We start from the raw sequence: 224,486 nt of genomic DNA, 5'->3' as shown, positions 1-224,486 counted from the left end.
CTGGTCGAGGTAGTAATCGTCTTGCATGACGACCGACACCATATCGGCGCCAAACGCAGCCAGGACCTTCTGGGACACAGTGGATTTGCCACTGCCGCTACCGCCTGCGACGCCAATAATAAACGGTTGGAAAGAAATATTATGCATGCCGAATGATACAGGAAGCGCGAATTAAGCGACAGATAGCGACTGCGCTTGGCCGGCGAGCGTACAGAAGAGAAATCGGCACAGGTGAGCAGCACGCAGAATTCCTCGCCGCGCGCGGCACGCTTCACCTACCCCGCGAAATACGGCAGCGCCACGGTCATGATCAACAAATTGAGTGTCATGGCCGTGAGCAGCGAAGAAACGTTGATGTTCAGCACTGCTACGCTCGATTTAAGGACGTTTCAACTGGCCAATGACGCTGGCTACCTTGGTGGTGATCATATCGACCGCCGGACCATTCGCGCCATGCGGAATAATCAGGTCGGCGTTGCGCTTGGTCGGCTCGATGAATTGCTTGTGCATCGGACGCACGGTGTCCAGATATTGCCCGACCACACTTTCGACCGAGCGGCCGCGTTCGGTGATGTCGCGTTGCATGCGGCGGATGAAGCGGATGTCGGAGGCGGTATCGACAAAAATCTTCAGCGACATCATGTTGCGCAAGTCCTCGTCATACAGGGCGAACAGGCCTTCGATGACGATCACCGGCGCGGGCTTGACGGGAATGGTCCGGTCCGAGCGGTTGTCGCGCGTGAAATCGTACTCCGGCATGGCGATCGTTTCGCCATTGCGCAGGGCCTGGACGTGCTGGACCAGCAATGGCCAATCGAAGGCCTGCGGGTGATCGTAATTCTGCTGACGGCGGACTTCAGGAGTGAGGTGGGTCTGGTCGCAATAGTAGTCGTCCTGCATGACGACCGACACCATCTCTGCGCCAAACGAAGCGAGCACTTGCTGGGACACCGTTGATTTGCCACTGCCGCTGCCGCCCGCGACGCCAATGATAAACGGTTGGAAGGAAATATTTTGCATGCCAAATGATACCGGAAGCGCGGCTGGACCGACAGGGAGCGGGGCATTGCAGCCCCCTGCATCGCCCCCTGAAAAACTTCGCGATAGCGCAATCATTTCGCACAAATATTGTGCTATGGTTGCACCCATTACAAAATGTTAGCGCAATCATGCTTAATAAAAAAATACGGGGACTACGCTGGTGGATGATCAGCTTGATCATGCTGGGGGCGGTAATCAATTACCTGACCCGCAGCACGCTGGCGGTCGCAGCGCCGACGCTGCTGGCTGAGCTCAGCATCAGCACCAAGGAATATTCATACATCACCGCCGCCTTCCAGGGCGCGATCATGCTGCAGCCGCTGGCCGGCTATGTGCTGGATGTGATCGGGCTGAAGCTCGGCTTCGCCATGTTTGCCACCGCCTGGTCGATCATCTGCATATTGCACGGCATGGCGACCAACTGGCAGACGCTGGCCGTGCTGCGCGGCTTGCTGGGACTGGCGGAAGGTTCGGCCAATCCGGCTGGCATGAAGGCCGTGTCGGAATGGTTCCCCGCCAAGGAGCGGGGCATGGCGGGCGGCATCTTCAATATCGGCGCATCGTTCGGATCGATGCTGGCGCCGCCGCTGGTGGTGTGGGCGATTCTGTATTACAACTGGCAATCCGCTTTCGTGATTACCGGTGCGCTCGGCCTGATCTGGGTGGCGATGTGGCTGCTGCTGTACGACGCGCCGGCGCGCCATCGCCGCCTGTCGCAGGAAGAGAAGGAGCACATTGCCGCAGGCCAGGAACAGCATCTGGAAGGCGACGGCAAGCGGCCGTCGATCATCAGCATTCTGAAGATGCGCAATTTCTGGGGCATCGCGCTGCCGCGCTTTCTGGCCGATCCGGCCTGGGGCACGCTGTCGTTCTGGGTGCCGCTGTATCTGACCACGGTGCGCCATTTCGATCTGGCGCAGATTGCAATGTTTGCCTGGCTGCCGTTCCTGGCCGCCGACCTCGGCTGCCTGTTTGGCCCGATGGTGGTGCTGGCGCTGCAAAAGCGCGGCGTGCGCCTGATCAATGCGCGGCGCGGCGCGTTCACGCTGGGGGCGACCATGATGATGGGCGTGGCGTTTGTCGGTTATGTCGATAGCCCATATGCGGCGATTGCCTTGCTGAGCCTGGCCGGCTTTGCGCACCAGACCTTGTCGGTCACGGTGATCACGATGTCCTCCGATCTGTTCCGCCGCAATGAGGTGGCGACGGTGGCCGGCATGTGCGGCACGTTTGGCAATTTCGGCCTGCTGGTGTTTTCGCTGCTGATCGGCGGCCTGATGGCGACGGTCGGCTACACCCCGTTCTTCATCAGCCTGGCGGTGCTGGATCTGGTAGCGGCGGTGCTGTTGTGGACTTTGGTACAAGAGAAACAAGCATGATTCAGAATCCTGTCCTGCCGGGTTTTAATCCCGATCCGTCCATCGTCCGCGTGGGCGATGATTATTATATTGCGACCTCCACCTTCGAGTGGTTCCCCGGCGTGCAGATTCATCATTCGCGCGATCTGGTCAACTGGCGTTTGCTGACGCGTCCCCTGACGCGCGCCAGCCAGCTGAATATGCTGGGTGCGCCGGATTCCTGCGGCGTGTGGGCGCCATGCCTGACGTATGCCAATGGTTTGTTCTGGCTGGTTTATACCGATGTCAAACGCTACGGCCGCACCTCCACCGGCGGCGCGACCGGTAGTGCCTCGCTGCGTGATTTCCACAACTATCTGGTGACCAGCCCGACAATCGAAGGACCGTGGTCGGATCCGGTCTACCTCAACAGCAGCGGTTTCGATCCGTCGCTGTTCCATGATGACGATGGCCGCAAGTATTTGCTGAACCAGCTGTGGGATCACCGTCCGGGCAGCAATCGCTTTAACGGCATCGTGGCGCAGGAGTATTCGGTAGCGGAGGGCAAGCTGATCGGCCAGCGCGAGAATATCTTCAAGGGCACGGCGCATGGACTGACCGAGGCGCCGCATTTGTACCAGCGCAATGGCTACTACTATCTGCTGACCGCCGAGGGCGGCACCGGCTGGAACCATGGTGTGACGATGGCGCGCTCGCGCAATCTGCAAGGCCCGTACGAGCTGCATCCGGAGCAGACGATGCTGAGCTCGCGCAACCGTCCGGACGCTGGTTTGCAGCGCGCCGGCCACGCCGATATCGTCGAGACGCGGGATGGGCAGACCTATATGGTCTACCTGTGCGGCAGGCCGCTGCGTAATCGCGGCGTGTGCACGCTGGGCCGTGAGACGGCGATCCAGCCGGTGGTATGGGGCGAGGATGGCTGGCTGCGCACCCTCGACGGGCAAGGCACGCCGGAGTTGCAGGCGGCCGCGCCGGGCTTGCCTGAGCATCGTTTCGATCCCGCGCCGCAGCGGGAAGAGTTTGATGCGCCCGTGTTGCCGATTGCCTTCCAGTGGCTGCGCACGCCATGGCCGGAAGAATTGTTCAGCCTGACCGACCGTCCCGGTTATCTGCGCCTGTATGGCCGCGAGAGCCTGGGCAGCACGTTCCGCCAGTCGCTGGTGGCGCGGCGCCAGCAATCGCATTGCTACAGCGCCGCGACATTGGTGGAGTTCGAGCCGGCACATTATCAGCAACAGGCCGGCCTGGTGTGTTACTACAACGCCGCCAAGTTCCACTACCTGTACATCAGCAATGATGAGGTGGCAGGCAAGCACCTGCGCGTGATGACCAGTTTGCCCAACCATGTGCAGACCGATACCTTTACCGCGCCGATTCCGCTGCCGCCAGGGCCAGTGGAGCTGCGGGTGGAAGTGGATGAGGAGCGGCTGTACTTCGCTTATCGCGTTGACGGCGGGGCATGGCAGTGGCTGCCGCAGATATTCGATGCCAGCATCCTGTCGGACGAGGCGAATGCACCGGGACAGCCCAACTTTACCGGTGCGTTTGTGGGCGTGGCGTGCCAGGACATGGCCGGCACGCTGATGCATGCGGACTTCGATTATTTCGAGTACCGCGAGCGGCCGTATTGCGTCAATCCGAAGCTTGCTGTTTAGGCGCTGGTTTTTCGGCAGTGTTGGCGGGAGGCGTCACGATGGTTTAGACCGCCAGTCGCGCTGACAAGTTCAATATTGTTGTGCCGATTGGTGAATTTCGTAATTGCCCGGCGTGGCTGGTGACAGCACAATGGTGCGCATAAAAATATCCGAGACATTCTATGAATATCCGCCTTGCCGCTACCCTGGCCGTGCTGTCTTCATCCGCTTTCGCAGCCGCGCCGAATGAACTGAATGTGTACGCCAGCCGCCCGTTGGATTCCTGGCACATTCAGGTGTCCGACTTTGAAACCAACAAGACGCTGCAAGGCGATGCGGCCGAGATTTCGCGCCAGGTCAAGGTGCCGGACAGCGTGGTCACGGTCAGCAAGTCCACCAAGTCGAAGCAGCATGATGCGCTGACGCTCAGCTTCAACAAGGCCTGGTACGCCAGCCTGCGGGTAGACGGCGGCAAGCCGGTAGACCTGCGTCCGTATCTGGCCAAGGGCGTGCTGGCGCTGGATGTCAATGTACATGAGTTGTCTGACGGCGGCATGACGTTCAAGGTGCGCTGCGGCGAGAACTGCGAACGCAGCGTGCCTTATCTGATCCCCGGCCGAGAGATCGCCGGCAAGGGCTGGAAGCATCTGGTGTTTTCGATGCGCTGCTTCTATCGCGACGGCGATGATTTCAGCGCCGTGACCCAGCCGTTTGCGCTGGACGGCAGCGGCATTGGCAAAATCTCCATCGCCAACGTCAGGTATCAACTCAAGGGCACGCCCAACGCCAGCTGCCCGGACTATAAAACCGTGTCCGTGACGCCGGACAAGCTGAACGAATCCTGGTCGGTCAACTGGTGGACCAAGCGCCACGAGGACAAGCTGGCCGAGGCCAAGCAGTTGGGCAAGAGCGCGCAAGTGGTGTTCATCGGCGACTCCATCACCCACAACTGGGAGAAGGAAGGCCTGGCGGTGTGGAATCGCGTCTACAAGCCGCTGAATGCGCTGGACCTCGGCTTTGGCGGCGACCGCACCGAGAACGTGCTGTGGCGCTTGCAGCATGGCGCTGTCGATGGCCTCGATCCGAAAGTCGCAGTGCTGATGTTCGGCACCAACAACACCGGCCATCGCCAGGAAGATCCGAAGACCACGGCGGCCGGCATCCAGCGCAATATCGCGGAGCTGCGCCAGCGTTTGCCGAATACCAAAATCCTGCTGCTGGCGATCTTCCCGCGCGGCGAAAAGCCGGATGACAAACTGCGCGTGATTAACGAGCAGGTCAACGCCATCATCGCCGGCTTTGCCGACAACCAGAAGATCTTCTTCGCCAACATCAACCAGGCTTTCCTTGAGAAGGACGGCACGCTGTCCAGGGACATCATGCCGGACCTGCTGCACCCGAACGAAAAGGGCTATGAGATCTGGGCCAGGGCTATGGCGCCCGAGCTGAACAAGCTGCTGCCGTAAGCGCAGAAATATGGATGGGGCAATCTGCCGATCGGCGGCAGCGGTTTCGTCTCCGGCCTGGCCCGTTCATCGATGGCGGCGCCACATGGTTGCGAATTAACGACAATCAACATCAAGACGGCGGTTTGGACGATGCGCAATTCGTTGTTGGCGACATGAATAGCTTTGGCAACGTTTTCATGAGCACCGCAGGGCGCGGCATTGTTTTTGGTAAGCCAGCTGATCAATAAGTGTAAAAAACGTAATTTCTTAGGAGTATTTAGTGAATTTCGTTATGGAAAATGCGAAATTTGTTATATCAGAGCGATCCGGCAAGCGTGTAACAATATCAAGACGGCCACATTTGTCTGGGATCGGAGTAGTCGAAATGCAGATGAAGTCACATCGGATTGCGTTGCTCTTTAACGCAAACAAGATCTTTGACCGCGAAGTCATCGCGGGCATCGCCGCGTACCTGAGTTCCACGCGCGCGACCTGGGATTTATTCCTGGAGGAGGACTTCCGCCTGCGCCTGCCCGGCATCGAACACTGGCAGGGCGACGGCATCATCGCCGATTTCGACGATCCGGCGGTGGCCGCCGCGCTGACGCGCAGCCGCATTCCGGTGGTGGCGGTGGGCGGCTCGTATGACAATCAGGCGGCGTATCCCGAGGATGTGCCTTACGTCGCCACCGACAACTTCAAACTGATCAAGATGGCCCGCGATCACCTGATCGAAGCGGGTCTGCGCCACTTCGCCATGTTCTCGCTGCCGGAAGCGCAGGAGAACCGCTGGGCGCAGGAGCGCGAGCATGCGTTCCGCACGCTGATGGAGAGGGACAAGATGGAGCCGCACATCTATCGCGGCCTGGGCACCAGCGCGCCGTCGTGGGACGAGGCGGTCGACCAGCAGATCAAATGGCTGCATAGCCTGCCGAAACCGGCCGGCATCATCGCCGTCACCGATGCGCGCGCGCGCCAGCTGATGCAGGCTTGTATCATGGCCGGCATCGCCGTGCCGGAGCAGGTGGCGCTGATCGGCATCGACAACGATCCGCTGGCGCGCATGCTGACGCGGATTCCGCTAAGCTCCGTGATTCAGGGCGCGCAGGAGATGGGCCGTACCGCCGCGCACCTGCTGGACCAGATGCTGCATGGCGTGCGCATGAGCGGCACGCGGGTGCTGGTGCCGCCGGTCGGCATCAATGTGCTGGCGTCCACGCAGCACGAAGCGCCCAAGCATCCGCATGTGATGCGCGCGCGCCACTTCATCCGCCAGTACGCCTGCCAGGGCATCAAGACGCACCAGGTGGCCGAGTATGTCGGCATCTCGCGCTCGTCGCTGGAATCCTACTTCCGCCAGGAGCTGGATTGCAGCGTGCATGATGTGATCCTGCGCTTCAAGCTGGACGCCGCGACCTCGATGCTGGCGCGCGGTGAACGCAGTATTGCGGAGGTAGCGCTGTGCTGCGGCTTCACCTCGGTGCAGTATATGCACGCGGTATTCAAGCGCGAGCTGGGATGCACGCCGCGCACCTATCAGGACCGCGCCATGCTGGGCATGGTGGATGACGGTTCGTCGCTGCCCGCACCGGAGCTGGCGGCCTAGTCGCGCCGTGTGAGGTAACATAGCTGCGCAATAATAAACTGGAGACTTAAGACAATGAAAAAATTACTGAGCACGGCGGCCATCGCCGTCATGATGGCTTTCGCCGGCGGCAACGCCATGGCCGACGCCAAGAATCCGAAGATCGGCTTCTCGATCGATGACCTGCGCCTGGAACGCTGGGCGCGCGACCGCGACTACTTCGTGGCGGCCGCCGAATCGCAAGGCGCCAAGGTATTCGTGCAGTCGGCCGATGCCAGCGAGCAGCGCCAGATTGCGCAGATCGAAAACCTGATTTCGCGCGGCGTCGACGTGCTGGTGATCGTGCCTTACAACGCCACCGTGCTGACCAATGCGGTGCGCGAGGCGAAGAAGGCCAAGATCAAGGTGATCTCGTATGACCGCCTGATCCTCAACGCGGACATCGACGCCTACATCTCCTTCGATAACAATATGGTTGGCCAGTTGCAGGCGCAAGGCGTGCTGGCGGCCAAGCCGAAGGGTAACTTCTACCTGCTGGGCGGTGCGCCGACCGACAGCAACGCCAAGATGCTGCGCGACGGCCAGCTGAAAGTGCTGCAACCGCTGATCGACAAGGGCGATATCAAAGTCGTGGGCAAGCAGTGGGTCAAGGACTGGAGCCCGTCCGAGGCCATGTCCATCGTTGAAAATGCGCTGACCGCCAATGGCAACAAGATCGACGCGGTGGTGGCCTCGAACGACGCCACGGCTGGCGGCGCGATCCAGGCGCTGGCGTCGCAGAAGCTGGATGGCAAAGTGGCGGTGTCGGGCCAGGACTCCGATCTGGCGGCAGTCAAGCGCGTGATCGCCGGCACGCAAACGCTGACGGTGTACAAGCCGCTGAAGCTGATTGCGTCGGAAGCGGCCAAGCTGTCGGTGCAGCTGGTGCGCAACCAGAAGCCGGCCTTCAACGCCAAGTACAACAACGGCTTCAAGGAAGTCGATTCGGTATTCTTGAAACCAATCGCACTGACCAAGGCCAATGTGGACCTGGTAATCAAAGATGGCTTCTACACGCAGGCGCAACTGGCCGGCAAATAAGCAGCTTCGCGGAGCCCGCGTCCTGCGGGCTCCCACTTGCACATAATCATTCGTGTGATTGGTGAATTTCGCAATTGCGGCCCTCGTCGGCAAAACGCACAATGATTCAAATTCGCGCGCAGTAGCTCCCGCCATCTGACAGCAGCGAAAAAAAATACACGACGAGCGAGACGATATCAATGACGACCAGGATTCCGCGCTAAGCAGCGCCTGAGGGATAACTCATCCCGCGTTCCCGTACTACCCCCACAGATGACGAGAAATACCAAAAAAATGGCCGAAGAGCCGTGACAGATTCGTATAACTTTGGAGAGCGTAAATGAAGCATTTGAAAAAGACAGCCATCGCGCTGGGCCTGGCCCAGATGACGATGATGCTGAGTGGCGCAGCCGTGGCCCAGACGGAAGCCCCGAAAACCAGTGACGCCCCGGCCGGTGAACCGGTGGCCGTGATCGTGACCGGCCAGCGCGCGGCGCTGCAATCGGCGCAGAAGATCAAACAGAACTCCGACGAAATTGTTGACTCCATCGTCGCCGAAGACATGGGCAAGCTGCCCGACCGTTCGGTGACCGAGGTGCTGCAACGCGTGGTCGGCGTCACCATCGACCGCACCATGTCCAAGGGCGATCCGGAACACTTCTCGGTGGAAGGCTCAAGCGTATCGATCCGTGGCTTGAGCTATGTGCGCTCGGAGCTGAACGGCCGCGATTCGTTCTCTGCCAACGGCGGCCGCTCGCTGAACTTTGAAGACGTGCCACCGGAGCTGGTGGCTGGCGTCGACATCTACAAGAACCCATCGGCAGAACAGATCGAAGGCGCCGTCGGCGGCCTGGTCAACCTGCGCACCGCCATGCCTTTCGATTACAAGGGTTTCAAGGCCTCGGTATCGGCCGACCGCACCTGGTCGGAACTCAAGCGCGGCAAGACTTCGCCATCGGCCTCAGGCCTGGTGTCGAACCGCTGGAAAACCCCGGTCGGTGAAATCGGCGCCTTGCTGGACCTGGCTTACTCGGAAAGCGGCACCCGCACCGACGCCTTCCAGGTCGAGCCTTACTACCCGCTGACTGACGCCAGCGGCAAGCGCGTGTTCGTGCCGAAGGGCGCACAATGGCGTACGCTGGAATTCAACCGCAAGCGCGAAGGCGCATACGGCGCGCTGCAATGGAAGAAGGACGAGTGGTCCAGCAGCCTGACTTACTTCAAATCGAAGTACGAGATGCAGTGGGACGAGCAGGCGATCTTCGCCCAGTCCAACCCCTACAATATCCGCGTGTCGCCGGACGCCACCTTTGGCTCCAACGGCCAGCTGCTGACTGGTACGCTGACCGATGTCACCGGCGCCGGCATCAACTTCGGCGATGACACCCGCACCTCCAATCGCAAGTCCGACACCACCGACGTGTCCTGGAATCTGCGCTGGCGCCGTGACAACTGGACGGTTACCACCGACCTGCAATACATCAAGGCCAAGACCGGCAACCTGGACTCCACCGTCGCCACCGGCATCCAGATGCCGAAGGAGAAGCTGGACCTGACTGGCAACGTGCCGAAGATTATCTTCGACGATGCCGACCGCGCCTATCTGGCAAATCCAAACAACTACTACTGGGCCTTCACCCAGGAGCACCTGGACCGCAGCAAGGCCGACGAGAAGGCATGGAAGACCGACGTCAAATACGACTTCGATAATCCGGTGTTGCGCGACGTGCGTTTCGGCGTGCGCCTGACCGACCGCGAAGCCGTTACCACCAACTCCAACCCGAGCTACCACTGGGCCGCTATCACCCAGCCATGGCAGGGCGAGATTACCGGCCTGGCTTATCTGGGCGATCCGCGCTTCGCCGGCAATGTCAGCCTGCACAGCTTCGACAACTTCTTCAACGGCGGCGTGTCCGTGCCGTCGGTGGTGTTCCCGAACGTCTCGCTGGCGCAGGGCTTCCCGGACACTTACGCCCAGCTGCACAAGTATTACGAGATGCTGTGCAAGCCGGACGCCACTTGCGCGCCATGGTCGCCGGCCACCTTCGGCACCGATCCGCTGGGCACCAACCGTCAGCAGGAAAAGACCAAGGCGCTGTACGGCCAGTTGCGCTTCGGCTGGGATGCGCTGAAATATCCGGTGGACGGCAATGTCGGCCTGCGCTACGTGAAAACCGATGCGACCGCCTTCGGCTACACCGTGTTCAATACGACTGCGCCAACCGGCAACCTGCAAGGCGTGCCGATTCCGACCATCCTGCCGTTTTCCAAGTCGCAGGACTACGAGAACAGTTACCACAACTTCCTGCCTAGCCTGAACCTGCGCCTGAAGGCCAGCGATACGCTACAGTTCCGTTTTGCCGCCGCATCGGCGCTGTCGCGCCCGGACTTCTCGCAGTTGCAGGGCTACACCGCGCTGTCGCAATCGGCCAATACCACCACCATCAATGGCGTCACCACGGTCAACAGCGTGACGCATAGCGGCACGGCGGAAGGCAATCCGATGTTGCGTCCGACCACTTCCAAGCAGCTTGACCTGACGATGGAGTGGTACTTCGCGCCAACCGGCTCGTTCACCGCCGCCATCTTCAACAAGCGCCTGAAGGATGTGGTGGTCAAACAGGTGTACAACTATCAGTTGCCTGATACCGCAGGCCGCATGCAGAACTTCGTGGTCACCGGCCCGATCAACGGTGCGCGCGGCCATGCGCGCGGCATCGAGCTAGCCTACCAGCAGTACTTCGACCAGTTGCCTGGCGCCTTGTCCGGCCTGGGCGTGCAAGCCAACTTCACCTTCGTGGACAGCGAGCGCAAACTGTATAACTCGGTGTATTCGAAGTACTGCACCGGCGGCAGTGGCGCGGCCAACCTGAATCTGAACCTGAACGGCTGCGACACCGACGGCACCACCTTCGGCAACCTGCCGCTGGAAGGCCTGTCGCGCCAGTCGTACAATCTGGCGCTGCTGTACGATAAAGGTCCGGTGTCGGCACGCCTGGCGTACAACTGGCGCTCGAAGTCGCTGCAGGCGGTGAACGTCAACGGCACCAATGGCGGCGACGCGACCGATACCAATCCCGCCAGCCCGGCCTATGGCCAGACCAACGTCGCCTGGGCGCTGCCTACCTGGTCGGACGCGTACGGCCAGCTGGACGCGTCGGTGTTCTACAAATTCAGCGACAAGGTGCAGCTGGGCCTGGAGGCACAAAATCTGACCGATGCAACGTATAAGCAGTTGATGCAGCAAAATATCGGTATGATGGGCCGTGCATGGTTCAAGACCGGACGCCGCGTGGTGGCAAAACTGAGCTACGACTTCTAACTTAAAGAAAGGCTTTAAACAGATGAAGCAATCCGCCCGCCAGCTTGTTCTTTCCCTCAGTTTTTTGATGGCCGCAGCTGGCGCGGCGGCCGCCTCAGATATCCCGCAGATCGTGAAGAAGGATGGCCGTTTCGCCTTGATGGTGGACGGCGCGCCTTTCGTCGTGCTCGGCGGGCAGGCGCAGAATTCCAGTAACTATCCGCTGGCCCTGAACAAAGTGTTCGCGGCCATCAAGGATATGAACGCCAACACCCTCGAAATCCCGGTCGCCTGGGAACAGATCGAGCAGGTGGAAGGCAAGTTCGATTTCAGCTATGTCGATACGCTGGTGGCGGAAGCCCGCAAGAACAAAGTCAAACTGGTGCTGCTGTGGTTCGGCACCTGGAAAAACACCGGTCCTAGCTACACGCCGGAATGGGTCAAGTTCAACAACGCGCGCTTCCCGCGCATGCTGGACAGGAACGGGAAGATCACTTACTGCCTGTCGCCGCAAGGCGAAGAGACGCTGAAAGCCGACAAGAAGGCTTTCGTGGCGCTGATGACCCACATTAAAAAAATCGACGAAGCGCAGCGCACCGTGATCATGGTGCAGGTCGAGAACGAAGTGGGCACCTACGGCTTTGCACGCGATTTCGCGCCGAAGGCGGAAGCGCTGTTCAACCAGCCGGTGCCGCAGGCGGTGCTGGACTATAAAAAATCCCCGGTCCCGCTGGCCAAAACCGGCACCTGGAAACAGGTGTATGGCGACTACGCCGACGAATACTTCCACGCCTATTCCATCGCCAGCTATATCGAGGAAATCGCCAAGGCCGGCCGCGCCGTCTACAACCTGCCGATGTTCGTGAACAACTCGCAGCGCGATTCGACCGAAGACCCGGTCAAGCCGTGGAAGGAAAACTTCGCCAGCGGCGGCCCGACCTATGACGTGATCGATATCTACCGCGCCGCCGCGCCGCATATCGACTTCGCCGGCCCGGACATTTATGGCCCAGACTCGAAGAAGTTCACCGCCTCGCTGAACCACTTCCAGCGCAAGGACAATCCGCTGATGGTGCCGGAGATGAGCAACGCCGCCGAGTACGTGCGCTACACCTACCTGGTGCTGGGACGCGGCGCCATCGGCTTCTCGCCATTCGGCATCGACTACGCCGACTACAGCAATTACCCGCTGGGTCACAAGGCCATCGACAAGACCATGGTGGAGCCGTTTGGCAAAATCTACGCCGCCTTCCGCCCGATGGAGCGGCAGTGGGCCAAGTGGGCGTTTGAAGGCCGTACCTATGGCGTGGCCGAGGGCGACGACCGCCAGCCGCAAACCGTGGACCTGAAAGGCTGGAAGGCCACCATCTCGTTCCGCGAGTGGCAGTTCGGCGAGCGTGAATACTTCAAGCACGTCAAGGACGTACCGGCAGGGACCGAGATTCCCAACGGCGGCGTATCGATTGCGCAAATCAGCGATAATGAATTCATCATCATCGGCCAGCGCGCGCGCGTGAAGATCGACCATGCCGAAGGCAAGCCAACCATGTGGGCACGCGTGGAAGAGGGGCGCTACGACGCCTCCGGCAAGTGGATCATGGAACGCAACTGGAATGGCGATCAGACGGATTATGGCCTCAACCTGACCGGCAATCCGGTGGTGTTGAAGGTGAAGGTTGGCACTTACTAAAATACGGAGACAATATGCGCATCAAGACCCTCGCTCACGCGGCCTCGTGCCTGGCCGTGATCGCAGCCGGCCAGGCAGTGGCCGGCACGTTTGAAAAGACCGCCACCGGCGTGGTGGTCAAGCCTGACAGCGGCGCCGCCAGGGAAGTGCGGCTGGAGGTCATGGCCGATAACATCATCCATGTGGTCAAGCTGGACCAGGCGGGCAAATCGCTGACGCCGTCGCTGATGACCGTGGCCGCACCTGTTAGCGGTAACTTCAGCGTCACCGCAGCAGGCAAGGACAAAGTCACGCTGAAGGCGAAGAAGATTTCGGTGGCGGTGTCGCTGGCGACTGGCCAGGTGCAGTTCTTCAACGCCGCCGGCAAAGCCTTTCTGACGCAGCAGGCGGAGAGCATGGCGCCGGTCGATATCGACGGCAAGCCCTTCCTGGCGGTGAAGCAGGGCTTCAACTACGGCACCAAGGACGCCTTCTACGGCCTGGGCCAGCATCAGAATCACCAGATGAATCTGAACGGCGAAGACGTGCTGCTGATGCAGCACAATATGGCGATTGCCGTGCCGTTCGTGGTCTCCGATAAAAACTACGGCGTGCTGTGGGATAACAATGCGATCTCGCGCTTCGGCGACAGCAAGCCGTATGCGTGGCTGAGCCGCGACCTGAAGCTGACCGACGCCGAAGGCAAGGCCGGCGGCCTGACCGCGCGCTACTACGTGGGCGACAAGCTGGTGTTCACGCGCCAGGAAAAAGACATCGCCTACCAATACCTGAAAGACGTGGCCGAGAACTGGCCGAAGCAAGCCGGCGACCCGAAAGCCGCCAACCTGAAGGTGGTATGGGAAGGCACGATGGCCTCGGCCAAGCCGGGCGTGCACAAGATGCAGCTGTACTCGTCGGACTACGCCAAGCTGACTGTCGATGGCAAGGAAGTGATGGACGTGTGGCGCCAGGGCTGGAACCCGTGGTATCACAACTTTGAAGTGAAGTTCGAGGCCAACAAGCCGGTCAAGCTGCACCTGGAGTGGAAGCCGAGCGGTGGCATGGTGGCGATCACCCACAACGATCCGCTGCCGCAGGACGAGCGCCATTCGCTGACCTTCTCGTCGGAAGTCGCGCAAGGCATCAACTACTATGTGGTCAGCGGCGAGAGCATTGACAACGTCATCGCCGGCTACCGCCACCTGACCGGCCAGGCGCCGATGATGCCGAAGTGGGCCTATGGTTTCTGGCAGTCGCGCCAGCGCTACGAAACCCAGGAGCAGTTGCTGGGCGTGCTGCGCGAATACCGCAAGCAGGGCTGGCCGGTCGATAACATCGTGCAGGACTGGTTCTACTGGCCGGAGAACGGCTGGGGTTCGCACGACTTCGACAAGTCGCGCTTCCCGAATGCGAAAGCGATGGTGGACGAAGTCCACAAGGCCAATGCGCGCATCATGATTTCGATCTGGGGCAAGTTCTACTCCAATACCGACAACTACAAGGAGCTGGCGGCCAAGGGCCATATGTGGACCAAGAACGTCGAGAACGGCGACCTGGATTGGGTAGGCCCCGGCTACAAGAACAGCCACTATGACCCGTACACCAAGGAAGCGCGTGACATCTACTACCGCCAGATGAAGAGCAAGCTGGTGGACCTGGGCTTCGACGCCTGGTGGATGGATAACACCGAGCCTGATGTGCTGTCGAACACCCGTCCGGCGGATTTCAAAAAGCTGATCGGCCCGACCGTGTATGGCGGCGGCGAGATCACCTTCAATCCGTATAGCCTGGTGCATACCGAAGGCTTCTACAATCACCTGAAGGCGGACCAGCCTGACAAGCGCCAGTTCATTCTGTCGCGCTCCGGTTTCGCCGGCATCCAGCGCAACGGCACCGCGTTGTGGAGCGGCGATACGGCCAGCCGCTGGAACAATCTGTTCGACCAGATTTCGGCGGGTGTCAGCATGTCGATGTCCGGCATTCCGAACTGGACGCACGATATCGGCGGCTATGCGCAGGAGACGCGCTTCCAGGTTGGCGAAGTCGGTTCGGCGCAAGAGAATCGCAGCACCGGCGCCAAGCAGGGCAACCCGGAAGATATCAAGGAATGGCGCGAGCTGAATCTGCGCTGGTTCCAGTTTGGCGCATTCTCGCCGCTATTCCGTTCCCACGGCGAAGTGGTGAAGCGCGAGATCCACGAGATTTCGCCGGCTGGTTCGCCGATGCGCGAATCGATGGTCTGGTACGACCAGCTGCGCTACCGCCTGATGCCGTATATTTACTCGGCCGCCGCCGAGACGCATTACGATTCCGGCTCCATCATGCGCGGCCTGGTGATGGACTTCCCACAGGACGACGCAGTGAAGAACATCAACGACCAATACCTGTTCGGCCGCAGCATGCTGGTGGCGCCGGTGTATGTGTACGGCGCGCGCGAGCGCAGCGTGTACATGCCGAAGGGCGCCAACTGGTATGACTTCTACACCGGCGAGCTGCACAAGGGCGGCAGCACTGCCACCATCAAGGCGCCGGAAACGCGCATGCCGGTGCTGGTGAAAGCCGGCGCCATCCTGCCGCTTGGTCCGGTGACGCAATACGTGGACGAGAAGCCCGACGCGCCGCTCACGCTGTACGTCTACACCGGCGCTGACGGAAGCTTCACCCTGTACGAAGACGATGGCGTCAGCAATGCTTATCTGCGCGGTGAGGCCAGCCGCATTCCGTTGCGCTACAATGACAAGACCGGCGTGGTCACCATTGGCGACCGTGCTGGCCAGTACAAGGGCATGGTGGCCAAGCGCCAGTTCAAGGTCCGTTTCATCAAACCTGGCGTTTCCAGCACCGATAATTTCGATGTGTCCGACAAGCTTGTCAGCTACGAAGGCAAAGCTGTTACCGTGAACCGTTGATATGAAAACTCTGACCGCAGCTGTATGGTTTGTCTTGAGCGCATCCGCCGTCGCCGCGCCGGCGATGGAGCGCCGTATTGCTGTCGATGCCGGTTCCGCCGGCACGCCACGCGACCGCTTCGCCGACCTGTCTGTGGGCTCGGATTATCCGGGCACGCTGATCCGCGACGACAGCCTGGCGCAGCTCAAGATCGCCAGGGATGAACTGGGTTTCCGCTACATCCGCTTCCACGCCATCTTCCACGACGTGCTGGGCACGTACAAGGAAGTGGATGGCAAGCCGGTGTACGACTGGACCAAGATCGACTACCTGTACGACCGCCTGCTGAAGATGGGCGTCAAGCCGTTTATCGAACTGGGCTTTACGCCGCTGGCGATGCGCAGCTCGGATCTGAGCATCTTCTACTGGAAGGGTAATACCTCGCATCCCGATCCGAAGAAGTGGGCCGGCCTGGTGGATGCGTTTGTGCGCCACTTGCAGGAGCGCTACGGCAAGGAAGAAGTGCGCAGCTGGTTCTTTGAAGTGTGGAACGAGCCTAATCTGGAGGGCTTCTGGGAGAAGGCGGATCAGAAGGTGTACTTCGAGCTGTTCGATATCACTTCGCGCACTATCAAGGCGATTGATCCGGCGCTGCGCGTGGGCGGCCCGTCGACTGCGGGAGCGGCGTGGGTGCCGGAGTTCCTGGCGCATGCCAAGCAATCCGGCTCGGTGGTGGACTTCGTCACCACGCATACCTATGGCGTGGATGGCGGCTTCCTCGACGAGAATGGCAAGGAGGATACCAAGCTGTCGCCATCACCGGACGCCATCGTTGGCGATGTACGCAAGGTGCGCAAGGAGATGGTGGCCGCCGGCCATCCGGATATGCCGCTGTACTTCACCGAGTGGAGCACCAGCTATACGCCGCGCGATCCGGTGCACGATTCCTACATCAGCGCGCCGTACATCCTCAGCAAGCTGAAAGCGACCGAGGGACTGTTGCAGGGCATGAGCTATTGGACCTATAGCGACCTGTTTGAGGAGCCGGGCCCGCCGACCGCGCCGTTTGAAGGCGGCTTTGGTTTGATGAATCCACAGGGCGTGCGCAAGCCGGCCTGGTTCGCCTACAAATACCTGAACCAGTTGGGCGACACCGCCATCAAGACCGCCGACGCGCAGAGCTACGCGGCCAAGGATGGACGCGGCGTGCAGGTGCTGGCGTGGGACTTCCAGACGCCGAAGCAGGGCCGCAGCAACCGCGGTTTCTTCACCACCGTGCAGCCTACGCGCGATGGCGCGCCATTGAGCGTGGACCTGAAAGGGCTGAAGCCCGGCGCGTATTCGGTCAGCGTGTACCGCACCGGATTTGAGGCGAATGATGCCCACACCGGCTATCTGAAACTGGGTTCGCCGAAGACGTTGACGCCGCGCCAGCTGGAGCGTTTGCAGGCGCTGACGACGGATCGTCCGCAGACCAGCACGGTCAAGGTGCCGGCTTCCGGCGTCGCCAGCGTGAAGGTGAAGATGCGTGTCAATGACGTGGTGCTGATCAAAATTAACCCGCAATGAAACTGCTTGCCTTGGTCCTGGTGGCCGCCAGCGCGGCCGCCGCGCCAGATCTGACCTTGCGTTATGCGCAGCCTGCGCCGGATACGGCGGCAGGCTGGGAAAAGGAAGCGCTCCCTATCGGTAATGGCCGTATCGGCGCGATGATCTTCGGGCAGCTGGCGCGCGAGCGCTTGCAGTTCAACGACATCACGCTGTGGACTGGCGATGACAAGGCGATGGGGGCGTATCAGCCATTTGGCGATGTCTACATCAACCTGCCGGGCCACGACCAGGGCACGACCGCCTATGCGCGGCAGCTGGATATCGGCCGCAGCGTGCACAAGGTGAGCTACACGCACAACGGTGTACAGTTCAAGCGCGAAGCGCTGGCCAGCTATCCGGCGCAGGTGATTGCAGTCAGGCTGACGGCCAGCAAGCGCGGGCAGTACAGCGGCTCCATCGAGCTGACCGACATGCACAATGCGCAGCTCAGCACGCAGGGCAATCGCATCACTGCCAGCGGCATGTTGCCGAATGCGATGCAGTACGCCAGCCAGGTGCAGGTGCTGAACGAAGGCGGCAAGCTGGCGGTGGCGGGCGGCAAGATCACCTTCACCGGCAGCGATGCGATTACGCTGATCCTGGGAGCAGGCACCAGCTACGTCAACGATGCTGCCCGCCGCTTCCAGGGCGAGCCGCCGCTGCCGCGCGTCACTGCACAGGTGGCCGCCGCTGCAACGTCCACCGTCCCTTCCAGGCTATGGTCTGCGCTGCTGGCGGCGCATCAGCGCGACTACGCGGCGCAGTTCGGCCGCGTCAGCGTGGACTTTGGCGCCGCCTCTGCGGCACGCCGCGCGCTGGCGACCGACCAGCGTATCGCGGCCTACACCGCCGAGGGCAGCGATCCTGAACTGGAAGCGCAGTTTTTTCAGTTCGGCCGCTATCTGCTGATCTCCAGTTCGCGCGGATCGCTGCCCGCCAACCTGCAAGGCCTGTGGAACAACAGCCTTACGCCGCCATGGAATTCGGACTACCACACCAACATCAATATCCAGATGAATTACTGGCCTGCCGAACCGGCCAATCTGTCCGAACATCACTTGCCGTTCCTCGATTTTGTGCGCGGTGTGGCGCCGGTCTACCGCAAGCTGATTGCCGACACTGCCGCCGCAGCCATCGCCGATCCGGCGTCGGTGCGGATGTCGCAACCGGACCTGAGCGGCGAAGCCGTACAGCGCGAAGAAACCTTTGTCAGCAAGTCCGGCAAGCCGGTGCGCGGCTGGACCGTGCGCACCGAATCGAATCCATTCGGCGCCATGGGCTATGTCTGGAACAAGACCGGCAATGCCTGGTATATGCAGCACTTCTGGGAACATTATGCCTACACCCAGGACAAGGCCTTCCTGCGCAATACCGCTTATCCGCTGATGCAGGAAGCGGTAGCGTTCTGGGAAGACTATCTGAAAGAACTGCCTGACGGACGTCTGGTCGCACCGCTGGGATGGTCCCCCGAACACGGGCCGATTGAAGATGGCGTCAGCTATGACCAGGAAATCATCTGGGACCTGTTCAATAACACGGTGGAAGCCGCCGCCGCACTGGGTGATACGCAGTACCACGACCGCATTGCCGCCATGCGCGACAGGCTGGCCGCACCTGGCGTCGGCAGCTGGGGACAATTGCTAGAATGGATGGAAGAGAAGCGTGACAAGGTGCTGGATACGCCGGGCGATACCCATCGCCACGTATCGCATTTGTTTGGCCTGTTCCCCGGCCGCCAGATATCACCGACGCAAACACCGGCGTTGGCCGCCGCGGCGCGCAAGTCGCTGGAAGCGCGTGGCGATGCCGGCACTGGCTGGTCGATGGCATGGAAGACCGCCTACTGGGCGCGGCTGCTGGACGGCGACCACGCACACAAAATGTTGCGCGGCCAGTTGGCCAAACCGGGCGCGCGCGCGGCGCAGCAAAGCAGCCAGGGCACCGAGTCCAACAACGCTGGCGGCACTTATCCGAATATGTTTGACGCCCATCCACCGTTCCAGATCGATGGCAACTTTGGCGCCACCGCCGCCATCTGCGAAATGCTGCTGCAATCGCAGACCGGCGAAATCCACCTGCTGCCGGCCTTGCCGTCCGCCTGGCCGGACGGCTCGGTAACAGGCTTGCGCGCACGCGGCGGCTACCAAGTCGACCTGGCCTGGGCCAAAGGCAAGCTGACTTCCGCCATCATCCGCCGCACGGCGGGCGAGGGCGCAGGCAAGGTGCGCTACGGCGACAAAGTCGCGCCGCTGAATCTCCGGCCAGGGCAGAGCAAGCGGCTGGGCGCTTCCTTGTAGGCGGCTGTTAGCTAGGCCTGCAAACGCCATTGGCGGTAGCGTCGCGTGAGTAGCTTGAGGCGCAACTGATCTACGATCAGGGTAAACAAGGGATTGAGTCTACCGCCACCTTGGCCGCCGGAGCCCAAGGTGCGCAAACGTCGCCGCTCAAGAACCTCGACGCGCGCTTGCTGGATATCGAAAACATGATACAGACCTTGAGCGAACAGCGGTCAGCGCTGCTCGAAACGAAGAAGGAAATACAGGCTACCAAGGATAGGGGGGAATGCCCCGATAGCCTGTAAGTCAGAGCGTGCGCGCCAGCCAGTCGGCGGTGAGGTCCATCACGCGCTGGGCTGCGCCGCCGTCCGGTGCGAAGACGTTGAAGATATGGTCTGCGCCGCCGATCAGGGCGGCTTCCGCTGGCTTGCCTGGCGCGAGCTTCAGCATCTGTGCATCGCGCTGCGGCAGAAAGTCGCCGCTACCGCGTATGGTCAGGAAGGCGCCCGGATAGTTGCTCAGCGACTGGTCCAGGTCCACACCACGGAAGCTTTCGTAGAAAGCGCGCTTGGTGGTGATGCTTTTCCAGCCCGGCACCACATCCGTTGCCACGCCGTCGCGCAGCGCTTTCTGCGCCACCGGCGACGCCGTCATCTGCCGCCATTGATCGCCGCTCGGCGCGGACCACAGCACCATGCTGCGGAACCACTGTGGATGGCGCGCGCTGGTGACGATGGCGGTGGTGGCGCCCAGGCTCCAGCCCAGGACCGCGCCGCGCGCTGGCTGCACGCCTGGCTGCTTCTGCAGGAAGGCATATGCAGCCTCGGTATCCGCAATGCGGGTGTCCAGCGTGGATTCGATATTGCTGCGCTTGCGGTCACCTTCGCCACGGAAGTTGACGCGCAGCGAGGCGACGCCCATCTGCGCCAGGCGCGCCGACATGCGCTTGCTCAAATCGCCGGCGCCGTTCATATCGTCGGCAAAGCCGTGCAGGAACAGCACCGTGCGGCCATCCCATGCGCCGTCGGGCGTGACCCATGCGCCATGGACGTCCGGCGCGATGGTGACATTCTGTTCACCGGCCTGCGCCAGCAAGGTAGCGGCGCTGATCGCCATGGCGGCCAGTGCGCGCTTCATTGCTGTTCGGCGGCTACTTCCGCGCCGCTCAGGAAATGGGCGATTACAGGATTGACCACGTCGCCATGCGTGATTGGTCCCATGTGTGCGGTTGGCAGCTTGCGCGCAGTGGCGTTGGGCAGGGCGGCGCCCAACTGTTCCACCAGCAGACGCGTGGAGGCCGGGCTGCGTTCGCCCGCCATCACCAGCGACGGCATGGTCAGCATGGACAGGTCGTCCAGGCCTGCCTGTTCGCCCAGCAGCGCCTGGAAGTCCAGCTTCACCTTGGCGATCTGCGACACCATCTTGTCCTGCGCGCTGGCTGGCGCCGCATCAAAGGCGCCGGCGCGGTTCCAGTAATCGATAAAGATACGGGTGGCGTCGCGGTCGCTGGCGCAGGCGTTGATGCCGGCGACCACGCTGACGATTTCGGCCTTGGCAGGATGCTGTTCCGGCAGCAGGTGAAAGGCCACCGGCTCGAACAGCGTGAGTGACAGCACGCGGTGCGGCATGCGGCGCGCCATGTGCAGCGCGCACGCGCCGCCGAAGGAATGGCCGATCAGGTGAAATGCTTCGCCCGGCTCCAGCTCGGAGGCAACGGCCGCCACCACCGCATCCACCTCGTGTGCCAGGGTGTGGACGTAGTCCTCGCCGGCGTCGGCCGGAAATGGCGATGCGCCGTAGCCTTGCAGGTCAACGGGAATGCACCGGTAGGCGTTGTCCAATTGTGACTTCAGGGACGACCACTGGGACTTGGAACTCATGGAGCTATGCAGCAGGACGACGGCAGGTTTCATTGTCAGCGAATCATGAAAAAAGCGAAGCGCAGATTATACCGGTTTGCGCCGCCGGTCTTGAGAAACTGGCAATCATCCCCATGTGTGGTCTATACCACGCCGCCGTTATTTTTTGAGAGCGGAAAAGCGGGAAAAGAGTAGAGTAGAAGTCATGAATAATTCTAAAAAAGTCGCCGGCCTGGCAGGCCTGGTCAGTGTGCTGTGGATGGGGCTGACCGCCGCCGTGGCCGCCAACCAGAAACGCCTGCTGTTCAATCCCCTGGGAAGCAAGCGCGAGGTGCTGAAGCCTTACAGCACGGGCCACCGCACGCGTCCGATCGTGATCCGTTCCAAGGACGGCACGCGCCTGTCCGGCTGGCTGATGACGCCGCGCGTGGCGGGCACGCATCCGGGCGTGGTGTATTTTGGCGGCCGCTCGGAGGAAGTCTCCTGGGTGGCGCGCGACGCCGGCAAGCTGTTTCCTGGCATGGCGGTGCTGGCCGTGAACTATCGCGGCTATGGCGATTCGCACGGCGATCCGGCGGAAGAACACTTTGTCGAAGACGGCCGCATGCTGTACGACTGGCTCAGCGAACGCCATCATGTCGATCCAAAGCGCATCGCGGTGGTAGGACGCAGCCTGGGTTCCGGCGTGGCCGTGCAGGTGGCGATGGAGCGCGACGCCAATTCCATCGTGCTGATCACGCCTTACGATTCGATACTGGCGCTGGCCAAGCGCAAGTTCAAGGCGCTGCCGATTGACTACGTGCTGCGCCATAAATTTGAATCGGTGAAGTACGCCGAACAAATCAAGGCGCCGGCCTACGTGCTGCGTGCGGCGGTGGACAATATCGTGCCGCATTCGCACACCGATCTGCTGGTGCAGAAGCTGGGGACTTTGCATGCGGACGAAATCGTGCCTGATTCCGACCACATCAACATCCCCTACCTGGAATCGACGCAGGCGCGGATTGCCAGTTTCCTGTCCAGCCGCTTCAGTGCTTAGATCCTGACAATTGGTGATGCAGGCGGCGCAGTCCTAGCCACACGGCGCCGATCACCAGCGGCACGGCGATGCCGGTCATCAGGTCTGGATTAACCGGCACGCTGCCAGCCTTCATCGCCTTGCCGACATAGCCCACCAATCCCAGCGTGTAGTACGAAATCGCCGCCACCGACAGGCCTTCCACCGCTTGCTGCAGGCGCAGTTGCTGGGCCGCGCGCGCGTCCAGCGATTGCAGGATGCGGCGATTCTGCTGCTCCTGTTCGATCCCCACACGGGTACGCAGCAGATCGTTGCTGCGGGCGATACGCTGGGCCAGCGCCTCCTGCCGCTGCGCCACCGACACGCAGGTGTTCATCGCCGGCGCCAGGCGGCGGCCCATGAACTCCGCCAGCGTTGGCGTGCCCTCGATCCGTACTTCGCGCAACTCCTGGATGCGCGATTGCACCAGGTTGAAGTAGGCCTGCGACGCGGCGAAGCGGTAGCTGTTATTGACCGAGATCTTTTCCAGGCGCGCGGCCAGGCCGGTGATCTGGTTCAGCAGGTCCTGATCCTCATTGCCTTCTTCCTTGACCAGCGTGGCGGTCAGCGTCGCCAGTTCATTCTCGATGCTGTTCAGGTCCGGCTGCGTGGCCTCCGCTTGCGGCAGTCCGAGCAGGGCCATCATGCGGTAGGTTTCGATTTCCAGCAGGCGGCCCACCAGGCGGCCGGACTGGAATTCGCGCAGGCGCTGGTCGCGCACCACGAATCGGCTGAAGCCGTCCGGCTGGATCAGGAAGTCGGTCCATACCTCGGCGTTGCCGCCGGCGCTGCTGCCAACCAGCGACTTGCCCTGGAATAGTTCACGGATACCTTCGGCGAAGCTGTCGTCCTCCGCTTCCCCCTTGCACAGCAGGACGTGGGCGGCAACGATGATCTTGCCGTTCAAGCCTGCCAGCCACTCTTGCGGCACATGCTGCAAAGGCATGCGGTCGAACGAGGCACGGCAATCCAGGCCTGGCTCGCCGGGTTCGACGAAGGTGTAGGTGGCGAACTCGGTATGGCACTCCCATTTCAGACGGAAGCGGCCGAAGTCATGGAAGAAGTAGCGCGCCTGCGGATGCGGCGTCGCCACGCCGTAGTGCATGCACAGCTGCGCCAGGATCTGGTGCTGGCTGCTGCGGTGGTTCTGGCGCGAAGGCTGGTCCTGTTGCAGGTACAGGGCGAAATGGGTCAGGCTTTCCGGTGCCTGCAATTGCAGGAACGGGCGTGAGTGGATTTCCGCGGAGAGCGGAACGCGCATCGGGTGATTAAGCTTGGCGAAATCGGCGTTGGCGCGATAGGCGAGCGACATGAACTTCCTTAAATAACTAGGTATGTGGTAGCGCGTTGGCGCAAGGGGAGCCCTGCATATGGCAGGCGAGATTGGCGAACGTGACGGCGGCGATTTCGCGCATGGCTTCTATTGTGAAGAAGCCCTGGTGCCCGGTCACCAGTACGTTCGGGAAGGTCATCAGGCGCTGGAACACATCGTCAGCGATGATGTCGCTGGAGTGGTCCTGGAAAAAGAGGGTGCTTTCCTGTTCGTAGACATCGATGGCGAGCGCGCCCAGCTGGCCGCTCTTGAGCGCATCAATGACGGCGGCGGTGTCGATCAAGCCGCCGCGCGATGTGTTGACCAGCATGGCGCCGCGCTTCATGCGCGCCAGGCTGGTGCTGTTGATCATGTGGCGGGTGGCGTCCATCAGCGGGCAATGCAGCGACACCACGTCCGACTGCGCCAGCACTACGTCCAGGCTGGCGCGTTCGGCCACGCCATCCAGCTGCGGCGTCGGCGCCGGATCGCTGACCAGCACCTTGCAGCCCATGCCGTGGAAAATGCGTGCTGCGCAGGCGCCGATCTGGCCTGCACCGACGATGCCGACGGTCTTGCCATGCAGCGTTGTGCCGAGCAGGCCGTCCAGCGCGAAGTTGCCTTCACGGACGCGCACATAGGCGCGGTGGGTGCGCCGGTTCAGCGTCATCACCAGCGCCAGCGCGTGTTCGGCCACCGCTTCCGGCGCATAGGCGGGTACGCGTGCCATGAACAGACCAAGCCGCGCGCCGGCCTGCAAATCGACGTTGTTGAAACCGGCGCAGCGCAGCAGCACGGCACGTACGCCCAGCGCGTGCAGCGCTTCCAGCACCGGCGCGTCCAGGATGTCGTTGACGAAGACGCAGACAGCGGTGCAGCCCTGCGCCAGCGGCACGGTATCCAGCTCCAGCCGGTCGGAGAAATACGCAGCCTCCACGCCGGGCATGCTGGCGCGCGCTTCATCGAGAAAGCGGCGGTCGTAGGGTTGTGCGCTGTACACGGCAATTTTCATAAATCAGGCACCCATAAAATCAGGTCGGTCACGCCGATGTCCACGCCGGCCTGGGTCAGCAGCGTGCTGGCCTGGCCGCGATGGTGGGTCTGGTGATTGAAGAAGTGCAGCAGCACCAGGCCAAACTCCTTGCGGTAGACATCGCCGCGCGTGCTGCGGTATTCAAACACCTGTTTCAGGTCGGCGGGCGTAAGCTGCGCGGCAAAGGCGCTGATGATGGCGTCCAGTTGTTCGCGGTAAGCGCGCAGTGGCGGCAGTTCAGTGCCGAAGGAGTGCGTCAGGCCGCCAGGCTGAGGCAGTGCTTGTGCGGCCCGCAACGCAGGAATGGCGGCAGGGTGCGTACTGAATCGTTTCAACCAGATGGTGTCACCCGCCAGCAGGTGGTTCAGCGTGCCTTGCAGCGAACCAAAGAACGCCTTACGGTCAGCCGTCAGCTCTTCTGCCGAAAGCTGGGCTGCGGCATCGTACAGCTTTCGGTTCATGTCGGCGTTATACCTGGCCAGCAGGCCGAAATGCTCAACCGCGCTCATTGGGCAATGCGTCCGGATTCGGTTGGAGGAAGATCTGGTTATTCAGTTTTTCCAGCATCTGCGTGCGCTCATCATCGGACAGTTGTTCCATGCCGTAGCGCTCTGGCTCCAGCGTGGACATCAGGTCGCGCTGCATCGCCTTGCCGGATGGCGCGGTGTGGTCTTCTTTTAGCTTGCCCAGCGTGTAGTGCAGCACGCGCGATGACTGGCTGGCCTGCATCTCCATCGATGCCTTGACCAGTGCACCTTTGTCGTAGCCAATCTCGGTGCTGCTGCTGGCTGCATCATTGATCAGCACATAGCGGTAGTTCTGCGAGTTGGGCGACAGGTCCAGCGCCAATTTCGCCCCGGCTTTCTCTGGCGTGTGGTAGCTGGCCTTCAGGTTCGACTGCTGCTGTTGCGAGATGCTGCGATCAAGCTGCGAAGTACCGGTAATGCTGGTCTTCTGCGACAGCGCATAGGCGAAGGTATCCTTCTCGGTCACACGGAAGGGATTGGACGCCACCTCGGCCTGCGAAAACGAGGCTTTGAAGTCGGCCAGTCCGGTGGTCAGCGCGCGATCCTGATCGGCCAGGAAGATGCTGCTTGGAGATGCGGCGGGCGGCGTGCCGTAGTCGGTGTTCATGTCGGTAAAAGCATCCTTGAACATGCCGACCATGTCCGCATTGCCCTGGCCGCGCATGGCGGCCTGATCGACCTGCTGCAAATACTTGTCCAGCGCCTTGGCTTGCTGCTGTTTGCTGCCCCATGCCGCCGGCTGGCTCAGGTCCACATCAATCTTGGCGCTGCCCGCAGGACCGGTAAAGTTCACCGTACGCTGCGTGCTGTCAGCACGGAATTCCAGCAGCTGGGTTTCTTTTGGATTGATCTTGACCTGGCCTTTCAGGTCCACCGACGACAGCACATTGCTATCGAATTGCGTCAGGCCGGCGAGGTCGACGCGCGGCGGATCTTCGGTCAGGCCGTCGATCGACTTCTGGAAGGCGTCGGCCAGTTTGCCCAGCGCCTTGCGTTCCACTTCGGTGAGCTCACCATCGGCCTTGGCATCGACCGCGATGCTGCTCTCGCCGGCGTCCAGCTTGAGCTCGACCTTGACGCCGCTGCGGGTGGTGACGGTGAGCGCGATCTGGTTGTCGCCCATGCCGTGCTGCGACACCTGCGACGGCAGCACCAGCATGTCGTAGGTATCGGTTTGCACGCCACCCGGTGCCTGCTGCACCGTTTGCGAGAAATTCTCGCCATCGTAGGCGACCTGTTTCAGCAGCTCGCTGCCCAGGCCCTTGAGGCGGCCGGCCAACGGCTGGTTGGCGAAGTTCTGCGCCATCAGGCTGGCGGAGCTGCTGCGGGTACGGTTTTCCCACACCAGCGGCTTGGCTGGCGCGTCGTCATTGGCGCCGGCGCCCAGCGACACCACAGTGGATGAGCCGTTGCCCGTGCTGCTGGTGGCGCCGGAAGTGGACGCATAATTACCGCCAGCCACCGGGGTAACGGTGGACGGGGTGGTCCGGTTCAGGGAGGTGATGGTTGTCATAACCCCATTATAGGCCGCTCCCGGCGCGGGTCAACACGCCCACCGCCGCCTGCGGCCCGAGCGAAATCAGCGAGCCGTAGTCATGATAATGAAACAATGCAGGCGCCTCGCCGTCACTGGCGCCAGCCAGCGCGCCGGCCAGGAACATGGCCTGCTGGTGCGCGACCTGGGCGCGCGGCGGCGCCGCGCCTTTGACCGGGCAGACATAGTTGGCGCAATCCCCCAGCGCGTAAATGCGCGCATCGCTGAACGAGCGCAGGCCGGCGTCGACCAGGATTTTTTGCTGATGATTGACGCTCAGCCCCAGCCTGGCGCACAGCGGTGGCGCTTGAACGCCAGCGGCCCATAAGGTCAGCTGCGCAGGATGGCGCTGGCCATGGCTGTCGGTCACCGCGTCGGCATGGACGGCGGCAACGCTGGTCGCGGTCCGCACGGCGACGCCCAGCGAGCGCAGATGGCGTTCGGCGCGCTGCGCCTGGATCCCGTCCATGTGCGGTAGCAGGCCCGCGCCGCGCTCCATGACGGTGATGCGGATGTTTTGCAGCAGCGCCAGCGCGCGGGTGCTGTTGCTGAGTTCCGCCGCCAGTTCGACACCGGTGGCGCCACCGCCGACGATCGCCACATTCACCGGCGAGTTCCCGGCTTGGTGGCAGGCCGCAAAGAAGCGGTGGCGAAAGGCTTCGGCATCGGCCACGCTGTCCAGCGTCAGCGCGTGTTCCTGTGCGCCCGGCACCCCGTAGAAGCTGGTGACGGAGCCCAGCGCCAGTACCAGCTTGTCGTAGCCGAGCACGCGGCAGGCGCCATCCCCGCCATCCTGCGGCGACAGGGTGATGGTCTGTTGTGTGCGGTCCAGGCACAGCATCTCGCCCTGGATGAATTCGAAACCGTGTTCGCTGGCCTGGGTGCTGAACGACAGTTCATCCGCTTGCGGATCGCAGCTGCCCGATGCGACGGTGTGCAGCAGCGGTTTCCAGAAATGGCCAGGCCAGCGGTCCACCAGTACTACGCGGCTGTGCGCGCCGGCGATATTGCCCAGGCGCGTGGCGAGTTCGAGCCCGCCCGCACCGCCGCCAACAATGACGATGGTTTCCATGTGTGTCTCCAGTTTTTTTGTTTATGCGGCGCGGTGCTGCGGTACGGGGCGTTGCTGGTCTGGCGTGTAGGGACTGGCCTGCAGCTCGTGCAGGGCGTCGAAGGTGATGAACTGGCGTGGACGTACCACGTCCGTGCCGTAAGGCGCGACGGAGACAGTCCACAGGCCGGCGTCGGCAGCGGCACGCAGCGCCGGCACGGCGGTATCGATGGCGATGGCGTCGCGCGGCGCCACGCCCATGGCGTGCAGCGCGTGCGCATAGGGACCGGTGCCGGCCGGGCCGTTGAAACTGGCGCCGCCGGCCACCACGCTGAACACGCTGTTGACATCGGTGCCGAAGTAGCGGTCCAGCAGTGCGGAGGTGGCGGGTGCCGGCAGGTCGGTCAGGATGCAGATTTTGCAGCCGGCGGCGCTGGCGTCTTCGATCAGCGCCAGGGCCGCAGCTTGCGCGCGTGGCGGATGCGCCAGGATCGCCTGATGGAATTGGCGGTGCTTGTCCTCAAGCAGTTCCGCCACGCGGCGCTTGTCGCGCGACAGTGGCGGGTTGGCGACGGCGGAACCGATGGCGCGGGCGTAACCATGGGTGGCGGCTGCTGCACGCAGCGCCGGCAGCGTCCAGCGGATCGACAGTTCGGCGTTGGTGAACGCCGCGTTGCAGGCCGCCAGATGCAGCGCTTCGGTGTCGAACAGTACGCCGTCCAGGCCCAGGAAGATCACGTCTATGCTCATGTCATTCTCGCTCAACGATGTCAGATAGGTATGAATATAGGGGTAGAATGAATAAAAGAAAAATTAAAGATTATGGATAATTAATAAGGATTATTTATGTATCACACCAGTTTTCGCCAATTGCAATCGCTGGTCCTAGTCGCGCGTCACGAGAGCATTTCGCGCGCGGCGGACGCCATGCACCTGACGCAGCCAGCGGTGTCGCTGCAAATCCGCACGCTCGAAGAGATTACTGGCATCGCCTTGACGCGCAAGGCGGGCCGCAATATCCAGCTGACGGCGGCGGGAGAGGTGATGGCCGAATTCTCCGAACGCATCCTGCGGCTGTGGGAGCAGGCCACCGATGAACTGGCGGCGCTGCAGGGCGTCACCTCCGGTACGCTGCGCATCGGTGCGGTGACCACGGCGGAGCACTTGCTGCCGCCGCTGCTGGTGCCGTTCACGCTGAAGCGGCCGGACGTGCGGCTCAAGCTGCAAGTGGGCAATCGCACGGAGATCATCAATATGCTGGCGCGGCATGAGATCGAACTGGCCATCATGGGCACGCCGCCGCGCGAGTTGCGCACCAACGCGGCCCGCTTCGCGCGGCATCCGATGGCGTTCGTCGCCAGTCCCAAGCATCCACTGATGAAGAAGAAAAAAGTCACGCTCAACGATGTGATGGCGGCCAACCTGCTGGTGCGCGAACGCGGCTCGGGCACGCGCACCGCCATTGAAAAGCTGCTGCGCGAGGAGGGGCATGCGGCGGAATTCGGCTCGGAGGTATCCAGTAACGAGGCAATCAAGCGCATGGTATCGGCTGGCCTGGGCGTGGGCTTTCTGTCGGAGCACGCCTGCGCGCTGGAGTTCAAGGCCGGCCTGCTGGCCATCCTGCCGCTGAAACACGCGGTGGAAGCCGACTGGCAGATCATGCACCTGACCGACCAGGCCATCCCCAAGGTGGCCGCGTCGTTCCAGGACTTCGTCATTGAGAATGGCCAGGAGCTGGTGCGGCGCGAGCTGGAAAGTTCGTACCGGTAAAGCTACCTATACAGTAGTGGCAACTGTTTGCGTAAGTGTACTGGTTGCTGCCTGTACACTTTCCCGTACAATGCAATCACACTTATCAAACGGATACCCGCCATGTCGCCCGAAATGCTGCTGCCGCTGTGTGGCTTTGCCGCCGTCAGTTCCATCACACCCGGCCCCAACAACACCATGATGCTTGCCTCGGGGCTGAATTACGGCTTCAAGCGTTCGGTGCCGCATTTGCTGGGCATCTGCTGCGGCTTCGCCTTCATGATTTTTGCAACGGGACTGGGATTGCATGCGGTGTTCGAGCAGGTTCCGGTATTGCAGAGCATCCTCAAGTACGCAGGCGCCATCTACCTGCTGTGGCTGGCCTGGAAACTGGCGCACGCGGCGCCGATGAGCAGCGAACAGGCGGCGTTGTCCAGGCCGATGGGCTTCTGGGGTGCGGCGGCTTTTCAGTGGATCAATCCGAAGGCGTGGGTGATGGGCCTGAGCGCGCTGACCACCTATCTGCCGCAGGGCTTCAATGTGGCCGACGTGCTGCTGCTGTCGGGCGTGTTCTGGGTGATCGGCATCTTCTGCGTTGGCGCCTGGGCGGTGTTTGGCGTGGCCATGCGCAGCGTATTGCAGGACCCGCGCTCGGTGCGCATCTTCAACGTGGTGATGGCGCTCGCGCTGGTGGCCACCCTGTATCCGCTGCTGGCCTGATACCATAGCGCTTTACCGGATGTGAAGGAATACCCATGTTTCGTCGTCTCGCGCTGGCTTTCAGCGCTGCCTTGCTGGCCGCCGTCGCTGGCGCGGCCAATACCACCTTGCCGTCCAACCTGATGCTGCCGGAGCCGGATCGTGCCGCGCGCGGCTATGTGGAGAGCTGGGTGTTCAATATCGAGCTGACCGGCGATGAACTGAAGGGCATGGAGCCATGCCGGAAGATCCTGGCGGAGCGCGGCTTTGCGCCCACGCTGTCCAAGACCGCGACCTCGGCGTCGCCGGCGCTGCACTTCAAGATCGCGGGTCACAAGAACTATGCGCAGGCCAGCACCGAGGCGGACGATGCGCTGACGGCAATTCAGCAGGCCAAATGCGCCGGCGCCTTGAGCTGGACCGTCACCAACAAGATGGCGCGTCCTTAATTCCGGGCGCGTGGCAGCGCCAAGGCGTGCAGGCGGCTGCGGATCACATCCAGGTCGGCAGGCTGCGTCGCCTGTTGCGCAAGCAGATAGCCGCGCGTGAACTGGATCGCGCCGGCAGCCTGCGGATGCCGCTGCACCAGCTCTTGCAGCAGCCGGTCGGCCACCGCCAGATCGTTATGCTGGCCCAGTTCCTCCTGCACCGCAGACAGTGTTTTCAGATACGCGCGCGTGCCCTTGGTGCGATACAGCGCATGGAAGAATTCCAGTGCGTAGCGGCCGCGCTTGGCGGCGATGCGGGTGCGGTGTGCGCTGGCAGTATCGTCTTCACTCATGCGGTCGGCGCGCTTGAGCAGCGACTTGTGCAGCCGCTGCAAAATCTCGCGCGAGAACTGCGCCGCCGAGCCATTCAGCAGCGGCGCTGTTTGCAGCATCCATGAACCCAGGGCCAGCATCAATCTGGTGTAGCGCGGCGACAGGACGGCTTGCGCCGCCTGATTGCGCATGGCATGTGCCTGTTCCAGCGCCAGCGCTTGCAGCTCCATCATCCCATTGCCGCCCGGCGCGGCGTGCACGCGCGGCAGCGTGGCCGATAGCAGCACGTCCCAGTCGCGCGCGGCGCCCAGCTGTTCGCCCAGCCAGCTGACATCTTCCTGCAAGGCCGGCGGGCAAGGGGCGACCGGCTCAAACAGCTTCAAGGCCGAGCGCAGGCGGCGCACGCCGACGCGCATCTGGTGCAGGGTTTCCGTATCATGGCCTTCCACCACTGCGACCTCGTTGCGCTGGATATGTTCCAGGCAGTTGCCCAGCACGGCGGGCAGGGCTTCGCTCAGGCTGGCGTCGCTGTCCAGTTGCAGCGCCTGGGTGCGGAACGGCGCGTGGCCGGTTTCGCGCACCAGCATATAGCCGCGCTGCGCCTTGTTGATATTGCTGATGCGCAGCGGGATCTCGTCCAGCAATTGCAGCGCGAAGGCGTACAGGCCGGCCGGGTCGCCTTCCTTGAGTTCCAGCTCGACTTCATTGACCGCGACCTGATGGCCGTGGCGCTCAATGTGGCCGACATCCAGCGCGACTTCGATCAGGTTGCCGCCGCTTTCGATTTGCCACAAGTGGCGCTGCACATCCACCACAAACAGTGGCTCCAGCCGCTGCTTCAGCTTGGGCGTATTCAGGATCGCCAGCCAGTGTGCGTCGTCGCCAATCAGCTTGCGCAGCTTGCCCAGGCGCGGCCACGCGCGGTCGACCTGGCCTTCCCACTCGTTGCGGCTGTGCAGGCCGCTTTGTACGCTGCCGCCGGCTTTCATCGTCTGTATCCATACGCCATCGACCTTGCGCACGCGCAAGCCGGCGCCGTGGTGCAGCAGATGCAGGTCGGGCGTATCGAAATAGCGCGCGGTCAGCTGCTGGGTATGCGCAGGATCGCCGAGCAGCGGATGTTGCAGCAGCTGTTCGTTGTATTGCGGCGATAGCAAGAGTTTGAGTTCGACTTCCATCTCGTCAGTGTAGGCAAATGTGGGCGTGCGCGGCGCACGGCTTTACCGCTGTCGCGGCAGGGCTTGCAGGCGTTGCGCCCAGGCAGGCGTGGCCGCGCGCCAGAAAGCATCGATCGTTTCCGCTTGTATATCCAGTCCCAGGAAGCGGGCGGCCGGCAGCATCGCCTCGCGCAGCAGGATTTGCGGATCGGCACCGGTGTCGAAGGCTTGCGCGCCGGTTTGCTTGGACATCTTGTCGCCGGCCTCGTTGACCACCACCGGCACATGCAGATAGGTCGGCTGCGGCAGGCCCAGCACTTGTTGCAGGTACAGCTGGCGCGGCGTCGAATCGAGCAGGTCGGCGCCGCGCACGATGTCGGTGATGTGCTGCGCGCCGTCGTCCACTACCACCGCCAGTTGATAGGCCCAGTAGCCGTCGGCGCGGCGGATGATGAAATCGCCAACCTCATCGGTCAGGTCCTGGCTGTAGTGGCCGGCCCAGCGGTCCTCGAAGGACAGCACGCAGTGCGGCTGTTGCGGCACCTTGAGGCGCAGCGCGCGCTCCACCTTGCCCGGCGCCAGGCCATGGCGGCAGGTGCCCGGATAGACCAGGTTCAGCAGCTGGCGGCCGCTCAGCTTGACTTGCGAATCGGCGATCTCGCGGCGGGTGCAGCCGCAGGGATAGACCAGCTCGCCCAGCTGTTCCAGCGCCTGCTGGTAGAGCGGGTAGCGCCGGGTTTGCCAGGTCACGTCGCCATCCCAATGCATGCCGCAGCGCTGGATCGAGGCCAGGATATGTTCGGCTGCGCCATCGACGTTGCGGGCGCCATCAACATCTTCGATACGCAGCAGCCACTGTCCATGATGCGCCTTGGCGTCGAGATAACTGGCCATGGCGGCCACCAGCGAGCCGAAGTGCAAGGGGCCGGTAGGCGAGGGCGCGAAGCGGCCAATGTAGGGAGTACGTGCAGTCATGCCGTTATTTTAACGCGGCCTCACGGTGGATGGCTGGGCGGCAGGTCAAATCGCATACAATGTGCGCGCGGAAAAACCGCACCGACCACTGACGAATGGACATCAAAACAATGAAGACATCCTTTGTAGCCTCCGCGCTGGCCATGAGCCTGGCGCTGGCTTTCCCGGCCCACGCAGATGCTGGCAAGACCGCCGTCGTGCAGGAAGCGCCGCTGCGCGCCCATTTGCAATTCCTCTCCAGCGATCTGCTGGAAGGCCGCGGCACCGGCCAGCGGGGCGGCGACCTGACCGTTGCCTATCTTGAATCGCAAGCCATGGCGCTGGGCCTGAAGCCCGGCAATGGCGACAGCTTCCGCCAGCCGGTGCTGATCGCCGGTGTGAAGACGTTGCCGGCCGAAAGCACGCTGAAACTGGAAGCGGGCGGCAAGCCGCTGGACATCGCCTTCGGCAAAGACTGGGTATATGCGCCAGGCGACGCGGCCGCCGCGCACAGCCTGAATGCGCAGCTGGTGTTCGTCGGCTACGGCATTACCGCGCCGGATGAACAGTGGAACGATTTCAAGGGCGCCGGCCTGAAAGGCAAGATCCTGGTCATGATGGTCAACGACCCGCAGCCGACGGCAGAAGAACCAAACCGCTTCAACGGCAAGGGCCTGACCTACTACGGCCGCTGGAGCTACAAGTTTGAAGAAGCGCAGCGTCAGGGCGCAGCGGGCGTATTGTTGATCCACACCACGCCGACCGCATCGTACGGCTGGAGCGTGATCCAGAACAGCTGGTCGGGCGTCGAGCGCTTCCAGCTGGCCGCCGGCACGCTGGGCACGGCGCTGCAAGGCTGGGTGACGGAAGACACGGCGCGCGCGCTGTTCAGTGCTGCCGGCCAGGACCTGGATGCGCTGCGTGCGGCGGCCGAGAAGAAAGACTTCAAGCCGCTGGCCCTGTCGGCAACGATGACTGGTGAAATGAAGGCGGCAGTGCGCAAGGTGGAGCAATTCAACGTCGCCGCCGTGGTGCCGGGCACCGATCCGAAACTGAAAGACGAAGTGGTCATCTACAGCGCGCATTGGGACCACTTGGGCAAGCAGGGGGATAGCGGCGATACCATCTTCAACGGCGCGGTGGACAACGCCTCCGGCAGCGCGGCCTTGCTGGCAATGGCGGCCGAAGCGCGGCGTGTGCCGGCCAGGCGCAGCCAGATGTTCCTGTGGGTCGCTGCGGAAGAGCAGGGCTTGCTGGGCAGTAGCGCGTACGCTTCGTCGCCGCTGTGGCCGCTGGCCAAAACTGCCGCCAACCTGAACCTGGACAGCCTGAACTTCGTCGGCGTCACGCGCGACATTGGCACGCAAGGCAGCGAGCGCACCGAGCTGGGTAAGCTGGCCGAGACGGCGGCCAAAGCGATGGGCATGCAGATCGCGCCGGCCAAGCCGGATCTGGCCGGTGGCTACTTCCGCAGCGACCACTTCAGCTTCGCCAAGAAAGGCGTGCCGGCGTTTTCGATCTCCTCGGGCCGCGACTACATCAAAGACCCGGCGGGTGCAAAAGCCAAGGCTGAAGCCTACGGCAAGCGCTACCACCAGGCCAGCGACGAATATGATCCGGGCTGGGACCTGTCGGGCATGGTGCAGACGGCGCAATACACGCTCAACCTGGGCCGCCTGATCGCCAACGGCGCCAAGCTGCCGGAGTGGAAAGCCGGCGACGCCTTCGCCGTCCCCCGCAACTAAATTCCGGGGTCTGACCCCGGTTTTATTCGGTGGCGAAGACGGCGAGTGCGATCAGCGGGAAGCACAGGCCGGTCCACAGGACGCCGGTCCAGCCGTGGGCGGCGAACATCCAGCCGCCTAGCGATGAGCCGATCGCGCCGCCCATGAAGAATAGCGCCATGTAGAGGCCGTTCAGGCGGCTGCGGATTTCCGGCGGCAGGGAGAAGATGGCGCGCTGGCCGGTGACCAGGTTGGCCGAGACGCCCATGTCGAGGATGACCGAGGCCAGCACCAGCGCGCCCAACTCGACCAAGCGGTCGCCGTGGATCAGCAGGGGCAGTGCAAACGCCAGCGCGCCCAGCAGCAGCGCGATCAAGGTGGTGGAGCGGCTCTTGCCCTGGTCGGCGCGATGGCCGGCGATGGGCGAGGCAATCGCGCCCGCCACCCCTACCAGCGCGAAGATCGCCACGCCGGTCTGGCTGATCTGGAAATGCGGTCCCGTCAGCTCCAGCGATACACAAGTCCAGAACAGGCTGAAGGCGCCGAACATGCACGCCTGGTAGGCCGCCCGGCGGCGCAGCACCGGCGTGGTTTTCAACAGCCGCCACATCGATCCCAATAACGCGAAGTAGTGCATGCCGCCCGCCGGCTGGCGCTGCGGCAGCTTGGCGCGCAGCAGCAAGGCCAGTGCCGCGGTGGCCAGCGCGGACAGCACGAAGATGGCGTGCCAGCTCAGCGCATCCGCCACCAGGCTGGCCACCGGCCGCGCCAGCATGATGCCCATCAGCAGGCCGCTCATGACTTTGCCGACGGTCTTGCCGCGCGTTTCGGGATTCGACAGGTGGGCCGCGAATGGCACCACGATCTGCGCCGCCACCGATCCCAGGCCAATGCATAGCGAGGCGAACAGGAACAATTTAGCACTGCTGGTCACCGACGCCGCCAGCAAGGCCAGCGCCGTCACCATCAGCGCGCCGACAATCAGCCGGCGATTTTCCAGCAGGTCGCCCAGCGGCACGATGAACATCAGGCCCAGGCAGTAGCCGATCTGCGTCAGCGTGACGATCAGCCCGGCCGCGCCGGGATCAAGCCCGGTGGCGCGGCTGATCGGGCCGATCAGCGTTTGCGCGTAGTACAGGTTGGCGACGATCAGGCCGGTCGCGATCGCGAACAGCCAGACCATGCCGGGCGACAGGTCGTGCGGGGCAGTAGACTGGCGCACCTGTTACAGCCCCGCCTGCGCGCGCGCCAGCGACTGGCGCACTTCGGCGGTGATTTCGTAGGAGCGCAGGCGCTGCGCATGCTCGAAGATCTGCGAGGTGATCATCAGCTCGTCGGCGCCGGTGCGGGCGATGAAGTCCTGGATCTGGCTGCTGACGGTGGCCGCCGCGCCGATCGCGGTGCAGGACAGCACCGAGTCCAGCATCGCGCGCTCGGGCAGGCCGAGCGTGTCGAGGTAGCCGGCTTTCGGCGGCGGCAGCTGCGACGGCCGGCCGGTGCGCAGGTTGACGAAGGCCTGCTGCATCGAGGTGGCGCGGAAGTGCGCTTCTTCGTCGGTGTCGGCAGCGAACACATTGAAGCCGAGCATGACGTAGGGCTTGGCCAGTTGCGCCGATGGCTGGAAGTTGGCGCGGTACAGTGCCAGCGCCTGCTGCATCATCTGCGGCGCAAAGTGCGAGGCAAACGCGAACGGCAGCCCGAGGTGCGCGGCCAGCTGCGCGCCGAAGGTGCTGGAGCCAAGTATCCACATCGGCACCTTGGCGCCTTTGCCGGGCACCGCCAGCACGCGCTGGCGCGGATTGTCGGACAGATAGTCTTGCAGCTCCAGCACATCTTGCGGGAAGGCGTCGGCGTCGCTGTCCAGGTTGCGGCGCAGCGCGCGCGCGGTGGTCTGGTCGGAGCCGGGCGCACGGCCCAGACCGAGGTCGATACGGCCGGGGAACAGTGCTTCCAGCGTGCCGAATTGTTCGGCGATCACCAGCGGCGAGTGGTTCGGCAGCATGATGCCGCCGGCGCCGACGCGGATGGTGCTGGTGCCGCCGGCCACATGCGCCATCACCACCGCCGTGGCGGCGCTGGCGATACCGGGCATGCCGTGGTGTTCCGCCAGCCAGTAGCGGTTATAGCCCCAGCGCTCGCCGTGCTGCGCCAGGTCCAGCGTGTTGCGGAACGAGGCTGATGGATTGCTGCCTTCGGCTATCGGGGACAGGTCGAGTATCGAAAATGGAATCATGGGTGTAGTCTCTCTGGTCATCACAAGCCCATTGAAAGGGTATGGGTATAATTCTTTCTAAATGGATAGAGAAGCATACACAGATTGGGCCAAGCGTGCAGGCCAGGCCCTGATTGCGCTGCTGGCGGCGTTGACAACGGCTGTCGCCGCGCCGCTGCCGCTGGTGGTCGCGGTGGATACCGGCACGGAAATGCCGATGGCCGGCTTTCGCGCTGAACATCTGGCCGAAGGTTTTCATAAAGATCTGGGTGAAGCTTTGGCCGGCAAGCTGGGCCGCGAAGCGCGTTTCCTGCTGCTGCCGCGCAAGCGCATCACGATGGCGCTGGACAGCGGCCAGGCGGACCTGATCTGTCTGTACCTGCCGCCCTGGCTGCCAGGCGAGTTTCAATGGACGCGCGCCTTTTTCCCGGTGTCGGAAGTGCTGGTGACCGATACTTCGGTCGTTCAGCCCCACGCGCTGCGGGATTTAAGCGGCCAGCCGATAGCCACGATATTGGGTTATTACTATCCCGAATTGGACAAGGCCTTGGGCCAGGGTTTTATCCGCGATGATGGACATTCATCTTCCGCCAATTTGCGTAAAATCGCCGCCGGACGTTTGCATCATGCTATTACCCAGCAAAGCACGCTTGATTATTATATTAAAGTTGGCGAGAAACTATCGCTGTATCCGCCTTTGGTGATAAAACATTATCAGGCGCAGTGCGCAGTGTCTCCCAAGGGCCAGGTCAGCGTTTCCGAGGTCAATAAGGCAATCGGCCAGTTACTCAGGGACGGAAGTGTGAGCAAAATAATCAGTAATTATCAAACTCGCCTCAGATAATGTTTTATTTTGCCGACGGTTTTTAAAAATAGTTTTTCCGGCGCTTGCTCTTGATTTACCATTGGAAACAATAAGGTGTTCGCCTTATTCTCCTTTTATTCCAATGTAAATATTAATTCGATGGCACGCGCTATATTATTCGCCTTGATGCTGGCTTGCTGCCAGACTGTATTCGCCGCCGGTCAGCTGTACCGTGTCACGCACGAGGGCAAGACCAGTTATCTGTACGGCACCATTCATGTCGGCCGCGACGGCGTGTATCCGCTGGATGCGGTGGCGTCGCGCGCGCTGCTTGACTCCAGGGCGCTGGTGATTGAACTGGATATCCGCGAGGACAAGGCGTTTCAGCAGGCGCTGGTCCGCCACGCCCGCTATCCCGATGGCGACACGGTGCAGAATCATCTGTCGCCGGCCACCTTGCGGAAAACCGAGCAGGCGCTGGCGCGCGCTGGCATGTCGCTGGCCTCGGTGCAGCACTACAAGCCGTGGCTGATCGCCAATCTGCTGGTCGGCGCGGAACTGGACAAGAACGGCTACCAGCGCAGCCAGGCGGTCGAATACGCGCTGCTGGCCGCCGCGCAAAAGCAGGACAAGACGGTGCGCGAGCTGGAAAGCGCGGATTATCAGCTCAGCCTGTTCGACAGCCTGGACACGCTGCAGCAGGAACAATATCTGCTGGAACAGCTGGCGGATCTGGACGACGGCGACTCGCTGAAAAAATCGCAGGCGCTGATCGAAGCCTGGCGCGCCGCCGACAAGACCGGCATCCAGGCCGCCTGGCACAACGCCACCACCGGCGACAGCATCTCGGCCGGCTTCATGAACCGCGTGCTGCTGGGCAAGCGCAATCCGGAAATGGCCGCGAACATCGAACGCATCATGCAGCAGGACCAAGTGGCTTTTGTCGGCGTCGGCCTGCTGCATCTGGTGGGGGATGACGGGCTGCCGCAGCTGCTCAAGCGGCGCGGCTACCAGGTCGAACAACTGTACTGATCGCTCGTCTGACGATTGATGTATATCAATTGAAGCATGCTGACTGCACGCAATAATTGTTCGGTATCAATTTAAAGGACACCGAAATGTTGACACGCGTGACAGACGCTATTATCGAACAGATCATTGATGCCACTTGCAGCGATAGCCGCAGCCGGCATTTCTTCCGGCACGCGCTGCACGGCCTGGTACGCGTGGCCAAGGCCGAGCAGCTGCGGGAAATGCGTCAGGACGTTGAACTGGCCAGCGGCGCCATCAGTCAGCGGGCTGGCTGCGATAGCGGTTCCATAGAGCCCACATAAAGCTGGCCATGGCCATGGCCGCGTAACAGTCCACCATCCAGTCCGACACCGCGCCGCGCCGATACGGGAACATGCTTTGCACACATTCGTCGATAGCGCCCATGGCGGCGATGGTCAGCACTGCCTTGCCGGCGCGCTGCGACGGCGTGCCGCTGCCGCCGGTGAAAATCAGAAAGGTCAGGCCGGCATAGGCCAGCGAATGCAGCACCACGCCGGAAGCGACTTCGCCGATGTCCTGGCGTGCGCCGGGTATCGAGCCGACGATCAGGATCAGCAGGTACAGGGTGATGGCGGTCCAGTAGCGGAGGCGGGCGTGGGACGAGGTCAGGAAGATTTGCTTGAGCATGAGGCGCACCATACCATGCACTGCAAAAAAAGGGGAGTGGTGCACCGGAGGCCCGGTGCACCTGTTCTTCAGTCATGCCTATCGGTTGCATGTACTTAAGATGTGACCAGTATAGGCAGGGTTTGTTACGCCGTCATGACAAGGAATAAAAAAAAAGCCCGCTTACGTTAGCGGGCTTAAAACTATTTTCTTGGAGGAGAATAGTGGAGACAGGTGTAATTATGCTGCGTTGCCAGATATGTGTCTAATTGTTCTTTCAGATACCAGACATCAGGCTGAAGCATATCTCTGTCATTTGACCGGGACGGTGTAGTTCAGTGCCAGGCGGCCGCCGTCCACGTACAGGGTCTGGCCGGTCATATAGCTGGCGTCGTCGCTGGCCAGGAAGGCGGCGATCGAAGCCACTTCCTCCGGCTCGCCGCAGCGGCCCATCGGCGTGCGCGACAGAATGGTGTGGCGCGATTCCGGGCTGGACATCACCGCCTGCTTGGCCAGCTCGGTCAGGATGGTGCCCGGTCCGATGCCGTTGACGCGGATGCCGTGCTCGACCAGATTCAGCGACATCACCTTGGTCAGCTGGTTGATCGCGCCTTTCGACACCACGTAGGGCACCTGGTTGGGAATCGCCAGTTCCGCGTTGACGCTGGACATATTGATGATCGCGCCGCTTTGCTGCTTGACCATTACCCGCGCCACCGCCTGGCCGCACAGGAACATCGACTTCAGGTTGATGCGCATGACGCGGTCGAAGTCTTGCTCGCACACGTCCAGGAAATTGGCGGCGTGGGTGACGCCGGCGTTGTTGATCAGGATGTCGATGCGGCCGAAAGCGGCCAGGGTGGCGGCCACCATTGCATCGACATCTGCCTTTTGGGAGACGTCGGCGGCAAAGAAGCGGGCTTGTTCGCCCAGTGCGGCGGCCGCGTCGGCGCCTTCCGGCTTGATGTCCACCAGCATGACCTTGGCGCCTTCGGCAATCATGCGCTGGGCGCAGGCCAGGCCGATGCCCTGGGTGGCGCCGGTCACGATAGCGACTTTATTCGATAATTTCATGGGAATGAGCTTTCTGGGTGGAGATCCCAAATTTTAACAGCCCTCCATGGGCGGGTTACAATAGAGGGTTTGCAATTTTTGAGAGGGAGCCGTCGTGACTTTTATTAACAAATTATCCGCCGCGTGGACGGCCAACGACTCCCTGCTGTGCGTCGGCCTGGACCCGGACCTGGCCAAGCTGCCGGCCCAGTTCCACAACGACCCGCAAGGTATTTACCACTTCTGCCGCGAAATCATCGACGCGACCGCCGACCTGGCGTGCTCGTTCAAGCCGCAGATCGCCTATTTTGCCGCATTGAGCGCGGAAGACCAGCTGGAGCAGATTTGCGCCTATGTGCGCGAGAATTATCCGCACATTCCGCTGATCCTGGATGCCAAGCGCGGCGACATCGGCGCCACCGCGCGCCAGTATGCACGCGAAGCCTACGACCGCTATGGCGCCGACGCGGTCACCGTCAATCCCTACATGGGCTCGGATTCGGTGGCACCGTATATGGAGTGGAGCGACCGCGGCGTGATCATCCTGTGCCGCACCTCGAACGCGGGCGGCTCCGACCTGCAATTCCTGGACGTCGGCGGCAAGCCGCTGTACCAGCACGTGGCACGGCTGGTGGCGGAAAAGTGGAACAGCAACGGCCAATGCGCGCTGGTGGTGGGTGCGACCTTCCCTGAAGAACTGGCGCAGGTGCGCGCGATTGTCGGCGACATGCCGCTGCTGGTGCCGGGCATCGGCGCGCAGGGCGGTGATATTGCGGCCACGGTCAAATCGGGCCGCACCGCGAATGGCGCCGGCATGATGATCAACTCCTCGCGCGCCATCCTGTACGCAGCGCAGCAGCCCGGCGAAGACTTCGCCAGCGCTGCCCGCCGCGTCGCCGAAGAAACCCGCAACGCGATCAACCAATACCGCTAAAATCCGGGGTCAGTTGGCGGGGGCGACCAGTTCGGCGTATTCGTAGAGGTCGCCGAGGATTTGTTCGCTGCGCTCGTCGGCGGATTGCTGCAGCTCGTCGATTTTGGCGAAGTAGTCGTCGATGGTGCGTGCGCCGCCGGCGCCTTCGTAGAAGCGCGTGGCGCGGTGCTGTTCCCAGTGTTCCATTTCGGTTTCAGACAGCGTTTCCGGGAAGTTGCGGGCGCGGTAGCGTAACAGCAGCTCGGCCAGGCGGCCATCGCCAAACGCCGGCGACGCTACCGCCAGCCGCGCCGGCGATTCGCGGCGCAGCGTGTCCAGCAGGCGGCGGTCGTCTTTGCTGATGAAGCCGTTGTACAGGTCTTCGTCCACGTCCAGCGGCTGGCCGGCCGGGCGGTAAAAGACTGCTTCCCAGACCGCCGTGAGGTCGCGCCCGGCCGCCGCGATTGCCGCATGCGCCTTGCCTTGCTCCAGGTCGATGCCCCATTTGGCCTGCATGGCCGGCGACAGGGTCTTCAGATTGGATACCAGCATCGGCGATTTGTTGAGATGGATGCTTTTTACCGGCAGGCGCGTCATGCCTTCCGGCAGCGCGTCGCTGCGGGTGAAGATGCGGGTGCGGATGGTGTCCGCGTCCAGCGTGTACAGTTCGCTCGGGTCATAGCTGCAATCCCAGACGATGACTTCGTTTTTGTTGGTCGGATGCGTACCCAGCGGGTAAACCAGCGCGATGCAGCCGCGCTCGGCCGGGAACATGCCCGACACATGCAGGAAGGGCTGGCGCAGATTGAGCGCCAGGTGCATGCCGATTTCATCCGCCACGCGGTCTTTCTTGTGCAGCGCGAAGCAGAAGTCGAACAGTTTCGGCTGCTGCTGCTTGATCAGCCGCGCCAGCGCGATGGTGGCGCGCACGTCGGACAGCGCATCGTGCGCGGATTCGTGCAGCAGGCCGTTGGCCTTGGCCAGGTCTTCCAGCTTGAAGCTGGGCTTGCCGTCTTCTTTGGTCGGCCAGTTGATGCCTTCCGGCCGCAGCGCGTAGGTCATGCGCACCACGTCCAACAGGTCCCAGCGGCCGCAGCCGTTTTGCCATTCGCGCGCATACGGGTCGATCAGGTTGCGCCAGAACATGAAGCGGGTGATTTCATCGTCGAAGCGGATGGTGTTGTAGCCGACGCCGACGGTGCCCGGCTGGGCGAACGCCTGTTCGATGGTGGCGGCAAACTGGTGCTCCGGCACGCCCCATTCCAGGCATTGCTGCGGGGTGATGCCGGTGATCAGGCAGGATTGGGGATCGGGCAGGAAATCATTGGCTGGCTTGCAATACAGCATGATCGGATCGCCGATTTCGTTGAGGTCGGCGTCGGTGCGGATCGCGGCGAATTGCGCCGGGCGATCGCGGCGCGGAACCGCGCCAAAAGTTTCGTAGTCGTGCCAGAGAAAGGTCTGATTAGTCATAAGTGCTACAGAAATTTAAAAAGCTGCCGATAATTCTAGCGTGTTCAATGAGGAGCAACATCATGGCTACTCCGGTATCAGTTACTTCAGGTAATAATGCTAACGCTGCAACACCAGTGCAATCCAGGGATGAGCGGCCGGTATCGGTGACCGCCAAGGCCAAGGCTGAACTCAACGCTTCTATCGTACAAGCTTCGCTGACCGTGTCCATCAATTCCTCGAATGACCCGCTGTCGGTGGTGCTGAAAACCGCGCTGACCGGCATCAATGAAGCGCTCAAGGACGATTTCGGCGATAACGCCATCCAGAATGCCGTGTCGCAGGATAATACCCCGGAAGGCACCGCCGGCCGCATTGTATCCTTGTCGACCGCCTTTTTCGAAGCCTACAAGCAGCAGCATCCGGGCGAGGACGAGGGCGAGCTGCTGAACAAGTTCATGGACACCATCAAGGGCGGCGTCGAAAAAGGCTTCAAGGAAGCGCGCGATGTGCTGGACGGGCTGAAGGTGCTGAACGGCGACATCGCCAGCAATATCGACCAGACCTATACGCTGGTGCAGAAGGGCTTTGACGATTTCGTCGCCGCGCAGCAGGCGCGCATCAAGGATGCGGCCAGCCCGCAGGCCACTAGCCAGGCAAAGGCATCAGCGGCTTAAGCCGCCACCTGGTTGCGGCCGGCTTCCTTGGCACGGTACAGCGCTGCATCGGCGGCGGCGATCAGGTCGTGCTCGTTTTGCTGCGGACGCAGCACCGACACACCAAACGAGGCCGTGATATGCGGCAGCGGCTGGCGCATGTCGCCAAACACCTTGGCCTGGCGCATCCGCTCGCACAGCCGCTCGGCCACCGAGGCCGCCACCTTGTCGCTGGTGTCCGGCAGCAGCACCATCATTTCCTCACCACCGTAGCGTACCGCGAAATCGGTTGGCCGCAGCGCGCCGCTCAGCACTTGCGCCGCCGAACGCAGCGCCTCGTCGCCGGCCAGGTGGCCGTGGCTGTCGTTGAATTGCTTGAAGTGGTCCAGGTCGATCATGATCAGCGCCAGCGGCGCGGCCGAGCCGTGCGCGGTGGCCACCATGGTCGGCAGCAGGTCGTTCAGCCAGGCGCGGTTGTACAAACCAGTCAGGCCGTCGATCATCGACAGCTGGCGGTAGAATTCGCCCAGCTTCTGGCGTCGGCGCAACTGCGCATTGGCGGCGCGGATGCGGAACGACAGCAGCCGCAGCAGATTGCGCGCCAGCACATTCGATTCATCGATCAATTGCCACACCAGATCGGCCTCGATCACCAGCACTTCGCTGTCTTCCAGCGCGGTGATGCTGGATAGATTGGCTTCCTCGTCCAGCACTGACTGCTCGCCCACGCTTTCGCCGGGCAGGATTTTGCTGACCGTGCCGTCGGCCATGCCGGTACGCGTATCAGTGGCCACCGACAGCGCACCGCGCAGCAGGATGTACAGCCGCGCGCGGTTGGACTCGGTAACGGCGCCGCCGGCTTCCAGCAGCATGATGGGGCAATTGGCCAGCAGTCTGGCGATGGCGGCGTCGTCGTCGGCGTTGCGCAGCAGCTGTAAATCGCTGATCCGATAGCTCGATGAGCCGAATGTACTGATCTGTTTCAAGGATGTCTCACAGGTGCCAAAAGGCAATCAATCGTTCTTGAATTATCATAGCCGAAATCGTTAGAGGCGTGTTTCAATAACGGCATCTTCACTGAACTGGATACAACATGGCTTACACCGACGCGCTGGGCGTTGAGCATCAACCCGATCCGCAGGCGCGGATTGTCTCGCTGGTGCCGTCGATTACCGAATTGCTGTGCGATCTGGGCCTGGCGGCGCAAGTGGTGGGACGTACCGGCTTTTGCATCCATCCGTGGGAGGTGGTGCGGGATATTCCCAAAGTGGGCGGCACCAAGGATGTGAATCTGCAAAAGATCCGCCAGCTGGCGCCCAGCCATGTGGTGCTGAACATCGATGAAAACGAAAAGCCGGTGGCCGATGCGCTGGCGGAATTTGTGCCCAATCTGATCGTTACGCATCCGCTACGGCCTCACGATAATGTCGCGCTGGCGCGGCTGATGGGCGGCGTGTTCTGCCGCGAACAGCAGGCCGCCGACTGGTGCGCTGCCTTTGAGGCCGAATACGCGCTGCTGCGGGCCGCGCCCAAAGGGCCGCAGCAAACCATGTTGTACTGCGTGTGGCAAGATCCGTGGATGAGTATTTCGCGCGACACCTATATCGCCCGCATGCTGGAGGAAATTGGCTGGAGCGTGCCGGATCTGGGCGAGTCGCGCTATCCGGAATTCCGCTGGTCGCGCGAGCTGATCGACAATATCGACGGGGTGCTGCTGTCGAGCGAGCCGTACCGCTTCACCGAAGCGCATGCGGATGTGCTGGAACGCCAGATCGGCAAGCCGGTGCTGCTGGTGGATGGGGAAATGATGTCGTGGTATGGCAGCCGTGCACTGCAAGGCTTGCGCTACTTGCGGGAGCTGGCGCAACGCTAGGCCGCTCCCGCAGGCCGGGACTAGTCTTCCTGGCTGGCTACGACTGCGGCCGAGGTGGCCGCGACGCCTTCGGCGTGGCGCTTGCTATCATGCAGTTTGCCGACCGCGCTATCCACTGCGCGCTTGAGTTTGTCGGTGGCGCCGCTGATGGCCTGGTGCAGTGTGGCAGCATGGTCGCTGACGGCGATCGGTTGCAGGCCGGTAAGACGTGCTTCCATCAGGCAGCGATTGTCGCCATCGGCCGATTTTTGGCCCAGGTTATCGCTGAGATGCACTTCGACGCGGGTAATTTGTTCGCCGAAGCGGTGGAGCGCATTGCTCACGACAGATTGCACATGATCGTCCAGGCCAGCATGGTTGGCGATGGTTTTGTCGGTATTCACTTGGATTTGCATAGTGTGCTCCTTGTTGTTTGTCGCGTGACCATCTTACTCCTTGCAAGCTTAAGCGGGTGTTAATTGCTTCACTGACGTGTGGAAACTTGATGTTGAGGTGTTTTAAAGGAGGTAGTACATGTCGTTGATCACTGCCAATATGGCGCTGGCTTACACGGCCTATGCCATCGGCGTTGCCAGTCCCGGCCCCAGCAATCTGGCCGTCATGGCCACCGCCATGCGCGCCGGCCGGCGTGCCGCGCTGGTGTTTGCCTTGGGCGTCATCAGCGGCTCGGCCATATGGGGGATGCTGGCCACGCTGGGATTATCGACCCTGATGACGCGCTACTCGTATGTGCTGGTGGTGATGAAAGTGCTGGGCGGCCTGTACCTGCTATGGCTATCGTTCAAATCGCTGCGGTCGGCGTTGCGCAAGCACGATGCGGCGGACCTGGACGGCGGCGGTGGCGATAGTTCGCTGTGGCGCTTGTATGGCCGTGGCGCGGCCATGCATCTTACCAATCCGAAGGCAATTTTTGTCTGGCTGTCGATCATCACGCTGGCCTTGTCGAACGACGCGCAGCGCGCGGATGCGCTGCCGATACTCGCCGGCTGCCTGATGATAGGTGCGCTGATATTCTGCGCTTACGCGCTGCTGTTCTCGACGCAGTCGGCGCGGCGCATACACGCCCGCTCGCGCCGCTGGTTCGATGGCATCCTGGCGGCAGCCTTTGGCGCCGCCGGCGTGCGGATGCTGCTTAGCCGTTAAGCAGTGAGGCGGCGATGTTGATCGACAGGCCGAGGATGGCCAGGTTGTAGAAAAAGCATAGTACTGACTGGCTCAGCACCACTTTGCGCAGGCTGCGCGTGCGCACTGTCACATCGGAGGTTTGTACCGCGACGCAGATGGTGAACGAGAAATACAGGAAATCCCAGTAGTTGGGCTGCAAGGCGCTGTCCGGAAAGCCCAGCGGCTTGTCGCCGTCGTCTGCCATATAGTACAGATGAGCATAGTGCGAGCAGAACATGATCCCGACCATAAACCAGGAGCCGATCAGTGTCAGCACGCTGAGTGCGTAGCGCTGTAGCAGGTCGCCGGCGTCCTTGGTGGCGCTCAGTTGCGAGACGATGGCGGCCAGGCTGAGCAGCACCGCCAGCGACAGCAGCGCCAGGATTACCGGACCTTTTTCATCCTGCCGGCAGGCGGCGCGCTTGATGTCGTGGTGGTCGGCCTGGATCATCATCCACGCCATCGTCAGCAGATAGGTCCATACCAGAATGTCCCAGCAGGCCAGCAGGCGTGTCAGCCATGGCCAGCCGCCGGGCAGCCAGGGCAGCACCGCCAGCGCCAGCACGGTGGCCAGGCTCAGGTGAGGGCGGCTGTGGATGAGGGAGGGCAGGCGCATGCTTATTTCTTGTCGTCGTGAGGGAAGCGGTCCATGCGCGACAGCGCCGGGAACAGCACCGTCCACGCGCCGACCACGCCCAGCGTGGCGGCGCCGCCGAACAGGATGGCGCGCGTCAGCCCCAGCCAGCCGGCGGTGATGCCGGATTCAAATTCGCCCAGCTCGTTGGATGCGCCAATGAACACCGAGTTGACCGCGCTGACGCGGCCGCGGATTTCGTCGGGCGTTTCGTACTGCACCAGCAGGTGGCGCACATACACGCTGATCATGTCGCCGGCGCCCATCAGGAACAGCACCACCAGCGCCACCACAAAGCTGGTGGTCGAACCCAGCACGATGGTGCCGAGGCCGAACAGCGCCACGCCGCCCAGCATCCACGCGCCGACGCGGCGCGTGATCGGGAAGAAGGCCAGCGCGATCGAACACAAGGCCGCGCCGGCGCCGGGCATGGTGCGCAGCGCGCCCAGGCCGTTCGGGCCGATGTGCAGCACGTCGTGCGCCAGCGCCGGCAGCAGCGCGGTGGCGCCGCCGAACAGCACCGCGAACAGGTCGAGCGAAATCGCACCAAGCACGATTTTCTTGTTCCACACGAAACGCAAGCCTTCCAGCACCGTATGCCACGACGCCGGTCCGCTGGCGCTGGCCTGCTTGACCGACTTCACCAGGCACATCATGATCACCGCCAGCACCAGCAGTACCGAGGAAATCATATACACCGTTTTCGGTCCGGCCAGGTAGAACAGGCCGCCCAGCGACGGGCCGACGATCACCGCGACGTGGAACGAGGAGGAACTCAAGGCCACCGCCTTGCTGAAATCTTGCTGCGGCACCAGATTGACCAGGATGGCTTGCGTGGCCGGGCCCATGAAGGCGCGTGCGCTACCGTACAGCACCAGCACCGCAAAGATCGGCCACACGGCCGACAGGCCGGTATAAGCGAACAGCAGTAGCATCAGGCCGCACAGCATCTGCGCGAACAGCGCCAGGGCGACCAGGTTGCGGCGGTCGTAGCGGTCGGCGGCGTGGCCCGCGATCAGGATCAAGGCCAGGAAGGGCAGGAACTGCGCCAGGCCGATCAAGCCCAGGTCGAACAGATTGTGCGTCATCGAATAGACTTGCCAGCCGATGGCGACGTTTTGCATTTGCACGGCCAGCGTGGCCAGGGTGCGGGCGGACAGATAAAGCGCGAAGTTACGGTGGCGCAGGACGCTGAAACCGTTGTTTGAGTGACTGTCTGACATTGAGGCTTTCGGGAGCAGAGCCCTGGGACTCTGCATCCCGAAGGCCCTGGCGGTTGGATGCGGTTATTGGTTGAGATCGGCTTCGCTGGTGAAGGCGTCGGCGTAGAATTCTTCCTCTGGCAAGCTGCATTGGGCGACCAGGTCGGTCTTGGCCGACTCCACCATGATCGGCGCGCCGCAGGCGTACACCTGATAGCCGGACAGGTCCGGCAGGTCGGCCATCGCCGCATGGTGCACATAGCCGGTGCGGCCAACCCAATGATCCTCCGGCTGCCGGTTGGATAGTACCGGCACATACTTGAAGTTCGGCATCTGCTTTTCCCAGTCGCGGCACAGCGCGTCCATATAGATGTCCTGCGGGCGGCGGCCGCCCCAGTACAAGATCATCTGGCGCGAAGAACCTTGCGCGCGCAGGTGTTCGACAATCGCCTTGATCGGCGCGAAGCCGGTGCCGGTGGCCAGCAGCAGCATCGGCTTGTCGCTGTCTTCGCGCACGAAGAAAGTGCCCATCGGGCCTTCAAAGCGCAGGATGTCGCGTTCCTTCATGGTGCTGAACACCTGGTCGGTGAACAGGCCGCCCGGCAGGTGGCGGATGTGCAGCGCCAGCGGCTGCGCCGGGTCCGGCGGCGAGGCCAGCGAGTAGCTGCGGCGCTTGCCGTCCTTGAGCATGAATTCGATGTATTGGCCGGCGCGGAATTTCAGCGTTTCATTGGCAGGCAGTTGCAGCGTCATGACCACCACGTCCGAGGCGAGGCGTTCCATGGTGGCTACGCGCGACGGCATTTTGCGGATCGGGTAATCGTCGCTGCCGCCCACTTCGCGCGCTTCGATCACCAGGTCGCCCTGCGGGATGGCGCAGCAGAACAGCGAAACGCCACGCGCCGCTTCGTCGGCCGGCAGTGCGCGCTCCTGGTGCGGCTTGTGTTTCACTTCGCCTTGCAGCACCTTGCCTTTGCACGAGCTGCAGGCGCCATTTTTACAGCCATAGGGCAGGCCGATACCGGCACGCATCGCCGCCGCCAGGACGGTTTCGTCATCCTCGCAGCTGAATTGATGGCCGCTGGGCTGTACAGTTATTTGAAACGTCATACAATCTTTCAGATGAAAACACTACATATACACAAGTTCAGGCGGCCACGTCTGCTGATTGTCGGCTGCGGCGATGTCGGCATGCGGCTGCTGCCATTGCTGACGCCGTATTTCCGCGTGTTTGCCACCACCAGCCAGCCGGCGCGCTGCGCCGAGTTGCGCGCCGCCGGCGCCGTGCCGCTGCTGGCCGACCTGGACCAGCCGGCCAGCTTGCGCCGCCTGGCCGGGCTGGCGTCAGCGCTAGTGCATCTGGCGCCGCCGCCTGGAGAAGGCGTGCTGGACAGCCGCACCCGCAATTTGACCGCCATTTTACCTGAGCGCGGGCGTGTGGTTTATGTCAGCACCACCGGCGTGTATGGCGATTGCGGCGGGGCGCTGTTTGATGAAAGCCGGCCGGTGGCGCCGCGCAATGCCCGCGCGCTGCGCCGGGTCGATGCGGAACGCACGCTGCGGCGCTGGGCGCGTCGCGCCAACGCAACATTGGCCATCCTGCGCGTGCCTGGTATCTATGCAGGCGACCGGCTGCCGCTGAAGCGCTTGCAGCAGGGCACGCCTGCGCTGATCGAGGCGGACGATGTGTACACCAACCATATCCACGCGGACGACCTGGCGGCGCTGATCGTGCGCGCGCTGTATCGTGCGCTGCCGCACCGTGTCTACCACGCGGTGGATGACAGCGACATGAAGATGGCGCACTATTTCGATGCCGTCGCCGATGCTTTCCAGCTGCCGCGCCCGCCGCGTTTGCCGCGCGCGGAATTGCAGCAGGTGGTGACGCCGGCGCTGCTGTCCTTCATGTCGGAGTCGCGCCGGCTGAGCAATGGGCGCATCAAGCGCGAACTGGGCGCGCGTCTGCGCTACCCGACGGTGGCGGATACCTTGAAGGACGCTTGTAAAGATATGTAAAGCAAGTTGGCTTGTTTGATGCCTATCTGGCAAGTCATCCGATGTTATGGTATTGTTGACCATCTTCACGAAGGAGCTTGCATGCTAGCCACAGTGCAGCCGACCAAAGAGCAAGTCCGTGCCTACATGCGACAGCGCCAGCGCGAATTCTGCCACTGCCCGCCGCCTGTCCCCGAAGAGATCCGCCGCCAGCTAGGCTGGCACTGCACGCCAGAGCAGGCGCCGCAGTCTTCCTCCTCTACCTTATTCCTCCCAGGCACGATCGCGCAATTGAGCGCCTTGCTGGCTGTCGAGTGGTGTTTCCTGGTTGCTGGCCTGGGCCGTCCAGGCTGATCTTTACATACTTTGATACTTATTTTTACAACAAAGATCGTCTCTACCACACAATTTGCGGTTAGAATCTCACTAAATATCACAAAACGAGCCGGTGAGTTAGCCGTTTTGTAACGGAAGCGTGTATTATCTCGGTTAAGCACTAAAACGCGGCATAAATGATCGTGTTTTGTAGTGCTTCAATGGTAATTGAGCTAAAAATTTTTCTTACCCATGTGTCGCTTTTTTGCAAATGTTGCATGAGTGACAGCGAACCTACTGAAAACACTATGTCTGCTCTGAAAGAAATCACTGCATCGCCTAACTACAATCCGAACCGCGTGCTGGATGCCATCATCGAGAAACTGCAACTGAAAAACGATGCAGCGCTGTCGCGCGCGCTGGAAGTGGCCCCGCCGGTCATCTCCAAAATCCGCCACAACACGCTGCCGATCGGCGCCACCATCCTGATCCGCATGCACGAGATCAGCGATTTCAGCATACGCGAACTGCGCGAAATGATGGCGTCCTGAGATCGGATAGCTGCACAGCAAAACGGCGCGTACCTTGCGGTAACGCGCCGTTTGTTTTTTTGCCGGGCCGGTATCAGGCTGAGGTGCTGATGCGCTGGCCTATGCGCTGGCCGCTGGTATTCACGGTCGGCGCGACCGCCGCTTGCGGGGGCGGAGGCGGTGGTGCTGATTCGATGCGCTCGGCGGGGCGGTCCACCTGTCTTACCTGCTCAGGCTGGCGGGCGGGGCCTGTTTGCTGAATGGCGGTGCTGTTGCTTGCAGCGACAGAGTTAATGGCCATGACATACTCCCATGATCTTTGGATACGCCGAGTATGCCACTTTTTTGAGCAGGTTGGCGGATTTTCTTGCGGCGTCAGACCGCCAGCGCCGCTGCCAGGCGTGGCCGCGCCTGGTAGAAGCCCGCTTGCGCGCCGACCACGCCGGAATGCGCAAACTGCGCCGCCACACCGGAGTGCGCAAAATCCGCCGGGGCCGTGGCGCGCGCATAGTCTTCGCCGAAGGTTTCCTCATACAGCTGCTTCATGCGCAATCCGACCCGCAGGTGCGCCGCCTCGTCATCCTCGCCGCGCAGGCCGATATACGGGAAGTGGTGCAGGAAGTGGCCGAACACGGCCTCGCAATCGGCCGCGTATTTCAGCGTGTCGAGGATGTGGTAATGCCAGAAGGTGTCGACATCGACCAGCGGCGCCGTTTGTTCCTGAGGGAATTTCTTCATCAGGTAGAGGAAGCGGCGATACTCGAACTCGACCGCGTTGGCGCGTTCCAGCGTCCAGCCTTCGCCGGACTCCTCGTGCATCAGTTTGACTTTGATCGGTTCCAGGTCCAGGGAAGCGATGGCGTGCATTTCTTGGGCATTCATCAGATTTTCCTTTGTGGTGTGTTGAGGCGGGTTGAGAACACTACTACCGCGATTTGATTTTGCCCAAAGGAGACAACTGTTGCTTGATGTTAATCAACATTACGCGTGAAATCATGGACCGGCACGGTAATGGATACCGTGGTGCCGCCGCCTGGCATGCTGGTGATGGCGCAGCTGCCGCCCAGCAGGTGGATGCGCTCCTCAATGCCGACCAGGCCGAAGGAGCCGGTCTTGTTGCGGTGGGCGTCGCGCAGGCCGACGCCGTTGTCGCTGATGGTCATGCTCAGCATGGCGTGCGCCTGGCGCAGCTCCACCCGCACCAGGCTGGCGTGCGCGTGCTGCAGAATATTGCTCAGCGATTCCTGCAAGATGCGGAAGATGGCGGTAGCGCCGTGGTCGTCGATGCGGATGTCGGTGTCGTGGTCGATCAGTTCGCACACCATGCCGGAGCGCGCGCGGAACTGTGCGATCTGCCATTCGACTGCCGCGTTCAGGCCCAGGTCCAGCACGGTGGGGCGCAGGTCGTTGATGATGTGGCGCACGCTCTTGATGGCGCCGTCAATCTGGCCCAGCATGTGTTGCGCGCGCGCGTGCAGGCGCGGATGGCGGTGGCGGGTGCGGGTGGTCAGCAGATCGACATCGATGCGCAGCACCAGCAGGTTCTGGCCCAGGTCGTCGTGGATTTCGCGCGCGATGCGCTTGCGTTCCTGTTCCTTGATCTGGTCCGCGTGCGCCGCGAGCCGGCGCAGCTTGTGGTGCGACTGTTGCAGCCGCGCCTGGCTGGTGCGCAGCTCGCGCGTCATCTCCTTGGCCATGGTCAGCGCCTGCATGCGCGACGACGACAGTGTGTGGAACAGCAGGTAGAACAAGAGCGCGCCGGTGAAGCCGCAAGCCATCGCCAGCCATGGCAGCCACAGGTCGAAGCGGCTGTGCCAGCTCGATTTGGGGGCGCTGAAGTGGGCGCTCCAGCGGCGCTGGTGAAAATCGATGGGCAGCACCACGCTGAACTGCTCGCTGGGATGCAGCGCCGGGCTGGCCGGCCGGCTGTCGAACAGCTGCGCCGGCGCGGCCAGCGGCGGCGAGCGGCTGTCGCCGTAATCGCTGAGCACCAGCCGGGCGTCGCGCACCTGCATCTGCTCCAGCGCCGCCTGCACCATGCGCGGCACGCTGAAGCCGATGCCGACCGAGCCGATATAGGCGGCGCGGCGCTGCGCCACCGTGGTCAGCGGCGCGCCATTGCGGTAGATCGGCAGGCGCAGCGCCAAGCCGGCGCCGAGCGGCTGGTGGGCGCTGTCGATCGGCAAACCGGAGGCGCTCAGTGCGCCGCTGTCGCGGCCGTCCGCCAGCGCCTGCGCCACCGGCGGACGATAGGCGATGTCGCGGCCGATCTTTTCACGGAATGGCGCCAGCGGCTCGATCATGGTCAGCACCCAGTAGTGCGGGCGCCGCGCCGGCGGCGTGATCTGCAAGCGCTCCTGATAGCCCAGCAGAGTGTCGGCGCGGTTGCGCATACTGTTCTGGAACGCCTCGCGGTCCATATCGGATACGTAGTGGGCGTAGTTGATATTGTCCAGCGCCGGGAAGTGCTGCCGGATGTCCAGTCCGTCTACATAGCGGTGAAAGCCGGCGCGGTCGACGCGCTCGGCGGCGTGGAAAAAGCTGGCGGTGGCGCGCAGCACGTCGGTGTAGGCGTTGATGCGTGAATTGATGTTGTACTGCGCGTTCTGCGCCTGGTGCAAAAAGCGTTCGCCAGCATCGTATTCGACGCTGCGGAAGGCCGCCAGGAAAAACAGCGCACCGATGCCCAGCGACAGCATTATTCCTGCCCACCACACCGGGCGGGATGGGGAAAACAGCTGTTTGTTCGCCGGGAATGCGACCACTGTTTGCCCTTTAGGAGGAAAAAGTCAGGGATAAATTAAGAATAATTTTTTGACTATAGAAAATAACAGATCGCCAAGTCAAGCAATATTGTGAAACAACAAAAACGGCGCCCGCAGGCGCCGTTTTTGTTCAGGACATAGCTGGATTACTTGGCGGTCCAGCTGTCTTTCAGCGTGACGATGCGGTTGAACACCGGCTTGCCAGGCTGCGAATCGACGCGGTCGGCGACGAAGTAGCCGTGGCGCTCGAACTGGTAGCGCTGGTCGGCCTGGGCAGCGTGCATGCCTGGTTCCAGGTAGGCGGTGATCACTTCCTTGGCGTTCGGGTTCAGCAGCGAGATGAAGTCCTTGCCGCCGGCATCCGGCTGTGCCTCGGTGAACAGGCGGTCGTACAGGCGCACTTCGGCTTCGACTGCTGCGCTGGCCGATACCCAGTGGATATTGCCCTTGACCTTGTAGTTGTCCGAACCTGGCGTGCCGGATTTGGAGTCTTCAAAGTACTTCACGTGCACCGCGATGACCTTGCCGTTTTCATCCTTGTCGTAGCCGACGCATTCGGTGACGAAGCCGTGGCGCAGGCGCACGCGGCTGCCTGGCTGGTCGCCGACCGGTGGGGTGTAGCGGAAATAGCCTTTGACCGGGTTTTCCATGAAGTCTTCTTCCTCGATCCACAGCTCGCGCGAGAACGGGAAGCTACGTACGCCCATTTCCGGATGGTGCGGGTGGACCGGCGAGGTGCATGCTTCGGTCTGGCCTTCAGGATAGTTGTCGACGATCAGTTTCAGCGGACGCAGCACGGCGGTGGCGCGCGGCGCTTTCGGGTCCAGGTCTTCGCGCACGCAGCCTTCCAGCGTGCTCATGTCGATCCAGCCGTCGGCCTTGGTGACACCGATGCGCTCGCAGAACAGCTGGATCGCCTCCGGCGTGTAGCCGCGGCGGCGCAGGCCGACGATGGTTGGCATGCGCGGGTCGTCCCAGCCATCGACAATCTTCTCTTCGACCAGCTGGCGCAGCTTGCGCTTGGAAGTCACCACATAGGTCAGGTTGAGGCGCGAGAATTCATACTGGCGCGGTACCGGCAGCGTGAAGAAGCCGCCTTGCGACAGGGTGGCCAGCAGCCAGTCATAGAACGGGCGGTGGTCCTGGAACTCCAGCGTGCAGATCGAATGGGTGATGTTTTCCAGCGCGTCCGAAATCGGGTGCGTGTAGTCGTACATCGGATAGATGCACCAGGCGTCGCCGGTGCGCACATGGTGGGCATGGCGGATGCGGTAGATGGCCGGGTCGCGCAGATTCATGTTCGGCGACGCCATCGCGTCTTCGCTGACCTTGGCGCGCAGAATGTGCTCGCCGTCGGCGAATTTGCCGGCTTTCATGTCGCGGAACAGTTGCAGCGATTCGGCGGCAGGGCGGTTGCGGAACGGCGAGTTGGTGCCCGGCGTGTTGAAATTGCCGCGGTTGGCCGCCATATCGTCAGCCGACTGGCTGTCGACGTAGGCGTGGCCCTGTTCGATCAGCCATTCGGCCATCGCGTACAGCTGGTCGAAGTAATCGGACGCATAATGCAGATGGTGTTCGACGCCGCCGCCGGCTTGCGGATAGTCGTAGTCGAAGCCCAGCCATTTGACGCTGTCGATGATGGTGTCGACATATTCCTGCTCTTCCTTGGCCGGGTTGGTGTCGTCGAAGCGCAGATTGCAGCGGCCCTGGTAGTCGCGCGCCAGGCCGAAGTTCAGGCAGATCGATTTGGCGTGGCCGACGTGCAGATAGCCGTTCGGCTCAGGCGGGAAGCGGGTGATCACGCTGGGCATGCCATCGCGCTGATGCGTGCCGGCCGCCAGGTCGTGTTCGACGATGGCGCGCAGGAAATTGGAAGGTAGGGCTGGCGCTGGGTTGTTTTTGTCGTTGCTCATCTGAAAGGTGACTATGCTAGAAAGTTCTATATAAATGCATTTTACCGTATTGCCGGTAGGGATATGGCGGCGCGGTATAATGGTCGATTAATTTGTGTCAGCACCACGGCCCGGAGTTTCCAAAATGGAAAATTATTACAATACACTGGGTATCGCGCCGAACGCCAGCGAAGACGAGATAAAAAAAGTTTACCGCTCGCTGGCCATGCGCTTCCACCCGGACCGCAATCCCGAACCCGGCGCGGATGCGCGCTTCAAGGCGGTCACCAAGGCTTACGAGATCCTGTCCGATCCGGCCAAGCGTGAAGAGTACAACCAGAGCCTGAACCACCGCATCATCATCGACGCCGAGGCCGAGGCCTATCAGCTGTGGCGTTCGCTGTTCGCCCTGCACGGCACCACGCTGCCGGCGGCGTAATACCTGATTTAGAAGAAAGCAAGCAATGAGAAAAGTACACCCTGAGTTCGCCTATCAATCGCGCGAGCTGGAAGGCCAGATCGAAGGCATCCTGGGCGATCCGCCGGACCGCAAGAACTACCAGCGCATGGTCGATGCGCTGGTGGGCGAGTACGCCCAGGGCGGCGGCATCGAAGACGTGAACATGCTGGCCTTCGCGCTGGTCGATCACCTCGAATTCAGCGATCCGAAAGGCCTGCTGGCCGAAGCCGAGGACTACGAGTTCGGCGACGCGTCGCGGGTGTTCGCCATGGCATCCTGCAAGGGCGAGGAAGCGGCCAGGATGTATGCAGCGATTGGCGAGAGCATGCCGGACCTGGCGCGCCAGGCCATCATCACCGCCTTCCTGCATAAAAATCCGCGCAAGTGGGACGACGACGACCAGTCGCTGGACCAGCTGTCGCGCAACGACGATGGCGACGATGTGGAAGACGACGACACGGCCAGCGACGACTTCGCGCAAATGTTCGACCAGGATGGAGACTAAGCATGTCCGAAAAATCTAATCTGCCAGCCCTGAGCAAGCAAGTGACCGAGCTGGTGCTGGCCGGCTCGCTGAGCCACGCCGAGCAAGCCTTCGCCGAAGCGGCCGACCAGTTCGGCGACCTGGCGGTGGTGGAAGTGCTGAACAACATTCCGCCGCAAGTGACCGCGCTGCACATGGCCGGTTTCGACGGCGGCAAGATGTCGCTGGCGACGCTGCTGGTGCCGCCGAAAGCCTGGGCCGACAGCCTGGCCTTCATCGCCGCCACCTGGCCGGATGACCAGATCGAGGACGATCCCGAGCGCATCGCCGAGTCGCTGTTCGCCCACATCCACGGCGTGGCCTTTGCCAACGACGACGACGAGCGCCGCAATGAACTGCTGGCGGCCGCATCGGCCACCGATCATGGCGCCACCATCTTCGCCATCCTGTTCTCGCTGGCACCGAAGGAAATCCTGGAAGTGGCTGGCGAAGTGATTTCGAAAGGCCCCTACCTGACCGGCCAGACCGCGTCCGACAGCGATATCGTGCCGGTGGCGATCGCGCTGGCGCAGGCGTCGGAAGACGGCTGGGACCGCGCGCTGTTCGAGCTGTTCCCGGAGTTCCGCCACAGCGCCGATCTGGCTGACGCCGAGTACAACGACGATCCTGACGAAGAGCCGACCATGCTGCAGCGCTCGACCAAGGAACTGCTGTACCGCCTGCGCAAGCAAGTGCCATCCACGCGCGCCGCGAAGACTTCGCGCCGCTCGGTCGGCACCAACATCTTCTCGTGATGGGTGGCGACCAGATGCTGCCTGCACTCGTAGTAGAAACCCTGCCGCGCCTGACCCGCGCGATCCAGCAGCTGGCCAAGCACCCGGACGATGACGCCGCCTACACGCTGGCCGACGAGCTGACCGGCATCACCGCCATGGTGGCCGAGAAGTTCACCAACGACCGCACCGCCGACGGCATCCAGAAGGCCTTGCAGCTGACCGCAGGCTGCGTGTCGCTGGGGCTGGAGCAGGCGCTGCCGGGCAATGATGACCTGGCCGCGCTGGACCTGCTGATCGACGAGGGCGCCGAGCATGCCTTCCAGATTGGCTTCCGCATGATCAAGGACCTGGCGGCCTTGCCGGAGGACGCGCTGGTCGGCGAGTACGACACCGACCCGGTGTACGCGGCACGCCGTCTGCGCGAGAAGTTCATCGACATCTGCCAGACCGATCCGAACCAGAACTGGAATGGCAGCGAGCGTTACGCCATTCAGTTCAAGCAGCGCAAGGAAGTGCAGGCGGTGGTGCGGCTGGCCGGCTGGCTGCGCCGCCACAATACCGAGGGGCCGGTCAGCGATGCCGACCTGAATGCGGAAGGCGTGATTGCGCTGGCAGTGATTTTTGCGGTGGAGGGCGGCGGCATGATCGTCGCGCGCACCGGCCAGAAAGAGTTTGAGCGTTTCGTCAAGGCGGTGCGCAAGAACAAGCCCGACTATGAGGCCGGCTGGGCCGAGCTGGTGGCCAAGGTGCCGGTGCAGCACCATCCGGTGCTGCTGGAGCGCATCGACAGCTATCGCCAGACCTGCACCGTGCTGCAAAACATCAAGGGCCGCACCGCGATGAAAACGCTGTTCGCGGAACTGGAAAACTACGCCGGCTCCGAGCTGGACGCGGACTACTCCTAAGCCAGCGCCGCAGCCGCCTCCGTCGCCACCGCGACGAAGGCGGCCACCAGCGGCGATATGGCATCTTTTCTTTTCGCCAGATACAGCGCCGTGGTTGCTTCTGCGTCCGCCATCGGCCGGTAACACACCTCGTTCATGCGGATGATGTTGAAGGAGCTTGGCAGCACCGACACGCCGCAGCCCGCCGCCACCAGGCCGATGATGGTCGACGCTTCTCCCGCCTCCATGGCGATGGTCGGCTTGAAGCCTGCTTCGCGGCACAGCCGGTTGATCTGCGGGTGAATCCCGGTGCCGGCGCTTTCCGGATACATCACCAGTGGTTCACCCTTGAGGTCGCTGACGGCGATGCGCTGCTTGGCGGCCAGTGGATGGCCGACCGGCAGCACCATCACCAGCGGATCGCGCCGCAAGATTGTCAGCGCCACCGATTCCGGCAAATTCAGTTCCGGCGGCCGCACCAGGCCGAGATCAAGTTCGCGCGCCGCCAGCGCCTCGATCTGGCCGACGGTGGACATTTCCTTCAGCGTCAGCTGCACGCCCGGATAACGCTGGCGGTAGCGGTTGATCACCGCCGCAAACAGCGGCGTCAGCGGGGTGGAGAAGGTGAAGCCGACCTTGATCTCGCCCGCCTCGCCGCGCTCGGCACGGCGCGCCGTCAGCATCGCCTGTTCGGACAGGGCCAGCACGCGGCGCGCGTCCTCCAGGAACAGTTTGCCGGCCTCGGTCAGGCGCACCCAGCGCTTGCTGCGTTCCAGCAGTTGCGCGCCCACTTCCGCTTCCAGCATCTGAATTTGATGGCTTAGCGGCGGCTGGCCGATGTGCAGCCGCTCGGCGGCACGGGTAAAGCTTAACTCCTCGGCAACCGCAACGAAGTAGCGCAGGTGGCGTAGTTCCATTATCGTTTTAAAGTATTACTGAGGGTTTAAATATATATTGGACGGATTAATGTGGCAACCCTAAGATGAACTCATCGTAGCTCGCAGGAACCGCACCATGTCACTCAGCGCCACCTCGGCCAGCGCCATTCCGGCAACGCCCGGCCCACGCATCGCCCTCGGCAGTCCCGAATTCAAACGCAGCAACCGCGCCATGTTTTTTGGCGGCTTCGCCACCTTTGCCTTGCTGTACTGCGTGCAGCCGCTGATGCCGCTGCTGTCGCATGAATTTGCGCTGACGGCGGCGCAGAGCAGCATGGTGCTGTCGATTTCCACCGGCGCGCTGGCGGTCTCGCTGCTGGCATCAAGTGCCATTTCGGAACGTCTCGGGCGCAAGCCGCTGATGGTGGCGGCGATGGCGGTGGCTGCCATCATGACCTTGCTGTGCGCTTTCGCGCACAACTATCCGCAACTGCTGGCGATGCGTGCCATGCTGGGCGTGGTGCTGGGCGGCATGCCTGCCATCGCCATGGCGTATCTGGGCGAGGAGATCGAACCGGCGTCGCTGGGTCTGTCGATGGGCTTGTACATCAGCGGTAGCGCCTTTGGCGGCATGGCGGGGCGAGTGATCACTTCGGTGCTAAGCGACCATTTCTCGTGGCGGATCGCGCTGGCGATGGTGGGCGTGGCGGGTATCGCGGCGGCGCTGGAGTTCTGGCGCAGCCTGCCTGCCTCGCGTCATTTCAAGCCGGCCAACGGCGGCTGGCGCGCGCTGCCGGCCGGGTTCCGGCTGCACCTGTCGGACCGTGGCTTGCCGTGGCTGTTTGCGCTGGCCTTCCTGCTGATGGGCGCGTTTGTCAGCCTGTACAACTACATTGCCTACCGTTTGCTGGGCGGTCCGTTCAGCCTGAGCCAGAGTGTGGTGGGTGCGGTGTCGTTCTTCTACCTGCTGGGGATCTACAGCTCGGTGTGGGCGGGACGGCTGGCCGACCGCTATGGCCGCCGGCATGTGCTGTGGGTGATGGCGCTGATTATGCTCAGTGGCCTGCTGCTGACTTTGTCGGACTGGCTGCCGCTGATCCTGCTGGGCGTGGCCGTATTCACCTATGGCTTCTTCGCTACGCACTCAGTGGCCAGCAGCTGGGTAGGGCGGCGTGCGATCAGCAACAAGGCGCTGGCCTCGGCGCTGTACCTGTTCTTCTACTACCTGGGCTCCAGCGTAATCGGTTCGGCCACCGGCGTCATGTGGGGACACTCCGGCTGGCCAGGCGTGGTGGCGGTGCTGGCCTGCGCGCTGGGGCTGGCGCTGCTGGTCGCGCTGAGGCTGCGCCGGCTGGCGCCGCTCGGCCAAGCTGAAAACTGACGCGCGTTTGATCTGAGTCAGCGCCACCGCTGATCGCTGAAACTGCTTGCAACGCTTGCTGTCTCATCCGCACGGGCACACTGGTGCCTGCTCATGGAGGAGATCATCATGCTGCATCCCAACGATATTCAGCACCGGTTTTATTTTGTCGAGCGTGCGGTACGCCAGGCAGCGCAGGCCGCGTCGGCGGAGCCTGGCTTGCCGCGCGAGCTGCGCGATTGCCTCGAACTGATGGACCGCCACGCCGACGACGCGCGCGAGATATTGCAGTCGGGCGACGACGCGCGCATCCGCAAGCTGGTGCGCGACCTGGACATCCTGGCCGAGCGCGCCAGGCGCATCTGCAACTACATCCCCACCTTGTCCGGCCAGATCAAAGGCGCGGTCGCGGATATGCACAGCCAGATCCAGGAACTCAAACGCGACCTGAGTGTCTAACCGGAGCAGGCTGCCGCCATGGGGCCTGATACATCATGGATGACAGGCACATTCACTGGGAGCTGATCATGCATTTTGGATTTATTATGCTGTTGATGGACGCAGCGCTATTGGCCATGGTGCTGTATTACTCGGCGCGGAAAATACTGCGGAGGGCAGCAAATGAAAACGGATGAGCAAGTGGGCTTCGTCAAACGCATGTTCCGGGATAGTTTGCGGCGCTACTTTGCGCCGCTGACCGGCGCGATACGCGGTGCACGCCGCGCCATCCGGGCCGAGCTGGCGGCGTGATGATCGCGAACTGGAGCGAGAGCGGCGGCGTTGACTTCTACGGGCGGATCACGGCGATCATTTCGCCGATTTCGTCGAGGCCGGTTTCTTCAAAGCCGAAGCTGCGGTAGAAGGACTGAGCGTTGGCGTTGTCCGGCTTGTAGCAGATGGTGATCAGCTTGACGCCGGGCTTGGCTTTCAATTCGTCCAGCAGCAGTTCCATCGCGCGGCGGCCTATGCCTTTGCCTTGCTGAGCATAGTCCACCATGAAGCGGTAGATGCCGTATTCGCCGGCGTTGTTGTTCGACTGCTTGTCGTACAGCAGGAAGCCGGCTGGCTTGCCTTCATAGCAGATGCCGCGCGGGATGTAGTCATCGTAATACCTGGCCTGCGCGATCGAAAACGCGTTGCTGGCAAGGTAGCCGCGCTGGTGCTCAGGCAACTCCATCTCCATGTAGTCTTCAAAGTTGTGGGCGGTGATTTCTACCAGGGTAATCAATTACAGCACTCCTTTGGCGCGCAGGGCGGCGATGTCTTCTTCGCTGCGGCAGAGCAGCTCGCGCAGCACCGAGTCGGTGTGCTGGCCCAGCAGCGGCGGTGCGACGGCGTTGCCGGTGGGCGTGGCGGACATGCGCATCGGGCTGCGCACCAGCTTGGTCGTGCCGGCGGTTGGGTGTGGCACGTCCATGACCAGACCGCGCGCCGCTACTTGCGGATTGCGGTAGACATCGTCCATGTTGTTGATCGGCCCGCACGGCACGCCGACCGCTTCCAGCGTGTCGATCCAGAAGTCGCGCGGCTGTTGCAGCACCATCTCGGCCAGCAGCGGCACCAGTTCGTCGCGATGCTGCACGCGCAGCGGGTTGGTGGCGTAGCGTTCGTGGAAGGCCAGTTCGGGACGCCCGCCGGCTTCGACAAATTTCTGGTACTGGCCATCGTTGCCGGTCGCTACGATGATGTAGCCGTCCGCGCACTGGAAGGTCTGGTAGGGCACGATGTTGGGGTGCGCATTGCCCCATCGCTTGGGCGGCTTGCCGCTGTTGAGGTAATTGCTGCCAGCATTGGCCAGCATCGCCACCTGCACATCCAGCAGCGCCATGTCGATGTACTGGCCTTCACCGGTGCGGTCGCGGTGCGTCAGCGCGGCCAGGATGGCGATGGTGGCGTACATGCCGGTCATCAGGTCGGTCAACGCGACGCCGGCTTTTTGCGGACCGCCGCCCGGCAGGTCATCACGCTCGCCGGTGACCGACATCAGCCCACCCATACCCTGAATCAGGAAATCATAGCCGGCGCGGTGCGCGTACGGACCATCCTGGCCGAAGCCGGTGACCGAGCAATACACCAGGTCGGGCTTGACGGCCTTCAGCGCAGCGTAATCCAGGCCGTAGCGCTTCAGTTGGCCGACCTTGTAATTTTCCAGCACCACATCGGCGTGGCGCACCAGCTCGCGCAGCAATTGCTGGCCTTCGCTGCTGGCGATGTCCACCGTCACCGAACGCTTGCCGCGATTGGCGGACAGGTAGTAGGCCGCTTCGCTGGTGTCGTTGCCGTCGGCGTCGCGCGCGTATGGCGGCCCCCAGGCGCGGGTATCGTCGCCGCTGCCGGGACGTTCGATCTTGATCACGTCCGCGCCGAGATCGGCCAGGTTCTGCGAACACCATGGTCCGGCCAGCACGCGGCTCAGGTCGAGCACGCGAATATGGCCTAGCGCTGTTTGAGCTGTCATGACGATTTTACCTTTTGAGCAATAACAATCAGGCCGCTAGTGTAGTGGTTCGGCCTGCCGCTTGCCACCTATTTGACGCCGGCGGCATTCGTGATAACGTTGTCATCCATATCAACCAAGGCGCAGCCATGTGGCCCTATCCAAAAATTGTTGCACACCGCGGCGGCGGCACGCTGGCGCCGGAAAACACCTTGGCCGGCTTGCGCGCCGGGCTGGCCTACGGTTTTCACGCGGTCGAGTTTGATGTGATGCTGTCGCGCGACGGCATCGGCATGGTGGTGCACGATCCGGAATTTGGCCGGACGGTGGACGGGCAGGGCAGCGTGGCGCAGACCGATGCGATTGACTTGTCGAATATGGACGCCGGCAGCTGGTTCGGCCCGGCCTTCCGCGACGAGCCGGTGCCGTTCTATACCCAGTTCATCGATTACTGCAAGGCGCAGCGCATCTGGATGAATGTGGAAATCAAGCCGGCCGACGGGGTTGAAGCCGCCACCGGCGCCTGGGTGGCCAGGATCACACGCGACAACTACGCCGCCGAGCTGGCCAGCGGCGACCCGGCCAGCTATCCGCTGCTGTCCTCGTTCAGTTACGCAGCGCTGGCCGCCGCCCGCGACACCGCCCCCGAGCTGCCGCGCGGCTACCTGCTGGACACCATCCCGGCCGACTGGCAGGAGCAGGCCAGGCAGCTGGCGGTGGTCGCCATCCACACCAACCACAAGCACCTGAACGCGGAACTGGCGGCGCAGATCAAGGCGGCTGGCTACGGCCTGTTCTGCTATACGGTCAACACGCCGGAGCGCGCGAGAGAGATCCTGGCTTGGGGCGTGGACGGCTTTTGCACCGACCGCATCGACTTGATCGGCCCCGCCTTCGCCTGAATCACCAGCGTGGTTTTTTTGCGTCAGCGCTTGTAGCACAAACGTGTGACAAGCCGGTTTTGGCGCTGTTTTCTTGGATATGATGCCTCAGGTTGTTGCTTCCGCATCAACCTTTCCTTGGCGACGCCCCAGCTGTCGGCCATTTCATATCAAAGAAAAATAATCATGTCCAAGACTCCCCTGAATCCCGCATGGCGCTATTCGGCGCTGATGCTGTCCTTGTGCGCGGCCTTTGGTGCGCGTGCGCAAACCGCCGCCTCCTCGTCGGTCGAAACCGGCACCCCGGCCGCGCTGGAGCGGCCCGTCACCGCGCTGGTGGTGGAGCGCACCGAGCTGGACGCCAGCGGCGCCGTGGCGCCGGCCACCTTTGGCGGCTCCGAATACAACCGCGATTTCCTGCGCGGCTTCAAGAACGACAGCGCGCTGCGCAACGGCCACCGCGACTACGGCTACCTGGGCACCGAGTGCTTCTGCGCAATGGAAACCATCGAGGTGCTGAAAGGCCCGGCGTCGGCCTTGTACGGCAACGGCAAGCCCGGCGGCGACCTGAACAGCATCGCCAAGATGCCGGGGCTGAGCGACTACCGCAATATCAGCCTGTTCACCAGCAGCCCCGGCATGAGCCGGGTGAGGGTGGACGTGGCCGATGTGGTGGGCGATGTGTCTTACCGCGTCAACGCCCAGGCCTACACCGGTGCGACGTATGCCGACCGCAATAGCCGCGATTCGGCCTTTATCGCGCCTGTGATCGAATGGCGCGTGACGCCGGCGCTGAAACTGACACTGTCCTACAGCGGCGGCTACCTGGATACTACCTGGAATCCGCAGCTGCTGGCCAACCAGGCCTTGCTGTCGCTGCCGGCCAAGCGCTTCCTCGGCGAGCCGGGCAACCGCATGCGCATCGTCGACAACACCAGCCGCATGGAACTGGACTACAAGCTGGCCAATGGCGACCATATCCGTCAAGCCTTGCTGTACCAGGTGGAAAGCTACCGCGACGCCGGCCTGAGCTACGACACCTACAACTATGCGCTGGCCGATCTGGTGGATGCGGCCGGCATGGTCAAGCGGGTGTCGCAGCGCGATCATGCGCACCAGAGCATCCTGGTGTCGCAGACCGAACTGATCGGCCGCAGCACGCTGGCGCAGATGCCATGGGAATATGTGCTGGGCCTGGAGCTGGGCCGCTTCGATTACCGCTACAAGCTGGAAGTGGGCGCGGGCAGCGCCATCAATATCTACCGCCCGCAATATGGCGCGGCGATGGCGGGCAAGCTGGACACCTACGCCGACCAGGACTACGGTACCGACAACGCGGTGCTGTATGCGCAGAACCGTTTCCAGATCACCCCGGCGCTGCGTTTGCTGCTGGGCATGCGCGCCGAGCGTTTCCGCGATTACTTGCAGGAGGCCGGCGAGTCGCGCTCGACCGATACCGACTCGCTGTTCTCGCCGCGCGTGGGCCTGACCTACCAGTTGAACCCGCGCTGGATCGCGGCGCTCAGCTGGACCAACTCGTCGCGGCCGCAGATCGGCGCCAAGAGCGCCAGCGGCAAGCAGTTCCGGCCGGAAGCGGGCACCCAGGCCGAAGCCAGCCTGCAATACACGGCGCCGGATGAATCGCTGAAGATGACCACCTCGGTGTTCTCGATCACGCGCAAGAATGTGCTGACACAGGACTTGGCCAGCCCCAACTTCCAGATCGACTCCGGCCGCCGCCGTAGCCGTGGCGTCGAGCAAGACCTGAGCTACAGCTTTACGCCGGAACTGAAGCTGGACGTGTCGGCCGCCTACACCAGCGCCTCGGTCAGCCAGGACACGGTGTTGCCGGTGGGCGCCTTGCTGGCTGGTGTGCCCAAGTGGTTTAGCAGCATCTATCTCGGCTATGACCTGACGCCGGCCTTGAGCCTGGGCGCAGGCCATGTGTTCGAGTCGCGCCGCACCGCCACCTTGCCGGATAACGGCGTGTCACTGCCGGCCATGTCCAGCGTCGACCTGACGGTGACCTACAAGACCAAGAAGTGGAGCATCGACGCCACCCTGGTCAACAGTGGCAACAAGCGCGGCTTCACCTCGGATGGCTACACGGTCACGCCGATCAATCCGCGCGAGTTCCAGCTCACCGGCCGCTACAAGTTCTGAGCAAGGCTGCCGCCTGGCAGCCCGGTATTGGCATAAAACCAACTAGATGAGCAGATAGGGAGCAGCGGAGGGCCTGGCCCTGCGCTGCTCATATATAATCCATCTTTTGCATTTTGCCAGTTACCACTAGCTCACGACATGAAATCATCTGAAATTCGCGAAAAGTTCCTCAAATTCTTTGAGTCCAAGGGTCATACGATTGTTCGTTCCAGCTCCCTGGTGCCTGGCAATGACCCGACCCTGCTGCTGACCAATAGCGGCATGGTGCAGTTCAAGGATGTGTTCACCGGCACTGACAGCCGTCCGTACACCCGCGCCACCTCGGTGCAGCGCTGCGTGCGCGCCGGCGGCAAGCACAATGACCTGGAAAACGTCGGCTACACCGCGCGTCACCACACTTTCTTCGAGATGCTGGGCAACTTCAGCTTCGGCGACTACTTCAAGCGCGACGCCATCAACTTCGCCTGGGAGCTGCTGACCAAGGTGTACCAGCTGCCAGCTGAAAAGCTGACCGTCACCGTCTACCAGGAAGACGACGAAGCCTACGACATCTGGGCCAACGAAGTCGGCGTGCCGAAAGAGCGCATCATCCGCATCGGCGACAACAAGGGCGCGCGCTACGCGTCGGACAATTTCTGGCAGATGGCCGACACCGGCCCATGCGGCCCATGCACTGAGATCTTCTACGACCACGGCGCCGACATCTGGGGCGGTCCTCCGGGCTCGCCTGAAGAAGACGGCGACCGCTTCATCGAAATCTGGAACCTGGTGTTCATGCAGTTCAACCGCGACGAAGCCGGCGTGCTGCACAAGCTGCCGAAGCAGTCGGTCGACACCGGCATGGGCATGGAACGCCTGGCCGCTGTGCTGCAACACGTGCACTCGAACTACGAGATCGACCTGTTCCAGAACCTGATCAAGGCCGCCGCACGCGAAACCGGCGCCACCGACCTGGAAAACAAATCGCTGCGCGTGATCGCCGACCACATCCGCTCGGCCGCGTTCATGATTGTTGACGGTGTGATTCCTGGCAGCGAAGGCCGCGCCTACGTGCTGCGCCGTATCATCCGCCGCGCGCTGCGTCATGGCCACAAGCTGGGCCAGACCAAGCCATTCTTCTACAAACTGGTGGCCGACCTGGCGATCGAGATGGGCGCCGCCTATCCAGAGCTGGAAGAAGCCAAGGACAACGTCGCCAAGATGCTGAAGGCGGAAGAAGAGCGCTTCGGCGAAACGCTGGAAACCGGCATGAAAGTGCTGGAAGCGCAGCTGGCCAAGGACGCCACCGGCATCGACGGCGCGACCGCCTTCACGCTGTACGAAACCTATGGCTTCCCGCCAGACCTGACCGCTGACATCTGCCGCGAACGCGACATCAAGTTCGACCAGGAAGGCTATGACGCGGCGCTGAAGGAAAGCCAGGAGCTGTCGCGCAAGGGCGGTAAATCGGTGAAGGACGCCAAGGTGGAATACACCGGCGAGAAAAACAAATTCGTCGGCTACGACAGCCTGAGCCACGCGACCGCCAAGGTGATCGCGCTGTACTCGGCCGGTTCGCCGGTGCAGGAACTGGCGGCTGGCCAATCGGGTATCGTGGTGCTGGACACCACCCCGTTCTACGCTGAGTCGGGCGGCCAGGTCGGCGACCAGGGCGTGATCGGCAGCGCCGGCGCACGCTTCGAGGTCAGCGACACGCTGAAGATCCAGGCCGACGTCTTCGGTCACCACGGCGTGCTGGCGTCCGGTTCGCTGAAAGTGGGCGATGCGGTCAGCGCCGACGTCGACCAGGCCAAGCGCGCGCGCACCATCCGCAACCACTCGGCCACCCACTTGATGCACAAAGCCCTGCGCGAAGTGCTGGGTTCGCACGTGCAGCAGAAAGGCTCGCTGGTTGATCCGGACAAAACCCGTTTCGACTTCAGCCACAATGCACCGCTGACCGCCGAGCAGATCGCCGAAGTGGAAACCAAGGTCAATAAAGAGATCCTGGAAAACCACGCCACCAAGGCGCAGCACATGTCGTTTGACGACGCGGTCAAGCATGGCGCGATGGCGCTGTTCGGCGAGAAGTACGGCGACGAAGTGCGCGTGCTGGACATCGGCACCTCGAAAGAGCTGTGCGGCGGCGTGCATGTACAGCGCACCGGCGACATCGGCTTGTTCAAGATCATTTCGGAAGGCGGCGTTGCAGCCGGCATCCGCCGCGTGGAAGCCGTTACCGGCGAAGGCGCGCTGGCGCTGGTGCAAGGCCTGGCCCGCAAGCTGAACGAAGCGGCTGCCGCGCTGAAATCCAATCCGGACGAGCTGACCGTCAAGATCGGCGCGGTGCAGGATCAGGTGAAATCGCTGGAGAAGGAACTGGCTGCGCTGAAGTCCAAGCTGGCGGCAGGGCAGGGCGACGAGCTGGCCTCGCAAGCGGTCGATATCAAGGGCATCAAGGTGCTGGCGGCCACGCTGGAAGGCGCCGATGTGACCGCGCTGCGCGAAACCATGGACAAGCTGAAGGACAAGCTGAAGACCGCCGCCATCGTGCTGGCCTCGGTTAACGACGGCAAGGTCAGCCTGATCGCCGGCGTCACTGCCGACAGCACCAGCAAGGTCAAGGCAGGCGAGCTGGTCAACTTCGTTGCACAACAAGTGGGCGGCAAAGGCGGCGGACGCCCTGATATGGCGCAAGCCGGCGGCACCGATCCGGCTGGTCTGCCGGGCGCGCTGGCGGGTGTTTCCGAGTGGATAAACTCGCGCATTTAAAGCAAGCAAAACCGCTGTAAAGCTCTGTATATGCGGCCTGCGTGTGATTTTTGATCGCACGCAGGCCGTTGTCGTTCGGGGAGTCCTGTTGTATACTTTCCAGCTTGCGTTGTGAACTTGCAACGTACAACGAACTATTTTGGTGCAGCGCGTCATCCCCTTCAAAAAGGAGTAGTATGACGACACCTCCCCACAAACGAGCGGGTTACTTGATGACCGAAACGATATTAGAGAACGACATTATCGAATTCCATAAGGAATTGGATGCGCGTGGCTTGAACTGCCCATTGCCTATTCTGAAAGCCAAAAAGGCGCTTTCCGAATTGCAAAGCGGCGAAGTGCTGCGCATCATGGCAACCGACCCAGGTTCGGTGCGTGACTTCCAGGCTTTCTGCAAACAAACCGGCAACGCCCTGTTGTCGCACGTCCAGACCGGCAGTGAGTTTGTCTTTTTGATGCAGCGCAAATAATCGCCGCTGTATTTTTCCTCCAAGAAATTCGTCTATAGGATTTATTTTTTAGACGATTTCCACTAGCAAAAAATAGCACGATCGTGCTTTGATTTCTTGTGCGGGTCGGATTTCTCATATAATCTAGCCCACATTATTTGTTCCGTATCTCTCATTTTTCCCAAAGGCACAGCTATGAAAGTCTTGGTACCTGTCAAACGCGTGGTGGACTACAACGTCAAGGTGCGTGTGAAGTCCGATAACACCGGCGTCGATATCGCCAACGTCAAAATGTCGATGAATCCGTTCGACGAGATCGCGGTGGAAGAAGCCACCCGTCTGAAAGAAGCTGGCAAAGTGACCGAAGTGATTGCCGTGTCCGCCGGCGTGACCCAGTGCCAGGAAACCCTGCGCACCGCGATGGCGATCGGCGCCGACCGCGGCATCCTGGTGGAAACCACTGCCGAACTGGAGCCGCTGGCAGTCGCCAAGCTGCTGAAAGCGCTGGCCGACAAGGAACAGCCACAACTGATCATCCTGGGCAAGCAGGCGATCGACGACGACTCCAACCAGACCGGCCAGATGCTGGCTGCGCTGCTGGGCTGGCCGCAAGCGACCTTCGCGTCGAAAATCGTGCTGGAAGACGGCAAAGCCACCGTGACCCGCGAAGTGGACGGCGGCCTGGAAACCCTGGCGCTGACCCTGCCGGCCATCGTCACCACCGACCTGCGCCTGAACGAGCCACGCTACGTGACGCTGCCGAACATCATGAAGGCGAAGAAGAAAACGCTGGACGTGACCAAGCCGGAAGAGCTGGGCGTTGACGTGGCGCCGCGCCTGAAAACCCTGAAAGTCGCCGAGCCAGCCAAGCGCTCCGCCGGCATCATCGTGCCGGACGCCGCCACCCTGGTTGCCAAGCTGCGCACCGAAGCTAAAGTCATCTAAAGGAACCTCAACATGGTCGCATTAGTTATCGCAGAACACGACAACGCCAGCCTGAAGGCCAGCACCCTGCACACCGTTACCGCAGCGGTGCAAGCCGGCGGCGACGTGCACGTCCTGGTCGCTGGTTCCAACGCCGGCGCAGCCGCCGCTGCAGCAGCCGCTATCGCCGGCGTGTCGAAAGTCATCCACGCCGACGCCGCGCATTTCGCCGACGGCCTGGCCGAGAACGTGGCCGAGCAAGCCCTGGCCATCGCCGGCGCCTACAGCCACATTCTGGCGCCAGCCACCGCCTACGGCAAAAACATCCTGCCGCGCGTCGCCGCCAAGCTGGACGTTGCGCAGATTTCGGAAATCACCAAAGTCGACTCGCCAGACACCTTCGAGCGTCCTATCTACGCTGGCAACGCGATTGCCACCGTGCAGTCGAGCGACAAGGTCAAAGTCATCACCGTGCGTTCGACCGGTTTTGACGCTGCCGCCGCGACGGGTGGTTCGGGCGCGGTGGAAACCGTTGCAGCCGTTGCCGATTCGGGCAAATCCTCGTTCGTCAGCCGTGAAGTCGCCAAGTCGGACCGTCCGGAGCTGACCGCCGCCAAGGTGATCGTGTCCGGTGGCCGCGGCATGGGTTCGGGCGAAGCCTTCAAGATCCTGGAACCGCTGGCGGACAAGCTGGGCGCGGCCATGGGCGCATCGCGCGCTGCGGTGGACGCTGGCTTCGTGCCGAACGACTGGCAGGTTGGCCAGACCGGCAAGATCGTGGCGCCGAATCTGTACATCGCGGTCGGTATCTCCGGCGCGATCCAGCACTTGGCCGGCATGAAGGATTCGAAAACTATCGTCGCCATCAACAAAGATCCGGAAGCGCCGATCTTCTCCGTTGCCGACTACGGCATCGTTGGCGACCTGTTTGAAGTCGTGCCACAACTGGTAGCTGAACTGGGCTAACAACGCGTAAAGCAATCTGAGGCCACGCTGATCCGGACGCCGGATTGCCGTGGCCTTTTTCTTGGAGAGACGAGATGGCATACCAACCACCAATCAAAGACATGCTGTTCGTGATGAACGAACTGGCCAACCTGAAAGCAGTCAGCGAACTGCCGGGCTGTGAAGACGCCACGCCCGAAACCGCCGAAGCGGTGCTGGAAGAAAGCGCGAAATTTGTCGCCGCAGAAATCGCCCCGCTGAACCACGCGGCTGACCAGGAACCGAGCTACTGGACCAAGGACGGCGTGATCACCTCGAAAGGCTTCAAGGAAGCCTTCCGCCAGTTCGCTGACGCGGGCTGGCAAGGCCTGCAGCACCCGACCGACTTCGGCGGCCAGGGCTTGCCGAAACTGGTCGGCACGCCGTGCGTGGAAATGCTGCATGGTGCAAATATCTCGTTCGCGCTGTGCCCGCTGCTGTCGGATGGCGCTATCGAAGCGCTGCTGACCGCAGGCGACGACAAGCTGAAAGCCACCTATCTGGAAAACCTGGTCACCGGCAAATGGACTGGCACCATGAACCTGACCGAGCCGCAAGCCGGCTCCGATCTGGCCGCCGTGCGCACCCGCGCCGAGCCGCAGGGCGATGGCACGTACAAAATCTTCGGCACCAAGATCTTCATCACGTATGGCGATCACGACATGACCGACAACATCGTCCACCTGGTGCTGGCGCGCACGCCGGATGCGCCGCCGGGCGTGAAGGGCATCTCGCTGTTCATCGTGCCGAAGTTCCTGGTCAATGCTGACGGCTCGCTGGGCGCGCGCAACGATGCGCATTGCGTGTCGATCGAACACAAGCTGGGCATCAAGGCCAGCCCGACCGCCGTGCTGCAATTCGGCGATAACGGCGGCGCCATCGGCACGCTGGTCGGCGAAGAGAATCGCGGCCTGGAATACATGTTCATCATGATGAACGCGGCGCGCTTTGGCGTTGGCCTGCAAGGCATCGGCCTGTCCGAGCACGCCTACCAGCACGCGCTGGCGTATGCCAAAGACCGCGTGCAATCGCGCGACCTGACCGGCTCGCCGGCTGGTGTGGCGATCATCCACCATCCGGACGTGCGCCGCCTGCTGATGAATATGCGCTCGCAGACCGAGGCGGCGCGCGCGCTGGCCTACGTGGGCGCCTCGCTGTACGACCAGGCGCATCATGGCGCCGACGCCGATCAGCGCGTGCAGAATCAGGCGGTGTATGAATATCTGGTGCCGATCATCAAAGGCTGGTCGACCGAACTGTCGCAGGACGTGGCGCGTGATGGCGTGCAAATCCACGGCGGCATGGGCTTCATCGAAGAAACCGGCGCCGCGCAGCACTACCGCGACGCCAAGATCCTGACCATCTACGAAGGCACGACCGCGATCCAGGCGAACGACCTGATCGGCCGCAAGACCGTGCGTGACGGCGGTAAGGTTGCCAAGGACCTGATCGCCCAGGTACGCGCCACCGAAGCCGAGTTGGCCAAGCTGGATGGCGCCGACTTCGCCGCCATCCGCAAACACCTGGCGCAGGGTGGGGCGGAACTGGAAGCGGTGGTGGACTACGTGGTGGGCAACCTCAAGTCCGACATCAAAGGCGTGTTCGCGGGCAGCGTGCCGTACCTGAAACTGGCCGGCATCGTACTGGGCGGCTGGCAGATGGCGCGTGCCGCCGTGATCTCGCAGCAGAAACTGAATGCCGGTGACGGCGACGCCAGCTTCTACAAAGCCAAGATCGCTACGGCCCGCTTCTTCGCCGACCACTTCCTGACGCAAGCCCCCGGCATCCGCACCTCGATCACCGACGGCAGCGCCGGCGTCCTCGCCCTCGATATCGAACAGTTCTAAACCCAATCCGGGGTCAGTTCTGCCAAATGTACATGAGCTCGTGTACGATTGGCGGAACTGACCCCGGAGTTTTTATGCGTATAGCGCTTGTTTCTGATATTCATGGAAATTTACCGGCGCTGGAGGCGGTGGTGGCGGATTTTGCTCAGCGTGGTGTGGATGTGGTCGCCAATCTGGGCGATAGCTTGTCCGGGCCGCTGTTGCCGCTGGAGACGGCGCGCTTCTTGATGGCGCAGCGGGATTGGGTGCAGTTGGCCGGTAATCATGAGCGGCAGATTCTGCATCCGCATCAGCGTACGCCGTCGGATGTTTATGCGCATGCGCAGTTGGGCGCGGCGGAGCTGGCCTGGCTGGCGTCGTTGCCGCCGGATCTGCGCCTCAATCCTGACGTGCTGCTGTGCCACGGCACACCACGCAGCGATCACGAATATTTTCTGGAGACCGTCGAGCCGGGCGGGGCGCGGCTGGCAACGCTGGCCGAGGTCGATGAGCGCATGACCGGTGTGCAAGCCGCGCTGATCGCTTGCGGTCACAGTCATGTGCAGCGTGCCGTACGCTCATCTTCCGGCTGTCTGATCGTCAATCCCGGCAGCGTCGGTTTGCAGGCGTATGACGACGATCATCTTCACTATCATGTCATGCAGAACGGCTCGCCGGATGCGCGCTACGCGCTCGTCGAGCGTGGCCCGGCAGGCTGGGGCGCCGCGCTGATTGCCGTGCCTTATGACTGGCAGCCGATGGCCGCGCTGGCCGAGCGCAACGGCCGGCCTGATTGGGCGCACGCGATTGCCACCGGCTACGCTAAGCCATCACATCAATAATTGCCTGGTAGACGCGCACCGGTTCTTCGGCGATGCGGTTCAGCACGTAGAGGAAATGCTCCTGGCCGAACACCGCGTATTCGCGGGTGGGGAAGCCGCGTTGTTGCAGCCCGTCGATCTGTTCGCCGCCCAGGCCGATCAGCGATTCGAATTCAAACCAGCGCGGGTCGATGCGTTCCTCAAGGATCAGCGCGCCGAGATCGGTCTGGATGCTGCGGTCGTGCGTGGCGATCGAACATTTGTGGCCGCTTAGCAGCAGTTCTCGCGCGTAGCGGCGGTAGGCCTCGGCCAGCTCCGGGCTGTTGCGACTGTAGGCCACGCCGTCCGGCTCCAGGAATGCGCCTTTGACCAGCCGGATGCGGCCTGGCAGTTTCATCAGCGCCGGCAGGTCCTGCGCGGTGCGCAGCCGCTTGGCCGGCACGGTGATGCCGACGTTGCGCAAATCGTCTTCCTTGTGCAGCCGCGTGTAGATGGCGTAGATGTCGTCGGCACGGTCTATGCCTTCCATTGAGATCATCACTTCGCGGTTGATCTCTGCGGCGGCCAGCGCGATGCGGCGGGCGTTGCGGTAACCCAGTTCCGCATCCATCAGCGAACCGATGTGCGACAGGTCGAACGAGATCGAGCAATTCAGGTTGCGCTCGCCGATGCCGCGCACCAGATCCATGAACACCTCCGTCTCTGCCATGGCAAAGGCTTCGTCGCGCACGCTTTCGCCCATGTACTCGGCCGATGCGGCATGGCCGCGCGCGATGATAGCCTCGACCCGCGTCAGCGCTTCATCGACCGTTTGCCCGGCAACATAGCGCTGCGATACTTTGTGCATATACGGCCGCAGCAGCGGGTCGTTGCAGAACTTTTCCTTGGCGTTTTCGTCCAGCGCCAGGGCGCGCAGGGTGCTTGCAGCCTGGTCGACCAGGGACTGCCATTCAGTGGGGAAGCTGGTCATGGATTCCTTAGCGGCGGGCGATGCTGCCATTGGCGTTTTGCACGCGGTCGCCGGTCAGCATTTGCGGGTCGTGGTCGAAAGTAAAGGCGGCCTGGCGGCCATCGTCGTATTGCACATGCACGGTCCACTGTTTGCTCGACTTGGCCTTCTCTTCGATCTTCTTGCCGGCATAGGCGCCGCCTGCGGCGCCCGCCACTGTCGCCAGTTGGCGGCCGTGACCGCTGCCGACCTGGTTGCCGAGCAGGGCGCCCGCGACGCCGCCGGCGATCACGCCCAGCGCGCTGCTGTCGCCGGCTTTTTCGCCGAGCACCACTTGCGTTACCTTGCCGCAGTCCTGGCAGACCCCCGGCTTGGCTGTGCTGGCCTTAAGCTGGGCCTTGGCGTAGGCCACGGATTTGTCATATTCGGATTTGGCGTCGCGCAGGCATTGCATGCGGCGGCCGGAATCGCTTTCTTCGCTGCACAGTTTCTTGTCTTCGGCGTAGCGGGTGGCGAGGCGCTTGGTTTCCGTGTTGTAGTGTTCTTTGGGTGTCTGCGCCTGGACTGCGCAAGCCAGGCTGGCCAGCATCAGCGCGGCCAGAAGGGAACGGCTGTTCATGGTGTGCTCCTTATTAACCGTAGGCGCCACCAGTGTACAGCAAGTCAAATAGCCGCGAGATGGTGGCGATCAGGCCGCCTGCGCCTATCATCATGCTGGCCACCAGCACCACCGCCACCGGCCAGCGCGTGTCGGATTGGCGGCCGCTGGCCGGGTTGTAGCGCGGGTCCCATTTTTCATCCGCCGTCAGGCCGAGGATTAGCGCCTGCAGCATGCCGGCCAGGCCGGACAGCATCACCGGCAGCAGCTTGTAGAAGCCGTCCGCCTGCGGCGCCAGCGTGGCGACCAGCCAGGCCGCCGGCAGACAGGCCAGATGCAGCCACAGCCAGGGATCGCGCCAGCCGCGCAGATACAGCCGATGTAGCCCGATTCCGCCCAGCAGAAAGGCGAGCAGGGCGGCGATGGTCTTGTTTTTGTGGCGAACGGGATGCAAAACAGTCATGGTTGCTCAGCAAAATTGTCGGTAAACCTGCAGTATCAGGCATAATACTGCCCCCGGCACGCCTTTTTTGCGGGCAAGCCTATTGCCCCGGATGCCGGAACAAGGGATAATCTTTGATTACCCCAACATGCCCAATTATTTCATTAACGCTTGCTGCTCCGTGGCAAAGCGCGCTATAATTTGCGGCTTTTTCCGTCCTAGCACAAATTTTTTGGAAATATTATGGTCGTTATTCGTTTAGCTCGTGGTGGTGCCAAGAAGCGCCCTTTCTTCAACATCGTTGCAACTGATTCGCGCAATCGTCGCGATGGCCGTTTCATCGAGCGCATTGGTTTCTACAACCCAATGGCTTCGGGCCAGGAAGTTGCTCTGCGCATCACCGAAGACCGTCTGGCTCACTGGCAAGCTGTTGGCGCACAACTGTCGCCTACCGTTGCTCGCCTGGTTGCTCAAAACAAAAAAGCAGCCTAAGCAAGTCTGGTTACCGGTTTGACCGATAAGAATGCATCCGGGGTGAAAGTCCCTGACGATCTGGCACAGGTAGGCTTTGTCTTCGGTGCCTACGGCGTTGCAGGCTGGGTGAGGATACGTCCTTTCTCGGAAGATGCGGATGCACTCCTCAAGGTCAAAACCTGGTGGTTGGAGAAGCCAGCGTTGCACGATGTGGACGTCCAGCAGGTCAAACTGCATGGCGGCGATGTGGTAGCACGTTTGGTGGGTGTGACTGACCGGAACGTCGCTGAGTCGCTGAAAGGCGCCGCAGTGTTCATTCCGCAAAGCCACTTCCCGGTCTTGTCCGACGATGAGTTTTACTGGACCGATCTGATCGGTCTGGCAGTAGAGAATCAGCAAGGTGAGCAGCTCGGTACGGTGACTGACATGATGAGCAATGGTCCGCAGTCGATCTTGCGCGTCAACCCGGTCGCAGCCGCAGATGCCAAACCAGAAGAAGTTGAGGCGCAGGAGCGCCTGATCCCATTTGTGGACGCGTTCATCATCAAGGTGGACAAGGACGCCAAGAAGATCATCGTCGACTGGGGCCTTGATTACTAAGCGTAACATTGAGGGCGGTTCGCCATGCAATTTGATGTCGTAACCCTGTTCCCTGAAATGTTTGCCGCAATCACGCAGTCGGGTGTCACCCGGCGCGCGTTTGAACAGAATAAATGTGGCCTGTCGCTGTGGAATCCGCGTGATTTCACCACCGACAATCACCGTACCGTGGATGACCGCCCGTATGGCGGCGGCCCCGGCATGGTGATGCTGGCCAAGCCTTTGGAAGCGACGCTCAACGCGGCGAAGCAACGCCAGACCGACGCCGGTTTGCCGACGCCCCGCGTGCTGTTCATGTCGCCCCAGGGCAAGCAGTTGACGCATGAGCGTGTGATGCAGCTGAAGCAGGAGCCTGGTGTGGTGATCCTGTGCGGCCGCTACGAAGCAGTGGACCAGCGCTTGCTCGACCGTATGGTCGATGAGGAAATCAGCCTTGGCGATTTCGTGCTGTCCGGCGGCGAGCTGCCGGCGATGGCCTTGATGGATGCGGTGATCCGCCTGATCCCCGGCGTGCTGAACACCGGCGCCTCGGCCATCGAAGACAGCTTCTTCAACGGCCTGCTGGATTCGCCGCATTACACGCGGCCTGAAACGTATGAAGGTGTGGGCGTGCCGCCGGTACTGATGGGCGGCAACCACGCCGAGATTGAAAAATGGCGCCGCCAGCGCATGCTGGAGGCGACCGCGCGCAAGCGACCGGATTTGCTTATCAAGGCGCGTGAGGCAGGGCTGCTCACCAAGCACGATGAGCGATTTTTGGCAGGCCTTTAAGCCTGTCTGTTATAACCCCATCCTCTACTGGGCATCGAGTTTTTACTCATAGCGCGCCAGCAAGATGGTTTATGGAGTCTCAAAATGAACGTGATTCAACAACTCGAGCAAGAAGAAATCGCTCGCCTGGGTAAAAACATTCCTGATTTTGCACCTGGCGATACCGTGGTAGTCAACGTGAACGTAGTCGAAGGCACCCGCAAGCGCGCCCAGGCTTACGAAGGCGTTGTTATCTCCCGTCGTAACCGTGGCCTGAACTCGAACTTCATCGTTCGCAAGATCTCGTCCGGCGAAGGCGTTGAGCGTACCTTCCAGCTGTACTCCCCGCTGATCGCTTCGATCGAAGTGAAACGCCGCGGTGACGTACGTCGCGCCAAGCTGTACTACCTGCGTGATCGTTCCGGTAAATCGGCACGTATCAAGGAAAAACTGCCAAACCGTCGCCCAGCGGCGAAAGCAGCCGTTTAATTACGGTTGTGTTTGGATAGGGCGCCCGCAGGCGCCTTTAAAAGGGCGCCGCTGGCGCCCTTTTGCTTATCAAGGAATAGCTCATGGCCCAGCCACCTTTCGATCCCCAGCAGCTGCCGATAGAGGCGATAGCCGGCGAAGCCGCCGTTGCGCCTGAGCGCCTGGCTGCCGCCTGGCTGCGCAGCCGCTTTGCCGCGCCGCCGGACTGGCTGCCGGAGGGCGGTGAGCGCGCCTTGCCGGGCCGCGCCGGCCGTGCGCCGACGCCGGCCTCGGTGCTGATCCCGCTGGTGCTGCGCGAGCATGGCCTGACCATCTTGCTGACCCAGCGTAACGCCGACCTGACCGACCATCCGGGCCAGATCAGCTTTCCCGGCGGCCGCGCCGAAAGCTGGGACAAGGACGCCGTCGATACCGCGCTGCGCGAGTCGGAAGAGGAGATTGGCCTGGAGCGCCGCCACGTCGAAATTCTCGGCAGCCTGCCGGACTATCTGACCGGCACCGGTTATTGCGTCACGCCCGTGGTCGGGCTGGTGCAGCCGCCGTTTGCGGTGACCGCCGACCCGTCCGAAGTGGCTGCCATCTTTGAAGTGCCGCTGAGTTTCCTGATGGACGGCGCCAACCACCAGCGCCTGTCAGTGGACCTGCCGGGCGGCCGCCGCAGCTTTTATGCGATGCCGTACGAGGGTTATTACATCTGGGGTGCGACCGCCGGCATGCTGCGCAATCTGTTCCATTTCTTGCGTGCGGACTAAGAACTAGGCTATCGTACTGCCATTAAGGCTATGCCAACGCAAAGGACGTTTAATGACTTTTCTTTCCATTCTATGCGCGCTGCTGATCGAGCAGATGAAACCGCTGCGCGCAGACAATCCGATTTATGCCGAGATCAAGAGTCTGGCGTTGCGGATGGAGACCTGGTTCAACGCCGGCCACTCGACCCACGGCCGCCTCGGCTGGTTCCTGATGATGGTCATCCTGGTGGTGCCCACCGGCCTGATCTACTGGTTCTTCAAATATAACAACTGGACGCTGGCGGCCTTCGCCTGGAATGTGCTGATCATTTACCTGACGCTGGGCTTCCGTCACTACAGCCATTACTTCACCTCGATCCAGCTGGCGCTGAACGCCGGCGACGAGGCCGGCGCGCGCGCGCTGCTGGCCGAATGGACCAAACTTGACACGGTCGGCATGGAAGTCTCCGAAATTGCCCGCATCGCGGTCGAGAAGTCGCTGGTGACCACGCACCGCAATGTGTTCGGCGTGTTCTTCTGGTTCCTGATGCCGCTCGGCCCGGCCGGCGCGGTGATGTACCGCGTGTCCGAGCACCTGGCGCGCGCCTGGAATGAACCGGAGCACATGCGCAACGAGGCTTTCGGCCAGTTTGCCTCGCGCGCGTTCTACTGGATCGACTGGATACCGGTGCGTTTGACCGCCGTGGCGTTTGCCGTGGTCGGCAACTTCGAGGACGCGATCTACGCCTGGCGCAACTTCGCCCACCGCTGGACCAATGAAGCGCTGGGTATCATCCTGTCGGCCGGCGGCGGCGCCATGGGCGTGCGCCTCGGTTCGCCGGCGGAAACCGCCGTCAAGGCGCAAGTGGTGGACGCCAACACCGTGGATATCGAGCTGGAAGATGATGTAATGCCCGGCGAAGAGCCAAATATCCGCGCGCTGCAAAGCACCGTCGGCCTGGTCTGGCGCGCACTGTTGTTGTGGATGCTGTTGCTGCTGCTGATATCCAGTGCATGGTGGCTCGGGGCATCGCCTTAAGAGTACAATAGCGGTATTGCTCTGGTGCAGGATATGGACTTTTCTGCACCAAAGTAGGAAGTGGCAAGAAAAAGGGCTGTTATATCAAGGACTTAATAATTTAGGTCTTCTATAAGATATAATACGTAGGATCCGTTCCTCCACGCATTCTTGTTACCAACAAGTACCAACGCAGAAGCAGCCGCGCCTATGTCAGTTCAAAAACCGGCAGAACAGCAAGATTCGTTCTTCATCCTTGGCCAAACCAGCAATGGCAGACAGTTCCGTCCTAGCGACTGGGCTGAGCGCCTGTGCGGGGTGATGGCCTGCTTCAAGCCGGAAGGCTCCGGCAGCGTGCGCGATTCGCACCTGCAATTCTCTCCCTACGTGACGCCGACCGTGGTCAATGGCGTGAAGTCGGTGGTGGTCAACGGCAAGCTGCGCCAGCTGGAGCCGATGGCCTATCACTTCGTGCTGTCCTTCGCCAAGGATAACGACCTGCAAGTGGTCGACGCCTGCCTGGTTCCCGAAAAGAATTAATTTTTACTTAAGTGCCTACCCACTGCGGCGCGGTGGGCGTATGCTGCGTGTTCTATCTTTTTTTCGAGAGACTATGAACAACAGCCGTCTGAAACAAGTCGCCGCTGCCAGCGTCATGCTGTGTGGTTTGTCCTTCGTCGCCACCGGCAGCGCCTGGGCCGCCGCGCCAGCACTGCCAGCCGGCGTGGTCAAGGGACCATCGGTCGAAGGCATTACCGAATACCGCCTGCCGAATGGCCTGAAAGTGCTGCTGTTCCCGGACGCCTCCAAGCCCACCGTCACCGTCAACGTCACCTACCTGGTTGGTTCGCGCCACGAGAACTATGGCGAGACTGGCATGGCGCACTTGCTGGAACACCTGATGTTCAAAGGCTCGCCGAAAAACAAGAGCATCCCGCAGGAATTCTCCAGTCGCGGCATGGAGTTCAACGGCACCACCTCCAACGACCGCACCAATTACTACGAAGTGTTCCAGGCCAGCCCAGAGAACCTGAAATGGGCGCTGGACATGGAGGCGGACCGCATGACCAAGTCCTTCATCGCGCGCAAGGACCTGGACTCGGAAATGACGGTGGTGCGCAACGAATACGAAAGCGGCGAGAACAGCCCGTTCGGCGTGCTGCTGAAGCGCATGCAGAGCGTGGCCTACGACTGGCACTCCTACGGCCGTTCGACCATCGGCAACCGCAGCGACATCGAGAACGTCAAGATCGAGAACCTGCAAGCCTTCTACAGGACTTACTACCAGCCCGACAACGCAGTGCTGCTGGTGGCCGGCAAATTCGATCCGCAGCAGACGCTGTCGTGGATCGGCAAATCGTTTGGCGTGATTCCCAAACCTAAGCGCGCCTTGCCGCCGTTCTGGACGGTCGAGCCGACCCAGGACGGCGAGCGCAGCTTCACCGTGCGGCGCAAGGGCGATGTGCAGATCGTCGCACTGGGCTACAAGATTCCGGGCGCGCTGCAAGAGGATAGCGATGCGCTGAGCTTCATGTCCGAGATCCTCGGTGACGCGCCGACCGGCCGCCTGCACAAGCAGCTGGTGGAAAGCGGCAAGGCGGCGCAGGTGTTCAGCTTCGGTATGACCGGCTATGCGCCGGGCCTGCAAATCATCGGCGCGGTGGTCAAGGCTGGCCAGCCTTTGGCGCCGGTGCGCGAGGCGCTGACCGAGGCGGTGGAGAGCTTCGCCAAGACCCCGCCAACCGAAGAGGAAATGGAGCGTACCCGCCGCAACTTCGCCAACAGCATCGAGAAGTCGCTCAACGATCCGCAGCGCGTGGGCGTGGCGCTGTCCGAAGAAATCTCGCTGGGCGACTGGCGCCTGCTGTTCAAGGGCCGTGACCAGCTGCCGAACATCACCTCGAAACAGGTAGCCGACGCCGCTGCGCGCTACCTGAAGCGCGACAACCGCGTGGTCGGTGAATTCGTCCCCGAAGACAATCCACAGCGCGCCGAGATTCCCGCCGCACCGAGCGTGGCCGAGGTGATGAAGGACTTCAAGGGCAAGGACAGCGTGCTGACGTCGGAGGTGTTCGATCCTAGCCAGGACAATATCAACGCCCGCACCGAAATCAAAACCATCGGCGGCCTGAAAGTGGCGCTGCTGCCGAAGAAGAACCGTGGCGAGGCAGTATCGGTCAATTTGTCGCTGCACTGGGGAGATGAGAAGAACCTGATGAACACGGCGGTGGTGTCGGCCTTCGCTAACGAGATGCTGACGCGCGGCACCAGCAAGTACACGCGCGAACAGTTGGCGGATGCCTTCTCCAAGCTGAAGATCAGCGGCAGCCCATATAGCTTCGACACCACCGGTCCTAACCTGGATGCGGCGCTGCGCCTGGTCGCACATGTGCTGAAAGATGCCACCTTCCCGCAAGCGGAATTCGAGCAGCTGCGCCAGCAATGGATCGTCGGCCTGGAATACTCGCGCAGCGAACCACAGGTGATCGCCAGCGAAGCGATCGAGCAGCATTTCAATCATTACCCGAAAGGCGATGTGCGCAACGCGATCAGCCTGGAAGAGCGCCTGGCGGCGGTCAAGGCGCTGAAGCTGGAAGAGGTGATTGCCTTCCACCGCGACTTTTACGGCGCCAGCAACGGTGAGCTGGGCATCGTCGGCGATTTCGACAAGGCGGCGATCAGCAAGACCATCGAAGAAAGCTTCACCGGCTGGAACAGCAAGGCCAGCTACGCGCGCATCCTGAACACCAATCAGGACAAGGCGCCGCTGCATGTGGTGCTGAATGCGCCGGACAAGGAGAACGGTTTCTACACCGCGCGCCTGGACCTGGATCTGAACGAGAACGACGCGGACTATCCGCTGCTGGACCTGGCCAACTATATGTTCGGCGGCGGCGCGATGAAGTCGCGCATGATGGACCGCATCCGTCAGAAGGACGGCCTGTCGTATGGCGGCGGCAGCGGCCTGGATGCAGGCAGTGACGACCGGGCAGGGCAGTTCAGCATGAGCGCCATCGCCGCGCCGCAGAATCTGAAGAAACTGGAGGCGGCGATCCGCGAGGAACTGGAGCGCGCGCTGAAGGATGGCTTCACGCAAGCGGAGCTGGACGGCGCCAAATCCGGCCTGCTGCAACAGCGCGTGCAAAGCCGCTCGAAGGACAATGTGCTGGCGGCCGGCTGGGCGCGCAATCTGTACAAGAACCGTACCTACAGCTGGAGCAAGGAATACGAAGCCAAGCTGAAGGCCGCCACGCTGGCGCAAGTCAACGCCGCCTTCCGCAAGGCGATCGATCCGGCCAAACTGTCGGTGGCGATCGCCGGTGACCAGGCCAAAGCCAACACCCCGGCACCTGCGGCCAAGCCTTGATGTAGCAGAGTGCCCGGCTAACGCCGGGCCCCTGGCGCGGCGTCCATCAGCGCGCTACCGGTTCGGCGAAGGCGTTGGCCGCCAGCTTCTCGCCAACGCTGGCGCGCTCCACTTCGGTCACCAGTTCGGTGTCGGCTAGCGGGCTTTTTTGCCGTGCGTAGGCAACGATGGCCCGGCCGTCGATATTGGACAGGGTAGCGCCCTTGGTGTCGAGAATACACATCTCTTTCATGCTGGGCAGGAAACCAGGGCTGCCAGGCGGCATGCACTTGTAGGCGCGTCCGCCGATCTGCTTGGCCACAGTGTAGACCTCGGCCGCGCCCAGATCCGGACCAGCCGCCGGACGCGGCTCATTGTCCTGCACTACCCGTTCGCCCTCGGCGGTGATGTCGATGTGGCGGCTGCGTGCCGGGCTGCCGACGTCGGTGTTGCTGGTGTAGGTGATCTTGGTGTCGCAGCCGTTTTGCGGGGTGGCATGGTGGCTGTCGAGGGTGTAGCCTTCTTCCTGCTCAAAGAAGTTGACCCCGTCGCTGCGATAGGTCCTGCGGCTCATGACATAATCCTTGGGGAGCGCGACCAGCGGCTTGACCGCCACGCCCATGGCCTTGGCCGCCACAGCGCACATCTCGTAGCCCGCGCGCGCGATGGCGGTTTCCTTTTCCACCGATAGCGGCTTGGTGGCGATCACCAGTTCGTAACTTTGCCCGGCCTTGTCGGGCGCGATCTTGCCCGCTGAAACCTGGTCCGCCCCACCGGCGGTCGATTCGCCGCAGCCCGTCAATACCATCGCAACGGCGCCCGCCAGCATGCTTCCCATTATGTTGAAACGCATGTTCCAGCTCCTTCCAATAAGATTTCCCATTTGTATCGAACTCAGCCCGCCAGAAACGGCTGAGTTATACTTCGGTAGTTTTGCTATTTTTGCACTATTTTTCACTTTTTGCAGGAATCGAGTTCATGCCCTATAAAACGCTGGTAGTGCTCACCATGTCGTGCCTGGCGCAGGCCGCCTGACATAATTCCGACGCCAAGCTGACCGAGCTGGCGTCGCTACGCAACTATGAGAACGTCATCACGGCGCTGGGCGGGAGCAAGCTGTCGGCCGCCGATCCCTCCAGCGACGCGGTACCTCAACTTCAATGTCGACAAGGCCACGCTGCGCGACGATGGCGTGCCGGTGGTGGCGGAAATCGACAAGCTGCTGCGGGCCCAGCCAGATCTCAAGCTTGCCATCGAGGGCCACACCGACAATAGCGCAACGCCCAGCACAATAAGGGCTGCCATTAACATATCTGCCTGTTGACCTGGCCGCACACCGATGTTACTGTACTATCTGTAATAATACAGTGAGGTGAAATCATGAGCCGACGCGCTCCCTTAATGCTGCAGATCGTCACCGGCGATCCGCGGCCCATCGCCCGCCAGATCACGGACAGCGTCAAACGCCTGATTGCCGGCGGCGAATTGCAGGCTGGCGACGGCTTGCCCAGCGTACGCGGCCTGGCGCAGCAGCTATCGGTCAACCCCAACACCGTCGCCAAAGCCTACGCCGAGCTGACGACGGAAGGCTGGCTGCTGTCGCGCGCAGGACTGGGCCTGTTCGTTGCCGAGCAGCGTCAGCGCCTGTCGGATGGCGAGCGGGCGCGACGCCTGGACGAGGCCGTAGACCGCTTCGTTGGCGACGTTATCGGCCTCGACTACCCATCCGACACCATCCTCGGCCGCGTGGCGGAGGAGCTTTCCCATTACGACGTGAAGAAGACCGCATGAGCACCGCCAGCAACCATTACGTCATCGATACGGAAGGGCTATGCCTCAGATATAAAGGTAAGCTGGCGCTGGATCACCTCACACTGCGGCTGCCGCGTGGCGGTATCCATGCGTTCGTGGGCGCCAACGGAGCGGGCAAATCCTCGCTGTTCCGCGTGCTGCTCGGCTTTGAGCCTGCCACCGCTGGCTCGGCCCGTGTGCTGGGCCATGACTGTGCGAACTTGAGCCAGGATCTGCGCGGACGCATTGGTTTCGTCAACGAGGAGCACACGCTGCCCGGCTGGATGCTGGTGCGCGACCTGATGCGCATGCAGCAGCGCCATTACGAGAGCGCCCATCCTCAGCGCTGGAACGGTGCCCGCTTCGATGAAGTGCTGAGCCACTTCAATGTGCTGCCTGAGCAGCGCGTCAGCCAACTCTCGCGCGGCGAGCGCGCCGGCTTGAACCTCGCACTGGCGCTGGCGCAAAGTCCGGAACTGCTGATCCTCGATGAGCCGACATTAGGTCTGGACGTGGTGGCCAAGCGCGCCTTCCTCGAAGCGCTGTTGCAGTCCAGCGTGGACGACGGCTCGACCATCATCTACTGCTCGCACCAGATGGACGAGATCGAGCGCGTCGCCGACAACCTGGTGATTCTTGAGCGCGGCCAGCTGCGCAATATGAGTGGTCCTGACGAGTTCTGCGAACGTGTGCGACTGTGGGTGGCCGAATTTCCATTCAAGGCGCCCGAGCTGCGCGAGCTGGAGGGCGTGCTGGAAGTGCAGCAACTGGAGGGCCTGACCCACATTGTTACCTTCAACCAAAGCGACTCCCTTGCCTTTGAGGCGCGCCTGAAGTTGCTGGGTGCGCGCCGTGTGCAGTCCATGCCCCTGGGGCTGGATCGCGCCGTCAGTGCTTTCCTCTCCCACGGACACGCTGGCGCGCGCCGCGCCGCATAAGGTTATCCATGATCGAACTTTTCTTTTCTGAGCTGCGCCGCTTCCGCAACGCGGCTATCATTTACTTCCTCGCCAGTCTGGTGGCGGTCACTGTCCTGAATCAATTGATCGACATCGCTGCCGCCCAGCTGCCGGCGCACATGGTGATGCTGCTGCTGTACGCCTTGTCTGGCCTGGGCTTTGGGCTATACCAGTTTGGCAGCTACTGCCAGCCGAGCCGCTGGATCTGGCTGCAACATCGTCCGCTGCACCGGGCGCGCATCCTGGCCGGGATTGCGTTGGCATCTTGTGTGCTGATCGTGCTGGCGGTGGCGCTGCCACTCTTTATCGTGCTTGGCGCGCAGGACTACTTCACCCAGCGTGTGGTCGATACCCGCCACTATGCGGGCATCGCTTACCTGACGCTGTCTGCCTTATCCGCCTGGATGGCAGGCGCTTACATCATGCTGCACCGCAGCCGCTGGGCCTTCGTGATCCTGGTGCTGCCGGTTCTGCTGACCATGCACTTGACGCGCTTTGAGGTCATGCTGGGGCTTGCGCTTGTCTGCAACGCAGCGCTGGTATTCCTGGTCTATACCGTGTTCCGGCCGAACCGCCATACCGGCGGCGACCTTCCTGCGACATGCGCCTTGGCGGTTCCGCTGCAACTGAGCTTTTACATCGCGCTGCTATGGGCTAGTTCTGCATTATTCCAGGCCGGACAAATGGTGGCAGGCGCACATCCGTTGGCGCCTGAGCCGGTCGTTGCTGGTGGCGTGGCAGAAGCGCGGCGCTCGGACTCCCGCGAGATCCTGCTGGCGGGACTGGGCGGTGCTGCCGATCCGCGTGCAGCAGGCTGGCGGAGCAATCTTGGTGCGCGCAACACCAGCTTCGTCGGCCCCACGGTGCGCCAATACGCGGTGAACAAGCTGGTGTCGACGCGCGGTGTGTTGCAGTTCCAGGATCGCCTCCAGAACAACTGGACCTTCAGCCACGACAGCATGCTGTACAGCGGCCAGCATCGGCCTACTGGCGCCGCCGTGGGCTGGTTCGGCGCGGGCGGGCGAGGGGACGCTGTGCCGTTTGACTCGCAGCCGGCGCCAATGAGCGCCAATGGACGGGGTTACCTGGTGAACGCCCATGACATGTATGAATTGCAGAAGGATGGCCTGCATCTGCGGCAGCTGATGCATGTCGGTGCAGCCGAGCAGCTGGGTGGTGGTGTTGCCGTGTTGGCTAACCGCACTGCGTTGCTGACCAACCATCGGGTAGTGCTGCTGGAAGATCGCGGTGGGTGGCAATCCGCGCCACTCGCCGAAGTGCCGCTGCCAGCGCTGTTCGGCGACATCGTGCGCGTCGACGCTGCCCAGGTGTCGGATGGTACGCTGCTCAGCGTCGTTGCAGGCCACCGCCGCAACGACGGCGTGATGGCCGCGCCCCAGGTCACCTATCTAGTGGACGCCGCTGGCAAGGTGACTGAGCTGGGGCGGCGCGAACTGGCGCACGACTTCCCTGCGCTGTTTGAGCACAAGGATTGGTGGCTGTCACCGGCGCTGCAAGCAGTGGTCAGCCTGCCGGAGCTCTTCTTGGACACGGGCGTTGTGCCGGATCATGGCGCCAGCCGCCTCGCGCTGCTGATGTTGCCTCGCCCAGCTTCCGCGTGGCTGGCGATGATCGCGCTGGCCATACTGTCCGGAGCTGGCGCTGCCTGGTGGACCAGCCGCGTGAAGATGACGCCACGCGTCCGTATCGCCTGGTGCGCGGCATGTGTGTTGCTGGGCTGCCCGGCGCTGCTCTCGCTGATGGTACTGCAGCCGCGTTTGTCGCGCCCGGAGGTCGCCAGCGTACCGGCTGCGGGCCTCACAACTTTGGCAGCCGGTCCAGCGTGATCACGCGCGGATCGTTGTAGACCTTGCGCTTGTGGGCGTTGGTGTTGTGGTATTCGCCGGTCCAGAAGTTGTCCGGGCTGGTGACACCGGCGGGGCCGGCGCCGTCGTTCCAGACCAGGAACCATAACCACCATTCGCCGTTGGCGGCGCTTTGTTCGGGGTCGGGGATGTGGCTGGTTTCGGTCAGCGCGACTGGTTTGCCGTGCTGGCGCGTCTTGTGATAGGCCTCGCTGTAGTTGTTTTCGTAGACGTCGTAGCCGGCGAGGTCCACCACATCATCGCCTGGATACCAGCTTGGGTCCTGGCCATTCCACACCCAGATCAGATTGCGCAGGCCGTGCTGCTGCGTCAGGCGCTGGTGCATATGGCGCCACAGCGCGATATAGCCTTCGCGCGAGCTGCCCCACCAGAACCAGCCGCCTGATGCTTCGTGCAGCGGGCGCCACAGCACTGGTACGTTGGCGTCCTGCAGGCGCTTGAGTTCCTGCGCGATGCGGTCGATCGCTGGATCGATGTCGCGGTAATCGTTCACCGGCAGTCTGAAGGGCGTCTTCTTCGTATAGAACTCGCCGTTCTGCATCCGCCAGTGCCAGTGAAAACTCACCAGTCCTCCCTTGCGTGACCATGCGATGGCTTCCTCGGTTTGATGACGGCCATCGGCTTCGGTGGCGTCGTAGTAGTTCATGAAATCGTAGCCCATCAGCGCTGGATATTTTCCGGTATCGGCATGTACCCGTTCGGCCATGTCGGTGCTGTCGCGCCAGGTCAGATCGGCCTGGCCGGCGATGATGTTCTTGCCCCAGATGCCCAACAGGTAGTCGTAGGCTGCCTGCGTGCTGGCGTTGCGTGGCGCGGCGCTGGCGCAACTGAAGGTGAATGCGAGGAGGAGGGTGAGGTATCTCATAACCGCAATGTACCGCCGCACAGCGCCGCCATCAATGGCCGGAGCGCTGTTTAGCGTGTTGCGTGCACATTTTGCGATTATGTACTATCATTAGTTACATGAGACGAGACAGCAAACTTTCCTCCATCCTGCACGTCATGCTGCACATGGCGCATAGCGACAGGCCGTTTACCTCCGACGAGCTGGCGGGCTTCCTCGGCACCAATCCGGTGCTGGTGCGGCGCGTGCTGGCGGGTTTGCGCGAGCGTGGCTACGTCGGTTCGGACAAAGGCCATGGCGGCGGCTGGAGCATCAGCTGCGATCTGCGCAAGGTGACGCTGCACGATATCTACGAAGCGGTCGGGTCGCCAACGGTGTTCGCGATGGGGAACCGCGCCGAGCAGCCTCAGTGCCTGGTGGAGCGCGCCGTCAACGAGGCGCTGGGCAGTGCTTTCGATGAGGCTGAGGCCTTGCTGATCTCGCGCTTTAAACACGTCACGCTGGCGGATCTGTCGGCCAGCTTCAACACGCATCACAAGGGAGCACACCATGAGCATCGCTGAATTTGACGTGATCGTTGTCGGCGGCAGTTACGCTGGTTTGTCTGCTGCCACACAGCTGGCGCGCGCACGCCGACGCGTGCTGGTGATCGACGCCGGCCAGCGCCGCAACCGCTACGCCCGGCATTCTCATGGTTTCCTCGGACAGGATGGCCGTGAAGGCGCGGCAATTGCAGCGGAAGGCCGCGCGCAGCTGATGAAGTATCCGGCCGTGCGCTGGCAGGAAGGTGCGGCCACGCAGGCGGCTGCACAGGACGGTGGTTTCAGCATCACGCTGGCCGATGGCAGTACGCATCACGCGCAGCGGCTGGTGCTGGCGACTGGCATGGCCGATGAGTTGCCGCCGATTCCAGGCCTGGCCGAACGTTGGGGCGACAGCGTCTTCCACTGCCCGTATTGCCATGGCTATGAACTGGATCAGGGCCGCATTGGTGTGCTGGCGACCAGCCCGCATTCCTTCCATCACGCGATGATGCTGCCGGATTGGGGAACGGTGACGTTTTTCCTGAACGGCGCGTTTGAACCCGATGCCGAGCAACTGGCCAGGCTGGCGGCGCGCGGCGTTGCCATTGAGCGCGAATCAGTGCGCGCGGTCGGCGGCAAAGCCACCGTGGAATTGCGGGACGGCCGCACGCTGGAAATGGATGGCCTGTTCGTACTGAGCCGCCTGCACAGCGCCAGCCCGCTGGCCGAGCTGCTGGGCTGCGAGATGGAAGAAGGGCCGATGGGCAAATACCTGCGTACTGATATGATGAAGGCTACCAGCATCCCCGGCGTGTACGCTGCCGGCGACGCGGCGCGCATGGCGGGCAGTGTTGCATTTGCGGTAGCGGATGGCGCCATGGCTGGTGCGGCCGCACATCAATCACTGATTTTTGGATTGCCTGCATGAGTCTTCGCGACGATCACAGCGCCACCTTTGGCCGCTATCAGATTTTCCCTGAGCTGCGCGTGTTGCTGCGCGACGGAGACAAGATCGACCTTGGCCCGCGCGCGTTCGATGTGCTGTGGATGCTGGTGGAAGCCAACGGCGCTTTGGTCAGCAAGGATGAACTGATCGCCAGGGTGTGGGGCGGCGTCATCGTCGAAGAAAACAATCTGCAAGCGCAGATGTCCGCCATCCGCAAAGCGCTGGGTACGGACCGCGATATGATCTCGACCGAATTCGGCAAGGGCTATGCCTTGTCAGCGCCACGCCAGGAGCGAGCGGCGGCGCTGGATTTCCCGCATCCGGTTACCTCGCTGGTCGGCCGCGCCGATGAGCTGAATGATATCCAGCGCCTGATTGCCGAACGCCGTTTCGTCACGCTGACGGGACCGGGCGGCATCGGCAAGACGCGCCTTGCCATCGAAGCGGGCCACCAGCTGCGGGCCACTTTTCCAGACGGCGTGTACATGGCGGAGATGGCGAAAATTGCCGAGCCGGAGCTGGTCCCGGCTGCCATCGAAGCCTGTTTGCAGTTGTCGCCCGCGCAGTTGCGTAACAAGCGGCTGCTGCTCATCATCGATAACGGCGAACATCTGGCCGAGCCGATTGCCGGGCAGGTGGAAGCGCTGCTGAACACCGCGCCCAGCATGCATATCCTGGTGACTGCGCAGGAGCCCTTGGATGCGGCGGGCGAGCACGTTTACCGTCTGGCGCCGCTGGCGGTGCCGCCGGCCGACACGCACACGGCGGAGCAGGCGCTGGCGCATGCGGCGGTGCGGCTGTTTGTCGAACGCGTGTCGGCCAGCGTTCACCAGTTTGTCCTGGATGATGTGGTGGCGGGTGACGTCAGCGCCATCTGCCGTCAGCTGGATGGTATGCCGCTGGCGCTGGAACTGGCTGCCGCGCGCGTGCCGGTGCTAGGCATCGGCGGCGTGCTGGCCGGATTGAACGACCGCTTCAAGCTGCTCACAGCCGGCCGGCGCACCGCCTTGCCGCGCCAGCGCACACTGCGTGCGACGGTGGACTGGAGCCACAATCTGCTGGATGAGGAAGAGCGCCGCCTGTTCCGCCGCCTGTCAGTATTCGCAGCAGGATTTACCGCCGACGCGGCACGGCACGTGGGCGCGCCGGAGCATGGCGAAACCTGGGACACCATCGATGTGCTGAGCAGCCTGGCCGCCAAGTCCTTGCTACAGCCGGAGCTGAATGGCCCGCTGCCGCGCTACCGCTTTCTGGAAACCATCCGCGTCTACGCAATGGAGAAGCTGGCTGACAGCGGCGAGGTGGCCGCGACGGCGCAGCGCCATGCGGCATTCTTCACCCAGCTGGCGCGCCAGGCGTCGGACGACTGGCGCCTGAGCTATCAGGCGGACATAGACGATATCCGCGCCGCGCTGGACTGGGCGTTTTCATCGGACGGGGATGAACAGACCGGCATCGACATCCTTACGCATTCGGCGCCGTTCTGGAATCAGCTGTCGCTGCACGGTGAGTGCCAGCGCTGGCTGACGCTGGTCTTGAATGGCGAAGGACCCGCGATTGCGCCTCGCCAGGAAATGGCCTTGCAGGCATCCTATGGCACCTCGCTGGCGTGGGCGCGCGGCCCGGTGGACGAGACGCTGAAAGCGTGGACGCGCGCGCTTGATCTGGCGCATCAACTGTCGGATCTGGAGACGCAGCTACAGGCCTACTACGGCCTGTGGCTATACAAGCTGCGCTGCGAGCGTTATGTGGAATCACTGGCGCACGCCAACCAGCTGGCTGATCTGGCAGCTGGCGCGGGTGACCAGGAAGCGTTTGTCGTCGGCCAGCGGCTGGCTGGCGTATCGCAGCTATTCTTGGGACAGCATGATGAGGCGCGGCGGCAGATTGAGGCATCGCTGCGCTGGTATGAGCAAGGACGGCCGACGCAGCTATCGCGTTTCGGCATGGACCAGCATGCGGCGGCGCTGGCGTACTTCGCGCGGGTGCTGTGGTTCCAGGGGCATACCAGCGACGCGCTGGAGGCGGCAGAGGCCGCAGTGGAAAGGGCGCGCGACATCGATCACGCATGCTCGCTGTGCTGTGCGCTGGCGGAAGGCTGGTGCCTGGTGCATGCGCTGAACAATGATGACGAAGCGGTCGAGCAAGCCGCTGCTACGCTGATACGTACAGCAGCCAAGCACGGCTTAGGCGTATGGGAAAACTACGGCGACACGTTTGAACGCTGGGTTGCAGCAAAGCGCAGCGGCGCGCAGGACGCTGCCGCCATGCTGGAACGCCTGATCCACTCAGGGGCGCCGCCAGGACTGAACGGCTAGCGCACATACCGCCAGCGTGACGCCCAGCGTGGACACGCCGGTCCAGCCGAAAGATTTCCACGCCAGCATGGCGCAAGCGGAACCGGCCGCGCCGCCGATGAACATGCCGCCCATCAGGATCGCATTCAGGCGGCTGCGCATTTCAGGACGCAGCGCCTGGATGATGTGCTGGTTCGATACCTGCGCGCTTTGTGCGCCGAAGTCCAGCACCAGGATGCCGACCACCAGTCCCGCCAGCATGCCCCACATGCCCAGCAGCAGCCACGACACCACCATCACTGAGCAGGCGAAGCCGATCACCACATGCGGCCCGCGGCGGTCCGACACCTTGCCGGCGATCGGCGCAAACAGCACGCCGGCTGCGCCGACCAGGCCAAACAGCCCGGCCACTTGCGCGCTCAGATGGTAGCCGGCGTCGAGGTGCAGCGTCAGCGTGGTCCACAGCGCGCTGAAGGAACCGAACACGCAGGCTTGCACCATCGTCGAACGTCGCAGCGCAGGTTCTTCGCGCCAGATGCGGAACAGCGATTTGATCAGCGAGCCATAGCTGTCGCGCGTCTTCGGCTGATTGCGCGGCAGGATCTGCGACAGCACCGCAGTCATCATCACCGCCATGCCGATGCCGATCCAGAACATGGCTCGCCAGCCATAGCGCTCGCCGACAGCGCCGGCCAGCACGCGGCCCAGCAGAATGCCGCACAGCAGGCCGCTCATCACAGTGCCGATGGTGGCGCCGCGACGCTCCGGCGCCGACAGTTCGGCGGCGAATGGCAGGATTTGCTGGGTCACGCTGGTGGCCACGCCCAGGGCGATGGAGGCGGCAACTACCGACCATGCGTTGGGCGCCAGCGCGACGCCGGCCAGCGTCAGCGCCAGCGCCGCGTACTGGGTAAGAATGAGACGCCGGCGCTCAATGCGATCGCCGAGCGGCACAAGAAACAGCAGGCCTAGCGCGTAGCCGAGCTGGGTCACGGTCGGCACGAAGCCGATGATGGATTCCTGGCCGGGGAAGGCCGCTTGCATCATCACCAGCAAGGGCTGATTGTAATAAATGTTGGCGACGGCGACGCCGCAGGCCATGGCCATCATCAGCGTCATGCCGAAACTGATGGAGGCCGCCTGCGCAGGTGCTACGCCGGCCATGGATTGTGAATGATTCAACAACTTCTCCAGCTTGAACAAAGCGGGAGTGTGGGGCAAGGGAGCTTAAAAGTCTTTGGGCAGGATTTTCAGACATCTGAAAATGGCCTCGCGGGCGGCTTCCACCTCGGATGTCTGCTCGCCTTTCCACCAGTAGTTGACCATCATGTTCAACGGTCCGGTGGATTGCACATGGTGCCACCACAAGGTGGGCAGGTAGAGCGCGTCGCCTGGCAGCAGGTCGGCGACTTGCGCATGCGCCAGCGCCTCGCGGAACAGTGGATGCAGGGCGTGGTCCGGCGCGCGGAAATTGACCATGCTGATCGGCGTTGGCGTGGGCGCAAAATCGACCGGGCCGATATAAAGCTGGTCCACCTGCTCGGGCGGGAACAGCGTGAAGCGCCGCTGGCCGCCGACCACGCAGGCCAGGTTGTACGATTGATCGAAATGCGCCGGGGTGGTGATGGTGTTGCCGAGCCACAGGCGCGGTCGCACAGACGAAGGCAGCGCTGGCGCCGCATTGGCATCGCTGAAACGCGGCATGCATTCGTCGATCAAGGCGCTTTGTATCGCCACCGAGGGCGGCGCGTCAAACTGCGAGTAGCGCGCCAGTTGTTCGATCACGCGCGCCAGCGTCACCTTGTTGCGGACAAAGTTGAAGCCTTTCATATCCGCTGAGTAGAACAGCCGTCCACGCTCGGCGGGCGGGGTCATCACCGCGTCCACTTCAGCATTGCTGGCGAGGCCAAGCACGTACTGGCACAGCGCTTCCGGCGAGTGCAGCGCCGCCTGCACTGCCGGCCAATGGCGCACGAAGCCGCGCAGGATGGCAGGGCGGTAGCTGCCCGCGACTTCGCTGAAGAAGCGTTGCGGGTTCAGGTCCCGATATTCGATGGGCGTGTTCATGCGGCGTATGATGGCATAAAAAAGCCCGCCAGGGCCGGGAGAGCCGAGGCGGGCACAGACTACACAATGAAGCCGATTAGTATTTCACGTGTACGCCAGCGTAGTACTGCGCGCCGTTGGCGTAGAAGCGTGCCGGTTGATCCTTGTTGTAGATGTAGTTCTTCAGGATCGGGTTGTTCAGGTTCTGGCCACTGACAGTCAGCGTGATGTTCTTGCTGATGTTGTAGTTGAACGAGGCCGACAGCGTGCCGGTCGAGTCCTGGTACAGCGGCGTGCCGCGATCCTGCGCAGCCAGGAAGGACGAGCGCCATGCGTAGCTCAGACGCGCATTGAACTTGTCGTTCTCGAAGTAGATGCCGCCGTTGGCAGTGGTCTTCGAAGCGCCCAGCATGTCGCAAGGATCGCCTGCGGTGGCGGTCTGCATGGCAGGGCAGGCGCCGAAGTCCAGGTGCGAATCGGTCAGCGTAACGTTGCCGTCAATGCCGAAGCCCATGCCCACCGGTACTTGCGCGGCCAGTTCCAGCCCCTTCACCTTGGCGCCGACGTTGATCGGCGAGGTGATGGTGTAGGTTGCGAACACCGCCTTGTTCTGCTCTTGCGAAGCGCGGGTGTCGAGGAAGGAACCGGTGCTGGTACCGTAGCCCACATAGTCTTTCAGGTCCATGTAGAACACGCCGGCCGACAGCAGCGCGCGTGGTGCGAAGTACCATTGCAGCGATGCGTCCAGGTTGGTCGACTTGACTGGCTTCAGCTGCGCGTTGCCGCCGTTGCCGGTATGGGTTTCGTCGGTCAGCAGCACCGCGCCGCCCAGTGCGCCGTAGTCAGGACGGGTCATGGTGCGCGAGATGCCCAGGCGGCCGACCAGGTCGGAGCGCAGGTCGAACTTCAGGTTCAGGCTAGGCAACGGGATGGTGGTGTTGTTGTCGATCGCCGTCTGCTTGACGAAACCGCCCCATGGATAGGCTGGCAGATTCTGGCCCGCTGGCTGGTTGGGCAGGATCTGGTAGCCGTTCGAGGTGCCTTCGGTGCGCACCAGGCGCACGCCGACGTTACCGCTCCAGCCTTCGCCTTCCAGTTCACCCTGGACGTAGATCGCCTTGGTGTTTTCCTTCAGGTTGAACATGTCCTGGTAGTAGGTGCGGCTGACGTCGCGGTTGGAGTGCAGATTGCCCCATGCCTGCAAGATGGACGGATCCAGCATCCAGACATTTTTAGGGAAGTCGCCACCCAGGTCGCTGCCGAAGTTGCCAGGGTAGGTGGTGCCGTTCCATGCCGGGTTGGTGCTGGTGCCCCCCACATCGGTGTTGGACCAGTTAGGACCTTGCGCCACTTCGAAGTTCGAACGGGTGTGGTGGGTGCCACGCGCGCCGAACTTGATCTCGCGCAGCGGGCCTGCATCCAGCTGGAAAGCGGCGTCGATCTGGCCGTAGGTTTCTTTGTCGTCGGTGCTGGCTGGCGATACGCCGAAGATCCAGTCCAGCGGCGTGCCGGTGAAGACGGCGGTATTAATGTTCGGGAATTTGACGGTGGCTGGCGAACCCAGGCCGTTCAGCTGGTAGCTGGCGCCGGAGTTGTTGACGTCACCTTCAAACACGCCCTGGCTCGGGGTCACGCCCTTGCCCTTGGTGGAGCCGGCCTTGGCGGTGAATACCAGACGGTCGGTGGCGCGCCATTTGCCGTCCACGTCGAAGAACTCGGTCTGCGCGTAAGCGCCTTCGCGCACGATGTTGTCGACGATGCCGTAGCGCAGCGGCGCGGCAGCGGTGCCCTTGTTGGTAAACGAAGCCGACACCAGCGTGCCGTTGCGGATCACATAGCCAGGATCAGGTGCGACGCCAGCACCCAGCATGCCCGAACCATTCATGTCGGTCATGTAGTTGGTGTTGTAGTTCGATGCATCCATCTTCGAGCGGAAGTAGGTGGCTTCCAGCGAGAAGTCGCGGCTAGGCTTGAATTGCAGGTCGATCAGGCCGCCCTTGCGCTTGCGCTCTTGCTGGAACAGCGAAGAGCCGATCAGGCGCGGGAACCAGACATTGGCCAGGTCAGGATTGGTCTTGACGGCGGCATTGGTCGGCGCCACTTGCGTCCATTGCAGCAGCTCCTGGCCGTCGCGGCGCAGCGAGCGTTTTTCCGAGAAGCCTTGCACCATCAGGCCCAGCGTGCCGGCTTCATTCTTCCAGTTGAACAGGCCACTGAATTGCGGATCGGTTTTTTCCGCCAGCGTGGAGTACACGCCTTGCACGGTGGCTTCCATCGATACCGCGTTCTTGAAGTCCAGCGGGTGACGGGTGCGGATGTCGATCGAGCCGCTCGAACCGCCTTCCACCTGGTCGGCGGTCGGGGCTTTGTAGACCACTACCTGGCCGACGATTTCCGACGGCAGCAGCGAGTAGGAGGCGGAGCGGCCAACAGCACCGCCCACCTGATCCAGCACGAACCAGTCGCCGGTCGATACCGCGTGGCCGTTGATCAGGGTCTGGGTCAGCGATGGCGCGGTACCGCGCATCGACACGCGGTCGTTCTCATCGAAGCCGCCCGAGCCTGCGCCCGAGGTGGAGATGTTCACGCCTGGCACGCGTTGCAGCGAGTCGGCCACGTTCTTGTCAGGCATTTTGCCGACGTCTTCTGCGGTGATCACGTCGACGTTGCTCGACGCATTGCGCTTTACCGACAGCGATTGCTGCAGCGAGCCGCGAATGCCGCTGACGATCACGGTGTCCGGTTCGGCCGGCGTCTGCTGCGCCTGGGCGTTCATCGCGACGCTCAGCGTCAGGATGGCCGCCGCAGTGGCGATCGGCGTTAGTTTGGACATGGTGCTGTTATTCGAGTTGTACTGCATATTCCCTCCCGTTGTTGAAGGCTCCGCCGAGCCCACCGATTGTTGATGTGTCGTCTTTCTTTTTTAAATCACGTTCAAAACCAATCCAACGCCAATATACTCGCGTTTTAATACCAGATCACTACCACTTTAAAATTCTTTTTTGTTATGTTGTATGCAGCATACAAAGTGGGATTTCGGCAACAGCGTAATACCGGATTGATGGTGGTATGGAAAACCGTTGTGTGTGTTTGCAACATGAAGAAAGCCTTTGTCTATAAGGGTTTCTTTCTACGTAAGGAATTTATTTGGATTGCCGGAGAGGATGGGTGTAGTAGTTTGGTATTTTGTTGGTATTATCGTCGAACAATGTCAGAGAGGATGTCTTCATCGTTATGGAAAGCGATTCAATGACCCCACTGGTACACATCCGGCAGCACCTCAATGAGACCAGTAACCTGCCGCTGTACCAGCGTCTGCAGCGTGCGCTGCGCTCGGCGATCGAACTGCATTTGCTGCAGCCGGAAGACGCCTTGCCGGCTGAACGCCAGATGGCGGCAGACCTGGAGATCTCGCGCATTACGGTGCGCAAGGCCATCGACGGTTTGGTGAGCGAGGGTGTGCTGGTGCGCCGTGCCGGCTCCGGCAATTTCATCAACACCCGCATCGAGAAGAACTTCGCCAAGCTGACCTCCTTTTCGGAAGATATGCGGGCGCGTGGACGCACGCCGCGCAGCGTCTGGCTGAAGCGCTCGGAAGGGACGGTGACGCCGGACGAGGCGATGCGGCTTCGGCTCAGTCCCGGCTCCAAGGTCTACCGCTTCAACCGCATGCGCTATGCGGACGATGTGCCGATGTGCCTTGAATACGCGACCATCGTGGCGTCCTGCCTGCCGTCGCTGGAGGCGGTGGACGTGTCGATGTATGACGCGCTGGAAAAGTCTGGCAACCGGCCGGTGCGCGCCTTGCAGCGCCTGTCGGCGCTGTTGCTGAACGCGGAACAGGCGACGCTGCTGCAGGCCAGGGAAGGCGATGCCGGCCTGGCGGTGGAGCGCCTGGGTTTTTTGCGCGACGGGCGCGCGGTGGAGTTCTGCCGCTCGTACTTCCGTGGCGATATGTATGACTTTGTGGCGGAGCTCAATGCAAATTAAATTTATTCCCCTGATCGCCGCGCTGGCGATCTCCCCGGCGATGGCCGGCGAAGTGATCGGCTACTACGCTGGCTGGAAGCATCAGAGCTTCCCGGTGTCCAAGGTGGACGCCAGCAAGCTGACCATGGCGCTGTACGCGTTTGCCGACTTGTGCTGGGATGGTAAGCATGGCAATGCCGATGCTTCGGTCAACGATGTGGCGCCATGCCAGGAGCCGCTGAACGGCGCGCTGGCCTGGCGTAACGAAGCCGAGGATGGCGCCAACCTGCACGCGCTGGCGGCGCTGAAGCAGCATAATCCGCACTTCAAGGTGGTGCTGTCGGTTGGCGGCTGGGATTGGTCCAACCGATTCTCCGACGTGGCGGCGTCGCCGCAGGCGCGCGCCAATTTCATCGCGTCGTCGTTGAAGACCATGCGCCGCTACGGGCTCGATGGCGTTGATCTGGATTGGGAATATCCGGGTGAAGCCGGCGTGCCTTGCGTGAAGGGCGAGGTGTGCGCGCGAGTGGAAGACCGGCAGAACTTCATCACCTGGACGCGCGAGCTGCGCGCAGCCTATGACGCGGCGGGCAAGCAGGATGGCAAGCATTACAGCATCACCATCGCCGCTGGCGCCAACGGCAACTACGTCGGCGACGGCGTCTGGCTGAAGCAGCTGGCGCAGCATCTGGACTGGATCAACATCATGGCGTACGACTACCACGCGCCATGGGAAAAAAGCACAGGCCATCACGCGGCGCTGTTTGCTGATCCGAAGGATCCGGTGAACGCCAGCGGCTTGTACGTGGCACGCTCGGTGCAGCGCTACCTGGCGGCTGGTGTGGCGAAGGATAAGCTGGTACTCGGCGTGCCGTTCTACGGTTACGGCTGGAAGGGCTGCGCGCCGGGCGCTGACGGCGATGGCCAGTATCAGCTGTGCCAGGGACCGGTCAGCGATGGCGTCAACGGCGGCAATTCATATGGCTACGGCATGCTGCTGCAACGCGGCGAAGGCTACCGGCGCTATCGCAATGCGGCGTCGCGCGCACCGTACATGTATAACGCGGCGGAGCAGGTGTGGATTACTTATGAAGACCCGGCCTCGCTGCGCGAGAAGGCTGGCTACATCAAGCATCAAGGCTTGCGCGGAGCGATGTTCTGGGAGTTGAGCGCCGATGCTGAGGGGCAGCTGCTGGACACACTGTCCAAGGCGATGAAGTGATACTGACTGCGCTTGCGGCGGACCAGGCTGCCGCAAGCGCATGGGGGATGCTTACTGCTTTTCGGCCGGAGCGATTTTCGGCGCGCTCTGGTAGTTGATCCAGTAGCGGGCCAGGTCCGCACGTGGGTCGGTGCCAGCAGCCAGTGGCTTCAGCACTTCGAGCGATTCATCTTTCTTGCCCGAGATGGCCAGGGCGTAGCCCAGGCGCAGCTTGGCGTCGTCAGGATTCTTCGATACGCCTTTGGCGATACCTTGCTTCATCAGGTCGATACCCTTGTCGTTCTGGCCCAGGGTCACGTAGTTGTAGCCCAGGTTGACCAGGCCGACGCCGTCTTTCGACTTCTGCGCAGCTGGAATGCCGGCGTCGATGTTTTTCGCATCGTCGGCCGCGCCCTTGTTGGCGCTGGTGCGCATTTTTTCGATCTGCGCCTTGTATTGGCCGGCTGGCACAACGCCATTTGGATAGGCTTTTTCCAGTGCGATCTTGGCTTCGGTGAAGAAGCCGCCCAGCGTTGCCAGTTCGGCCTGTTCGACGTAGTCGTCAGTTTCCATGCGGCCTGGCACGGTCACGGCTTTCAGACGCACCAGGTCCAGATCCAGACGGTTGTTGTAGGTCTTCTTGCCACGGGTGCGGCTCAGCAGATCGTTCCAGTAATCTTCGGTCGGGTAGTAGCGGGTCAGCTCTTCCACGGCTTGCAGATAGGTGTCCGCTTCCTTGTTCTTGGCGCCCACGTTGGCCAGCACCAGCACGGTGTCCTTAGGTGGCGCGGTGTTGGCGGCTTTGGCGGCCTGGATGTCCTTCAGCGCTTCGGCCTTGGCGTTGGCGAAGTCGTTTTTCAGGAAGTAGGCGCGCAGCACGAATGGACGGAACTTGGCTTTGTCGCCGGTTTCGGTGGCGTAGCGGTCGAACCATTCGATGGCTTTGTCGAAGTTTTTCAGGCCGCTGTAGTAGATGTTCGCGGTAGCTTCGATGAAGCGGGCTTTTTCTTCAGGCTTCAGCTGGCCGGAGTCGATGATCGCTTGCAGTGCCTTGACGCTGCCTTCGCTGTCATCCTTGGCCTGTGCCACTTGCAGGCGCATGCGGTTCAGGATGAACTGTTCGTAAGGCGTGACGTTCGGCAGGGCTGCTGCCTGGTCGATGCGGTTCTGGAATTCGGTGTAGTTCTTGGCGTCGAGCAGCGGCTTGACTTGCGCCGGGTCGATCAGCTTGTACATCTCAGGGCGAACGGTGTCTTTCGGCGCTTCTGGCGCCTTTTTTTCTTCTGCGGCGTGCACTGGGGCCAGGCCCATGATGGCCGGAGCGGCGTTCAGGCCAACGGCGGCCAGGAGCAGGCTAATACGAGCAAGACGTTTATGCGACATGGTTATCCTTCAGTCAAACAAATAGGGATGTTAACCCGCGTATTGTTACACAAAATCGGGGGAACTCCGAATTCAACCGTGCTGTGAGCGCGCCGTCATCGGGATCAGCTGGGACAGCACGGCGACCGGGATTGCGCACACCATCACCCAGATGAAGAAGTGCTGGTAGCCCAGCGCGATCTGGATGTCGCCGCTGAATAGCTTGAACAGCACAAAACCCAGCTGCATGATGCCGGTGGCGAAGGCGTAGTGGGCGGTCTGGTATTTGCCCGGCGCGACCACCTGCATCATGTACAGGATCAGGCCGACGAAGCCGAAGCCGTAGCCGAACATCTCCACGCTGAGCGCCGCGCCGATGATGGTCAGGCTGGTCGGCTGGAACAAGGACAGCAGATAGAAGGCCAGGTTGGGCAAGTTGACCGCCAGGATCAGCCACAGGATGGCGCGCTTGAGGCTGAGCCACGAGGTGAAGTAGCCGCCGGCGATGGAGCCGACCAGGAAGGCCACCGTGCCGACCGTGCCATATACGGCCCCCACTTCGGCGGTGCTCAGGCCAAGGCCGCCGAGGTGGCGCGCTTCGCGCAGGAACAATGGACCTATCGACTGCACCTGCGCCTCGCCGGCGCGGAACAGGATGATGAAGATGATCGACACCCAGATGCCTGGCTTGCGAAAGAATTCGACGATCACTTCTTTCAGCGTGCGGGCAATGGCGGCGGCGTTGTTGTCGGCGCTGGTGGCGTTCTTCGCCAGCGGCAGCGCCCAGCTGTTGTACAGTCCCAGTGCGATCATCATCGCGCCAAGAATGCAGAAGCAGATGGTCCATGCCGGCACCACGCCCAGCGTCTTTTCGAAATGGCCGGCCAGCAGCAGTAGCGCGCCGGTGGTGAAGAACTTGGCAGCGTTGAAGAAGGTGCCGGTCCAGCCGGCGTATTTGGCCTGATCCTTTTCATCGAGGCTGGTGATGTACAGGCCGTCGCAGGCGATGTCGTGGGTGGCGGCGGCGATGCCGACCAGGGCCAGCATCGCCATGCAGGCGGCAAACCAGAACGGCGCCTGCAAAGCCAGCGCCACGCCGCCCAGGCACAAGCCGCCGAAGATCTGGAATACGGTGACCACCAGCTTCTTGCTGCTGGCCAGTTCCAGGAAGGGACTCCACAATGGTTTGAACACCCACGCAAAACCGATCAGGCCAGTCCAGTGATTCAGCTCGTCGTTGGGTACGCCCATGCTCTTCAACATCTGGTTGGCGACGATGGCGACAGCGAAGAAGGGCAGGCCTTGCGCCAGATACAGGCTGGGCACCCAGAACTTCGGATTGCGTACCGCTTGCTCTTTCATTGTGTTGTCTCTTTTATTGGGTAAAGCCTGGCACCGGTGCGTTGCCGGTGGCTTGTAGCTCGCCTGACAGCCACGCGTTGACGGCGTCCAGCGCCGGCCGCGCGAAGCCATAGGTCAGCAAGGCTGGCGCCTGGATGTCCAGCGCCTGATAGGGATTCCACAGCGCCAGGTGCAGGTCCGGACGCCAGGTGCTGCGCGCATGCTCGCCGTAGCGCAGGCGCGAGGTGGAGGCCAGCACGGTGTAGCGGCCATCCTGCGGCAGCGCGCTCCAGTCGAAGCTGTTGGCGTCGGCGAAGGTGACCAGTTCCACGTCGTACAGCTTGCGCAGCGAATCAGCCACCACGCCAGCCGGTACGCCGGCTTCCGACACGCCATCGCTGACCACATCCTGGCGCGCGACCAGGCGCAGCTTGGCGCCGGCTGCAGGGCGCTGCGGCGCCTTGCCGTCGGCGTTATAGGCGGTCAGACTACGGCGCCAGCCTTCGGCCATGATTTCGCGGTCGGCCGCGTCTTCCTTGTAGGAGCGCGGTTTGCATGGGTAGGCCTGGGCCAGCGCGGCCAGGCGCGCCAGGCGCGTATCGATGTCAGCCTGCGACAATTCGCCCGAGGCGATGGCGGCGGCGATGGCGTCCAGCGTTTCGTTCTGCGTTTCGGTGGTGCCCAGCGCCATCACCATGTCGGCACCGGCGGTCAGCGCGCGCACGGCGGCGTTGCCGACGCCATAGCGGCCGGCGATGGCGTGCATGTCCATGCCGTCGGTGATGATGATGCCCTGGTACTGCCACTCGTCGCGCAGCAGATCGTTGAGGATGCGGCGCGACATGGTGGCCGGATTCTCGGCGTCCAGCGTCGGGTAGACGATGTGCGCGGTCATCATCGCCGGCGCGGCTGCGGAAGCGATGCGGAACGGCGCCAGCTCCAGCCGGTTCAGTTCCTCGACCGGCTTGTTCACGGTTGGTAGGTCGCGGTGCGAATCGACGTTGGTGTCGCCATGGCCGGGGAAGTGCTTGACGCAGCAGGCCACGCCTTCCGCATGGCTGCCGGCCATCCACGCCATCGCCAGTTCGGCGGCGCGTTGCGGCTCGGCGCCGAAGGAGCGCTCGGCGATCACCGGATTGTGTGGATTATTGTTCAGGTCCAGCACCGGTGCGAAGTTCCAGTTGAAGCCCAGCGACTTGACCGCGCGCGCCACGGCGGCGCCGGTGCGCCAGGCCAGGTCGGTGTCGTTGGCTGCACCGAGTCCCATTGCCGCTGGCGGCGCCGGCACCCAGGTGGAGCGCACCACGGCGCCGCCTTCCTGGTCGATGGCGATCAGCGCTTCCGGCCCCATCACCGCGCGCAGGTCGGCGGTCAGTTTGGCGAGTTGCTCCGAGTCGGTCATATTCCCGCGGAACAGGCAGACAGCGCGGATGCTGTTCGCCTTCAGGTGTGCGGCGGTGGCTTCATCCAGCACGGTGCCGGGGAAGCGGATCATGATCAGCTGGCCGGCGATTTTTCTCACGTCGTTCTGCATATCAGTTGGTCTTGGTGACTTTGCTCAGGTGGCGTGGCTGGTCCGGGTCCATGCCGCGAGCGGCCGACAGTTCGGCGGCCATTTTGTAGAAGGCCTGGATGGCGACGATAGGATCGAGGTCCGGTGTGGCGGCGATCGGCAAGGTCAGATCGCGCTCGGCCACATCGGCGGGCGCCGCCAGCAGCACGCGCGCGCCACGGCCGCGCATTTCGCTGGCCAGTGCCAGCAGGCTGGCTTGCGTTGCGCCGCGCGTGGCGAAGATCACCAGCGGGTAGCCTTCTTCGATCAGCGCCATCGGGCCGTGCTTGATTTCCGCACCGCTGAAGGCTTCCGCTTGCAGCGCCGAGGTTTCCTTGAATTTCAGGGAGGCCTCTAAAGCAATAGGGAAGCTGATGCCACGGCCGACCACCATGATGTTACGCGCAGGCGTCAGCACTTCAACCGCTTTCGACCAGTCTTCGGTGGTGGCGGCGCGCAGCGATTCCGGCAGCGCCTCCAGGCCGGCCAGCAGTTCCGGATCGTTCTGCCATGCGGCCACCAGGCGCGCGCTGGCCACCAGGCTGGTGATGAAGCTCTTGGTCGCGGCCACGCTCTGCTCTTTGCCGGCGCGCAGCGGCATGGCGAATTCCGCTGCCTTGGCCAGCGGCGAGTCGATATCGTTGACCAGTGCGATGGTGGTGGCGCCGCCGTCGCGGAAGTATTTGATCGGCTCGACCACGTCCGGGCTCTGGCCAGACTGCGAGATCGAGATCGCCAGCGTGTCGCGCGTGATCAGCGGCGATTTGTTCAGCGTCACCAGCGACATCGGCAGCGAGGCGACCACGCGGCCCAGGCGCGCCATGATCAGGTAGGCGGCGTAGGCGCAGGCATGGTCGGAGCTGCCGCGCGCGATGGTCAGCGCGGTCGAGAACGAGGTGCTCCTCAATTTGCGGCCCAGTTCCGCGTACTGCTCGCCGTCGTTGGCCAGTTGCAGGGCGACGCAGTCAGCGGCGGACAGGGCTTCTTTCAACATCATTGAGGTCACAACAGTTCTCCTTCGATATAGACGGCTTTGAGGTTCAGGTCACGGTCGAGCACCACCATGTCGGCAAAGGCGCCGGCGGCCAGGCGGCCGCGCTCGGAGAGGCCGAGGTAATCGGCCGCATAGGTTGACACCCGCGCCGAGGCATCCGCCAGATCGAGGCCGAGTCCGACCAGATTGCGCAGCGCCTGGTCCATGGTGAGGGTGCTGCCGGCCAGCGTGCCGTCGGGCAGGCGCACGCCGCCCATGCATTTCATGACCTTGTGCCGTCCCAGCATGTACTCGCCGTCCGGCATGCCGGTGGCGGAAGTGGAATCGGTGACGCAGTACAGGTTCGGAATGCAGCGCAGCGCGGTGCGGATCGCGCCCGGATGCACATGCAGCAGGTCGGGTATCAGTTCCGCGTAGGTGGCGTGCGCCAGCGCCGCGCCGACCATGCCGGGTTCGCGGTGATGCAGGCCTGGCATGGCGTTGAACAGGTGGGTGAAGCTGCGTGCGCCTTGCTTCAGCGCGGCCACGCCGTCTTCGTAAGTGCCGAGCGTATGGCCGATCTGCACCCGCATGCCGGCGTCGGAGAGTTCCTTGACCAGTTCCTGATGGCCGGCGATTTCCGGCGCCACGGTGATCACGCGCAGCGGCGCCAGCGCTTCCAGTTTCTCGACATCAGCCAGCTGCGCGGCGCGCGCGTAGGGAGGCTGCGCGCCCAGCTTGCCGGAATTGATGAAAGGGCCTTCCAGGTGAGCGCCCAGCACCCGCGCCTCGCCTTTGCCGCGCTGCGCTGCCGCCTGGCCGATGCCTTTCAGCGCCAGGTCGATGTCTTCCGGCGGCGCGGTCATGGTGGTGGCCAGTATGCTGGTGGTGCCGTGCCTGGCGTGGATCGCGGCGATGGTGCGCACGGCGTCGCCGCCTTCCATCACATCCTTGCCGCCGCCGCCGTGCACGTGCAAATCGATAAAGCCAGGCAGGATATAGACTGCTTCGTTGAGCGCGGGATCGGCGCTGCTGCCGCTGATGGCGGCGATGCGGTCGCTGAACGTGATTTCACCGTGGACCCAGCCGGACGGTGTCAGGATATTGCCTTTAATTGCATCGCTCATCTGCGCGACTCCGCTACGAATTCATCATCATGGTTGTTGGATCAGGCGCAGCGCGCCCGCTGCGGAGTCGCCGTGCGGCGCTACCAGGCGCTTCAGCACCGCTTCCGGCAGGTAGGCGCGCAGCGGTGCGGCCAAGCCGCCGCACAGGGCGATCGGCAGCGTGCCGCTGGCGTCCAGCGCGTCGGCCATCAGCTGCACCTGGCGGCCGGCTTCACGCAGGATGGCGCGCGCGCTGTCGTTGCTGTCGCCGTGCTGGAGCACGATGCGCGCCAGCTGCGCATAACTGGTCTGCGTGGCCTGCGCCAGCCAGGACTGGATCGCGTTGCGCTCGCCGCCGCAGGCCTGGGCGACATCGCTGGCGAAAGCATCGCCGGGCAGGCGGCCGTCCAATACTTGCTGTACATGGTTGATGGCGCGCAGGCCCATCCACGCGCCGCTGGCTTCATCGCCGGCCGGGAAGCCCCAGCCGCCGACTTCAACATGGCGGCCATCGGCCAGCTTGATTTCGCCGACGCTGCCGGTGCCAAGCGCGATGATGGCGCCGGGCTTGCCCTGATGTGCGCCGAGCACGGTGGTGTGGCCATCGCTTTGCAGCGCGACGCGCGCGTAGCCGGGATTGGCGGCGACAAATTCCGCCGCCCATTGCCGGTTGTGCACGCCGGCCAGGCCGAGGCCGATGGCGATGGAAGATAGTGGAGGGAAGTCCCGCCCGGCGGCGCGGAAGGCGGCCTCGGCGGCTTGATGAACTGCGGCCCAGGCGTTGTCGATGCCGTGCATCAAGCCTGATGGACCGCTGGCGCCTTCGGCGATTTCAACGCCATCGGCGCGCGCCAGGCGTACCCTGGTGCCACTGCCGCCGCCGTCAACGCCGATAAAAAATTCGATCATGTTTACCTGAGAAAGCCATAGCCGGGATGCCCGCGATGAAGGGCACTATAGGGTTGGCAAACCAGCTTGTCAACAGGTATTTAACTGGTATTAAAAAATATTGAAGTGGACTGCTATTGTCTTCTTTGAATCCTTTGTTAAGTCATTGTTTTATTTGCATAAAGCCTGATTTTTCCAGTAGGCGGCTGGTGTGGCATTTGCGTGCCACTTTTTAAATCCGGGGTCAGTTCTGCCAAACGTACACGAGTTCGTGTACGTTTGGCAGAACTGACCCCGGATTTTTAGCGGTGGTAGTTGACCAGGTGGGTGCGGCTGGCGTCGGTTTTGTCGGCGACAGCGACAACGGCGTTGCCGGGACCGCGTACGGTGACGTCGCTCTGGCGCGTGTTCAGCTGCTGCGCGTTGAGGTCGCCCGAGCCGCTGATTTGCGCGCTTAGTACAGCGGCGTTGCCGGATAAGGTCATGTTGCCGGGGCCGGTGAGGCGGGCGCGTACGTTTTGCGCTTCCAGCCCGCGCACCTCCAGGTCGCCCGAGCCGTGGACTTCGGCGTCCAGTTTTTTGATGTTGCCGGCCAGGCAGGCTTCGCCGGGGCCGCGCAAGACGGCGCTGGCGGCTTCGGTGCTCAGCGAGCAGGCGTCCAGGTCGCCGGAGCCGCTGATGTCGGCGCGGACTTCTTTGGCCGTGCCTTGCAGCGCTACCGAGCCGGGGCCGTGCAGCGAGGCGCTGACCTTGCCGGCGTGCAGGTTGCTGATGTCGAGGTCGCCCGAGCCATTGACCACCAGATTCAGGTCTTGCGTGACGTTGCCAGCGTCCACATCGCCCGGTCCGTTCATTTGCAGGTTCAGGCCGCCTGTCTGCAGCGAGCGCAGGTCCAGGTCGCCGCTGCCGTTGGCGGTCACGCTCAGTTGCTCGACTTTGCCGCTGGCGCGCAGGTCGCCAGGGCCGTCCGACACCAGCGTCAGCTGCTTGCCCTGGAAGCGCTGCAGGTCGACATCGCCGCTGCCGGCGTTGCGCAGGCTTTTCAGGTTGGCGGCGTTGATGCGCACGGTCAGTTCCTGGCGCGTGTCCTTGCCCCAGTTGAAGTTGATGGTCCAGCCTTTTTTCTGCCGGCTCTGATAGCGTACCGTCAGCGTGTCGCCGCTGACCGAGGTTTCGATCTCGCTCAGGCGCTGGCTGGGGCCTGACAGTTCGATGGCGTTGCCGGCATCCGGCGTGACGATCACCCGGAACGGGCCGATCAGGTTGATGTTGCTGAACGCGGCGACGTTGCGCGTTTCGCTGCCATAGCTTGCGTTTTGCTTGCTGTCGGCGGCATGCGCGCCGGCCATCGCCAGTAGCATGGCGCTAGCCAGCGCGGCGTGTTGAATCGTCTGCTTCATGGTGGTCCTGGTGTCGAAAGTGGCGATGACTGGACGATATGTCAAGCCGGCGGCGCTGTCGCTGCCCATGGGACGGACGCGCCAAAGCGTGGGATCAACTGCAGAAAAACGGGGCTGAAACGCGCGCCGCGCGTCATTCAATTTTCGCCGCGCACGGCCGTTACTGTTTGTGTGGCCCCGCTGCGGCCGTGATGTCATAATGGATGCATCATAGCCGCCGCGACAGGCACGCGCAGCTTGAACAAGGAGCGCACATGATCAAATACTTGGGGTCCAAGAGTACCAGCGATGGTGGTGTGCTGTACGTTTTTCTGATTAACGGCTTGCAGAAAGAAATCAAGGAACATGCCTTGAAACAGTATCCGGGTTGCTATGAAGCATTGCCACCGACGGCCAAGGCGCGCATCAGCGCTAACCGGGCGTGGCTGTCCAAGACGTGATGCGGGCGCCGCGATTTGTTTCCGGCGCCTTGCTGGCGTTTGCCTGTGGCTGTGCGGCCGCACAGTCGGTTCCCTCCACCTTTGGTACCATCGTCGGCAATGGCCTGCTGTGCCGCGACCATACCGATAACATTTATTTCTACAATTATTTCGTCAAGCATTTCGGCAACTGGTACAAGCACGAGGGTGGTGCCTACTGGTTCCGCACCGCCGGCGCGTCGCTGTGGGGCACCGAGATTTCAGAGGTGATGGTCAGTGATGATACCAGTACCTTTATCTTTGTCGGCGCGGTGGCCGAGGCCAAGCCCGAGGATCTGGAGAAGGCCATCATCCGCCAGGCCGGCACCCACTATACGGTGATCGATACGTCGCCTTATCCGGTGCGCGAGGCCAAGCCGGCCAGCCGCATCGTGTATTTCGATACCAAGTCCAAGATTTATTGCGCCAAGTTCAAGCCGCTGCCGCCAACGCAGCCGGCGCCCGTGCGTCAGCTAAAATAGGCGACCGCGCACTCACTGGGCTTTCATGTATACGCAATTTTTCAATCTGAAGCAATCGCCGTTTTCCATCGCGCCCGATCCTCGCTACCTGTTCATGAGCGAGCGCCACCGGGAGGCGCTGGCGCACCTGTTGTACGGCATCGGCTCCGGCGGCGGCTTCGTGCTGCTGACCGGCGAGATCGGTGCCGGCAAGACCACCGTGTGCCGCTGTTTCATGGAGCAGATTCCGGAGAATTGCAAGCTGGGCTATATCTTCAATCCCAAGCTGTCGGTCGAGGAACTGCTGCTGTCGATCTGCGACGAGTTCGGCGTGGAATTGCCGCCGCAGGGCGCCGGTGCGGTCAGCGTCAAGGCTTATGTCGATGCGATCAACGCCTATCTGCTGGCCAGCCACGCGCAGGGCCGCAACAATGTGCTGATCATCGATGAGGCGCAGAATCTGTCGGCCGAGGTGCTGGAGCAGCTGCGCCTGCTGACCAATCTGGAGACCAGCGAGCGCAAGCTGTTGCAGATTATTTTGATCGGCCAGCCGGAATTGCGCGAGATGCTGGCGCGGCCGGAGCTGGAGCAACTGGCGCAGCGGGTGATCGCGCGTTATCACCTGGGTTCGCTGTCGGAGGCGGAGACTGGCATTTATATCGAGCACCGGCTGGCGGTGGCCGGGGCGGGCGCGATTGCGCCGTTTCCACGCAAGCTGATGGCGCTGGTACATGGACTGACCAAGGGTGTGCCGCGGCGCATCAATCTGCTGTGCGATCGGGCGCTGCTGGGGGCGTATGTGGAGAATCAGCCGCAGGTGTCGCGCAAGATTTTGAAGCGTGCCGCCAGCGAGGTGTTTGCTGGACAGGATGGCGTGGCCGGTGCGGGCGTGGGCGGAAAGGCGCGTGCGGCGCGCTGGCCGCTGGTGGCGGCAGGTGTGCTGGGCGGTGTGGTGGTGAGTGCGCTGGCGTGGCAGTTGACGTTGCGCGCGCCGCAGCCGGCGGTGCAGGGCAGGGATGGCGCGGTACCGGCTCTGACGGGAGCGGAGGCAGGTGCAGGTGCGCGGACAGGGACAGCGCATGTGGCGCTCGCAGCCACACCGGCCATCGTCCCGCAGCCGGGCAGCGACAGCGCTGCCGCCTTGCGCCAATTGGCCGGCCTGTGGGGCTTGGCGCTGACCGATGGCGAACCTTGCCCGACCGCCGCGCGCGCGAATTTGCGCTGCTTGCAGGCCAAAGGCAGCATGGAGGATATCCGCCTGCTGGATCGTCCCGCAGTGCTGAAGCTGCATGACGATCCGGTCGCGCCGAACTACGTGTTGCTGACCGCGCTGGACGAGGACCGCGCCACCATCGCTATCGCCGGCGCCAAGCCACAGACGCTGAGTGCTGCGGCATTGGCGGCGCGTTATGACGGCGAGTTCATCACGTTCTGGCGCGCCCCGCGCGCCTGGCGCGATGAGGTGCGCAGCGGCGATCAGGGGCCGGATGTCGACTGGCTGGCCAAGCGCTTGTCGCAAATCTACGATCTGCCGAAACCGCAGGAAAATCAGCCGCTGGACGCGGCCTTGCGCAAGCGCCTGACCGAGTTCCAGTCGGCGCAAAATCTCAAGGCCGACGGCGTCGCCGGTCCGAAGACTTTCATCCGCCTGTATCAGCTGGGCGGCGTGCAGGAGCCGCGCTTGCGCTGATCAGACGGTGCGGCCGTCGTAGTGGTGCACCGTGATGGCGTTGAGGTCTATCCCGTCCAGGCAACGCAGATTGATGGCGGCCATCGCGTCGCCATTCGGCGCCTTGCCTTCGCCGTAAGGATGGATGCCGCAACGCGGGCAGAAGCGGTGCTGGATGACGTGCTTGTTGAACAGGTAAGTGCTGGCGTGGTCGTCCGGCGTCAGCAGGTGTAGCGCGCTGCGCGGGATGAACCACAGCAGCGATCCCTTGCGCTGGCACATGGAGCAATTGCAGGAGAGACCGCTGTCGATCTCGCCCTCCGCTTCGAATTGAACGTGGCCGCAGTGGCAGCTGCCGGTGTATTTCATGGGTTGTCTCCGCCGGGTTGTTGTGGCGTGTAAGATAACGCGATATCGGATAAATTTAAAGCTATGTCTTATATTTTGGAAGCCTTGAAGAAGGCGCAAGCAGAACGTCAGCTGGGCAGTTCGCCCACCCTCCATGCGCCGACGCTGCAGGGCGAACAAGCGTCGCCAGCAGCACGCTTCAGCTTGCCGTTGATCGCGGCGGTGGTGGGCATGGCGGCGGTGATCGGCGTGTTGCTGGTGCTGGTGTGGCGGCCGGCTGAGCCAGCGACCCCGGCGCCATCGGTCGCGCCTGCCGTGCCGCCGGCTGCGCAAGCGAGTGCGTTGGCGCCAGCCGTGATGCCAGCTGCGCCGACACCGCTGCCTGCGCCAGTGGCGGATTTGCCGCCTTCGGTGGCCAACCTGGCGCGCGCCGCCGCGCCGGCGCCGGCAGCATCTGCGGCGACCGCGTCTGCTGCGGGCGTTGCGGCTGCCCCGGCGCCAGTGGCGGCCGCCAAGCCAGCTGCGGCGGCGGAAGAGCCAGTGGTCAATTTGCGTGAGCTGCCGGAACCGATCCAGCGCTCCATTCCGCCAGTCAGCGTAGGCGGCTATATTTATTCCAAGAACGCTGCTGATCGCCTGTTACTGGTGGATAAGGTGTTGCGCCGCGAGGGCGAGGAAGTCGCGCCCGGCCTGATACTGGAGAAGCTGCAACCGAAAGAAGCCGTCTTCAATTTCAAAGGCTACCGCTACCGCGTTCCGTATTGAAGCGTAATTCGCTTGTCATAAAATAGTGATATTTTTCTATCATTGTGAACTCAGCAAGAGGGAAAATGTCATGAAACACCTCAAGTATCTGCCTTTCCTGATCGCCGCCGCTTCCTATGTGCCGCGCGCCCACGCGGCGCAGACGGTATCGGCCGCCGAGCCGGGCGCGCTCAGCATGCTGCTGGTTTGCCTGGGCCTGATCGTGCTGGCTGGTGTCAGCGACGGCGGCGCCGTCGCCATCGATCCGGCACGTTAGGCGGGCGGCCACGCCATCGTATAATGCCTGCCATCAAGTAATGGAGAGGCAGGCAATGAAAGTCCTGGGAGTGATCGGCACCTCCGGCAGCGGCAAGACAACGCTGCTGGAATATTTGCTGGCGCAGTTGTCGGCGCAGGGCGTGAAGGTGAATGTGATCAAGCACAGCCACCACGATTTGCAGTTCGAACCGCAGCACAAGGATAGCGCGCGGCTGCGCCTGGCCGGCGCGGCCGAGGTGATGGTGGGCTCGCCGTTTCGCTACGCCATCATCCACGAACTGCGCGGCGAAGCCGAGCCGACGCTGGACGAGCAACTGGCACGCATGTCGCCAGCCGACCTGACCCTGCTGGAAGGTTTCAAGACCTATCCGATCGATAAGCTGGAAGTGTACCGGGTCGAAGCCGGCCGGGCGCCGCTGTATCCGCAGGATGAGCGGGTGGCGGCGGTGGCCGCAGATCATCCACGCCCGGACGGGGTGCGCGGCAGTCTGGTGTGGCTGGATCTGAATCAGCCGCAACAGGTGCTTGCCTGGTTGCTCACGCATCTGAAAAAAACTTCAGCGCAAGCCTAAAGTTGCTGCGCCCGGCGTCGTAAACAAGGTGATAGCCATCAATGGAGGATCACATGGACGTTACCGGTATTGCTCAGGCTGCAACGACGATTGCCGACACCGGCACCAAGCAAGCGGTAGGCATTGCTGTGCTGAAAAAGGCGCAGGACATTCAGGCCTCCAGCGCGAATGCGCTGATCGAGTCGATTCCGCCGGTGCCGAATCTGCCGCCGCACCTGGGCAACAATATCAATACCACCGCCTGAGCGGTGTTGTCGCGGCCGCGCCGCGACCTTCTTGCGCGCATCGTCCGGTGCGCGGCGCGCTTGCGCACACGCCTTTTTTGCTCATCCTGCAGTGCGTATCAGCTTGATTGCTGATACGCTGCGGGTGCTTATCATCTTTTGGAGATCACCATGAATAAACGTCAAGCCTTGATCGCTGCCGCGCTGGCGACTGTCTGCGCTACCCAGGCCGGCACGGTTGCCGCTGCCGAGGATAAAGAGAAATGCTACGGCGTGGCCAAAACCGGCCAGAACGATTGCGCCACCGCCTCCCATTCCTGCGCCGGCCAGTCCAAGACCGATAACGCCGCCGACGAATGGAAGTATGTGGCCAAAGGCACTTGCGAGAAAACCGGCGGCAAGACCACGCCACCTGCTAAATAAGTCCGGCGATGCCTGCTCAGGCGCTGGGTGTCGGCGTTGGTTTGCGGGCGCCGCATTACCGGCAGTTTCTGGCGCAGCGGCCGCGCGTCGGCTGGCTGGAGGTGCATAGCGAGAATTATCTCGACGCGGGCGGCTGGGACTGGCATGTGCTGGAGCAGTTGCGCCGCGATTATCCGCTGAGTTTGCATGGCGTCGGCCTGGGGCTGGGCTCGGTGCATGGTTTTTCCGAGGAACATTTGCAGCGGGTGCGGGCACTGGTGCGGCGTACCGAGCCGGTGCTGGTGTCCGAGCATCTGAGCTGGGGCGCGGTGGCGGGGCGGCAGTTGAACGATTTGCTGCCGCTGGTGCTGGATGCGGCAGCGCTGGATTTGATGGCGGCGCGCGTAGCGCGGGTGCAGGATGTGCTGGGCCGGCAGCTGCTGCTGGAGAATGTGTCGACCTATCTGCGCTTTCACGCGGATGCGATGAGCGAGGCGGAGTTTCTGGCAGCATTGGCGGCGCGCACGGGCTGCGGGCTGCTGCTGGATATTAATAATCTGTATGTGAATCAGTGTAACCATGGCGAGGATGCGCTGGCCGCCATGGCGGCGATCGCTCCGGGCATGGTGGGCGAGATGCATCTGGCCGGACATCTCGTGACGCCGCAGGCGGTGATCGACCACCATGGCTGCCAGGTGGCCGATCCGGTGTGGCGCTTGTATGAGGCGGCCTTGCAGCGCTTTGGCGCGGCGCCGACGCTGATCGAGTGGGATACCGATATTCCGCCGCTGGACGTGCTGCTGGCGGAGGCCGATAAGGCGCGCGAGCTGCACGCACGCGCACCGGCTCCGCTCATCGCTACCATCGCGCAGTCCGCGTGGACGCCACGGCCAGCGCCGGAAGCTGGCGGGGCGGAGCTGGCGTCAGCCGCGACCAAGGCGCTGGGCCTGACTGCGGCCACGCCTTTCCCGCCTGCGCAGGCTTCGGCACGGCAAGCGCTGGCGGATACGCAGCAGCTATTTGCCGGCGGGCTGTTTGATGCGGGGCTGGCGTCGCCGGCGCTGGCGCGCTGCAAGCCGGGCGGCGCTGCGGCCGAGGCGGGCCCGGATGCGCCAGCCGCTTTGAGCGAACATCGGCTGGCGCTGTATCGGGGCAATCAGACGGCCACCTGGTGCAAGACGCTGGCTGCCGCGTATCCGGTGGTGCTGGCGCTGGTGGGCGAGGAGTTCTTTGGCGGCCTGGCGCGCGCGTATGGACGAGCGCAGCCTTCGGATAATCCCGATCTGAATCACTTCGGCGCGCGCTTCGCCGAGTTCCTGCGGACTTTCCCGCATGTGGCGGCGCTCCCTTATCTGCCCGATATGGCTGAGCTGGAATGGGCGCTGCACCGCGCGCATTACGCGCCGATGGCGCCGGCGCTCGACGCGGCGCAACTGGCAGCGCTGCCGCCCGAGCACATCGAGGCAGCCACTTTCCAGCTGCAAGGCCAGTTGCTGACCTCCGCTTACGCGGTGACGGCCTTGTGGCTGGCGCATCAGCCGGACAGCGCCGTGGATTTCCCGGCCGAGCTGGTCCAGCCCAGCTATGCGCTGGTGGCGCGGCCGCAATGGACGCCGCTGGTGGCGCCGCTCAGTGCGGCTGGCCATGCGGCGCTGGCTGCGCTGGCGCAGGGCCAGTCTTTCGGCGACGCGCTGGATGCGGCATTTGCATTGAAGGATGATTTTGATGTGGCGGCCAACCTGCAACTGTGGCTGGCGCATGGCGTATTGCTGGGGTCAGTCGCTGCGCTTGAACGCGCGTAGCAGTTTGGCTTCGCCGCTCAGGTCGCGGTGCAGGCGGTTGGCGATGGCGGTCAGCTCGATCATGCGGTCGATCTGCACGTCTTCAAAGCGCGCCAGTTCGAGGGTGGCGTTTTGCAGCGCTTCGGCCAGCTTGCCGCGGGCGGCCTGATAGAGCGCGCCGTGATACTGGCCGGTGTTTTTCAGCAGTTCTTCGGCGTTTTCGATCACCTGGCGCAAATCGTCGAGCAGGCTTTCCTGGCTGGGGTTGCCGGGTCGTTGATCATCCATGACATCCCCCCCTCAATTAAGCGAACTGGTTAGCAAGCATAGCGCCGCCGGCGCCGGCCAATCTGCGCCAGATCAAGTGCAGGGCGCTGCTAGCAGCTTAGCGGAAAATTTCCGAAATGCAAGTAAAATTACGCGTCAACCACAGTTATCCGCACGTCGCCAACGCTGACTTGCTGGCCGGCGCGGATTTTGGCGGTCTTGCGCAGTTCCTGTTTGCCATCCACCTTGACGTCGCCGCTGGCGACGATCATCTTGCCGGCGCCGCCGCTGTCGCACAGGCCAACCAGTTTGAGCAGCTGGTTCAGCTCAACAAATTCGCCGTTTAATTCAAAACTTACTTTTTGCATTTTATCCTCTGCTGCCGTGATGTGAAGTCGGCCATGGGCTAGTGTAGCGGCATTCCGACAGGCGCGCAGTTTACCTTATCGGCCACCATTGCTAGGTAGAAAAGAAGTTGCTATGCTGAGTTAACTGCTGAATATTTAGGCAGGCGCAACGATCTTCCAGTGAGTTGCATCATGAATAAGCTCGCTTTTGCCTGGTTCTCGCTTGGGCTGTGCGGCGCCGCCGCTGCAGCCGATCCCTATGTTGTCACATTGACCCCGCCCGATCTGCTCGGACCGCTGCTGAACGCGCGCGGCCAGCGCTATCTGACCGGTGCCGAGTTCGAGCAGAAAGTCGGGCGCGCCAGCGGCATGCTGGCGTTTGGCGTGCTGCGCGAGGCGGGCGGCGGCGCCGGCATGCAGAGCATGTCGATGTTGCTGAATGCACGGCCGGCGATGCGGTTTACTTCGGTGTCGCTGGGCTATGCGCTGTCGCCGCAGGGCGCGCTGATGGTGATGGCCTCGCAGGGCAAGGCGGAATCGCCCGGCAGTCCGGACGGTTTGCTGGCGCGCGCCGTGCCGAGCCGCGTCACGGCGTACAGCATCGGTTACACGCAGCGCCAGGTGTTCACCGGCAATGACCGGCTCAGTGTGACGCTGTCGCTGCCAGCGCGGGTCAGCGATCCGGCCATGCAACGGCTGGCGGGTGTAGCCGAGCGCGATGTGGAGCTGGCTTATACCCGCTTTGTGGGCCGCGACGGCGGCAAGGCGCGGCTGACCGGGGCGTTGATGTGGCGCGTCAACCCCGGCCATGACGCCAATGCCCGCCCGGACCTGCTGCTGGGCGTGCGCTATTCCTACGGCTTTTAGCCTTTGGCGCCGGGACGGGTCATGTCCAGCGGCACGATCCACTGCTCGAACTGCTCGGCGCTGACGTAGCCCAGCGCCAGCGCCGCTTCTTTCAGGGTGGAGCCTTCGTGCTGGGCTTTTTTCGCGATCGAGGCGGCCTTGTCGTAGCCGATGTGCGGCGCCAGCGCGGTAACCAGCATCAGCGAGCGCTCCATCAGTTCGGCGATGCGGTCGCGGTTCGGCTCGATGCCATGCACGCAATGTTCCTCGAAGCTGCGCATGCCGTCGGCCAGCAGGCGCGCGCTTTGCAGGAAGTTGTGGGCGATCATCGGCTTGTAGACGTTGAGCTCGAAGTTGCCGGAGGCACCGCCCATGGTGATCGCGACATCGTTGCCGAACACCTGGCAGGACAGCATGGTCAGCGCTTCGCACTGGGTAGGGTTGACCTTGCCCGGCATGATGGAGCTGCCCGGCTCGTTTTCGGGGATGGTGATTTCGCCCAGGCCGGAACGCGGGCCGGACGCCATCCAGCGCACGTCGTTGGCGATTTTCATGAGCGCGGCGGCCAGGGTTTTCAGCGCGCCGTGGGCGCTCAGCAGGGCGTCGTGGCCGGCCAGTGCGGCAAATTTGTTGTCGGCGGTTTTGAACGGCAGGTGCAGCGCGTGCTCCAGTTCGGCGGCGATGCGGGTCGCGTATTCCGGATGGGCGTTGAGGCCGGTGCCGACCGCCGTGCCGCCGGCCGCCAGTTGCAGCACGCCTGGCAGGGCGGCCTGGATGGCGTGTTCGGCAAAGTCGAGGTGGGCGACATAGCCGGAGAATTCCTGGCCCAGCGTCAGCGGGGTGGCGTCCTGCAAGTGGGTGCGGCCGATTTTGACGATGTTTTCGAAGGCGCTGGCCTTGGCTTGCAGGCTGTCGCGCAGCTGTTTCAGCGCTGGCAGCACGTTGCCGGCCAGCGCCTGGGCGGCGGCGACGTGTATGGCGGTGGGAAAGATGTCGTTCGACGACTGGCCTTTGTTGACGTCGTCGTTCGGGTGCAGCTTGCGCGCTTCGCCGCGCACGCCACCCATCAGCTCAGAGCCGCGGTTGGCCAGCACTTCGTTCATGTTCATATTGGACTGGGTGCCGGAGCCGGTCTGCCACACGGCCAGCGGGAATTCGGACGGGTGCTGGTTGTGCAGCACTTCGTCGGCCGCCTGGGTGATGGCGATGGCTTTGGCGCCGTCCAGCAGGCCCAGGTCGAGGTTGACCCGGGCAGCGGCGCGCTTGACGCTGGCCAGCGCGTGTACCAGTTCCAGCGGCATTTTTTCAGTCGAGATGCGGAAATGCTCCAGCGAGCGCTGGGTTTGTGCGCCCCACAATTGGTGATCGGGCACGTCGATCGGGCCAAAACTGTCACGTTCGCTACGGGTGCTCATGGTGAATCCTTGGTAGGGAATTAAGATTAATGAGTGTAGCGTAGTTTGGAAAAATTAACCGGGGGCTACAAAAACGGAAAATTCAGCCGTTATAGCTGTTACACTTTTTGGAATGATGATGCAGCACAAGCTACTGACCTTGCTAATTTGCTCTTGGCTGGGCGCCGTCCAGGCGGCCGAGCTGGGCGATGTCGCGCCGCGCTCGTATATCGGCCAGCCGCTGGCGGTGGATATCGATTTGCTGTCGCTGACGCCGGAGGAAGTGGCCGGTTTGCAGGTGCGGCTGGCGGACGTGAATGTGTATCGCGGGGCGAATGTGGCGATGAATCCGGCGCTGGCGTCGGCGCGCTTGCAGGTCGAACGGCGCGGCCAGAAGCCGGTGTTGCATGTGACGACTACCCGTGCGGTGGAGGCGGATTATCTGCATTTGTATGTGCAGCTGGGCGCGCCGGGCAAGCAGGAGGTGCGGCTGGCCACGGTGTGGCTACAGCATGATCCGAATCCGGCGCCGCCGCCGCAAGCTGCGGTGCCGCTGGCCGGCGCGATGACGCCGGCGCAGGCGGAGCAGATTGCCGCCCAGGCGCGGGCGGCGCGCGTGGCGGCGGCCAGAGAGACGGCGAGCAAGGAGGCTGCGGCTAAAGAAGCTGCTGCCAAGGCTGCGGCTGAGGAATCTGCGCGGCAGGCCGAGGCGGCTGCGGCACCGGTACGCGACCGCAGCAAGCCGGCGCCGTTGCCGTCGATGCATGAGGCGGAAACCGGCGCACCGGGCGAGGTGAAGGCCGCTGCAGCGGCGCGGCGGATTGCCGGTGTGTGGGTGACCGCTGATGGCAAGCAGACCCGGGCGCCGACCAGTGCTGATCCGGCGCCAGTGCCGGTGGGGGTGGCGCAGGCGCTGTTGCCGCTGGCGCCGCTGCCGCTGCCCAAGGGCGTCAAGCGGCCAGCGCAGGCGTCTTGCGCGCCGACCGGCATGAGCGCCAAGGAGTGCCTGGCGCTGGATGCGCATAACGCGGAGCTGTCCAGCAAGTTGACTGAGCTGGAGGGCAAGATGAAGGCGCTGCAAGGCGCGCTGGGTGGTGCGGGCGCTGCGTCTGCCCAGCCGTCCGCCCCGGTTGCGACGCGGACGGCTGTGGCGCCGGGGGCAGCCGCTGCTGCGACAAGCGCGCCAGCAGCCGGTTCGAAGGCGGCGTCTGCAAACAGCGCGCCGGGCGGCGCGGCGCCCAGCCCGGTGAACAATGCGGCCAGTAGTGCGGCCGCTGTGACCACTGTGGCCAGTGCTGGCGGTAAGGTCGGGGCAGCCGGGGCGGCCAGCCATGCGGGCGCGGCGACGTCGGCCAGCGCCAGTTTGTCGGCGCGCAGCGAGCCGGAGGCGCATGCGGCCAAGGCGGCTGCCGGAGAGGGCGCCAGTGCGGGCGCGGCGGCTTCGACGCCGCCGGTGGCGACCAAGCAGGTGCGCGTGTTGCCCAAGCTGAAGTACAAGAAGGAAAAGCCGCCCGAGCCGCAGGCGGATTACACGCTGCCGCTGGCCGCCGGTGGTGTGGGCTTGCTGGCGCTGCTGGGCGCGGGATTGATCTGGTGGCGCAAGAAGAAATCCGGCAAGGGACCGCTGAAAATCTGGCAGGGCTTCCGCAAGAAAAAGGCCCCCGAGCCTGAGCCGGAGGAGTTCGTCGAGGTGAAAACCGCCGCGCAATAAGCGGCGTCATCAGCATGCTCATGCGCTTTACGCATGCTGTCATGCGATATGTGCATAAGCATATAGCTGGAAGCTCTGCCTTTGCGGCTACGTTCTGGGGTATAGTGTTTGGCGCTATTTTCCCACTATAGAGAGACCCCGCATGAGCGCAGCAGCAGATTACCAAGCCCAATACCAAGCCTTTAAACAACTCGGCCTCAAGCTCGATATGTCGCGCGGCAAGCCGGCCCCGGAGCAGCTGGACCTGTCCAATGCGCTGACCGCTGCGCTGCCGAGCTACAAGACCGCCGACGGCACCGACGCGCGCAATTACGGCGGCAGCGTCGGCCTCCCGGAAGCGCGCGCGCTGTTTGCCGAGCTGCTGGAGGTGCCAGCCGCGCAAGTGGTGGTCGATAGCAGTGCCAGCCTGTCGCTGATGCATGATGTGATCGTCTACGCCCTGCTGAACGGCGTGCCAGGCCACGCGCCGTGGGTGCAGAGCCCGGTGACTTTCCTGTGCCCGGTACCAGGTTATGACCGCCACTTCGCCATCTGCGAGGCGCGCGGCATCAAGATGATCAATGTGCCGATGAATGACGATGGCCCGGACATGGATCTGGTGGAGAAGCTGGTGGCCGAGGACGCCAGCATCAAGGGCATGTGGGTCGTGCCGAAGTACAGCAATCCGGGCGGCGTGGTGTACTCGGAGCAGGTGGTGCAGCGCCTGGCCGCGATGAAGACGGCCGCGCCGGACTTCCGCCTGATGTGGGACGACGCTTACCGCTTCCATCATCTGGGCGAGCAGAAGCGCGTGGTGGCGGATATTCTGGCGGCGTGCGCGCAGGCGGGTAATCCGGATCGCGCGATTGTGTTTGCTTCGTCGTCCAAGGTTAGCTGGGCTGGTTCGGGTGTGGCGGCATTGGCCGCGTCGCCGGCGAATATCGCCTGGTGGACCAAGCATGCCGGTTTCCGCAGCATCGGCCCGGATAAGATTAATCAGTTGCGCCATGTGGCTTTCCTGAAGGATTTGCCGACGGTGGAGGCGCTGATGGAGCAGCATCGCCTGTTGCTGAAGCCGAAGTTTGATGCGGTGCTGGCGCAGTTCCAGGCGCTGCTGGGGGATGTGCCGGGTATATCGTGGACGCGTCCGGAAGGCGGTTACTTCATTGATCTGGTGACGCCGGATGGCGCAGCCAAGCGTACGGTAGCGCTGGCGAAGGAGGCCGGTATCACGCTGACGCCGGCCGGTGCGGCCTTCCCATATGGCCTGGACCCGAAAGACCGCCATATCCGTATCGCACCGAGCTTCCCGTCGCTGGAAGAGATTAATAAGGCGGCGCAGGGGATTGCGCTGTCGCTGCGGGTCGCGTTGCAGGGATAAAAAAAGCGCCTCTACGGAGGCGCTTTTTTTTTGGGCGGTGGCGCTTACTGGTGCGCCATGCCTGGGATTTGCTTCATCCACGGATCGGTCAGGTCGCGGATTTCGCGGTCATTTGCCAGGATTTGTTTCAGCAGGTCGATTTTGCGCAGACGCTGGCCGCCGTTCAGGGCAGGTACGCCGGTGTTGACGGCGCGTGCTTCAGTAGCGCATTGGCCTTCCAGCTGGTCCAGGCGGTTCAGATCTCCCATGCGTGCAGCGGCAGCCATTTGATTGGTCAAACCGGCAATGTTTTCGTACATCGAGAGGACTTCGGAAGAGGTCATAATTCCACCTGGCTAAGTTAAGCGGAGTACCGCATGTCCTGATTAACGTCGCCTTGAGCGGGAACTTTAGGGTTTTTTTGAAAAAAATCGAAAAAAAATCGAAAAAAATCCGCCTGCGTAAAAACAGGCGGATTTTGATGTTGGAAGATTAACTTATTTGACCAGTTCTTCCAGGCCGGCGCTCAGTTCATCCGGATCAGGCATGTCGTCGATCAGGGCGTTGTCTTCCAGGCCCAGTTCCTCGGCCAGGTCGACCGGGTAGCAGGCGGCGATTTCATCGTCGCTCAGGCCGGCCTGCGCCACGCGGGCACGCCAGGCGGCCAGCGAGACCACGGCGGCCAGGCGGTTCAGCTCGCCATTGTGGTGCGGTTCAGGGAAGGCCGAGATGGTTTCCGAGAAGGTGACCGGGAATTTCCAGCGTTTCGCCAGTTCGGCGCCGACGTCGGCAAAGGTGAAGCCCAGCGATTGCTGCTCGGCGTCCAGGCGGCGCGGGTCCATCGGGCCGGCCACTTTGTCCAGCGCCATCGCGTGTTCCGGCGCGGCCGAGTGGATCACCAGCTGGCCGATGGCGTGCATCATGCCGATGGTGAACGCCAGGTCGGTGTTTTCCTTGGTCTTTTTGGCGATCCATTTGGCAGCAACGGCGGTGTGCAGGCTGTATTTCCAGAATTGCTTGAGGTCGAGGCCGGGCACGGTTTTGAAGCCGCTGACCAGGCCGGAGCTGATGACCAGCGTGCGGACGGTGACGAAGCCCAGCATCAACACGGCGTCTTCGACGGTGCCGATGCTGCGCGAGACGTGGTAGTAGGCCGAATTGGCCAGGCGCAGCAGCTTGGCGCTCAGCACCGGATCCGTCGACAATTTCTTGGCAATCTCTTCGGTCGAGACGCTGGCCTTGTCGAAACTGCTGATCAGCTCTTCCACGACCTTGGGCGCGGTAGGCAACGCAGTTGGATTCTGGAACAGTGCATCAAGTTTCATATTTATCTCCTCGGTGATAGTCGCGTTGCTCGTTGCTATAAGCTAACTATATAGGGAATCTATGAATGACAGAAGAGATTTGGTGGCCTTTCGTCGCTTTTCAGCGATCCTCGTCCATCAGGTCGTGTTTCCGGCGGTTTTTTGCCATGCGCCGCTTGGTAATGGCTTCGGCCGGCGATGGCGGCTGCTGGTCGAGCCGCTGTCGGCTTTGTCGTCGGAATAGAGTATGGGGATATATACTCCCGGTATGGAAAATCCGCAGATTGAAGACATCACGCAGACCACGCTGAAGCACTACGAGGCGACGGCGGAGCAGTTTTTCGCCGGCACGGTCGATCACGACGTGAGCCAGAATATTGCCGCGCTGCTGGAGGCGATACAAGGCTCGGCGCCTTACCGCCTGCTGGATCTGGGCTGCGGGCCGGGCAGGGATCTGAAGGCGTTCAAGGCCATGGGGCATGATCCGGTCGGCATTGATGGCTCGGCGCGCTTTGTCGAGATGGCGCGCGTCTACAGCGCTTGCGAAGTGTGGCAGCAGGACTTCGTCAAGCTCGACCTGCCGGCCGGGCATTTCGACGGCATCTACGCCAACGCCTCGCTGTTCCACGTACCCAGCGCGGCATTGCCGGAAGTGCTGCGCAAGCTGCACGCCGCATTGAAAACCGGGGGCGTGCTATTCAGCTCCAATCCGCGTGGCGACAACCGCGAAGGCTGGAACGGCCCACGCTACGGCAGTTACTACGACTACCATACCTGGGAACGTTACCTGACCGCAGCAGGCTTTGAACCTATCCAACATTACTACCGTCCAACAGGCCTGCCGCGCGAGCAACAGCCGTGGTTGGCCAGTGTGTGGCGTTGCGTACGAGAGCGCACAGAAGCCCGTCCTTAACCAGCCTATAGTAGATCCCATGCACACAGCACTGGGCTGTGTGCCCTTTAGCTAATAAGGAGTTCACCATGAACAAGGATCAAGTCAAAGGTAAGGCCAAAGAAATCGGCGGCAAAATCCAGGAAGAAGCTGGCAAGATTGTCGGCAGCTCCGAGCAGCAAGCAAAAGGCCTGAACAAACAGGCTGAAGGCAAAATCCAGAAAGGCTACGGCGACGCGAAAGAAGCCGTCGAAGACGTCGTCAAAGGCAACCGCAACTAATTGCGGATCGCCATAAAAAAACAGCCGCTAAATTTAGCGGCTGTTTGTTTTTTACTTGGACGTTTCAGGCTTCAGGTTCTTCTTGAAGAAGGCCTCGATATTGCCGTAGACGTGGCGCTGCGGACCACGGCCCGATATGCCGTGCTTGGCGCCTGGGTAGGTCATCAGCTCGAAGTGCACATTGCGTTTCACCAGCGCGTCGATCATGCGGGTGGTGTTGGTGAACAGCACATTGTCATCTGCCATGCCGTGGATCAGCAGCAGCGGCGATTTCAAGCCATCCAGATGCGAGTAGACGCCGCTGTATTCATAGCCGGCCGCGTTCTCTTTCGGCGTGCCCATGAACTGCTCGGTGTAGTGGGTGTCGTACAGCGACCAGTCGGTCACCGGCGCCACCGATACGCCCATCGCAATCTTGTCCGATGCTTCCGCCAGCAGGCGCAGCGTCATGAAACCGCCGTAGCTCCAGCCGAACACACCGATGCGCTTGGCGTCGACGAAGCTCTGCTTGCCCAGCCATTCGATGCCGGTCAGCTGGTCTTCCACTTCCACGCGGCCCAGTTGATGGTAGTTGGCGTCGGTGAAGGCGCGTTCGCGGCGGAAGGAGCCACGGTTGTCCAGGCGCCAGACGACAAAGCCTTGCTGCGCCATGTACTGGTCGAAGAAGTTGCCCCATTTGCGCGAGACGTGCTGCGAGTGCGGGCCGCCGTAGGTCGACAGGTAGACCGGATATTTCTTGGTAGCGTCAAAGCCGCTCGGCTTGATGATCGAGTAGTACAGGGTCTGGCCATCCTTGGCTTTCAGCGTGCCGTATTCGGTCTTCAGGTGCGCGTCCAGGTATTTGCCGTAAGGGTGGCTGGCGTTCAGCTCGTTCTTTTCCAGCCACTGAATCATGGCGCCGTCGGGCTTGCGGATGCTGACTTGCGGCGGCGTGTCCGGATTCGAGTAGGTATCGACAAACACTTCGCCGTTGCGGGCGAAGGACGAATCATGCCAGCCGTCGCCCTGGGTCACGCGCAGCGGCTTGTCGGCACTGCTGCCATCCAGCTTGAGCGCGTAGGTCTGGCTGTCGATGACCGCGTCGCGGTTCGATTGCACGAACAGGCGGCCGTTTTTCTCGTCCACGGCCAGCAGGCGATCGATGCCCCATTCACCTTTGGTGATGGCGTGCTTCAGCTTGCCGTCCAGATCGTACAGGTACAGATGCTTGCGGCCGCTGCGTTCCGACGACCAGATGAAGCTCTTGTTATCCGACAGGAAGCGCAGGTCGTCAAAGATGCTGACCCAGGTAGGGGAGGTCTCGGTGATTAGCACTTTCTGCGCCAGCGTGGCCGCGTCGACCGAGATCAGTTCCAGCTTCTTCTGGTCGCGGGTCTGGCGCTGGAACAGCAGCGCCTTGCTGTTGGCGCTCCAGTCGGCGCGCACCAGGTAGATATCTTTTTCCGCGCCCAGGTTGACGTCGCGGATCTCGCCGCTGACCGGCGACACGATCTTCAGCTCCACCAGCACGTTCGGATCGCCGGCGGCAGGGTAGCGCTGCTCGACCACTTCGGTGCGGTCGGCAAAGATTTCAAAGCGGCGCACCACCGGCACCGGCGCTTCATCGTAGCGCTTGTAGGCGATGGCGGAATCATCCGGCGCCCAGTAGTAGCCGGTGGTCTGCGACATCTCTTCCTGCGCCACGAATTCGGCTTCGGCATTGTGGATGGTGCCCTTGCCGTCGCTGGTCAGCTGCTTTTCCTTGCCGGTATTCAGGTCAATGACAAACAGATTCTGGTCGCGCACATACGATACATAGCGGCCTTTGGGCGAAATTTTCGGGTCCAGCACATTGCCACTGGCCACCATGCGCGCCTGATCCGGCTTGCTGGCTTCGATCAGGTAGAGATTGCCGGCGATCGGCACCAGCAGACGCTTGCCGTCCGGCGACCAGCTATAGCTCAGAATACCTTTCAGGCTGGCGGTGCGGGCGCGCTCGCGGCGGGCTTTTTCCGCATCCGACAGGTTTTCTTCCGGGACCAGCACTTTGGAGTCGACCAGGCGATGCGTGGTCTTGTCTTTCAGATTGTATTCCCACAGGTCGAGCTGGAACTGATTGTCGTCACGGCCGCGCAGGAAGGTGACGCGGGCGCCGTCCGGCGAGACTTTCAGGCTGCGCACGCCAGGGCCGCTCAGCGACGGATCGCTGTGGATGCGGTCCAGGGTCAGTTTTTCCGCCGAAGCGGCGCCCGACAGCAGGGCGAGGAAGCAAAGGATAAAGCGCATGGTGTCTCTCTATTTGGCAGAAGCCGAGACGATACCAGACGCTCAGGGCTGTGGCGAGACGGCAAGATTGGGAATCCGCGCCTGAAAACCGTTTTTCCTTCGGCGTTAGCCCAGTCTGACCTTTTCCAGCGACAGCTTGTGCAGCGCCCAGCTGAGCAGCACCGCCGCCACTGTCAGGCCGATGGTCAGGCTGATCCAGAAACCGGCGGCCGCCATATCGTGATGCAGGCCCAGCCAGCAGCCCAGCGGCAGCGCAACGCCCCAGAACGCCAGCAACTGGATCAGCATCGGCTGGCGCGTGATCTTATAGCCGCGCAACGCGCTGGAGGTGGCTACCTGGGTCGCGTCCGATAGCTGGAACAGCGCGGCAAACAGCAGCAGGTAGACGCACAGCGCCTGCACCGCCAGGTCGGAGGTATAGGCGGCCGCGATCTGCTGGCGGAAGGCCACCATCAGCAGCGCCGACAGCACGCCGAAGGCCAGCGCCATGCCAACCCCGATCCAGGCCACAAAGCGGGCCCGCACCGGCTGGCCTTCGCCCATGGCCTGGCCGACGCGGGTGATCAGCGCGATGCCAAAGCTGAGCGGCACCATAAAGGTCAGCGAGCTGAAGTTGAGCGCGATCTGGTGCGCGGAAATCTCCACCACGCCATAGCGCGCCACCAGCAGGCTGACCGCGCCAAACGCGCTGACCTCGGCAAAATAAGTGACGCCGATCGGCAGGCCAAGCCGCAGCATCGAGCGGATCTCCGGCCAGTGCGGCCACTCCCAGTGGCTGAACGGGAAGGTGGCGCGGTAGACCGGCGCACGGCACACCCAGGCCAGCATCGCCGCCAGCATCAGCCACATGCACAGCCCGGTCGACACCGCGCAGCCGACGCCGCCCAGCGCCGGAAACCCCCAGTTGCCGAACACCAGCAGCCAGTTGACGAACACATTGAACAGCAGGCCGAGGATGGCGATCACCATCACCGGCTTGGTTTCATTGATGCTGGTGCTGTAGCCGTACAGCGCGCGGTAGGCGGCAAACGGCGGCAGGCCGATGCTGATGATGTGCACGAACAGCGCGGCCTGGTCGTGCACATGCTGCGGCAGATAGAGATAGTCGAACACCAGCGTCGCCAGATTGGCCAGCAGCATTGCCACCACGCCGACGCCAAGCGCCTTCCACAGCGACTGCCGCACCGCGTGCGGCACCTTGTCCAGCGCGCCGGCGCCGACATCGTGGGCGACGATGGAGTTAATCGCCATCATCACGCCGCTGACCGTCACCAGGATGATCGCCCACACCGACGCGCCCAGCGACACCGCCGCCAGCTCGTCGGCGTTGGTGTGGCCGGTCATGGCGACGTCGGCCACGCCCATGCCGACCGTGGCCAGCTGGCCAACCAGTACCGGCCATGCCAGCGTCCACAGGGCGGCGATTTCGCGGCGGATATTCGGCAGGGTAAAGGTATGCGGCATGGGAATAAAGTCGTTACAGAAAGGCACAATTTTACTGTGTTGCCAACAGTTTTGCGCGCTATTATGCTGCAAACCCCAGCCCCGGAGATGCCCATGCACAAAATCCTCGCCGCCGCCGCGTTCAGCGCCAGCGCCCTTTGCAGCGCCGGCGACATTACGCTGTACTCGCACGAGCGGCTGGGCGGCCCGGCGATCACCCTGCATGAAGCGACGCCCGACCTGGACCCGCTCGGCTTCAACGACAAAACCTCCAGCGTGGTGGTGCACAAAGGCAGCTGGCAGGTCTGCGCGGAAAAGCACTACAAGGGCAAATGCCTGGTGCTGGCCGAAGGCGAATATGCTGAGCTGAAGGGCTTCAACAATATGATCTCGTCGGCACGCGAAGTCGATGCGCCGCGCCGCGAGCGTCAATGAGGCCTTACAATTGCTTGCAATTTGGCTATAGTTTCCTGTCAGCGACAATTCACCGGCAAGCGTTATCACCACCATCCACCACTAATTACGAGCGATCATGAAAACCATCCTCTCCCGCCTGATGAAAACCACCATGCTGCTGAGCGGCGCCACGCTGCTGGCGGCCAGTGTGCACGCCGGCGAGGTCACGCTGTACACCGACGACAACTTCGGTGGCCGTTCGGTGACCGTGCGCGGCGCCACGCCGGACCTGGTGCAGCAGGGCTTTAACGACCGCGCCTCCAGCGTCATCGTGCGTTCCGGCACCTGGGAGCTGTGCGAGCACGCCGGCTTCCAGGGCCATTGCATCACGCTGCAGCGCGGCGAGTACCGCAAGCTGGAAGGCTTCAACGACGTCATCTCGTCGGCCCGTGAAGTCGGCGACCGTGGCGGCCGCGACGACCGCGGTCCAGGCTGGCGCGGCGACCGCGATGACCGTGGTGGTGGTGGTGGTGGCGGCTACGGCCGCCGTGAACCGATCGTGCTGTTCGCGCAAGCCAATTTCGGCGGCCGCCGCGCTGAACTGCCGGGCGACGTGCGCAAGCTGGACGACTACGACTTCAACGACCGCGCCGGCTCGGTGATCGTCAACGAAGGCCGCTGGGAACTGTGCGAGCACGCCAACTTCGGCGGCCGCTGCATCGTGCTCAATCCAGGCCGCTACGAATACCTGGATGACATGAACAACCGCATCTCCTCGGTACGCCGGCTGCGCTAAGCCAGGGCGCACGCGGCCCGCACGGTTTTTGCATTTGCGCTAGACTGGCACAGAGCAATCACCGGAGCGGGCAACGTGGAATACAAGGATTACTACCTGACCCTGGGCGTGGCCAAGACGGCCAGCGAGGACGAGATCAAGAAGGCGTATCGCAAGCTGGTGCGGAAATACCATCCGGACGTCAGCAAGGAAGCCGACGCCCAGCAGAAAACCCAGGACATCAACGAAGCCTATGGCGTGCTGGGCGACGCCGAAAAGCGCGCCGCCTACGACGAGCTGGGGCGCGGCCACCAGTACCGCGCCGGCCAGGAATTCCGCCCGCCGCCGGACTGGGGGCGCGGCTTTGGCGGCGCCGGCGGTCCCGGTGCGGGACATCCCGGCGGCGGTTTCGGCGGCCCGGACAGCGACTTCTTCTCCGACCTGTTCGCTAATTTCGGCGGCGGCGCACGGCGCCGCCAGGCGCCGCAGCGCGGCGACGACAGCCACGCCAGCATCAGCATCGACCTGGCCGATACCTACCACGGCGCGACCCGCACCATCAGCCTGATGGTGGCCGAGCGCGACGCGCAGGACCGCATCGTCACGCGCGAGCGCAATCTCAGCGTCAACATCCCGAAAGGCGTCACCGCCGGCCAGCAGTTGAGGCTGTCCGGCCAGGGCCAGCCGGGCGCCGCCGGGCCGGGCGACCTGTACCTGGAAATCCAGTTCCGCCCGAACAGCCGCTACCGCCTCGACGGGCGCGACGTCTACCAGACCGTGCCGGTGGCGCCATGGGAACTGGCGCTGGGCGGCGAAATTGAAGTGAGCACGCCATCGGGCAAAGTCAACGTCACCGTGCCGGCCGGCTCGCAAAGCGGTCGCAAGCTGCGCCTGCGCGGGCGCGGCATTCCCGGCAAGGAAGCCGGCGACCTGTACTTGCTGCTGGAGGTGGTGCTGCCGCCGGCCGACAGCGAGCAAGCCAGACAACTGTATCAAACCATGGCGCGCGAACTGGCCTTCAATCCGCGCGCGGGAGGATGACGATGGAAGCGATCCTGACGGCGGTGGTGGTTGATGATGACGCCGCGCTGACCCTGGCAGAACTGGCGCAAGCCTGCGCGGTGGAGCAGGACTGGGTGGTGGCGCGGGTGCGCACCGGCATCCTGCTGGACGGCGCGGCGGGCGACGCCGGCGGCTGGCGCTTCAGCAGCGCCGACCTGGTGCGCGCGCGCCGGCTGTGCCAGATCGAGCGCGCGTTTGACGCGAATGACGATGTGGCGGCGCTGGTGGTCGACCTGTCGGAAGAAATCCGCCGCCTGCGCGGCAAGCTCAGCGCGGCCGGAGTGAAATAGGCGCAGCCACGGCGATGCCCGCCGGCGCATCCGCCGCCGGCGGCTTCGGCCGCCTTGGTTTGGCCGCGCCGGCCTTGCCGTTGTCGGCGCTGCTTGCCGGCGCCTGGTGCGGCGCGCTGGCGCACTCGCTCAGCGCGTGGTAGGCATGCGGCTGGGCCGCCAGTTGCGCTGCGTGCGCGGCCAGTTCGCGCTGCTCGCGCTCGCTGAGCGGCATCGGCTCGCCCGGCTGGGCCAGATCAAGGAACTGCTGCATCAGCCAGCGCGTGGCCGGGCCCGGCTCCTCGTCGCCACGGCGTATCACATACAGCGGGAAACTGAAGGAACTGCCCTCGGCAATCTCCAGCTGCACCAGCCGTCCCGCATCCAGATCCCACTGCACAAACTCCAGCGGCATATTGCCCCAGCCTATGCCATTGCGCAGCAGCGCGTGCTTGGAACTGAGGTCCCCCAGGCGCCAGTCGCGCAGCGCCAGCACGCCGAAATCCTGGCCTTGCGTCAGCGTGCTGCGGTCGGTCAGCACCAGCTGGGTGTGCTCGCGCAGCACGCCGGTCGGCACGATGCCGTCGATGTGCGCCAGCGGATGGTCGGGCGCCACCACCGGCACCATGGTGACAAAGCCGCAAGCCTGGCGTTCGATCACGTCCGGCGTGCCCGGCATCCAGCCGCTGATGCCGATGCGGCAAGTGCCGTCGGCCACCAGCTGCGTCACCGCGCCGAGCGCCTCGGTGCGCAGGCGCATCGAGACGGTCGGGAACTCCTTCTGGAAAGCGTGCAGGATGCGCACCAGCTTACAGGTGGAAAACATCACATCGACCACCAGCGACACCTCCGCCTCCAGCCCGGCTGACAGCGCCTTGGCGCGGGCGCGCATGCCGTCCACCTTGAGCGACACGGCGCGGGCGTCGGCCAGCAGCGCCTTGCCGGCCTCGGTCAGCGTCGGCTTGCGCTTGCTGCGGTCGAGCAGCGCCACATTCAGCTGCTCCTCCAAGTTAGCGATGGTGTAGCTGATGACTGATTGGGTGCGGTGCAGCGCGCGCGCCGCGTGGGCGAAACCGCCGTGGTCGATGACGGCAATGAACACGCGCAGCTGGTCGAGGGAGGGGAGGCCGGGATCTCGCATAATCGATTTTTTCGATAAATTAAATAGATATAAACAGCATTTCATCGATATTATAATCGTTCTATGATGGCTGCAACTCCCCACCGAAAGGAACAGCATCATGAGCAAGATTCTCCACATCGACAGCAGCGTACGTAGCACCGGCTCCCTGACCCGCCAGCTGGGCGGCGAATTCATCGCCAAACTGAAAGCCGCCAACCCGGCCGCCAGCGTGGTCACCCGCGACCTGGCCAGCACGCCGGCACCGCACCTGACCGAGCAAGTGCTGGGCGCCTTCTTCACCCCGGCCGAGCAGCGCAACGCCGAACAAGCGTCGGCCATCAAAACCTCGGACACTTTGGTGGACGAACTGCTGGCTGCTGACACCATCGTCATCGGCGCGCCGATGTACAACTTCTCGGTCACCTCCGGCCTGAAAGCCTGGATCGACAACATCGCCCGCGCTGGCCGCACCTTCCAGTACGGCGCCAATGGTCCGGAAGGCCTGGTCACTGGCAAGAAAGTCTATGTATTCGTCGCCAGCGGCGGCGCCTACAGCGAAGGCGCGTATGCCGCCTATGACCACGTCACCACTTACCTGCGCGCGGTGCTGGGCTTCCTCGGCCTGACCGACGTCACCTTCATCGTCGCCGAAGGCGTGGCGATGGGCGAAGAAGCCGTGGCCAGCGCCATCGCCAAGAGCCGCGCAAAGATCGACGCTATCGCCGCCTAAGCTGTATCATGAAGGCTCCCTGTAACGGAGCCTTCATCCATGAAACGGAATTGTCATCTGTTGATGATAGACCCGCAAAACGACTTTTGCGACCTGCCAGCCAGTTATCTCCCCACCCACCCGGTCACGCGCCAGCCCTTGCGGCCGGCGCTGCCGGTGCCGGGCGCGCACCAGGACATGCTGCGCCTGGCCGGCCTGATCAACCGTGGCCGCGCCGGCATCACGGCGATGAGCGTCACGCTCGACTCGCACCACCGCTTCGACATCGCCCACCCGACCTTCTGGATCGCCGCCGACGGTGCGCCGGTCGCCCCGTTCACTGAAATTACCGCCGCCGAAGTCCGTGCCGGCGCCTATCGGCCACGCCATCCGGCCGGCCTGCCGCTGGCGCTGCACTACCTCGACCAGCTGGAAGCGGCCGGCCGCTACAAGCTGATGATCTGGCCGGTGCACTGCGAAATCGGCAGCTGGGGCAACAACGTCCATGCCGACGTGCGCGCCGCCTACAGCCACTGGGAAGAAGCCTCGCTGGGCATTGTCGCCAAGCTGGCCAAGGGTTCCAACCCGTGGACCGAGCACTACTCGGCGGTGCAGGCCGAAGTGCCGTACGCCGACGATCCCGACACCCAGTTCAACACCAGGTTTGTGCGCACGCTGGCTGAATCCGAGCGCATCTACATCGCCGGCGAAGCCGGCAGCCACTGCGTCAAAGCCACCGTCGAACACATCGCTGATTATTTTGAAGCCGAATACGGTGCTGCCGCGCTGGGCCGGCTGGTGCTGATCACCGACTGTATCAGTCCGGTCAGCGGCTTTGAGGCCGCCTACCAGCAATTCCTGCAGGCGATGGCGGCGCGCGGCGTGCAGCTGATGCAGGCCGCCGGCGTGCTGACCGAACTGATCGCCAACGCCAGCGCCACGGAGCCGGCATGAAGCCGCCGGTGGTCCGCAGCCTGCTGGAGACGGACCTGTACAAATTCACCATGTGGCAGGCGCTGCTGCATGGCCATCCGAACTCGCACACCGAATACGAATTCGTCTGCCGCAACACGCCAGCCTTCCCGCTGGCCGACTTGCTGGACGAGGTCGGGCGCGAGCTGGACCACCTGTGCTCGATGAGCTTCCGCGACCAGGAGCTGAACTACCTGCGCTCGCTGCGCTATATGAAAAGCGACTTCGTCGACTTCCTGACAGTGTTCCGCTTCCAGCGCAAATTCATCGATGTCAGCATCGATGGCGATACGCTGAAAATCCACGCCGCCGGCCCGCAGGTGCACGTGATGGGCTTTGAAATCTATGTGCTGTACATCGTCAACGAGCTGTACTTCCGCCGCTTCGACCAGGCCGCCGCGCTGGCCGAGGGCCGCGCGCGGCTGAGCGCCAAGATCGCCCGCTTGAAAGCCTTTGGCGCCGAGCCGGCACAAGCGTTTCCGTTCGAGCTGTCCGACTTCGGCACACGGCGCCGCTTCTCGGGCGTGTGGCACGATGAAGTGGTGCAGCGGCTGGCGCGCGAAGTGCCCGAGTATTTCAAGGGCACCTCCAACGTCTACCAGGCCATGCAGTTCGACCTGATCCCGATCGGTACCATGGCGCATGAATACATGCAGTCGTTCCAGGCGTTTGGCGTGCGGCTGCGCGATTTCCAGAAAGCCTCGCTGGAAGCCTGGGTGCAGGAATATCGCGGCGACCTGGGCATCGCACTGACCGATGTGGTCGGCATGGACGCCTTCCTGGACGACTTCGACCTGTACTTCGCCAAGTTGTTCGACGGCTTGCGCCACGATTCCGGCGATCCGGTGATCTGGGGCGAGAAAGCCATCGCCCACTATGCCGCGCTGCGCATCGATGCGAAGACCAAGCGGCTGGTGTTCTCGGACGGGCTCAACCTGGATAGCGCGATCGCGCTGTATCGCCATTTCGGCGACCGCATCATGACCGGCTTCGGCATCGGCACGCACCTGACCAACGACGTCGGGCTGGCGCCGCTGAACATCGTCATGAAGCTGGTGCAGTGCAATGGCCAGTCAGTGGCCAAGCTGTCCGATTCGCCGGGCAAGACCATCAGCAAGGACGAGACTTTCCTGGCCTATCTGCGGCAGGTGTTTCACCACCCGGCGCTGTAGCGCCGGGCGGGCAGGGCTGCGGCTGGCCCGGCTCAGGCCTCGCTGGCGCCGAAGCCGCCCATGATGTTGTCGGCCTTCTCGCGCTCCTCGTCATCATAGACATCGACCGACAGCATGGCGCCGGCGCGGTGGCGCGCGGCGGCTGCCGCAGCCGGACCGCCCGGCGTCAGCGCGTCGAGCAGATTGCCGACCGTGCTGGTGGCCACCGACGGCGGCAATTCAGCATGCTTGGTCAGCTTGACGCTGGCCTGCGGGAAGCCGCCGGACAGCAGTGCGCTGCGGGCGCTTTCGGCATCGCTGTGTTGCGGGAAATTGCGGTGAATAGTACGGGACATGATGGCCTCCTTGTTGTTATTGATGGCTCAAAAACCGGCCACGACGGTGGCAAAATGCTCCACTTTCGGCGGCTGTGCAAAGAAGCTGCCGACCAGGCCGCGCCAGTCCTGGAAACCGGCGCTGCCGCGGAAATCGACCGTGTGATTTTCCAGCGTGGCCCAGCCGATTACCAGATGATAAGTGTCCGGCGCCTCGATATCGCGGTCAAGGCGCATCGACAGGCAGCCGGTGGCAGCCTTGAAGATCGGCACCGCCTTGGCGACGGCGGCCTGGAATTCATCGTGGCTTTCTGGCTTGATATACAGCTCGGCAATCTCGTAAATCATGGTCGATCCTGGCAGTTGGAGTATGCCTATTGTGCCTCAACTGCGGCAGGCGTGCGCAGGATGAAACGCATCGCCTGGTGAGCCAGCTCACGCACGTCGGCGCCGCTGCCCGGCTTATACCATTGCACAGTCCAGTTCAGTGCGCCGAAAATCAGCAGCCGGTCGAATTGCGACGGCACCGCCCACGCGCCGGAGTGGTGCAGCTCGGCGATGGCGCGGTCCCACACCGCCTCGTAGCGGTCCTTCAGCGCGCTGATGCGCTCGCGCGACTGCTCATCCAGCGAGCGCCATTCATACAGCAGCACGGCGATGAAATGGTGGTCGGGCGCCAGCAGCGTGTGCAGATGCGCTTCCACCAGCCGGTGCAGCATGGCGCTGGGCGACAGCGGCTGGGCGGCGATCGTCTCGACCTCGGCCAGCGCGCGCTGCATGCCTTGTTCCATGATCGCGGCAAGGATTTCCTGCTTGGTCTTGAAATGGTAGAACCAGCTGCCGGCCTGGATGCCGGTGGCGGCGGCGATGTCGCGCACGGTGGTGTTGTCATAGCCTTTGGTGCGGAACAGCAGGGCGGACTTCTCGATCAGTTCGGCGCGCAGGCCGCCGCTTTCGCCCTTCTGCGGGCGCCCGCGCTTTTTGGGAACAGGGACGGCAGCATCATGCATGGCGGAATGGGTTGCTGAAATGATGACACTGTCATTCTAATCCAGGGATGCGGCTGCTTTCACAAATCCTCTGCAGTGTGCTGCAACGCAACAACAGCCCGCACCTTTGCGCGAGATCATGCCGCGCTATCGACACACTCCTAAGCTTGTCCAACGACAGAGGCGACGACCATGCAACGCCCGGCTCAGCTTGACAAGCGCAATCGTGCGCACGAGGATGAGGTGATGGATACCGCCATTGACAAACTCAGGGACCACATGGACGCCGTGAGGTTGGAGAGTAACCGGCGCATGGACCGCAGCGATGCGCAATTCCGCTGGCTGGTTGGGCTGATGATCGCCACCATGCTGGGCACGGCCAGTCTGCTGTTGAGGACCATCTGAGGGAAGTGTTGGTGCCGGTATATTTCCCGACCGCCGGCGCCGGTAGTAGCCGCCGCTGAGGCGCTAATGGAAGGCATCTTAGCGGCCAAATATGACCGGCGTTTGACGCGCGTGGCGGCGAATTGCAAAGTGGGGTAGAATAAGGGTTCTGTGGGGGCGACCTGGTTTCGACGGGGGTTGCAAAGCGGAACAGGGCATACCGAGGGCTGGTTACCTCGTAAATACACCCAGAAATCAATAACTGCAAACGATAACTCGTACGCACTGGCAGCCTAAGGGCTGTTAGCTCCTAAACGCTTCTTCCCTGGGGCGGACCGTTAAAAGTCAAGGAGTCATTTACAGGGAATCGCGCTGTAACGGGTCACTTGAAGCAGCGCTAAATCTAAGGTGAATCGCCTGTCCGTAACGTGCACATCCGTGCCGTACAGGTTAAATTAAATGATAGTGCTAAGTATGTAGAACTGTCTGTAGAGTGCTTTCGGACGCGGGTTCGATTCCCGCCGCCTCCACCATCCGGATGCAAGACCCAAAGGCCTCGGCGCGCACGCGCCGGGGCCTTTGTTTTTGTGCCGGCTGTTGCTCGGCATACCAATTGAAGCCAAGTTGGGGTGGACGCCGATGATTGAGATTGCTGGGGAAGCCGAGGCTTGAGGAACACGGCGCGAAGGGCAACCGTGTGTCCGCACGGCGGCCCTTCATGCTTTAGAAACCAGGTGCCGGCACTTCCGGGATCTGGTTGTGCAGGCTGGCGTTGATGACGTTCCAACCGCGTATGGCCGCGATGGCGTAGCTCAGTTCGGCGATTTCATTGTCGGTGAAATGTTCTTTGAGTTCGGCGAAGTCGGCGTCGCTGGGGTGCTTGTGGGGCAGGGCGTTGACGGCTTCGGCCCAGTTCAGCGCGGCGCGTTCCAGTGCGCTGAAGAACGGCGCTTCGCGCCAGCCCGAGACGGCGTTCAAGTGGCGCGGCTCGGCGCCTTGCTTGATCAGGTCGCGCCAGTGCATGTCGACGCACACGCCGCAGCCATTCAGTTGCGACACGCGCAGATTAATCAACTCCACCAGCCGCACGCCAAGCGAGCTTTTCTTGACCGACGCCGACAGCGCGATCATGGCCTGCAGATTGGCCGGGGCGAGTTGGAAAAAGGGAATACGGGCAGCTTGCGTCATGATGATCTCTTTCACAGTAGCGAAGGGCGCACCGCGCGCCCTTCATACACTGTTAGACGGCCCATCCGCAGCGCTTGTGACAGCTTTCAGAAAATAGTTTGCGGCACGCCGGCCAGCTTGTCGGGGTTGCGGACGATGAAGACGGCAGCGATGCAGCCGTGTTCGATGCGGAAGGCCTGGGCTGATTCCAGCTTGCCATCGACATAGCGCAGCAACCCCGGCTCGCCGTTGACGCGCGCCTGGCGGTACGCCACCTGCTGCGGATACATATTCTCCAGCGACCAGAACGAGCCGGCCACGCGGCCAGCGCCGTGCAGCACGCGCAGGTAGGAATTGACCTTGCCGCCGCCGTCGGCCACCAGTTGCACATCATCGGCCAGCATGGCTTTCATCGCCGCGCGGTCGCCGATTTGCGCGGCGGCCATGAAGCGCCCCAGCAATGCATGGTGCTGCTCCTTGGGCACATCGAAGCGCGGCTTCTGTTGCTGCACGCGCTCTTGCGCCCTGTGCACCATTTGCCGGCAGGCGGCCTCGCTCTTGCCCAGCATGGTGGCGATGTCGGCGTAGTCGTGATCGAACACCTGGCGCATCAGGAAGGCTGCGCGCTCCTCCGGCGACAGCCGTTGCAGCACCCACAGGAAAGCCATCGACACCTCGCTGGCCAGCTCGGCGCTGCTTTCCGGCGTCTGCTGGTCCAGCTCAACAATGGGCTCCGGCAGCCACCAGCCGACATACGATGCGCGCTCGGCCAGCCGGGCGCGCAGCCGGTCGATTGCCAGGCGGGTAGTGATGGTGACCAGCCACGCCTCTGGCGACTGCACCTCGGCGCGGGCGCTGTCATGCCAGCGCAGCCAGGCGTCCTGCACCACGTCTTCGGCATCGGCGCGGGTGCCCAGCATGCGGTAGGCGGTGGCGAACAGGCGCGCGCGCAGCGCGCTGAAAATGGCGGTATCGGTCATCATGTCACTTAGACGGCCCAGCCGGGCGTTTTGTGACAGCTTACCTTATCCGGAATGCGCATTTGCTTTTTTGGAATCATTCGTCGCCAAGCCGCCGGCTTCGCGCTACCTTGGGCGGCGCCAACCAAGGAGACACGCCATGAAACTGGAAACCATCGCCGTCCACGGCGGCTACCAGCCCGATCCGACCACGCGCGCGGTCGCCGTGCCGATCTACCAGACCGTCGCCTACGCCTTTGACGACACCCAGCACGGCGCCGACCTGTTCGACCTCAAGGTGCAGGGCAATATCTACACCCGCATCATGAACCCGACGCAGAACGTGCTGGAGGAACGGCTGGCCGCGCTGGAAGGCGGCGTCGGCGCGCTGGCGCTGGCCTCGGGCCAGGCCGCCATCACCTACGCGATCCAGACCATCGCCGAGGTGGGCGACAACATCGTTTCGGCTGCCACGCTGTACGGCGGCACCTACAATCTGTTCGCCCACACGCTGCCGCAGTTCGGCATCAGCACCCGCTTTGCCGACGCGCGCGATCCGCAGTCCTTCGCCAGCCTGATCGACGAACGCACCAAGGCGGTGTTCATTGAATCGATCGGCAACCCGCTGGGTAACATCAGCGACATCGCCGCCATCGCGGCGGTGGCCCACGCACACGGCGTGCCGCTGATCGTCGACAACACCGTCGCCACGCCCTACCTGCTGCGGCCATTCGAGCACGGCGCCGACATCGTGGTGCATTCGCTGACCAAATACCTGGGGGGCCACGGCAACTCGATTGGCGGCGCCATCATCGATTCCGGCAAGTTCCCGTGGGCGCAGCACAAGCAGCGCTTCAAGCGCCTCAACGAGCCGGACGTGTCCTACCACGGCGTGGTCTACACCGAGGCGCTGGGCGCGGCGGCCTATATCGGCCGGGCGCGCGTGGTGCCGTTGCGGAATACCGGCGCGGCGCTGTCGCCGTTCAACGCCTTCCTGCTGCTGCAAGGGATAGAAACGCTTGCGCTGCGCATGGAGCGCATCGTCGACAACACCCGCAAGGTGGCCGGCTACCTGGGCCGCCACGCCAAGGTCAAGTGGGTCAATTACGCCGGGCTGGAAGGCCACCGGGATTATGCGCTGGCGCAGCGCTACCTGGGCGGCCGGCCGTCGGGCGTGCTGACTTTCGGCGTGCAGGGCGGCAAGGAGGGCGGGGCGCGCTTCCAGGATGCGCTCAAGCTGTTCACCCGGCTGGTGAACATCGGCGACGCCAAATCGCTGGCCTGCCATCCGGCCAGCACCACCCACCGCCAGCTCAACGAGGAAGAGCTGGCCAAGGCTGGCGTGACGGTGGATACGGTGCGGCTGTCGATCGGCATCGAGCACAGCGACGACCTGCTGGAAGATCTGGAGCAGGCGCTGGGCGCCGTTTAGGGGCGGGATTTTTCCTGCACAGGCACCCGTTCGACCAGCACATTGCCGTCGACGATGCTGCAGTCGATGACATGGCTATGCGAGACGCTGGTGTGGCGCGAATACAGCTGGTGGTAGTGGCCGCCGTCTTCCAGCCGCAGGTCGATGCGGAAGCTTTGCAGATTGTTGGCGGCCGCCACCTCGCGCACGCGCTGGCGGCGGATATCGGCTTCCCGGTCGCTGCGGCCGTGCATTTCCGGGCCTTCGAAATAGCGGATCAGCGCGCACTCGACCACGTCGATGCGGTCCTTCAGCAGCATGTCGGCCGCCACCGGATTCTGGTTGGCCTCCAGCTCTGCCGGATCGCCGTCGGGCGACATCACTTCCACGTTCATGCGCTGGATCAGCAGCAGCATGTCGCGGTCTTCGCTGTAGCGCTGGTGCACGCGCTGCACGCCGGTCACGCGCGCTCGCGCCAGCCGGCCCAGCGGGTCCTTGGTCTGGCCGACGTACTGCACCTCGCTGCTGAAGTTGTACGGGTTTTCATACAGTTGCAGCAGGTCGTGGATCGACAGCGCCTCGATCAGGCCGCCCCAGTTGAGTGTGATGAATTGCTCTGTCATCACGATAGACGGTTTTTTCAGCGTGGCAGCAAACGGTACCGCCAGCTCGATGGTCAGGCTATCCTTTTTTTCTTCCAGGCCGACCAGCAGCGGCACCGTCAGCTTGAGCGAGAAAAAGCCCCAACTGGTGCTGCGCGAGGTATCGAAGCGCACGCGTGGACGGCTGACCGCGAGATAGATCAGCCGCTTCTCGCTGGTCGCTTCGAGGTCGAACTGCATGCGGCGCAGGTGACGGCCAACCGGGTCGCGGATATCCGGCACCGGCGGGAAACCGGCGATCAGGTCGTACCAGTGGAATTTGGCGTCGGCCACGGTGACCACCCAGGTCTGCGGCGCGTTGCTGCGCTGTGGCATCAGCGGCAGCAGTTCCTCCATCTCGTCCGGCGGTGGGGCCAGCAGATCGAGGAAAGGCTCGGGCGCGTCTTCGAACAGCGCGCCTATACCCAGCTCTTCCGGCGACGGATCGGGATAATCGTCGTCGTCATTGCTCATTTGCGCGCTCCAAGTGTGTCATGATTCAGTGATTATAGTTGTAAAGCGGCGTTATTTCCATGTGGAAATGTGTCACAACATCAAGAAATCACTCAATGTAACACTACTCAGCCCCTGCCGCCCTTCACCGGCGCCGGTAGTGGCATGGCTGCAACCTGGGCCAGGCCATCGGCGACGTAGCAGCTCAGCAAATGACGCGGCGCCGAGCTGACAAATTCCGAGCACAGCGTGTTGTAGCAGCCGGTTTCCAGCAGCTCCAGATCGACGGTGTATTGGGCCAGATTGTTGCTGGCCTGGATAGCGGTCAGCCGTTCGGCGCGCGCCTTGCGCTCGTCCAGCTGGCGCCAGCGCGGATTGCTGCCTTCAAAATAGCGTATCAGCGCCGCTTCGATGGCGTCGATGCGCTCGGCCTGCAGCGCGTCGGCCGCCAGCGGATGCTCGTTGTGCGGCAGCGCGGCCGGATCGCCTTCAGCGCAGCTGACCTCGATCTCCATGCCCAGCACCAGGATCAGCGTGTCGTAATCCAGGCCGAACTGGGCGCGCAATTTGTGCAGCGCCGGCAGCCGGCCCTTGCCCAGCCGGCCCTCGGCATCGCGGGTCTGGCCGATGTAAGCGACCTTGCTTGGCAGCTTGAGGTTGTGGGCATAGGTCAGCAGCAGGTCGTGCACCGAAAACACCTCGACCAGGCCGCCCCAATTGAGGCTGATGAAATTCTCGGTCAGGATCACGGTCGGCTTTTTCATGGTGGCCGCAAACGGCACTTTCAGCTCGATGGTGATGGATTCCTTGAGCGCCTCGGCGCCCATCAGCAGCGGCAGCGTCAGCTTCAGCGAAAAGAAGCCCCATTGCACCACGCCGGTGATGTCGAAGCGCACCCGTGGGCGGGTGACGGCAAGGAACAGATGGCGTTTTTCGGCAGTGGCCTCCAGCTCGAACTGCATGCGCCGCATATAGCGGCCGATCGGGTCGCGGATGTCGGGTTTTTCGGCAAAGCCGGCGATCAGGTCGTACCAATGGTATTTGGCGTCGGCCACACGGACCATCCAGCTTTGCGGCGCGGTGGTCCGCTGCGGCAGGGTGGCGAATGAATCTGCATAAGGTTGCGGGATCTGGGCAACCTGTTCAGGGAAATTCATGATGCACCTGATGAGGAAAAGTTGAGTGTCGGATGACTGTCTCTTTTCCTAATCGGCGAGGTTTTGGCTTTCAGGAAATAAGTAATGCTACGCAGTCATGCGGGAGACTACGCCTACTCTGTCCACACGGCAACTAAATTATGCAACTATGATTCTTTCTTGCAACTTGGCGGAATGTTATGCCGCCAAAGCGCCTGCGGCCAGCGCCGCCTGGATCAGCGCCAGCAGCTCGGCAGGCTGCTGGAATAAGTAGTCTGCCTGCCAATGTTGCGGTTCGACGGCGCCGCAATAGCCCCAGCCGCAGGCGATGGTCAGCATGCCGGCCGCCTTGCCGGCCTGGATGTCGCGCAAGTCATCGCCGGCGTACCAGCATTGCTCCGGCGCCAGCTTGAGCCGGCTGGCGGCTTCCAGCAGCGGCGCCGGGTGCGGCTTGGCGTGCGCCGTGGTGTCGCCGGAAATCGCGCAGGCCGCGTGGCCCAGGCCGATCTGCGGCAGCAGCGGATCGGTGAAGCGTTTCGACTTATTGGTCACCACGCCCCATTGCAGCCCGGCCGCCTCGATACCTGCCAGCAGTTCCGGCACGCCGGCAAACAGGCTGCTGCGCACTGCGATGGCTGCTTCGTAGTTGCTGAAGAATTCGTCGCGCAGGGCCAGGTAGCCATCATCGTCGGGCGTCATGCCGAACGACGCGCCGATCATGCCGCGTGCGCCGGCCGAGGCGGTAGGGCGCAGGATCGCGTAGTCAGTCGGCGCCAGGCCGCGCACGCTGCGCAGCAGGTTGACGGCGGCGGCCAGATCGGGCGCGGTGTCGGCCAGGGTGCCGTCGAGATCGAACAGGATGGCGCGTGGCGCAGCAGGAATGCTCATATTCACAGTGGGCGGCGCGCGGCCACCAGATAGTTGACGCTGGTGTCGTCGTTGAGCGAATAAATCTTGGTCAGCGGGTTGTAGCCCATGCCCTTGAAGCCGGCCACTTCCAGGCCGGCGCTGCGGATGTATTGCGACAGCTCGGACGGCGTGATGAATTTTTCGTAATCGTGGGTGCCCTTGGGCAGCATGCGCAAGATGTATTCGGCGCCGATGACGGCGAACAGATAGGACTTGGGATTGCGGTTCAGCGTCGAGAAGAACACTTGGCCACCGGGCTTCACCAGCGCCGCGCAGGCGCGCACGATGGCGGCTGGGTCCGGCACGTGTTCCAGCATTTCCATGCAGGTCACCACGTCGTACTGGCCAGGCTCCTGGGCGGCCATCTCTTCGGCGGCGATCAGCTTGTAGCGCACCGCCACGCCGGATTCCAGCGAGTGCAGGTCGGCCACTTTCAGCGCTTTCTCGCCGAGGTCGATGCCAGTGACGGTCGCGCCTTTGCGCGCCATCGATTCCGACAGGATGCCGCCGCCGCAGCCGATGTCGATGACGTTCTTGCCGGCCAGCGGCGCGCGCGCGTTAATCCATTCCAGGCGCAGCGGGTTGATTTCGTGCAGCGGGCGGAATTCCGAGGTCGGGTCCCACCAGCGATGCGCGAGTTCGGAGAATTTTTGCAGTTCTAATGGATCAGCGTTCATAGCAAGATAGGAAAAAGACTAATCCCGCTATTCTAAAGCACAGGATAAAAAAAAGCCCCGCAGAGCGGGGCTTTCAGTGTTCAGCGCAGCGAATTACTTGCTGGTGCCGACCACTTCGATTTCTACGCGACGGTTTTTAGCGCGGCCTTCAGCGGTTTTGTTGTCCGCTACAGGTTGCTTCTCGCCTTTGCCTTCGGTGTACACGCGATTGGCTTCAACGCCTTTCGAGATGATGTAGGCTTTAACGGCTTCAGCGCGGCGTACCGACAGCTTCTGGTTGTACTCATCCGAACCAACCGAGTCGGTGTGGCCAACGGCGATGATGACTTCCAGGTTGATCGAACCCAGTTTCGAGGTCACGTCATCCAGCTTGGCTTTGCCTTCTGGTTTCAGCACGGCCTTGTCGAAGTCGAAGAAGGCGTCAGCAGCGAAGCTCACTTTTTGTGCGGTTGGTACTGGTGCTGGCACTGGTGCCGGTGCTGGCGCAGGGGCCGGAGCCGGTGCTGGTGCAGCTGGCGGTGGTGGCGGTGCCACGCATTTGCCGTTTTCCAGTTTTTCTGGCTCTACGCACAGTGGCAGATCGCAACCTGGCACGGCATCAGCCGGGGTCCAGTAGCCGGTGCGCCAGCACAGGCCGAACGGGTCGCGGGCAATGATGCCACGTGCGTCTTGCACGTAGGCACTCTTAGGCGTTGCAGCCTTGATGTCCTGGGTGACCGGTGCGTACGGTGGGGCGGTTGGGGTCTGTGCGATGGCCGAACCAGCGAATGCAGCCGAAATGGCCAGCATCGAAATCAGTTTTTTCATATTTTTCTTCCTTTCGGGGGTGATATCTGCAGAAAACTGCGCGACGTAGTTCTTTGCGTAGAGGAATTCTACCACGCAGGGGCGTCACACTCATTTCCCGCTTGCGAATCAAGCAATTGACTTCTCGTCCATTTTGCCACAAGCGATTAAAGTCGTTTAAAAAGCTCCAACATGGCGCTATTTCGGATTCGACCAAAATGTTGTTTTGTTGCAACGTGATTGTCGATAATAATTGAGTAATGTGTCATGAATATTACAACTTGTTACCGTGCGCGACGGTGCGCGGCACCGCATAGATGCTAGGGGAACGCGGTTTTCCGCTAGTGGCCGTACACCCATGCTAAAATCGTACGCTTGCCTTCCCCTTGGGGGAGGCTCAATAAACCACAGTAAACGACCCGCCAATGGATCAATTCGCAAAAGAAACAATCCCAATTTCCCTGGAAGAAGAGATGCGCAAGAGCTACCTCGATTACGCCATGAGCGTGATCGTAGGCCGCGCCTTGCCGGACGTGCGTGACGGCCTGAAGCCGGTGCACCGCCGGGTCTTGTATTCGATGCACGAAATGAACAACGTGTGGAATCGTCCCTACGTCAAGTGCGCCCGTGTGGTGGGCGAGACCATGGGTAAGTATCACCCGCACGGCGACGCCTCGATTTACGACACGCTGGTGCGTATGGCGCAGGACTTCTCGCTGCGCTACATGCTGGTCGACGGCCAGGGTAACTTCGGCTCGGTCGACGGCGATGGCGCTGCGGCGATGCGTTACACCGAGTGCCGCCTCGACAAGATTTCCAGCGAACTGCTGGCCGACATCGACAAGGACACGGTCGACTTCCAGCCCAACTATGACGGCAAGGAAAAAGAACCAACGGTACTGCCGACCCGCATTCCCAACCTGCTGATCAACGGCTCGTCCGGCATCGCGGTGGGTATGGCCACCAATATCCCGCCGCACAATCTGCATGAGGTGATTGCCGGCGCGCTGCACGTGCTGAACAACCCGGAATGCTCGATCGACGAACTGATCGAACTGATCCCGGCGCCGGACTTCCCGACCGGCGGCACCATCTACGGCGTATCGGGCGTGCGCGACGGCTACCGCACCGGCCGTGGCCGGGTGGTGATGCGCGCCAAGACCCACTATGAAGAGTATGGCAAGGACGGCGGCCGCACCGCCATCATCGTGGACGAGCTGCCGTACCAGGTCAACAAGAAATCGCTGCTGGAGCGCATCGCCGAAAACGTGCGCGACAAAAAGCTGGAAGGCATTTCCGACATCCGCGACGAGTCCGATAAATCGGGCATGCGCGTGGTCATCGAGCTGAAGCGCGGTGAAGTGCCGGAAGTGGTGCTGAACAACCTCTACAAACAGACTCAGCTGCAAGACACCTTCGGCATGAATATGGTGGCGCTGGTCGACGGCCAGCCCAAGCTGCTGAACCTGAAGGAAATGCTGTCGTGCTTCCTGTCGCACCGCCGCGAAGTGGTCACGCGCCGCACCGTGTTCGAGCTGCGCAAGGCGCGCGAGCGCGGCCACGTGCTGGAAGGCCTGGCGGTAGCGCTGGCCAATATCGACGAGTTCATCGCCATCATCAAGGCGGCGCCAACCCCGCCGGTGGCGAAGACCGCGCTGATGGAAAAATCCTGGGATTCGTCGCTGGTGCGCGAGATGCTGGCCCGTACCGGCGAAGGCCCGACCGCTGGCGGCATTGACGCCTTCCGTCCGGAACACCTGCCGAAACACTATGGCATGCAGACCGACGGCCTGTACAAGCTGTCCGACGACCAAGCGCAGGAAATCCTGCAAATGCGCCTGCAGCGCCTGACTGGCCTGGAACAGGACAAGATCGTCAACGAGTACAAGGACGTGATGGCGGAAATTGCCGACCTGCTGGACATCCTGTCCAAGCCGGCCCGCGTGACCACCATCATCACCGACGAGATGACCTCGATGGTGGGCGAGTTCGGCGACCCTGCCAAAGACCCGCGCCGCTCCAATATCGAGCACAACGCCAGCGATCTGAATACCGAAGACCTGATCACCCCGCAGGACATGGTGGTGACCTTGTCGCACACTGGCTACATGAAGTCGCAGCCGATTTCCGAGTACCGCTCGCAGAAACGCGGCGGCCGCGGCAAGCAGGCGATGGCGACCAAGGACGAGGACTGGATCGACCAGCTGTTCATCGCCAACACCCACGACTACATCCTGTGCTTCTCCGACCGTGGCCGCATGTACTGGCTGAAGGTATGGGAAGTGCCGCAAGGCTCGCGCAACTCGCGCGGCAAGCCGATCGTCAATATGTTCCCATTGGCGGACAACGAGAAGATCACGGTGATCCTGCCGCTGTCGGGCGAAAACCGCACCTTCCCGGAAGACCACTATGTGTTCATGTCGACCAGCCTGGGCACCGTCAAGAAAACGCCGCTGAAAGACTTCAGCAATCCACGCAAGGCCGGCATCATCGCGGTCGACCTGGACGATGGCGACTTCCTGATCGGCGCCGCGCTGACCGACGGCCAGCACGATGTGATGCTGTTCTCCGACGCCGGCAAGGCAGTGCGCTTCGACGAGAACGATGTGCGTCCGATGGGCCGCAACGCCCGTGGCGTGCGCGGCATGAACCTCGACGAAGGCCAGCGCGTGATCGCGCTGCTGGTGGCCGAGAACGAGCAGCAGTCGGTGCTGACCGCGACCGAGAACGGCTTCGGCAAGCGTACCCCGATCACCGAGTACACCCGTCACGGCCGTGGTACCAAGGGCATGATCGCGATCCAGACCTCCGAGCGTAACGGCAAGGTGGTGGCGGCAACGCTGGTCGATTCGACCGACGAGATCATGCTGATCACCACCGGTGGTGTGCTGATCCGCACCCGCGTGTCGGAGATCCGCGAGATGGGCCGCGCCACCCAGGGCGTGACCCTGATCGCAGTGGAAGACGGCACCAAGCTGTCCGGCCTGCAGCGCGTGGTCGAGACGGATATTGACGAAGTCGAGCTGGAACCGGGCCCGGATTCAGCGACGGAGTAAAGCTCACTTAACATGAGCCAGCGGGGCCACGACTATTGCGCGCCAATAGAACTGGCCCCGTTGTTATTTCAAGGAGATAAAATGAAGAAAATCGTAGCAAGCCTGATGGTATCGATGGCCCTGGCCGCCGCGCCAGTCGCCGTGTACGCCCAAGCCGACGCGGCTTCCACCGCCGCCGCCAAGGAACTGTTCGACTCGATGAACTACCGCGCCGTGATGGTTGGCGCGATGCAGCAGATGTCGCAAGGCCTGGCTGCATCGCTGCGCGGCGGCGCCGAAGCGGCGATCAAGAACAATAACCAGATGAGCGCCGACGACAAGCAGAAGGCGCTGGCCAAGCTGGAAACCGAGCTGCCTGGCGTGGTCAAGGCGATGCAGGATGTGATGAACGATCCTGGACTGGTGGACGACATCCTGGCGGAAACCGTGCCGATTTATGCACGCCATTTCAGCGCCGATGAACTGAAGCAGATCACCGCCTTCTACCGCACGCCGGTCGGCGCCAAGATGCTGAACCTGATGCCGCAGCTGATGGGCGAGGGCATGCAGATCGGCCAGCAGATCGTCCAGCGCCGCATCGGCCCGATGCTGCAAAAGATGCAGCAGCAAGCCAAGTAACACCCCACATCATAAGGAATGCAACGTGACGCAAATCTTTAACTTTTCCGCCGGCCCCGCCGTACTGCCGAAGGAAGTGCTGACGCAAGCCGCCGCCGAAATGCTGGATTGGCATGGCAGCGGCATGTCGGTGATGGAGATGAGCCACCGCGGACCGGAGTTTATGTCGATTTACCAGGCAGCCGAGCGCGATCTGCGCGAGCTGCTGGCAGTACCGGACAATTACAAGATTTTGTTCATGCAGGGCGGCGGTCTGTCGCAGAACGCCCTGATCCCGTTGAACCTGCTGGGCCACAAGCCCGCCGGTGCAACCATCGATTTCATTCATACCGGTTCGTGGTCGGGCAAATCCATCAAGGAAGCCGGCAAGTACGCCAAGGTGAATATCGCCGCGTCGTCGACATCGGCGGTGCCGCCGCAGGCAGAGTGGCAACTTACGCCTGCCGCAAGCGCAGCCTATCTGCACATGTGCACCAACGAGACCATCGACGGTGTGGAGTACCAGCCGGACTTCAGCGACGCCCGCTTCGCGGAACGCGTGCTGGTGGCCGATATGTCCTCGCACATTTTGTCGCGTGTGATCGACGTGGCCAAGTACGGCGTGATCTTCGCCGGCGCGCAGAAGAACATCGGCCCGGCCGGCGTCACCATCGTCATTATCCGTGACGACCTGCTGGGCAAGGCGCTGCCGGTCTGCCCGTCGGCGTTTGATTTCAAGCTGGTGGCTGACAATGAGTCGATGTATAACACGCCGCCTACCTACGGCATCTATATCGCCGGCCTGGTGTTCCAGTGGTTGAAGCAGCAGGGCGGCGTGGCCGAGATGGAGCGCCGCGCCAAGGCCAAGGCCGATCTGCTGTACGCCGCATTGGACGCGGACGACTTTTACCAAAACCGCGTGGCGCGGCAAAACCGTTCGCGCATGAACGTGCCCTTCTACCTGAAGGACGAGAGCAAGAACGAGGCATTCCTGGCCGGCGCGAAAGCGCGCGGGCTGCTGCAACTGAAGGGCCACAAGTCCGTCGGCGGTATGCGCGCATCGATCTACAACGCGATGCCTATCGAGGGCGTGCAAGCGCTCGTAGACTACTTGAACGAATTCGCCGGCCGCGCCGGCAAATAAGCCCCCTATGAACGACAAACTCAAACCCTTGCGCGAACAGATCGATTCGATCGACGCGCAAATCCTCGACCTGCTGAACCAGCGCGCGCGCGTCGCGCAGGAAGTGGGCCATGTGAAAGCTGAAACCGGCGCACCGGTATTCCGTCCCGAGCGCGAGGCGCAGGTGCTGCGCGGCGTGGCCGAGCGCAATCCTGGCCCGATGGGCAACGCCGAGCTGCAAACCATCTGGCGCGAAATCATGTCCGCTTGCCGCTCGCTGGAGAAACGCGTCACCGTGGCCTTCCTCGGCCCGGCCGGCACTTACAGCGAGCAGGCGGTGTACGAACAATTCGGCAGCGCGGTGGACGTGCTGTCGTGCTCCTCGATCGATGAAGTATTCCGTGCCACCGAGGCCGGCACGGCGGAATTCGGCGTGGTGCCGGTCGAGAATTCGACCGAAGGCGCGATTGGCCGCACGCTCGATCTGCTGCTGCACACGCCGCTGACCATCAGCGGCGAAGTGTCGATCGCGGTGCGTCACAGCCTGCTGACCGGCAGCGGCAATATGGATGGTGTGACCGCCATTTGCGCCCATGCGCAGGCGCTGGCCCAGTGCCAGATCTGGCTGAATAATAATTACCCGGACCTGGAGCGCATCGCTGTGTCCTCCAACGCCGAGGCGGCGCGCATGGCGCGCGACAATCACGCGCTGGCGGCCATCGCTGGCGAACGCGCTGGCGTGCGCTACAGCCTGGGTACGGTCAAGGCCAATATCCAGGACGATCCTCACAACCGTACCCGCTTCGCGGTGATTGGTTCGCTGCAGGCCGGTCCGTCGGGCGAGGACCGCACCTCGCTGGCGCTGGCGGCGCCGCACAAGGCGGGTTCGATTTATCGCCTGCTTGGTTCGCTGGCGCAGCATGGCGTGTCGATGACGCGCTTCGAGTCGCGCCCGGCACGCACCGGCACCTGGGAATATTATTTCTACGTTGACGTTGAGGGCCATGTGCAGGATGCCGCCGTGGCCAAGGCGCTGGATGAGCTGCGCGGCAATGCCGCGTTCTTCAAGGTGCTGGGTTCCTACCCGGTCAGCCTGACCTGATCATAAAGAGAGACATCATGAGCAAGAACTACGGCCCGGAATACGTCCGCGCTATCGCGCCTTACCAGGCTGGCAAACCGATCGCTGAAGTCGCGCGCGAGTTTGGCCTGGATGAGGCCAGCATCGTCAAACTGGCATCGAATGAAAATCCGTTCGGCGTGCCGGAATCGGCCAGGCAGGCGATGGCCGCCGCCGTGGCGGAGCTGGGCCGCTACCCGGACGCCAACGGCTTCGATCTGAAAGGTGCGCTGGCCAAGCGCTACGACGTGCCGGCGGACTGGATCACGCTGGGCAACGGCTCCAACGACATTCTGGAAATCGCCGCGCACGCGTTTGTCGAGCGCGGGCAGTCGATTGTGTATGCGCAGTATTCGTTCGCCGTGTACGCGCTGGCGACCCAGGGCGTCGGCGCGCAGCACATCGTGGTGCCGGCCAAGGCGCATGGTCACGATTTGCCGGCGATGCTGGCGGCGATCCGCGAAGACACGCGGCTGGTGTTCATCGCCAACCCGAACAATCCGACCGGCACGTTTATTCCCGCCGCTGACATCGAAGCCTTCCTGGCCAAGGTGCCGGCACATGTGGTGGTGGTGCTGGACGAGGCCTATAACGAATTCCTGTCGGCCGAGAACCAGTTTGAATCGGCGGCTTGGGTGAAGAAGTATCCCAACCTGCTGGTGTCGCGTACCTTCTCGAAGGCGTATGGCCTGGCTGGTCTGCGCGTGGGCTTTGCGATTGCGCAGCCGGCGCTGACGGATTTGATGAACCGCATTCGCCAGCCGTTCAACGTCAATTCGCTGGCGCAGGCGGCGGCTATCGCGGCCTTGAACGACACGGCATTCCTGCAGAAGGGCGCGGAGAACAATAGCGCCGGCTATCAGCAGCTGGTGACCGCGTTCGATAAGCTGGGCCTGGAGTATGTGCCATCGTACGGCAACTTCGTGCTGGTCAAAGTGGGCGACGATGCCGGCGCCGGCGCGCGCATCAACCTGGCGTTGCTGAAGCAGGGCGTGATCGTGCGCCCGGTCGGCAACTACGGCTTGCCGGAATGGCTGCGCATCTCGATCGGCCTGCCGGAAGAGAACGAAGCCTTCATCGAAGCGCTGACGAATGCACTGGCGGAGTAAATGCTGAACAAAGTCGTTATATTTGGCGTAGGCCTGATCGGCGGCTCGTTTGCGCGGGCGCTGAAGAAGGCCGGCGCGGTACGCGAGATCGTTGGCGTTGGCCGCTCGGCCGCGTCGATGGCGCGTGCGCTGGAGTTGGGCATCATTGACGCCATCGGCGTGAGCGGCGAGCCATCGCTGGCGGTAGCGCTGGCCGGGGCTGACCTGGTGTTGCTGGCGGCGCCGGTGGCGCAGACTGAGGCCATCCTGACGGCGATCGCGCCGCACCTGAGTGAAGGCACGGTGGTCACCGACGCGGGCAGCACCAAGTCCGACGTGGTGGAGTCCGCACGCCGCGCGCTGGGCGGCAGGATCGCGCAGTTCGTGCCGGGCCACCCGATCGCTGGCCGCGAAACCAACGGCCCCGACGCCGCCATTGACCACCTCTACATCGGCAGGAAAGTGGTGCTGACCGCGCTGGAAGAAAACAGCGCCGATGATGTCGAACGCGTGGCCGCCGCATGGCGCGCCTGTGGCGCCATCATCCACCGCCTGACGCCGGCCGAGCATGACAAAGTGTTCGCTGCCGTCAGCCACCTGCCGCACCTGCTGGCTTACGCGCTGGTGGACGACATCGCCAGGAAGCCGCATGCGGACTTGCTGTTCCAGTATGCGGCCAGCGGCTTCCGTGATTTCACGCGGATCGCCGGCTCGTCGCCGGAGATGTGGCGTGATATCAGCCTGGCCAATCAGCCAGCCTTGTTGGCGGAGCTGGATGCGTACATGGCACAATTGACGCTGCTGCGCGCGCAACTGGCGGCCAACGACGGCGCGGCGCTGGAGCGCGTCTACAGCAACGCCCAGCATGCCCGCCACCAGTGGATCACCGCGATTGAAACGGCCGAAGCGCCGCCGTCGCCCGATAAAGAGTAAATTCGGGGTCAGTGCCGACATTCGGACCCCGAAGTTAAGGAAAACAAATGACTCACGAATATATTGACCTGCAAACGGTCGCTCACGTTAAAGGCGCGGTGCGCCTGCCGGGCTCCAAGTCCATCTCCAACCGCATCCTGCTGCTGGCGGCGCTGTCGCAAGGGCAGGTGGCGATTGTGGATTTGCTGGCATCGGACGACACTGCCGTGATGCTGGCCGCGCTGCGCTCGCTCGGCGTGCAATGGCACGAAGAGAAAACCGCCACCGGCACCATCCATCACGTTACTGGCGTGGCCGGCGTGCTACCGAATAAGTCGGCGGATTTGTTTATGGGGAATGCCGGCACGGCGATTCGCCCGTTGACCGCCGCGCTGGCCGTTATCGGTGGCGACTACACGCTGCACGGCGTGCCACGCATGCACGAGCGTCCGATCGGCGACCTGGTCGACGCGCTCAACGCCGCCGGCACCAACGTTGAGTACACCGGCAACCCAGGCTACCCGCCGCTGCACATCAAACAAGGCAAGATCACCACCCAGCGCCTGTCGGTGCGCGGCGATGTGTCGAGCCAGTTCCTGACCGCGCTGCTGATGGTGGCGCCGCTGATGGCCAGGGACCACGCGATCACCATCGACGTGATCGGTGAACTGATCTCCAAGCCTTACATCGAAATCACGCTGAACCTGATCCGCCGCTTCGGCGTCAAGGTCGAGCAGAACGGCTGGACATCCTTCACCATCCAGCCAGGCCAGATCTATCAATCGCCCGGCACCATCCACGTTGAAGGCGACGCTTCGTCGGCATCGTACTTCCTGGCGGCCGGCGCGATCGGCGGCGGACCGGTGCGGGTCGAGGGCGTGGGCAACAACAGCATCCAGGGCGACGTGCGCTTTGCCGCCGCGCTGGAGCAGATGGGCGCGCAGATCACCATGGGCGACAACTGGATCGAAGCGCGCGCCAACGGCCCGCTGAAAGCCATCGACGCCGATTTCAATCACATCCCCGACGCCGCCATGACCATTGCCGTGGCCGCGCTGTACGCCGACGGCCCGTCGACGCTGCGCAACATTGCCAGCTGGCGCGTCAAGGAAACCGACCGCATCGCCGCCATGGCCACCGAACTGCGCAAGGTTGGCGCCATCGTCGAAGAAGGCCCGGACTACATCAAAGTCACGCCACCTGCGGCCATCGCAGCTGCTACCATCGATACTTACGACGATCACCGCATGGCGATGTGCTTCTCGCTGGTGTCGCTGGACGGCGCGCTGCGCAAGGGGGCAGTCACCCGCATCAACGATCCCAAGTGCGTGAACAAGACTTTCCCTGACTACTTCAGCGCATTTGCAAAAATCGCACAATAAACGATATGCCAACTTCCCAGATTCCAGTCATCACCATCGACGGCCCTACCGCATCCGGCAAGGGCACGGTCGCACACCGCGTTGCCGATAAGCTCGGCTTCCATTACCTGGACTCGGGCGCGCTGTACCGCTTGACGGCGCTGTCGGCGCTGCGCCGCCAGACCGACCTGGCTGACGAGCACGCGCTGGCCAAGCTGGCCGAGCACCTGCATTGCAGCTTCCAGGGGGGCGACATCATTCTGTCGCACGAAAACGTCACCGACGCGATCCGCGCCGAAGAGGTCGGCAACACCGCCTCCAGGATCGCCACCTTCCCGGCGGTACGGCATGCGCTGACCGGGCTGCAGCTGGGCTTCCGCAAGGCGCCCGGCCTGGTGGCGGACGGACGCGACATGGGTTCGGTGATCTTCCCGCATGCCCCGCTGAAGGTGTTTTTGACCGCCTCCGTGGCAGCGCGCGCAGGGCGCCGTTATAAGCAATTGATAGACAAGGGAATTTCTGCTAATATGGAAGACCTCCTGATGGATTTGCAGGCCCGCGACGACCGTGATATGAAACGGACCATCGCGCCGCTGGTCCCGCCAGAAGGCGCGTACGTGCTCGATACCTCGGAAATGACCGCTGATGCAGCAGTCGACCAGGTCTTGAAATGGTACGCCGGCATCACCAAGTAATACCTTTTATTAACCTAACCCAGTTGAAGTCGCATCCTGCGAGCCTTACTGGCTGACCTGGAAGTTTATTATGGAAAGTTTTGCAGCCCTCTTCGAAGAATCCCTGTCGCGTCAAGATATGCGCTCGGGCGAAGTAATTTCGGCTGAAGTCGTTCGTCTGGATCACAACTTCGTGATCGTCAACGCAGGCCTGAAATCGGAAGCTTTCATCCCTGTTGAAGAATTCAAAAATGACCAAGGCGAACTGGAAGTCAAAGTAGGTGACTTCGTTTCCGTGGCCATCGAATCGCTGGAAAATGGTTTCGGCGATACCATCCTGTCGCGCGACAAAGCCAAGCGTCTGGCTTCGTGGCTGGCACTGGAAAAAGCAATGGAGTCGGGCGAGATCGTCGTCGGCACCGTGAACGGCAAAGTCAAGGGCGGCCTGACCGTTCTGACCAACGGCATCCGTGCCTTCCTGCCAGGTTCGCTGGTGGACACCCGTCCAGTCAAAGACACCACCCCATTCGAAGGCAAAACCCTCGAATTCAAAGTGATCAAACTGGACCGCAAGCGTAACAACGTGGTTCTGTCGCGTCGCGCCGTCATCGAAGCTTCGATGGGCGAAGAGCGTCAGAAACTGATGGAAACGCTGAAAGAAGGCACCGTGGTGACCGGCGTTGTGAAAAACATCACCGACTACGGCGCGTTCGTGGATCTGGGCGGCATCGACGGCCTGCTGCACATCACCGACCTGGCATGGCGTCGTGTGCGTCACCCATCGGAAGTGCTGACCGTTGGTCAAGAGATCACCGCTAAAGTCCTGAAATACGATCAAGAGAAGAACCGTGTTTCGCTGGGCGTGAAGCAACTGGGCGATGACCCATGGACCGGTCTGTCGCGTCGTTACCCACAAGGCACCCGCCTGTTCGGTAAAGTAACCAATCTGACCGACTACGGCGCGTTCGTTGAAGTTGAACAAGGCATCGAAGGCCTGGTTCACGTGTCGGAAATGGACTGGACCAACAAAAACGTCGCTCCTAATAAAGTTGTCCAACTGGGCGACGAAGTAGAAGTGATGGTACTGGAAATCGACGAAGAGCGTCGCCGTATTTCGCTGGGCATGAAACAGTGCAAAGCCAACCCATGGGACGACTTCGGCGTGACCCATAAGAAAGGTGACAAAGTCAAAGGCGCGATCAAATCGATCACCGACTTCGGCGTGTTCATCGGTCTGGCTGGCAACATCGACGGCCTGGTACACCTGTCCGACCTGTCGTGGACCGAGTCCGGCGAAGAAGCCGTACGCAAGTTCAAGAAAGGTGACGAACTGGAAGCCATCGTTCTGGCGATCGACGTTGAGCGTGAGCGCGTTTCCCTGGGCGTTAAGCAACTGGAAGGCGATCCATTCAACAACTACGCAGCCATGAACGACAAAGGTTCGCTGGTGACCGGTACCGTTAAATCGGTTGAGCCTAAAGGCGCCGTGATCCAACTGTCGGAAGAAGTTGAAGGCTACCTGCGCGCTTCGGAAATCTCGCGTGACCGCGTGGAAGATGCTGGCACCCACCTGAAAGTCGGCGACTCCGTCGAAGCTCTGGTGATCAACATCGACCGTAAAGCACGTTCGATCCAGCTGTCGATCAAAGCTAAAGATTCGGCTGACACCGCTGAAGCGATGAAAAACATCGCTTCGGACAGCAACGCTGCTTCGGGCACCACCAGCCTGGGCGCACTGCTGAAGGCTAAGCTGGACAACAAGAACTAAGAACTAGTTCGCGATGACTAAGTCCGAACTGATTAACCGCCTGGCTGAGCGTTATTCTCAGCTGGTGGCCAAAGATGCGGAGTATGCCGTCAAGACCATTCTGGATGCGATGACCAACGCTTTGTCGACTGGTCAGCGCATCGAGATACGCGGTTTTGGCAGTTTTGCTCTGAACAGCCGGCCACCGCGCATCGGACGCAATCCGAAGTCGGGCGACAAGGTGATGGTGCCCGAAAAACGGGTGCCTCACTTCAAGCCGGGCAAGCAATTGCGCGAGCGGGTTGACGCGATGGTCGGGCAACCGATCATCGAGGACTGAAGCATTCAATAGTTAAGCAAAAGCGGCGTCCTTCGGGATGCCGCTTTTTTTTTGTTGGCCGAGGTGCGATACTGGCGCTCTTGGCACTCAACAGGATACCGGCTGATGAAATTCATCTCCCCCATCGTAGGCTTCATTATTTTTGTGCTGTTTTTCGGCTTCGCGCTGAAGAACTCGCAGGAAGTCGATCTGCAATTGTTCCTGCACTATGAGCTGCGCGGCCCGCTGGTGCTGATGCTGCTCGGCTTCTTCGTGGCCGGCGCCGTACTTGGCGTGCTGGCGCTGACGCCCACCGTGTTCCGCCACCGCCGCGAAACCAATAAGCACAAAACCACTATCCACACGCTGCAATCGTCGGCGCAGCAGGCTACCCGCCAGCCGCAGCCGGACAGCGTCAATACACAACAATAACTAGCACTCATGGAATTTGAACTCTGGTGGTTACTGGGCATCCCGGTCTTGTTTGGCCTGGGATGGCTTGCCGCGCGCGTCGATATGCGCGCCGTGGTGTCGGAGTCGCGCACGCTGCCGCGCGGCTATTACAAAGGCTTAAACTTCCTGCTCAACGATCAGCAGGACAAGGCGGTGGACGCGTTTATCGACATCGTCCGGCTGGATCCGGAATCGGCCGATATGCACTTCGCGCTGGGCAATCTGTTCCGCCGCCGTGGCGAAACCGAGCGCGCCATCCGGATACACCAGAACCTGCTGGCGCGTCCCGACCTGCCGCAGGATCAGAAAGACCATGCCAAGTACGAGCTGGGCATGGATTACCTGAAGGCCGGCCTGCTGGACCGCGCCGAGGAAACCTTCAACACGCTGCTGAACGGCTCCTATTCGGCGCAGGCGCGCCGTGCGCTGCTGGAGATTTTCCAGCGCGAGAAGGAGTGGCCGCGCGCCATCGAGGCCGCCATCGGCCTGCAGGAATCCGGCGCTGGTTCGCGCCAGAAGCAGATCGCGCAGTTCTACTGCGAGCTGGCGCAGGACGCGCTGGTGCACCTGCATCCGGAGCAGGCGCTGGAGCTGCTGGACAAATCGCTGCAGGCGGATCGCGTCAACGTGCGCGCCACCATGCTGACCGGCGATGCGCAGCTGGCACAGGGCGATGTCGAGGCGGCGCTGCTGACCTGGCGCCGCGTTGAGCAGATCAGCGTGCCGCACGTGGCGCTGGTGGCACAGCGGCTGATGGAGGGCTACCGCAAGGTCGGCCGCCCGCAGGAAGGCCTGAACCTGCTGAAATCCTATCTTGAGCAGGCCTCGTCGATCGACCTGATCGAAGTGGTCTACAAAGCGGTGCTGGAGCTGGACGGCGTCGACGCCGCCAAGCAGCTGGTATCGAACGAATTGCGCCGCACGCCGACTCTGCTGGGCCTGGACAAGCTGCTGGAAGCGCGGCTGGTCGATGCGCCGCCCAATCTGGTGACTGAGCTGTCGATGGTGAAGAATCTGGTGCACGGCTACACGCAGAAACTGGCGCGCTACCAGTGCAGCCATTGCGGCTTCAAGTCGCGCCAGTTCTACTGGCAATGTCCTGGTTGCAGCCGCTGGGAAACCTACCCGCCGCGCCGCACCGAAGAACTTAACGTTATGAATTAACCCCACCGTCATTCCGGCGCAGGCCGGAATGACGGGGTACTAAGAGAGTCACCATGAAAATCACCATCATCGGCACCGGCTATGTGGGCCTGGTCACCGGCGCCTGCCTGGCGGAGCTGGGCAACGACGTATTCTGCCTGGACGTAGACCAGGCCAAGATCGACCTGCTGAACAACGGCGGCATCCCGATCCACGAGCCAGGCCTGGAAGAAGTGGTGGCGCGCAACCGCGCCGCCGGCCGTCTGCATTTCTCGACCGATGTCGCCGCCTCGGTGGCGCACGGCGAAGTGCAGTTCATCGCGGTCGGTACGCCGCCAGATGAAGACGGCTCGGCCGATCTGCAATACGTGCTGGCCGCCGCCCGCAACATCGGCAAGCATGCGACTGGCTTCAAGGTCATCGTCGACAAATCGACCGTGCCGGTCGGCACCGGCGACCGCGTGCGCATTGCGCTGCAAGAGGAATTGCAGGCGCGCGGCAGCGACGCCAGCTTCACCGTGGTGTCGAATCCGGAATTCCTCAAAGAGGGTGCTGCGGTGGAAGACTTCATGCGTCCGGACCGCATCGTCATCGGCCACGACAGCACGGCCGAGGGCCAGCAGGCGGCGGCGCTGATGAAGCGCCTGTACGCGCCGTTCAACCGCAACCACGAGCGTACCTTCTGGATGGACGTGCGCTCGGCCGAGTTCACCAAATACGCCGCCAACGCCATGCTGGCCACCCGCATTTCGTTCATGAACGAGCTGGCCAACCTGGCCGACAACGTCGGCGTCGACATCGAAGCGGTACGCCGCGGCATCGGTTCCGATCCGCGTATCGGCCACAGCTTCCTGTACGCCGGCGCCGGTTACGGTGGCTCCTGCTTCCCGAAAGACGTGCAGGCGCTGGAACGCACCGCGCGCCACTATGCGCAGGATCTGCACATCCTGCGCGCGGTGGAGGTGGTCAACGACAAGCAGAAGCTGGTATTGGGCCGTAAGGTGCTGTCGCGCTTTGGCGCCTACCTGGGCGGAAAACACTTCGCCATCTGGGGCCTGGCCTTCAAGCCCAACACCGACGATATGCGCGAAGCGCCGGCGCGGGTCTTGATCCGCCAACTGCTGGACGCCGGCGCCACGGTGGCGGTGTATGACCCGGTCGCCATGCCGGAAGCCCGGCGCGTGCTGGCGCTCGACCTGAACGCCGCCGAACTGGCACGGGTGCGCTTTGCCGACAGCCCGATGGATACGCTGACCGGCGCCGAGGCACTGGCCATCGTCACCGAATGGAAGGCCTTCCGCAGCCCGGACTTCGACAAGATCAAGGCGGCACTGAAGCACGCGGTGATCTTCGACGGCCGTAATCTGTTCGAGCCGGAAGTGATGGCCGAAATCGGCTTTGAATACCACGGCATTGGCCGCTCGGTGCTGACCCGCAACTAACGAGGATAACTGTGACGAAGACTCTGGATAAAGTACGCATCCTGGTAGTGGGCGACGTGATGCTGGACCGCTACTGGTTCGGTGAGGTCAGCCGTATTTCGCCGGAGGCGCCGGTGCCGGTGGTGCGCATCGAGAAGCGCGAAGCGCGCCTGGGCGGCGCCGCCAACGTGTCGCGCAATGCGGCGGCGCTGGGCGCGCAGTCCGGCCTGCTCGGTATCGTCGGCAACGACGAGGCGGGCGATGAGGTGCAGCGCCTGCTGGAAGGCGGCGGCATCCGCAGCTACCTGAAGCGCGACGACGCCATCTCCACCATCATCAAGCTGCGCGTGATCGGCCGTCAGCAGCAGATGGTGCGTATTGATTTTGAAGAAGCGCCGACTGATACGGTGCTGCGCGACAAGCTGGAACAGTTCAAGGCGCTGCTGGCCGATTACGACGTGATCGTGCTGTCGGACTATGCCAAGGGCAGCCTGGTGGCGGTGGCCGACATGATCGCCGCCGCGCGCGCCGCCGGCAAAGTGGTGCTGGTCGATCCGAAAGGCGACGACTTCAGCCGCTATGCCGGCGCCACCGTGCTGACGCCGAACAAGTCGGAGTTCAAACTGATCGCAGGCACCTGGAGCAGCGAAGCGCAACTGACCGCCAAGGCGCAAGCCCTGCGTGCCGAGCTGAAACTGGACGCATTGTTGCTGACCCGTTCGGAAGAGGGCATGACGCTGTACACCGACGGCGCGCAATTCCACATGCCGGCGCAGGCGCGCGAAGTGTTTGACGTTTCGGGCGCCGGCGACACCGTGATCGCCACGCTGGCCTGCATGCTGGGCACCGGCGCAGGCTGGGAGGAAGCCGTGCAGACCGCCAACCGCGCCGGCGGCATTGTGGTCGGCAAGCTGGGCACCGCCACCGTCACGCGCGAGGAATTGTTCCCTTCGACCTGAACGCAGACCGCAGCGCTTGCGTCGTTAATGAGTGAGAGGCGATATGAAGCGACGCTATTTGCTGGTCTGGTTTTCGCTGCTGGCAGGACTGCTATCCAGCGCCCACGCCAGCAAGCCGCAAAGTGACCGGGCGCTGAAGGGCATGGGCATGCTGGTCGAATATGAACTGGCGCCAGGAGCCAGCAGCAAGGAAGGTGTCCTGGCCTTGTCCGACGCCGGGAACCGCACCTTTGCCGCCGCTGTTCTGACGGCGGAAGGCAAAGGCACTTCGACGATAGGCGGCGGCAGCAAAATGTCGTTTCCGCGCTGGGTGCAGGTGAGCTGGCGTGCGCAGACCACGCCCGGAGAATACTGGACCACCGGGCAAATCATTGGCGACTACCGCGTGCCGGTGCTGGAACGCATACCTGCGGCGATTTTCGACTATGTCGCCAGCCATCCAGGCACGGCGGTCGTGCTGCGTTTCCGCCTCCAGGACGATGGCGTGCTGTTCGGCTGGGCGGTGCAGCAACCGTGGCCGCACGGCCGCGGCTACAGCTTTGTCCAGCAGGGCGGCGATTTCTGATACGGGAGACGCCGGCACAGAGTGGAGCGGATTAAATGACGAGACGAAAGTTGTTCATGACTGCGCTGGCTGCACTGTCAGCCCTCCCGGCGGCGTGGGCGGCGCAGCCCGCCATTCCTCAATGCATGCCTTTATCGCCACGCAGTGCCGCTACGCAGGACGCCTTGATTGAGCAGCCAGGACGTTATTGCGTGAGCAAGGATTTTAGCCAGGCTATGTTGGCGGGCGGCGGTCATGCAGGGCCACGCTATGGTCATGCGCTGATTGTGATCGAGGGCGGTGATGTCATTATCGACCTGCAGCAGCATACCTTGCACACGGCGGCACGATCCCACGGCATATTGATTGCTGCCCGCGCCAACCGGGGCAAGGCCGAACGTGCTGGCGTTGAATACGGCCTGCGTACGCGTAATGTCATTGTGCGCAACGGCGTGATCGATTTGCGTGGTAGTGGCAGCGGCGTCCGGTTTGTCGACGCCTGGCTCACGGAAAATCTACTGGCAATCCCGCAGGGGGAGCGTTATCAGAAAACGCGCTATGTACTTGAAAACCTGACGATTAAAACCGACAACGTGGGCATCCGGCTGGAGGGCGATGGCAATATTGTGCGTCACTGCGTCATCGAGAGCGATGGCGATGCCGCCATCGCGATGGCCGGACCGAACAGCGAGATCGTGAATAACACCATCGTCCTGGGTGATCCTTTGGTGCCAAGCTGGATCGCGGCGAGCGAAGCGGGCGATCCTGTCAGCATCTTAATGAAACTGCCGGCAGCCCGCAAACAGACGCGCGCGGCAATCATACTTCAGCAAGGCAGTGGTGCCGTCATTCGGGGCAATCGGATCGACGTGAAGGGAAAATCGGCAACGCGCCATAGTATTTATGTCGCCCACAATAGCCGGGGGGTGCTGATCGAGGATAACACTTTTGTTGGCGAGATCGATGCACCAGTTGCCGGCGCAGCCAGCTCTACAATCATGCGCGCCAACCATGTGGCGGGCGCCAGGTGATACGTTCTGCCCGCCGTCTTGATCTTCGTCAGAGTGGCGGCGTCAACCGCACAACCGCTGCATGTCGTTAAGGTGATTCAAGGTGCGAATGGTCGCCCTTGCTTAACCTTCACGGAGACATTCTATGTACAAGCAACTACTGCTGGCGCTTGCCACGCTGATGGCAAGCATGACCTTCGCCTGGGCGCAGGTCGATGTCAACAAGGCCGACGAGGCGGCGCTGGACAGCATCCGCGGCCTCGGCCCGGCCAAGACCAAGGCCATCCTGGAAGAGCGCAAGAAAGGCGAGTTCAAGGACTGGGCCGACTTTGAGTCGCGCGTCAAGGGCGTCGGCCAGAAAAGCGCCGCGCGGCTGTCCGAAGCCGGCCTGCAAGTGAACGGCAAGTCCAAGGACGGGGCGCCCGCCAAGTCCGCCAAATAATTCCGCAGCCATCCTCTTCGTCCCCGTAGAACCCGTGTCTGCGGGGACGTTGTCTTTTTGCTCAACACAGCCGCCAGGCTGGAAGGATAGCGCATCGATAGTCGCGCACGTTTAACACTTTTGCAAAAAATACATATTTTTTCTTAAATATTTTTAAAGTGACAATGTGTGAGTATGTGTGCGTTATCTCACTATTATATTGGCGATTCTCTAACTTTCTCAGGGGATTGCCATGAAACACCGTATGATGTTCCGTAAGCAACGCGGTCAGGGGATGACCGAGTACATCATTATCGTCGCGTTGATCGCTGTGGCCGCAATTGCTGTGACACAATTGTTCGGCGCAACTGTCCGCAACCAGATGGCCGGTATCTCGCAAGAGGTGTCGGGCACCAACGGTTCGGCAGCCATCACCCAGGCGGGTACCGCCGCCAACAAAGCCGCCACCGCCGCCAAGGACGCGAACAAAAACTCGCTGTCCACCTTCGGCGACCAGGCGACCACCGGCAAGCAGTAAGCAGCTTTCGCGGGTCCGCCATGTCCCAGCTTCGTTCACGCATAACCGCGCTACCGCGCCGCGCCCGGCAACGGGGGCAGGCGCTGGTGTACGGTCTGTTCGTGCTGATTTCCGGATTGGCGGCGCTATTTTTCATGTTTAACACCGGTCAACTGATCGCCGAGAAGACCAAGTTGGTCAACACGGCGGATGCAGTGGCCTATAGCGCGGCAGTGATGCACGCGCGGGCATTGAATTTTGATGCCTACACCAACCGGGCGCTGATCGCCAATGAAGTGTTGATCGCCCAGATGGTCAGTGTGGCCTCGTGGCTGGAATATGCGGACGAACATAGCCAGCGCGTCGCCCCACTCAATTGCCAGACCCCTTACTACTCGGTGCCGGGTGCATTGCTATTGGATCGCTACACCCCTCTCTGTTACCTGATGGCCTGGCAGTTCGTACAGGCCACGCTGAGCCCAGCCGAGTCGGCCTTCGACGGTGTGACCACCGTGGCCATGGGGCTGACCGAAACGGCCAAGGTGGCGCTACAAGCGTCGCAAGTGGCGATGTTTGCCGCCTTCCTGCCGGCCCGCAAGCAGGTCATGGACCAGGTCGCCGACGCCAATTACGCTGGCTTGGGCGCAGTCAAGGTCGATACGGTACCGCTGCAGGATAACTACACACTGTTCGACGGCGGTCCTTTCATCAAGCGCTATTCCGGCAGCGAGCGCACGCGTTTCAAGCAGGTCGAAGTCAGCGCTGCCAACCGGGATACTTTTGTCTCCGGGCGCGGCTGGTCGGATGCGACGCCGGGCGGATGTTTGTGGGTGTTGCGCGGCGACGCCCACCACACCGCCAGCACCACGCTGAACGGCTTCGACAACTGGAGTGCGGCCGACGATGGCAACCTGCGCACGCAGATTCTCAAATGGCGGGGCCTGAGCCTGCGCTGCCGCACCATCAACAACTACAACCTGGGCGACGGCCGCAAATCGGCGCGCTCCAGCGGTGGCAACTGGTACTACAGCGGCGTGCCGAGTTTCTACGACCTGTCGACCGCCGCGCTGGGGTATGTGTCGACCAATGCCGATCCGGCCAAGCACGAGCCGCGCTTGCAGTTCGCCATACGCCTGACGCGCGCCGACAGCGAGCAGCGCACCTCGTCCGGCACATCGTCCGTCAAGCAGACCGGGCAGATGGACATTTATCACGGCGACCAAGCCAAGAATGTGATGGCGGCGGTGTCCAGCTCGGAAGTGTTTTTCGAACGTACCACGCCGCGCCCCGGCACGCAGAAGGAACAGGCCAGCCTGTTCAATCCGTACTGGCAGGCGCACCTGATTTCAAACTCCTCCACGGTCAGGGCCGCAGCGGTCGCCCTGCAACAACCATGAAGCACATCACGATATTGATCGCCTGGAGTGTGCTGTACTGTGGTGTGGCGTGCGCCACCACGCAGCAGGAGCAGACCGTGCTCAAGGCGCCGATGCCGCATCAGACATATACCGGCGGCGCCGCCGTTGCGGTGCACCGGGCGCGGCTGGAAGGCTATTTCGAAGGCAAAAACGGCAATGCCGCGCTGCTTGCCCAGCTCAAGCAGGAAGTTCAGCAATGCACCAAGTCGCTGGCTGACAGCGGCCGCACACTGCACCCGCCGACCGCCTGGCCGGAGTATGTGATGCTGCACCGTGAAGAAACCTATACTGCGGCCAACCGTAGCATCCGCTACACCACCGAACTGGCTTACGGCGTCAGCAAGGAAGACTGCAGCCTGCTGGCGCCGATCGTCTCCAAGGCGGTGCTGGCGTCATCCAAGGGCGTGTGCAAAATCGATATCAGCAACAAGACCGCGCGCGGCGATTGCGATAGCAGCGGCCACGCCGATGCGGCGCCGGAGCGGCGTGCGGCAGCACAGCCGCCGGCGCAAGTGCGCCAGCGCATGGCAGCAGCCAACCCGGCGCTGGCGGCGCTGCTGCCGCCAGCAAGCAGTGGCCAGCGCACCATCCTTGGCGTGCGCTGCAATGTGTTTCAGCAAGCAGCCAATCAGGACGGCGATGTCAGCACGCTGTGCTATGCGATAGGCGGCGCCTTCCTGCCCTTGCGCGCGGTCGATAAGGACGGCTTCGGTGGGCTGCTGCTGGAAAGCACCACGCCGCATGGCTATCAGCTGAAGGCGGTCGAAGCGCGCCTCGACACCGCAGTGGGCAGTGCCGTCTTCATGCCGTATGCGCGCGGCTATGCAGTCAACGCCGGAGCTGCGCCATGATGCGCCGTGGTACACCGCGCCGCGAAGATGGCCAGGCGCTGACCGAGTTCCTGGTCATGGCGCTGGCGCTGGTGCCCTTGTTCCTGCTGATGCCGATGATCGGCAAGTACCAGGACATCAGCCACGCCACTGAAATGGCCAGCCGCTACGTCGCCTTCCAGGCCATCGCCAACAATGACGGCATGAGCAGCTACCGGCCGCCGGCCGAGCTGGCGCAGGAAGTGCGCCGCCGCTTCTTCAGCAATTCCGATGCGCCGATCAAGACCAATGACGAAGCAGGCGATTTCAAGGCCAATCAGAACCTGTTCTGGGTCGACGCCCAGGGTAATGCGCTGATCAAGCAGTTCAACGATGTCACGGTCAGTTTCGGCAGCGGGCATGGCGCCAATCACGCGGATGGCAAGAGTGCCGGCGACGATGGCAAGCCGTTCAATATGCCGGCCCCATTCAAGGTCGCCCATGAGATGGGACTGAAGGATGGACTGTACCGCGCCAACGTCAGCGTGGTGGTGGCCAATCTGCAGGACATCGGTCTCAGCTACGCCTCTACCTACGAGCAATTCAAGAACATCAATCTGACGGTGACGCGCCACACAGCCGTGCTGCCGGACACCTGGACCGCGCGCGATCCGAACCAGATTGATAGCCGTATCCGGCAGAACGTGCTGTTCCCCGGCCATCATTTCGACACCGTCAAACCGGTAGTGAACGCCGCCGTGGTGGTGATCGAATCGCCAGGCAGCATCAAGAAGCCCAAGCTGGGCGAGCTGAGTTTCTGGCAGGACGAAGTGCCGCAGGACCGGCTCAAATGAGGGCGCTGCGCGTGATCACCAGCAGCGCGGTGCTGGCTGCAGCACTGCTGGCGGCGGCGTTCAGCGGCGCCCAGACGGGCGGCGCCCCCGCTTGGCCGGAAGTGTCGCTGCCACCCGGTGCGGCCAGCTACAGCATGGGCGAGCAGATGAGCGTGGATGGCATGCCGATGCGCGCCCAAGGCTTTGAGCTGGACATGTCGCCGGAGCGTACCGCCGCCTGGTTCCGCCAGCATATGCCGCGCCCGCTGATGGAAAACCATATCGGCGACAAGCTGGTGCTGGGCCGCGCCAGCGGAACGTACTACATCACGGTGCAACTGACCGGCAGCGGCGGCCGCACCCAGGGGCTGGTGGCAGTGTCGGATGTGGCGGCCGGTCTGGCGCAGCGCGCCGCCAGCCGCGCCGCCAATGCGCGCGTGGCGGCGCGGCTGCCGTCAGGCACCCAGGTGGTCACCGCGCTGAATTCGACCGATGCGCAGCGCACCGCCAATTTTCTGACGCTGGTCAACAGCTACAGCGAGGAGGTCAACCGCGAACGCCTCAAACAGATGCTGCGCGAGGACGGCATGGAGCTGGAACGCGAGTCGCGCGCGGCCGAGGCCGGAGCCAAGGCGCTGGCTGCATTGCCGGCCGGCGCCGCCAGCGGCCGCGCGCTGTTTTTCAAGGGCCGTGGGCGCGAAGCGATAGCCGTCATCAGCCGCATGCCGGATAGCCGCGTCAGCATCGTTTTAAACACTGTGACCACGATGGAGACTTACCCATGAAGCAACGACAATCCGGCCACGCCACCATGGAATACATCGCAGCCTGCGCGGCGCTGGCGTTTGCGCTGTTTGTACCGATAGGCGGCGATGCCGCCAGTCCCGGCAGCGCGCGCACCACCGTGCAGATAGTGCTCGACGGTTTTGCCCAAGCCTACCGCAATATCAGCCACGCCATTTCACTGCCCAATTGATCATGAACTTCGACCGACTCAAACAATTACGCAATTTCCGGCCCAGCAAGACCTGGACCATCCTCGGCGTGGCGCTGGCGATTGGCGGCCTGGCGGCGTTTGCCTCCAGCCGCTACCTGAACAGCCAGGTCGCCGCGATCGAGGCGCGTGCCAAAGGTCACACCATGCAGGTGGTGGTGGCCAAAGTGGATATCGCGCGCGGCGTCAAGCTGGACAACCAGAACGTCGCTATCCGCAATGTGCCGAACGAGTATGCGCACTCGGTGGCGGTGACGCCGGAGGACTTCCCCCGCATTGATGGCCAGGCGCTGGCATATCCGGTCAAGGCCGGCGAGATGATTTTATGGGGCTTGATGGAAACCCAGAAGGCACCGACTTTTTCCGCGCGGGTGGAAGCAGGGCGGCGCGCCATGACGGTGCCGGTAGATGAGATCAATTCGATTTCCGGCCTGCTGGAACCGGGCGACATGATCGATCTGATCGCCACGCTGGACCAGAACGGCAAGAAGCTGACTTTCCCATTGCTGCAGCGGGTTCCGGTGCTGGCCACCGGCCAGCGCGTGGTGGAGGAAGCAGCCGGCGAACACCGCCAGTATTCCACCGTCACCATCGATACCACGCCGGCGCAGGCGCAGAACCTGATCGTCGCGCGCGACATTGGCAAGCTGACCGCGCTGCTGCGCAATCCGCAGGATGAGCAGCCGATCGGCGCCGAGGTCAACGACCTGGCCTCGCTGCTAGGCATGAAGGGGCGCGTCAGCAGCGGTGGCGGCGGCCAGGCGCGGCGCGATGTGCCTGTCATCTACGGCAATAGCAAGGTGCCGCCGGAAGCGCTGTACCTGCGCCGCACCGCTGGCCGTGCGCTGGTTGATCCGGGCGAGGCCAAGGCGGCGCCCGCGTCGGCCGCTGCGCCTGAGCAGGAGGCGGCCGACACCACCGTCGCCACCAGCACACTGACTTCCACCACAGGCATGCGATAGCACGCCGCTGTTAATTTCGTCCATATCATGAGCCAGAACATGAGTATTCCACGACCCCTGACGGCGCAGCACGCGGCGACGCTGTCGCTCTTCCTTGGCGCGATCCTGGCTAGCGCGCCGCTGCTGGCGCAGACCGCTGCCCTACCTGCCGCGAAGCCGGCCGTACCCACTGCGAAATCGGCCGAGCCGGCCCCTGCGTCGATTGCGCCCACGCCGCTGCCACGCAATGTGGTCAGCGATACCGGCGCACTCAAGCCGCGCCGCGCCGCGCCGAAGACGGTGGAGCCGTATGCGCCCATCGGCACTGGCGGCGACGCCGCGCCGGTGCCGGAAATCGAATTGTTTGTCGGTGAATCGAAGGTGTTTCCGACGCCCGGCGTGGCGCGGATCGCGGTCGGCAACGGCCAGATCCTCAACGCCAGCGCACTGGACGGGAAGGAGATCATTGTCTCGGGCAATGGCGTCGGCGTGTCGTCGCTGTTTATCTGGAACGAGGATGGCCGCTACCAGCGCATCAAGGTCAACATCGTGCCCGGCGAAACCGCCCGTATCACGCGCGAAGTGGCGGCCTTTTTGCAGCACATTCCCAAGGCTACCGCGACCGTGGTCGGCGACAAGGTGATCGTCGAGGGCGATGAACTGTCCGACGCCGACCGCGACAAGGTGGCCGAACTGGCCAAGCGTTATCCGCAGATCGTCAACTTCACCAGCCCGATTGGCTGGGAGCAGACGGTGCTGATGGACGTGAAAGTGGTGGAGTTCCCCAAGACCGAATTGCGCGAACTGGGACTGAAGTGGAATCCTACCGGCGGCGGCGCGATCGGCGCGATCTGGTCGCCGATCAGCCGTGGCGACAACGGCGCCAGCGTCGGCGGGCGCCAGATCAATATCACTTCGCCAGCCGGGCAGGCGGCGCCGATCACCAATATCGATCCATCCAAGGGCGTGGTCTTGCCGTCGGCGCTGACGGTGATGAGCGCGGTCAACGTCGGTCTGAACGCGCAACTGAATCTGCTGGAACAGAACGGCACCGCCGCCATCCTGGCCGAGCCGCAGTTATCGACCCGCAGCGGTTTCAAGGCCAGCTTCCTGGCCGGCGGCGAGTTTCCGTATTCGGTGTCCAACCTGAACGGCGTGACCGTGGTCTTTAAACCGTATGGCATCAAGCTGGATATCGAGCCGCGCGTCGGCCGCAACGGCGTGATCCGCGCCGAGATCGATTCGGAAGTCAGCTCACTGGATAGCTCGGTATCGGCGGTGGGCGGCCCGGCGCTACTGACGCGCCGCACCAAGACCGAGTTCAATGTGCGTGCCGGCGAAACCATTGTGCTGTCCGGGCTGCTGCAACGAACCACCAGCAACGATATCGACAAGGTGCCGGTGCTGGGCGACATTCCGGTGCTGGGCGCGCTGTTCCGCTCGAAGCGTTTCCAGAACAAGGAAACCGAACTGGTGGTGTTTGTCACGCCGACCATTGTTGATGCGCGTGCGCCGGGCTTGCAGGAACGCATCGAGCGCACCACCGAGCGGCTGGGCACGCGCATGGGACCGACGCCGTATCTGAGCGATCCGCTGCAGCCGGGACGTGACGCCGGCAAGGTGTTCACGCCAGCCGCGCCCGCAGCCGCGCCTGCCACCATCCCGCCACAATAAGGAGCGGCCATGCTGGAAATTGAAATCATGTCAGGCGACGGTGATGCGCGCCTGCTGGAAGCGCCGGACGAGGCCATCCTCGGCAAGGGTGCGCACAGCGAAATCAGGCTCGATAGCTGGCGCGTCAGCAAGGAGCATGCACGCCTGTACCGCACGCCGGCCGGGGTGCTGGTGCAGGACCTGGGCTCCTACGCCGGACTGTTCGTCAATGGCGAACGGGTGGAGGCGCAGCACGGCCCGCTGGCACCCACCGACGTGGTGGCGATCGGCCCGTACAAGCTGCGCGTGCTGAACAGCATGCCGGAAGCGCCGCAGGTGCAGGCGGCCGCGCCGCAGTCGCGCTCGGCCTCGGCGCAGGAGCGCAACCGCAACGCCAGCGCGGAGTTGCAGGCGTCGCGCGTGCTGGCGGAACAGGCGGCACAAGCGGCGCGTGCGCAGGCCGGCAGCGCGGCCGACCAGGCGCGCGCACCGTTTGCCGTGGTGCTGGGCGCAGATCCGCGTCACAAGGAGCTGGAGTTCGAATGGCGCAAGCGGGTGCATGCCAAGCTGCTCGACACCATGGACTTGCGCCGCCACGACGTCTCCAGCATGAGCGACGCCCAGCTGCGCAACGAAAGCAGCCGGGTGATCGCCGAGATCCTGGCCGATATGGAGCGCGACCTGCCGCGTGAACTGGACCGCGCGGTGCTGAGCCGCCAGGTGCTGGACGAGGCGGTCGGCCTGGGGCCGCTGGAAGAATTGCTGGCTGATGGTTCGGTCAGCGAAATCATGGTCAACCGCTACGATGAGATCTATATCGAGCGCAGCGGCCGGCTGCAACGCCATCCGCTGACCTTTTCCGGCGACCGCGCGGTGCTGGGCGTGATCGAACGCATCGTCGCGCCGCTGGGCCGGCGCATCGACGAATCCTCGCCGATGGTGGATGCGCGCCTGAAGGATGGCTCGCGGGTCAACGCCATCATTCCGCCGCTGGCGCTGAAAGGACCGGCGCTGACCATTCGTAAATTCGCCACCCGCCGGCTGGCTGCGCAGGATCTGGTCGAGTTCGGCGCGCTCAGTCCCGACATGGCGGCCTTCCTGCAAATCTGCGTCGAGGCGCGCAAGAACGTCGTTGTTTCCGGCGGCACTGGCTCCGGCAAGACCACGCTGCTGAACATCCTGTCCAACTTCATCCCCTCCGGCGAACGCATCATCACGGTGGAGGATGCCGCCGAGCTGAAACTGCACCATGAACACTTGATCAGCCTGGAGTCGCGGCCGCCGAATGTGGAAGGCAAGGGCGGGGTGCTGATCCGCGATCTGGTCAAGAACACGCTGCGCATGCGGCCCGACCGCATCGTGGTCGGCGAGTGCCGAGGCGCCGAGGCGCTGGACATGCTGCAGGCGATGAACACTGGCCACGAAGGCTCGCTGACCACCTTGCATGCCAACACCCCGCGCGACGGTCTGGCGCGGCTGGAAACCATGGTGTTGATGGCCGGCATGGACCTGCCGCTGACCGCCATCCGCGAACAGATCGCCTCGGCGGTGGACATTGTGGTGCAGCAGAGCCGCTTTGCCTGTGGTTCGCGCAAGGTCACCAGCATCACCGAGCTGACCGGCATGGAAAGCGGCAAGATCCAGTTGCAGGAGATTTTCCGCTACGTCAGCCAGGGCTATGGCGAGCCGGATGCGCACGGCCTGAAAAAGGTTCAGGGCTACTTCACCGCCTGCGACATGGTGCCCAGCTTCTACGAGGAGTTGCGCGCCGCCGGCGGCCAGCTGGACATGGATATCTTCAAACCCACGCTGCCGCCCGGCTATGAGCCGGAGCGCCGCCACTGGCGCACCCGCAGCAACATCGACAGGCGTGCGCTATGAACGATACTGCAATGGTGGCCACGATCAGCGTGGTGGTGGCGCTGGCGGCCGGCATGCTGGCCTGGCTGGTGGTCGATGTCGGCGGCGGCACGCTGCAACGCTATCGCGCCGCCTTTACCGAGCGCGCACGCTTCCAGGTGCGCGAGTTCTTCCTGTTCATCGATCCGCGCCAGCTGTTTGTGCTGAATATGGTTGGTATCGCGCTGGGCGCCTTGCTGACGCTGCTGGCCACCGACAGCGTGCTGCTGGCGCTGGCCAGCGCCGCCGCGCTGGCGGCGGCGCCACGGCTGGTCTATGCGCAGATGCGCAAGCGCCGCATGCGCCAGTTCGAGTACCAGTTGCCGGACGCGCTGATGATGCTGGCCGGCGGCATGCGCGCCGGCGCCGGCTTTGGTTCGGCGCTGACCCAGCTGGTGCATGAAACCCCGGCGCCGCTGGGGCAGGAGTTCTCGCTGATGCTGCGCGAGCAGCGCATCGGCGTGACGCTGGAGCAGAGCCTGAACAATCTGGCGCACCGCATGCCGACCCAGACCACCATCCTGGTGGTGTCGGCAATGCGCATCGCCGCCGAAACCGGCGGCGGGCTGGCGGAGACGCTGGAGCGCACCGCCGGCACCATCCGCAGCCGCCTGCAAATGGAAGGCAAGATCAATGCGCTGACCGCGCAGGGCAAGCTGCAAGCCTGGGTGGTGGGACTGCTGCCGCTGCTGCTGGCGCTGGTGCTTGGCAAGATGGAGCCGGCGGCGATGGACATGCTGTGGCATAGCCGCATCGGCTGGGCCACGCTGGCGGTGCTGGCGGTGCTGGAGGCGATGGGCGTGTACGTGATCCGTAAGATCATTGCGATTGATGTGTGAGCGGAGAAACCAATAATGGAAACCCTGTTGCTGCACTATGGCTCGGCCTTGATCGTTGGTGTGGGGCTGGCGGCCGGCGTCGCGGTGGCGTTGCTGGTCTGGCTGCTGAGCACCGCGCTGGCCGAGGTGCCGCAAGAAGACCGCTCCTACAAGGATGCGCCGCCACTGGGCTTCCGGCTGGTGTGGCGGCCGATCCACTGGATCAGTTATTTCATCGCGCCGCTGATTTCGGCCAAACAGCACACGCTGATCTGGTCGCGGCTACGCCAGGCCGGGCTGGATTACACGGTGACCCCGCCGCAGCTGGTGGCGGCGCGGGTGCTGGGCGCGGCGCTGGCGATGCTGTTGTGCTGGTGGGGGCTAGGCAGCTTCGACCAGGCACGCAACGGCGAGGCCGGCTGGTCAATGTCGCTGTACCTGCAAGTGATGGGCGCCGGCGCGCTGCTGGGCTTTTACTATCCCTCGTTCTGGCTGCGCGACCGCATGAAGGCGCGCCGCAGCGAACTGCTGAAAACGCTGCCGTTTTATCTTGACATCATTACCCTGTGCGTCGAGGCCGGGCTGAATCTGCAAGGTGCGCTGAGCCAGTCGGTGGCCAAGGGACCGCGCGGCGTGCTGCGCACCGAAATCCAGCGTGTGCTGCGCGATATCCGCGCCGGCAAGGCCAGGGCGGAAGCCATGCGCGCCATGGCCGACCGGCTCAACGAGCCGAACATCACCCACTTCATCAGCGCGGTGATCCAGGCCGAGCGCATGGGCATGAACCTGGGACCGGTGCTGCGCGCCCAGGCCGACCAGCGCCGCAGCGAGCGCTTCGCGCGCGCCGAAAAGCTGGCCATGGAGGCGCCGGTGAAAATGCTGTTCCCGCTGATCGCCTTTATTTTTCCGTGCACCTTCATCGTGCTGTTCTTCCCGATCGCGATGAAGTTCATGCATCCCGGTCTGTAATTTTTTACCTAGCCGCCATGACGACTCTTGATCCCGATGCTTCCGCAAGCGCACCGCAGCTGCTGACGCGCAATGGCGCCCATCCGCTGCAACTTCAGCGGGCCGACAGTTTTCTCGGCCGCTTCCTTGGTCTGATGCTGCGCCGCACGCTGGCGCCCGACGCCGGTCTGCTGCTGCGCGATTGTCCCAGCGTGCATACCGCCTTCATGCGCTTCGCGATTGACGTGCTGTACCTGGACCGCGACGGCGTGGTGCTGAAGTGCGTGCCGCAGCTGCGGCCGTGGCGCGCCAGCGCCGGCCGGGCAGGGCGGGACGCCAGCGGGCGGCGCTACCCGCGTCCGGCGCATACGCTGGAGCTGGCGGCTGGCAGCATCGCGCGCTGGCAGGTGTTGCCTGGTGACCGGCTACAGCATCCGCAATGGTTTACCGCGCCGGTAGCGGCAGCATGTGGTGCAACTGGTGCACGGCGTACACGCCAGCGCGGCGCCGCCATCATCGAGCTGGCGGTGGTGGGGCCGCTGCTGACCATGCTCGGCCTGGGCACGGTGCAGTACAGCCAGCTATTCTTCGCCAAGAACACGCTGAACCACGCGGCCATGCTGGCGGCGCGCGCCGGCAGCGTCGGCAACGCGCGCATGGCAGCCATCCGCGATGCCTACGCCGAGGGACTGGTGCCGATGTATGGCGGCGGCCAGGATGCCGGCAAGCTGGCCGCTTCGCTGGCCAAGGCGCAGGAAGCGCTGAGCAAGCGCACCACGATTGAAATGCTGAATCCGACCAAGGAAGCGTTCCAGGACTTCAACGATCCGGCGCTCCAGACGCTGCTCGACACCAAGGGCAAGCGGGTGATTTCCAATCGCAGCCTGGCGTTCAGGGCCAACACGGTTGGTGCGGCCTCGGGCGAAACGCTGCAGGACGCGAATCTGATCAAGCTGCGCATCACTCACGGCGTGGAGCCGGTGGTGCCTATCATCGGCAGCATGTACAAGGTGTACCTGAAATGGCAGGACACCGGCGCCGATCCGGTGCGCACCAAGCTGATTAACGATGGCCTGGTGCCGGTGGTCAGCCATGTCACCGTGCAGATGCAGTCCGACGCCATTGAGCCGGACAGTCCGGTGTCGTCGCCGGGCGCCGGCAATGGCGGCAACCCGGTCAATCCCGGCGACCCGCCGGTCACCACCCAGCCGCCGCCGCGCGACGCCTGCGTCATGTTCGGCATTTGCGGCAATAACCCACCGCCCGGCGGCGGCAACACCTGCCCGGTGCCGATTGCCACGACACTCAATGCTGACACCTTGTTCGGCTTTGATGACGCGAAATTGCAGCCGGACGGCACCAAGGCGCTCGACAAGCTGATCGCCGATGCCAATGGAAAAACTTATGACACGCTGACAGTCACCGGTTACACCGATCCGATAGGCAGCGAGACGTACAATCTTGACCTGTCAAAACGGCGTGCCGAAGCGGTGCGGGCCTATCTGATTGACCATGGGTTGAAGGTGGACAACGTCAAGGTGGTCGGCGCGGGATCGGCATCGCCGCTGGTGCTGCCGGAACAGTGCGCCGGCAAGAGCGGCGCCGCCTTGCAAGCCTGCTATGCGCCGAACCGGCGTGTGGTTGTGGAGCTGAAACCGAAATGAAAGCCCAATACATGATGCTCACCAAACGCTCAGCGCTGCGCGCGGTACTGTGGACCTGCTGGCTGATGCTGGCAGCATGGAGCGGGACGCCGGCACTGGCCTGTCCCGAGGGGGGAGGCACTTGTCAGGCAGCATCCAGCGGGCCCGCCAGTCAGCCGCTGGGGGCCGCGCTGAACGTCGGTTCCGGCAACCCGATTAATGTCATGAGTGGCAACAAGTATCAGCGCGAGGAGGATATGCCGGCGCTGCCTGGCGTGCTGGGACTGGAAATCGTTCGCCATTACAACAGCATACATAGCGGTACCGGCACGGCGCCCGGCATGATGGGGCGCGGCTGGAAACTGTCGTATGAGACCGAATTGCTGGTGGCCAGCGGCGGCATGCAGCTGCGGCAAGCCGATGGCAGCGTGACCAATTTCAGCCGCGACCCGTTGCGGCCTGCGCTAGCGGTGGCCAGCAATCCCGCCTGGGGCGTGATCCAGGTACAGCGCCGCAGCGGCGTCGAGGAATACCTGTGGCGCTGGACAGACGGACGCGAGCTGAGCTTTGACCAGCGCGGCAAGCTGATGCAGATTAAAGCCGCCACTGGCGAGGTGCTGAGCCTGATGTACGATGCGGCTGGCTTGCTGGTCAAGGTCACCGATCCGCAAGGGCGTACGCTGCGGCTGGCGTATCGCGACCGCGCTGCGGCGGCGCGCGGCGATTTGTTCCGCGGCGTGCAGCGCATCGATAGCCCGGTCGGGCGCTTTCACTATGAATACGGCGCTAGCCTGCCCAAGGGCGCCGCCCTGGATCCGCGCTATCTGCTGACCAGCCTGGTAAAAGTACGCCATCCGGACGACGCAGTCGTGCGCAGCTACCACTACGAAGATCCGCAACATCCGACGCTGCTGACCGGTATCAGCATCGGCGCACAGCGGTATGCCACCTATGCTTACAACGCCGCTGGCAAGGGCATACTGAGTACCCATGCCAACGACGCGGACAAGGTGACGCTGGATTTTCAGCGTCCCGGGCTTACCGTGGTCAGCAACAGTCTGGGTCAAAAGACCAGCTACCGCTATGCGTTGCAGGATGATGATTACCGGCTGCTGGAAGTGCGTGGCGCCGGATGCGCACTGTGTGGGCCAAGCAATCGCAGCTATGCCTACAACCTGAGCGGCCAGCTGACCGAAACCACCGCGCTGGATCCGCAGGGCGCGCCGTTGCAGTCGGCCAGGACCGAGGTGGATGCGCTGGGACGGCCGTTGCGGATTACCCGCCTGATTTATACGGCAGGGAAAGTGCCGGTCGCGCGTGTCGTTGCGCGCTATGAATATGCCAGCCGCTACGGCGTGCAGCCGACGCTGATTGTCCGTCCCAGTGTGGTGGCAGGAAAAGAAGCGCAGACGCGCATCGCATACAACCAGTACGGCCAACCGGTAAGCAGCACGGAGAGCGGCTGGGCGCCTGCCGTGGACGACCTGCCTGCGCAGGCGCTGGAACGCAGCACGCGCTATCGCTACCGGCTGATCAATGGCCGCAGCGTGCTGGTGGAAATCGACGGCCCGCTGGCAAACGGTAAAACTGCTTCGCCTGCCGATTCGGATATCACCCGCTTTGAGTACGACGCCAGCGGTGCCTATCTGACCCGCATTGTGGCGCCGGGAAATATCGTGACGGAGGTGCGGCGTCGCGACGCGGCGTTGCGGCCGCAACTGATCGTCAGCAGCGATGGCGTGCGCCTGACCAGTGTCGAGGAGCAACTGGCCAGCGATGGACAGGTGCTGCAACGCCTCGAATCGGGCTGGCTGCTGGATGCCAAAGGCCAGCCCGACGCCGCCACGCGGGTAAGCAACACGCTGCGCTATCGATACGACGACCATGCACGGTTGGTCTCGTCGGAGGCGCCGGGACAGCGTATGACGGGATATCGCTATGATGCCGCCGGCAATCTGATCCAGCTGACCGCTGGCGACCAGAGCAAGATCGTACGCAGCTTTGACAGCGAGGGCAAGCTCACTGCGGAAAGCCGCTACGGACCCTGGGGCGGCGCCGGCGTGGTGCAGCACAATGTGGAGGCAGCCGGTGGCGCGGCCACGCTGGACGAGCAGACTGGACGCATCGAACAGCAATGGCCGGATGCGCAGCAACCGCTGAGCGCCAGCTACCAGCTGGGCCTGGCCGATACGGCTGCCGGCGGACAGGTGCAGATGGTGACGCGGCCGGACGGCAGCGTGGTGCGGCGCTGGACCGATGACTTCGGCCGGGTGGTGGCGACGCGTTCGCCGGAGCATGGCTTGCAGCTGGCTGGCTATGACGCGGCCAACGCGCTGATTTCGGTGCGTGACGCACGTGGCGTGCGGACCGAAATATTGCGGGATGCGCAAGGCCGGATGCGCGAGGTGCGCTATATCGATGCCGACGGCAAGCTGGCGCAGCACCGCGAGCTGCGCTACAGCGGCGTGGCGCTAAAGGAAGAAATTCTCTTTCAGCATGGGCGCGCTGACAACCGTACCAGCTGGCTGCTGGACGCCTGGGGGCAGGCGACCGGCAAAGTGCTGACCATCTATCGTGACGATGGCGGCGTGGCCGCCAGTCTGCAATTAGCCAATGACAGCCAGCCTGCGCAGCAGATCATGCGCCAGACGCTGCCAGGTGGTGCGACAGTCACCTATCGTTATGATGCTGCGGGCCGTGTCACTCAGATTGCACTGGACGGCCAGCCTTTGCTGACAGATATCCGCTACGCACAGACCTTGACCGGGTTGCGGCCGGTGAGCTTCAGTTATGGCAACGGGATGCACAGTGTCAGCGAATACGACCAGCAAGGCCGGCTGGTACGGCATGTCAACGGCCCCGATCAACTGATCCTGCGGTATGACGAAGCGCGGCGCAGTACCTTGATGAAGCGCTCGGCCGCGCCACAAGTGACTGACGGGAAAGCCGCTAGCCGCTGGTCGTGGCTGGATGGCGTGATGGGCAGCGCGCGGGCGGCTGCGCCAGTCACTGCGCCTGAAAATATCGAGCGGCGGCTGAGTTATGACAGCCATGGCCGCCTGGTGGCAGAAGCGCACGGCCAGAGCGCCGTGTGGGAGACCCGCTACGACAGCCTGGGTAACCGTGCGGGGCTGGCACCTCGGAATGTGGATGCCGACGGCAATCTGCTGACCCATGGCCGGCTGACATTCGGCTATGCCGCCAGTGGCGAACTGGTACGCGTCAGCGATGCGGACAACACGCAGGTGGCGAGTTATCGCTACGACGCCTACAGACAGCGCATCGCCAAGCGGACCAAGGCGGAAACGCGCTATTTCATGTACCACGATGGCCAGTTGGTGGCGGAAGCGGATGCTGCTGGCCGGGTGATCGTCGAGTATGTCTATCTTGGCCGCCGGCCGGTGGCACGCTTGCGTTATCCAGAAGGCGGGGAACGCGGCTGGTTGCCCGGCAGCCGGGCCGCGCCGGTGCTGGAGTATTTGCATACCGATCAGCGTGATGCGGTGGAGGCGGTGTCCAGCGAAGACGGCAAGCTGGTTTGGCGCGGCGATCTGGATGCGTTTGGCGCCTTGCGCGCGCAGACAGGGCCGGGCGTCGCCATGCCTTTGCGTCTGGCAGGCCAGTATGCCGATCCGGAGACGGGGTTGTATTACAACGTCCATCGTTACTACGATCCCGCGACAGGCCGTTATGTGCAAGCCGACCCACTAGGGTTAGAGGCCGGCTTTAATATGTATGCGTATGTCGGCAATGATCCGATGCATAAGACGGACCCGTTAGGGCTGCACATCGACCCTGATCCGGGGTGGACGGGTGTAACCATGCCATGGCTGTTTGGCACGGCTGTGCACAGTGCAATGGCGCAACAGATCAGATTAAGATTCCCTTCGGGGTGGGGAGCTAACGATGGCAGAAATGGCACTTGGGTAGGATTACGGCCAGATGCATATTTCGTCGCTCCGGGGCAGTCAGCAACAAATTACACTGGCGTTTTATGGGAACTTAAGCCTTGGACATGGAGTTCAGGAGCGAACTACGATGCGGGGAAGAAAGAAGTCAAAGATTATATCCAGTTCGCCAAAAACGGTTGCTGGATGGCGGGTTCCAGCCAGACACTGGTAGGTTTGCTGAGTCCTGATGAGGTGTTAATGAACGGCGAATTCTGGAAGATAGACTATTTGGCGGATACGACTAATGACGGCTCAGGATTACTGTTTTATACCAAGCAGAAGCTGGAAAAAAAACCTCAGCCGAGTACAGTGCCTGCGCCTGTATTGTCCAAAAAAGATAGTGATGAGTTGGAGAAACAAATGCAGGCAGTTAAGGCTCAAGGCGCTAAGGAGGGATGGTCGACTTTGGTAACGATAGGCATGGTTGCACTAATTGGTATCGCTATCGCTCTGTTGCTTGCTGTTGCTGTGGTCGCTACGCTGGCTGTTGCTGCGATCATCTCTGGTATTGCCACAGCGGTTGCGGCTGCGTCCACCGGCAGTGTGGGATTGATGGCGGCACTAGCTGCGGTGTTTGCGCTAGGCGCGGCGCCGACTTTGGCGAATGCGGCCGAGACAAAAGGTAGAGAGAAGCAAGCGGGTATGCTGGATAATGCTATCGGCTGGTTCAAGAGTTGGTTTTGATAGGAGACCAGATATTGGGAAACAGGATGATTGCTATTGAAAAATTTAGTAGCGCTTTACGCACGCTGATGGCACACAATGCACAGCATCTTCTGGAGAGAATGCTGGTGTTGATGGAGCAGGACATCGAAGATGGTTGGCGTGCATTCTACGCGCGTGAAATCTGGCTACGCAAGGAATTACCTGTTCCCTGGCTGAATGAACTGGGTACGGAATACATGGTGGAACGCTTGCGCGAAGCGATCTGGCGGCCGGCCGGCCAATTGCAAAGTGAGTATGAGTCGCCGCTGGTGCGGCGTTTGTATGACGATGCGGCGGTGCGTGCCGGTTATCGGAACTTTCTGGATGTGGGCACTTTGAAGGTGGAAGAGTTTATCGGGCCGAGCGTTGCTCTGGACGTGGTTGCTGATGAAGTCGCCACACGCCTGCTGGAGCAGGAGCATCGGCACATGCGCCACGAATACCTGCGCGATGCCGGCAACTGGTATATCGAGGCCAGTGCGCGCTGCTCGCTGACCGAACCTCTGCTGGGCTTGCCGAAGGATGATAGCGCCCCGGTACGCAATCCCGCGATTCCATTGGAGAAAGACGGCGGCTACTGGCACGCGGTTTATCCGCTGGAGTGGCGGATTGTGCGCGATGTGATGGATTATCCGGTGGCCAGCAAGCCGCAATACCACCTGGAGCTGATGGCGCAGCTTGCACCTGATTTTCCTTACAGTACCGCGCTGAGCAAGCAGAGCCGGCTGGTGTTTGTCCAGGATGGCGAGGGCGAACTGGCGTGGGCGCTGATGATTGATAAGACTAGCGGCAGTCCTGACTTTCGCTACCCACCGCAGCTTATTTTGATTGAACGCGGCTGCCGCAGAAAGCTACAGGACAAGGACATTCTATTTTCGAATGTGATCGGGACCGCGTTTTACAGCAATCTCAAGGCGCCTCGTTGCGTCGAAACCGAATTGCGTTTTCATCTGCCACGGTGCCGGCGCCTGATCGATGTGTATCAACCGTATGTTGAGCAGGCATGGGTCGAGAGATGAGGGATATCGGCGTCGTTGGTCAGCGGTTGCGCGCTCTGTTGGAGGAGCAGGCAGTATCGTTGTTTGACCACATGCTGGCGCTGATTGAGCAAGATCTGGCGCAAGGCTGGCGTGTGTTTTATGCCAGGGAGGTGTGGCTGCCGCCCCCCCTGATCAATGACCTTGGACGGCAGTACATGGTCGAGCGTCTGCGCGAGGCCATCTGGTGAAGGCAAGGAGCGGACCGCAGCGATTACCAGTCAGACTTTCTGGCGCGCTTTATGCGAGAACCACAGATGCGCGAAGGCTATCGTAACTTCCTTGATATCGGCGCGCTGACCATCATGGAAGGCCCCAATGCGCTGGTGCTGGATCAGGTAGCCGATGCGGTGGTGACAAAACAGCTTGAACAGGCGCACCGGCATATGTGGTACGAGACCACAGTGAATGCGCGCAAATGGCATGTGGAGGTAAGTCAGCGCGGAGCGTTGACCGCGCCACCGCTGGGTATCACCGATGAGGAGGTGGCGCCAGTGCGTGACCCGGTGACTCCGTTGGCAAAAGATGGTAAGTATTGGTTTGCTGTCTACCCGCTGGGCTGGCATATGCCGACCTATCCGGAAGACATGCCGGCTCGAACCACGCCGGAGCTGCATCTGGACCTGATGCGCCATATCGCACCGCACTTTCCCTATTCTCCGCTACTGAGCACGGCGAAACGGCTGATTTTCGTCCAGCAGGGCGAGGGCGAGCCGGCGTGGGCGCTGATGATCGACAAAACCAGCAATAGCCGGGATTTCCGCTATCCGCCGCAGTTGATCCTGTCGATCGCCAGCAGAAGAAAAAGCTCAAGGATGAGCACATTATTTTTACCAATGCGATCCGCACCTGGTTCCCGAGTTATGCCAGCACGCGGCGCGGCATGGAGGTGGAGCTACTGTTCCATATTCCCCGTAGCCGTAAGCTGATTGGCATTTATCAACCGTACCTTGAGAAGTTGCCTCGCTAGCGAAAATATGGGCATACGAGATTATTTTTGAGAACGTGAAGCGCTCATGCTGGATATCGATATCATCAGAAAGCAGGTTTGCACGGCCATGGCGGCACAGGCGGAGCGGTTGTTCGAACACATGCAGGCACTGATGGCGCAGGACCTGGAAGCGGGCTGGCGTGCTTTCTATGCCAGGGAACTCTGGTTCGCGCGGCATCTTCCCGCGCCACTGATTAATGCGGCGGGGCGTGCGTATATGGTGGAGCAATTGCGCGCGGCCATCGGCTCTCCGTCAGGTCAGGAGTGCTGCGTTCCGCCACCAAGTGGACAGGGCTATAGAAATTATCTGGCGCCCGGCCCCCTCAGTCTTGAAGGCTGGTCAGCAGCCCCTGCCTGGGATCAGGTGGCGGATCAGGTGGTCCTGCAGAAACTGGAGGAAGCACAGCAGCACATGCTGTTTGAGGTGCAGTCACAGCAGGAAAATTGGTATGCTGAAGCACTTCAGAAGGCGACGCTAGCGCCGCCACAGATGGGCGTGTTGAGTGACGATGTGACGCCTGTGCGCAATCCGGCCTTGCCTTTGCGTAACGATGGTCATTACTGGCGTGCGGTTTATCCGGTACGCTGGTCCATGGTCATGCACGCTGACGATTACCCGGCGCTGGTCAAGCCGGAGTGGACACTGAAACTGATGCGGCATCTGGCGCCCGATTTTCCTTACGCTGCCGAGATGAGCACCACCAAGCGCCTGGTCTTTGTCCGGCAAGGCGAGGGGCAGCTGGCGTGGGCTTTGATGATTGATAAAACCGGAGGCAGCACGGATTTTCGCTATCCGCCACAGCTTATTTTGATCAGGCGACAGCACAAGAGGAAGCTCAGGGATGAGCATATTATTTTTCAGAATGTAATCGGCAAACAATTTCCCAGTTTTGCCAAAGGGCCGCAGGGGCTGGAAACCGAATTGCTGTTCCATCTGCCGCGTTGCCGCAAACTCATCGACATTTATCGGCCCTATCTTGGGCAGGAGCTGCATCATGCTTGACCGCCAGGCGGTGGCTGAGCGATTGCGCGCCTTGTTGACTGCGCACGCTGAAGAATTGGTGGGGCATCTGCTGGCGTTGACAGAACAGGATATCAAGGATGGCTGGCGTGCCTTTTATACAAGCGAAGTCTGGATGCGGGAGCATCTGCCGGAACCGTTGATCAATGCCTTGGGCCGTGCCTACATGGCGGAGCAACTGAGGCAGCGGATCGCCCTGCCATTTGGAGAACTTAATATTCCAATGAGGTGAGCCTGTTGGCAGATGTCTCGCGACGTCTCGGTTTGACCGGATACCGCAATTATCTGCACGTGGGGCGCCTGTCGGTCCAAACCAATGCTGCGCCTTTGGATATGGTGGCGGACACGGTGGCGATGCATTTGCTGGAAAGTGAAAACCGCCACGTAGACTTTGAAATTTATCGCGACCAACACAACTGGTATGTCGAGTCGATGGCGCGTTGTACGCTAACGCCGCCGATGTACATTTTTCCCAAGCAGGGCGAGGCGCCGGTGCGTAATAATAGCGTGCCGCTGGCGTTCGATTCACCTTACTGGCGTCATCTTTACGAGCCCGATCATCGCATTGTGGTGGACTGCGACGATAACGGCATGATGGCTCCGCCAGCCAATCTGGCGCTGATGGCTGCGCTGGCGCCTGATTTTCCCTATGCCGAAGCCTTGAGCACCCGCCAGCGGCTGGTGTTCATGCAGCAGGGCGACAGTGTCTTGGCATGGGTCATCATGATCGACAAGACAGATGGCGCCAATGCCTACCGCTATCCGCCACAGCTTTTGTTAATTGATCGTTCGCTTCGCCGGAAGCTGAAAAACGAGCGCATCCTGTTCCATACATAACGTACTGTCGAAGCATTACTACACAGAAGCGTTTTCTTGTCAGGCAGCGATGGAGTTTGAACTGGCGCAAGCGGCGCTGTGCATGAGATGATGTGGGCTATGAAAATCTCCCGCATCCTCCACGCTGGCTACGCGATTGAAAGCGGCGGCACGCAGATTCTATTTGACCCGGTGTTTGAAAATCCGTTCAGCAGAAATTGCCACGCTTTTCCCGATGCCCGTTTCGATCTGGCGCAGATCCGCGCGCTGCGGCCGGACGCTGTGTTTATCTCGCACTTCCATGACGACCACTGCTCGTTGGAGAGCCTGGACTTGCTGGACCGCTCCACGCCGATCTATCTGTATTGCCTGTTCGATGAATTGTTCGCGATGATACGTGAACTGGGCTTTGTCCACGTGCAGCCGCTGGCGCTGGATGTGCCGGTGCAGGTGGGCGACATCGAAGTGATCCCGCGCCGCGCGCTGGAGGCGGACGTGGATTCGATGTTCCATATCCGCGCTGAGGGGCTGAATGTGCTAAATGTAGTCGATTCGTGGATGGACCCGGAGACGCTGCAGCAGCTCAAGCTATACGCGCCGTGGGATATGGTGCTGTGGCCATTCCAGACCATGCGCGAAGTGGATGTGATCGCGCCGTCGCGCGCCGAGCGCGGCCCGGTGGCGTTGCCGGAAGAGTGGCCGGAGCAATTGCAGGCGCTGGCGCCGCGCTATGTGGTGCCGAGTTCCTGCCAGTTCCAGCAAGAACCGTGGTCGTGGTACAACCATGCGCTGTTCCCTATCACTTATCGCCAGTTCGCGCAGGCGGTGGGCGAATGGCTGCCATCGGCGCAGGTGGTGCGCTTGAATCCGTCGGTGTCGGTGGAGTTGAACGCTGCCACGCTGACGCCGTCTACGCCGCTGTCGTGGGTGCTGCCGGTTGGCGAGCAGAATGTGGACTATGATTATCAGCCGGATATTGTGCCGCCGGAGACGGCCGACATTGCGCGCCACTTCGCGCCGCTGACGCCGGAGCAGACCGCGCTGGTGCTGGACTTTTGCCGTAGCGGCCTGCTGGCGCGCTACGAAGATATGGAACTGCCGGAAGACAGCTACTTCGCCACGCCGTGCGTGTGGCAGCTGTCGGTCTACGATCATGCCGGTACCGTGCAGCAGTTCCGCTACCAGATCCACGGCGACAGCATTGCCTTGAGCGATGGCGACGAGGCGCCAACCTGGAGCACCGAAATCCCCATCGCCAAGCTGTATGCCGGACTGGCCCTGGGCGAGTCGCTGACCAGCATGTACATGCGCATCAACGGCGCGCCGGCCGATGCCGATATCGTTGACGATCCGCTGATCCGCACTTTGTTCGACGACGCTTTCGCAGCCTACCAGGCCGCACAGCTCAAACGCATCAAGGCGCGCGCAGAATAAGGCTAGCCCTATTCGACATCATCAAAGGTGTCCCATGCCCGCCGGTACTTGGGCAGGCGGCGTTCGAGCGTGTTCTGGGCTTGGTGGTTAGCATGTGCGACCAGTGTCAGCGCAGTGCTGAGCGCGTCGCTCATGGCTTTCGCGGCTACAGTCATCGCTTCCGCCGGCGTGGGCGGAATTTTTGCCACGTGTTTGAGGAACTGCGCGCGCAGCTTGCCTGCGTTGGCCCAGTCCTTGTGGCCGGGGAACAGCACCCAGATCTCGCGCCAGGCGTTGCGGCCGTCGCCGATGGCTTCCTTGGCCATCTGATGCGGAGAGACGGCGCTGCCTTTGTAGATCAAGTCGTCGCCGACGATGGCGGCGCTGTGCCAGCTTTCGATGACGCGCATGCGTAAGCGTGTGCCCTCAGGATGGAAGAGTTGCTTCCATTGATAACCGCGCGCGGGCAGGGCGTCGGCGCGGCTTTGGGCGATCCACGCTTGCACTGCCTTGATCAGTGCCTCGCTCGGCGAGAGCGTGCTGCCGCTGTCACGCAAATAATTGCACAGCTCGGCATAAATCATTTCCGGGAGTATAGGCGGGGGTAGTGTGTGCTCAGGGTGTGCGGGAATCATTCTCTTTTCTCCTTCTCTTTCGTTCTCTTTTCTTCTCTTTCTGTCTCTTGGACCGACAAACGCGGGAAGAGTTCAAAAGAGAGAAAAAGAGACAAAAAGAGAACGCCAAAAGAGACAGTTTCCCGCACGGGGTGGTACTAGGTTCCCCCTCCCTATGTCCTCACCTTGTCCAACGGCAAGTTAGCCAGGAACTGGTGGATTTGCGACACCACCGCTGCGCCTTCGCCGACGGCGGCGGCGACGCGCTTGGTCGAGGTGGCGCGCACGTCGCCGATGGCGAACACGCCCGGTACGCTGGTTTCCAGCGCCGCGCGCGCCGGCAGGTCGCGCGGATAGACGCCGTTGGCGAAGTTGGCCTTGCACTGCGCCTTGGTCACATCGAAGCCGGTGCGGATGAAGCCATGGTCGTCGACGTCCACGCCGCAGTCTTCCAGCCAGCCGGTGTTCGGATCGGCGCCGATGAACAGGAACACGCGGCACACATCGTAATCGCGCTCCTCGCCGACACGCGCATCGCGCACGCGCACCTGACGCAAACCGTCCTCATCGCCTTCCAGCGCGACGATTTCGGTGCAGGTGTGCAGCTCGATATTCGGCGTGGCCTGGATGCGTTCGATCAGGTAGCTGGACATGGTGGACGACAGGCTGTCCTTGCGTATCAGCATATGCACCTTGGACGCATAGCCGGACAGGAACACCGCCGCCTGGCCCGCCGAGTTGCCGCCGCCGACCAGGATAATTTCCTCGGTCTTGCACAGCTTGGCTTCCACCGGCGAGGCCCAGTAGTAGACGCCCTTGCCCTCGAACTGTTTCAGATTGGCCAGCGACGGCCGGCGATAGCGTGCGCCGCACGACAGTACCACGGTCTTGGCCTGCAGGCGTTGCAGGCTGCCGCACATTTCCACCTGCAGCGGATAGGTGTCGCAGATCAGCCGCCCGGCCGGCGCCGGTATCGCCACCTCCACGCCGAACTTCTGCGCCTGCACATAAGCACGGCCAGCCAGCGCGCGGCCGGAAACGCCGGTCGGGAAGCCGAGATAGTTTTCGATGCGCGCGCTGGCGCCGGCCTGGCCGCCGTAGGCGCGGGTTTCCAGCGCCAGTACCGACAGGCCTTCCGATGCCGCATACACCGCTGTCGCCAGGCCGGCCGGCCCCGCGCCAACCACGATCACATCCCATACCTTGTCGGTATCCAGCTCCGGCAGCATGCCCAGGCAGCGGCCGATATCGACCACGCTGGGGTTTTTCTTGACCGCGCCGTCCGGGCACACCACCAGCGGCAGGTCCTCCGGCTTGGGCTGATAGTGTTCCATCAGGTCGGCCGCCTGGCGCTCATGCTCGGGATCAAGCACGATGTGCGGATGGCCATTGGCTTGCAGGAAAGTTTGCAGCGTATGGATGCGCCCATGGCCGCGCGGCCCGACAATCACCGGTCCGCCCGAGGCCTGCTCGATCAGGCCGACACGGCGCAGTATCAGCGCGCGCACGATGCGCTCGCCCAGCTCGGCGTGCGCGACCAGCAGCTGGCGCAGCGATTCCGACGGCACCACCAGCACTTCCACGTCGCCGACCGCATGGCCGTTGCCCAGCGCCGGCCGGCCCGACAGCTGCGCTACCTCGCCGCTGAACTGGCCGGGCAGGTGGGTGGTCACATACGAGGTGTTGCCAAGACCGTCATAGCGGTTGACTTCAATGCCACCCTTGAGCACCAGCATCAGGCCGAAGCTGGTCTTGCCGGCGGCGAAAATCACCTCGCCATTCTTGAAGCACACCACATGGCCGAAGCGCTGCATGTGGCGGATGTCGGTGGCGCTCAGCGTGGGGAAAATCTGGTGGCTGCGCTGCTCCAGGTTGAGCGCGGACGAGGGCGCCGGTTCGTCCGGCGTTTCTTCAGGGAGCAGTTCTGCGGTAGAGGTAGACATGGCGATTCCGGTATGAAGCTGGTTGCACGAGTGTTGCCAGTCTAGCGTATGCGGCGGGGTCTGTGGGCCGCCTTGGCGCAACTCGGCTAAAATGGTTGTTTTGGCGACTCCAACAAGAACACGATGGCTTACAAGACTCTGCAAGATACGATCGGCAACACGCCCCTGGTGCAGCTGGTGCGCCTGCCCGGCGCCGAGGCGGCGGCCCGCAACAACATCATCCTGGGCAAGCTGGAAGGCAATAACCCGGCCGGTTCGGTCAAGGACCGCGCCGCCATGTCGATGCTGATGCGCGCCGAGGAGCGCGGCGACATCAAGCCGGGCGATACGCTGATCGAGGCCACCAGCGGCAATACCGGCATTGCGCTGGCGATGGCGGCCGCCATCCGTGGCTACAAGATGCTGCTGCTGATGCCGGAAAACCTCAGCGTCGAGCGCCGCCAGAGCATGGCCGCCTACGGCGCGCAAATCATGCTGACGCCGAAAACCGGCGGCATGGAATATGCGCGCGACATGGCCGAGCAGTTGCAGAAGGATGGCAAGGGCATCATCCTCGACCAGTTCGGCAACCAGGACAATGCGCGCGCGCATTACGAAAGCACCGGCCCGGAAATCTGGCGCGACACCGGCGGCCGGGTCACCCACTTCGTCAGCGCCATGGGCACCACCGGCACCATCATGGGCACCTCGCGCTACCTGAAGGAACAGAATTCGGCAGTGCAGATCATCGGCGCCGAGCCGGAAGAGGGTTCGTCTATCCCCGGCATCCGCAAATGGCCGGAAGCCTATCTGCCGAAGATTTATGACCGTTCGCGCGTTGATCGCGTGGAATCGGTGTCGCAGGCCGCCGCCGAGCGGATGGCGCGCCGCATGGCGGCCGAAGAGGGGATTTTCTGCGGCATCTCGGCCGCCGGCGCCTGCGAGATCGCCTTGCGCATCTCGCAAACCGTGGAAAACGCCACCATCGTGTTCATCGTCTGCGACCGTGGCGACCGCTACCTGTCGACCGGCGTCTTCCCTGCGTAAAAAACAAAACGCCCTCGTCCCCTGGTCGGGGAGGAGGGCGCTGCGGGTCAACCGGGCGGATCAGCCCTGGTTGTTATTGGTGCCACCGCTTGGGGTTTCACCTTCTTTTGGTTTGAACTGCTTGTCGCTGATGCGGAACTTGTTGCGGCGGTCGCCCATCAGGTAACGCAGGTCGCGGATGCTCAGGTCGCTGACTTCGTGCATGCGGATCAGCAGCGAAGCGCCAACCGGCAGGCGGTGGTGACGGATTTTGCTGATGACCGGTGGCGCCACTTCCAGCGCGCGCGACAGGGCTGCGTCGTTTTTCAGGCGCAGGTTCTCGATCAGGGTATCGAGCAGGCGGTTGGGATTGTATTGCAGCAGATCATCGCCATCCGCATCGTTGTTCATGTCTATGCCGACTTGGTTTGTCATGTCGTCTTTTCCTTCTGTAAAGTTGTCCTGCAAAGTACAACACTCGGGGCTTTGCTGCCGTCAATGTCCAATCCTTACCAGGAGTCTTCGCACACGGACACGGATTTCAGGATAACAAGTTATATAATATATACACAATTGTACAACATCGCGCAATCTCATACCCAACAGCAATAGAAAAATCCCTATTTACCGCAGAGTATTGTTGTCGAGTTGCAACAATGTGTGAGAATTATACACTGACTTCTATGATAAGCTGCTCACGCACACTTTTAATTATCAATTAAAGTTAGTGATATAACAATTCCTGTTGCTAAGAAGCTTAGCTCCAGTAGCTGCGATGCTTCTTATGCATCTATTTTGGGCAAGTTATTTCCAAGTGTCAACAAAACAATACCGTGGCTGGCGTCACGGTACAAGCCGATTTACGCTTGCTTACATCCCTGAAGGCAAGTCCGACGTGCTGGACGCCCCTCTGGCCAGGCGTATCGCATGGCCCAGTTCCACCACCGACATGGCATAAAAATAACTGCGGTTGTATTGCGTGATCGCGAAGAAATTGTTGTTTGCGAGCCAATATTCGGTTGGCTCGGCGCCATTTTGCAGATCGATCAGGCCATACAGCTGCTCCGGCGGCGGCGTGGCGGTGCCGACCCCGGCCGCGTTCAGCTCGGCCGGGCGGTAGCTGGCTTTCAGGCCCTGCTTGAGCATCTCTTCCCAGGCGCGGTTGGGCGACACCGTGGCCGGGTAGACCACCGGGCCAATCTGCTCGCGCTGCCAGCCATGGCTGGTGAGGAAGGCGGCCACGCTGCCGATCGCATCGGTGCTGGAGTTCAGCAGGTCGATCTGGCCATTGCCGTCAAAGTCCACCGCGTATTTCATCACGCTGCTGGGCATGAACTGCGGCATGCCGATGGCGCCGGCAAACGAACCTTTCAGCGACAGCGGATCGATGCCGGTCTGGCGTGCAAACAGCAGCGTTGCTTCGACTTCGCCACGGAAGAAGGCCATGCGCTCGCGCCGCTGCGGCGCCTCCGGATAGGAGAAGGCCAGCGTGGTCAGCGCGTCCAGCACGCGGAAGCGGCCGGTATTGCGGCCATACACGGTTTCCACGCCGATGATGGCGACCAGGATTTCCGCCGGCACGCCGTACAGCGATTCGGCGCGCCGCAGCGCCTCGGCATTCTCGTTCCAGAACTTGACGCCTGCATCGGTGCGCACCGGGTCGATCATCAGCTTGCTGTAGGCTTGCCAGTTCTTCGGCTTGCCCGGTGGCGCCGGCTTGACCAGCTGCACGGCCGCGTCGACATAGCGCACCTGGTTGATCAGCGCGCCCAGTTCGGCGCGGTCGAAACCGTTGCGGGCGGCGACCTCGTCCAGGAAGGCGCGCACTTCCTTCCAGTCGCCGAAGTTGACGTACTCGCCGGTGTAGTCGACGGCGGGCGCGGCTTTCTTTTTCGGCGCGGCCGGCTTTTTCTTTTTCTGCATGCTAGGCGGCAGCTTGTAACCGTAGCGGTCCACTTGCGCGCCGGCGCTGCTGCTCAGGGTCGCTGCGCTCAGCAGCAGGGCGGTGATCAAAGTCTTCATCGGCATAAAGGTAACAGGGTTTTCAGCGCCGCCAGCGACGCCGTGCGTGATTCGGTCCCGCCGGCGCCATACTTCAGCCTACCGTACAGGTGCAAAAACTGCTCCATGGCAGCGTGTTTCGCCGGGCTGGCCGGCATCGCCCGCAAGCGCGCCGCATAGCTGCGCGGGCCTTCGGCGGGACTGCGCGCGTAACCGTGGCGCGCCTGCTGCCGGCAAAAGGCCGTGTACAAGCCGTCCAGCGGATCGGCCGGGCGGCGCCGCAGCCACCACCACAGGCCGGCCGCCAGCGTGGCCGCCATCAGCGCCAGCGCCGCCAGCACGGCGCGCCACTGCGCGACGGCGGCGCCTAGTTCCCCAAGGAAACTTCGCTGCCTATCGGGATTGTAATCCAGTACCCATTGATTCCAAGAATTATTCAGTGCGGCATAGGCGAATCTGAGTTGCGCCAGCCACGAATCGGGATCGTTTTGCAGGTCGATCAGCGGTCCCAGCCCGAACCCCGCCGGACGCGGCAGCGCCCGCGCCAGGTTGCGCTGCACCCGTTCCGGCGCCACCGCCGCAGTCGGATCGACGCGCTGCCAGCCGCTGGCCTGGCTCCAGATCTCGGCCCAGGCGTGCGCGTCGGACTGGCGCACGGTCAGGTAGCCGTCCAGCGGATTGCGTTCGCCGCCCTGGTAGCCGATGACCACGCGCGCGTGCACGCCCATGGCGCGCATCAGCACCACGTAAGCGCCGGCATAGTGTTCGCAAAAGCCGGCGCGGCTGTCGAACAGGAAGGTATCGACCGCGTCCCGGCCGGCCAGCGGAGGTTCCAGCGTGTAGCGGTAGTCCAGGCTGCGGAAGCGTGCCAGCACCAGCTGGCTGAGCTGCTGCGCGCTGGCTTGCGGCTGGGCTGCGCGCCATTGCTGCGCCTGCGCCAGCGCGCGCGGGTTGTAGCCGGCCGGCAGTTCCAGCCAGCGTGCCATGCGCTGCGGCAGTTCGCCCGCTTGCAAGCTGTAATCCAGCCAGGCGCTGGCCTGGTAGCGCACCCGGCGGGTGAGCGGATCGGCGCTGAACTGCTCCATCTCATCGGTATCGCGCAGCCGGTAGCCTGGCAGGTGCAGCTCCGGTCCCGCCAGCTCCAGCAGCGCCAGCCAGCGACTGTTGCTGGCCTCCATCGTGGCTTCGTAGCGCACCGGCGTGCCGCGCGCGTGGATGGCCACCTCCAGCCGCTCCAGCCCGCGCTTGCGCGGCACCCGCGTCCAGGTGCGGCCGTCGTAGTCGCCCAGCACCATGCTGCGCCAGTACAGCTGCGGCTGGGCCGGCGCGGCGTCCAGGAAGCGCACCCGGAAAGCGATGTCGTCCGACTGCGCCAGCGTCGACAGCGTACCCGGCGCCATGCTGTCGCTGAGGCCGGTCTTGCCGCCCAGCGCATCGCCGGGCAAGCCCCACAGCGGACCCTGCATACGCGGGAAGGCGACAAACAGCAGCAGCGCCAGCGGCGCCGCCAGCGCCGCCAGCTTGAGCGCGCCCAGCAGGCGCCGGCGCAGCGGCGGCACAGCGCCACTGTACTGGAATGATTGCTGCGCCGTCAGCAGCACCAGCAGCGCTGCCGCCGCCCACAGCGCGGCCGGCATCGACTGCGTATATAAAAAGCTGGTCAGCAACACGAAATAGCTGAGGAATAGCACCACGAACAGATCGCGTCTGGCGCGCATCTCCAGCAGCTTGAAGGCCAGCAGCAGCACCAGCATGGCGACGCCGGCGTCGCGGCCCAGCAGCGTGCGGTAGGACAGATAGACGCCGCCCATGGCGGCCAGCGCCACCGGCACCAGCAGCCACACCGGCGGCATGCGCCGGCCCAGCCAGGTCAGGCCGGCGCGCCAAAGCAGCGTGACGCAGGCCAGTGCGCTGATCCACAGCGGCAGATAAGGAAAGTGCGGCGCCAGCACCATCAGCGCGGCGGCCAGCAACAGCAGCGTGTCTGACTTGTCGCGCGTCAGCGTGCCCAGCCAGTTCACGCTGCGTCCTCCTGGCCGAACAGCGCCAGTGCGCGCAGGCAGGCGGCCTGGTGGGCGTCGCCGAGGGCGGGGCCGTAGTCGTGTTGCGCCAGGCGGAAGCGGTAGGGCACGGCGCCTTGCTCGGCCATCAGCACCCAGCGCGCCATGCGCGACAGTTTCTGTTCCAGCGGCAGCTGCGGCGGCAGCGCGGCGAAGTCCAGTGCCAGCTCGGCCACCGCGCCGCCTTCAAAATGCTTGCTGACCAGCTGGCCGCCCAGCGCCGGATCGTGGCGTGCGATCTGCCGCCATGCCAGATGCCGCAGCGGATCACCGGCCTGATACGCACGGATGCCGGCGAAATTATCCAGCCCCACCGCGCCATGCCCATCCTCGCTGGCGGCGCCGCTGGACGGCAGCGGCTGCGCCGGCAGCTCGGGCGCCGGATAGACCAGCACCTGCGCATCCGGCTGCCAGTAACTCCAGGCGCGGAACAGCCCAAGCGGAAAGCGCGTCACCAGCCGCACCCGTGGCGCCGCCAGCCAGCCGCGCTGCGGCGCCGGCGCGGACAGCAGCACTGCGCTGGCGCCGCCGGCCGCCACATCCACCGCCTGGCGCGGCTGTCCATCGGCCTGAAAGCCGATCCACAGCGCAAAGCGCTCGCGCCGGCCGGGATTGCGCACCAGTAGCTCGAACTGCGCGGCTTCGCCGGCAAACACCGGCGGCGCGCGGCCCGGCGCCAGCTGCAGCCCGGCCAGGTTGCGCGCGGTCAGCAGCATATCGGCCACTGCGCACGCCGCCGCGAAAAAAGTCAGCGCCCAGCCCAGCCCGAGGTTGTAATTCAGCGCGCCGATCAGCATCACCAGCAGCAGCACCACAAACGCCAGCCCGGCGCGCGCCGGCACGATGAATACCCGGCGCATGCCCAGCGTCACCACGCCCGGCTCACGCGCGCGCAGCTGGAACAGCCACTGGTCGCGGCCTTTGCGGTACCAGGCTTGCAGCGCGCCGCGCATGGCCATCAGACCGGCACCGACGCCTGCAATTGCAGCACCAGATCGCGGCTGGCCAGCGCCACGCCGTGCGCCGATTTCAGCGGCCGCAGCCGGTGCGCGCACACCGGCACCAGCAGCGCCTGCACATCCTCCGGCAGCACATGGTCGCGGCCCTCCAGCGCGGCCCAGGCGCGCGCCGCCTGCAACAAGGCGATGGCCGCGCGCGGGCTCAGCCCCTCGGCGAACATGCCGTTCTGGCGCGACGTCGCCGCCAGCGCCTGCACATAATCGGCCAGCGCCGGCGACACATGGATTTGCCGCAGCGCCTGCTGCTCGCGCGCCAGCTCCTCCGCCGTCATCGCCGCCGGCAGGGATTTCAGCAGCAACCGGCGGTCCTCGCCGAGCAGCAGCGCGCGCTCGGCCGCCGCGTCCGGGTAGCCCAATGAAAGACACATCAGGAAACGGTCCAGCTGCGACTCCGGCAGCGGGAAGGTGCCGACCTGGTGGGTGGGATTCTGGGTGGCGATCACAAAGAACGGCGCCGGCAGCGCGCGCGTCACGCCGTCGGCGCTGACCTGGCGTTCCTCCATCGCTTCCAGCAGGCCGGACTGGGTCTTGGGCGTGGCGCGGTTGATCTCGTCGGCCAGCAGCACCTGGGTGAAAATCGGCCCCGGATGAAACACAAAGCCGTTCTGCTCGCGGTCGTAAATCGAAATGCCGTTGACATCGGCCGGCAGCAAATCGCTGGTGAACTGGATGCGGTTGAAGCGCAGCCCCAGCGAAATCGCCAGCGCATGCGCCAGCGTGGTCTTGCCGACGCCCGGCACATCCTCGACCAGCAAATGGCCGCCGGCCAGCAGGCAAGCCAGCGCCTGGCGGATCTGCAATTCCTTGCCGACTATGATCTCGCCAACCTGGCGGGCGGCCGCGTGCAATTTTGTGCTCATGATATGTATGGTAGATTAGCGCCTGAGGGGATTCTACAGAAAAACATGACCACCGCCATCTACAGCCATCCCGATTGCCAGCGTCACGACATGGGAGACTGGCATCCTGAATCGCCTGCGCGCCTGCAGGCCATCGCCGACCAGCTGATCGGCTCGCACATCAGCGACCTGCTGGAACACCGCGAAGCCCCGCTGGTCGCGCTCAGCGACCTGGAACGCAACCACAGCAAGAACGCCATCGCCATCGTGCGCGACAACGTGCCGGCCGAGGGCGATACCTATCCGCTCGACAGCGACACCTCGCTCAACGCCTGGAGCTGGCGGGCCGCGCAGCGCGCCGCCGGCGCCGCCGTGGCCGCGACCAACGCGGTGCTGGACGGTGAGATCGACAACGCCTTCTGCTCGGTGCGCCCACCCGGCCACCACGCGCGGCCGATCGAACCAATGGGCTTCTGCCTGTTCAACAATATCGCGGTGGCGGCCAAGCACGCGCTGGACGTACGCGGCTTGTCGCGGGTGGCCATCGTCGACTTCGACGTCCACCATGGCAACGGCACCGAAGAATCCTTTCTGCACGAGCCGCGCGCGCTGATGGTCAGCTTCTACCAGCACCCGCTGTATCCGTACAGCGAGCCGCAGCCGATCAGCGAGCATCTGGTCAACGTGCCGGTGCCAGCCCATACCAAGGGCGATGTGGTGCGCCAGATCGTCACCGAGCAATGGCTGCCGGCGCTGCATGCATTCAAGCCGGAGATGATCTTCATCTCGGCCGGTTTCGACGCCCACCGCGAAGACGACATCGGCGGCATGGGCCTGGTGGAGGCGGATTACGCGTGGATGACCGAGCAGATCATGGCGGTGGCGCGGCAGCACGCCGGCGGCCGCATCGTCAGCTGCCTGGAGGGCGGCTACAGCCTGTCGGCGCTGGGCCGCAGCGCGGTCGCCCACATCAAGGCGCTGGCCGAACTCTAACGCAGATTCTTGTCGAGGAAGGCCTCGACCCTGGTCCAGAAGTCGATGCGGTTTTCCGCGTGGCGCCAGCCGTGCGCCTCTTCGTAAGTCAGGTAGTCGACGTTGGGATTGTTGGCGCGCACCGCGTCGCGGAAGCGGGTGGCGTGCACGATGGGCACGCGCAAGTCTTCCAGGCCGTGCGCCATCAGCAGCGGCTGTTTCAGCTCGGCCGCACGCAGCAAGGGCGAATAGCGCTTGAACTGTTCGGCGTCCTGGTCGGGATCGCCGATCAGCGTGCGCAGGTCGTAATTCAGCGCGTCGGTCGAGGTATCCGAATACGGCGTGTTGAACATCAGGTTGATGTCGGTGACGCCGGCCCATTCGACGCCGGCGCGGAATATTTCCGGATGCTTGATCAGCCCCATCAGCGTGGCGTAGCCGCCATAGCTGGCGCCCATGATGCCGATGCGCCTGGGATCGGCCCAGCCCTGCTGGACCGCCCACAGCGCGGCATCGGCCAGGTCGTCCTGCATGCTCATGCCCCATTGTTTCAGGCCGGCCTGGAAGTGGTCATAGCCATAGCCGGTGCTGCCGCGGAATTCCGGCTGGATTACCACATAGCCGCGCGAGGCCAGGAACTGCGCCTGGGCGTCCCAGTTCCAGAACACGCCGCGCACATTCGGGCCGCCGTGTACCAGCACGATGGCCGGGCGCGGACCTGCCGGCTGGCCCGGCGGCAGCGTCACATAGGCCGGAATCTTGCGGCCGTCGCGCGCCGTGTAGCGATAGAAGTCGCGCAAGCCCATCTGCTTGGGATCGATGCCCGGATGGGCGCTGCCCAGCGCCAGCAGCTTGCCGCTGGCGCGCTGGTACAGCACATAGCTGGTTGGCTGGCGGTCGGATGCCACCGACACCAGCAGCATCGGCCCTTGCAGGCACTCGTCGGCGCAGCGGATGGTGTTGGTGGTATTGGGCAGCAGTGCGTCAATGCGGGCCTGCTCGGCTTGCAGCTGCGGATTGAGCCACCAGGTGGAGCCGGCGTCGCCGTACAGGTGCACCCCCATCAGGCGGTGGCTGGCATAGTCGATGACCGGTTGGCCACGGTAGTCGAAGCCGGCCAGCGCCACGATCGGTTCGGCCGCCATTTTCATGGTTTTCAGGTCGTAGCGGAACAGCGCCTCATAGCCTTGGTAAGTGGCGCGCACGAACAGGGTGTCGTCGCCGTCGAAGAATTGCGGCACGAAGCCGCTGCTGCGATAGCACTCGGTGTTGTTGATCTCGCGCCAGGCGGTTTCCTGGGCGCGCCGGTAATGGCTGCTGCAACGGCCGTTCAGCTGCGTCTGCACGACGCGCGGCTGGCCATAGGTGTCGACCATCCAGCGCTTGACGGCGGCCGGCTGCGTGCCTTCCAGTGCGCTGCTCAAGGCGCGCGTGCGGGTATTCAGGCGGTACAGGCGCGAATGGATGGGGGCGCGGTCGACATTATTCCACGTGTACTTCTCGACCAGAATATCGTCCGAGCCGTCGTGCGCCACTGCCACGAAGGCATAGTCGGCGGTCAGCTTCTGCGACTTGATGGTGCTGCCGGTGTTTTGCTGCCGATGCTGCCAGTTGCCGGTGATGAGATGAACCAGGTTGCTGCCGTCGCGATCGACCGCGACTTCCTCCAGGTTGCCACGGAACTCGATGCGCATATTCTTGACGGTGGCGCCGAGACGTTTCTCGTTAATCCAGTGCACATCGGTGATGACTTCCTGGCCCGAGGTGGTGAATACGCCGCTGACCCTGGCGGGATCGCTGGTGTCGTGCACCGCCAGCACGCTGCCGCCGTCGGCAGCGGTAATCACCGCCGCGACATAGCCGCCCTTGGGCGACAGTTCGACCTGCGACACTTGCGGCGTCTGGAAAAATTGTTCGACGGTGGGCGTTGCGGCGAGCGCGCTGCCGGCAGCGGCCAGCAGGAGGAGGGGGAGCAGGGAATGTTTCATAAGACCTCTATGATTACAATATGGCAATCATAGAGGTGCATTGCTTTTTTGTCTACTGGCCTTTGCTATGCACGTCCGCGCCGCTACGGGCCGACCAGCGGTACAGGCCCGAGACGATGGCCGCACCCAGCACCAGGGCGATGATCATGGTGGTGCCTTCGCCCATGCTGTTGGCGATGGCCAGCGGCTCGCCAACACCGGACAGCACAATCATGCCGGCCAGCGCGACATTGAACAAGCTCTCGCCAACGATGAAGCCGGACATCACCAGCACGCCGATGCGCTTGGCCGACTCGCCGCCGGCTTTCTTCTCCATCGCGCGCTCGAACAGCCAGCCGGCCACGGCGCCGATCACCACCGGCGTAATCACCGCACTCGGCAGGTAGATCGCCAGGCCGACGCCCAGCGGCGGCAGCGAGTACTTATCGTTGCTGGCCTTCTTCAGCGCGAAGTTAATCAGTACCAGGCCCAGGCCGATCAGCGCGCCATAGCCCAGCAGATCCCATTGCAGATTGCCGCCGATGACGCCCTTGGCCAGCGTCGAGATCAGCAGCGCCTGCGGTGCGGCCAGCGGCTGGTCGGAGATCGAATCCAGATTCGGCGCACCGACAAAGCCGTTGGCGTGATTCAGCAGTTCCAGCACCGGCGGCACCACGCACGAGCCGGCGGCCACGCCGATCAGCAGACCGACCTGCTGCTTCCACGGGGTGGCGTTGACCAGCTGGCCGGTCTTCAGATCCTGCAGATTGTCGTTGCCGATCACCGCCACCGCCAGCACCACGGTGGTGACGAACAGCGCGAAGGCGATCAGCGCCTGTGCCACTTCCGGGCCCATCACGCTGCGGCCGACGAAGCCGACGCTGAGCGCCGCGCCGAGGATAGTCAGGATGGCGATGCCGGACACCGGCGAATTCGACGAGCCGATCAGACCGGCCATATAGCCGCACACGGCCGCCGCGAAAATACCGGCGATCAGGATGTAGCCGACGCCGACCGCTACCAGCGGCAGTGCCAGCGAGGCCAGCGGACCGCCTTGCAGGAAGCTGGCCAGCAGCCAGCCGGCCGGCACCAGCGCAATCAGCGTCACCAGGCCGACGAAGAAAATCGGAATATCCAGCTCGGTGCGATCCAGCGACGCGCCTTCCAGCTTGGCCTTGCGCGCGGTGTCCATGGCCGACTTCAGGCCGCCGAGGATAGGCTTGGCCAGGCCGGCCAGCGTGATGATGGCGGCGATGCCGATCACGCCGGCACCCATCATGCGCACCTGTTTGGACCAGATGCTGAGTGCGTGGTCAGCCACTGCCATGCCGGCAGCGGCTGGCGTCAGGCTGGTCATCAGCGGCACCAGGATGCCCCAGGCGATCACCAGGCCGGCCAGCATGGCCACGCCCACCGTGATGCCCATCAGGTGGCCGGCGCCGATCAGCGCCAGCGAGCTGGACGCGCCGATGCCGGTGGCGCCGGAGCCGGTGCGGAAGAAGATCGCCACTTCAGCGGCCATCAGCTTGGCGGCGGCGAGGGCGGCGAAAGCGGCCGAGGTCAGGCCGCCCCAGATCACCGCGCGCAGACCGGCCTTGCCTTCGGCCGCGCCTTCACGCGAGGCCATGCCGACCTTCAGCACTTCAGCGGCGGCCACGCCTTCCGGATACGGCAGTGTCGATTGCGACACCAGCGCGCGGCGCAGCGGCACCGTGTACATCACGCCCAGCACGCCGCCGATGGCGCAGGCGCCGAAGGTCGGCCAGAACGGCACGTGCGCCCACCAGCCTATCATCAGCAGGCCGGGCAGGACGAAAATCACCGACGCCAGCGTGCCCGCTGCGGAGGCAATGGTCTGGACGATGTTGTTTTCCTGGATGGTGGCGTCCTTGAACGCGCTGAGCAGGGCCATCGAGATCACGGCGGCCGGGATCGAGGTGGCGAAGGTCAGGCCGACCTTCAGGCCCAGGTAGACCTGGGCGGCGGTAAATACCAGCGTAATCAGAATGCCCAGAATAATCCCGCGTAGGGTGATTTCCTTCGGGTTGGACGGTGCAGCTATGCTCATCTTCAGCACTCCGGTTGATAAATATTGTTTATATGGTTAGAAAAGGGAAAGGCGACTCATGATAAACGAATCCTGCACCGGTTAGCAGGTAAAATAGCAGGTTGTCAGAACGTTTTTGAAGGTCAGAGCATGTCGATACAATGGTACCCAGGGCATATGAATGCCGCCAAGAAGAAGGCGGCGGAACAGATGGAGAACACCGATCTGGTGATCGAAGTGGTCGACGCGCGCCTGCCCGAAGCCAGCACCAACCCGATGGTGGAAGAGCTGCGCAAATTCCGCCAGCGCCCGTGCCTGAAGATCCTCAACAAGATCGACCTGGCCGATCCGGCCGCCACCGCTGCCTGGACCGCGTATTACAACGCGCAGGAAGGCGTGACCGCGTATGCGATGACCACCAAGAAACCGGCCGACGTGGCGCGCATCCCGGAGCTGGCCAAGCAGCTGGCGCCGCACCGTGGCGTGCCGACCAAGCCGCTGCGCATCATGATCATGGGGATTCCCAACGTCGGCAAATCGACGCTGATGAATGCGCTGCTGAAAAAGCGCGTGGCGAAAGTCGGCGACGAGCCGGCGGTGACCAAGCAGCAGCAGAAGCTGTATCTGGACAAGAACACGGTGCTGGTCGATACGCCTGGCATGCTGTGGCCGAAGATCGCCTTGCCGAGCGACGGCCTGATGCTGGCCGCCAGCCATGCGATCGGCTCGAATGCGCTGATTGAAGAGGAAGTGGCCGAATTCCTGGCCGGCGAGCTGCTGGTGCATTACCCGGAACTGCTGGTGGCGCGCTACGGCTTCAAGGACATCGAAACGTTTGACGCGATCGGTGTGGTGGAAGGCGTCGGCGTCAAGCGCGGCTTCCGCCAGAAGGGGGGCGATCTGGATTACGAAAAAGCCGCACACACCTTCCTGGGCGACTACCGCAGCGGCATCCTGGGGCGCATCTCGCTGGAAACGCCGGCCACGCGTGGCGTACGGCTGGAGCAGCACGCAGCCGAAATGGCGGCCAAGGCCGCCGAGAAAGCCGCTATCGCCGCTGAAAAAGCCCGCGCCGCCGCCAACGGCAAGCGCGGTAGCTAACCGAGCCTGAAGCTGCTGACCGCGAGGGCGCCCATGAAGGCGTCCTCGTGATACGGCACCGTCGCGGCTTCGTCTTCCGCCGCGCCCAGCACCACCATCAACGGCAGCAGATGCTCTTCGCGCGGATGCGCCATGCGCGCCGCCGGCGCCTGCTCCCAATCGATCAACTGCGCGCTACGCTGCGCCGCTGGCAGCGCCATCGTCGCGCGCAGCCAGCCATCAAACGCGTGCGAAGCCGCCGCGCCAGCCGCGTTGAAAGCGCGCAGGTTGTGATAACTCAGCCCACTGCCGACAATCAGCACCCCTTGCTCGCGCAACGGCGCCAGCAAGCGTCCCACCGCCAGATGCTCCTTTGGATCCAGTCCGTACTTGAGCGACAACTGCACGATCGGCACATCCGCCTGCGGATACACCGGATACAGCGCACTAAAAGTGCCATGATCAAATCCACGCTGGCCATCCAGCACCGCATGCACGCCGCCGGCTTCCAGCAAACCGCGCACCTGCGTTGCCAGCTCCGGCGAACCCGGCGCCGGATACTGCACCTCATAGGTATGCGGCGGGAAGCCGCCATAGTCATAAATCATCGGCGGTTTCGGCGACGACGACAGCATGAAATCGCGTCCCTCCCAGTGCGCGGTAATCACCAGCAGCGCTTTCGGCGTAACGCCGAGCTGGCGCGGGATATCGCGCAGCGCGGCGTCCAGCTTGCCGTACAGGTGGCCGACCTGGTCCATCATGAACGGCCAGGGGCCGCCGCCGTGGGACAGAAAATAAGTAGGTAGCTTCATTGTGAGTTCCTTTCAGCCTTTACTATAGGGACTCATAGTTGCGTAATCAATGCAGTAAATATAGATAGATCATATCCAAAAACTGAATGACCTTGCCGAGCGTATAATGTTGCGACGCCTCCCGCATGCTTCCTGCCCGCTTAGAAAACGATACAACATGAATTCCTCCGCATTCCGTCCGCGCCTGCTGGCTGCCGCCGTCTCTCTGTGCTTTGCCGCGCCCGCGATCCACGCTGAAGAAGCCGATGTGGCGCAAGCCGGCCAGGCGCTGGCGTCGATTAGCGTGACCGGCGCGCGCTTCGACGCCGAGCCGTCGCTGGCGCCGGTTGGCGCGATCATCATCAGCGCCGACGAGATCCGCCGTGCTGGCGCGAATGACGTCAACGCGGCCATCCGCAAGGTCGGCGGCGTGTATGGCCGCCAGTCGCTGGACGGCAGCCCGGACTTCGGCCTGGATCTGCGCGGCTTCGGCACCAACAGCAGCCAGAATCTGGTGATCGTGCTGGATGGCGTGCGCCTGTCTGAGAATGAACTCAGCAACGCGGTGCTGTCGACCATCCCGATCGACACGGTGGAGCGGATTGAAATCACGCGCGGCGGCGCCAGCGTGCTGTATGGCGGCGGCGCCACCGGCGGTGTGATCAACATCGTCACCAGGCGTCCGCAGGCCAACAGCCGCAGCGCCAGCATGTTCGTTGAAGGCGGCCAGTTCAACGCTGGTGAAGTGCGCCTGTCCGGCGCGCAAGCCTGGGATAACTTCGCTGCCGACGCAACGCTGGGCACCCAGCGCACCGACAACTACCGCGACAACAACGAATTCAAGCAAACCCACTTCAGCGGCGGCGCGCAATGGTTTGCCAGCCAGTTTGATCGCGTCGGCTTCCGCTATGAGGGCGCGCGCCAGGAGATGCAATTTGCCGGCGCGCTGAAAGAAGCGCAGTTTACAGCCTACCCACGCCAGACCTTGACGCCGAATGACTATGGCTCGCTCGACAGCGACCGCCTGACCGTCTTTGGCCAGCGCCGCCTGTACGGCCACGATATCGCCGCTGATCTGTCGTATCGCAAGAAGACGGTGGAGTCGACCTACTTCTACGACGGCGTGCCGTCGCCTGCTACCTACGACAGCAAGCAGTGGCAGTTCTCGCCGCGCGTGCGCAAGCTGGGCGCCATCAAGGGCATGGTTAATGAACTGGTGGCCGGCGTCGACCTCACCAAGTGGGAGCGCACCACCGCCTCTGGCTTCTCCGCTGCCGACGCCGAGCAGAAATCCAAAGCGCTATACCTGCGCGACGAACTGCGCTTCGATCCAGCGCATGAGGGCCGCATCTCGGCCGGCGTGCGCCGCGAAATCTTCGACAAGGATTACGCCGATCCGCTGACCTTCGCTGCCTACGACGCCAAGCAGGCGCTCAATGCGTGGGAACTGCAAGCCAGCTATATGCCGGTTGCAAATGTGACGGTATTCGGCAAGCTGGGGCAGAGCTTCCGCGTCGCGACCTCGGAAGAGGACTCCTACACGCCGTTGTTCAACAAACCGCTGGCGGCGCAGCAGTCGCACGACGCGGAGCTGGGCCTGAGCTACGCCAGCGCCACGCAGAAAATCACGGCGCGCTTGTTCCGTCACAACCTGACTAATGAAATCTTCTTCGATCCAACGGCGAACTTCGGCTGGGGTGCCAACACCAATCTCGATCCAAGCCGTCGCCAGGGCTTCGAGCTGGATGCGGAGCACAGGATCAACGCAGCATGGGCGGTCAACGCGCATTACCAGCACGTACAGGCCAAGTTCCGCGACGGCGTCAACGACGGCAAGGAGATGGTGCTGGTGCCGAAAAATACGCTGAGCGCGCGTGTGGCCTGGACCGGTGCCAGCCAGACCGCCGACGTGGGCGTGCAATGGACCGACAAGCAGCGCTATGGCGCCGACTTCGCCAACGACTGCGCGGGCCAGATGCCTTCCTACACCACGCTGGATGCGCGCTATGCGCGCACCTTCGGCCAGTGGGAATGGGCAGTGTCCGGCCAGAACCTGGCGGATAAAAACTACTTCTCGCAAGCCTTCGGCTGCAAGGCCGGCATCTATCCATCCAACGGCCGCCAGCTGAAGCTTTCGGCGCGCTACAGTTTCTGATGCGCAGCCTTGCCTTGATGCTGGCGCTGGCCGGCGCATGCACGGCGGCGCATGCGGCGATCACGGTGCAGGACGACGCCGGCAACCGCGTCACGCTGGCCAAGCCGGCGCAGCGGGTGATCTCGACCGCGCCGCACATCACCGAACTGCTGTTCGCAGCCGGTGGCGGCGAGCGCGTGGTTGGCGCGATGAACTACAGCGACTATCCGGAAGCGGCCAAGCGCCTGCCGGTGATCGGCACCAACGCGCAGATCGACATGGAGCGCCTGCTGGCGCTGCGTCCGGACCTGCTGGTAGTATGGAAAACCGGGAATACCGAGCGCCAGCTGGCGCAGCTGCAAAGCCTGGGCATCCCGATCTTCTACAGCGAGCCGAAAAAACTCGACGACGTCGCCACCAGCCTGACCCGCCTGGGCCAACTGCTGGGCAGCGACGCGGTTGCGCAAGCCGCTGCGCGCGACTATCGCCAGAAGATCGGCAAGCTGTCCGCCAGCTATGCTCAGCGCGCGCCGGTGCGGGTGTTCTACCAGATATGGGAAAAGCCGCTGTTCACACTCAACGGCGAGCATATCGTCACCGACGCGCTGCGTACCTGCGGTGGACGCAATATCTTCGCCGGCCTGAAGGTGACTGCGCCATCGGTCAGCACCGAGGCGGTATTGCAGGAGAATCCGGAAGCCATCATCGGCGGCGAGCAGCATGACGGCCAGGCCGGCATCGGCATCTGGAAGCCCTACACCGGCTTGCAAGCGGTCCAGCGCGGCAATCTGTTCATGCTGGACAGCGAGCTGCTGGTGCGCGCCACGCCGCGCATCGCCGACGGCGTTGCCGTGCTGTGTGAGAAACTGGACCAGGCGCGCCGCCGGCGCCCTTAAAAGCAGCTTAGAAGCAACTTGGCCGCTAGGCCGAAACCGGGGAAAAGTGGTAATCTCCCCGCGTTCATCTCACACTTGAAGGATAGTTATGCGTTTCCTGAACCTGCTGCGCCCCCTGATCGCCAGCGTTGCTTTTATGGCCGCTGCCGCCGGCGCTTCCGCCGCCGACTTCAAGGATGGCCTGGATTACAACAGCGTCAGCGGACCGCGTCCTGACACCGGCAAAAAAGTCGAGGTGCTGGAATTCTTCATGTACCACTGCCCGCACTGCAATGTGCTGGACCCGCTGCTGACCGACTGGCTCAAGAAAAATAGCGATAAAGTGGTATTCCGCCGCATGCACATGGGCGACGATGCGCAAGCCCACGCCTTCTACACGCTGGAGGCGCTGAACATCACCCATCTGCATGAGAAAATCTTCCACGCCATCCACGTCGACCGCAACCGCCTGAATACCGATCAGGCGCTGCTGGATTTCGTGGTGAAAAACGGCGTGGATAAAGCCAAATACCAGGCGGCCTTCAATTCTTTCGGCGTACAGACTAAACTGAAACGCGCGCAACAGGTGGCGGCGCAGTATAAACTGGACAGTGTGCCAGCATTGGTCATTGACGGCCGCTACACCACCTCGCCGGCGGTGGCAGGGCACGGACTGAGTTCGCCGGCAGACGCACACAAAGCCATGTTCGCGGTGGTGGACAGCCTGGTGGCCAAGTCGCTGCAGGAACGCGCCGCAAAGAAGTAATCAAGGAAGGACGGATAAGACAATGAAATTCCCGCGCAATGAGCGAGAAGAGGCCGAAGGCCAGGTTATGAAGATTTACAAGGAGTCTTCGCCTGCGCTGGAGACTTTGTTTGAATGGTCGCATATCAATCATCTGGCCTGGAGCCTGGTGATTGTTTTCATGGGCCTGATCTTCTGGATGGGCATCGCGCTGGTGAATGCCGAGAACCAGCGCAATGCGCTGATCAGCAAGCAGTGCCGCGATCCGGTCTTCAAGACGGAGCTGGACAAAAAGTGCCTGAGCAGCGTGCAGTCGCGCGAGCATTGGTGGCAGCACTTGACCTACGCGATGTCCAATCTGAGTCCGGAGAAGTAAGCGATGAAGCAAGTGCTTCTGGTGACCGGCAGCAGCCGCGGTATTGGCGCGGCCACCGCGCTGCTGGCCAGCCGCCGCGGCTACGCGGTCTGCATCAACTATCACAGCAATGCCGCAGCGGCCGAGCGTCTGCGCGCGCAGATTGCGGGCGAGGGCGGCGAAGCCATCGCCGTGCAGGCTGACGTTGGCGTCGAGGCCGACGTGCTGCGCCTGTTCAGCAGCATCGACGAAGAACTGGGGCCGTTGACGGCACTGGTCAACAACGTTGGCGTGCTGGAGCAGCAAGGGCAGTTGGCCGATATGTCGGCCGAGCGCTTGCAGCGTGTGCTGACCACCAATGTACTCAGCTACTTCCTGTGCAGCCGCGAAGCGGTGCGGCGCATGTCCACCGCGCGTGGCGGGCAGGGCGGCGGCATCGTCAACGTCTCGTCGGGCGCGTCGCGCCATGGCGCTGGCAATGTCTATGTCGATTACGCGGCCAGCAAGGGGGCGATCGATGTGTTCACGCTGGGACTGTCGAAGGAAGTCGGGCCAGAGGGCATCCGCGTCAACTGCGTGCGGCCGGGGATTGTCTACACCGATATCCATGCCAGCGGCGGCGATGCGGACCGCGTCAACAAGCTGGCGTCTACGGTGCCGCTGGGACGTGGCGGCCAGCCGGAGGAGATTGCTGAGACGATCTTGTGGCTGCTGAATCCACAGTCGTCTTATGTCAGCGGCGCCATACTCGACGCCGGAGGCGCCCGGTAAGCCGGTCAGCGCAACGAGGACGGGGCGCTGCGCTGCTGCGGTCTACGCCAGCTCGGCAAAACGCCGTTGCAGATACGCGATCAGCAGCGCCACGCGCGGCGGCTGATAGCGGTCGCGGTGGTACAGCAGCGTCAGCGGCTCGCTGTCGGTGAAGTATTCATCCAGCACCGTCGCCAGCCTGCCGCAGCGCAGGTCATCCGAAATATCCAGTATCGCCTTGTAAGCATAGCCCTGGCCGGCGATGGCCCATTTGCGCAAAATCTCACCGTCATTGCTTTGCTGGCCGCGCCGCAAGCGCACCGAGCGGCGCTCGTCCGCTTCATCGTTGCTGTAATAGCGCCACTCCTGCATCGCGCCCATGGCCGTTACCAGCACCAGCGTCGGCAGGTCTGCCAGGTCCTCCGGCGTGGCGGGGCCGCCATCGCGGGCAATCAGCGACGGCGCCGCGCATACCACGCGCCGGCTGGGCGCCAGCACGCGCGTCACCATGTCGCTGCCGGCCAGCTGGCCGTAGCGCAGCACCAGGTCCGGATCGTCCTGCACCATATTGGAGGCGTTGCCGCTCAGCGTCAGCGCATACTGGATCTCTGGATGGCGGGCGCGAAACTCGTCCAGCATCGGCATCAGCACATTGCGGCCCAGGTCGGACGGCGCCGAAATCTTGACCACGCCGCGTACGCTGCCGGTGCCCGCTTGCAGGTTGGTTTCCGCTTCGCTCATCAGCGCCAGCGCCTGTTCGCTGAAGTGGCGGTACAAGCGGCCTTCCTCGGTCAGCCGCAGCTGGCGCGTGGTGCGCTCGAACAGCTTCACCTGCAGCGATGCTTCCAGCCGCTGGATGCTGGCGCTGGCCGCCGCTGGCGACAAGCCCTGCTTGCGGCCGGCAGCGGAAAAGCTGCCCAGCTGCGCGGCGTCGATGAACAGGCGTATCAGGTTGCTATCCATGGATCACCACCGTGCAGCTTGTGCCGGCCACCAGCTCCAGGTCTTGCGGCTTGGCGTCGATGTGGATGCGCACCGGCACGCGCTGCGCCAGGCGCACCCAGTTGAAGGTCGGGTTGACGTCGGCCAGCAGCTCGCGGCCCAGGTTAGCATCGCGGTCCGTGATGCCGCGCGCAATGCTTTCGATATGGCCTTGCAGCTGCGTGGCGCCGCTCATCATGTGGACTTCCACCTTGTCGTTGAGCTTCAGCAGCGGCAGCTTGGTTTCTTCAAAATAGCCGACCACGTAGAACGAGCTGCTGTCGATCAGCGCCAGCTTGGCTGCGCCCACTGCCGCAAAGTCGCCCGGATGCACATTCAGATTGGTGACATAGCCAGTGACCGGCGCGCGCACCACGGTGCGCTCCAGGTTCAGCTGCGCCAGTTCGCGCGCGGCCAGGGCGGCCTGGTATTGCGCGGACGCGGTGCCGACTGCGGCGTCGGCGGTTTCCTTGCTCTCTGCGGAAACGATGGAGCTGTCGAGTCCCGCGCGGCGCTTGGCCTCCTGCGCGCGGCGGCCTTTTTCCACCTGCTGCGACGCCAGCAGCGCTTTGCTCTGCGCCAGCGCGTTTTCGTAGCGCGCCTTGTCGACCACGAACAGCACCTCGCCTTTTTGCACCAGCTGGTTATCGCGCACCAGCACTTCGGTCACGGTGCCGGCAACGTCGGCGCTGATGGTGATCACGTCGGCCTTGACGCGGCCGTCACGGGTCCAGGCCGATTCCATGTAATGGTCCCAGGCGGAACGGCCGCTCCACAGGGCCGCCGCCAGCAACAGCATGGTCAGGCAAAAACGGAAAATTTTAGATGCGCTCACAGAAGGCTCTCAAGGATAGTAATTATTGGTACAAGCTGACCAGCAGGGCACTGAAGATGCAGACGAACATGCAGAGGCGCACCAGCGCCGGGTGCCAGCTGCCGCGATACGCGCCGGCATGGCTCAGCACTGCATCCAGCACCAGCTGCAATAAGGCGCTGAGTAAGAACACCGGCAGCACGCCGGGCAGCAGCACGCCAAAAAAATCGATTTCACGCGGCACGGATATCTCCTGTCGAAAGCTGGTCCAGCAAGGACGTGTAGATGGAATGTAGATCGGTCAGCGCCGTGCTAAGGCGCGCGCGGCGCTCGTGCTGCGCGTCGGGCAGGGCGGCGCGTATGGCGCTGCCGGCGTCCAGGATGGCTTGCAGCGCGGTTTCGCCGGTGGCGCGCGATGGCGCGTCCAGATAGGCGGCCAGTTCGCGCAGCACCGCTTGCAGGCTGTCGCGCGCATCACCGGCATGCGAGGCAGCCAGCAGCTGGCGCAGCTCGATCACCGCGTGGCCGAGCTCCAGCAAGGTCAGGCCCTGGCGCACCACGGCGCGTGTTTCAGCGCCGGGCGCCGGACCGGCGGCGGCGTTCAGTTGGCTCAGCAGGTCGCGCACGCGGTTGTCGAAACGGCGCTTGAGACGATACAGCCCTTTGCTGCAGGCGTTCTGCGCCTCGCGCCACAGCGCGGCGGCGACGTGGCCGCGATGGCCCATCGTATGCTCCGGCAGCACTACCTTGAACATCAGGAAGGCCACCACCACGCCCATGGTCAGTGACAATTCGCTGCTGAGGAAGGACTCGACGTCGTAGCGCATCATATTCATCGGCACCACCAGCGTCGCCGAGAACATGCCCAGGCCGATGCCGACACCGGCCCAGCGCGGGCCGCTGCTCAGGTAAGCGGCGAAGGAAAACAGCGGCAGCGCCGCCAGCATCATCGGGAAGAAACTGTCCGAGCTGGCGACCATGAAGAATTCGGTAATGAAGTCCAGCGGAATCGCCAGCAGGAAGCCGATCAGCACTTGCTGCACCAGCGCTGTCGGGCGCGGCGATGACGAGGCCAGCGCGCAGAAAATGGTCGCCATCAGAATCGCATTGACCATGCCCGGCCAAGCCAGCCAGTACCACATGGCGGCCGTCACCAGCAGCGTGGCACCGGCGCGGAAGCCGCTGGCGGCGATGATGGCGGGCGGCGTCTTGGGCGAGTAGGCGCCGGGATCGCTGACCTGCTGGCGTTTCTGCTGCGCCAGGCCGTGGTACAGCGCGGCGAAGTCGGCCAGGTTGCCGGCGAAGCGTTCCAGCAGCTCGACCGCCGTGTCGAAATCGATCAGCAGCGCGCGCTCCAGCGTCGCGCTGGCCGCCAGCTGCGCACGCGCGAGCGCGATGTCGGCTGTCAGTGCACTGCGCATCTGCGCCAGCCGCGCCGGCGTCAGCTCCTCGGTCAGCGTTTGCGCCATGTGCGCGTACATCGGCTCCACCAGCGCCAGCACCGGGCCTTCGCCGGCGGCGCGCATGCGGTGGCTGAGGCGGTGCAGCGTATAGAAGGTGGTTAACGCCGTCATGAAGGCGGCGTTGAAGGCGTGCAGCTGGCGGGTTTGCGACCGCGAGTGGCCGGCTTCAAAGAAGGCGGCGGCGCGGCCGGATTCCAGCGCAGCGATATCGGCGGCAAACTTCAGGTGGTTTAATTCGGCCTCCGCAGGCGTGATGCGGTGTTCCAGCACCTGGCGGCAAAAGCCGATGAAGCCGGCGTAGCGTGCCTGCACGGTGCGCATCACTGCGCGCGAATGGCGGCGCGGGAAGATCACGTCGTGCACCACCGCCGAACAGAGGATGCCCAGGCCGACTTCGGTCACACGGGTGACCGCCAGCATGAACACGCCGGACGGCGCGTCAACCGCCGGCACGGCGATCATCACGGCGGTGTAGCCGGCCAGCACAAAACTGTACGACTGCTGGTTGCGGTGCATGGCCGCGCCACCGGTGCACAGCGCCACCCACAGCGCCAGACCGAGAAACAGCACGGTCGGCGACTGCGGGAACAGCGCCACCAGCGTCAGTGCGGCGGCGCAGCCGACCAGTGTGCCGAGAAAACGGTGCAGGGCTTTTTCCAGCACCATGCCGCTGCTGGGCAGGGCCAGCACAATGGTGGTGGCGAGGGCGGTATAAGGAGCATCAAGACCGAGGCGGAACGCCAGCCACAAGGCGGAGAAGGCGGCCAGCATGGCCTTGAGCACATAGATCCAGCGTTCCCCTTCGGTGCGCAGCCAGTCGGCGGTTTGCGCGTGCAGCCAGAAGAGGGCTCTCCGCGCCGCGCTGTGGTCCGAAGAAGGAGAGGCGGCGGGAGAGGCGTTCATGTGGTCAGGTCAGGTGATTGATTCTAAATTATCCAGCTGCCTTTTCAGCAGCGCTTCCAATTGCTTCACTTCTTCCGCGCTATAGCCGTCATAGGCGCGGGTGGTGGTGGCCCAGACTTCCGGCAGCACCTTCTCGGCCAGCGCACGGCCTTCGTCCGTCAGCGAGATCATCACGCAGCGGCGGTCGCCCGGACGGTTGCCGCGCGTGATCAGGCCCTGCGACTCCAGGTCATTGCATACGCGCGTCAGGTTGGCCGGCTTTTCCATGCAGGCCTCACCCAGCGTCGATGCAGTCGAAGTCTCATTGTCCGAACCGTACAGCACCGCCAGCACCATATAGCTGGCGTCGACCAGCTCGTACTTGCGCAGCGCGGCGTTACTCAAATCTTTCATCCGTTTCTGGATGTGGTAGGTCATGCGCAACAGCCGCATCAACTCCTCTGGAAACTCCGGCATTCGGCCATGGATGTTTTTTAGGCGTTTTTTAGTCGCTTCAAAACTACTCATTGCCACTCCTCTAATATTTTTGGAAAGGACTGATTGTACTATTTAAGTGTCAATTCAAATCCAGTTTTATGCCTCCGCCTAGCGCCGACATCAACAAAGCATAATTATCCAGCTGTTTGCTGGCCACTTGCGCCATCTGCTGCTGCTCGTTCAACAGCGTCAATTGCGCGTTGATGACGTTGAGCGTGTCAGTCAGGCCGGCCTGATAAGCCTTTTCCGCAAGCTGCTGCTGGCGCCGCGCCGAAGCCAGCGCGCGTTGCGCCAGCTGGTCCTGCTGCCTGACCGAGTCGATTTTAATGACTGCGTTTGCAACCTCGGAAAGCGCCTGTATCACCGTGGCGTTGTACTGTTCCACCGCGCCGTCGTAGGCTGCGGTCTGGTTGCCCAGTTGACTACGCAGTCGCCCGCCTTCAAACACCGGCAGGCTGATGGCCGGCGCGATCCCGCGCGTCTGCGAACCGCTTTCCAGGAAGTGGCCGAAGCCCAGCGACTGCTGGCCGACAAACGCCGCCAGGTTGATGTTCGGGTAGAAGTCTTTTTTTGCCACACTGATGCGCGCGCCTGCCGCTTCCACGCGCCAGCGCTGCGCCACGATATCGGGGCGATGGCCTACCAGCTGCGCCGGCAGGTCAGCCGGCACCGCCTCGGCGTGCGTGCTGGTCAGGGCCAGCAGTGGCCGGGCAATGGTTTCGCCATCGCCCGGTCCTTTGCCGATCAGTGCCGCCAGCTGGTTGCGCAGCAGGGCGATGCTTTCGCCGTATTGCTCATGCTCGCGCCGTCCAGCTGGCAGTGTGGTTTCGATGCTGCTCACTTCCATGTCGCTGGCCAGCCCGGCCGCCTTGCGGCGGCGCGTGATCTCCAGGATGCGCTGGCGCTGCGCCAGGTTGTCCGCCACGCTGTCCTGCAAGGCATACGCCAGCGACAGCTGGATATAGCTGCGGACGATGGAGGTTTCCAGCGTCAGGCGCGCCATCTGCGACTCGGCGGCGGCCAGATGGACTTCATCCAGCGCCGCCGCCAGCGCATCGCGATTGCGACCCCACAAATCCAGATCGTAGGAACCGGATAGCGTGGCGCTGTTCTTCCACGCGTAGTTCCCGGCGAGTGGTGCGGGGATCGTACTGTGCGCCGAGTACAACTCGCGGTCGGCACTGGCCGAGGCGTCAACGCGCGGCAGCGTAGCGGCCTTGGCGACGCCGGCCAGCGATTCTGCCTGACGCACACGGGCCAGTGTGGCGCGCAATGACGGGTTGTCGCTCAGCGCGGCAGTCACCAGCTGGTTCAGCTGCTGGTCGTGCAACGCTTCCCACCAGCGCTCGTCCGGCCATGCAATGTTTGCGCTGGCGGCGGCAATGGCCTTGCCCGGATTCAGGTCGGCGGACTTGAGGCGGGTGGCTTGCGGCTGGACGCTGCCCATATTGGCGCAACCGGCCAGCACGCAAACGGAAAGTGCGAACGAAAGCTGCTTCACCGGTGACGCTTAGTGCTTGACGATGTGCTTGCGGGTCTGGGCGACGTCGGAGTCGGCCTCGGTTTCCAGCAGCGTGCCGTTCTTGCGCGCTTCGAGGAACTCCGCCTGCACTTCGGCGCGGGTCTTGCCTGCGGTCTGCTTGGCGGCCGGGACCTTCTCGGTGGTTTGCGCGAAAGCGTTGGTGACGGTGGTGGCGGTCGCCGCGATGGCGAAAGCAACGGTGGCGGCCGCAGTCAACAGTTGTCTGGCAGTGGTGCTCATGATGTTCTCCGTATTTGATGTGTATAAGTATGGAGATGAATAATACATTTGTAAAGTAAAAAATTCCTATGAGCACGATAGCCTGGACCCCACCCTTAAGCGCGTGGCCGTACCGACCAGCGGCAAGCGAGATGTTTTACTATGGTTTTTATGGCAAGGAGATCATCATGGCTGACAGCACTTTAGATCCGGATAACCTTCCCGCAGGCGCCGACCGCACGCTGGGGCGCGGCCACGGCACGCGCGCGCTGGGTCCAAGCGACAACTCCGACAGCGGCAGCGACATGGTCGGCCAGCCGGGCGGCGAAATGGATAGCGACACCGATGCGCAGGGCACCGGCGAGCGTCCCAGCGTGGGACGCGAAGATATCCCCTCGGATATCGGTTATGACCATGTTGAGACGATGCCGCCGATGGACGGTGAGCTGAGCGGCGCGCCAGCCGGCGTGGACGCCGACATCGAGGGCGACGTGCCGCCGCAGTCGCAGCGCGAGGAGCGCCGCGACTGGTCGCGTGCCGACTAAGTCCTGGCGGCGCCTAGCTGGCTGCGGTCATCACTTCCGACAGCCAGTCGACAAACACCCGCACGCGCGGCGATAGCTGGCGCTGATGCGGGTACAGCACCGACACTGGCATCGGGCGTGGGCGCCATTCCGCCAGCACCTCGCGGATGGCACCGCTGCGCAGCTGCGCGTCGATGTGGTAGCGCGGCATCTGCACCAGCCCCAGATCGCCGGCGCAGCAGGCTGCGTAAGCCTCGGCGCTGCCAACCGAGACGCGGCCGGGCAGGTTGATGCTGACGTCCTGGCCATCGACGATGAACTCGAACGGGAACATCTTGCCGCTGCTGGACGAGAAGAAGTTGACCGCCTGATGGCCTTGCGTGTGCAGGTCTTCCAGCGTTAGCGGCACACCGTATTGTTCAAAGTAGCCGGCGCTGGCGCAGGTTACCTGCTGCAGGCTGGCGACGCGCCGCGCCACCATCGAGGAATCGCGCAGCTCGCCGACGCGCAGCACGCAATCGACGCCGTCGCGCACCAGATCGACCAGCCGGTCGCCCAGGCCGATTTCCAGTTCGATGTCGGGATAGCGGGCGAAGAACTCCTTCAGGCGCGGCAGCACGTAGTGCCGCGACAGCGTGCCTTGCAGATCGATGCGCAGCTTGCCGCGCGGCGCTACGCCGCTGTTGCCGAACCCGGCCTCGGTTTCCTCGACATCCGCCAGTATCCGCACGCAGCGCTGGTAGTAGGCCTGGCCGTCCAGCGTGGGGCTGACATGGCGCGTGGTCCGTTGCAGCAGGCGCACGCCGAGACGCGCCTCCAGCTGCTTGATGGTGTAGGTGGCGGTGGCGGCGGGTATCTGCAAATCCTCGGCCGCCTTGCTGAAGCTTTCCAGCTCGACGATGCGGGTGAACACGCGCATGGCGTTGAAGCGATCCATTATCTATGCGACGATGATCCGGCCCACAGATTGATCGCGCCTTCCTGCGCCTGCGCGTCGATCTGCGCCAGTTCCTCGGGGCTGAAGCTGAGGTTCTTCAGCGCGTCAACGTTCTCGCGGATTTGCGTGGCGTTGCTGGCGCCGATCAGCGTCGAGGTGATGCGCGGATCGCGCAGCACCCAGGCCAGCGCCATTTGCGCCAGCGTCTGGCCGCGCTGTCTGGCGATCTCGTTCAAACCGCGTACGCGTTGCAGATTGGCTACGCTCAGATGCGAGGGCAGCAGCGAGCCGCCACCGGGACGATGGACGCGTGCATCGGCCGGCACGCCGTTCAGGTATTTGTCGCTGAGGATGCCCTGTGCCAGTGCGGTGAAAGTGATGCAGCCTATGCCTTCGCGGCCCAGCGTATCCAGCAGGCCCTCGGTCTCGATCCAGCGGTTCAGCATATTGTAGGACGGCTGGTGGATCAGGCACGGCACCTTCCACTCCTTCAACAAGCGCGCGGCTTCGGCAGTTTTTTCGGCTGAGTAGGAAGACACGCCGACGTACAAGGCTTTGCCTTGCTGGACTGCGTGGGCGAGGGCGCCCATGGTTTCTTCCAGCGGCGTATCGGGATCGTAGCGGTGCGAGTAAAAGATATCGACGTAATCGAGGCCCATGCGTTGCAGTGACTGATCCAGGCTGGCCAGCACATATTTGCGCGAGCCGCCGCCCTGGCCGTAAGGGCCGGGCCACATATCCCAGCCGGCCTTGGTGGAGATGATCAGTTCATCGCGATATGGCTTGAAGTCTTCCTTGAAGATGTGGCCGAAGTTGGTTTCGGCGGAACCGTACGGTGGCCCGTAATTGTTGGCCAGATCGAAGTGGGTGATGCCCAGGTCAAACGCCGTGTGCAGCATCTCGCGCTGCGCGGCAAGGGGCGTGCTGTCGCCAAAGTTATGCCACAGCCCGAGCGACATCGCCGGCAGTTTCAAGCCGCTGCGGCCGCAAGGCCGGTACTGCATCTCATCATAGCGCTGCGGGGACGCGAGGTAAGTCATGCTGTCTCTCCAATAAAAAAGCCCGCAGGCGCGGGCGCTGCGGGCTTTTATTCAAGCTGCCGGTGTCGCGATTAAGCGAAATTGGCGGCAGCGAAGTCCCAGTTGGCGAGCTTGAAGAAGGTCTCGATGAACTTAGGACGCACGTTGCGGTAGTCGATGTAGTAAGCGTGTTCCCACAGGTCGATGGTGATCAGCGCTTTGGCATCGGTGGTCAGCGGGGTAGCGGCGTTCGAGGTGTTGACGATGTCCAGCGTACCGTCAGCTTTTTTCACCAGCCAGGTCCAGCTCGAACCGAAGTTGCCAACGGCCGACTTGGTGAACTCTTCCTTGAACTTGTCGAACGAACCCCATTTGGCGTTGATGGCGTCAGCCAGCGCGCCGTCCGGTGCGCCTTTGCCGTTCGGGGTCAGGCTGTTCCAGAAGAAGGTGTGATTCCAGATCTGTGCCGAGTTGTTGAAGACCGGGCCCGACGATTTCTTGACGATTTCTTCCAGCGACAGGTTTTCGAACTCGGTACCCTTGATCAGGTTGTTCAGGTTGGTGACATACGTTTGGTGGTGCTTGCCGTAGTGGTATTCCAGCGTTTCTTGCGAGATGGCCGGCGCCAGGGCGTCGATGGCATATGGCAGAGGTGGCAGAGTATGTTCCATTGTTTTTCCTTTGATTGAATGGTCTAAAAAAACCGGGTCATTTTATCGAAACGTCCACCATTGTAAAGCGGATAGGCCGTCCCCGCAGAAAACACCCCGGTTTCGTGTGGATTAGCGGGTTTTTAACGTACCCTGCGGGTGGTTTCGCGGACGATCAACTCCAGCGGCGGCACTTCGCCGCGCGCTTCCTCGCCATTGATGATGCGCAGCAAGGCGTGGGTGGCGATACGGCCGATGTCGTACAGCGGCTGGCGGATGGTGGTCAGCGGCGGCGTGGTGTATGAGGAACCGGGCAGATCATCGAAACCGACCAGCGAGATATCGTCCGGCACGCGGATGCCTTTGCGGTACAGCGCCAGCCGCGCGCCATAGGCGCTCAGGTCATTGGCGGCAAACACGGCGGTGAACTGCAGGCCGGCGTCGAACAGGCGGTTCATCGCCAGCATGCCGCTGGCCTCGTGGTAATTGCCCTCGACGATCAGCTTGTCGTCCAGCGGAATGCCAGCCTCTTGCAGCGCGCGCGCATAGCCGGCCAGGCGGTCATTCGCGTCGGTATTGTTGGACGGGCCGGAAATAAAGGCGATTTTGCGGTGGCCCAGCTCGATCAGGTGGTGCACCGCCAGATAGGCGCCGTATTCATTGTCCATCTTGAAGCCCAGCGCGCTGCGGGTCTTCAGCGCGCGGCCGGTGGAAACAATCGGCCGCTGGCCGGAAAAGCCCAGCACGGTTTCGTCATCGATACGGCCGGACAACAGGATGATGCCATCGACCTTGCGCGCCAGCAGCAGGCGGATGCGGTCGGCTTCTTCCTCGGCATTCCAGTGTCCGCTGACGATCACCGACGCGTAGCCGGTGCCCTTGAGGCCGTCGTCGACGCCGCGCAGGGTTTCGTCAAAGAAAGGGGAGGAAATATCCTGCACCACGATGCCGATGGTCATCGAACGGCCTTTTTTCAGGCCTTGCGCCATCTGGTTGGGCGCGAACTTCATCTTGTCGATGGCGGCCAGCACGGCCAGGCGCTTATCCTCGGACACCTTGGCGGTGCCGTTGAGAATGCGGGAAACAGTACTCGGCGACACTCCTGCCTGGCGCGCGACATCCAACAGGGTTGAGGGGCTGGAGGAGGGAGGGGTGTCTGCCAAAGTAGAACCTTCGCTGTAATTATGAAAACCTTTTCGGCGAAAGATTAGCACATTGACTTTCGTTCATTCTGAGTATTTAATGAAAACCGCGTTTGAAAACGTTTTCACGGGCGATGCTGACATATAATCAAGCAGCCGGAACAGAACAAAAAAGAGACAGAACGGAAAGAGACATGAAACGCGATGCATTTTCGCACCTCGCGCACGGCCCGCGCATTCTGGCCGATATAGGCGGCAGCAGCGCCAGCTTTGGGCTGGAAACTGCGCCGAATCAGATCGAAGCGATCTGGTTGGCCGAGTGCGCAGCCTATCCGACGCTGGGCGCGGCGATGGTGGCCTATCTATCGCAGCCGGCGACGGTGGCGGCGGGCGGCTACCAGGCGCGCTTTGCCGGCATCGCTATCGCCAACCCGATCGACGGCGACTGGGTCACCATGACCAATCACCACTGGTCGTTTTCGATTGAGGCGGTGTGTTCGCAATTCAGCCTGAAATCGCTGGTGGTGGTGAACGACTTTACTGCGCTGGCTAGTGCCTTGCCCTACCTGGCGCCTGAGCACAAGCACCAGGTCGGCGGCGGCATCCAGCGCAGCGGCGCGACGATCGGACTGGTGGGTGCCGATGCGGGACTGGGCGTATCGGCGCTGGTGCCGGCCGGCGACCGCTGGATCGCCATCGACAGCGAAGGCGGCCACGCCACTTTTGCGCCGATGAACGAGCGCGAGATCGACATCCTGCGCTACGCGCGGCGCTACCATGAGCATGTATCGAGCGAGCGGCTGGTGTCCGGCATCGGCATCGCGCTGGTCTACCGCGCCCTGTGCGAACGCGCGCGTGCCGAGCCGCACAACCTGACCACGGCGGAAATCATGGAACGCGGCCTGCACCGTCTCGACCCGGTCTGCGAAGAAACCCTGCTGGCCTTCTGCGAAATGCTGGGCACGGTGGCCGGCAACGTCGCGCTGACCCTGGGCGCCAAAGGCGGCATCTACATCGGCGGCCGCACGGTACTGAAGATGAGCGACTTCTTCGAACGCTCCGGCTTCCGCGCCCGTTTCGAGCAAAAAGGCCGCTTCTCTGACTACCTGGCGCACATCCCCACTTACGTCATCACCGAAAAATACCCGGCGCTGATCGGCATGTCCGCCATGCTCTCCGCCACCTAATCCGGGGTCAGTTTGGCAGAACTGACCCCGGCTATATCGACGTGGGCGCTGCCTCCGGCGAGGCGGACTGTGACGGTGGTTTGTGGCTTGAGGTCGTCCGGCGCGCGCAGGATGGCGCCTTGGTCGTCGGTGACGATGGCGTAGCCGCGCTCCAGTGTGCGTTGCGGATTGAGTAGTTCCAGTTGCGACGACAGCGCGGCCAGCGCATCGCGCTGGTGGTGCAGCTTGCGCGCGATGCCGGTCGCGGCGCGGTGTTGCAGGCTGGTCAGCGCCGAGCGGGGGGCGGTGATGTCGGGCTTGCGCGCGCCGAGGCGGCCGCTGAGGCGGTCCAGCTGGTGGCGAGATTGTGTCAGCGGCGCGCGGTTGGCATGCGTCATGGCGGTGGCCAGGGCGCGCAGTTTGTGGCGCTGCTGCGCGATTTGCGCGCTTGGATTCAGCAGCCGGCGCTGCTGGTTGTCCAGCGTTTGCTCGGCATCGTTCAGCGCGCGGCGCATGGCGCGGCGGATGTCGATGACGTCGGCACGCAATGCGCCTATCCAGTCGGCGCGTGGCGTTGCCGCCAGTTCGGCCGCGGCCGTTGGCGTGGCCGCGCGCAAGTCGGCGGCGAAGTCGCAAATCGTGAAGTCGGTTTCGTGGCCGACGCCGGAGATCACCGGCATGCGGCAGTTGGCGACAGCGTACGCCACTTCCTCGTCGTTGAACGACCACAGGTCTTCGATGCTGCCGCCGCCCCGGCAGACGATCAGCACGTCGCATTCGCCGCGCAGCGAGGCGATGTCGATGGCGGCGGCGATTTTTTCGCTCGCCAGCTGGCCTTGTACCGGCGTCGGGTAGAGGATCACTTGCACATGCGGCGCGCGCCGTTGCAATGCGCTCAGCACGTCGCGCAGCGCCGCCGCTTGCGGACTGGTGACGATGCCGATGGTGCGCGGGAAGATCGGCAGCGCGCGCTTGCGCTCGGGGTGGAACAGGCCTGCCGCGTCCAGCTTTTCCTTCAGCCGCTGGAAGGCTTCGAACAGCGAGCCGACGCCGGCGCGGCGTATCGCTTCCACATTGATCTGGTAATCACCACGCGCGCCGTACAGCGTAACCAGCGCGCGCACTTCGACCTTGTCGCCTTCGCGCGGAATGAAGTTGGCGTACTGCGCACGGCCGCGGAACATCACTGCCCGCACCTGGGCGCCGTCATCCTTGAGCGTGAAGTACCAGTGGCCCGACGCCGCCCGCGTGAAGTTGGACACTTCGCCGGATATCCACTGCAAGGGGAAGCTGCGTTCCAGCAGCCGCGCCACGGCCTGATTGAGCGCGCTCACGGTAATGACAGGCGCTGCGGCAGGGGCGGAATCTTGGCGGTCGTCGAAGTTCATAGATTTCAAAAAAGGAAACTATCCACACTATGTGTGTTTGGTCACACAGCGGTAACAGCGTAGTTAATACCCTAGCTATTATAGGTAGGTCTATGATTTTAAAGGGTAAACATTTCTGCCGTATTTGCGTGCAAAGAGGAAAAACCCTTATGTATCAAGCACTTTGCATGGACTGATGGGGGTTACGCACAAAGTTATCCACAAAAGATGTGTGAAACTTTAGTGAGCGATAGCCTTTTTTTGTTATGCATTTTACCATGCTTAAAATTTACGCACGGAAATTATATGATTACAAATCAATGACTTAAATAGTCGTGTCCGCTGTTTCTCACACTTTTATCCACAGAATTTGTGCAAAACTTTTTTCGCAGGCCTTGAAAGAATTGTTGGTGTGGGAGGGAACGAACCGCCTTCCGGCCCAGGGGCGGCAGGTGCTTTATTTTTGCGCAGGGAAATAAATTCCTTGTAAATCAATGGCTTGAATTTGCAACTGGCCCCTTGCTAACAATCTTATCCACACAAAATGTGCAGAAGTGCACAATTACCGCTGATAGCTGAAACTGATCGGTCGCGTTTTGCTGGCGAGCGGTGGATAAGCCTGTTTTTGCCGGGAAAACAGGCCCCCGGCACGACTGTGCTGAATTTTTACTCAAGGCAAAAAAAACCTTATAAATCAACGAGGTTGATACTTGTGGCCGGCCTTGCTCACAATCTTGTCCACAGTAAGTGTGGGGAAGTTCACATTCCACGTTCCCAGCAGCGTTGCGCGATTTTTAAGCTGGTTAACTATTCGCTTATAGATCAAGCACTTAGATCAAGAAAAAGATGCTTGCTCACATTATTGTCCACAGAAAATGTTGAGAACTCCACCAGACACTTGCCGACATCGCCCCAACAAGATACATTGCGCCATTAAGTTCCAGATTATCTACAGGAGTTCGTTTTGCTCGCCATCTTCCAAGCCGCCGGCTGGCCTATCTGGCTGTTGTTGATTGCTTCCATCGTTGCCGCCGCGCTGATTATCGAACGCCTGATGTATCTCCGCCGCGCCAAGCTGATCCCGAAAAAACTGCTGGACGAAGTGGTGCTGGTCTACCGCAACAAGCAAATCACGCCCGACATCATCGATAAGCTGGAGAAAAGTTCGCCGCTGGGCATCGTGCTGTCTGCCGCGCTGCGCAATGTGGATGCGCCGCGCGAGGTGATGAAGGAGTCGATCGAAGAGGCGGGCAGCGGCGTGGCGCACACGCTGGAACGCTTCCTGACCACGCTGGGCACCATCGCCACGCTGGCGCCGCTGATGGGCTTGTTCGGCACGGTGGTCGGGATGATCGAGATTTTTGGTTCGCAGAATGCTGCCGGTTCCAATCCGGCGCAGCTGGCGCACGGCATTTCGGTGGCGCTGTACAACACCGGTTTTGGCCTGGCGATCGCGATGCCGACGCTGGTGTTCTACCGCCACTTCCGCGCGCTGGTGGACAGCTTCATCATCGACATGGAGCAGCAAGCGGTGAAATTTGTCGACATCGTCCACAGCAAGCGCAAATAAGGACGCGTCATGAATTTCCGCAAAGGCCAGCGCCGCGAAGATCCGGAGATCAACCTGATCCCGTTTATCGATGTGCTGCTGGTGATCCTGATTTTCCTGATGGTCAGCACCACCTACAGCAAGTTCACCGAATTGCAAATCACACTGCCGACTGCCGATGCGCAGAAGGCCGAGGAAAAGCCGTTCGAGCTGAGCGTGACGGTGGACGCCAAGGGCAACTACACCATCAACGGCGAGGCGGTGTCCTTCCGTGATGTGGCCGGTTTTGCGCAAGCGATGCGCGAAGCTGCGGCCAAGGGCGGCGAGGCGGGCAAGTCGCCGGTGGTGATCGTCAACGCCGACCAGTTCGCCATGCACCAGATGGTGATCAATGTGATGGAAGCCGCGCGCATCGCCGGCTACGAAAAACTGACTTTTGCGGCGCAAACCGGTGGTACAAAATAATACGTCTGCGCTGGAATCCACACTGACGCGTAACTGGCTGCGGCGCGGCCCGCTGGCGTGCGCCTTGTGGCCGGTGTCGCTGATCTTCCGTCTGCTGAGCCGCTTGCGCGTGGCCTTGTTCCGCGCCGGCGTGCTGAAGTCGTCGCGGTTGCCGGTGCCGGTGGTGGTGGTGGGGAATATCTATATCGGCGGTACCGGCAAGACGCCGCTGACTATCTGGCTGGTGCAGGCACTGCAGGCGGCGGGCATGCGGCCGGGCGTGATTTCGCGCGGTTTCGGCAGCAAGGAGGAGGGCGCGCGCCAGGTGACGCTGGCCTCGACGCCGGCGCAGGTGGGCGATGAGCCGTTGCTGATCAAGCAGCGTACCGGTGCGCCGGTGATGGTGGGGCGCGACCGTGCCGCTACCGGCCGGGCATTGCTGGCCGCGCATCCCGAGGTGGATATTCTGCTGACTGACGACGGCTTGCAGCATTACCAGTTGCAGCGGGATGTGGAGATCATCCTATTTGATGGGCGTGGTGCCGGCAATGGCTGGCTGCTGCCGGCCGGGCCGCTGCGCGAGCCGGTCAGCCGCCGCCGCGATTTCACTGTGATTAACACGCCGCAGCTGACGGGCGCGCTGGCAGCCTCGGTGGGAGCGGCCCAGGCAACGCCACTGCAGATGACGCTGGCCGGCGATGTGGCCGAACAGCTGCGCGACCGCACCCAGCGGCGCAGCCTGGCGGATCTTGCCGCGCAGCCGGGCTTGCGGATTGTTGCCGCCGCCGGCATCGGCAACCCGGCGCGCTTCTTTGGCATGTTGAAAGCCGCCGGCCTGCACTTCACCGAACTGCCTCTGCCCGATCATCACGACTTCCTGGACCGGCCATTTGCCGCCCTCGATGCCGACCTAATCTTGATGACCGAGAAGGATGCAGTAAAATGTGCGCAAATTGAAGAACTCAGTGGCGATCCGAGACTATGGATCGTCCCGGTAACAGCGCGCATCGACCGCGCGCTGGCCGACCAAATTGTGGAGAAATGTCGTGGACGCTCGATTGCTTGATATCCTGGTTTGCCCGGTCTGCAAAGGCCCTCTGGAGTACGATAAAAAAGCCCAGGAAATGATTTGCAAAGGCGACCGCCTGGCTTATCCGATCCGCGACGGCATTCCGATCATGTGGGCCGACGAAGCGCGTACCCTGCAGGACAAGGCTGAATAAACGTGTCCTTCATCGTCATCATTCCGGCGCGCCTGGCGTCGACCCGGCTGCCGAACAAGCCGCTGGCCGATCTCGGTGGCAAGCCGATGGTGGTGCGCGTCGCCGAACGCGCGCAGCAGTCGGGCGCCTCGCGCGTCATCGTCGCCACCGACCATGAGGATATCCGCGCCGCCTGCCAGCAGCACGGCGTGGAAGTGTGCATGACCCGTGCCGACCATCCGTCCGGCACCGACCGCATCGCCGAAGTGGCACGCACGCTGAACCTGGCCACCGATGCCGTCATCGTCAACCTGCAAGGCGACGAGCCGCTGATCGACGCGACGCTGCTGCAAGCGGCGGCCGCCCGTATCGGTGCCGACGTGCCGATGGCCACCTGCGCCCATCCGCTGCACGCTGTTGCTGACGCCTTCAACCCGAACGTGGTCAAGGTAGTGCTGGACAAGGCCGGCCGCGCGCTGTACTTCTCGCGTGCCACCATCCCGTGGCACCGCGACGCCTTCGCGCAATCCAAAGACAGCCTGCCGGCCGGCTATGTGCCGTTGCGTCACATCGGACTGTACGCCTACCGCAACGACTTCCTGCAAGCCTATCCGGCGCTGCAAGTGTCGCCGCTGGAATCGATCGAGGCGCTGGAGCAGTTGCGCGTGCTGTGGCACGGTTATCCGATTGCCGTGCACGTCACCGGCTCGGCCCCGGCCGCCGGCGTGGATACGCCGGAAGACCTTGAACGGGTCCGCCAGTTCTATTGATTTAGCTCAATTTCAAGTCAGGAAGCCGTCAGTTCGCACTGATATAACAAGTGTAACTGTGCGATATTCATACGCTCTATCACGTTGAAATTGGCGTTCAAACTATGTTTTGTGGTAAGTTTCGTACGATCCGCTACTTACTAACCCATACCCATATCTGATTTTTAGGAATTCTTCATGCGTCTTATTCTGTTAGGAGCACCAGGTGCCGGCAAGGGCACTCAGGCTAATTTCATCAAAGAAAAATACAACATCCCGCAAATTTCCACTGGTGATATGCTCCGCGCCGCCATCAAGGCCGGCACTGAACTCGGCCTGGCCGCGAAAAAGGTGATGGATGCGGGTGGTCTGGTATCGGATGACATCATTATCGGCCTGGTCAAGGACCGTCTGGCGCAGCCGGATTGCGCTCATGGCTATCTGTTCGACGGCTTCCCACGCACCATCGCCCAGGCTGACGCCATGAAAGACGGCGGCGTAGCTGTTGACTACGTGCTGGAAATCGCTGTGCCGGATGAATCGATCATCGAGCGTATCGATGGCCGCCGCTGCCACCCGGCGTCGGGCCGCGTCTACCATGTCAAGTTCAATCCGCCTAAAGTTGAAGGCAAGGACGACGTGACCGGCGAAGACCTGGTGCAGCGTGACGACGATAAGGCTGACGTGGTCAAGAAACGTCTGGACGTGTATCACAACCAGACCGAAGTGCTGCTGGGTTACTACAACGACTGGGCGCAATCGGGCCAGGCTGGCGCGCCGAAGTATCGCCGCATCGAGGGCGTCGGTCCGGTCGATGAAATTCGTGACGCAGCGTTTGCCGCGCTGTCCAAATAAGCGGTAAAGTAGAGCGGACCGATGGTCCGCTTTTTTTTCGCCAGCGCCATCCCGATTTTTGAAGTTTTGCAGTTCGCACGTGCAGTGTGGTTTGTAAGCTTGATCAACAAAAATAAAGGGGACACTCATGGCAGGCAGCTTATGGTTGGCAGTTGCGTGCGGCGTCATCGCCGTGGTTTATGGACTATGGTCGCGTAGCTGGATTTTGCGACAGGACGCGGGCAATCCGCGCATGCAGGAAATCGCGCTGGCGATACAACAGGGCGCCGCCGCCTACCTGGCGCGCCAATACCGCACCATCGGCATCGTCGGGGTGGTGCTATTAATCCTCATTGCTGTGCTGCTCGATGTGAGCACCGCCATCGGCTTCCTGATCGGCGCGGTGCTGTCGGGCGCGTGCGGCTTCATCGGCATGAATGTCTCGGTGCGCGCCAATGTGCGCACCGCGCAGGCTGCCTCCAAAGGCATGAACGAAGCGCTGGACGTGGCTTTCAAGGGTGGCGCCATCACCGGCATGCTGGTGGTCGGGCTGGGCCTGCTGGGCGTGGTGCTGTTCTATATGTTCCTGGTGGCCGGCGTCGGCCCCGGCGTCGATCTGCACAAGGTGATTGAGCCGCTGATCGGGCTGGCCTTTGGCGCCTCGCTGATTTCGATCTTCGCGCGCTTGGGCGGCG

219 protein-coding genes and 1 other RNA gene (2 of these 220 cut by a window edge) are annotated in these 224,486 nt (G+C 62.7%); 135 read left to right on the top strand and 85 right to left on the bottom strand.

All coding sequences use genetic code 11. The features are described from left to right. Together udk (KW842_RS10610) and udk (KW842_RS10605) are read right to left on the bottom strand one after the other, a co-directional pair. Positions 1-147, bottom strand: partial view of a uridine kinase gene (udk, locus tag KW842_RS10610; protein ID WP_218304050.1) — the beginning only. It extends 495 nt beyond the left edge of the window; only the first 147 of its 642 coding nucleotides appear in the window; its start codon is at positions 145-147; the stop codon falls past the left edge of the window. Positions 148-378: 231 nt separating this feature from the next. Continuing rightward, positions 379-1,020, bottom strand: a complete 642-nt coding sequence (udk, locus tag KW842_RS10605; protein ID WP_218304049.1) for a uridine kinase — start codon at positions 1,018-1,020, stop codon at positions 379-381. A 149-nt stretch (positions 1,021-1,169) separates the two neighbouring features. Here udk (KW842_RS10605) and KW842_RS10600 point away from each other — a divergent pair, with 149 nt between their 5' ends. The 11 genes from KW842_RS10600 (at position 1,170) to KW842_RS10550 (ending at position 19,871) form a co-directional block, all read left to right on the top strand. Continuing rightward, a complete protein-coding gene (locus KW842_RS10600) occupies positions 1,170-2,420 on the top strand; it encodes an MFS transporter (protein ID WP_218304048.1) in 1,251 nt (416 codons plus the stop codon). Next, entirely contained in the window at positions 2,417-4,054 is a 1,638-nt protein-coding gene (locus KW842_RS10595) for a glycoside hydrolase family 43 protein (RefSeq protein ID WP_218304047.1), read from the top strand. Before KW842_RS10600 ends, KW842_RS10595 begins: the two co-directional genes overlap by 4 nt. Positions 4,055-4,215: 161 nt before the next feature. Then, complete coding sequence (locus KW842_RS10590) at positions 4,216-5,499, top strand: GDSL-type esterase/lipase family protein (protein ID WP_218304046.1); 1,284 nt, start codon at positions 4,216-4,218, stop codon at positions 5,497-5,499. A 14-nt stretch (positions 5,500-5,513) separates the two neighbouring features. Beyond that, on the top strand, positions 5,514-5,729 hold the full coding sequence (locus KW842_RS10585; RefSeq protein ID WP_218304045.1) for a hypothetical protein: 216 nt from the start codon (positions 5,514-5,516) through the stop codon (positions 5,727-5,729). 143 nt (positions 5,730-5,872) lie between these two features. Further along, positions 5,873-7,087, top strand: coding sequence for a DNA-binding transcriptional regulator (locus tag KW842_RS10580; protein ID WP_218304044.1), 1,215 nt, complete (start codon positions 5,873-5,875; stop codon positions 7,085-7,087). A gap of 90 nt (positions 7,088-7,177) precedes the next feature. Continuing rightward, entirely contained in the window at positions 7,178-8,146 is a 969-nt protein-coding gene (gene xylF / locus KW842_RS10575) for a D-xylose ABC transporter substrate-binding protein (RefSeq protein WP_373925173.1), read from the top strand. A gap of 319 nt (positions 8,147-8,465) precedes the next feature. After that, positions 8,466-11,447, top strand: a complete 2,982-nt coding sequence (locus KW842_RS10570; protein WP_218304042.1) for a TonB-dependent receptor — start codon at positions 8,466-8,468, stop codon at positions 11,445-11,447. 22 nt (positions 11,448-11,469) lie between these two features. Beyond that, positions 11,470-13,116, top strand: a complete 1,647-nt coding sequence (locus KW842_RS10565) for a DUF5597 domain-containing protein (RefSeq protein ID WP_218304041.1) — start codon at positions 11,470-11,472, stop codon at positions 13,114-13,116. A 14-nt stretch (positions 13,117-13,130) separates the two neighbouring features. Then, complete coding sequence (locus KW842_RS10560) at positions 13,131-16,004, top strand: TIM-barrel domain-containing protein (protein WP_218304040.1); 2,874 nt, start codon at positions 13,131-13,133, stop codon at positions 16,002-16,004. Position 16,005: 1 nt separating this feature from the next. Beyond that, positions 16,006-17,553, top strand: a complete 1,548-nt coding sequence (locus tag KW842_RS10555; protein WP_218304039.1) for a beta-xylosidase — start codon at positions 16,006-16,008, stop codon at positions 17,551-17,553. Next, on the top strand, positions 17,550-19,871 hold the full coding sequence (locus KW842_RS10550; protein WP_218304038.1) for a glycoside hydrolase N-terminal domain-containing protein: 2,322 nt from the start codon (positions 17,550-17,552) through the stop codon (positions 19,869-19,871). Before KW842_RS10555 ends, KW842_RS10550 begins: the two co-directional genes overlap by 4 nt. Before the next feature lie 285 nt (positions 19,872-20,156). On the opposite strand, the gene KW842_RS10545 is transcribed toward KW842_RS10550, so the two are convergent. Next, the gene (locus tag KW842_RS10545) at positions 20,157-20,987 is read right to left on the bottom strand and encodes a S9 family peptidase (protein WP_218304037.1); all 831 of its coding nucleotides are present in this window, start codon (positions 20,985-20,987) and stop codon (positions 20,157-20,159) included. Beyond that, positions 20,984-21,763: an alpha/beta fold hydrolase gene (locus KW842_RS10540; protein ID WP_218304036.1), complete on the bottom strand. Its 780-nt coding sequence runs from the start codon at positions 21,761-21,763 to the stop codon at positions 20,984-20,986. The genes KW842_RS10545 and KW842_RS10540 overlap by 4 nt, the downstream gene beginning before the upstream one ends. A 151-nt stretch (positions 21,764-21,914) precedes the next feature. Between KW842_RS10540 and KW842_RS10535 the strand changes: the two genes are divergently transcribed. Next, the gene (locus KW842_RS10535; RefSeq protein WP_218304035.1) at positions 21,915-22,748 is read left to right on the top strand and encodes an alpha/beta hydrolase; all 834 of its coding nucleotides are present in this window, start codon (positions 21,915-21,917) and stop codon (positions 22,746-22,748) included. Here KW842_RS10535 and KW842_RS10530 read toward each other — a convergent pair. The 6 genes from KW842_RS10530 to KW842_RS10505 are packed head-to-tail and all read right to left on the bottom strand — an operon-like array spanning position 22,738 to position 28,973. Then, positions 22,738-24,078, bottom strand: coding sequence for a DUF3422 family protein (locus KW842_RS10530; protein WP_218304034.1), 1,341 nt, complete (start codon positions 24,076-24,078; stop codon positions 22,738-22,740). The two genes, KW842_RS10535 and KW842_RS10530, sit on opposite strands and share 11 nt — an antisense overlap. 16 nt (positions 24,079-24,094) lie before the next feature. Beyond that, positions 24,095-25,090 (bottom strand): 2-hydroxyacid dehydrogenase, encoded by a 996-nt coding sequence (locus KW842_RS10525; protein WP_218304033.1) that lies wholly within the window; start codon positions 25,088-25,090, stop codon positions 24,095-24,097. Further along, entirely contained in the window at positions 25,087-25,620 is a 534-nt protein-coding gene (locus KW842_RS10520) for a DinB family protein (protein ID WP_218304032.1), read from the bottom strand. The genes KW842_RS10525 and KW842_RS10520 overlap by 4 nt, the downstream gene beginning before the upstream one ends. After that, positions 25,607-27,151, bottom strand: coding sequence for a hypothetical protein (locus tag KW842_RS10515; protein ID WP_229223612.1), 1,545 nt, complete (start codon positions 27,149-27,151; stop codon positions 25,607-25,609). Before KW842_RS10515 ends, KW842_RS10520 begins: the two co-directional genes overlap by 14 nt. A 7-nt stretch (positions 27,152-27,158) precedes the next feature. Continuing rightward, positions 27,159-28,244 carry an NAD(P)/FAD-dependent oxidoreductase gene (locus KW842_RS10510; protein ID WP_218304031.1) on the bottom strand — a complete coding sequence of 362 codons (1,086 nt, stop codon included), beginning with the start codon at positions 28,242-28,244 and terminating at the stop codon, positions 27,159-27,161. Positions 28,245-28,265: 21 nt separating this feature from the next. Then, positions 28,266-28,973 (bottom strand): HAD family hydrolase, encoded by a 708-nt coding sequence (locus KW842_RS10505; RefSeq protein ID WP_218304030.1) that lies wholly within the window; start codon positions 28,971-28,973, stop codon positions 28,266-28,268. 96 nt (positions 28,974-29,069) lie between these two features. Here KW842_RS10505 and KW842_RS10500 point away from each other — a divergent pair, with 96 nt between their 5' ends. The 3 genes from KW842_RS10500 to KW842_RS10490 all read left to right on the top strand — a co-directional run bounded on the left by KW842_RS10500 (position 29,070) and on the right by KW842_RS10490 (position 31,120). Beyond that, positions 29,070-29,993, top strand: coding sequence for a LysR family transcriptional regulator (locus KW842_RS10500; RefSeq protein ID WP_218304029.1), 924 nt, complete (start codon positions 29,070-29,072; stop codon positions 29,991-29,993). Between the two features lie 102 nt (positions 29,994-30,095). Further along, positions 30,096-30,692 (top strand): LysE family translocator, encoded by a 597-nt coding sequence (locus tag KW842_RS10495; RefSeq protein ID WP_218304028.1) that lies wholly within the window; start codon positions 30,096-30,098, stop codon positions 30,690-30,692. Positions 30,693-30,727: 35 nt separating this feature from the next. Next, positions 30,728-31,120 carry a hypothetical protein gene (locus KW842_RS10490; protein ID WP_218304027.1) on the top strand — a complete coding sequence of 131 codons (393 nt, stop codon included), beginning with the start codon at positions 30,728-30,730 and terminating at the stop codon, positions 31,118-31,120. On the opposite strand, the gene KW842_RS10485 is transcribed toward KW842_RS10490, so the two are convergent. Both KW842_RS10485 and gluQRS read right to left on the bottom strand, forming a co-directional pair. Beyond that, positions 31,117-32,610, bottom strand: coding sequence for a CYTH and CHAD domain-containing protein (locus KW842_RS10485; RefSeq protein ID WP_218304026.1), 1,494 nt, complete (start codon positions 32,608-32,610; stop codon positions 31,117-31,119). The genes KW842_RS10490 and KW842_RS10485 overlap by 4 nt on opposite strands. Before the next feature lie 42 nt (positions 32,611-32,652). Then, positions 32,653-33,564: a tRNA glutamyl-Q(34) synthetase GluQRS gene (gene gluQRS / locus KW842_RS10480; RefSeq protein WP_218304025.1), complete on the bottom strand. Its 912-nt coding sequence runs from the start codon at positions 33,562-33,564 to the stop codon at positions 32,653-32,655. A 110-nt stretch (positions 33,565-33,674) separates the two neighbouring features. Between gluQRS and KW842_RS10475 the strand changes: the two genes are divergently transcribed. Further along, positions 33,675-35,288, top strand: coding sequence for a M28 family peptidase (locus KW842_RS10475; RefSeq protein ID WP_229223611.1), 1,614 nt, complete (start codon positions 33,675-33,677; stop codon positions 35,286-35,288). 22 nt (positions 35,289-35,310) lie between these two features. Here KW842_RS10475 and KW842_RS10470 read toward each other — a convergent pair whose 3' ends face one another. Together KW842_RS10470 and KW842_RS10465 are read right to left on the bottom strand one after the other, a co-directional pair. Further along, positions 35,311-36,450: an MFS transporter gene (locus KW842_RS10470; RefSeq protein ID WP_218304283.1), complete on the bottom strand. Its 1,140-nt coding sequence runs from the start codon at positions 36,448-36,450 to the stop codon at positions 35,311-35,313. Positions 36,451-36,492: 42 nt separating this feature from the next. After that, on the bottom strand, positions 36,493-37,500 hold the full coding sequence (locus tag KW842_RS10465) for an LLM class flavin-dependent oxidoreductase (protein WP_218304023.1): 1,008 nt from the start codon (positions 37,498-37,500) through the stop codon (positions 36,493-36,495). 61 nt (positions 37,501-37,561) lie between these two features. Between KW842_RS10465 and KW842_RS10460 the strand changes: the two genes are divergently transcribed. Then, positions 37,562-38,323 (top strand): ABC transporter substrate-binding protein, encoded by a 762-nt coding sequence (locus tag KW842_RS10460; protein ID WP_218304022.1) that lies wholly within the window; start codon positions 37,562-37,564, stop codon positions 38,321-38,323. Between the two features lie 120 nt (positions 38,324-38,443). Next, positions 38,444-39,316, top strand: a complete 873-nt coding sequence (locus tag KW842_RS10455) for a TraB/GumN family protein (protein ID WP_218304021.1) — start codon at positions 38,444-38,446, stop codon at positions 39,314-39,316. A 255-nt stretch (positions 39,317-39,571) separates the two neighbouring features. Here the strand turns inward: KW842_RS10455 and KW842_RS10450 are convergent, their stop codons facing one another. Next, a complete protein-coding gene (locus tag KW842_RS10450; RefSeq protein WP_218304020.1) occupies positions 39,572-39,964 on the bottom strand; it encodes a VanZ family protein in 393 nt (130 codons plus the stop codon). 291 nt (positions 39,965-40,255) lie between these two features. Continuing rightward, on the bottom strand, positions 40,256-41,017 hold the full coding sequence (locus tag KW842_RS10445; RefSeq protein WP_218304019.1) for an SDR family NAD(P)-dependent oxidoreductase: 762 nt from the start codon (positions 41,015-41,017) through the stop codon (positions 40,256-40,258). Positions 41,018-41,111: 94 nt separating this feature from the next. On the opposite strand from KW842_RS10445, the gene pyrF reads away from it, so the two are divergent. Beyond that, positions 41,112-41,930: an orotidine-5'-phosphate decarboxylase gene (gene pyrF / locus KW842_RS10440; RefSeq protein ID WP_218304018.1), complete on the top strand. Its 819-nt coding sequence runs from the start codon at positions 41,112-41,114 to the stop codon at positions 41,928-41,930. 9 nt (positions 41,931-41,939) lie between these two features. Here pyrF and sbcB read toward each other — a convergent pair whose 3' ends face one another. Beyond that, positions 41,940-43,382 carry an exodeoxyribonuclease I gene (gene sbcB, locus KW842_RS10435; RefSeq protein ID WP_218304017.1) on the bottom strand — a complete coding sequence of 481 codons (1,443 nt, stop codon included), beginning with the start codon at positions 43,380-43,382 and terminating at the stop codon, positions 41,940-41,942. A gap of 116 nt (positions 43,383-43,498) precedes the next feature. Between sbcB and KW842_RS10430 the strand changes: the two genes are divergently transcribed. Then, the gene (locus KW842_RS10430; protein WP_373925163.1) at positions 43,499-44,038 is read left to right on the top strand and encodes a DUF5610 domain-containing protein; all 540 of its coding nucleotides are present in this window, start codon (positions 43,499-43,501) and stop codon (positions 44,036-44,038) included. Here KW842_RS10430 and KW842_RS10425 read toward each other — a convergent pair. Then, complete coding sequence (locus KW842_RS10425; RefSeq protein ID WP_218304015.1) at positions 44,035-45,003, bottom strand: GGDEF domain-containing protein; 969 nt, start codon at positions 45,001-45,003, stop codon at positions 44,035-44,037. The two genes, KW842_RS10430 and KW842_RS10425, sit on opposite strands and share 4 nt — an antisense overlap. Before the next feature lie 107 nt (positions 45,004-45,110). Between KW842_RS10425 and KW842_RS10420 the strand changes: the two genes are divergently transcribed. Then, positions 45,111-45,890: a helical backbone metal receptor gene (locus tag KW842_RS10420; protein WP_218304014.1), complete on the top strand. Its 780-nt coding sequence runs from the start codon at positions 45,111-45,113 to the stop codon at positions 45,888-45,890. A gap of 20 nt (positions 45,891-45,910) precedes the next feature. Here KW842_RS10420 and KW842_RS10415 read toward each other — a convergent pair whose 3' ends face one another. Then, the gene (locus KW842_RS10415; RefSeq protein WP_218304013.1) at positions 45,911-46,285 is read right to left on the bottom strand and encodes an HPF/RaiA family ribosome-associated protein; all 375 of its coding nucleotides are present in this window, start codon (positions 46,283-46,285) and stop codon (positions 45,911-45,913) included. Between the two features lie 118 nt (positions 46,286-46,403). Here KW842_RS10415 and KW842_RS10410 point away from each other — a divergent pair, with 118 nt between their 5' ends. Continuing rightward, on the top strand, positions 46,404-47,033 hold the full coding sequence (locus KW842_RS10410; RefSeq protein ID WP_218304012.1) for a LysE family translocator: 630 nt from the start codon (positions 46,404-46,406) through the stop codon (positions 47,031-47,033). Here the strand turns inward: KW842_RS10410 and KW842_RS10405 are convergent. From KW842_RS10405 to KW842_RS10395, 3 genes are all read right to left on the bottom strand, one after another. Continuing rightward, a complete protein-coding gene (locus KW842_RS10405; protein ID WP_218304011.1) occupies positions 47,023-47,670 on the bottom strand; it encodes a DUF1345 domain-containing protein in 648 nt (215 codons plus the stop codon). The two genes, KW842_RS10410 and KW842_RS10405, sit on opposite strands and share 11 nt — an antisense overlap. Positions 47,671-47,672: 2 nt before the next feature. Further along, positions 47,673-48,911, bottom strand: coding sequence for an MFS transporter (locus tag KW842_RS10400; protein ID WP_218304010.1), 1,239 nt, complete (start codon positions 48,909-48,911; stop codon positions 47,673-47,675). 63 nt (positions 48,912-48,974) lie between these two features. After that, entirely contained in the window at positions 48,975-50,000 is a 1,026-nt protein-coding gene (locus KW842_RS10395) for a CDP-6-deoxy-delta-3,4-glucoseen reductase (RefSeq protein WP_218304009.1), read from the bottom strand. Positions 50,001-50,012: 12 nt separating this feature from the next. On the opposite strand from KW842_RS10395, the gene KW842_RS10390 reads away from it, so the two are divergent. From KW842_RS10390 to KW842_RS10380, 3 genes are all read left to right on the top strand, one after another. Then, a complete protein-coding gene (locus KW842_RS10390) occupies positions 50,013-50,906 on the top strand; it encodes an SDR family oxidoreductase (RefSeq protein ID WP_218304008.1) in 894 nt (297 codons plus the stop codon). Positions 50,907-50,987: 81 nt separating this feature from the next. Then, entirely contained in the window at positions 50,988-51,239 is a 252-nt protein-coding gene (locus KW842_RS10385) for a hypothetical protein (RefSeq protein WP_218304007.1), read from the top strand. A 269-nt stretch (positions 51,240-51,508) separates the two neighbouring features. Then, on the top strand, positions 51,509-51,751 hold the full coding sequence (locus tag KW842_RS10380; RefSeq protein ID WP_218304006.1) for a hypothetical protein: 243 nt from the start codon (positions 51,509-51,511) through the stop codon (positions 51,749-51,751). A gap of 73 nt (positions 51,752-51,824) precedes the next feature. Here KW842_RS10380 and KW842_RS10375 read toward each other — a convergent pair whose 3' ends face one another. The 4 genes from KW842_RS10375 to KW842_RS10360 form a co-directional block, all read right to left on the bottom strand. Next, positions 51,825-52,031, bottom strand: coding sequence for a hypothetical protein (locus tag KW842_RS10375; protein WP_218304005.1), 207 nt, complete (start codon positions 52,029-52,031; stop codon positions 51,825-51,827). 74 nt (positions 52,032-52,105) lie between these two features. Next, positions 52,106-52,612, bottom strand: coding sequence for a glycine-rich domain-containing protein-like (locus KW842_RS10370; RefSeq protein ID WP_307729813.1), 507 nt, complete (start codon positions 52,610-52,612; stop codon positions 52,106-52,108). 89 nt (positions 52,613-52,701) lie between these two features. Beyond that, the gene (locus KW842_RS10365) at positions 52,702-54,429 is read right to left on the bottom strand and encodes a CHASE domain-containing protein (protein ID WP_218304004.1); all 1,728 of its coding nucleotides are present in this window, start codon (positions 54,427-54,429) and stop codon (positions 52,702-52,704) included. Positions 54,430-54,641: 212 nt separating this feature from the next. Next, the gene (locus KW842_RS10360; RefSeq protein WP_218304003.1) at positions 54,642-56,408 is read right to left on the bottom strand and encodes a glutamine--tRNA ligase/YqeY domain fusion protein; all 1,767 of its coding nucleotides are present in this window, start codon (positions 56,406-56,408) and stop codon (positions 54,642-54,644) included. A 124-nt stretch (positions 56,409-56,532) separates the two neighbouring features. Between KW842_RS10360 and KW842_RS10355 the strand changes: the two genes are divergently transcribed. From KW842_RS10355 to KW842_RS10340, 4 genes are read left to right on the top strand one after another with little or no spacing between them, the layout of a single operon-like run. Beyond that, entirely contained in the window at positions 56,533-56,826 is a 294-nt protein-coding gene (locus KW842_RS10355) for a DnaJ domain-containing protein (protein ID WP_090189773.1), read from the top strand. A gap of 25 nt (positions 56,827-56,851) precedes the next feature. Continuing rightward, positions 56,852-57,352: a hypothetical protein gene (locus KW842_RS10350; protein WP_218304002.1), complete on the top strand. Its 501-nt coding sequence runs from the start codon at positions 56,852-56,854 to the stop codon at positions 57,350-57,352. Positions 57,353-57,354: 2 nt separating this feature from the next. Beyond that, complete coding sequence (locus KW842_RS10345) at positions 57,355-58,125, top strand: hypothetical protein (RefSeq protein WP_218304001.1); 771 nt, start codon at positions 57,355-57,357, stop codon at positions 58,123-58,125. Between the two features lie 14 nt (positions 58,126-58,139). After that, a complete protein-coding gene (locus tag KW842_RS10340; RefSeq protein WP_218304000.1) occupies positions 58,140-59,012 on the top strand; it encodes a hypothetical protein in 873 nt (290 codons plus the stop codon). Here the strand turns inward: KW842_RS10340 and KW842_RS10335 are convergent. After that, positions 59,009-59,908, bottom strand: coding sequence for a LysR substrate-binding domain-containing protein (locus KW842_RS10335; protein WP_218303999.1), 900 nt, complete (start codon positions 59,906-59,908; stop codon positions 59,009-59,011). The genes KW842_RS10340 and KW842_RS10335 overlap by 4 nt on opposite strands. A gap of 97 nt (positions 59,909-60,005) precedes the next feature. Between KW842_RS10335 and KW842_RS10330 the strand changes: the two genes are divergently transcribed. The 3 genes from KW842_RS10330 to KW842_RS27600 all read left to right on the top strand — a co-directional run bounded on the left by KW842_RS10330 (position 60,006) and on the right by KW842_RS27600 (position 61,979). Then, a complete protein-coding gene (locus KW842_RS10330; RefSeq protein ID WP_218303998.1) occupies positions 60,006-61,250 on the top strand; it encodes an MFS transporter in 1,245 nt (414 codons plus the stop codon). Between the two features lie 108 nt (positions 61,251-61,358). Next, a complete protein-coding gene (locus KW842_RS10325) occupies positions 61,359-61,688 on the top strand; it encodes a hypothetical protein (protein WP_218303997.1) in 330 nt (109 codons plus the stop codon). A gap of 162 nt (positions 61,689-61,850) precedes the next feature. Continuing rightward, on the top strand, positions 61,851-61,979 hold the full coding sequence (locus tag KW842_RS27600) for a hypothetical protein (RefSeq protein WP_255583890.1): 129 nt from the start codon (positions 61,851-61,853) through the stop codon (positions 61,977-61,979). A gap of 37 nt (positions 61,980-62,016) precedes the next feature. On the opposite strand, the gene KW842_RS10320 is transcribed toward KW842_RS27600, so the two are convergent. Continuing rightward, positions 62,017-62,457, bottom strand: a complete 441-nt coding sequence (locus tag KW842_RS10320) for a GNAT family N-acetyltransferase (protein WP_218303996.1) — start codon at positions 62,455-62,457, stop codon at positions 62,017-62,019. Then, a complete protein-coding gene (locus tag KW842_RS10315) occupies positions 62,458-63,687 on the bottom strand; it encodes a CaiB/BaiF CoA-transferase family protein (protein ID WP_218303995.1) in 1,230 nt (409 codons plus the stop codon). Positions 63,688-63,815: 128 nt separating this feature from the next. On the opposite strand from KW842_RS10315, the gene ugpQ reads away from it, so the two are divergent. The 8 genes from ugpQ (at position 63,816) to KW842_RS10275 (ending at position 74,486) form a co-directional block, all read left to right on the top strand. Continuing rightward, a complete protein-coding gene (ugpQ, locus tag KW842_RS10310) occupies positions 63,816-64,568 on the top strand; it encodes a glycerophosphodiester phosphodiesterase (RefSeq protein ID WP_218303994.1) in 753 nt (250 codons plus the stop codon). Between the two features lie 165 nt (positions 64,569-64,733). Next, a complete protein-coding gene (locus KW842_RS10305; RefSeq protein ID WP_218303993.1) occupies positions 64,734-66,710 on the top strand; it encodes a TonB-dependent siderophore receptor in 1,977 nt (658 codons plus the stop codon). Positions 66,711-66,848: 138 nt separating this feature from the next. Next, positions 66,849-69,461, top strand: a complete 2,613-nt coding sequence (alaS, locus tag KW842_RS10300) for an alanine--tRNA ligase (protein ID WP_218303992.1) — start codon at positions 66,849-66,851, stop codon at positions 69,459-69,461. Between the two features lie 212 nt (positions 69,462-69,673). After that, complete coding sequence (locus tag KW842_RS10295; RefSeq protein WP_218304281.1) at positions 69,674-69,931, top strand: sulfurtransferase TusA family protein; 258 nt, start codon at positions 69,674-69,676, stop codon at positions 69,929-69,931. Between the two features lie 174 nt (positions 69,932-70,105). Beyond that, the gene (locus KW842_RS10290; protein WP_218303991.1) at positions 70,106-70,855 is read left to right on the top strand and encodes an electron transfer flavoprotein subunit beta/FixA family protein; all 750 of its coding nucleotides are present in this window, start codon (positions 70,106-70,108) and stop codon (positions 70,853-70,855) included. Between the two features lie 12 nt (positions 70,856-70,867). Continuing rightward, positions 70,868-71,800 carry an electron transfer flavoprotein subunit alpha/FixB family protein gene (locus KW842_RS10285; protein WP_218303990.1) on the top strand — a complete coding sequence of 311 codons (933 nt, stop codon included), beginning with the start codon at positions 70,868-70,870 and terminating at the stop codon, positions 71,798-71,800. Between the two features lie 74 nt (positions 71,801-71,874). After that, the gene (locus tag KW842_RS10280) at positions 71,875-73,665 is read left to right on the top strand and encodes an acyl-CoA dehydrogenase (RefSeq protein ID WP_218303989.1); all 1,791 of its coding nucleotides are present in this window, start codon (positions 71,875-71,877) and stop codon (positions 73,663-73,665) included. 74 nt (positions 73,666-73,739) lie between these two features. Then, complete coding sequence (locus tag KW842_RS10275; protein ID WP_218303988.1) at positions 73,740-74,486, top strand: metallophosphoesterase; 747 nt, start codon at positions 73,740-73,742, stop codon at positions 74,484-74,486. Here KW842_RS10275 and KW842_RS10270 read toward each other — a convergent pair. From KW842_RS10270 to KW842_RS10260, 3 genes are read right to left on the bottom strand one after another with little or no spacing between them, the layout of a single operon-like run. Beyond that, positions 74,467-75,435 (bottom strand): proline dehydrogenase family protein, encoded by a 969-nt coding sequence (locus KW842_RS10270; RefSeq protein WP_218303987.1) that lies wholly within the window; start codon positions 75,433-75,435, stop codon positions 74,467-74,469. The genes KW842_RS10275 and KW842_RS10270 overlap by 20 nt on opposite strands. 7 nt (positions 75,436-75,442) lie before the next feature. Then, positions 75,443-76,033 carry a glycine zipper 2TM domain-containing protein gene (locus KW842_RS10265; RefSeq protein WP_218303986.1) on the bottom strand — a complete coding sequence of 197 codons (591 nt, stop codon included), beginning with the start codon at positions 76,031-76,033 and terminating at the stop codon, positions 75,443-75,445. A gap of 13 nt (positions 76,034-76,046) precedes the next feature. Beyond that, positions 76,047-76,475 (bottom strand): NINE protein, encoded by a 429-nt coding sequence (locus KW842_RS10260; protein ID WP_218303985.1) that lies wholly within the window; start codon positions 76,473-76,475, stop codon positions 76,047-76,049. Between the two features lie 222 nt (positions 76,476-76,697). Between KW842_RS10260 and rpsP the strand changes: the two genes are divergently transcribed. The 8 genes from rpsP (at position 76,698) to KW842_RS10220 (ending at position 83,883) form a co-directional block, all read left to right on the top strand. After that, a complete protein-coding gene (gene rpsP / locus KW842_RS10255; protein ID WP_072787273.1) occupies positions 76,698-76,946 on the top strand; it encodes a 30S ribosomal protein S16 in 249 nt (82 codons plus the stop codon). An 18-nt stretch (positions 76,947-76,964) separates the two neighbouring features. Next, positions 76,965-77,528, top strand: a complete 564-nt coding sequence (rimM, locus tag KW842_RS10250; protein ID WP_229223610.1) for a ribosome maturation factor RimM — start codon at positions 76,965-76,967, stop codon at positions 77,526-77,528. A 24-nt stretch (positions 77,529-77,552) separates the two neighbouring features. Beyond that, positions 77,553-78,299, top strand: a complete 747-nt coding sequence (gene trmD / locus KW842_RS10245; protein ID WP_218303984.1) for a tRNA (guanosine(37)-N1)-methyltransferase TrmD — start codon at positions 77,553-77,555, stop codon at positions 78,297-78,299. An 84-nt stretch (positions 78,300-78,383) separates the two neighbouring features. Further along, a complete protein-coding gene (gene rplS, locus KW842_RS10240; RefSeq protein WP_090189821.1) occupies positions 78,384-78,767 on the top strand; it encodes a 50S ribosomal protein L19 in 384 nt (127 codons plus the stop codon). 83 nt (positions 78,768-78,850) lie between these two features. After that, entirely contained in the window at positions 78,851-79,519 is a 669-nt protein-coding gene (locus tag KW842_RS10235; protein WP_218303983.1) for a CoA pyrophosphatase, read from the top strand. A 52-nt stretch (positions 79,520-79,571) separates the two neighbouring features. Next, entirely contained in the window at positions 79,572-80,537 is a 966-nt protein-coding gene (locus KW842_RS10230; protein WP_218303982.1) for a CobD/CbiB family protein, read from the top strand. Between the two features lie 189 nt (positions 80,538-80,726). Continuing rightward, complete coding sequence (locus KW842_RS10225) at positions 80,727-81,056, top strand: DUF3579 domain-containing protein (protein ID WP_218303981.1); 330 nt, start codon at positions 80,727-80,729, stop codon at positions 81,054-81,056. Between the two features lie 73 nt (positions 81,057-81,129). After that, complete coding sequence (locus KW842_RS10220) at positions 81,130-83,883, top strand: pitrilysin family protein (RefSeq protein ID WP_218303980.1); 2,754 nt, start codon at positions 81,130-81,132, stop codon at positions 83,881-83,883. Positions 83,884-83,929: 46 nt separating this feature from the next. Here the strand turns inward: KW842_RS10220 and KW842_RS10215 are convergent, their stop codons facing one another. Next, positions 83,930-84,715 carry a hypothetical protein gene (locus KW842_RS10215; protein ID WP_218303979.1) on the bottom strand — a complete coding sequence of 262 codons (786 nt, stop codon included), beginning with the start codon at positions 84,713-84,715 and terminating at the stop codon, positions 83,930-83,932. 527 nt (positions 84,716-85,242) lie between these two features. Here KW842_RS10215 and KW842_RS10210 point away from each other — a divergent pair. The 3 genes from KW842_RS10210 to KW842_RS10200 are packed head-to-tail and all read left to right on the top strand — an operon-like array spanning position 85,243 to position 88,459. Next, complete coding sequence (locus KW842_RS10210; RefSeq protein ID WP_218303978.1) at positions 85,243-85,653, top strand: GntR family transcriptional regulator; 411 nt, start codon at positions 85,243-85,245, stop codon at positions 85,651-85,653. Continuing rightward, positions 85,650-86,591, top strand: a complete 942-nt coding sequence (locus tag KW842_RS10205) for an ABC transporter ATP-binding protein (protein ID WP_218303977.1) — start codon at positions 85,650-85,652, stop codon at positions 86,589-86,591. Before KW842_RS10210 ends, KW842_RS10205 begins: the two co-directional genes overlap by 4 nt. Before the next feature lie 8 nt (positions 86,592-86,599). After that, entirely contained in the window at positions 86,600-88,459 is a 1,860-nt protein-coding gene (locus KW842_RS10200) for a hypothetical protein (RefSeq protein WP_218303976.1), read from the top strand. Here the strand turns inward: KW842_RS10200 and KW842_RS10195 are convergent. After that, positions 88,431-89,363, bottom strand: a complete 933-nt coding sequence (locus KW842_RS10195) for a glycosyl hydrolase (RefSeq protein ID WP_218303975.1) — start codon at positions 89,361-89,363, stop codon at positions 88,431-88,433. The genes KW842_RS10200 and KW842_RS10195 overlap by 29 nt on opposite strands. A 98-nt stretch (positions 89,364-89,461) precedes the next feature. Between KW842_RS10195 and KW842_RS10190 the strand changes: the two genes are divergently transcribed. From KW842_RS10190 to KW842_RS10180, 3 genes are read left to right on the top strand one after another with little or no spacing between them, the layout of a single operon-like run. Beyond that, complete coding sequence (locus KW842_RS10190) at positions 89,462-89,905, top strand: Rrf2 family transcriptional regulator (RefSeq protein ID WP_218303974.1); 444 nt, start codon at positions 89,462-89,464, stop codon at positions 89,903-89,905. Continuing rightward, positions 89,892-90,794, top strand: coding sequence for an NAD(P)/FAD-dependent oxidoreductase (locus tag KW842_RS10185; protein ID WP_218303973.1), 903 nt, complete (start codon positions 89,892-89,894; stop codon positions 90,792-90,794). The genes KW842_RS10190 and KW842_RS10185 overlap by 14 nt, the downstream gene beginning before the upstream one ends. Beyond that, on the top strand, positions 90,791-93,130 hold the full coding sequence (locus KW842_RS10180) for a winged helix-turn-helix domain-containing protein (protein WP_218303972.1): 2,340 nt from the start codon (positions 90,791-90,793) through the stop codon (positions 93,128-93,130). Before KW842_RS10185 ends, KW842_RS10180 begins: the two co-directional genes overlap by 4 nt. On the opposite strand, the gene KW842_RS10175 is transcribed toward KW842_RS10180, so the two are convergent. The 3 genes from KW842_RS10175 to KW842_RS10165 all read right to left on the bottom strand — a co-directional run bounded on the left by KW842_RS10175 (position 93,101) and on the right by KW842_RS10165 (position 98,015). Beyond that, positions 93,101-94,291: an MFS transporter gene (locus tag KW842_RS10175; RefSeq protein WP_229223609.1), complete on the bottom strand. Its 1,191-nt coding sequence runs from the start codon at positions 94,289-94,291 to the stop codon at positions 93,101-93,103. The two genes, KW842_RS10180 and KW842_RS10175, sit on opposite strands and share 30 nt — an antisense overlap. Before the next feature lie 45 nt (positions 94,292-94,336). Beyond that, positions 94,337-95,176 (bottom strand): cupin-like domain-containing protein, encoded by an 840-nt coding sequence (locus KW842_RS10170; protein WP_218303971.1) that lies wholly within the window; start codon positions 95,174-95,176, stop codon positions 94,337-94,339. A gap of 76 nt (positions 95,177-95,252) precedes the next feature. Then, complete coding sequence (locus tag KW842_RS10165) at positions 95,253-98,015, bottom strand: TonB-dependent receptor (RefSeq protein WP_229223608.1); 2,763 nt, start codon at positions 98,013-98,015, stop codon at positions 95,253-95,255. Between the two features lie 389 nt (positions 98,016-98,404). On the opposite strand from KW842_RS10165, the gene KW842_RS10160 reads away from it, so the two are divergent. After that, complete coding sequence (locus KW842_RS10160) at positions 98,405-99,145, top strand: GntR family transcriptional regulator (RefSeq protein WP_218303970.1); 741 nt, start codon at positions 98,405-98,407, stop codon at positions 99,143-99,145. Continuing rightward, positions 99,135-100,346 (top strand): glycoside hydrolase family 18 protein, encoded by a 1,212-nt coding sequence (locus tag KW842_RS10155; protein WP_218303969.1) that lies wholly within the window; start codon positions 99,135-99,137, stop codon positions 100,344-100,346. Before KW842_RS10160 ends, KW842_RS10155 begins: the two co-directional genes overlap by 11 nt. Positions 100,347-100,397: 51 nt before the next feature. On the opposite strand, the gene KW842_RS10150 is transcribed toward KW842_RS10155, so the two are convergent. The 7 genes from KW842_RS10150 to KW842_RS10120 all read right to left on the bottom strand — a co-directional run bounded on the left by KW842_RS10150 (position 100,398) and on the right by KW842_RS10120 (position 109,016). After that, positions 100,398-101,708, bottom strand: coding sequence for a hypothetical protein (locus KW842_RS10150; protein WP_218303968.1), 1,311 nt, complete (start codon positions 101,706-101,708; stop codon positions 100,398-100,400). 72 nt (positions 101,709-101,780) lie between these two features. Beyond that, entirely contained in the window at positions 101,781-103,049 is a 1,269-nt protein-coding gene (locus KW842_RS10145) for an MFS transporter (protein ID WP_218303967.1), read from the bottom strand. A 13-nt stretch (positions 103,050-103,062) separates the two neighbouring features. Next, a complete protein-coding gene (gene nagZ, locus KW842_RS10140) occupies positions 103,063-104,562 on the bottom strand; it encodes a beta-N-acetylhexosaminidase (protein WP_255583866.1) in 1,500 nt (499 codons plus the stop codon). A gap of 1 nt (position 104,563) precedes the next feature. Continuing rightward, on the bottom strand, positions 104,564-105,577 hold the full coding sequence (locus tag KW842_RS10135; protein ID WP_218304276.1) for an SIS domain-containing protein: 1,014 nt from the start codon (positions 105,575-105,577) through the stop codon (positions 104,564-104,566). Between the two features lie 5 nt (positions 105,578-105,582). After that, positions 105,583-106,680: an N-acetylglucosamine-6-phosphate deacetylase gene (gene nagA, locus KW842_RS10130; RefSeq protein ID WP_218303966.1), complete on the bottom strand. Its 1,098-nt coding sequence runs from the start codon at positions 106,678-106,680 to the stop codon at positions 105,583-105,585. A 27-nt stretch (positions 106,681-106,707) separates the two neighbouring features. Continuing rightward, complete coding sequence (locus KW842_RS10125; protein WP_218303965.1) at positions 106,708-107,568, bottom strand: BadF/BadG/BcrA/BcrD ATPase family protein; 861 nt, start codon at positions 107,566-107,568, stop codon at positions 106,708-106,710. Positions 107,569-107,849: 281 nt separating this feature from the next. Continuing rightward, a complete protein-coding gene (locus KW842_RS10120; RefSeq protein WP_229223607.1) occupies positions 107,850-109,016 on the bottom strand; it encodes a GIN domain-containing protein in 1,167 nt (388 codons plus the stop codon). A 185-nt stretch (positions 109,017-109,201) separates the two neighbouring features. Here KW842_RS10120 and KW842_RS10115 point away from each other — a divergent pair, with 185 nt between their 5' ends. Genes KW842_RS10115 through KW842_RS10105 form a run of 3 tightly spaced genes read left to right on the top strand, consistent with a single transcriptional unit; the run spans position 109,202 to position 111,556 of the window. Next, entirely contained in the window at positions 109,202-109,387 is a 186-nt protein-coding gene (locus KW842_RS10115) for a hypothetical protein (RefSeq protein WP_218303964.1), read from the top strand. After that, a complete protein-coding gene (locus tag KW842_RS10110; RefSeq protein ID WP_373925162.1) occupies positions 109,369-109,887 on the top strand; it encodes a hypothetical protein in 519 nt (172 codons plus the stop codon). Before KW842_RS10115 ends, KW842_RS10110 begins: the two co-directional genes overlap by 19 nt. A 25-nt stretch (positions 109,888-109,912) precedes the next feature. Then, the gene (locus tag KW842_RS10105) at positions 109,913-111,556 is read left to right on the top strand and encodes an AAA family ATPase (protein ID WP_218303963.1); all 1,644 of its coding nucleotides are present in this window, start codon (positions 109,913-109,915) and stop codon (positions 111,554-111,556) included. On the opposite strand, the gene KW842_RS10100 is transcribed toward KW842_RS10105, so the two are convergent. Next, on the bottom strand, positions 111,557-111,904 hold the full coding sequence (locus KW842_RS10100; protein ID WP_218303962.1) for a GFA family protein: 348 nt from the start codon (positions 111,902-111,904) through the stop codon (positions 111,557-111,559). A 63-nt stretch (positions 111,905-111,967) separates the two neighbouring features. Here KW842_RS10100 and KW842_RS10095 point away from each other — a divergent pair, with 63 nt between their 5' ends. From KW842_RS10095 to KW842_RS10070, 6 genes are all read left to right on the top strand, one after another. Continuing rightward, the gene (locus tag KW842_RS10095) at positions 111,968-112,648 is read left to right on the top strand and encodes a general secretion pathway protein GspB (protein ID WP_218303961.1); all 681 of its coding nucleotides are present in this window, start codon (positions 111,968-111,970) and stop codon (positions 112,646-112,648) included. Between the two features lie 70 nt (positions 112,649-112,718). Continuing rightward, on the top strand, positions 112,719-112,904 hold the full coding sequence (locus tag KW842_RS10090) for a hypothetical protein (protein ID WP_218303960.1): 186 nt from the start codon (positions 112,719-112,721) through the stop codon (positions 112,902-112,904). Positions 112,905-112,959: 55 nt separating this feature from the next. Continuing rightward, entirely contained in the window at positions 112,960-113,478 is a 519-nt protein-coding gene (mobB, locus tag KW842_RS10085; RefSeq protein WP_229223606.1) for a molybdopterin-guanine dinucleotide biosynthesis protein B, read from the top strand. Between the two features lie 53 nt (positions 113,479-113,531). Further along, positions 113,532-113,723: a YjfB family protein gene (locus tag KW842_RS10080; protein WP_218303958.1), complete on the top strand. Its 192-nt coding sequence runs from the start codon at positions 113,532-113,534 to the stop codon at positions 113,721-113,723. A 150-nt stretch (positions 113,724-113,873) separates the two neighbouring features. Further along, complete coding sequence (locus KW842_RS10075) at positions 113,874-114,125, top strand: DUF2282 domain-containing protein (RefSeq protein ID WP_218303957.1); 252 nt, start codon at positions 113,874-113,876, stop codon at positions 114,123-114,125. An 8-nt stretch (positions 114,126-114,133) separates the two neighbouring features. Continuing rightward, a complete protein-coding gene (locus tag KW842_RS10070; protein WP_218303956.1) occupies positions 114,134-115,906 on the top strand; it encodes a DUF692 family multinuclear iron-containing protein in 1,773 nt (590 codons plus the stop codon). Here KW842_RS10070 and KW842_RS10065 read toward each other — a convergent pair. Both KW842_RS10065 and KW842_RS10060 read right to left on the bottom strand, forming a co-directional pair. Continuing rightward, entirely contained in the window at positions 115,880-116,173 is a 294-nt protein-coding gene (locus tag KW842_RS10065) for a DUF883 family protein (RefSeq protein WP_218303955.1), read from the bottom strand. The genes KW842_RS10070 and KW842_RS10065 overlap by 27 nt on opposite strands. A 128-nt stretch (positions 116,174-116,301) precedes the next feature. Next, positions 116,302-116,520, bottom strand: coding sequence for an RNA-binding S4 domain-containing protein (locus KW842_RS10060; RefSeq protein WP_218303954.1), 219 nt, complete (start codon positions 116,518-116,520; stop codon positions 116,302-116,304). Between the two features lie 171 nt (positions 116,521-116,691). On the opposite strand from KW842_RS10060, the gene KW842_RS10055 reads away from it, so the two are divergent. Next, positions 116,692-117,366, top strand: a complete 675-nt coding sequence (locus tag KW842_RS10055; protein WP_218303953.1) for a hypothetical protein — start codon at positions 116,692-116,694, stop codon at positions 117,364-117,366. Here the strand turns inward: KW842_RS10055 and fumC are convergent. Next, positions 117,363-118,760: a class II fumarate hydratase gene (gene fumC / locus KW842_RS10050; RefSeq protein ID WP_218303952.1), complete on the bottom strand. Its 1,398-nt coding sequence runs from the start codon at positions 118,758-118,760 to the stop codon at positions 117,363-117,365. The genes KW842_RS10055 and fumC overlap by 4 nt on opposite strands. 139 nt (positions 118,761-118,899) lie before the next feature. Between fumC and KW842_RS10045 the strand changes: the two genes are divergently transcribed. Then, positions 118,900-120,450, top strand: a complete 1,551-nt coding sequence (locus KW842_RS10045; RefSeq protein WP_218303951.1) for a FimV family protein — start codon at positions 118,900-118,902, stop codon at positions 120,448-120,450. A gap of 142 nt (positions 120,451-120,592) precedes the next feature. After that, positions 120,593-121,810: an aminotransferase class I/II-fold pyridoxal phosphate-dependent enzyme gene (locus KW842_RS10040; RefSeq protein WP_218303950.1), complete on the top strand. Its 1,218-nt coding sequence runs from the start codon at positions 120,593-120,595 to the stop codon at positions 121,808-121,810. Positions 121,811-121,854: 44 nt separating this feature from the next. On the opposite strand, the gene KW842_RS10035 is transcribed toward KW842_RS10040, so the two are convergent. After that, the gene (locus tag KW842_RS10035) at positions 121,855-122,133 is read right to left on the bottom strand and encodes a flagellar protein FliT (RefSeq protein WP_218303949.1); all 279 of its coding nucleotides are present in this window, start codon (positions 122,131-122,133) and stop codon (positions 121,855-121,857) included. A 153-nt stretch (positions 122,134-122,286) separates the two neighbouring features. Then, on the bottom strand, positions 122,287-123,114 hold the full coding sequence (locus KW842_RS10030; protein ID WP_218303948.1) for an HDOD domain-containing protein: 828 nt from the start codon (positions 123,112-123,114) through the stop codon (positions 122,287-122,289). 61 nt (positions 123,115-123,175) lie between these two features. Between KW842_RS10030 and KW842_RS10025 the strand changes: the two genes are divergently transcribed. The 3 genes from KW842_RS10025 to KW842_RS10015 all read left to right on the top strand — a co-directional run bounded on the left by KW842_RS10025 (position 123,176) and on the right by KW842_RS10015 (position 124,266). Then, positions 123,176-123,337 (top strand): hypothetical protein, encoded by a 162-nt coding sequence (locus tag KW842_RS10025; protein WP_218303947.1) that lies wholly within the window; start codon positions 123,176-123,178, stop codon positions 123,335-123,337. 3 nt (positions 123,338-123,340) lie between these two features. Next, on the top strand, positions 123,341-124,006 hold the full coding sequence (locus tag KW842_RS10020) for a class I SAM-dependent methyltransferase (protein WP_373925161.1): 666 nt from the start codon (positions 123,341-123,343) through the stop codon (positions 124,004-124,006). A 68-nt stretch (positions 124,007-124,074) separates the two neighbouring features. Then, positions 124,075-124,266 carry a CsbD family protein gene (locus tag KW842_RS10015; RefSeq protein ID WP_218303946.1) on the top strand — a complete coding sequence of 64 codons (192 nt, stop codon included), beginning with the start codon at positions 124,075-124,077 and terminating at the stop codon, positions 124,264-124,266. A 51-nt stretch (positions 124,267-124,317) separates the two neighbouring features. On the opposite strand, the gene KW842_RS10010 is transcribed toward KW842_RS10015, so the two are convergent. Both KW842_RS10010 and KW842_RS10005 read right to left on the bottom strand, forming a co-directional pair. Continuing rightward, on the bottom strand, positions 124,318-126,531 hold the full coding sequence (locus KW842_RS10010) for a S9 family peptidase (RefSeq protein WP_218303945.1): 2,214 nt from the start codon (positions 126,529-126,531) through the stop codon (positions 124,318-124,320). A 105-nt stretch (positions 126,532-126,636) separates the two neighbouring features. Beyond that, positions 126,637-127,995 carry an MATE family efflux transporter gene (locus KW842_RS10005; protein ID WP_218303944.1) on the bottom strand — a complete coding sequence of 453 codons (1,359 nt, stop codon included), beginning with the start codon at positions 127,993-127,995 and terminating at the stop codon, positions 126,637-126,639. Positions 127,996-128,088: 93 nt separating this feature from the next. Here KW842_RS10005 and KW842_RS10000 point away from each other — a divergent pair, with 93 nt between their 5' ends. From KW842_RS10000 to KW842_RS09985, 4 genes are all read left to right on the top strand, one after another. Further along, positions 128,089-128,409 carry a beta/gamma crystallin-related protein gene (locus KW842_RS10000; protein WP_218303943.1) on the top strand — a complete coding sequence of 107 codons (321 nt, stop codon included), beginning with the start codon at positions 128,089-128,091 and terminating at the stop codon, positions 128,407-128,409. A gap of 97 nt (positions 128,410-128,506) precedes the next feature. Beyond that, positions 128,507-129,166, top strand: coding sequence for a beta/gamma crystallin family protein (locus KW842_RS09995; RefSeq protein WP_218303942.1), 660 nt, complete (start codon positions 128,507-128,509; stop codon positions 129,164-129,166). A gap of 75 nt (positions 129,167-129,241) precedes the next feature. Beyond that, positions 129,242-130,186 (top strand): DnaJ C-terminal domain-containing protein, encoded by a 945-nt coding sequence (locus KW842_RS09990; RefSeq protein WP_218303941.1) that lies wholly within the window; start codon positions 129,242-129,244, stop codon positions 130,184-130,186. Positions 130,187-130,188: 2 nt separating this feature from the next. Continuing rightward, positions 130,189-130,497, top strand: coding sequence for a chaperone modulator CbpM (locus KW842_RS09985; protein ID WP_218303940.1), 309 nt, complete (start codon positions 130,189-130,191; stop codon positions 130,495-130,497). Here the strand turns inward: KW842_RS09985 and KW842_RS09980 are convergent. After that, the gene (locus tag KW842_RS09980; RefSeq protein WP_218303939.1) at positions 130,475-131,617 is read right to left on the bottom strand and encodes a LysR family transcriptional regulator; all 1,143 of its coding nucleotides are present in this window, start codon (positions 131,615-131,617) and stop codon (positions 130,475-130,477) included. The two genes, KW842_RS09985 and KW842_RS09980, sit on opposite strands and share 23 nt — an antisense overlap. A 100-nt stretch (positions 131,618-131,717) precedes the next feature. Here KW842_RS09980 and KW842_RS09975 point away from each other — a divergent pair, with 100 nt between their 5' ends. The 3 genes from KW842_RS09975 to pncB are packed head-to-tail and all read left to right on the top strand — an operon-like array spanning position 131,718 to position 134,452. After that, entirely contained in the window at positions 131,718-132,329 is a 612-nt protein-coding gene (locus KW842_RS09975) for an FMN-dependent NADH-azoreductase (protein WP_218303938.1), read from the top strand. Between the two features lie 39 nt (positions 132,330-132,368). Beyond that, positions 132,369-133,262 carry a cysteine hydrolase gene (locus KW842_RS09970; protein WP_218303937.1) on the top strand — a complete coding sequence of 298 codons (894 nt, stop codon included), beginning with the start codon at positions 132,369-132,371 and terminating at the stop codon, positions 133,260-133,262. Continuing rightward, a complete protein-coding gene (pncB, locus tag KW842_RS09965) occupies positions 133,259-134,452 on the top strand; it encodes a nicotinate phosphoribosyltransferase (RefSeq protein ID WP_218303936.1) in 1,194 nt (397 codons plus the stop codon). The genes KW842_RS09970 and pncB overlap by 4 nt, the downstream gene beginning before the upstream one ends. A 32-nt stretch (positions 134,453-134,484) precedes the next feature. Here the strand turns inward: pncB and KW842_RS09960 are convergent, their stop codons facing one another. From KW842_RS09960 to KW842_RS09950, 3 genes are read right to left on the bottom strand one after another with little or no spacing between them, the layout of a single operon-like run. Beyond that, the gene (locus tag KW842_RS09960; protein WP_218303935.1) at positions 134,485-134,787 is read right to left on the bottom strand and encodes a hypothetical protein; all 303 of its coding nucleotides are present in this window, start codon (positions 134,785-134,787) and stop codon (positions 134,485-134,487) included. A gap of 27 nt (positions 134,788-134,814) precedes the next feature. Further along, positions 134,815-135,114 (bottom strand): antibiotic biosynthesis monooxygenase, encoded by a 300-nt coding sequence (locus tag KW842_RS09955; protein ID WP_218303934.1) that lies wholly within the window; start codon positions 135,112-135,114, stop codon positions 134,815-134,817. A 26-nt stretch (positions 135,115-135,140) separates the two neighbouring features. Further along, positions 135,141-135,776, bottom strand: coding sequence for a TetR/AcrR family transcriptional regulator (locus tag KW842_RS09950; RefSeq protein ID WP_218303933.1), 636 nt, complete (start codon positions 135,774-135,776; stop codon positions 135,141-135,143). Positions 135,777-135,947: 171 nt separating this feature from the next. On the opposite strand from KW842_RS09950, the gene KW842_RS09945 reads away from it, so the two are divergent. Beyond that, on the top strand, positions 135,948-136,160 hold the full coding sequence (locus tag KW842_RS09945; RefSeq protein ID WP_218304300.1) for a hypothetical protein: 213 nt from the start codon (positions 135,948-135,950) through the stop codon (positions 136,158-136,160). Between the two features lie 152 nt (positions 136,161-136,312). Next, positions 136,313-136,672: a transfer-messenger RNA gene (gene ssrA / locus KW842_RS09940) on the top strand. A gap of 190 nt (positions 136,673-136,862) precedes the next feature. Here ssrA and KW842_RS09935 read toward each other — a convergent pair. Continuing rightward, positions 136,863-137,327, bottom strand: coding sequence for a carboxymuconolactone decarboxylase family protein (locus tag KW842_RS09935; RefSeq protein ID WP_218303932.1), 465 nt, complete (start codon positions 137,325-137,327; stop codon positions 136,863-136,865). An 86-nt stretch (positions 137,328-137,413) separates the two neighbouring features. After that, on the bottom strand, positions 137,414-138,286 hold the full coding sequence (locus KW842_RS09930; protein WP_218304272.1) for an RNA polymerase sigma-70 factor: 873 nt from the start codon (positions 138,284-138,286) through the stop codon (positions 137,414-137,416). Between the two features lie 139 nt (positions 138,287-138,425). On the opposite strand from KW842_RS09930, the gene KW842_RS09925 reads away from it, so the two are divergent. Further along, a complete protein-coding gene (locus KW842_RS09925) occupies positions 138,426-139,697 on the top strand; it encodes an O-acetylhomoserine aminocarboxypropyltransferase/cysteine synthase family protein (protein WP_218303931.1) in 1,272 nt (423 codons plus the stop codon). On the opposite strand, the gene KW842_RS09920 is transcribed toward KW842_RS09925, so the two are convergent. The 5 genes from KW842_RS09920 to ompA form a co-directional block, all read right to left on the bottom strand. Next, positions 139,694-140,791, bottom strand: coding sequence for a hypothetical protein (locus KW842_RS09920; RefSeq protein ID WP_218303930.1), 1,098 nt, complete (start codon positions 140,789-140,791; stop codon positions 139,694-139,696). The two genes, KW842_RS09925 and KW842_RS09920, sit on opposite strands and share 4 nt — an antisense overlap. Before the next feature lie 107 nt (positions 140,792-140,898). Further along, positions 140,899-141,927 (bottom strand): hypothetical protein, encoded by a 1,029-nt coding sequence (locus KW842_RS09915; RefSeq protein ID WP_218303929.1) that lies wholly within the window; start codon positions 141,925-141,927, stop codon positions 140,899-140,901. 177 nt (positions 141,928-142,104) lie between these two features. Next, the gene (locus KW842_RS09910) at positions 142,105-142,794 is read right to left on the bottom strand and encodes an HAD family hydrolase (protein ID WP_218303928.1); all 690 of its coding nucleotides are present in this window, start codon (positions 142,792-142,794) and stop codon (positions 142,105-142,107) included. 2 nt (positions 142,795-142,796) lie between these two features. Beyond that, on the bottom strand, positions 142,797-143,492 hold the full coding sequence (gene ubiG, locus KW842_RS09905) for a bifunctional 2-polyprenyl-6-hydroxyphenol methylase/3-demethylubiquinol 3-O-methyltransferase UbiG (protein ID WP_218303927.1): 696 nt from the start codon (positions 143,490-143,492) through the stop codon (positions 142,797-142,799). Positions 143,493-143,585: 93 nt separating this feature from the next. Further along, the gene (ompA, locus tag KW842_RS09900) at positions 143,586-144,299 is read right to left on the bottom strand and encodes an outer membrane protein OmpA (protein ID WP_218303926.1); all 714 of its coding nucleotides are present in this window, start codon (positions 144,297-144,299) and stop codon (positions 143,586-143,588) included. A 404-nt stretch (positions 144,300-144,703) separates the two neighbouring features. On the opposite strand from ompA, the gene gyrA reads away from it, so the two are divergent. The 37 genes from gyrA (at position 144,704) to KW842_RS09710 (ending at position 184,653) form a co-directional block, all read left to right on the top strand. Next, positions 144,704-147,334 carry a DNA gyrase subunit A gene (gyrA, locus tag KW842_RS09895; RefSeq protein WP_218303925.1) on the top strand — a complete coding sequence of 877 codons (2,631 nt, stop codon included), beginning with the start codon at positions 144,704-144,706 and terminating at the stop codon, positions 147,332-147,334. An 81-nt stretch (positions 147,335-147,415) separates the two neighbouring features. After that, positions 147,416-147,952, top strand: a complete 537-nt coding sequence (locus KW842_RS09890) for a DUF2059 domain-containing protein (protein WP_218303924.1) — start codon at positions 147,416-147,418, stop codon at positions 147,950-147,952. Between the two features lie 25 nt (positions 147,953-147,977). Beyond that, a complete protein-coding gene (gene serC / locus KW842_RS09885) occupies positions 147,978-149,075 on the top strand; it encodes a 3-phosphoserine/phosphohydroxythreonine transaminase (protein ID WP_218303923.1) in 1,098 nt (365 codons plus the stop codon). 7 nt (positions 149,076-149,082) lie between these two features. Beyond that, the gene (gene pheA, locus KW842_RS09880) at positions 149,083-150,156 is read left to right on the top strand and encodes a prephenate dehydratase (RefSeq protein ID WP_218303922.1); all 1,074 of its coding nucleotides are present in this window, start codon (positions 149,083-149,085) and stop codon (positions 150,154-150,156) included. Between the two features lie 17 nt (positions 150,157-150,173). Then, positions 150,174-151,283 (top strand): histidinol-phosphate transaminase, encoded by a 1,110-nt coding sequence (gene hisC, locus KW842_RS09875; RefSeq protein WP_218303921.1) that lies wholly within the window; start codon positions 150,174-150,176, stop codon positions 151,281-151,283. Next, positions 151,284-152,195: a prephenate dehydrogenase/arogenate dehydrogenase family protein gene (locus KW842_RS09870; RefSeq protein WP_218303920.1), complete on the top strand. Its 912-nt coding sequence runs from the start codon at positions 151,284-151,286 to the stop codon at positions 152,193-152,195. Between the two features lie 47 nt (positions 152,196-152,242). Further along, entirely contained in the window at positions 152,243-153,556 is a 1,314-nt protein-coding gene (gene aroA / locus KW842_RS09865; protein WP_218303919.1) for a 3-phosphoshikimate 1-carboxyvinyltransferase, read from the top strand. Positions 153,557-153,561: 5 nt separating this feature from the next. After that, positions 153,562-154,230: a (d)CMP kinase gene (gene cmk, locus KW842_RS09860; protein WP_218303918.1), complete on the top strand. Its 669-nt coding sequence runs from the start codon at positions 153,562-153,564 to the stop codon at positions 154,228-154,230. 70 nt (positions 154,231-154,300) lie between these two features. Continuing rightward, positions 154,301-155,977: a 30S ribosomal protein S1 gene (rpsA, locus tag KW842_RS09855; RefSeq protein WP_218303917.1), complete on the top strand. Its 1,677-nt coding sequence runs from the start codon at positions 154,301-154,303 to the stop codon at positions 155,975-155,977. Positions 155,978-155,990: 13 nt separating this feature from the next. After that, complete coding sequence (locus tag KW842_RS09850) at positions 155,991-156,296, top strand: integration host factor subunit beta (protein WP_072787195.1); 306 nt, start codon at positions 155,991-155,993, stop codon at positions 156,294-156,296. 105 nt (positions 156,297-156,401) lie between these two features. After that, entirely contained in the window at positions 156,402-156,707 is a 306-nt protein-coding gene (locus KW842_RS09845; RefSeq protein WP_218303916.1) for a lipopolysaccharide assembly LapA domain-containing protein, read from the top strand. Between the two features lie 9 nt (positions 156,708-156,716). Continuing rightward, positions 156,717-157,892 (top strand): lipopolysaccharide assembly protein LapB, encoded by a 1,176-nt coding sequence (lapB, locus tag KW842_RS09840; RefSeq protein WP_218303915.1) that lies wholly within the window; start codon positions 156,717-156,719, stop codon positions 157,890-157,892. Between the two features lie 53 nt (positions 157,893-157,945). After that, the gene (locus KW842_RS09835) at positions 157,946-159,313 is read left to right on the top strand and encodes a UDP-glucose/GDP-mannose dehydrogenase family protein (RefSeq protein ID WP_218303914.1); all 1,368 of its coding nucleotides are present in this window, start codon (positions 157,946-157,948) and stop codon (positions 159,311-159,313) included. Positions 159,314-159,324: 11 nt separating this feature from the next. Beyond that, positions 159,325-160,251, top strand: a complete 927-nt coding sequence (gene rfaE1 / locus KW842_RS09830; RefSeq protein WP_373925159.1) for a D-glycero-beta-D-manno-heptose-7-phosphate kinase — start codon at positions 159,325-159,327, stop codon at positions 160,249-160,251. Positions 160,252-160,294: 43 nt separating this feature from the next. After that, a complete protein-coding gene (locus KW842_RS09825) occupies positions 160,295-160,816 on the top strand; it encodes a hypothetical protein (protein ID WP_218303913.1) in 522 nt (173 codons plus the stop codon). Between the two features lie 56 nt (positions 160,817-160,872). Continuing rightward, positions 160,873-161,826, top strand: coding sequence for a right-handed parallel beta-helix repeat-containing protein (locus KW842_RS09820; RefSeq protein ID WP_218303912.1), 954 nt, complete (start codon positions 160,873-160,875; stop codon positions 161,824-161,826). Positions 161,827-161,950: 124 nt separating this feature from the next. Continuing rightward, entirely contained in the window at positions 161,951-162,247 is a 297-nt protein-coding gene (locus KW842_RS09815; protein WP_218303911.1) for a helix-hairpin-helix domain-containing protein, read from the top strand. 232 nt (positions 162,248-162,479) lie between these two features. Then, the gene (locus KW842_RS09810) at positions 162,480-162,764 is read left to right on the top strand and encodes a hypothetical protein (protein ID WP_218303910.1); all 285 of its coding nucleotides are present in this window, start codon (positions 162,480-162,482) and stop codon (positions 162,762-162,764) included. 20 nt (positions 162,765-162,784) lie between these two features. After that, on the top strand, positions 162,785-164,140 hold the full coding sequence (locus tag KW842_RS09805; protein ID WP_218303909.1) for a TadE/TadG family type IV pilus assembly protein: 1,356 nt from the start codon (positions 162,785-162,787) through the stop codon (positions 164,138-164,140). Beyond that, positions 164,137-165,012 carry a hypothetical protein gene (locus KW842_RS09800; RefSeq protein ID WP_218303908.1) on the top strand — a complete coding sequence of 292 codons (876 nt, stop codon included), beginning with the start codon at positions 164,137-164,139 and terminating at the stop codon, positions 165,010-165,012. Before KW842_RS09805 ends, KW842_RS09800 begins: the two co-directional genes overlap by 4 nt. Beyond that, positions 165,009-165,824 carry a hypothetical protein gene (locus KW842_RS09795; RefSeq protein WP_218303907.1) on the top strand — a complete coding sequence of 272 codons (816 nt, stop codon included), beginning with the start codon at positions 165,009-165,011 and terminating at the stop codon, positions 165,822-165,824. Before KW842_RS09800 ends, KW842_RS09795 begins: the two co-directional genes overlap by 4 nt. Next, positions 165,821-166,588 (top strand): hypothetical protein, encoded by a 768-nt coding sequence (locus KW842_RS09790; RefSeq protein ID WP_218303906.1) that lies wholly within the window; start codon positions 165,821-165,823, stop codon positions 166,586-166,588. The genes KW842_RS09795 and KW842_RS09790 overlap by 4 nt, the downstream gene beginning before the upstream one ends. Continuing rightward, a complete protein-coding gene (locus KW842_RS09785; RefSeq protein ID WP_218303905.1) occupies positions 166,585-166,779 on the top strand; it encodes a hypothetical protein in 195 nt (64 codons plus the stop codon). The genes KW842_RS09790 and KW842_RS09785 overlap by 4 nt, the downstream gene beginning before the upstream one ends. A gap of 2 nt (positions 166,780-166,781) precedes the next feature. After that, on the top strand, positions 166,782-167,759 hold the full coding sequence (cpaB, locus tag KW842_RS09780) for a Flp pilus assembly protein CpaB (protein WP_218303904.1): 978 nt from the start codon (positions 166,782-166,784) through the stop codon (positions 167,757-167,759). A 39-nt stretch (positions 167,760-167,798) separates the two neighbouring features. After that, positions 167,799-169,412, top strand: coding sequence for a type II and III secretion system protein family protein (locus tag KW842_RS09775; protein WP_218303903.1), 1,614 nt, complete (start codon positions 167,799-167,801; stop codon positions 169,410-169,412). A 9-nt stretch (positions 169,413-169,421) separates the two neighbouring features. After that, positions 169,422-171,272: an ATPase, T2SS/T4P/T4SS family gene (locus KW842_RS09770; protein WP_218303902.1), complete on the top strand. Its 1,851-nt coding sequence runs from the start codon at positions 169,422-169,424 to the stop codon at positions 171,270-171,272. Then, a complete protein-coding gene (locus KW842_RS09765) occupies positions 171,269-172,129 on the top strand; it encodes a type II secretion system F family protein (RefSeq protein ID WP_218303901.1) in 861 nt (286 codons plus the stop codon). Before KW842_RS09770 ends, KW842_RS09765 begins: the two co-directional genes overlap by 4 nt. Before the next feature lie 15 nt (positions 172,130-172,144). Then, positions 172,145-173,077 carry a type II secretion system F family protein gene (locus KW842_RS09760; RefSeq protein WP_218303900.1) on the top strand — a complete coding sequence of 311 codons (933 nt, stop codon included), beginning with the start codon at positions 172,145-172,147 and terminating at the stop codon, positions 173,075-173,077. 17 nt (positions 173,078-173,094) lie between these two features. Continuing rightward, a complete protein-coding gene (locus tag KW842_RS09750; protein ID WP_229223605.1) occupies positions 173,095-174,720 on the top strand; it encodes an OmpA family protein in 1,626 nt (541 codons plus the stop codon). Then, positions 174,717-179,333 (top strand): RHS repeat-associated core domain-containing protein, encoded by a 4,617-nt coding sequence (locus KW842_RS09745; RefSeq protein ID WP_218303899.1) that lies wholly within the window; start codon positions 174,717-174,719, stop codon positions 179,331-179,333. The genes KW842_RS09750 and KW842_RS09745 overlap by 4 nt, the downstream gene beginning before the upstream one ends. Positions 179,334-179,465: 132 nt before the next feature. Beyond that, the gene (locus KW842_RS27870; protein WP_218304269.1) at positions 179,466-179,531 is read left to right on the top strand and encodes a hypothetical protein; all 66 of its coding nucleotides are present in this window, start codon (positions 179,466-179,468) and stop codon (positions 179,529-179,531) included. A gap of 826 nt (positions 179,532-180,357) precedes the next feature. Beyond that, positions 180,358-180,582, top strand: a complete 225-nt coding sequence (locus KW842_RS09735; protein WP_218303898.1) for a hypothetical protein — start codon at positions 180,358-180,360, stop codon at positions 180,580-180,582. A gap of 51 nt (positions 180,583-180,633) precedes the next feature. Then, positions 180,634-181,320, top strand: coding sequence for a hypothetical protein (locus tag KW842_RS09730; RefSeq protein WP_218303897.1), 687 nt, complete (start codon positions 180,634-180,636; stop codon positions 181,318-181,320). An 87-nt stretch (positions 181,321-181,407) separates the two neighbouring features. Continuing rightward, positions 181,408-182,385 carry a hypothetical protein gene (locus tag KW842_RS09725; RefSeq protein ID WP_218303896.1) on the top strand — a complete coding sequence of 326 codons (978 nt, stop codon included), beginning with the start codon at positions 181,408-181,410 and terminating at the stop codon, positions 182,383-182,385. Then, positions 182,378-182,635, top strand: coding sequence for a hypothetical protein (locus KW842_RS09720; RefSeq protein ID WP_218303895.1), 258 nt, complete (start codon positions 182,378-182,380; stop codon positions 182,633-182,635). Before KW842_RS09725 ends, KW842_RS09720 begins: the two co-directional genes overlap by 8 nt. Positions 182,636-182,640: 5 nt before the next feature. After that, positions 182,641-183,240, top strand: coding sequence for a hypothetical protein (locus KW842_RS09715; RefSeq protein ID WP_218303894.1), 600 nt, complete (start codon positions 182,641-182,643; stop codon positions 183,238-183,240). Positions 183,241-183,339: 99 nt separating this feature from the next. After that, positions 183,340-184,653 carry an MBL fold metallo-hydrolase gene (locus tag KW842_RS09710; protein WP_218303893.1) on the top strand — a complete coding sequence of 438 codons (1,314 nt, stop codon included), beginning with the start codon at positions 183,340-183,342 and terminating at the stop codon, positions 184,651-184,653. 8 nt (positions 184,654-184,661) lie between these two features. Here the strand turns inward: KW842_RS09710 and KW842_RS09705 are convergent, their stop codons facing one another. Together KW842_RS09705 and KW842_RS09700 are read right to left on the bottom strand one after the other, a co-directional pair. Next, positions 184,662-185,267 carry a hypothetical protein gene (locus KW842_RS09705; RefSeq protein ID WP_229223603.1) on the bottom strand — a complete coding sequence of 202 codons (606 nt, stop codon included), beginning with the start codon at positions 185,265-185,267 and terminating at the stop codon, positions 184,662-184,664. Between the two features lie 152 nt (positions 185,268-185,419). Further along, on the bottom strand, positions 185,420-187,189 hold the full coding sequence (locus tag KW842_RS09700; RefSeq protein ID WP_218303892.1) for a cyclic nucleotide-binding domain-containing thioredoxin-disulfide reductase: 1,770 nt from the start codon (positions 187,187-187,189) through the stop codon (positions 185,420-185,422). A gap of 123 nt (positions 187,190-187,312) precedes the next feature. Between KW842_RS09700 and cysM the strand changes: the two genes are divergently transcribed. Next, positions 187,313-188,215 (top strand): cysteine synthase CysM, encoded by a 903-nt coding sequence (cysM, locus tag KW842_RS09695; RefSeq protein WP_218303891.1) that lies wholly within the window; start codon positions 187,313-187,315, stop codon positions 188,213-188,215. A gap of 60 nt (positions 188,216-188,275) precedes the next feature. Here cysM and KW842_RS09690 read toward each other — a convergent pair whose 3' ends face one another. From KW842_RS09690 to KW842_RS09670, 5 genes are all read right to left on the bottom strand, one after another. Next, entirely contained in the window at positions 188,276-188,629 is a 354-nt protein-coding gene (locus tag KW842_RS09690; protein WP_218303890.1) for a hypothetical protein, read from the bottom strand. A 435-nt stretch (positions 188,630-189,064) separates the two neighbouring features. Then, positions 189,065-190,222: a lytic murein transglycosylase B gene (gene mltB, locus KW842_RS09685; protein ID WP_218303889.1), complete on the bottom strand. Its 1,158-nt coding sequence runs from the start codon at positions 190,220-190,222 to the stop codon at positions 189,065-189,067. After that, positions 190,213-192,216, bottom strand: a complete 2,004-nt coding sequence (locus tag KW842_RS09680) for a DUF3488 and DUF4129 domain-containing transglutaminase family protein (protein WP_373925158.1) — start codon at positions 192,214-192,216, stop codon at positions 190,213-190,215. Before KW842_RS09680 ends, mltB begins: the two co-directional genes overlap by 10 nt. After that, on the bottom strand, positions 192,213-193,208 hold the full coding sequence (locus KW842_RS09675; protein WP_218304266.1) for a DUF58 domain-containing protein: 996 nt from the start codon (positions 193,206-193,208) through the stop codon (positions 192,213-192,215). Before KW842_RS09675 ends, KW842_RS09680 begins: the two co-directional genes overlap by 4 nt. A 5-nt stretch (positions 193,209-193,213) precedes the next feature. Further along, positions 193,214-194,134, bottom strand: a complete 921-nt coding sequence (locus tag KW842_RS09670; RefSeq protein WP_218303888.1) for a MoxR family ATPase — start codon at positions 194,132-194,134, stop codon at positions 193,214-193,216. A 45-nt stretch (positions 194,135-194,179) separates the two neighbouring features. On the opposite strand from KW842_RS09670, the gene KW842_RS09665 reads away from it, so the two are divergent. Next, positions 194,180-195,106: a histone deacetylase family protein gene (locus KW842_RS09665; RefSeq protein ID WP_218303887.1), complete on the top strand. Its 927-nt coding sequence runs from the start codon at positions 194,180-194,182 to the stop codon at positions 195,104-195,106. Here KW842_RS09665 and KW842_RS09660 read toward each other — a convergent pair. Both KW842_RS09660 and KW842_RS09655 read right to left on the bottom strand, forming a co-directional pair. Next, positions 195,103-197,073, bottom strand: coding sequence for a S9 family peptidase (locus KW842_RS09660; protein ID WP_218303886.1), 1,971 nt, complete (start codon positions 197,071-197,073; stop codon positions 195,103-195,105). The genes KW842_RS09665 and KW842_RS09660 overlap by 4 nt on opposite strands. A gap of 52 nt (positions 197,074-197,125) precedes the next feature. Then, complete coding sequence (locus tag KW842_RS09655; RefSeq protein WP_218303885.1) at positions 197,126-199,120, bottom strand: OPT family oligopeptide transporter; 1,995 nt, start codon at positions 199,118-199,120, stop codon at positions 197,126-197,128. A gap of 129 nt (positions 199,121-199,249) precedes the next feature. On the opposite strand from KW842_RS09655, the gene ylqF reads away from it, so the two are divergent. Continuing rightward, on the top strand, positions 199,250-200,200 hold the full coding sequence (gene ylqF / locus KW842_RS09650) for a ribosome biogenesis GTPase YlqF (RefSeq protein ID WP_218303884.1): 951 nt from the start codon (positions 199,250-199,252) through the stop codon (positions 200,198-200,200). On the opposite strand, the gene KW842_RS09645 is transcribed toward ylqF, so the two are convergent. Further along, positions 200,197-200,991 carry a class III extradiol ring-cleavage dioxygenase gene (locus KW842_RS09645; protein WP_218303883.1) on the bottom strand — a complete coding sequence of 265 codons (795 nt, stop codon included), beginning with the start codon at positions 200,989-200,991 and terminating at the stop codon, positions 200,197-200,199. The two genes, ylqF and KW842_RS09645, sit on opposite strands and share 4 nt — an antisense overlap. 157 nt (positions 200,992-201,148) lie before the next feature. On the opposite strand from KW842_RS09645, the gene KW842_RS09640 reads away from it, so the two are divergent. The 5 genes from KW842_RS09640 (at position 201,149) to KW842_RS09620 (ending at position 205,850) form a co-directional block, all read left to right on the top strand. Beyond that, on the top strand, positions 201,149-203,125 hold the full coding sequence (locus tag KW842_RS09640; protein WP_218303882.1) for a TonB-dependent receptor: 1,977 nt from the start codon (positions 201,149-201,151) through the stop codon (positions 203,123-203,125). Beyond that, positions 203,125-204,000 (top strand): cobalamin-binding protein, encoded by an 876-nt coding sequence (locus tag KW842_RS09635; RefSeq protein ID WP_218303881.1) that lies wholly within the window; start codon positions 203,125-203,127, stop codon positions 203,998-204,000. Before KW842_RS09640 ends, KW842_RS09635 begins: the two co-directional genes overlap by 1 nt. Before the next feature lie 88 nt (positions 204,001-204,088). Further along, complete coding sequence (locus KW842_RS09630; protein ID WP_218303880.1) at positions 204,089-204,745, top strand: thiol:disulfide interchange protein DsbA/DsbL; 657 nt, start codon at positions 204,089-204,091, stop codon at positions 204,743-204,745. Between the two features lie 22 nt (positions 204,746-204,767). Next, positions 204,768-205,100 (top strand): hypothetical protein, encoded by a 333-nt coding sequence (locus KW842_RS09625; protein WP_218303879.1) that lies wholly within the window; start codon positions 204,768-204,770, stop codon positions 205,098-205,100. A 3-nt stretch (positions 205,101-205,103) separates the two neighbouring features. Continuing rightward, a complete protein-coding gene (locus KW842_RS09620; RefSeq protein ID WP_218303878.1) occupies positions 205,104-205,850 on the top strand; it encodes an SDR family oxidoreductase in 747 nt (248 codons plus the stop codon). A 42-nt stretch (positions 205,851-205,892) separates the two neighbouring features. Here KW842_RS09620 and KW842_RS09615 read toward each other — a convergent pair whose 3' ends face one another. Genes KW842_RS09615 through KW842_RS09585 form a run of 7 tightly spaced genes read right to left on the bottom strand, consistent with a single transcriptional unit; the run spans position 205,893 to position 212,229 of the window. After that, positions 205,893-206,792, bottom strand: coding sequence for a LysR family transcriptional regulator (locus KW842_RS09615; protein WP_218303877.1), 900 nt, complete (start codon positions 206,790-206,792; stop codon positions 205,893-205,895). Then, the gene (locus KW842_RS09610; RefSeq protein WP_218303876.1) at positions 206,785-207,645 is read right to left on the bottom strand and encodes an efflux RND transporter periplasmic adaptor subunit; all 861 of its coding nucleotides are present in this window, start codon (positions 207,643-207,645) and stop codon (positions 206,785-206,787) included. Before KW842_RS09610 ends, KW842_RS09615 begins: the two co-directional genes overlap by 8 nt. A gap of 22 nt (positions 207,646-207,667) precedes the next feature. Further along, a complete protein-coding gene (locus tag KW842_RS09605; protein WP_218303875.1) occupies positions 207,668-207,868 on the bottom strand; it encodes a DUF1656 domain-containing protein in 201 nt (66 codons plus the stop codon). Next, positions 207,858-209,990: an FUSC family protein gene (locus tag KW842_RS09600; RefSeq protein ID WP_218303874.1), complete on the bottom strand. Its 2,133-nt coding sequence runs from the start codon at positions 209,988-209,990 to the stop codon at positions 207,858-207,860. Before KW842_RS09600 ends, KW842_RS09605 begins: the two co-directional genes overlap by 11 nt. A 9-nt stretch (positions 209,991-209,999) precedes the next feature. Continuing rightward, on the bottom strand, positions 210,000-210,497 hold the full coding sequence (locus tag KW842_RS09595) for a MarR family winged helix-turn-helix transcriptional regulator (RefSeq protein ID WP_218303873.1): 498 nt from the start codon (positions 210,495-210,497) through the stop codon (positions 210,000-210,002). Between the two features lie 49 nt (positions 210,498-210,546). Then, positions 210,547-211,968, bottom strand: coding sequence for an efflux transporter outer membrane subunit (locus KW842_RS09590; protein WP_373925157.1), 1,422 nt, complete (start codon positions 211,966-211,968; stop codon positions 210,547-210,549). Between the two features lie 9 nt (positions 211,969-211,977). Next, complete coding sequence (locus tag KW842_RS09585; RefSeq protein ID WP_218303872.1) at positions 211,978-212,229, bottom strand: DUF4148 domain-containing protein; 252 nt, start codon at positions 212,227-212,229, stop codon at positions 211,978-211,980. A gap of 167 nt (positions 212,230-212,396) precedes the next feature. On the opposite strand from KW842_RS09585, the gene KW842_RS27460 reads away from it, so the two are divergent. Further along, positions 212,397-212,753: a hypothetical protein gene (locus KW842_RS27460; protein WP_229223602.1), complete on the top strand. Its 357-nt coding sequence runs from the start codon at positions 212,397-212,399 to the stop codon at positions 212,751-212,753. A 13-nt stretch (positions 212,754-212,766) separates the two neighbouring features. Here the strand turns inward: KW842_RS27460 and KW842_RS09575 are convergent, their stop codons facing one another. From KW842_RS09575 to KW842_RS09560, 4 genes are all read right to left on the bottom strand, one after another. After that, complete coding sequence (locus tag KW842_RS09575) at positions 212,767-213,669, bottom strand: LysR family transcriptional regulator (RefSeq protein ID WP_218303871.1); 903 nt, start codon at positions 213,667-213,669, stop codon at positions 212,767-212,769. Next, a complete protein-coding gene (gene mgrA / locus KW842_RS09570; RefSeq protein WP_218303870.1) occupies positions 213,669-214,709 on the bottom strand; it encodes an L-glyceraldehyde 3-phosphate reductase in 1,041 nt (346 codons plus the stop codon). Before mgrA ends, KW842_RS09575 begins: the two co-directional genes overlap by 1 nt. Before the next feature lie 71 nt (positions 214,710-214,780). Further along, complete coding sequence (gene sodB, locus KW842_RS09565) at positions 214,781-215,359, bottom strand: superoxide dismutase (protein ID WP_218303869.1); 579 nt, start codon at positions 215,357-215,359, stop codon at positions 214,781-214,783. A gap of 122 nt (positions 215,360-215,481) precedes the next feature. Beyond that, positions 215,482-216,501, bottom strand: coding sequence for a LacI family DNA-binding transcriptional regulator (locus tag KW842_RS09560; protein WP_218303868.1), 1,020 nt, complete (start codon positions 216,499-216,501; stop codon positions 215,482-215,484). Positions 216,502-216,674: 173 nt separating this feature from the next. On the opposite strand from KW842_RS09560, the gene glk reads away from it, so the two are divergent. After that, a complete protein-coding gene (gene glk, locus KW842_RS09555) occupies positions 216,675-217,667 on the top strand; it encodes a glucokinase (RefSeq protein ID WP_218303867.1) in 993 nt (330 codons plus the stop codon). Here the strand turns inward: glk and xseA are convergent. After that, a complete protein-coding gene (xseA, locus tag KW842_RS09550; RefSeq protein ID WP_218303866.1) occupies positions 217,664-219,034 on the bottom strand; it encodes an exodeoxyribonuclease VII large subunit in 1,371 nt (456 codons plus the stop codon). The genes glk and xseA overlap by 4 nt on opposite strands. A 943-nt stretch (positions 219,035-219,977) precedes the next feature. Here xseA and KW842_RS09545 point away from each other — a divergent pair. From KW842_RS09545 to KW842_RS09515, 7 genes are all read left to right on the top strand, one after another. Continuing rightward, positions 219,978-220,583 (top strand): MotA/TolQ/ExbB proton channel family protein, encoded by a 606-nt coding sequence (locus tag KW842_RS09545; RefSeq protein WP_218303865.1) that lies wholly within the window; start codon positions 219,978-219,980, stop codon positions 220,581-220,583. Positions 220,584-220,592: 9 nt separating this feature from the next. Further along, positions 220,593-221,027 carry a biopolymer transporter ExbD gene (locus KW842_RS09540; RefSeq protein WP_218303864.1) on the top strand — a complete coding sequence of 145 codons (435 nt, stop codon included), beginning with the start codon at positions 220,593-220,595 and terminating at the stop codon, positions 221,025-221,027. Next, positions 221,014-222,072: a tetraacyldisaccharide 4'-kinase gene (gene lpxK, locus KW842_RS09535; RefSeq protein WP_218303863.1), complete on the top strand. Its 1,059-nt coding sequence runs from the start codon at positions 221,014-221,016 to the stop codon at positions 222,070-222,072. The genes KW842_RS09540 and lpxK overlap by 14 nt, the downstream gene beginning before the upstream one ends. Beyond that, positions 222,053-222,229, top strand: a complete 177-nt coding sequence (locus KW842_RS09530) for a Trm112 family protein (protein ID WP_008446346.1) — start codon at positions 222,053-222,055, stop codon at positions 222,227-222,229. The genes lpxK and KW842_RS09530 overlap by 20 nt, the downstream gene beginning before the upstream one ends. 2 nt (positions 222,230-222,231) lie before the next feature. Beyond that, complete coding sequence (kdsB, locus tag KW842_RS09525; protein WP_218303862.1) at positions 222,232-222,978, top strand: 3-deoxy-manno-octulosonate cytidylyltransferase; 747 nt, start codon at positions 222,232-222,234, stop codon at positions 222,976-222,978. 177 nt (positions 222,979-223,155) lie between these two features. Next, positions 223,156-223,812: an adenylate kinase gene (gene adk / locus KW842_RS09520; protein ID WP_218303861.1), complete on the top strand. Its 657-nt coding sequence runs from the start codon at positions 223,156-223,158 to the stop codon at positions 223,810-223,812. 127 nt (positions 223,813-223,939) lie between these two features. After that, positions 223,940-224,486 carry the start of a sodium-translocating pyrophosphatase gene (locus tag KW842_RS09515; protein ID WP_218303860.1) on the top strand. The gene runs 1,574 nt beyond the window's last position, so the window shows 547 of its 2,121 coding nt (coding positions 1-547); its start codon is at positions 223,940-223,942; its stop codon lies off the right edge, out of view.

The organism is Duganella sp. sic0402 (genome assembly GCF_019219065.1).
Classification (GTDB): domain Bacteria; phylum Pseudomonadota; class Gammaproteobacteria; order Burkholderiales; family Burkholderiaceae_D; genus Rugamonas.
This window is presented reverse-complemented; position numbering and strand designations above follow the sequence as displayed.

What these genes read in the sequence shown, in the direction of transcription:
- KW842_RS09710 (WP_218303893.1), top strand. Translation starts at nt 183,340, where the DNA reads ATGAAAATCTCCCGCATCCTCCACGCTGGCTACGCGATTGAAAGCGGC.
- KW842_RS09575 (WP_218303871.1), bottom strand. Translation starts at nt 213,669, where the DNA reads ATGGATCGCTTCAACGCCATGCGCGTGTTCACCCGCATCGTCGAGCTG.
- KW842_RS09960 (WP_218303935.1), bottom strand. Translation starts at nt 134,787, where the DNA reads ATGTCCCGTACTATTCACCGCAATTTCCCGCAACACAGCGATGCCGAA.
- rpsA (WP_218303917.1), top strand. Translation starts at nt 154,301, where the DNA reads ATGGAAAGTTTTGCAGCCCTCTTCGAAGAATCCCTGTCGCGTCAAGAT.
- pheA (WP_218303922.1), top strand. Translation starts at nt 149,083, where the DNA reads ATGAACGACAAACTCAAACCCTTGCGCGAACAGATCGATTCGATCGAC.
- KW842_RS10155 (WP_218303969.1), top strand. Translation starts at nt 99,135, where the DNA reads ATGCAAATTAAATTTATTCCCCTGATCGCCGCGCTGGCGATCTCCCCG.
- KW842_RS10370 (WP_307729813.1), bottom strand. Translation starts at nt 52,612, where the DNA reads ATGAATGCCCAAGAAATGCACGCCATCGCTTCCCTGGACCTGGAACCG.
- KW842_RS09995 (WP_218303942.1), top strand. Translation starts at nt 128,507, where the DNA reads ATGAAAACCATCCTCTCCCGCCTGATGAAAACCACCATGCTGCTGAGC.
- mltB (WP_218303889.1), bottom strand. Translation starts at nt 190,222, where the DNA reads ATGCCGATGAAGACTTTGATCACCGCCCTGCTGCTGAGCGCAGCGACC.
- KW842_RS10025 (WP_218303947.1), top strand. Translation starts at nt 123,176, where the DNA reads ATGAATGACAGAAGAGATTTGGTGGCCTTTCGTCGCTTTTCAGCGATC.
- KW842_RS10040 (WP_218303950.1), top strand. Translation starts at nt 120,593, where the DNA reads ATGAGCGCAGCAGCAGATTACCAAGCCCAATACCAAGCCTTTAAACAA.
- KW842_RS10070 (WP_218303956.1), top strand. Translation starts at nt 114,134, where the DNA reads ATGCCTGCTCAGGCGCTGGGTGTCGGCGTTGGTTTGCGGGCGCCGCAT.
- KW842_RS10185 (WP_218303973.1), top strand. Translation starts at nt 89,892, where the DNA reads ATGAGCATCGCTGAATTTGACGTGATCGTTGTCGGCGGCAGTTACGCT.
- KW842_RS09950 (WP_218303933.1), bottom strand. Translation starts at nt 135,776, where the DNA reads ATGCATGATGCTGCCGTCCCTGTTCCCAAAAAGCGCGGGCGCCCGCAG.
- KW842_RS09620 (WP_218303878.1), top strand. Translation starts at nt 205,104, where the DNA reads ATGAAGCAAGTGCTTCTGGTGACCGGCAGCAGCCGCGGTATTGGCGCG.
- KW842_RS10595 (WP_218304047.1), top strand. Translation starts at nt 2,417, where the DNA reads ATGATTCAGAATCCTGTCCTGCCGGGTTTTAATCCCGATCCGTCCATC.
- KW842_RS10260 (WP_218303985.1), bottom strand. Translation starts at nt 76,475, where the DNA reads ATGACTGTTTTGCATCCCGTTCGCCACAAAAACAAGACCATCGCCGCC.
- KW842_RS10355 (WP_090189773.1), top strand. Translation starts at nt 56,533, where the DNA reads ATGGAAAATTATTACAATACACTGGGTATCGCGCCGAACGCCAGCGAA.
- KW842_RS10150 (WP_218303968.1), bottom strand. Translation starts at nt 101,708, where the DNA reads ATGTCGCATAAACGTCTTGCTCGTATTAGCCTGCTCCTGGCCGCCGTT.
- KW842_RS09930 (WP_218304272.1), bottom strand. Translation starts at nt 138,286, where the DNA reads ATGACCGATACCGCCATTTTCAGCGCGCTGCGCGCGCGCCTGTTCGCC.
- KW842_RS10280 (WP_218303989.1), top strand. Translation starts at nt 71,875, where the DNA reads ATGGCATACCAACCACCAATCAAAGACATGCTGTTCGTGATGAACGAA.
- KW842_RS10290 (WP_218303991.1), top strand. Translation starts at nt 70,106, where the DNA reads ATGAAAGTCTTGGTACCTGTCAAACGCGTGGTGGACTACAACGTCAAG.
- KW842_RS09770 (WP_218303902.1), top strand. Translation starts at nt 169,422, where the DNA reads ATGCTGGAAATTGAAATCATGTCAGGCGACGGTGATGCGCGCCTGCTG.
- KW842_RS09540 (WP_218303864.1), top strand. Translation starts at nt 220,593, where the DNA reads ATGAATTTCCGCAAAGGCCAGCGCCGCGAAGATCCGGAGATCAACCTG.
- KW842_RS10315 (WP_218303995.1), bottom strand. Translation starts at nt 63,687, where the DNA reads ATGACAGCTCAAACAGCGCTAGGCCATATTCGCGTGCTCGACCTGAGC.
- KW842_RS09775 (WP_218303903.1), top strand. Translation starts at nt 167,799, where the DNA reads ATGAGTATTCCACGACCCCTGACGGCGCAGCACGCGGCGACGCTGTCG.
- KW842_RS10235 (WP_218303983.1), top strand. Translation starts at nt 78,851, where the DNA reads ATGGCCCAGCCACCTTTCGATCCCCAGCAGCTGCCGATAGAGGCGATA.
- KW842_RS09595 (WP_218303873.1), bottom strand. Translation starts at nt 210,497, where the DNA reads ATGAGTAGTTTTGAAGCGACTAAAAAACGCCTAAAAAACATCCATGGC.
- KW842_RS10565 (WP_218304041.1), top strand. Translation starts at nt 11,470, where the DNA reads ATGAAGCAATCCGCCCGCCAGCTTGTTCTTTCCCTCAGTTTTTTGATG.
- KW842_RS09720 (WP_218303895.1), top strand. Translation starts at nt 182,378, where the DNA reads ATGCTTGACCGCCAGGCGGTGGCTGAGCGATTGCGCGCCTTGTTGACT.
- xseA (WP_218303866.1), bottom strand. Translation starts at nt 219,034, where the DNA reads ATGAACTTCGACGACCGCCAAGATTCCGCCCCTGCCGCAGCGCCTGTC.
- KW842_RS10445 (WP_218304019.1), bottom strand. Translation starts at nt 41,017, where the DNA reads ATGAAATTATCGAATAAAGTCGCTATCGTGACCGGCGCCACCCAGGGC.
- KW842_RS10345 (WP_218304001.1), top strand. Translation starts at nt 57,355, where the DNA reads ATGTCCGAAAAATCTAATCTGCCAGCCCTGAGCAAGCAAGTGACCGAG.
- KW842_RS09735 (WP_218303898.1), top strand. Translation starts at nt 180,358, where the DNA reads ATGGGTCGAGAGATGAGGGATATCGGCGTCGTTGGTCAGCGGTTGCGC.
- lapB (WP_218303915.1), top strand. Translation starts at nt 156,717, where the DNA reads ATGGAATTTGAACTCTGGTGGTTACTGGGCATCCCGGTCTTGTTTGGC.
- pncB (WP_218303936.1), top strand. Translation starts at nt 133,259, where the DNA reads ATGAAGCCGCCGGTGGTCCGCAGCCTGCTGGAGACGGACCTGTACAAA.
- trmD (WP_218303984.1), top strand. Translation starts at nt 77,553, where the DNA reads ATGCAATTTGATGTCGTAACCCTGTTCCCTGAAATGTTTGCCGCAATC.
- KW842_RS10125 (WP_218303965.1), bottom strand. Translation starts at nt 107,568, where the DNA reads ATGATCGAATTTTTTATCGGCGTTGACGGCGGCGGCAGTGGCACCAGG.
- KW842_RS10520 (WP_218304032.1), bottom strand. Translation starts at nt 25,620, where the DNA reads ATGAGCGCGGTTGAGCATTTCGGCCTGCTGGCCAGGTATAACGCCGAC.
- KW842_RS10105 (WP_218303963.1), top strand. Translation starts at nt 109,913, where the DNA reads ATGTATACGCAATTTTTCAATCTGAAGCAATCGCCGTTTTCCATCGCG.
- KW842_RS10465 (WP_218304023.1), bottom strand. Translation starts at nt 37,500, where the DNA reads ATGATTCCATTTTCGATACTCGACCTGTCCCCGATAGCCGAAGGCAGC.
- KW842_RS09955 (WP_218303934.1), bottom strand. Translation starts at nt 135,114, where the DNA reads ATGATTTACGAGATTGCCGAGCTGTATATCAAGCCAGAAAGCCACGAT.
- KW842_RS10530 (WP_218304034.1), bottom strand. Translation starts at nt 24,078, where the DNA reads ATGTCGCTCGCCTATCGCGCCAACGCCGATTTCGCCAAGCTTAATCAC.
- KW842_RS10325 (WP_218303997.1), top strand. Translation starts at nt 61,359, where the DNA reads ATGCTGCATCCCAACGATATTCAGCACCGGTTTTATTTTGTCGAGCGT.
- KW842_RS10095 (WP_218303961.1), top strand. Translation starts at nt 111,968, where the DNA reads ATGTCTTATATTTTGGAAGCCTTGAAGAAGGCGCAAGCAGAACGTCAG.
- KW842_RS10495 (WP_218304028.1), top strand. Translation starts at nt 30,096, where the DNA reads ATGTCGCCCGAAATGCTGCTGCCGCTGTGTGGCTTTGCCGCCGTCAGT.
- KW842_RS09850 (WP_072787195.1), top strand. Translation starts at nt 155,991, where the DNA reads ATGACTAAGTCCGAACTGATTAACCGCCTGGCTGAGCGTTATTCTCAG.
- KW842_RS10360 (WP_218304003.1), bottom strand. Translation starts at nt 56,408, where the DNA reads ATGAGCAACGACAAAAACAACCCAGCGCCAGCCCTACCTTCCAATTTC.
- KW842_RS09975 (WP_218303938.1), top strand. Translation starts at nt 131,718, where the DNA reads ATGAGCAAGATTCTCCACATCGACAGCAGCGTACGTAGCACCGGCTCC.
- KW842_RS10470 (WP_218304283.1), bottom strand. Translation starts at nt 36,450, where the DNA reads ATGGTCTGGCTGTTCGCGATCGCGACCGGCCTGATCGTCGCCAACCTG.
- KW842_RS09825 (WP_218303913.1), top strand. Translation starts at nt 160,295, where the DNA reads ATGAAGCGACGCTATTTGCTGGTCTGGTTTTCGCTGCTGGCAGGACTG.
- KW842_RS09870 (WP_218303920.1), top strand. Translation starts at nt 151,284, where the DNA reads ATGCTGAACAAAGTCGTTATATTTGGCGTAGGCCTGATCGGCGGCTCG.
- KW842_RS10390 (WP_218304008.1), top strand. Translation starts at nt 50,013, where the DNA reads ATGAAAACACTACATATACACAAGTTCAGGCGGCCACGTCTGCTGATT.
- KW842_RS09705 (WP_229223603.1), bottom strand. Translation starts at nt 185,267, where the DNA reads ATGATTCCCGCACACCCTGAGCACACACTACCCCCGCCTATACTCCCG.
- glk (WP_218303867.1), top strand. Translation starts at nt 216,675, where the DNA reads ATGAAACGCGATGCATTTTCGCACCTCGCGCACGGCCCGCGCATTCTG.
- KW842_RS10515 (WP_229223612.1), bottom strand. Translation starts at nt 27,151, where the DNA reads ATGACAACCATCACCTCCCTGAACCGGACCACCCCGTCCACCGTTACC.
- KW842_RS10580 (WP_218304044.1), top strand. Translation starts at nt 5,873, where the DNA reads ATGAAGTCACATCGGATTGCGTTGCTCTTTAACGCAAACAAGATCTTT.
- KW842_RS09925 (WP_218303931.1), top strand. Translation starts at nt 138,426, where the DNA reads ATGAAACTGGAAACCATCGCCGTCCACGGCGGCTACCAGCCCGATCCG.
- KW842_RS10550 (WP_218304038.1), top strand. Translation starts at nt 17,550, where the DNA reads ATGAAACTGCTTGCCTTGGTCCTGGTGGCCGCCAGCGCGGCCGCCGCG.
- mobB (WP_229223606.1), top strand. Translation starts at nt 112,960, where the DNA reads ATGAAAGTCCTGGGAGTGATCGGCACCTCCGGCAGCGGCAAGACAACG.
- ubiG (WP_218303927.1), bottom strand. Translation starts at nt 143,492, where the DNA reads ATGAACGCTGATCCATTAGAACTGCAAAAATTCTCCGAACTCGCGCAT.
- cmk (WP_218303918.1), top strand. Translation starts at nt 153,562, where the DNA reads ATGCCAACTTCCCAGATTCCAGTCATCACCATCGACGGCCCTACCGCA.
- KW842_RS10350 (WP_218304002.1), top strand. Translation starts at nt 56,852, where the DNA reads ATGAGAAAAGTACACCCTGAGTTCGCCTATCAATCGCGCGAGCTGGAA.
- KW842_RS10560 (WP_218304040.1), top strand. Translation starts at nt 13,131, where the DNA reads ATGCGCATCAAGACCCTCGCTCACGCGGCCTCGTGCCTGGCCGTGATC.
- KW842_RS09785 (WP_218303905.1), top strand. Translation starts at nt 166,585, where the DNA reads ATGAAGCAACGACAATCCGGCCACGCCACCATGGAATACATCGCAGCC.
- KW842_RS10600 (WP_218304048.1), top strand. Translation starts at nt 1,170, where the DNA reads ATGCTTAATAAAAAAATACGGGGACTACGCTGGTGGATGATCAGCTTG.
- KW842_RS10065 (WP_218303955.1), bottom strand. Translation starts at nt 116,173, where the DNA reads ATGGATGATCAACGACCCGGCAACCCCAGCCAGGAAAGCCTGCTCGAC.
- KW842_RS10295 (WP_218304281.1), top strand. Translation starts at nt 69,674, where the DNA reads ATGACCGAAACGATATTAGAGAACGACATTATCGAATTCCATAAGGAA.
- KW842_RS10540 (WP_218304036.1), bottom strand. Translation starts at nt 21,763, where the DNA reads ATGAAACCTGCCGTCGTCCTGCTGCATAGCTCCATGAGTTCCAAGTCC.
- KW842_RS10035 (WP_218303949.1), bottom strand. Translation starts at nt 122,133, where the DNA reads ATGACCTCTTCCGAAGTCCTCTCGATGTACGAAAACATTGCCGGTTTG.
- KW842_RS09640 (WP_218303882.1), top strand. Translation starts at nt 201,149, where the DNA reads ATGAATTCCTCCGCATTCCGTCCGCGCCTGCTGGCTGCCGCCGTCTCT.
- KW842_RS10555 (WP_218304039.1), top strand. Translation starts at nt 16,006, where the DNA reads ATGAAAACTCTGACCGCAGCTGTATGGTTTGTCTTGAGCGCATCCGCC.
- sbcB (WP_218304017.1), bottom strand. Translation starts at nt 43,382, where the DNA reads ATGACTAATCAGACCTTTCTCTGGCACGACTACGAAACTTTTGGCGCG.
- gluQRS (WP_218304025.1), bottom strand. Translation starts at nt 33,564, where the DNA reads ATGACTGCACGTACTCCCTACATTGGCCGCTTCGCGCCCTCGCCTACC.
- KW842_RS10190 (WP_218303974.1), top strand. Translation starts at nt 89,462, where the DNA reads ATGAGACGAGACAGCAAACTTTCCTCCATCCTGCACGTCATGCTGCAC.
- ompA (WP_218303926.1), bottom strand. Translation starts at nt 144,299, where the DNA reads ATGAAAAAACTGATTTCGATGCTGGCCATTTCGGCTGCATTCGCTGGT.
- ugpQ (WP_218303994.1), top strand. Translation starts at nt 63,816, where the DNA reads ATGTGGCCCTATCCAAAAATTGTTGCACACCGCGGCGGCGGCACGCTG.
- KW842_RS10395 (WP_218304009.1), bottom strand. Translation starts at nt 50,000, where the DNA reads ATGACGTTTCAAATAACTGTACAGCCCAGCGGCCATCAATTCAGCTGC.
- KW842_RS10000 (WP_218303943.1), top strand. Translation starts at nt 128,089, where the DNA reads ATGCACAAAATCCTCGCCGCCGCCGCGTTCAGCGCCAGCGCCCTTTGC.
- KW842_RS10030 (WP_218303948.1), bottom strand. Translation starts at nt 123,114, where the DNA reads ATGAAACTTGATGCACTGTTCCAGAATCCAACTGCGTTGCCTACCGCG.
- KW842_RS10590 (WP_218304046.1), top strand. Translation starts at nt 4,216, where the DNA reads ATGAATATCCGCCTTGCCGCTACCCTGGCCGTGCTGTCTTCATCCGCT.
- KW842_RS10115 (WP_218303964.1), top strand. Translation starts at nt 109,202, where the DNA reads ATGATCAAATACTTGGGGTCCAAGAGTACCAGCGATGGTGGTGTGCTG.
- KW842_RS10500 (WP_218304029.1), top strand. Translation starts at nt 29,070, where the DNA reads ATGTATCACACCAGTTTTCGCCAATTGCAATCGCTGGTCCTAGTCGCG.
- KW842_RS27600 (WP_255583890.1), top strand. Translation starts at nt 61,851, where the DNA reads ATGAAAACGGATGAGCAAGTGGGCTTCGTCAAACGCATGTTCCGGGAT.
- KW842_RS10305 (WP_218303993.1), top strand. Translation starts at nt 64,734, where the DNA reads ATGTCCAAGACTCCCCTGAATCCCGCATGGCGCTATTCGGCGCTGATG.
- KW842_RS09805 (WP_218303909.1), top strand. Translation starts at nt 162,785, where the DNA reads ATGTCCCAGCTTCGTTCACGCATAACCGCGCTACCGCGCCGCGCCCGG.
- KW842_RS10450 (WP_218304020.1), bottom strand. Translation starts at nt 39,964, where the DNA reads ATGCTCAAGCAAATCTTCCTGACCTCGTCCCACGCCCGCCTCCGCTAC.
- KW842_RS10340 (WP_218304000.1), top strand. Translation starts at nt 58,140, where the DNA reads ATGCTGCCTGCACTCGTAGTAGAAACCCTGCCGCGCCTGACCCGCGCG.
- KW842_RS10510 (WP_218304031.1), bottom strand. Translation starts at nt 28,244, where the DNA reads ATGGAAACCATCGTCATTGTTGGCGGCGGTGCGGGCGGGCTCGAACTC.
- KW842_RS09810 (WP_218303910.1), top strand. Translation starts at nt 162,480, where the DNA reads ATGAAACACCGTATGATGTTCCGTAAGCAACGCGGTCAGGGGATGACC.
- KW842_RS10195 (WP_218303975.1), bottom strand. Translation starts at nt 89,363, where the DNA reads ATGAGATACCTCACCCTCCTCCTCGCATTCACCTTCAGTTGCGCCAGC.
- KW842_RS10410 (WP_218304012.1), top strand. Translation starts at nt 46,404, where the DNA reads ATGTCGTTGATCACTGCCAATATGGCGCTGGCTTACACGGCCTATGCC.
- mgrA (WP_218303870.1), bottom strand. Translation starts at nt 214,709, where the DNA reads ATGACTTACCTCGCGTCCCCGCAGCGCTATGATGAGATGCAGTACCGG.
- KW842_RS10330 (WP_218303998.1), top strand. Translation starts at nt 60,006, where the DNA reads ATGTCACTCAGCGCCACCTCGGCCAGCGCCATTCCGGCAACGCCCGGC.
- rpsP (WP_072787273.1), top strand. Translation starts at nt 76,698, where the DNA reads ATGGTCGTTATTCGTTTAGCTCGTGGTGGTGCCAAGAAGCGCCCTTTC.
- KW842_RS10060 (WP_218303954.1), bottom strand. Translation starts at nt 116,520, where the DNA reads ATGCAAAAAGTAAGTTTTGAATTAAACGGCGAATTTGTTGAGCTGAAC.
- KW842_RS09585 (WP_218303872.1), bottom strand. Translation starts at nt 212,229, where the DNA reads ATGAGCACCACTGCCAGACAACTGTTGACTGCGGCCGCCACCGTTGCT.
- udk (WP_218304049.1), bottom strand. Translation starts at nt 1,020, where the DNA reads ATGCAAAATATTTCCTTCCAACCGTTTATCATTGGCGTCGCGGGCGGC.
- KW842_RS10020 (WP_373925161.1), top strand. Translation starts at nt 123,341, where the DNA reads ATGGGGATATATACTCCCGGTATGGAAAATCCGCAGATTGAAGACATC.
- nagZ (WP_255583866.1), bottom strand. Translation starts at nt 104,562, where the DNA reads ATGCAGAACGACGTGAGAAAAATCGCCGGCCAGCTGATCATGATCCGC.
- KW842_RS10215 (WP_218303979.1), bottom strand. Translation starts at nt 84,715, where the DNA reads ATGCGTTTCAACATAATGGGAAGCATGCTGGCGGGCGCCGTTGCGATG.
- KW842_RS09750 (WP_229223605.1), top strand. Translation starts at nt 173,095, where the DNA reads ATGACGACTCTTGATCCCGATGCTTCCGCAAGCGCACCGCAGCTGCTG.
- KW842_RS09655 (WP_218303885.1), bottom strand. Translation starts at nt 199,120, where the DNA reads ATGAGCATAGCTGCACCGTCCAACCCGAAGGAAATCACCCTACGCGGG.
- KW842_RS10545 (WP_218304037.1), bottom strand. Translation starts at nt 20,987, where the DNA reads ATGAAGCGCGCACTGGCCGCCATGGCGATCAGCGCCGCTACCTTGCTG.
- KW842_RS10230 (WP_218303982.1), top strand. Translation starts at nt 79,572, where the DNA reads ATGACTTTTCTTTCCATTCTATGCGCGCTGCTGATCGAGCAGATGAAA.
- KW842_RS09935 (WP_218303932.1), bottom strand. Translation starts at nt 137,327, where the DNA reads ATGACGCAAGCTGCCCGTATTCCCTTTTTCCAACTCGCCCCGGCCAAT.
- fumC (WP_218303952.1), bottom strand. Translation starts at nt 118,760, where the DNA reads ATGAGCACCCGTAGCGAACGTGACAGTTTTGGCCCGATCGACGTGCCC.
- KW842_RS10145 (WP_218303967.1), bottom strand. Translation starts at nt 103,049, where the DNA reads ATGAAAGAGCAAGCGGTACGCAATCCGAAGTTCTGGGTGCCCAGCCTG.
- KW842_RS10100 (WP_218303962.1), bottom strand. Translation starts at nt 111,904, where the DNA reads ATGAAATACACCGGCAGCTGCCACTGCGGCCACGTTCAATTCGAAGCG.
- ylqF (WP_218303884.1), top strand. Translation starts at nt 199,250, where the DNA reads ATGTCGATACAATGGTACCCAGGGCATATGAATGCCGCCAAGAAGAAG.
- KW842_RS09920 (WP_218303930.1), bottom strand. Translation starts at nt 140,791, where the DNA reads ATGAGCAATGACGACGACGATTATCCCGATCCGTCGCCGGAAGAGCTG.
- KW842_RS10485 (WP_218304026.1), bottom strand. Translation starts at nt 32,610, where the DNA reads ATGGAAGTCGAACTCAAACTCTTGCTATCGCCGCAATACAACGAACAG.
- KW842_RS09835 (WP_218303914.1), top strand. Translation starts at nt 157,946, where the DNA reads ATGAAAATCACCATCATCGGCACCGGCTATGTGGGCCTGGTCACCGGC.
- KW842_RS10490 (WP_218304027.1), top strand. Translation starts at nt 30,728, where the DNA reads ATGTTTCGTCGTCTCGCGCTGGCTTTCAGCGCTGCCTTGCTGGCCGCC.
- sodB (WP_218303869.1), bottom strand. Translation starts at nt 215,359, where the DNA reads ATGGAACATACTCTGCCACCTCTGCCATATGCCATCGACGCCCTGGCG.
- cysM (WP_218303891.1), top strand. Translation starts at nt 187,313, where the DNA reads ATGGCTTACAAGACTCTGCAAGATACGATCGGCAACACGCCCCTGGTG.
- KW842_RS09985 (WP_218303940.1), top strand. Translation starts at nt 130,189, where the DNA reads ATGGAAGCGATCCTGACGGCGGTGGTGGTTGATGATGACGCCGCGCTG.
- KW842_RS10225 (WP_218303981.1), top strand. Translation starts at nt 80,727, where the DNA reads ATGTCAGTTCAAAAACCGGCAGAACAGCAAGATTCGTTCTTCATCCTT.
- xylF (WP_373925173.1), top strand. Translation starts at nt 7,178, where the DNA reads ATGATGGCTTTCGCCGGCGGCAACGCCATGGCCGACGCCAAGAATCCG.
- KW842_RS09690 (WP_218303890.1), bottom strand. Translation starts at nt 188,629, where the DNA reads ATGACAAACCAAGTCGGCATAGACATGAACAACGATGCGGATGGCGAT.
- KW842_RS09760 (WP_218303900.1), top strand. Translation starts at nt 172,145, where the DNA reads ATGGAAACCCTGTTGCTGCACTATGGCTCGGCCTTGATCGTTGGTGTG.
- KW842_RS09675 (WP_218304266.1), bottom strand. Translation starts at nt 193,208, where the DNA reads ATGCGCGGCGCGCTGCAAGCCTGGTACCGCAAAGGCCGCGACCAGTGG.
- aroA (WP_218303919.1), top strand. Translation starts at nt 152,243, where the DNA reads ATGACTCACGAATATATTGACCTGCAAACGGTCGCTCACGTTAAAGGC.
- KW842_RS10400 (WP_218304010.1), bottom strand. Translation starts at nt 48,911, where the DNA reads ATGTCAGACAGTCACTCAAACAACGGTTTCAGCGTCCTGCGCCACCGT.
- KW842_RS10375 (WP_218304005.1), bottom strand. Translation starts at nt 52,031, where the DNA reads ATGGCCATTAACTCTGTCGCTGCAAGCAACAGCACCGCCATTCAGCAA.
- KW842_RS10210 (WP_218303978.1), top strand. Translation starts at nt 85,243, where the DNA reads ATGAGCCGACGCGCTCCCTTAATGCTGCAGATCGTCACCGGCGATCCG.
- KW842_RS09615 (WP_218303877.1), bottom strand. Translation starts at nt 206,792, where the DNA reads ATGGATAGCAACCTGATACGCCTGTTCATCGACGCCGCGCAGCTGGGC.
- KW842_RS09600 (WP_218303874.1), bottom strand. Translation starts at nt 209,990, where the DNA reads ATGAACGCCTCTCCCGCCGCCTCTCCTTCTTCGGACCACAGCGCGGCG.
- nagA (WP_218303966.1), bottom strand. Translation starts at nt 106,680, where the DNA reads ATGAGCGATGCAATTAAAGGCAATATCCTGACACCGTCCGGCTGGGTC.
- KW842_RS10365 (WP_218304004.1), bottom strand. Translation starts at nt 54,429, where the DNA reads ATGCTGTCGCTGGGCATCGGTGCGCTGTTTTTCCTGGCGGCCTTCCGC.
- KW842_RS10265 (WP_218303986.1), bottom strand. Translation starts at nt 76,033, where the DNA reads ATGAACAGCCGTTCCCTTCTGGCCGCGCTGATGCTGGCCAGCCTGGCT.
- KW842_RS27460 (WP_229223602.1), top strand. Translation starts at nt 212,397, where the DNA reads ATGGCTGACAGCACTTTAGATCCGGATAACCTTCCCGCAGGCGCCGAC.
- KW842_RS09660 (WP_218303886.1), bottom strand. Translation starts at nt 197,073, where the DNA reads ATGAAACATTCCCTGCTCCCCCTCCTCCTGCTGGCCGCTGCCGGCAGC.
- KW842_RS10475 (WP_229223611.1), top strand. Translation starts at nt 33,675, where the DNA reads ATGAAGACATCCTTTGTAGCCTCCGCGCTGGCCATGAGCCTGGCGCTG.
- KW842_RS09820 (WP_218303912.1), top strand. Translation starts at nt 160,873, where the DNA reads ATGACTGCGCTGGCTGCACTGTCAGCCCTCCCGGCGGCGTGGGCGGCG.
- KW842_RS10570 (WP_218304042.1), top strand. Translation starts at nt 8,466, where the DNA reads ATGAAGCATTTGAAAAAGACAGCCATCGCGCTGGGCCTGGCCCAGATG.
- KW842_RS10005 (WP_218303944.1), bottom strand. Translation starts at nt 127,995, where the DNA reads ATGCCGCATACCTTTACCCTGCCGAATATCCGCCGCGAAATCGCCGCC.
- KW842_RS09745 (WP_218303899.1), top strand. Translation starts at nt 174,717, where the DNA reads ATGAAAGCCCAATACATGATGCTCACCAAACGCTCAGCGCTGCGCGCG.
- KW842_RS10415 (WP_218304013.1), bottom strand. Translation starts at nt 46,285, where the DNA reads ATGCAAATCCAAGTGAATACCGACAAAACCATCGCCAACCATGCTGGC.
- KW842_RS09630 (WP_218303880.1), top strand. Translation starts at nt 204,089, where the DNA reads ATGCGTTTCCTGAACCTGCTGCGCCCCCTGATCGCCAGCGTTGCTTTT.
- KW842_RS10405 (WP_218304011.1), bottom strand. Translation starts at nt 47,670, where the DNA reads ATGCGCCTGCCCTCCCTCATCCACAGCCGCCCTCACCTGAGCCTGGCC.
- KW842_RS09670 (WP_218303888.1), bottom strand. Translation starts at nt 194,134, where the DNA reads ATGAGCACAAAATTGCACGCGGCCGCCCGCCAGGTTGGCGAGATCATA.
- KW842_RS09700 (WP_218303892.1), bottom strand. Translation starts at nt 187,189, where the DNA reads ATGTCTACCTCTACCGCAGAACTGCTCCCTGAAGAAACGCCGGACGAA.
- KW842_RS09645 (WP_218303883.1), bottom strand. Translation starts at nt 200,991, where the DNA reads ATGAAGCTACCTACTTATTTTCTGTCCCACGGCGGCGGCCCCTGGCCG.
- KW842_RS09790 (WP_218303906.1), top strand. Translation starts at nt 165,821, where the DNA reads ATGAGGGCGCTGCGCGTGATCACCAGCAGCGCGGTGCTGGCTGCAGCA.
- KW842_RS09890 (WP_218303924.1), top strand. Translation starts at nt 147,416, where the DNA reads ATGAAGAAAATCGTAGCAAGCCTGATGGTATCGATGGCCCTGGCCGCC.
- KW842_RS10160 (WP_218303970.1), top strand. Translation starts at nt 98,405, where the DNA reads ATGACCCCACTGGTACACATCCGGCAGCACCTCAATGAGACCAGTAAC.
- KW842_RS09795 (WP_218303907.1), top strand. Translation starts at nt 165,009, where the DNA reads ATGATGCGCCGTGGTACACCGCGCCGCGAAGATGGCCAGGCGCTGACC.
- hisC (WP_218303921.1), top strand. Translation starts at nt 150,174, where the DNA reads ATGAGCAAGAACTACGGCCCGGAATACGTCCGCGCTATCGCGCCTTAC.
- KW842_RS10505 (WP_218304030.1), bottom strand. Translation starts at nt 28,973, where the DNA reads ATGAGCATAGACGTGATCTTCCTGGGCCTGGACGGCGTACTGTTCGAC.
- KW842_RS09815 (WP_218303911.1), top strand. Translation starts at nt 161,951, where the DNA reads ATGTACAAGCAACTACTGCTGGCGCTTGCCACGCTGATGGCAAGCATG.
- KW842_RS10275 (WP_218303988.1), top strand. Translation starts at nt 73,740, where the DNA reads ATGCGTATAGCGCTTGTTTCTGATATTCATGGAAATTTACCGGCGCTG.
- KW842_RS09665 (WP_218303887.1), top strand. Translation starts at nt 194,180, where the DNA reads ATGACCACCGCCATCTACAGCCATCCCGATTGCCAGCGTCACGACATG.
- KW842_RS10010 (WP_218303945.1), bottom strand. Translation starts at nt 126,531, where the DNA reads ATGCGCTTTATCCTTTGCTTCCTCGCCCTGCTGTCGGGCGCCGCTTCG.
- KW842_RS10080 (WP_218303958.1), top strand. Translation starts at nt 113,532, where the DNA reads ATGGACGTTACCGGTATTGCTCAGGCTGCAACGACGATTGCCGACACC.
- KW842_RS10180 (WP_218303972.1), top strand. Translation starts at nt 90,791, where the DNA reads ATGAGTCTTCGCGACGATCACAGCGCCACCTTTGGCCGCTATCAGATT.
- KW842_RS10075 (WP_218303957.1), top strand. Translation starts at nt 113,874, where the DNA reads ATGAATAAACGTCAAGCCTTGATCGCTGCCGCGCTGGCGACTGTCTGC.
- KW842_RS09725 (WP_218303896.1), top strand. Translation starts at nt 181,408, where the DNA reads ATGCTGGATATCGATATCATCAGAAAGCAGGTTTGCACGGCCATGGCG.
- KW842_RS10335 (WP_218303999.1), bottom strand. Translation starts at nt 59,908, where the DNA reads ATGGAACTACGCCACCTGCGCTACTTCGTTGCGGTTGCCGAGGAGTTA.
- KW842_RS09845 (WP_218303916.1), top strand. Translation starts at nt 156,402, where the DNA reads ATGAAATTCATCTCCCCCATCGTAGGCTTCATTATTTTTGTGCTGTTT.
- KW842_RS10285 (WP_218303990.1), top strand. Translation starts at nt 70,868, where the DNA reads ATGGTCGCATTAGTTATCGCAGAACACGACAACGCCAGCCTGAAGGCC.
- KW842_RS10460 (WP_218304022.1), top strand. Translation starts at nt 37,562, where the DNA reads ATGGATAGAGAAGCATACACAGATTGGGCCAAGCGTGCAGGCCAGGCC.
- KW842_RS10165 (WP_229223608.1), bottom strand. Translation starts at nt 98,015, where the DNA reads ATGCAGTACAACTCGAATAACAGCACCATGTCCAAACTAACGCCGATC.
- KW842_RS10220 (WP_218303980.1), top strand. Translation starts at nt 81,130, where the DNA reads ATGAACAACAGCCGTCTGAAACAAGTCGCCGCTGCCAGCGTCATGCTG.
- KW842_RS10385 (WP_218304007.1), top strand. Translation starts at nt 50,988, where the DNA reads ATGCTAGCCACAGTGCAGCCGACCAAAGAGCAAGTCCGTGCCTACATG.
- KW842_RS10525 (WP_218304033.1), bottom strand. Translation starts at nt 25,090, where the DNA reads ATGAAAATTGCCGTGTACAGCGCACAACCCTACGACCGCCGCTTTCTC.
- alaS (WP_218303992.1), top strand. Translation starts at nt 66,849, where the DNA reads ATGAAATCATCTGAAATTCGCGAAAAGTTCCTCAAATTCTTTGAGTCC.
- KW842_RS10055 (WP_218303953.1), top strand. Translation starts at nt 116,692, where the DNA reads ATGAATAAGCTCGCTTTTGCCTGGTTCTCGCTTGGGCTGTGCGGCGCC.
- rplS (WP_090189821.1), top strand. Translation starts at nt 78,384, where the DNA reads ATGAACGTGATTCAACAACTCGAGCAAGAAGAAATCGCTCGCCTGGGT.
- cpaB (WP_218303904.1), top strand. Translation starts at nt 166,782, where the DNA reads ATGAACTTCGACCGACTCAAACAATTACGCAATTTCCGGCCCAGCAAG.
- KW842_RS10200 (WP_218303976.1), top strand. Translation starts at nt 86,600, where the DNA reads ATGATCGAACTTTTCTTTTCTGAGCTGCGCCGCTTCCGCAACGCGGCT.
- KW842_RS09980 (WP_218303939.1), bottom strand. Translation starts at nt 131,617, where the DNA reads ATGCGAGATCCCGGCCTCCCCTCCCTCGACCAGCTGCGCGTGTTCATT.
- KW842_RS09915 (WP_218303929.1), bottom strand. Translation starts at nt 141,927, where the DNA reads ATGAATTTCCCTGAACAGGTTGCCCAGATCCCGCAACCTTATGCAGAT.
- adk (WP_218303861.1), top strand. Translation starts at nt 223,156, where the DNA reads ATGCGTCTTATTCTGTTAGGAGCACCAGGTGCCGGCAAGGGCACTCAG.
- KW842_RS10270 (WP_218303987.1), bottom strand. Translation starts at nt 75,435, where the DNA reads ATGACCAGCTTCCCCACTGAATGGCAGTCCCTGGTCGACCAGGCTGCA.
- KW842_RS10015 (WP_218303946.1), top strand. Translation starts at nt 124,075, where the DNA reads ATGAACAAGGATCAAGTCAAAGGTAAGGCCAAAGAAATCGGCGGCAAA.
- KW842_RS09625 (WP_218303879.1), top strand. Translation starts at nt 204,768, where the DNA reads ATGAAATTCCCGCGCAATGAGCGAGAAGAGGCCGAAGGCCAGGTTATG.
- KW842_RS09800 (WP_218303908.1), top strand. Translation starts at nt 164,137, where the DNA reads ATGAAGCACATCACGATATTGATCGCCTGGAGTGTGCTGTACTGTGGT.
- KW842_RS09765 (WP_218303901.1), top strand. Translation starts at nt 171,269, where the DNA reads ATGAACGATACTGCAATGGTGGCCACGATCAGCGTGGTGGTGGCGCTG.
- KW842_RS10535 (WP_218304035.1), top strand. Translation starts at nt 21,915, where the DNA reads ATGAATAATTCTAAAAAAGTCGCCGGCCTGGCAGGCCTGGTCAGTGTG.
- gyrA (WP_218303925.1), top strand. Translation starts at nt 144,704, where the DNA reads ATGGATCAATTCGCAAAAGAAACAATCCCAATTTCCCTGGAAGAAGAG.
- KW842_RS10120 (WP_229223607.1), bottom strand. Translation starts at nt 109,016, where the DNA reads ATGGGCAGCGACAGCGCCGCCGGCTTGACATATCGTCCAGTCATCGCC.
- KW842_RS10380 (WP_218304006.1), top strand. Translation starts at nt 51,509, where the DNA reads ATGTCTGCTCTGAAAGAAATCACTGCATCGCCTAACTACAATCCGAAC.
- KW842_RS09730 (WP_218303897.1), top strand. Translation starts at nt 180,634, where the DNA reads ATGCGAGAACCACAGATGCGCGAAGGCTATCGTAACTTCCTTGATATC.
- KW842_RS10135 (WP_218304276.1), bottom strand. Translation starts at nt 105,577, where the DNA reads ATGATGTTGAAAGAAGCCCTGTCCGCCGCTGACTGCGTCGCCCTGCAA.
- KW842_RS10455 (WP_218304021.1), top strand. Translation starts at nt 38,444, where the DNA reads ATGGCACGCGCTATATTATTCGCCTTGATGCTGGCTTGCTGCCAGACT.
- KW842_RS10205 (WP_218303977.1), top strand. Translation starts at nt 85,650, where the DNA reads ATGAGCACCGCCAGCAACCATTACGTCATCGATACGGAAGGGCTATGC.
- KW842_RS10170 (WP_218303971.1), bottom strand. Translation starts at nt 95,176, where the DNA reads ATGAACACGCCCATCGAATATCGGGACCTGAACCCGCAACGCTTCTTC.
- KW842_RS10090 (WP_218303960.1), top strand. Translation starts at nt 112,719, where the DNA reads ATGAAACACCTCAAGTATCTGCCTTTCCTGATCGCCGCCGCTTCCTAT.
- KW842_RS10420 (WP_218304014.1), top strand. Translation starts at nt 45,111, where the DNA reads ATGGCTTACACCGACGCGCTGGGCGTTGAGCATCAACCCGATCCGCAG.
- KW842_RS09945 (WP_218304300.1), top strand. Translation starts at nt 135,948, where the DNA reads ATGCAACGCCCGGCTCAGCTTGACAAGCGCAATCGTGCGCACGAGGAT.
- KW842_RS10585 (WP_218304045.1), top strand. Translation starts at nt 5,514, where the DNA reads ATGGGGCAATCTGCCGATCGGCGGCAGCGGTTTCGTCTCCGGCCTGGC.
- KW842_RS09635 (WP_218303881.1), top strand. Translation starts at nt 203,125, where the DNA reads ATGCGCAGCCTTGCCTTGATGCTGGCGCTGGCCGGCGCATGCACGGCG.
- KW842_RS09970 (WP_218303937.1), top strand. Translation starts at nt 132,369, where the DNA reads ATGAAACGGAATTGTCATCTGTTGATGATAGACCCGCAAAACGACTTT.
- KW842_RS09910 (WP_218303928.1), bottom strand. Translation starts at nt 142,794, where the DNA reads ATGAGCATTCCTGCTGCGCCACGCGCCATCCTGTTCGATCTCGACGGC.